The 224,158-nt window shown below is 61.8% G+C and carries 211 protein-coding genes, 4 tRNA genes, 2 rRNA genes, 1 other RNA gene and 6 pseudogenes (2 of these 224 only partly in view); 115 read left to right on the plus strand and 109 right to left on the minus strand.

All coding sequences use genetic code 11. The features are described from left to right. The 3 genes from N2597_RS20525 to N2597_RS20535 all read left to right on the plus strand — a co-directional run. A 23S ribosomal RNA gene (locus N2597_RS20525) occupies positions 1-1,684 on the plus strand (it extends 1,257 nt beyond the left edge of the window). Between the two features lie 212 nt (positions 1,685-1,896). Then, a 5S ribosomal RNA gene (rrf, locus tag N2597_RS20530) occupies positions 1,897-2,011 on the plus strand. A gap of 95 nt (positions 2,012-2,106) precedes the next feature. Beyond that, positions 2,107-2,183, plus strand: a tRNA-Met gene (locus N2597_RS20535). A 64-nt stretch (positions 2,184-2,247) separates the two neighbouring features. Here N2597_RS20535 and N2597_RS20540 read toward each other — a convergent pair. Beyond that, positions 2,248-5,652 (minus strand): DEAD/DEAH box helicase, encoded by a 3,405-nt coding sequence (locus tag N2597_RS20540; RefSeq protein WP_183598623.1) that lies wholly within the window; start codon positions 5,650-5,652, stop codon positions 2,248-2,250. 475 nt (positions 5,653-6,127) lie between these two features. On the opposite strand from N2597_RS20540, the gene N2597_RS20545 reads away from it, so the two are divergent. After that, positions 6,128-6,910, plus strand: coding sequence for a helix-turn-helix transcriptional regulator (locus N2597_RS20545; RefSeq protein WP_038685949.1), 783 nt, complete (start codon positions 6,128-6,130; stop codon positions 6,908-6,910). Between the two features lie 101 nt (positions 6,911-7,011). Here the strand turns inward: N2597_RS20545 and N2597_RS20550 are convergent, their stop codons facing one another. Next, positions 7,012-7,335 (minus strand): hypothetical protein, encoded by a 324-nt coding sequence (locus tag N2597_RS20550; protein ID WP_077990187.1) that lies wholly within the window; start codon positions 7,333-7,335, stop codon positions 7,012-7,014. A gap of 384 nt (positions 7,336-7,719) precedes the next feature. Between N2597_RS20550 and N2597_RS20555 the strand changes: the two genes are divergently transcribed. From N2597_RS20555 to N2597_RS20575, 5 genes are read left to right on the plus strand one after another with little or no spacing between them, the layout of a single operon-like run. Next, a complete protein-coding gene (locus N2597_RS20555; RefSeq protein ID WP_077990188.1) occupies positions 7,720-8,742 on the plus strand; it encodes a UDP-glucuronic acid decarboxylase family protein in 1,023 nt (340 codons plus the stop codon). Position 8,743: 1 nt separating this feature from the next. After that, positions 8,744-9,727 carry a UDP-glucose 4-epimerase GalE gene (gene galE / locus N2597_RS20560; protein WP_077990189.1) on the plus strand — a complete coding sequence of 328 codons (984 nt, stop codon included), beginning with the start codon at positions 8,744-8,746 and terminating at the stop codon, positions 9,725-9,727. After that, positions 9,724-11,589, plus strand: coding sequence for a glycosyltransferase family 2 protein (locus N2597_RS20565; protein ID WP_183598625.1), 1,866 nt, complete (start codon positions 9,724-9,726; stop codon positions 11,587-11,589). Before galE ends, N2597_RS20565 begins: the two co-directional genes overlap by 4 nt. A gap of 34 nt (positions 11,590-11,623) precedes the next feature. After that, complete coding sequence (locus N2597_RS20570; RefSeq protein ID WP_038685959.1) at positions 11,624-12,145, plus strand: DUF995 domain-containing protein; 522 nt, start codon at positions 11,624-11,626, stop codon at positions 12,143-12,145. A 3-nt stretch (positions 12,146-12,148) separates the two neighbouring features. Then, entirely contained in the window at positions 12,149-13,120 is a 972-nt protein-coding gene (locus N2597_RS20575) for a glycoside hydrolase family 26 protein (protein WP_106796013.1), read from the plus strand. Positions 13,121-13,225: 105 nt separating this feature from the next. Here the strand turns inward: N2597_RS20575 and N2597_RS20580 are convergent, their stop codons facing one another. Continuing rightward, positions 13,226-14,512: an ABC transporter substrate-binding protein gene (locus tag N2597_RS20580; protein ID WP_183598628.1), complete on the minus strand. Its 1,287-nt coding sequence runs from the start codon at positions 14,510-14,512 to the stop codon at positions 13,226-13,228. Positions 14,513-14,655: 143 nt separating this feature from the next. Between N2597_RS20580 and N2597_RS20585 the strand changes: the two genes are divergently transcribed. Genes N2597_RS20585 through N2597_RS20595 form a run of 3 tightly spaced genes read left to right on the plus strand, consistent with a single transcriptional unit; the run spans position 14,656 to position 18,555 of the window. Next, positions 14,656-15,687 (plus strand): LacI family DNA-binding transcriptional regulator, encoded by a 1,032-nt coding sequence (locus N2597_RS20585; protein ID WP_096763494.1) that lies wholly within the window; start codon positions 14,656-14,658, stop codon positions 15,685-15,687. Between the two features lie 4 nt (positions 15,688-15,691). Beyond that, positions 15,692-17,548: a DUF2264 domain-containing protein gene (locus N2597_RS20590; RefSeq protein ID WP_183598629.1), complete on the plus strand. Its 1,857-nt coding sequence runs from the start codon at positions 15,692-15,694 to the stop codon at positions 17,546-17,548. After that, a complete protein-coding gene (locus tag N2597_RS20595; protein ID WP_183598631.1) occupies positions 17,545-18,555 on the plus strand; it encodes a hydroxyacid dehydrogenase in 1,011 nt (336 codons plus the stop codon). Before N2597_RS20590 ends, N2597_RS20595 begins: the two co-directional genes overlap by 4 nt. A 10-nt stretch (positions 18,556-18,565) precedes the next feature. On the opposite strand, the gene N2597_RS20600 is transcribed toward N2597_RS20595, so the two are convergent. From N2597_RS20600 to N2597_RS20620, 5 genes are all read right to left on the minus strand, one after another. Beyond that, complete coding sequence (locus tag N2597_RS20600; protein ID WP_077990196.1) at positions 18,566-19,843, minus strand: Gfo/Idh/MocA family protein; 1,278 nt, start codon at positions 19,841-19,843, stop codon at positions 18,566-18,568. Between the two features lie 40 nt (positions 19,844-19,883). Next, on the minus strand, positions 19,884-20,714 hold the full coding sequence (locus N2597_RS20605; RefSeq protein WP_183598633.1) for a sugar phosphate isomerase/epimerase family protein: 831 nt from the start codon (positions 20,712-20,714) through the stop codon (positions 19,884-19,886). Positions 20,715-20,741: 27 nt separating this feature from the next. After that, complete coding sequence (locus N2597_RS20610) at positions 20,742-21,905, minus strand: dihydrodipicolinate synthase family protein (RefSeq protein WP_077990198.1); 1,164 nt, start codon at positions 21,903-21,905, stop codon at positions 20,742-20,744. A 3-nt stretch (positions 21,906-21,908) separates the two neighbouring features. After that, positions 21,909-23,057 (minus strand): Gfo/Idh/MocA family protein, encoded by a 1,149-nt coding sequence (locus N2597_RS20615; protein WP_077990199.1) that lies wholly within the window; start codon positions 23,055-23,057, stop codon positions 21,909-21,911. A 131-nt stretch (positions 23,058-23,188) separates the two neighbouring features. After that, positions 23,189-23,866 carry a TetR/AcrR family transcriptional regulator gene (locus tag N2597_RS20620; RefSeq protein WP_038685980.1) on the minus strand — a complete coding sequence of 226 codons (678 nt, stop codon included), beginning with the start codon at positions 23,864-23,866 and terminating at the stop codon, positions 23,189-23,191. 263 nt (positions 23,867-24,129) lie between these two features. Between N2597_RS20620 and N2597_RS20625 the strand changes: the two genes are divergently transcribed. The 15 genes and pseudogenes from N2597_RS20625 to N2597_RS20695 all read left to right on the plus strand — a co-directional run bounded on the left by N2597_RS20625 (position 24,130) and on the right by N2597_RS20695 (position 41,743). Then, on the plus strand, positions 24,130-25,416 hold the full coding sequence (locus N2597_RS20625; RefSeq protein WP_183598635.1) for an ABC transporter substrate-binding protein: 1,287 nt from the start codon (positions 24,130-24,132) through the stop codon (positions 25,414-25,416). A 6-nt stretch (positions 25,417-25,422) separates the two neighbouring features. Beyond that, on the plus strand, positions 25,423-26,382 hold the full coding sequence (locus N2597_RS20630) for a carbohydrate ABC transporter permease (protein ID WP_183598637.1): 960 nt from the start codon (positions 25,423-25,425) through the stop codon (positions 26,380-26,382). Further along, positions 26,375-27,262 carry a carbohydrate ABC transporter permease gene (locus tag N2597_RS20635; RefSeq protein ID WP_406549678.1) on the plus strand — a complete coding sequence of 296 codons (888 nt, stop codon included), beginning with the start codon at positions 26,375-26,377 and terminating at the stop codon, positions 27,260-27,262. The genes N2597_RS20630 and N2597_RS20635 overlap by 8 nt, the downstream gene beginning before the upstream one ends. Positions 27,263-27,285: 23 nt before the next feature. Further along, complete coding sequence (locus N2597_RS20640) at positions 27,286-28,365, plus strand: Gfo/Idh/MocA family protein (protein ID WP_183598641.1); 1,080 nt, start codon at positions 27,286-27,288, stop codon at positions 28,363-28,365. A 22-nt stretch (positions 28,366-28,387) separates the two neighbouring features. Next, positions 28,388-29,464 (plus strand): ABC transporter ATP-binding protein, encoded by a 1,077-nt coding sequence (locus N2597_RS20645; RefSeq protein WP_086155837.1) that lies wholly within the window; start codon positions 28,388-28,390, stop codon positions 29,462-29,464. A 100-nt stretch (positions 29,465-29,564) separates the two neighbouring features. Continuing rightward, positions 29,565-30,439: pseudogene (locus N2597_RS20650) on the plus strand (phosphotransferase). Beyond that, positions 30,440-32,890, plus strand: coding sequence for a GcvT family protein (locus tag N2597_RS20655; RefSeq protein ID WP_183598643.1), 2,451 nt, complete (start codon positions 30,440-30,442; stop codon positions 32,888-32,890). 95 nt (positions 32,891-32,985) lie between these two features. Beyond that, a complete protein-coding gene (locus tag N2597_RS20660; RefSeq protein ID WP_086155839.1) occupies positions 32,986-33,915 on the plus strand; it encodes a LysR family transcriptional regulator in 930 nt (309 codons plus the stop codon). 277 nt (positions 33,916-34,192) lie between these two features. Then, complete coding sequence (locus tag N2597_RS20665; protein WP_341356209.1) at positions 34,193-34,975, plus strand: shikimate dehydrogenase family protein; 783 nt, start codon at positions 34,193-34,195, stop codon at positions 34,973-34,975. A gap of 84 nt (positions 34,976-35,059) precedes the next feature. Further along, complete coding sequence (locus N2597_RS20670; protein WP_183598645.1) at positions 35,060-36,196, plus strand: ABC transporter substrate-binding protein; 1,137 nt, start codon at positions 35,060-35,062, stop codon at positions 36,194-36,196. Positions 36,197-36,254: 58 nt separating this feature from the next. After that, a complete protein-coding gene (locus N2597_RS20675; protein WP_039617155.1) occupies positions 36,255-37,133 on the plus strand; it encodes a branched-chain amino acid ABC transporter permease in 879 nt (292 codons plus the stop codon). Next, positions 37,133-38,119 carry a branched-chain amino acid ABC transporter permease gene (locus N2597_RS20680; RefSeq protein WP_086155842.1) on the plus strand — a complete coding sequence of 329 codons (987 nt, stop codon included), beginning with the start codon at positions 37,133-37,135 and terminating at the stop codon, positions 38,117-38,119. The genes N2597_RS20675 and N2597_RS20680 overlap by 1 nt, the downstream gene beginning before the upstream one ends. Continuing rightward, entirely contained in the window at positions 38,116-38,862 is a 747-nt protein-coding gene (locus tag N2597_RS20685) for an ABC transporter ATP-binding protein (RefSeq protein ID WP_086155843.1), read from the plus strand. Before N2597_RS20680 ends, N2597_RS20685 begins: the two co-directional genes overlap by 4 nt. A gap of 2 nt (positions 38,863-38,864) precedes the next feature. Then, positions 38,865-39,593 carry an ABC transporter ATP-binding protein gene (locus tag N2597_RS20690; protein WP_038686009.1) on the plus strand — a complete coding sequence of 243 codons (729 nt, stop codon included), beginning with the start codon at positions 38,865-38,867 and terminating at the stop codon, positions 39,591-39,593. A 260-nt stretch (positions 39,594-39,853) separates the two neighbouring features. Beyond that, the gene (locus tag N2597_RS20695) at positions 39,854-41,743 is read left to right on the plus strand and encodes a bifunctional sugar phosphate isomerase/epimerase/4-hydroxyphenylpyruvate dioxygenase family protein (RefSeq protein ID WP_183598647.1); all 1,890 of its coding nucleotides are present in this window, start codon (positions 39,854-39,856) and stop codon (positions 41,741-41,743) included. Between the two features lie 67 nt (positions 41,744-41,810). Here the strand turns inward: N2597_RS20695 and N2597_RS20700 are convergent, their stop codons facing one another. Both N2597_RS20700 and uxaC read right to left on the minus strand, forming a co-directional pair. Beyond that, positions 41,811-43,268 (minus strand): mannitol dehydrogenase family protein, encoded by a 1,458-nt coding sequence (locus tag N2597_RS20700; protein ID WP_086155845.1) that lies wholly within the window; start codon positions 43,266-43,268, stop codon positions 41,811-41,813. Beyond that, positions 43,265-44,680, minus strand: a complete 1,416-nt coding sequence (uxaC, locus tag N2597_RS20705) for a glucuronate isomerase (protein ID WP_038686015.1) — start codon at positions 44,678-44,680, stop codon at positions 43,265-43,267. Before uxaC ends, N2597_RS20700 begins: the two co-directional genes overlap by 4 nt. A 180-nt stretch (positions 44,681-44,860) precedes the next feature. On the opposite strand from uxaC, the gene N2597_RS20710 reads away from it, so the two are divergent. Beyond that, positions 44,861-45,070, plus strand: a complete 210-nt coding sequence (locus tag N2597_RS20710; protein ID WP_086156407.1) for a SlyX family protein — start codon at positions 44,861-44,863, stop codon at positions 45,068-45,070. A gap of 46 nt (positions 45,071-45,116) precedes the next feature. On the opposite strand, the gene N2597_RS20715 is transcribed toward N2597_RS20710, so the two are convergent. After that, positions 45,117-46,598 (minus strand): NAD-dependent succinate-semialdehyde dehydrogenase, encoded by a 1,482-nt coding sequence (locus N2597_RS20715; protein WP_086155846.1) that lies wholly within the window; start codon positions 46,596-46,598, stop codon positions 45,117-45,119. Between the two features lie 62 nt (positions 46,599-46,660). Beyond that, on the minus strand, positions 46,661-47,941 hold the full coding sequence (locus tag N2597_RS20720; protein WP_183598649.1) for a 4-aminobutyrate--2-oxoglutarate transaminase: 1,281 nt from the start codon (positions 47,939-47,941) through the stop codon (positions 46,661-46,663). A 166-nt stretch (positions 47,942-48,107) separates the two neighbouring features. Here N2597_RS20720 and N2597_RS20725 point away from each other — a divergent pair, with 166 nt between their 5' ends. The 3 genes from N2597_RS20725 (at position 48,108) to N2597_RS20735 (ending at position 51,540) form a co-directional block, all read left to right on the plus strand. Then, positions 48,108-48,914 (plus strand): MerR family transcriptional regulator, encoded by an 807-nt coding sequence (locus tag N2597_RS20725; protein WP_086155848.1) that lies wholly within the window; start codon positions 48,108-48,110, stop codon positions 48,912-48,914. Between the two features lie 179 nt (positions 48,915-49,093). Next, positions 49,094-49,720: a ribonuclease D gene (locus N2597_RS20730; protein WP_086155849.1), complete on the plus strand. Its 627-nt coding sequence runs from the start codon at positions 49,094-49,096 to the stop codon at positions 49,718-49,720. A gap of 266 nt (positions 49,721-49,986) precedes the next feature. Continuing rightward, positions 49,987-51,540 carry a hypothetical protein gene (locus tag N2597_RS20735; protein WP_086155850.1) on the plus strand — a complete coding sequence of 518 codons (1,554 nt, stop codon included), beginning with the start codon at positions 49,987-49,989 and terminating at the stop codon, positions 51,538-51,540. A gap of 69 nt (positions 51,541-51,609) precedes the next feature. Here N2597_RS20735 and rpsA read toward each other — a convergent pair whose 3' ends face one another. Then, positions 51,610-53,313 carry a 30S ribosomal protein S1 gene (gene rpsA, locus N2597_RS20740; RefSeq protein WP_003571265.1) on the minus strand — a complete coding sequence of 568 codons (1,704 nt, stop codon included), beginning with the start codon at positions 53,311-53,313 and terminating at the stop codon, positions 51,610-51,612. 173 nt (positions 53,314-53,486) lie between these two features. Next, the gene (cmk, locus tag N2597_RS20745) at positions 53,487-54,134 is read right to left on the minus strand and encodes a (d)CMP kinase (protein ID WP_086155851.1); all 648 of its coding nucleotides are present in this window, start codon (positions 54,132-54,134) and stop codon (positions 53,487-53,489) included. 329 nt (positions 54,135-54,463) lie between these two features. Here cmk and N2597_RS20750 point away from each other — a divergent pair, with 329 nt between their 5' ends. From N2597_RS20750 to N2597_RS20760, 3 genes are all read left to right on the plus strand, one after another. Continuing rightward, positions 54,464-54,847, plus strand: coding sequence for a TIGR02300 family protein (locus tag N2597_RS20750; RefSeq protein ID WP_038686030.1), 384 nt, complete (start codon positions 54,464-54,466; stop codon positions 54,845-54,847). A gap of 148 nt (positions 54,848-54,995) precedes the next feature. Continuing rightward, a tRNA-Ala gene (locus N2597_RS20755) sits at positions 54,996-55,071 on the plus strand. Between the two features lie 103 nt (positions 55,072-55,174). After that, a complete protein-coding gene (locus N2597_RS20760) occupies positions 55,175-55,417 on the plus strand; it encodes a GIY-YIG nuclease family protein (protein WP_086155852.1) in 243 nt (80 codons plus the stop codon). Positions 55,418-55,560: 143 nt separating this feature from the next. Here the strand turns inward: N2597_RS20760 and N2597_RS20765 are convergent, their stop codons facing one another. Next, positions 55,561-55,785 carry a DUF2798 domain-containing protein gene (locus N2597_RS20765; RefSeq protein WP_077995088.1) on the minus strand — a complete coding sequence of 75 codons (225 nt, stop codon included), beginning with the start codon at positions 55,783-55,785 and terminating at the stop codon, positions 55,561-55,563. A 222-nt stretch (positions 55,786-56,007) separates the two neighbouring features. Between N2597_RS20765 and N2597_RS20770 the strand changes: the two genes are divergently transcribed. Then, positions 56,008-56,730: a YoaK family protein gene (locus N2597_RS20770; protein ID WP_077995087.1), complete on the plus strand. Its 723-nt coding sequence runs from the start codon at positions 56,008-56,010 to the stop codon at positions 56,728-56,730. A 68-nt stretch (positions 56,731-56,798) separates the two neighbouring features. Next, positions 56,799-57,587 (plus strand): YdcF family protein, encoded by a 789-nt coding sequence (locus N2597_RS20775; RefSeq protein WP_077995086.1) that lies wholly within the window; start codon positions 56,799-56,801, stop codon positions 57,585-57,587. Between the two features lies 1 nt (position 57,588). Here N2597_RS20775 and N2597_RS20780 read toward each other — a convergent pair whose 3' ends face one another. After that, the gene (locus N2597_RS20780; RefSeq protein WP_038686037.1) at positions 57,589-58,062 is read right to left on the minus strand and encodes a hypothetical protein; all 474 of its coding nucleotides are present in this window, start codon (positions 58,060-58,062) and stop codon (positions 57,589-57,591) included. Positions 58,063-58,176: 114 nt separating this feature from the next. Between N2597_RS20780 and N2597_RS20785 the strand changes: the two genes are divergently transcribed. Further along, positions 58,177-58,812, plus strand: a complete 636-nt coding sequence (locus N2597_RS20785; protein WP_038686039.1) for a trimeric intracellular cation channel family protein — start codon at positions 58,177-58,179, stop codon at positions 58,810-58,812. Between the two features lie 122 nt (positions 58,813-58,934). Here N2597_RS20785 and irrA read toward each other — a convergent pair whose 3' ends face one another. Continuing rightward, positions 58,935-59,354, minus strand: coding sequence for an iron response transcriptional regulator IrrA (irrA, locus tag N2597_RS20790; RefSeq protein WP_009988790.1), 420 nt, complete (start codon positions 59,352-59,354; stop codon positions 58,935-58,937). A gap of 300 nt (positions 59,355-59,654) precedes the next feature. On the opposite strand from irrA, the gene fabA reads away from it, so the two are divergent. The 3 genes from fabA to fabI are packed head-to-tail and all read left to right on the plus strand — an operon-like array spanning position 59,655 to position 62,258. Then, the gene (fabA, locus tag N2597_RS20795) at positions 59,655-60,170 is read left to right on the plus strand and encodes a 3-hydroxyacyl-[acyl-carrier-protein] dehydratase FabA (protein WP_038686040.1); all 516 of its coding nucleotides are present in this window, start codon (positions 59,655-59,657) and stop codon (positions 60,168-60,170) included. 44 nt (positions 60,171-60,214) lie between these two features. Then, positions 60,215-61,447, plus strand: a complete 1,233-nt coding sequence (gene fabB, locus N2597_RS20800; RefSeq protein WP_077995085.1) for a beta-ketoacyl-ACP synthase I — start codon at positions 60,215-60,217, stop codon at positions 61,445-61,447. Between the two features lie 4 nt (positions 61,448-61,451). Beyond that, positions 61,452-62,258: an enoyl-ACP reductase FabI gene (gene fabI / locus N2597_RS20805; RefSeq protein ID WP_039617187.1), complete on the plus strand. Its 807-nt coding sequence runs from the start codon at positions 61,452-61,454 to the stop codon at positions 62,256-62,258. Between the two features lie 94 nt (positions 62,259-62,352). Here the strand turns inward: fabI and N2597_RS20810 are convergent, their stop codons facing one another. The 10 genes from N2597_RS20810 to rimP form a co-directional block, all read right to left on the minus strand. Then, complete coding sequence (locus N2597_RS20810; RefSeq protein WP_009993662.1) at positions 62,353-63,369, minus strand: class I SAM-dependent methyltransferase; 1,017 nt, start codon at positions 63,367-63,369, stop codon at positions 62,353-62,355. Between the two features lie 130 nt (positions 63,370-63,499). Continuing rightward, positions 63,500-65,638, minus strand: a complete 2,139-nt coding sequence (pnp, locus tag N2597_RS20815) for a polyribonucleotide nucleotidyltransferase (RefSeq protein ID WP_038686047.1) — start codon at positions 65,636-65,638, stop codon at positions 63,500-63,502. A gap of 348 nt (positions 65,639-65,986) precedes the next feature. Further along, entirely contained in the window at positions 65,987-66,256 is a 270-nt protein-coding gene (gene rpsO / locus N2597_RS20820) for a 30S ribosomal protein S15 (protein WP_029531690.1), read from the minus strand. Positions 66,257-66,406: 150 nt separating this feature from the next. Continuing rightward, a complete protein-coding gene (locus N2597_RS20825; protein WP_077995084.1) occupies positions 66,407-67,258 on the minus strand; it encodes an alpha/beta fold hydrolase in 852 nt (283 codons plus the stop codon). 76 nt (positions 67,259-67,334) lie between these two features. Continuing rightward, positions 67,335-68,267 (minus strand): tRNA pseudouridine(55) synthase TruB, encoded by a 933-nt coding sequence (gene truB / locus N2597_RS20830; protein WP_038686051.1) that lies wholly within the window; start codon positions 68,265-68,267, stop codon positions 67,335-67,337. Between the two features lie 12 nt (positions 68,268-68,279). Then, positions 68,280-68,684 (minus strand): 30S ribosome-binding factor RbfA, encoded by a 405-nt coding sequence (gene rbfA / locus N2597_RS20835; RefSeq protein ID WP_009993666.1) that lies wholly within the window; start codon positions 68,682-68,684, stop codon positions 68,280-68,282. Between the two features lie 160 nt (positions 68,685-68,844). Continuing rightward, positions 68,845-71,586, minus strand: coding sequence for a translation initiation factor IF-2 (gene infB, locus N2597_RS20840; RefSeq protein WP_038686055.1), 2,742 nt, complete (start codon positions 71,584-71,586; stop codon positions 68,845-68,847). 102 nt (positions 71,587-71,688) lie between these two features. Further along, the gene (locus N2597_RS20845; RefSeq protein ID WP_086155853.1) at positions 71,689-72,381 is read right to left on the minus strand and encodes an RNA-binding protein; all 693 of its coding nucleotides are present in this window, start codon (positions 72,379-72,381) and stop codon (positions 71,689-71,691) included. Beyond that, on the minus strand, positions 72,378-73,979 hold the full coding sequence (nusA, locus tag N2597_RS20850; RefSeq protein ID WP_038686059.1) for a transcription termination factor NusA: 1,602 nt from the start codon (positions 73,977-73,979) through the stop codon (positions 72,378-72,380). Before nusA ends, N2597_RS20845 begins: the two co-directional genes overlap by 4 nt. A 60-nt stretch (positions 73,980-74,039) precedes the next feature. Beyond that, positions 74,040-74,645: a ribosome maturation factor RimP gene (rimP, locus tag N2597_RS20855; RefSeq protein ID WP_096763472.1), complete on the minus strand. Its 606-nt coding sequence runs from the start codon at positions 74,643-74,645 to the stop codon at positions 74,040-74,042. 233 nt (positions 74,646-74,878) lie between these two features. Between rimP and N2597_RS20860 the strand changes: the two genes are divergently transcribed. Next, positions 74,879-76,510 carry an MFS transporter gene (locus N2597_RS20860; protein ID WP_096763471.1) on the plus strand — a complete coding sequence of 544 codons (1,632 nt, stop codon included), beginning with the start codon at positions 74,879-74,881 and terminating at the stop codon, positions 76,508-76,510. 8 nt (positions 76,511-76,518) lie between these two features. After that, entirely contained in the window at positions 76,519-76,974 is a 456-nt protein-coding gene (locus tag N2597_RS20865; RefSeq protein ID WP_096763470.1) for a GNAT family N-acetyltransferase, read from the plus strand. A gap of 6 nt (positions 76,975-76,980) precedes the next feature. On the opposite strand, the gene N2597_RS20870 is transcribed toward N2597_RS20865, so the two are convergent. Both N2597_RS20870 and recR read right to left on the minus strand, forming a co-directional pair. Then, positions 76,981-78,252 carry a lytic murein transglycosylase gene (locus tag N2597_RS20870; RefSeq protein WP_096763469.1) on the minus strand — a complete coding sequence of 424 codons (1,272 nt, stop codon included), beginning with the start codon at positions 78,250-78,252 and terminating at the stop codon, positions 76,981-76,983. Positions 78,253-78,437: 185 nt separating this feature from the next. Beyond that, entirely contained in the window at positions 78,438-79,043 is a 606-nt protein-coding gene (gene recR, locus N2597_RS20875; protein ID WP_038686067.1) for a recombination mediator RecR, read from the minus strand. Positions 79,044-79,100: 57 nt separating this feature from the next. Between recR and N2597_RS20880 the strand changes: the two genes are divergently transcribed. After that, positions 79,101-79,718 (plus strand): MOSC domain-containing protein, encoded by a 618-nt coding sequence (locus N2597_RS20880; RefSeq protein WP_179363855.1) that lies wholly within the window; start codon positions 79,101-79,103, stop codon positions 79,716-79,718. 75 nt (positions 79,719-79,793) lie between these two features. On the opposite strand, the gene N2597_RS20885 is transcribed toward N2597_RS20880, so the two are convergent. The 3 genes from N2597_RS20885 to ffs all read right to left on the minus strand — a co-directional run bounded on the left by N2597_RS20885 (position 79,794) and on the right by ffs (position 82,162). After that, entirely contained in the window at positions 79,794-80,117 is a 324-nt protein-coding gene (locus N2597_RS20885; protein ID WP_039617209.1) for a YbaB/EbfC family nucleoid-associated protein, read from the minus strand. A 22-nt stretch (positions 80,118-80,139) separates the two neighbouring features. Further along, positions 80,140-82,020 carry a DNA polymerase III subunit gamma/tau gene (locus tag N2597_RS20890; RefSeq protein ID WP_183598651.1) on the minus strand — a complete coding sequence of 627 codons (1,881 nt, stop codon included), beginning with the start codon at positions 82,018-82,020 and terminating at the stop codon, positions 80,140-80,142. A gap of 45 nt (positions 82,021-82,065) precedes the next feature. After that, an RNA gene (gene ffs, locus N2597_RS20895) (signal recognition particle sRNA small type) lies at positions 82,066-82,162 on the minus strand. An 89-nt stretch (positions 82,163-82,251) separates the two neighbouring features. Here ffs and N2597_RS20900 point away from each other — a divergent pair. The 5 genes from N2597_RS20900 to N2597_RS20920 all read left to right on the plus strand — a co-directional run bounded on the left by N2597_RS20900 (position 82,252) and on the right by N2597_RS20920 (position 85,154). Beyond that, positions 82,252-82,662: an HIT domain-containing protein gene (locus N2597_RS20900; protein ID WP_077995078.1), complete on the plus strand. Its 411-nt coding sequence runs from the start codon at positions 82,252-82,254 to the stop codon at positions 82,660-82,662. After that, positions 82,659-83,618, plus strand: a complete 960-nt coding sequence (gene nudC, locus N2597_RS20905; protein ID WP_077995077.1) for an NAD(+) diphosphatase — start codon at positions 82,659-82,661, stop codon at positions 83,616-83,618. The genes N2597_RS20900 and nudC overlap by 4 nt, the downstream gene beginning before the upstream one ends. 4 nt (positions 83,619-83,622) lie before the next feature. Beyond that, entirely contained in the window at positions 83,623-84,318 is a 696-nt protein-coding gene (locus N2597_RS20910) for a helix-turn-helix transcriptional regulator (protein WP_010054335.1), read from the plus strand. A 72-nt stretch (positions 84,319-84,390) separates the two neighbouring features. After that, positions 84,391-84,651: a hypothetical protein gene (locus N2597_RS20915; protein ID WP_077995076.1), complete on the plus strand. Its 261-nt coding sequence runs from the start codon at positions 84,391-84,393 to the stop codon at positions 84,649-84,651. Between the two features lie 134 nt (positions 84,652-84,785). Then, complete coding sequence (locus N2597_RS20920; RefSeq protein WP_009996075.1) at positions 84,786-85,154, plus strand: VOC family protein; 369 nt, start codon at positions 84,786-84,788, stop codon at positions 85,152-85,154. A gap of 23 nt (positions 85,155-85,177) precedes the next feature. Here the strand turns inward: N2597_RS20920 and N2597_RS20925 are convergent, their stop codons facing one another. After that, entirely contained in the window at positions 85,178-86,032 is an 855-nt protein-coding gene (locus N2597_RS20925; RefSeq protein ID WP_096763467.1) for a prephenate dehydratase, read from the minus strand. A 123-nt stretch (positions 86,033-86,155) separates the two neighbouring features. Further along, entirely contained in the window at positions 86,156-86,902 is a 747-nt protein-coding gene (locus N2597_RS20930; protein WP_038686082.1) for a 3-deoxy-manno-octulosonate cytidylyltransferase, read from the minus strand. Between the two features lie 152 nt (positions 86,903-87,054). On the opposite strand from N2597_RS20930, the gene N2597_RS20935 reads away from it, so the two are divergent. After that, positions 87,055-87,618 carry a c-type cytochrome gene (locus N2597_RS20935; RefSeq protein WP_038686084.1) on the plus strand — a complete coding sequence of 188 codons (564 nt, stop codon included), beginning with the start codon at positions 87,055-87,057 and terminating at the stop codon, positions 87,616-87,618. A 66-nt stretch (positions 87,619-87,684) separates the two neighbouring features. On the opposite strand, the gene N2597_RS20940 is transcribed toward N2597_RS20935, so the two are convergent. Continuing rightward, the gene (locus N2597_RS20940) at positions 87,685-88,632 is read right to left on the minus strand and encodes an AEC family transporter (protein ID WP_183598653.1); all 948 of its coding nucleotides are present in this window, start codon (positions 88,630-88,632) and stop codon (positions 87,685-87,687) included. A 418-nt stretch (positions 88,633-89,050) separates the two neighbouring features. Between N2597_RS20940 and N2597_RS20945 the strand changes: the two genes are divergently transcribed. Beyond that, complete coding sequence (locus N2597_RS20945; RefSeq protein ID WP_039617227.1) at positions 89,051-90,043, plus strand: adenosine kinase; 993 nt, start codon at positions 89,051-89,053, stop codon at positions 90,041-90,043. Here N2597_RS20945 and N2597_RS20950 read toward each other — a convergent pair. Beyond that, positions 90,036-90,575: an SH3 domain-containing protein gene (locus tag N2597_RS20950; protein WP_096763465.1), complete on the minus strand. Its 540-nt coding sequence runs from the start codon at positions 90,573-90,575 to the stop codon at positions 90,036-90,038. The genes N2597_RS20945 and N2597_RS20950 overlap by 8 nt on opposite strands. A 184-nt stretch (positions 90,576-90,759) precedes the next feature. Here N2597_RS20950 and N2597_RS20955 point away from each other — a divergent pair, with 184 nt between their 5' ends. Continuing rightward, positions 90,760-91,761: a 2-hydroxyacid dehydrogenase gene (locus N2597_RS20955; RefSeq protein ID WP_038686090.1), complete on the plus strand. Its 1,002-nt coding sequence runs from the start codon at positions 90,760-90,762 to the stop codon at positions 91,759-91,761. 7 nt (positions 91,762-91,768) lie between these two features. Here N2597_RS20955 and N2597_RS20960 read toward each other — a convergent pair whose 3' ends face one another. From N2597_RS20960 to recF, 3 genes are read right to left on the minus strand one after another with little or no spacing between them, the layout of a single operon-like run. Then, positions 91,769-92,257 carry a GNAT family N-acetyltransferase gene (locus N2597_RS20960; RefSeq protein ID WP_038686093.1) on the minus strand — a complete coding sequence of 163 codons (489 nt, stop codon included), beginning with the start codon at positions 92,255-92,257 and terminating at the stop codon, positions 91,769-91,771. Between the two features lie 11 nt (positions 92,258-92,268). Continuing rightward, positions 92,269-93,078 (minus strand): molybdopterin-synthase adenylyltransferase MoeB, encoded by an 810-nt coding sequence (locus tag N2597_RS20965; RefSeq protein ID WP_183598654.1) that lies wholly within the window; start codon positions 93,076-93,078, stop codon positions 92,269-92,271. Then, positions 93,075-94,199, minus strand: a complete 1,125-nt coding sequence (gene recF, locus N2597_RS20970; protein ID WP_096763463.1) for a DNA replication/repair protein RecF — start codon at positions 94,197-94,199, stop codon at positions 93,075-93,077. The genes N2597_RS20965 and recF overlap by 4 nt, the downstream gene beginning before the upstream one ends. 387 nt (positions 94,200-94,586) lie before the next feature. Between recF and N2597_RS20975 the strand changes: the two genes are divergently transcribed. Next, entirely contained in the window at positions 94,587-94,955 is a 369-nt protein-coding gene (locus N2597_RS20975; protein ID WP_010043800.1) for a helix-turn-helix domain-containing protein, read from the plus strand. 110 nt (positions 94,956-95,065) lie between these two features. Here the strand turns inward: N2597_RS20975 and N2597_RS20980 are convergent, their stop codons facing one another. The 7 genes from N2597_RS20980 to N2597_RS21010 form a co-directional block, all read right to left on the minus strand. Next, positions 95,066-95,266 (minus strand): hypothetical protein, encoded by a 201-nt coding sequence (locus N2597_RS20980; protein WP_004672628.1) that lies wholly within the window; start codon positions 95,264-95,266, stop codon positions 95,066-95,068. A 332-nt stretch (positions 95,267-95,598) separates the two neighbouring features. Continuing rightward, the gene (gene dnaJ / locus N2597_RS20985) at positions 95,599-96,726 is read right to left on the minus strand and encodes a molecular chaperone DnaJ (RefSeq protein WP_038686104.1); all 1,128 of its coding nucleotides are present in this window, start codon (positions 96,724-96,726) and stop codon (positions 95,599-95,601) included. Positions 96,727-96,811: 85 nt separating this feature from the next. Next, entirely contained in the window at positions 96,812-98,728 is a 1,917-nt protein-coding gene (gene dnaK / locus N2597_RS20990) for a molecular chaperone DnaK (protein WP_038686106.1), read from the minus strand. A gap of 338 nt (positions 98,729-99,066) precedes the next feature. Next, on the minus strand, positions 99,067-101,388 hold the full coding sequence (locus tag N2597_RS20995) for a transglycosylase domain-containing protein (protein ID WP_096763462.1): 2,322 nt from the start codon (positions 101,386-101,388) through the stop codon (positions 99,067-99,069). Positions 101,389-101,650: 262 nt separating this feature from the next. Then, a complete protein-coding gene (locus N2597_RS21000) occupies positions 101,651-101,872 on the minus strand; it encodes a hypothetical protein (RefSeq protein ID WP_077995101.1) in 222 nt (73 codons plus the stop codon). Positions 101,873-102,359: 487 nt separating this feature from the next. After that, positions 102,360-103,049 (minus strand): SH3 domain-containing protein, encoded by a 690-nt coding sequence (locus N2597_RS21005; RefSeq protein WP_039617237.1) that lies wholly within the window; start codon positions 103,047-103,049, stop codon positions 102,360-102,362. A 384-nt stretch (positions 103,050-103,433) separates the two neighbouring features. Beyond that, the gene (locus N2597_RS21010; RefSeq protein ID WP_183598656.1) at positions 103,434-104,822 is read right to left on the minus strand and encodes a dipeptidase; all 1,389 of its coding nucleotides are present in this window, start codon (positions 104,820-104,822) and stop codon (positions 103,434-103,436) included. Between the two features lie 212 nt (positions 104,823-105,034). Here N2597_RS21010 and N2597_RS21015 point away from each other — a divergent pair, with 212 nt between their 5' ends. Next, complete coding sequence (locus N2597_RS21015; RefSeq protein ID WP_096763460.1) at positions 105,035-107,368, plus strand: bifunctional diguanylate cyclase/phosphodiesterase; 2,334 nt, start codon at positions 105,035-105,037, stop codon at positions 107,366-107,368. Between the two features lie 111 nt (positions 107,369-107,479). Here the strand turns inward: N2597_RS21015 and N2597_RS21020 are convergent, their stop codons facing one another. Continuing rightward, a complete protein-coding gene (locus N2597_RS21020) occupies positions 107,480-107,896 on the minus strand; it encodes a MarR family winged helix-turn-helix transcriptional regulator (RefSeq protein ID WP_038686115.1) in 417 nt (138 codons plus the stop codon). Between the two features lie 438 nt (positions 107,897-108,334). Here N2597_RS21020 and polA point away from each other — a divergent pair, with 438 nt between their 5' ends. Together polA and N2597_RS21030 are read left to right on the plus strand one after the other, a co-directional pair. After that, positions 108,335-111,328 (plus strand): DNA polymerase I, encoded by a 2,994-nt coding sequence (polA, locus tag N2597_RS21025; protein ID WP_183598658.1) that lies wholly within the window; start codon positions 108,335-108,337, stop codon positions 111,326-111,328. Positions 111,329-111,497: 169 nt separating this feature from the next. After that, a complete protein-coding gene (locus tag N2597_RS21030) occupies positions 111,498-113,876 on the plus strand; it encodes a DNA translocase FtsK (RefSeq protein ID WP_183598660.1) in 2,379 nt (792 codons plus the stop codon). A gap of 371 nt (positions 113,877-114,247) precedes the next feature. On the opposite strand, the gene phnN is transcribed toward N2597_RS21030, so the two are convergent. The 14 genes from phnN to phnG form a co-directional block, all read right to left on the minus strand. Next, positions 114,248-114,844, minus strand: coding sequence for a phosphonate metabolism protein/1,5-bisphosphokinase (PRPP-forming) PhnN (gene phnN, locus N2597_RS21035; protein ID WP_183598662.1), 597 nt, complete (start codon positions 114,842-114,844; stop codon positions 114,248-114,250). After that, on the minus strand, positions 114,841-115,980 hold the full coding sequence (locus N2597_RS21040) for an alpha-D-ribose 1-methylphosphonate 5-triphosphate diphosphatase (RefSeq protein ID WP_183598664.1): 1,140 nt from the start codon (positions 115,978-115,980) through the stop codon (positions 114,841-114,843). Before N2597_RS21040 ends, phnN begins: the two co-directional genes overlap by 4 nt. Positions 115,981-115,993: 13 nt before the next feature. After that, positions 115,994-116,689, minus strand: coding sequence for a DUF1045 domain-containing protein (locus N2597_RS21045; protein ID WP_077995064.1), 696 nt, complete (start codon positions 116,687-116,689; stop codon positions 115,994-115,996). A gap of 119 nt (positions 116,690-116,808) precedes the next feature. Continuing rightward, positions 116,809-118,161, minus strand: coding sequence for a phosphonate ABC transporter, permease protein PhnE (phnE, locus tag N2597_RS21050; RefSeq protein WP_183598666.1), 1,353 nt, complete (start codon positions 118,159-118,161; stop codon positions 116,809-116,811). After that, positions 118,161-119,141, minus strand: a complete 981-nt coding sequence (phnE, locus tag N2597_RS21055) for a phosphonate ABC transporter, permease protein PhnE (protein WP_086155859.1) — start codon at positions 119,139-119,141, stop codon at positions 118,161-118,163. The genes phnE (N2597_RS21050) and phnE (N2597_RS21055) overlap by 1 nt, the downstream gene beginning before the upstream one ends. A 67-nt stretch (positions 119,142-119,208) precedes the next feature. Further along, the gene (phnD, locus tag N2597_RS21060; protein ID WP_077995061.1) at positions 119,209-120,120 is read right to left on the minus strand and encodes a phosphonate ABC transporter substrate-binding protein; all 912 of its coding nucleotides are present in this window, start codon (positions 120,118-120,120) and stop codon (positions 119,209-119,211) included. Positions 120,121-120,190: 70 nt separating this feature from the next. Next, positions 120,191-121,033, minus strand: coding sequence for a phosphonate ABC transporter ATP-binding protein (gene phnC / locus N2597_RS21065; protein WP_038686131.1), 843 nt, complete (start codon positions 121,031-121,033; stop codon positions 120,191-120,193). 119 nt (positions 121,034-121,152) lie between these two features. Then, positions 121,153-121,770 carry a DapH/DapD/GlmU-related protein gene (locus tag N2597_RS21070; RefSeq protein ID WP_077995060.1) on the minus strand — a complete coding sequence of 206 codons (618 nt, stop codon included), beginning with the start codon at positions 121,768-121,770 and terminating at the stop codon, positions 121,153-121,155. Continuing rightward, positions 121,767-122,474, minus strand: coding sequence for a phosphonate C-P lyase system protein PhnL (phnL, locus tag N2597_RS21075; RefSeq protein WP_183598668.1), 708 nt, complete (start codon positions 122,472-122,474; stop codon positions 121,767-121,769). Before phnL ends, N2597_RS21070 begins: the two co-directional genes overlap by 4 nt. A gap of 34 nt (positions 122,475-122,508) precedes the next feature. Then, positions 122,509-123,285: a phosphonate C-P lyase system protein PhnK gene (gene phnK / locus N2597_RS21080; protein WP_038686136.1), complete on the minus strand. Its 777-nt coding sequence runs from the start codon at positions 123,283-123,285 to the stop codon at positions 122,509-122,511. After that, positions 123,282-124,157, minus strand: a complete 876-nt coding sequence (locus tag N2597_RS21085; RefSeq protein WP_077995058.1) for an alpha-D-ribose 1-methylphosphonate 5-phosphate C-P-lyase PhnJ — start codon at positions 124,155-124,157, stop codon at positions 123,282-123,284. Before N2597_RS21085 ends, phnK begins: the two co-directional genes overlap by 4 nt. After that, on the minus strand, positions 124,154-125,260 hold the full coding sequence (locus tag N2597_RS21090; protein ID WP_183598670.1) for a carbon-phosphorus lyase complex subunit: 1,107 nt from the start codon (positions 125,258-125,260) through the stop codon (positions 124,154-124,156). The genes N2597_RS21085 and N2597_RS21090 overlap by 4 nt, the downstream gene beginning before the upstream one ends. Before the next feature lie 4 nt (positions 125,261-125,264). After that, positions 125,265-125,873 (minus strand): phosphonate C-P lyase system protein PhnH, encoded by a 609-nt coding sequence (gene phnH, locus N2597_RS21095; protein WP_183598672.1) that lies wholly within the window; start codon positions 125,871-125,873, stop codon positions 125,265-125,267. Continuing rightward, positions 125,873-126,349 (minus strand): phosphonate C-P lyase system protein PhnG, encoded by a 477-nt coding sequence (phnG, locus tag N2597_RS21100; RefSeq protein WP_183598674.1) that lies wholly within the window; start codon positions 126,347-126,349, stop codon positions 125,873-125,875. Before phnG ends, phnH begins: the two co-directional genes overlap by 1 nt. A gap of 118 nt (positions 126,350-126,467) precedes the next feature. Here phnG and phnF point away from each other — a divergent pair, with 118 nt between their 5' ends. After that, entirely contained in the window at positions 126,468-127,205 is a 738-nt protein-coding gene (gene phnF / locus N2597_RS21105; protein ID WP_183598702.1) for a phosphonate metabolism transcriptional regulator PhnF, read from the plus strand. 46 nt (positions 127,206-127,251) lie between these two features. Here the strand turns inward: phnF and N2597_RS21110 are convergent, their stop codons facing one another. The 6 genes from N2597_RS21110 to mepA all read right to left on the minus strand — a co-directional run bounded on the left by N2597_RS21110 (position 127,252) and on the right by mepA (position 133,279). After that, the gene (locus tag N2597_RS21110; RefSeq protein ID WP_183598676.1) at positions 127,252-127,887 is read right to left on the minus strand and encodes a 2,3-bisphosphoglycerate-dependent phosphoglycerate mutase; all 636 of its coding nucleotides are present in this window, start codon (positions 127,885-127,887) and stop codon (positions 127,252-127,254) included. Positions 127,888-127,908: 21 nt separating this feature from the next. After that, positions 127,909-128,733, minus strand: a complete 825-nt coding sequence (gene dapB, locus N2597_RS21115) for a 4-hydroxy-tetrahydrodipicolinate reductase (RefSeq protein ID WP_096763451.1) — start codon at positions 128,731-128,733, stop codon at positions 127,909-127,911. A 16-nt stretch (positions 128,734-128,749) separates the two neighbouring features. Then, positions 128,750-130,537 (minus strand): ABC transporter ATP-binding protein, encoded by a 1,788-nt coding sequence (locus N2597_RS21120; protein WP_096763450.1) that lies wholly within the window; start codon positions 130,535-130,537, stop codon positions 128,750-128,752. Between the two features lie 121 nt (positions 130,538-130,658). Then, positions 130,659-131,681: a glucokinase gene (locus tag N2597_RS21125; protein WP_183598678.1), complete on the minus strand. Its 1,023-nt coding sequence runs from the start codon at positions 131,679-131,681 to the stop codon at positions 130,659-130,661. Positions 131,682-131,698: 17 nt separating this feature from the next. Then, positions 131,699-132,079 carry a methylglyoxal synthase gene (locus N2597_RS21130; protein ID WP_010061364.1) on the minus strand — a complete coding sequence of 127 codons (381 nt, stop codon included), beginning with the start codon at positions 132,077-132,079 and terminating at the stop codon, positions 131,699-131,701. Positions 132,080-132,163: 84 nt separating this feature from the next. Next, positions 132,164-133,279, minus strand: a complete 1,116-nt coding sequence (mepA, locus tag N2597_RS21135) for a penicillin-insensitive murein endopeptidase (protein ID WP_096763448.1) — start codon at positions 133,277-133,279, stop codon at positions 132,164-132,166. Between the two features lie 247 nt (positions 133,280-133,526). On the opposite strand from mepA, the gene N2597_RS21140 reads away from it, so the two are divergent. From N2597_RS21140 to pncB, 9 genes are all read left to right on the plus strand, one after another. Beyond that, a complete protein-coding gene (locus N2597_RS21140; protein WP_096763447.1) occupies positions 133,527-135,359 on the plus strand; it encodes an extracellular solute-binding protein in 1,833 nt (610 codons plus the stop codon). Between the two features lie 150 nt (positions 135,360-135,509). Next, positions 135,510-136,598 carry a microcin C ABC transporter permease YejB gene (locus N2597_RS21145; RefSeq protein WP_183598680.1) on the plus strand — a complete coding sequence of 363 codons (1,089 nt, stop codon included), beginning with the start codon at positions 135,510-135,512 and terminating at the stop codon, positions 136,596-136,598. After that, positions 136,598-137,746 carry an ABC transporter permease gene (locus tag N2597_RS21150; protein ID WP_096763446.1) on the plus strand — a complete coding sequence of 383 codons (1,149 nt, stop codon included), beginning with the start codon at positions 136,598-136,600 and terminating at the stop codon, positions 137,744-137,746. The genes N2597_RS21145 and N2597_RS21150 overlap by 1 nt, the downstream gene beginning before the upstream one ends. 71 nt (positions 137,747-137,817) lie before the next feature. Next, positions 137,818-138,108, plus strand: coding sequence for a hypothetical protein (locus N2597_RS21155; protein ID WP_010055679.1), 291 nt, complete (start codon positions 137,818-137,820; stop codon positions 138,106-138,108). Beyond that, the gene (locus N2597_RS21160) at positions 138,108-138,608 is read left to right on the plus strand and encodes a type II toxin-antitoxin system VapC family toxin (RefSeq protein WP_096763445.1); all 501 of its coding nucleotides are present in this window, start codon (positions 138,108-138,110) and stop codon (positions 138,606-138,608) included. The genes N2597_RS21155 and N2597_RS21160 overlap by 1 nt, the downstream gene beginning before the upstream one ends. Next, complete coding sequence (locus N2597_RS21165) at positions 138,605-140,233, plus strand: ABC transporter ATP-binding protein (protein ID WP_038686162.1); 1,629 nt, start codon at positions 138,605-138,607, stop codon at positions 140,231-140,233. Before N2597_RS21160 ends, N2597_RS21165 begins: the two co-directional genes overlap by 4 nt. An 8-nt stretch (positions 140,234-140,241) precedes the next feature. Next, positions 140,242-141,201: a 2-hydroxyacid dehydrogenase gene (locus N2597_RS21170; protein ID WP_077995051.1), complete on the plus strand. Its 960-nt coding sequence runs from the start codon at positions 140,242-140,244 to the stop codon at positions 141,199-141,201. 200 nt (positions 141,202-141,401) lie between these two features. After that, positions 141,402-141,782 (plus strand): hypothetical protein, encoded by a 381-nt coding sequence (locus N2597_RS21175; RefSeq protein ID WP_009982537.1) that lies wholly within the window; start codon positions 141,402-141,404, stop codon positions 141,780-141,782. A gap of 162 nt (positions 141,783-141,944) precedes the next feature. Next, positions 141,945-143,249, plus strand: coding sequence for a nicotinate phosphoribosyltransferase (gene pncB / locus N2597_RS21180; RefSeq protein ID WP_004673542.1), 1,305 nt, complete (start codon positions 141,945-141,947; stop codon positions 143,247-143,249). Here pncB and N2597_RS21185 read toward each other — a convergent pair. Both N2597_RS21185 and N2597_RS21190 read right to left on the minus strand, forming a co-directional pair. Continuing rightward, positions 143,246-143,470, minus strand: coding sequence for a CrpP-related protein (locus tag N2597_RS21185; RefSeq protein ID WP_010057833.1), 225 nt, complete (start codon positions 143,468-143,470; stop codon positions 143,246-143,248). The genes pncB and N2597_RS21185 overlap by 4 nt on opposite strands. A gap of 326 nt (positions 143,471-143,796) precedes the next feature. Beyond that, positions 143,797-144,006 carry a KTSC domain-containing protein gene (locus tag N2597_RS21190; RefSeq protein WP_009994618.1) on the minus strand — a complete coding sequence of 70 codons (210 nt, stop codon included), beginning with the start codon at positions 144,004-144,006 and terminating at the stop codon, positions 143,797-143,799. A 212-nt stretch (positions 144,007-144,218) separates the two neighbouring features. On the opposite strand from N2597_RS21190, the gene N2597_RS21195 reads away from it, so the two are divergent. Both N2597_RS21195 and N2597_RS21200 read left to right on the plus strand, forming a co-directional pair. Further along, the gene (locus tag N2597_RS21195) at positions 144,219-144,470 is read left to right on the plus strand and encodes a type II toxin-antitoxin system ParD family antitoxin (protein ID WP_009994620.1); all 252 of its coding nucleotides are present in this window, start codon (positions 144,219-144,221) and stop codon (positions 144,468-144,470) included. Between the two features lie 2 nt (positions 144,471-144,472). Further along, positions 144,473-144,763 (plus strand): type II toxin-antitoxin system RelE/ParE family toxin, encoded by a 291-nt coding sequence (locus tag N2597_RS21200; protein ID WP_077995049.1) that lies wholly within the window; start codon positions 144,473-144,475, stop codon positions 144,761-144,763. Positions 144,764-144,795: 32 nt separating this feature from the next. Here the strand turns inward: N2597_RS21200 and N2597_RS21205 are convergent. Continuing rightward, positions 144,796-144,885: transfer RNA gene (locus N2597_RS21205), tRNA-Ser, on the minus strand. Between the two features lie 227 nt (positions 144,886-145,112). Here N2597_RS21205 and N2597_RS21210 point away from each other — a divergent pair. Then, the gene (locus N2597_RS21210) at positions 145,113-145,430 is read left to right on the plus strand and encodes a hypothetical protein (protein ID WP_038686170.1); all 318 of its coding nucleotides are present in this window, start codon (positions 145,113-145,115) and stop codon (positions 145,428-145,430) included. On the opposite strand, the gene N2597_RS21215 is transcribed toward N2597_RS21210, so the two are convergent. Then, positions 145,391-145,582 carry a hypothetical protein gene (locus N2597_RS21215; protein WP_125864864.1) on the minus strand — a complete coding sequence of 64 codons (192 nt, stop codon included), beginning with the start codon at positions 145,580-145,582 and terminating at the stop codon, positions 145,391-145,393. The two genes, N2597_RS21210 and N2597_RS21215, sit on opposite strands and share 40 nt — an antisense overlap. 156 nt (positions 145,583-145,738) lie before the next feature. Here N2597_RS21215 and N2597_RS21220 point away from each other — a divergent pair, with 156 nt between their 5' ends. The 8 genes from N2597_RS21220 to deoA all read left to right on the plus strand — a co-directional run bounded on the left by N2597_RS21220 (position 145,739) and on the right by deoA (position 153,812). After that, positions 145,739-146,731 (plus strand): BMP family lipoprotein, encoded by a 993-nt coding sequence (locus N2597_RS21220; protein ID WP_077995048.1) that lies wholly within the window; start codon positions 145,739-145,741, stop codon positions 146,729-146,731. Between the two features lie 88 nt (positions 146,732-146,819). Beyond that, positions 146,820-148,331, plus strand: coding sequence for an ABC transporter ATP-binding protein (locus N2597_RS21225; protein WP_039617281.1), 1,512 nt, complete (start codon positions 146,820-146,822; stop codon positions 148,329-148,331). Between the two features lie 7 nt (positions 148,332-148,338). After that, the gene (locus N2597_RS21230; protein ID WP_038686176.1) at positions 148,339-149,442 is read left to right on the plus strand and encodes an ABC transporter permease; all 1,104 of its coding nucleotides are present in this window, start codon (positions 148,339-148,341) and stop codon (positions 149,440-149,442) included. A 10-nt stretch (positions 149,443-149,452) separates the two neighbouring features. Further along, the gene (locus N2597_RS21235) at positions 149,453-150,424 is read left to right on the plus strand and encodes an ABC transporter permease (RefSeq protein WP_077995046.1); all 972 of its coding nucleotides are present in this window, start codon (positions 149,453-149,455) and stop codon (positions 150,422-150,424) included. 2 nt (positions 150,425-150,426) lie between these two features. Next, positions 150,427-150,816 carry a cytidine deaminase gene (locus N2597_RS21240; protein ID WP_003589240.1) on the plus strand — a complete coding sequence of 130 codons (390 nt, stop codon included), beginning with the start codon at positions 150,427-150,429 and terminating at the stop codon, positions 150,814-150,816. After that, on the plus strand, positions 150,813-151,613 hold the full coding sequence (locus N2597_RS21245; protein WP_183598682.1) for a purine-nucleoside phosphorylase: 801 nt from the start codon (positions 150,813-150,815) through the stop codon (positions 151,611-151,613). The genes N2597_RS21240 and N2597_RS21245 overlap by 4 nt, the downstream gene beginning before the upstream one ends. Positions 151,614-151,726: 113 nt before the next feature. Next, positions 151,727-152,503, plus strand: a complete 777-nt coding sequence (gene deoC, locus N2597_RS21250; protein ID WP_038686183.1) for a deoxyribose-phosphate aldolase — start codon at positions 151,727-151,729, stop codon at positions 152,501-152,503. A gap of 1 nt (position 152,504) precedes the next feature. Next, complete coding sequence (deoA, locus tag N2597_RS21255; RefSeq protein WP_183598684.1) at positions 152,505-153,812, plus strand: thymidine phosphorylase; 1,308 nt, start codon at positions 152,505-152,507, stop codon at positions 153,810-153,812. Between the two features lie 6 nt (positions 153,813-153,818). Here deoA and N2597_RS21260 read toward each other — a convergent pair whose 3' ends face one another. The 7 genes from N2597_RS21260 to N2597_RS21290 all read right to left on the minus strand — a co-directional run bounded on the left by N2597_RS21260 (position 153,819) and on the right by N2597_RS21290 (position 159,300). Next, positions 153,819-154,388, minus strand: a complete 570-nt coding sequence (locus tag N2597_RS21260) for a retropepsin-like aspartic protease family protein (protein ID WP_096770079.1) — start codon at positions 154,386-154,388, stop codon at positions 153,819-153,821. 127 nt (positions 154,389-154,515) lie between these two features. Beyond that, complete coding sequence (upp, locus tag N2597_RS21265; protein ID WP_096763439.1) at positions 154,516-155,145, minus strand: uracil phosphoribosyltransferase; 630 nt, start codon at positions 155,143-155,145, stop codon at positions 154,516-154,518. A gap of 129 nt (positions 155,146-155,274) precedes the next feature. Next, a complete protein-coding gene (locus N2597_RS21270) occupies positions 155,275-156,243 on the minus strand; it encodes an adenosine deaminase (protein ID WP_183598686.1) in 969 nt (322 codons plus the stop codon). Continuing rightward, positions 156,240-157,460, minus strand: a complete 1,221-nt coding sequence (locus N2597_RS21275; protein WP_183598688.1) for a phosphopentomutase — start codon at positions 157,458-157,460, stop codon at positions 156,240-156,242. The genes N2597_RS21270 and N2597_RS21275 overlap by 4 nt, the downstream gene beginning before the upstream one ends. A gap of 103 nt (positions 157,461-157,563) precedes the next feature. Continuing rightward, positions 157,564-158,145, minus strand: a complete 582-nt coding sequence (locus tag N2597_RS21280) for a TadE/TadG family type IV pilus assembly protein (protein WP_183598690.1) — start codon at positions 158,143-158,145, stop codon at positions 157,564-157,566. After that, a complete protein-coding gene (locus N2597_RS21285) occupies positions 158,145-158,780 on the minus strand; it encodes a TadE/TadG family type IV pilus assembly protein (RefSeq protein ID WP_077995099.1) in 636 nt (211 codons plus the stop codon). The genes N2597_RS21280 and N2597_RS21285 overlap by 1 nt, the downstream gene beginning before the upstream one ends. 109 nt (positions 158,781-158,889) lie before the next feature. Then, positions 158,890-159,300 (minus strand): pilus assembly protein N-terminal domain-containing protein, encoded by a 411-nt coding sequence (locus tag N2597_RS21290; RefSeq protein WP_096770075.1) that lies wholly within the window; start codon positions 159,298-159,300, stop codon positions 158,890-158,892. Positions 159,301-159,678: 378 nt separating this feature from the next. On the opposite strand from N2597_RS21290, the gene N2597_RS21295 reads away from it, so the two are divergent. The 10 genes from N2597_RS21295 (at position 159,679) to N2597_RS21340 (ending at position 169,276) form a co-directional block, all read left to right on the plus strand. Beyond that, positions 159,679-159,867 carry a Flp family type IVb pilin gene (locus N2597_RS21295; protein WP_038686199.1) on the plus strand — a complete coding sequence of 63 codons (189 nt, stop codon included), beginning with the start codon at positions 159,679-159,681 and terminating at the stop codon, positions 159,865-159,867. 123 nt (positions 159,868-159,990) lie between these two features. Continuing rightward, positions 159,991-160,515 carry an A24 family peptidase gene (locus N2597_RS21300; RefSeq protein ID WP_183598692.1) on the plus strand — a complete coding sequence of 175 codons (525 nt, stop codon included), beginning with the start codon at positions 159,991-159,993 and terminating at the stop codon, positions 160,513-160,515. Between the two features lie 99 nt (positions 160,516-160,614). Beyond that, a complete protein-coding gene (cpaB, locus tag N2597_RS21305; RefSeq protein ID WP_183598694.1) occupies positions 160,615-161,430 on the plus strand; it encodes a Flp pilus assembly protein CpaB in 816 nt (271 codons plus the stop codon). A 12-nt stretch (positions 161,431-161,442) separates the two neighbouring features. After that, complete coding sequence (locus N2597_RS21310) at positions 161,443-162,942, plus strand: type II and III secretion system protein family protein (protein WP_077995036.1); 1,500 nt, start codon at positions 161,443-161,445, stop codon at positions 162,940-162,942. Then, the gene (locus N2597_RS21315) at positions 162,939-163,697 is read left to right on the plus strand and encodes a CpaD family pilus assembly protein (RefSeq protein WP_038686206.1); all 759 of its coding nucleotides are present in this window, start codon (positions 162,939-162,941) and stop codon (positions 163,695-163,697) included. The genes N2597_RS21310 and N2597_RS21315 overlap by 4 nt, the downstream gene beginning before the upstream one ends. A 14-nt stretch (positions 163,698-163,711) precedes the next feature. Next, the gene (locus N2597_RS21320) at positions 163,712-164,989 is read left to right on the plus strand and encodes a CpaE/TadZ family protein (protein WP_077995035.1); all 1,278 of its coding nucleotides are present in this window, start codon (positions 163,712-163,714) and stop codon (positions 164,987-164,989) included. Positions 164,990-165,021: 32 nt separating this feature from the next. Next, positions 165,022-166,500, plus strand: coding sequence for a TadA family conjugal transfer-associated ATPase (locus N2597_RS21325; protein WP_077995034.1), 1,479 nt, complete (start codon positions 165,022-165,024; stop codon positions 166,498-166,500). 4 nt (positions 166,501-166,504) lie between these two features. Further along, entirely contained in the window at positions 166,505-167,512 is a 1,008-nt protein-coding gene (locus tag N2597_RS21330; RefSeq protein ID WP_009991761.1) for a type II secretion system F family protein, read from the plus strand. Positions 167,513-167,526: 14 nt separating this feature from the next. Next, a complete protein-coding gene (locus N2597_RS21335; RefSeq protein WP_077995033.1) occupies positions 167,527-168,513 on the plus strand; it encodes a type II secretion system F family protein in 987 nt (328 codons plus the stop codon). 130 nt (positions 168,514-168,643) lie between these two features. After that, on the plus strand, positions 168,644-169,276 hold the full coding sequence (locus N2597_RS21340; protein ID WP_077995032.1) for a LysE family translocator: 633 nt from the start codon (positions 168,644-168,646) through the stop codon (positions 169,274-169,276). Between the two features lie 7 nt (positions 169,277-169,283). On the opposite strand, the gene N2597_RS21345 is transcribed toward N2597_RS21340, so the two are convergent. Further along, positions 169,284-170,123, minus strand: coding sequence for a tetratricopeptide repeat protein (locus N2597_RS21345; RefSeq protein WP_077995031.1), 840 nt, complete (start codon positions 170,121-170,123; stop codon positions 169,284-169,286). Between the two features lie 142 nt (positions 170,124-170,265). Here N2597_RS21345 and N2597_RS21350 point away from each other — a divergent pair, with 142 nt between their 5' ends. From N2597_RS21350 to N2597_RS21360, 3 genes are all read left to right on the plus strand, one after another. After that, entirely contained in the window at positions 170,266-171,657 is a 1,392-nt protein-coding gene (locus N2597_RS21350; RefSeq protein ID WP_077995030.1) for a leucyl aminopeptidase family protein, read from the plus strand. A gap of 143 nt (positions 171,658-171,800) precedes the next feature. After that, on the plus strand, positions 171,801-172,151 hold the full coding sequence (locus tag N2597_RS21355; RefSeq protein WP_010032039.1) for a MarR family transcriptional regulator: 351 nt from the start codon (positions 171,801-171,803) through the stop codon (positions 172,149-172,151). Between the two features lie 24 nt (positions 172,152-172,175). After that, a complete protein-coding gene (locus tag N2597_RS21360; RefSeq protein ID WP_077995029.1) occupies positions 172,176-173,033 on the plus strand; it encodes a C40 family peptidase in 858 nt (285 codons plus the stop codon). Here the strand turns inward: N2597_RS21360 and N2597_RS21365 are convergent. The 11 genes from N2597_RS21365 to N2597_RS21415 form a co-directional block, all read right to left on the minus strand. Next, positions 173,026-174,450 carry an amidase gene (locus tag N2597_RS21365; RefSeq protein WP_077995028.1) on the minus strand — a complete coding sequence of 475 codons (1,425 nt, stop codon included), beginning with the start codon at positions 174,448-174,450 and terminating at the stop codon, positions 173,026-173,028. The two genes, N2597_RS21360 and N2597_RS21365, sit on opposite strands and share 8 nt — an antisense overlap. Then, complete coding sequence (locus tag N2597_RS21370; RefSeq protein WP_077995027.1) at positions 174,450-175,313, minus strand: ABC transporter permease; 864 nt, start codon at positions 175,311-175,313, stop codon at positions 174,450-174,452. The genes N2597_RS21365 and N2597_RS21370 overlap by 1 nt, the downstream gene beginning before the upstream one ends. Positions 175,314-175,315: 2 nt before the next feature. Then, positions 175,316-176,263: an ABC transporter permease gene (locus N2597_RS21375; RefSeq protein ID WP_183598696.1), complete on the minus strand. Its 948-nt coding sequence runs from the start codon at positions 176,261-176,263 to the stop codon at positions 175,316-175,318. Between the two features lie 309 nt (positions 176,264-176,572). Further along, the gene (locus N2597_RS21380) at positions 176,573-178,102 is read right to left on the minus strand and encodes an ABC transporter substrate-binding protein (protein ID WP_183598698.1); all 1,530 of its coding nucleotides are present in this window, start codon (positions 178,100-178,102) and stop codon (positions 176,573-176,575) included. 132 nt (positions 178,103-178,234) lie between these two features. Continuing rightward, positions 178,235-179,230, minus strand: coding sequence for a P1 family peptidase (locus tag N2597_RS21385; RefSeq protein ID WP_077995097.1), 996 nt, complete (start codon positions 179,228-179,230; stop codon positions 178,235-178,237). 121 nt (positions 179,231-179,351) lie between these two features. After that, complete coding sequence (locus N2597_RS21390; RefSeq protein ID WP_009995469.1) at positions 179,352-179,546, minus strand: hypothetical protein; 195 nt, start codon at positions 179,544-179,546, stop codon at positions 179,352-179,354. A gap of 522 nt (positions 179,547-180,068) precedes the next feature. Further along, the gene (locus N2597_RS21395) at positions 180,069-182,996 is read right to left on the minus strand and encodes an aminotransferase (RefSeq protein WP_183598700.1); all 2,928 of its coding nucleotides are present in this window, start codon (positions 182,994-182,996) and stop codon (positions 180,069-180,071) included. A gap of 119 nt (positions 182,997-183,115) precedes the next feature. Beyond that, a complete protein-coding gene (gene purU / locus N2597_RS21400) occupies positions 183,116-184,000 on the minus strand; it encodes a formyltetrahydrofolate deformylase (RefSeq protein WP_341356210.1) in 885 nt (294 codons plus the stop codon). Between the two features lie 217 nt (positions 184,001-184,217). After that, the gene (locus tag N2597_RS21405) at positions 184,218-185,234 is read right to left on the minus strand and encodes an acyltransferase family protein (RefSeq protein ID WP_096763096.1); all 1,017 of its coding nucleotides are present in this window, start codon (positions 185,232-185,234) and stop codon (positions 184,218-184,220) included. 56 nt (positions 185,235-185,290) lie between these two features. Continuing rightward, positions 185,291-186,571, minus strand: coding sequence for a hypothetical protein (locus N2597_RS21410; RefSeq protein ID WP_183599457.1), 1,281 nt, complete (start codon positions 186,569-186,571; stop codon positions 185,291-185,293). Between the two features lie 2 nt (positions 186,572-186,573). Further along, positions 186,574-187,623 (minus strand): glycoside hydrolase family 5 protein, encoded by a 1,050-nt coding sequence (locus N2597_RS21415; RefSeq protein WP_096763094.1) that lies wholly within the window; start codon positions 187,621-187,623, stop codon positions 186,574-186,576. A 134-nt stretch (positions 187,624-187,757) separates the two neighbouring features. Between N2597_RS21415 and N2597_RS21420 the strand changes: the two genes are divergently transcribed. Beyond that, on the plus strand, positions 187,758-189,368 hold the full coding sequence (locus N2597_RS21420; protein WP_106796063.1) for a GumC family protein: 1,611 nt from the start codon (positions 187,758-187,760) through the stop codon (positions 189,366-189,368). A 60-nt stretch (positions 189,369-189,428) separates the two neighbouring features. After that, positions 189,429-189,761 carry a hypothetical protein gene (locus tag N2597_RS21425; RefSeq protein WP_096763092.1) on the plus strand — a complete coding sequence of 111 codons (333 nt, stop codon included), beginning with the start codon at positions 189,429-189,431 and terminating at the stop codon, positions 189,759-189,761. Between the two features lie 5 nt (positions 189,762-189,766). Here the strand turns inward: N2597_RS21425 and N2597_RS21430 are convergent. Further along, a pseudogene (locus N2597_RS21430) lies at positions 189,767-189,987 on the minus strand (DegT/DnrJ/EryC1/StrS family aminotransferase); the annotation flags it as partial. 199 nt (positions 189,988-190,186) lie between these two features. Between N2597_RS21430 and N2597_RS21435 the strand changes: the two are divergent. Continuing rightward, a complete protein-coding gene (locus N2597_RS21435) occupies positions 190,187-190,483 on the plus strand; it encodes a DUF982 domain-containing protein (RefSeq protein WP_009984121.1) in 297 nt (98 codons plus the stop codon). 167 nt (positions 190,484-190,650) lie between these two features. Here the strand turns inward: N2597_RS21435 and N2597_RS21440 are convergent. Next, positions 190,651-190,735 (minus strand) — tRNA-Leu (locus N2597_RS21440). A 167-nt stretch (positions 190,736-190,902) separates the two neighbouring features. On the opposite strand from N2597_RS21440, the gene N2597_RS21445 reads away from it, so the two are divergent. Next, entirely contained in the window at positions 190,903-191,322 is a 420-nt protein-coding gene (locus tag N2597_RS21445) for a BA14K family protein (protein ID WP_096763091.1), read from the plus strand. 2 nt (positions 191,323-191,324) lie between these two features. Here the strand turns inward: N2597_RS21445 and N2597_RS21450 are convergent, their stop codons facing one another. Beyond that, positions 191,325-191,618, minus strand: a complete 294-nt coding sequence (locus tag N2597_RS21450; protein ID WP_009990553.1) for an Rdx family protein — start codon at positions 191,616-191,618, stop codon at positions 191,325-191,327. 126 nt (positions 191,619-191,744) lie between these two features. Between N2597_RS21450 and N2597_RS21455 the strand changes: the two genes are divergently transcribed. From N2597_RS21455 to N2597_RS21465, 4 genes and pseudogenes are all read left to right on the plus strand, one after another. After that, positions 191,745-192,482, plus strand: coding sequence for a type 1 glutamine amidotransferase (locus N2597_RS21455; protein ID WP_183599459.1), 738 nt, complete (start codon positions 191,745-191,747; stop codon positions 192,480-192,482). A 35-nt stretch (positions 192,483-192,517) separates the two neighbouring features. Continuing rightward, a pseudogene (locus N2597_RS33740) lies at positions 192,518-192,598 on the plus strand (maltose acetyltransferase domain-containing protein); the annotation flags it as partial. Positions 192,599-192,892: 294 nt separating this feature from the next. Then, positions 192,893-193,033, plus strand: a pseudogene (locus tag N2597_RS33745) (DapH/DapD/GlmU-related protein); the annotation flags it as partial. Between the two features lie 93 nt (positions 193,034-193,126). After that, positions 193,127-193,579, plus strand: a complete 453-nt coding sequence (locus N2597_RS21465; RefSeq protein WP_183599463.1) for a GFA family protein — start codon at positions 193,127-193,129, stop codon at positions 193,577-193,579. Position 193,580: 1 nt separating this feature from the next. Here the strand turns inward: N2597_RS21465 and N2597_RS21470 are convergent, their stop codons facing one another. The 3 genes from N2597_RS21470 to tenA all read right to left on the minus strand — a co-directional run bounded on the left by N2597_RS21470 (position 193,581) and on the right by tenA (position 196,845). After that, entirely contained in the window at positions 193,581-193,805 is a 225-nt protein-coding gene (locus tag N2597_RS21470; protein ID WP_183599465.1) for a type II toxin-antitoxin system CcdA family antitoxin, read from the minus strand. A 431-nt stretch (positions 193,806-194,236) separates the two neighbouring features. Next, positions 194,237-196,069 carry a translation elongation factor 4 gene (gene lepA, locus N2597_RS21475; protein WP_039617341.1) on the minus strand — a complete coding sequence of 611 codons (1,833 nt, stop codon included), beginning with the start codon at positions 196,067-196,069 and terminating at the stop codon, positions 194,237-194,239. Positions 196,070-196,146: 77 nt separating this feature from the next. Further along, on the minus strand, positions 196,147-196,845 hold the full coding sequence (tenA, locus tag N2597_RS21480; RefSeq protein WP_010059890.1) for a thiaminase II: 699 nt from the start codon (positions 196,843-196,845) through the stop codon (positions 196,147-196,149). Positions 196,846-196,977: 132 nt separating this feature from the next. On the opposite strand from tenA, the gene N2597_RS21485 reads away from it, so the two are divergent. Then, positions 196,978-197,547, plus strand: coding sequence for a type II toxin-antitoxin system RelB family anti-toxin (locus N2597_RS21485; RefSeq protein WP_009995108.1), 570 nt, complete (start codon positions 196,978-196,980; stop codon positions 197,545-197,547). Positions 197,548-197,570: 23 nt separating this feature from the next. Beyond that, complete coding sequence (locus tag N2597_RS21490; protein WP_009995107.1) at positions 197,571-198,089, plus strand: GNAT family N-acetyltransferase; 519 nt, start codon at positions 197,571-197,573, stop codon at positions 198,087-198,089. Between the two features lie 15 nt (positions 198,090-198,104). Here the strand turns inward: N2597_RS21490 and N2597_RS21495 are convergent, their stop codons facing one another. Beyond that, a complete protein-coding gene (locus tag N2597_RS21495) occupies positions 198,105-198,716 on the minus strand; it encodes an HAD-IA family hydrolase (RefSeq protein ID WP_183599467.1) in 612 nt (203 codons plus the stop codon). Positions 198,717-198,849: 133 nt separating this feature from the next. Here N2597_RS21495 and N2597_RS21500 point away from each other — a divergent pair, with 133 nt between their 5' ends. From N2597_RS21500 to N2597_RS21510, 3 genes are all read left to right on the plus strand, one after another. Next, positions 198,850-199,875 (plus strand): histone deacetylase family protein, encoded by a 1,026-nt coding sequence (locus tag N2597_RS21500; protein WP_038686270.1) that lies wholly within the window; start codon positions 198,850-198,852, stop codon positions 199,873-199,875. 9 nt (positions 199,876-199,884) lie between these two features. Then, on the plus strand, positions 199,885-200,436 hold the full coding sequence (gene recX / locus N2597_RS21505) for a recombination regulator RecX (RefSeq protein ID WP_038686272.1): 552 nt from the start codon (positions 199,885-199,887) through the stop codon (positions 200,434-200,436). 92 nt (positions 200,437-200,528) lie between these two features. Then, complete coding sequence (locus N2597_RS21510; RefSeq protein ID WP_077991304.1) at positions 200,529-201,422, plus strand: EamA family transporter; 894 nt, start codon at positions 200,529-200,531, stop codon at positions 201,420-201,422. A 13-nt stretch (positions 201,423-201,435) separates the two neighbouring features. Here N2597_RS21510 and N2597_RS21515 read toward each other — a convergent pair. Beyond that, positions 201,436-201,894 (minus strand): annotated as a pseudogene (locus N2597_RS21515) (group III truncated hemoglobin); the annotation flags it as partial. Positions 201,895-202,065: 171 nt separating this feature from the next. Between N2597_RS21515 and mbfA the strand changes: the two are divergent. Further along, on the plus strand, positions 202,066-203,049 hold the full coding sequence (gene mbfA, locus N2597_RS21520) for an iron exporter MbfA (RefSeq protein WP_038686276.1): 984 nt from the start codon (positions 202,066-202,068) through the stop codon (positions 203,047-203,049). Between the two features lie 296 nt (positions 203,050-203,345). Here mbfA and N2597_RS21525 read toward each other — a convergent pair whose 3' ends face one another. Further along, positions 203,346-203,945, minus strand: a complete 600-nt coding sequence (locus N2597_RS21525) for a transglutaminase-like cysteine peptidase (RefSeq protein WP_077991299.1) — start codon at positions 203,943-203,945, stop codon at positions 203,346-203,348. A gap of 145 nt (positions 203,946-204,090) precedes the next feature. Continuing rightward, positions 204,091-204,921, minus strand: coding sequence for an alpha/beta hydrolase (locus N2597_RS21530; protein WP_183599469.1), 831 nt, complete (start codon positions 204,919-204,921; stop codon positions 204,091-204,093). A gap of 177 nt (positions 204,922-205,098) precedes the next feature. Here N2597_RS21530 and infC point away from each other — a divergent pair, with 177 nt between their 5' ends. From infC to pheT, 5 genes are all read left to right on the plus strand, one after another. Then, complete coding sequence (gene infC / locus N2597_RS21535; RefSeq protein WP_077991295.1) at positions 205,099-205,635, plus strand: translation initiation factor IF-3; 537 nt, start codon at positions 205,099-205,101, stop codon at positions 205,633-205,635. Between the two features lie 310 nt (positions 205,636-205,945). Then, the gene (rpmI, locus tag N2597_RS21540) at positions 205,946-206,149 is read left to right on the plus strand and encodes a 50S ribosomal protein L35 (protein WP_003570998.1); all 204 of its coding nucleotides are present in this window, start codon (positions 205,946-205,948) and stop codon (positions 206,147-206,149) included. 38 nt (positions 206,150-206,187) lie between these two features. Further along, on the plus strand, positions 206,188-206,592 hold the full coding sequence (gene rplT, locus N2597_RS21545; RefSeq protein ID WP_004673860.1) for a 50S ribosomal protein L20: 405 nt from the start codon (positions 206,188-206,190) through the stop codon (positions 206,590-206,592). A gap of 150 nt (positions 206,593-206,742) precedes the next feature. Then, positions 206,743-207,825, plus strand: coding sequence for a phenylalanine--tRNA ligase subunit alpha (pheS, locus tag N2597_RS21550; protein ID WP_077991293.1), 1,083 nt, complete (start codon positions 206,743-206,745; stop codon positions 207,823-207,825). A 16-nt stretch (positions 207,826-207,841) separates the two neighbouring features. Then, positions 207,842-210,265: a phenylalanine--tRNA ligase subunit beta gene (gene pheT / locus N2597_RS21555; RefSeq protein WP_077991290.1), complete on the plus strand. Its 2,424-nt coding sequence runs from the start codon at positions 207,842-207,844 to the stop codon at positions 210,263-210,265. Positions 210,266-210,316: 51 nt separating this feature from the next. On the opposite strand, the gene N2597_RS21560 is transcribed toward pheT, so the two are convergent. Together N2597_RS21560 and N2597_RS21565 are read right to left on the minus strand one after the other, a co-directional pair. Beyond that, a complete protein-coding gene (locus N2597_RS21560; RefSeq protein ID WP_010043541.1) occupies positions 210,317-210,676 on the minus strand; it encodes a nuclear transport factor 2 family protein in 360 nt (119 codons plus the stop codon). Between the two features lie 90 nt (positions 210,677-210,766). After that, positions 210,767-211,760 (minus strand): annotated as a pseudogene (locus tag N2597_RS21565) (aldo/keto reductase). 181 nt (positions 211,761-211,941) lie between these two features. Here N2597_RS21565 and N2597_RS21570 point away from each other — a divergent pair. Continuing rightward, on the plus strand, positions 211,942-212,850 hold the full coding sequence (locus N2597_RS21570) for a LysR family transcriptional regulator (RefSeq protein WP_077991319.1): 909 nt from the start codon (positions 211,942-211,944) through the stop codon (positions 212,848-212,850). Positions 212,851-212,872: 22 nt separating this feature from the next. On the opposite strand, the gene N2597_RS21575 is transcribed toward N2597_RS21570, so the two are convergent. Beyond that, positions 212,873-213,370: a YciE/YciF ferroxidase family protein gene (locus N2597_RS21575; protein WP_009995079.1), complete on the minus strand. Its 498-nt coding sequence runs from the start codon at positions 213,368-213,370 to the stop codon at positions 212,873-212,875. Between the two features lie 145 nt (positions 213,371-213,515). Between N2597_RS21575 and N2597_RS21580 the strand changes: the two genes are divergently transcribed. Then, complete coding sequence (locus N2597_RS21580; protein WP_038686288.1) at positions 213,516-214,133, plus strand: hypothetical protein; 618 nt, start codon at positions 213,516-213,518, stop codon at positions 214,131-214,133. Here N2597_RS21580 and N2597_RS21585 read toward each other — a convergent pair. Together N2597_RS21585 and N2597_RS21590 are read right to left on the minus strand one after the other, a co-directional pair. After that, positions 214,123-214,566, minus strand: a complete 444-nt coding sequence (locus tag N2597_RS21585; RefSeq protein ID WP_009995078.1) for a GNAT family N-acetyltransferase — start codon at positions 214,564-214,566, stop codon at positions 214,123-214,125. The genes N2597_RS21580 and N2597_RS21585 overlap by 11 nt on opposite strands. Further along, positions 214,563-215,525 carry an aldo/keto reductase gene (locus tag N2597_RS21590; protein WP_077991288.1) on the minus strand — a complete coding sequence of 321 codons (963 nt, stop codon included), beginning with the start codon at positions 215,523-215,525 and terminating at the stop codon, positions 214,563-214,565. The genes N2597_RS21585 and N2597_RS21590 overlap by 4 nt, the downstream gene beginning before the upstream one ends. A 236-nt stretch (positions 215,526-215,761) precedes the next feature. Between N2597_RS21590 and N2597_RS21595 the strand changes: the two genes are divergently transcribed. Next, entirely contained in the window at positions 215,762-216,748 is a 987-nt protein-coding gene (locus tag N2597_RS21595; protein ID WP_183599471.1) for a Gfo/Idh/MocA family protein, read from the plus strand. Positions 216,749-216,751: 3 nt separating this feature from the next. On the opposite strand, the gene N2597_RS21600 is transcribed toward N2597_RS21595, so the two are convergent. Then, positions 216,752-217,126 (minus strand): GtrA family protein, encoded by a 375-nt coding sequence (locus N2597_RS21600; protein WP_038686295.1) that lies wholly within the window; start codon positions 217,124-217,126, stop codon positions 216,752-216,754. Next, the gene (locus tag N2597_RS21605; protein ID WP_077991285.1) at positions 217,123-218,130 is read right to left on the minus strand and encodes a glycosyltransferase; all 1,008 of its coding nucleotides are present in this window, start codon (positions 218,128-218,130) and stop codon (positions 217,123-217,125) included. The genes N2597_RS21600 and N2597_RS21605 overlap by 4 nt, the downstream gene beginning before the upstream one ends. A gap of 158 nt (positions 218,131-218,288) precedes the next feature. Between N2597_RS21605 and N2597_RS21610 the strand changes: the two genes are divergently transcribed. Then, complete coding sequence (locus tag N2597_RS21610) at positions 218,289-220,136, plus strand: hypothetical protein (protein WP_077991284.1); 1,848 nt, start codon at positions 218,289-218,291, stop codon at positions 220,134-220,136. A gap of 299 nt (positions 220,137-220,435) precedes the next feature. On the opposite strand, the gene N2597_RS21615 is transcribed toward N2597_RS21610, so the two are convergent. After that, the gene (locus N2597_RS21615) at positions 220,436-220,678 is read right to left on the minus strand and encodes a hypothetical protein (RefSeq protein ID WP_038686303.1); all 243 of its coding nucleotides are present in this window, start codon (positions 220,676-220,678) and stop codon (positions 220,436-220,438) included. A gap of 329 nt (positions 220,679-221,007) precedes the next feature. On the opposite strand from N2597_RS21615, the gene xseA reads away from it, so the two are divergent. Together xseA and N2597_RS21625 are read left to right on the plus strand one after the other, a co-directional pair. Next, a complete protein-coding gene (xseA, locus tag N2597_RS21620) occupies positions 221,008-222,588 on the plus strand; it encodes an exodeoxyribonuclease VII large subunit (protein ID WP_077991283.1) in 1,581 nt (526 codons plus the stop codon). Positions 222,589-222,590: 2 nt separating this feature from the next. Beyond that, positions 222,591-223,181, plus strand: coding sequence for an NAD(P)H-dependent oxidoreductase (locus N2597_RS21625; protein WP_009986998.1), 591 nt, complete (start codon positions 222,591-222,593; stop codon positions 223,179-223,181). On the opposite strand, the gene N2597_RS21630 is transcribed toward N2597_RS21625, so the two are convergent. Further along, positions 223,182-223,679: a MarR family winged helix-turn-helix transcriptional regulator gene (locus N2597_RS21630; protein ID WP_009987000.1), complete on the minus strand. Its 498-nt coding sequence runs from the start codon at positions 223,677-223,679 to the stop codon at positions 223,182-223,184. Positions 223,680-223,761: 82 nt separating this feature from the next. Here N2597_RS21630 and N2597_RS21635 point away from each other — a divergent pair, with 82 nt between their 5' ends. After that, positions 223,762-224,158 carry the beginning of an EamA family transporter gene (locus tag N2597_RS21635; protein ID WP_077991318.1) on the plus strand. 527 nt of this gene lie beyond the right edge of the window, so 397 of the gene's 924 nt are visible here — the first part of the coding sequence; its start codon is at positions 223,762-223,764; its stop codon lies off the right edge, out of view.

Consider the following 224,158-nt stretch of genomic DNA (forward strand, 5'->3'; position numbering starts at 1 on the left):
CATTTAAAGAAAGCGTAACAGCTCACTGGTCTAAATAAGGGTCTTTGCGCCGAAAATGTAACGGGGCTGAAGCCATGCACCGAAGCTGAGGATGTGTAGCAATACACGTGGTAGCGGAGCGTTCCGTAAGCTGATGAAGGGAGACCCGTGAGGGCTCCTGGAGGTATCGGAAGTGCGAATGTTGACATGAGTAACGATAAAGAGGGTGAGAGACCCTCTCGCCGAAAGACCAAGGGTTCCTGCTTAAAGTTAATCTGAGCAGGGTTAGCCGGCCCCTAAGACGAGGCGGACACGCGTAGTCGATGGGAACCACGTTAATATTCGTGGGCCTGGTGGTAGTGACGGATTGCACAAGTTGTTCTGGTTTATTGGATTATCAGGGCAGCGGAGCGGTTCCAGGAAATAGCTCCACCGTATAGACCGTACCCGAAACCGACACAGGTGGTCAGGTAGAGTATACCAAGGCGCTTGAGAGAACTATGTTGAAGGAACTCGGCAAATTGCACGCGTAACTTCGGAAGAAGCGTGACCCCATTTTACGCAAGTATGATGGGGTGGCACAGACCAGGGGGTAGCGACTGTTTATCAAAAACACAGGGCTCTGCGAAGTCGCAAGACGACGTATAGGGTCTGACGCCTGCCCGGTGCTGGAAGGTTAAGAGGAGAGGTGCAAGCTTTGAATCGAAGCCCCAGTAAACGGCGGCCGTAACTATAACGGTCCTAAGGTAGCGAAATTCCTTGTCGGGTAAGTTCCGACCTGCACGAATGGCGTAACGACTTCCCCGCTGTCTCCAACATAGACTCAGTGAAATTGAATTCCCCGTGAAGATGCGGGGTTCCTGCGGTCAGACGGAAAGACCCCGTGCACCTTTACTATAGCTTTACACTGGCATTCGTGTCGGCATGTGTAGGATAGGTGGTAGGCTTTGAAGCGGGGACGCCAGTTTCCGTGGAGCCATCCTTGAAATACCACCCTTATCGTCATGGATGTCTAACCGCGGCCCGTCATCCGGGTCCGGGACAGTGTATGGTGGGTAGTTTGACTGGGGCGGTCGCCTCCGAAAGAGTAACGGAGGCGCGCGATGGTGGGCTCAGACCGGTCGGAAATCGGTCGTCGAGTGCAATGGCATAAGCCCGCCTGACTGCGAGACTGACAAGTCGAGCAGAGACGAAAGTCGGTCATAGTGATCCGGTGGTCCCGCGTGGAAGGGCCATCGCTCAACGGATAAAAGGTACGCCGGGGATAACAGGCTGATGACCCCCAAGAGTCCATATCGACGGGGTTGTTTGGCACCTCGATGTCGGCTCATCGCATCCTGGGGCTGGAGCAGGTCCCAAGGGTTTGGCTGTTCGCCAATTAAAGCGGTACGTGAGCTGGGTTCAGAACGTCGTGAGACAGTTCGGTCCCTATCTGCCGTGGGTGTAGGAATATTGACAGGATCTGTCCCTAGTACGAGAGGACCGGGATGGACATATCTCTGGTGGACCTGTTGTCCTGCCAAGGGCATAGCAGGGTAGCTATATATGGACGGGATAACCGCTGAAGGCATCTAAGCGGGAAACCCACCTGAAAACGAGTGTTCCCTATCAGAGCCGTGGAAGACGACCACGTTGATAGGCCGGGTGTGGAAGTGCGGCAACGCATGAAGCTTACCGGTACTAATAGCTCGATCGGCTTGATCGTTCTCATTGACTGTGCTCATCTCCCGGCGAACACGAAGTGTTCGTCCGGTGAGCGAAAAGCGAATAGGGGGTAGCGAATAGTTGCTCCCAAATCGCTCCAAAGACGTGTTCAAAACCAGCGAAAGAGAAACAAATAGTCCTATTCGCTATTCGCTACTCCCTATTCGCTCAAAACCAAATCCAGCTTCTCAAAACAAAGTTGCGCTTTGCCGACCTGGTGGTTATGGCGGGGTGGCTGCACCCGTTCCCTTTCCGAACACGGCCGTGAAACGCCCCTGCGCCCATGGTACTTCGTCTTAAGACGCGGGAGAGTAGGTCGCTGCCAGGTCTGCAAAACGCAACTATAATCTTCTCATCACATCCAACGGCCCAAAGCCGATCAAAAGGCCGCCCATCAAGCGGCCTTTCGTGTTAATATAACACCGCGGGGTGGAGCAGCCCGGTAGCTCGTCAGGCTCATAACCTGAAGGCCGCAGGTTCAAATCCTGCCCCCGCAACCAAATAAACAAAAGCCCGCCTCGTGCGGGCTTTTTGATTCCAAAACAGATCTGAGCTAGCACTCAGTCAAAGGACCGGGTTCGGATCCCTGGTGTGCAGCGCATTCCGTGCCAGGAATTCCGCCGCCTGGACCGTTTCCAGAGCGTTCGCCGCCTCCCTGAAATATGGCAGGGATTGCCACAGCGTGCGATCGCCGACGATGTAGAAGCGGCGCTTGGCCCGCGTCAGCGCCACGTTCAAGAGGTTTGGCTTGGAGGCGGCCCAGCCGGCCGCTCCGCGGTGAGCGGCATCGGCGCCAAGCACCATGAAAACGCTATCCTCTTCCTTGCCCTGGAACGTGTGCACGGTGCCTATCCTTTCCTGAAGCCACTTCTGCAGTTTCGGGGGAGAGGCGTCCGTATATCCCTCCTGGTCGATCCACCGCGCCTGGGCCAAAGCTCGTCGCAGATTGTTCTTCACTTCCTTGAAGGGCGAGATGACGTAGAGGTCCGGCAATGCACCGGAACGGCGGTAGCTCGCGGTGAGGAGATCGACGATGAAGTCCGTCTGCTCCGCAACCGCCTGTTTGCCCGACACCTTGCCCTTGACGTCGATCCAGGCGCTGTCGCCATAGAAGGGCGGTGCGTCGCCGGCCGGCCGGCGCTCTGCCAGCCCGAAGATCATCTTGTTCTGGTAAGCGATCTGGTTGGCAAGGCTGAACATCGGATCGATGCAGCGTCGATGCACTCTGAGAGGGCTGCCGATCCAGAGTCCGTCTGCTTCCTCGTCTTGAAGCGTTGTTCCGTAGCGATTGGCGGCATCGGCCAGCATCTGCACCGACACCCTGTTCGGCGAATATTGGCCTGCCGCCGTGTGGAGCGAAAGCGCCGAAGCGGCGCCAATCAGTGCGCTCGGAAGGGTAAAGACCGGCTCGATCTGCTGGGGATCGCCGATCACCATGGCGCGGCGCGCCCGCAACAAAGCTCCGACGGCCGCCTGCGGCACGGCCTGGCCGGCTTCATCGATGAAGACCCAGCCGATCGAGCCGGCTTCGAAACCGCGGAACTGCCGGGCAAAGGAGGCGAATGTCGTCGAGACGACGGGAACGATCATGAAGAGGCTTTGCCAGATCGATGCAACGTGTTTGTCATCGACGGGATTGTTGTTGGAAAGCAGTTTGCTGATGGCAACGATATTGCCGCCGAAACCTCCGCCCTTCCGACCGACCTCAGCCAGCCACGCTTCGTGCAGCGTCAATGCTGCTTCGAACAATGCCGAACGCAGAGCCGCCAGTTCGTCCTGATGCCAGAACCCGTCAATCTGCACCTGCGCGCTGTCGAGGTCGGCGAGGCGCTCCGGTGCGGCGGGGTGACCGAGAATTGCTCCCAGCCGCTCGAGCTCTTCGGTCTTCGCAATCCAGATTTTCCGTCGTGACCGCAGTGCGCGTGCGGCTTGGTCATGCGCTCGCAAAGCACGTTCCAGCGCGGGTTTCTCGGCCTTCGCAAGCCGATCTTCGCATTCCGCCAGCGCCTTGCGCAGTTCCAGCTGCTGGCGCGCATTGGCGGCGACATCTTGGCGATGCCGCCGGGCGGGGTTGGTCGCAAGCACTCTCTTCCATCGCGCAGGAGCGCTGCGGTCGAGCAGCTGTTGCTCCTCCATCAAAGAGGACAAACTCTGCTTGATACGGCCCATTTCGGCCGCGACCTCGTCGCACCGGTTCTGCGCATGGCGAAGCTCGTCAGCGGCGGCGGCCAGCTTTTCGAGCGTTTCGCGGCAGAATGCATCCTGCGTAACCAGAGCAATTTCATCACGGAGGTCGGCATAGCGGGCATATTGGCCGATCTTGCCGCGAACCACGTCATCGGCGGCATGGAAGGCGGCCGACGCTTCGGCGAAGGTCGCTCCCTCGTAGCTCTTCAACCATTCCCAGATGGTCTGCGGCTTCTCGGCGCCCGACCAGCCGGGCTTCGACCTGTCGGTGATTTCCATGAAGGCGAACCGCTCCTTGAACGCTCGGCGGTTCCTGGAATTGCCGAGCGCGCAGGCAATCAATCCCCAAGGGCGATCGCTGTCGGAGAGCCTGATGACCCATCCATTGTCCTTCTGGCAGGCGATCTTATGGGCGACCGTCTGGAGATATCGGAAGGAAGATGACTTCGCAATCGCGCTCTGCTTGGGAAGATCGCGCGAAATATTCTCGACCGCGGCGTTGTTGGAGGACGCGACGACCATTTCGAATCCGGTGAGCGCCGGGATCAGCGCCGATATCGAGGCCGAGCTGCGGTCGGCAAAGGTGACGCGCCGCGGCAAGCCGTCAAAGGCATCGCGTGCCGTCTCCAGGGAGGCCAGGACCCGGGCGCGCCGAACGATATTATCCGCGAACATGTCGCGCAGCAGAGTGGTCTTTCCGGTGCCCGGTGGGCCGTTGACCGAAAATAAACGCGTTTCCAATCGGTCGCCAATGGCCGAGTTGATCGCGAACTGTTGCATGAGGCTCATTGCGAGGTGAGGTTCGCTCAGCCAGCGTCCACGGTTGGGATTGCCAGGATGCAGCGCCCGAACGATCGCGGCGCGCCCGTCCTGCGAATAGAGGTCGATCCGCTTTTCATCGGCCAGCGGGGTGAGATATCGCCTGAGCGGCTCTGGGACATTGCCTTGCTTGATGCAGATCATTGCCCGTTCGATGTCCTCGATGAAGAAGCTGTTCAGGATACCAATGTCTTCTTCAACGCTTGCACTTTCGTCCTCCTGGTCGTCGGCATGGGCTGCCTGATCCTCCTGTTGCGGCTGTAACGAGATGAGATCAGGTCTTTCCACCCTGTCACGGTAACGTATTTCTACGGCGGCGACGGGCTTTTCCTCGCGCGAGACAAAGCCTGCCCAATCGCAGAGCAATTCATTGAGCGTCAGGATCTCCGCGGCATCGATCGGCTGATCGGCACCGGCCTCGAAGGACGAAGATGTCAGCTGCCGCTGCGCCTGAAAGTTTTGCAGCAGTTCCGACAGTTGCCGCTTGCTGGCGGCAAAAGCCCCGTGGCTGAGCGAGGCAAGCCCGGATTTCCGCACGCGGCCCAGAGCCCACGGAAGCGTGGAAACCGAAAAGGTTTCGAACATCGGCTCGCCCAAGGGCGTGAGCTGCAGGCTGGCAAAGCAGCTGTCACCATCGAGATCGCCGCGTTCGGCATCCTCGTATTCGGCCATATCGCCCGCAACACCCTCGAAGTGCCTGCGAATATCGGCGATTTCGGATTTGCTGAAAACGCCGAGGAACAAGGTAAAGCCGGTAATCTGCTTCTCCTCGGGTATAACAGGACGGCTGAGTGCAGCCCCATCCTGGAGGAGCGTCTTTGCATGCAGCCAGAAGACCGTCCGTCGATCACCTGAGACGAGGCGGCTGGAGAGATCGTACGGTATAAAAAACTCGATTTTGTGCCAGAAATCGAGAATGGCCAGAAGCCGTTCCCGTTCCGCCCTGTCTGCATCGACCTGCATGACTTCTCACTGAGGAGTTACGAAGAGGCTCGCGCCTCTTTTAGCAACGATTGCAGCTTAAAATCAAAGAGCATGGATGGTGATTACGCGTCCGGCCGAAGCTTCCGCCAGTGGGCGCTGGGTTGAGCCAACAACCTGCGACGGTTTACCCGCCTTCATACTCGTTGAGCAAAGATGATATAAATATTACAATTTGTACTGAAACATTACATTCCTCTGATTATCTATAGTGAGAGCAAATATAAGCCTATAGTATATGGGCCAACAAAAATACAACCGATGTGCAGTAATGTATCGTTTTTTGCTCGCGAAAACTAATCACTTTGGGCCATTTCCTTCCTTCTCAATCCGTATTAACATAATTAAGAAATGTCTAAAGAAGAGGGCGGTGACATCAAGGGGGCGGCATTTCATACTATCTTATACCCGCCATCGCTTCACGTTTGAGTAAAGTGTAACGCTAGGGGAGGCGTATATGTTCATGACAGGCTCAGGAATGGAGAATACCGACCAGGCAAGAAAGTCCAGCGCTTCCGGAGATACTATCGTTGTAGTTGCCAAGGCGGATCTTTTTTCAGAATGCATGGTGGAAGCACTGGCAAAGAAATTCCCGAACTGCGACGTGCCAAGCATATCAAAAACGAATCCGATGCTGGAAAAGGATACCAGCGATCTGAAGCTCGTATTATTCTATCATATACCCCAGCCTGAGCTTCAGGAAGCGTTGAAGGCGGTGCGGGAAAATCACCCGGAAGCCTCTATCGGACTTGTCGTCGAGGCCATCGACATGCTGGAACCCTATGTCAGCCGTTTAGTGGAGGCAAGGATCATCGACGGTGTCCTGCCGCTCAATCTTCGGCTTGATGTGTTCATGGCCGCGGTGGATCTGCTGATGAAGGGCGGGGAGCATTTTCCTTCAGCGCTTCTTAATCGTCTCGGCAACAAGAGCGCCCAACTGGAGCCTTCACTCTATCAGACGAGATCGGTCGATGCTGCGCGCACCAATGCGCTCAAGCTGAGACGCGACAGCATCTCCGCCTTGACGACCCGTGAGGTTCAGATCCTCGATCTCATCTGCAAGGGGACGCAGAACAAGATTATCGCCGACAAGCTGCATCTTTCCGAAAATACCGTGAAGGTTCACGTCCGCAACATCTATAAGAAGATGAACGTCCGAAACCGCACGGAAGCTGCGTCCCGCTTCTTCAATGAACATCCCGCCGGCGATGACGAGATGTCCAGTCGTTGGCGCAACTGATCTATAGCGCAGCGCCTCTGTTCAGAGGCGCAAGGAAAGCCGCAGCACGGTGTACTACGGGATAATCTATCCTTGCCTCGGTGCGATTCCAAGGATTTGCTTCAGATCGATGGACGCGCAAAGCAGCGCGACTTCTGTCCGAAGCCGCTCGGAGAGCAGATATACGGGGCTGATCCGTGATAGGCGACGACGCGCGCAGGTGTTGCGGCCGGCCGTACGGCCCGCTTTTCCGGGTAGGCGTATGCCGTCGAGACGCGTGGCGCCTGAAAGGCGACGACATTCTTCTTAGCGACGGCGGCTAGGTCGTCGCCAACGACCGCACAAGCTGTCGATCCGACCGCAAGAAGCGTCGTGACACAGGCAATCATCGCAAAATGAAATAGACGCCAGCCTTTCGGCTGCGCTGTAGCTTGTTTTTTCGACATGGCCAAACCCCTCGCACATGGCGTTTCCGGATGCAAGTCCGACCGTGCAGTTCCGCGCGGCCGGCGCTTCATTTCTTTGTATCCTTTCTTTATTGAGCAAAGCTTGAGTGAGGTATGGATTCCCGTTCTACGTGAAAAAAGATATAAAATGATTAATTATTTGTTACATTAAAGAACAATTCGATACTTATTTTGGGTTCTATATGCTTTTAATGTTGACCTCTCTAACAGTCTCATTATCATTAAAATAGTAATTCAATTATCCGAAGAATAACTGTTAGCTATCTGAGCAGATATACTAACAACGTGAAATTAACGGCCGGAGAATTGAGATACGCAATGCCTGAATAAATCAAAAGACTGAGATAAGGGAAGGAGTTTGTAATGCGTAGTTTCGTTCCCGGCGAAGGATATTCTGAAGTACAAGGCGTACCGGTGCTCAAGAATCCGGGCACCGCTCTTGTCAATGGCGGAGCGGGTTTTCTTGGTTCGCATCTCTGCGAAAGACTCCTGCTACGCGGCCACAGCGTCATATGCCTCGATAATTTTTCGACCGGCCGCCGTGTGAATGTCGATTATCTCCAGTCGAACCCCCGCTTCCGCATCATCGAGCACGATGTTCGTCAGCCCTTCGATATCGAGGCGTCGCTCATCTTCAATTTTGCCTCCCCCGCCTCTCCGCCCGATTATCAGCGGGATCCGGTGGGCACATTGCTCACCAATGTGCTGGGCGCCGTCAACACCCTGGACTGTGCGCGAAAAACCGGTGCGATCGTCGTTCAATCGTCGACATCGGAGGTGTATGGCGATCCGAACCAGAGCCCGCAGCGCGAAACCTATTGCGGCAATGTCAATCCGATCGGGCCGCGTGCCTGCTACGACGAAGGCAAGCGCAGCGCCGAAACCCTGTTCTTCGACTACCACAGGACCTACGGCGTCGACATCAAGGTCGGCCGCATCTTCAACACCTATGGACCGCGCATGCGCCTGGATGACGGCCGCGTCGTCTCCAATTTCATCGTTCAGGCTCTGCGCAACGCCGACCTGACGATTTACGGCGACGGCCAGCAAACCCGCTCCTTCTGCTATGTCGACGATCTCGTTGAAGGTTTCCTGCGTTTCTCGGCAGCCGGCAGCGCATGCCACGGCCCGATTAATCTCGGCAATCCGGGCGAATTCACCGTCCGGCGCCTGGCCGAAATCATCCGGGATCTGACAAATTCGCGCTCCCGCATCATTCACCTGCCTGCTGTCGTCGACGATCCCCGCCAGCGGCGGCCGGATATTTCCCGTGCCAGAACCGAGCTGGGATGGCAGCCCCAAATCGAGCTCGAAGCCGGCCTGGCGCGCACGGTCGAATATTTCGATGGCCTGCTTGCCCGGACAGAGAAGGCGGAGGCCGTATGACATGCCCCGCTACATTCTCGTCACCGGCGGTGCCGGTTTCATAGGCAGTCACATCTGCAAAGCGTTGTCGCGCGCCGGAATCATCCCGGTTACCTACGACAACCTGTCGACCGGACATGCCGACAGCGTCCGCTGGGGGCCGCTCATCCGCGGTGAACTCGGCGATGCGGTCGCGTTGCGCCGGACGTTGGCTGAATTTTCGCCCGATTGCGTTATCCATTGCGGCGCCAACGCCTATGTCAGCGAATCCGTCGACATGCCGAGAAAATATTACCGCAACAACGTCATCGGCAGCCTGACGCTGCTCGAAGCCTGCCTCGATCAGGATATCGACCGGATCGTCTTTTCGAGCAGCTGCGCCACCTATGGCGTTCCCGCCTCGTTGCCGATACGGGAGGAAACACCGCAGCAGCCGGTCAATCCCTATGGCCGCACCAAGCTGATCTTCGAGATGGCGCTCGAGGATTTTGCCGCCGCCTATGGCATCCGCTTTGCCGCGTTGCGTTATTTCAATGCGGCCGGCGCCGATCCCGATGGTGAGCTTGCCGAGCGCCACGAGCCCGAGACCCACCTCATCCCGCGTGCCCTTCTCGCTGCCGCCGGCAAGCTGGAGCGGCTCGATATCTTCGGCACCGATTATTCGACAGCCGACGGAACCTGCGTTCGCGACTATATCCATGTCAGCGATCTCGCACAGGCGCATTTGGCAGCCGTCAATCACCTGATGGCGGGCGGCGACTCCCTCAGCGTCAATCTCGGCTCCGGCCGGGGCACCTCGGTGCGCGAGATTCTCGATGTCATCTATCGCATGACCGGCCGTGAAGTGCCTGTCCGCTATCGCTCCCGCCGTGCCGGCGATCCGCCGATCCTTTTTGCCAATACGGCGAGGGCGAAGGCGGAGCTCGGCTTCGCGCCGACACTCTCGGATATTGATACGATCATCCGCACTGCCGGCCCCACCTTCGGGCTGGAGGTGACGGCATGAGCCTCATTTCGGAATTAGGTTACCCGATCAAGACGGCGAAAGCTGCCGCCGGCCCGTTCAAGCCTGTTTTCACCCGGTGGAATCGTGTCGCATATGGTTTTGGCATCCTCTGCTGGCTGGCGGCACTCGGCTATTTCTGGATCTGGTGGTGTCAGGCCGCCCATATCATTTCCTGGGCTGCCTTCGTGCTTGTCACAGTCGTACTTGCCTGGATCACGCTCGTCCCAGCCTATTTCATTCTGATCTTCCTCAATGCAAGAACAATCAGCTCACGCACACCGCTGCCGGAAGGACGCATGGCGATGGTCGTCACCAAGGCGCCGTCCGAGCCCTTTGCCGTCGTCCGCGCCACATTGCAGGCGATGCTCGATCAGATCGGCGTCAAGTTCGACGTTTGGCTGGCCGACGAGGATCCTTCCGAGGAAACCAGACGCTGGTGCGCCGAGCACGGCGTGCTGATCTCCACCCGCAAAGGCGTGGCCGAGTATCACCGCACGACCTGGCCGCGCCGGACGCGATGCAAGGAAGGCAACCTTGCCTATTTCTACGACCATTTCGGCTATGCACGTTACGATTTCGTCGCCCAGTTCGATGCCGATCATGTGCCGACACCGACCTATCTCCGTGAAGTCCTGCGCCCCTTCGCCGATCCTGGCGTCGGCTATGTCACCGCTCCCAGCATCTGTGATGCGAATGCGGCGGCAAGCTGGGCGGCGCGGGGAAGGCTTTATGCGGAGGCAAGTCTGCATGGTTCGCTGCAGACCGGCTACAACAATGGCTGGGCACCGCTCTGCATCGGCTCCCACTATGCGGTTCGCACATCGGCCCTGCGTGAGATCGGCGGCCTTGGCCCCGAACTTGCCGAAGATCATTCGACCACGTTGATGATGAATGCCGGCGGCTGGCGCGGTGTCCATGCCGTCGACGCGATCGCTCACGGCGACGGCCCGGCGAACTTCGTCGATCTCGCCGTCCAGGAATTTCAGTGGTCACGCAGCCTCGTCACCATCCTGCTGCGCTACTCCCGCCGCTATGTCGCCCACCTGCCCTGGCGGTTGAAATTCCAGTTCGTGTTTTCGCAACTTTGGTACCCGCTGTTCTCCGCCGTCATGGCGGTGATGTTCCTGCTGCCGGTTGCCGCTCTGCTGACGGGCCATATTTTCGTCGCTGTCACCTATCCGGATTTCCTGCTGCATTTCGCGCCGATATCGATCGTGCTGATGCTGTTTGCATTCTTCTGGCGGGCGACGGGAACTTTCAGGCCGCATAATGCGAAACTGTTCGGCTGGGAGGGGCTTGCCTTCATCTTCCTGCGCTGGCCGTGGTCGCTTGCCGGCAGCCTGGCGGCTGTTCGCGACCACCTCTCCGGCTCTTTCGTCGACTTTCGCATCACCCCGAAAGGCAGGCAGGAGCAGCATTCCTTGCCGCTGCGCGTTTTGGCACCCTACATCTGCCTCGCCGGCCTTTGCGCCGTCGCCATGGTCTTCGCCGCCGACGCCGCGGCCGCCCAGGGTTTTTATATTTTCGCTGCGATCAATCTGGCAATCTATCTGTCGCTGACGGTGCTGATCGCCCTTCGTCATGCAATCGAGAACGGTCTGCCGCTGCTGCCGCAGTCACGCGGCCTGTGGCTGGCAACGGCGACGGGCTTTGCAATCTGCATCACCGGCAGCATGCAGGTCGGCGGCCATGGGCTGCGCAGTCTCGAGGCTCTTTCTCACGGTCAGTCGTTCATCAGCTTCAGCCAATCGCAATTTGCCGTGGCCGGTGCCGGCCTCGGTGGCAGCAAAACCCGAACCGTGAAGTTCCGCCTCAGATGGAATGGCTTCGGGAGCGTGGGACGGAGCGAACAAGGTGTGTGAGCCGGCGGATCCGGCCAGTGTCGAGGAGGATGTCATGCGTATCGGATCGAGACTCTATGGGGCGGCCCTTGCTTTCAGCCTGTGCCTGCCACTGGCGGCGCAGGGTGCCGAGACCGCAAAGAAGAAAGAGCCGACGCCGCTCAGCGCCTATGAGCTCTATCGGATCTACGGCGACAGGACCTGGACCTGGGACACCGGTGGCGGCCGCTTCATCGAGGATGGCCGGCGGTTTGTCGCCTGGGTGAACGACAAGGGCAAGCAGTCGTTTGCCGAGGGCAAATGGGTCGTGGATGACCTCGGCCAGCTCTGCATGCGCGCCACCTGGACGAATGCCGAGGGTGCGGCGCGCGCCAGCACCTGTTTCGGTCACCGCAAGATCGGCAACACGATCTATCAGCGGCGCCAGCCGAACGGCAACTGGTACGTCTTCCGCCATTCCTCGGTGCGCGAGGATGATGAATTCCGCAAGCTTGTTGCCGCGGATACTGTCAGCGCCAAGGCACGCGATCTGAAGCAGGTCCTGTCGGACCAGGAACTTGCCCGAAAAGGAGGGTAAGCCATGAAGAAGCTGATGAAAAACCACCTCTCGACCGCTGCGCTCGCACTTCTGCTATTGTGCGTCGCGGATCTGCCGGGCCGAAGCGAGGTGCAATATGCCGGCATTGCCCCGAACCAGGCATCCAGCATGCGAACGATCATCGACAAGCGCCCGGTGGTTCATGCCGACGGCATCAAGTTCGGCGCCTATGACCCGCATGGGGATTTCGGCGCTCAGACGAATGTCTCGACCGAAGCCCTGTTCCTGCCCTGGGAAGACGTTGATCTGGAGACGCTGCGTGTCGCCGATGCCTATGCCCAGGCCAGAGGCCGCAACCTGCTGATCACGGTCGAGCCGTGGTCCTGGGACGTCGACTGGCGGCTGACCTCAGAAGAGCTTCGCCGCAAGGTGCTGCGGGGCGATTACGACGTCAACATGCGGGCGATCGCGCAGATGATCTCTCAGCTGAGGAGCCCTGTGATCGTCCGGTGGGGCCAGGAAATGGAGGACAAGTCGGGCCGGTTTTCATGGTCCGGCTGGAATCCGGCGGATTACATCACCGCCTATAAGCGGATGATGGATATCGTTCGCGACGAGGCGCCCGGCACCGAGCTCATGTGGTCGCCGAAGGGGGAGCCCGGCCTTGATGCCTATTATCCCGGCGACGACTACGTCGATCTTGTCGGCCTCTCGGTTTTCGGGCTCCAGCGCTATGACGAGCTTGCCTACAACAAGCACCGGACCTTTTCGGAAGCGTTGAAGCAGGGCTATGATCTCGTCGCCGGCTATGGAAAGCCCATCTGGGTCGCAGAGCTCGGCTACGAAGGCGGCGACGCCTATATGAGACCCTGGATCGAAACCGCGACGCTGAAGCAGAGCGCCTTCCCGAACCTTCAGGAAGTGGTCTATTTCAATGACCGCGACGTGCACGCCTGGCCCTTCAACCTCGGCCGGCCGGACTGGCGCGTGGTCGAAAGCCTGGCAGCCAACTGAAAGGCATCTGAAGCGCAAATCCATAAGATCGCAACGCGCTTCATCAGTAAACCAGAAAGGCCCGCCGGGGTTTTGCGGGCCTCTCCTCTCATATCCGGCAGCCGATCATCCCTTGAGCGTTGCCTTACCCTCTTCGACGAGCCGGGTCGCCGCATCGGCGGGCGAGGTCCGTTCGAAGGCGAGTTCGTCGCAGATCGGGCGCAGCACGCGTTGGTCGAATTGGGTTGCACCCATCGGCACCGGCGGCGGATATTCGCCGACCTGATCCTTGAGCATGTTGACGTATTTGACCGTTTCCTGCTCCGTCGGGTTCAGTTGCGGCAGAATGGCTTCACGCACTACCGGCGACATCGGCACGCCGCGCTCGACGCCGAGAATCTTGCCGGCCTCGATGTCGTTGACGAAGAAGTCGATGAATTTCGCCGCCGCTTCGCCGTTCTTCGTGGTGGCGCCGACACTCCAAATCAGCGCAGGGCGGTAGTAATGGCCCGATGGCCCTCCCTTCTTTTCCCGCGGCAGCATGGTGATGCCGAGCTTGTTCTTGATGATCAGCTGGTAGCCGATCATCTGGTTAGAATAGGCCATGCCGATGACCGACTTGCCAAGACCAAGCGCATTGGTGTCGATGGTGTTCTGGTCGAGCGTCTGGACGTCGGCAGCCACCGTGCCCCCGGCCTTGCGCAGCTTCTCCCAGTAATCGAACCATTCCGTGGCATCGTCGGCCGTGAAGCCGAGCCCGACGCTTTCCCTAGCAAATAGGCTCTTGCCGCGTTGGCGCAGCCAGGCGTCGAACACATAGGCGTAGCGGGCGGCATAGGGGCCTCCGCCCTTGCCGGAGGACTTGGCGAGTTCCACGGCGAGCTTGGCATATTCATCCCAGGTGAGATCGGGTGTCGGCACTGGGATGCCGGCCTTTTCGAATTCGACCGTGTCGAAGAACATCGAAAAGGAGTTGAGGCCGAGGCCGACACCATAGAGTTTGCCGTCGATGGTGGTCAGTTTCAGCATGTCGGGGCCGAAGGACTGGACCTTCAATGCCGAAGGGACGAACTCGTCGAGCGGCATGCAGGCGCCGCGCTTGGAATAGTCGGAGATCGTTCCCGGCTCGAGCTGGAAGATGTCGGCGATCGAACGGCCGGCCATCTGGGTTGCGAGCTTCGTCCAGTAGCCGTCGCCGGAAAGCGATTCTCCGACGATCGTGACGCCTGACGTCTTTGACTGGTAGAGTTTGGCGACGTCCAGCGTGCGTTTGGCGCGGTCGTTCGACCCCCACCACATGGCGCGCAGCGACGTGTCTTCGGCAAAGGCCGGAATGGCGCTTCCCGCGCCGAACGCCAGGCCGGCGGCTGCACCGGCTGAACCCATCAGGAATGAACGGCGGTTGACCTGCATACTATCCTCCTTTTCCCCATCTGCCCGCTGCCATCCTCCAACGGCGCTGCGGGCATTCCGGCAACCAGCCTACGCAAAAAACTAATTATTGCAAGAAATAACGTTAGTCTTGCAAATTTGCGTAGTTTGCATAAGCTTTGCCCATGAACGATCAGAAAATCAGACGGCCGCGACAGGCCGATATAGCCACATTGGCCGGCGTCTCGGTCTCAACGGTCTCGCGCGTGCTGGCGAACGAGCCGGGCATCAGCGAAACCGTCCGGCGTCAGATTTTGAAGGTCGCGGCCGAGCACGGTTACCCGGTCAAGCCGGCTGTTGAGGCCGTCGCCGGCGGGCTGGCGCTGATCGCCAGCGACGGCGTTACAGGTGGCCTCAGCGTCTTCTACGAGGCGATCGTCGAGGGCCTGCGCGCCGGAGCGGCCGAAGCAGGCATGCCGTTCGAAGTCCGGATGGTCCGGGAGGAGCGCATCACGCCGGACGCCGCGCGCGATTATATGCGGGCCGCGGCCGCCGAAGGTCTCTTTCTCGTCGGCATCGATCCAAATGAGATGCTGCGCGACTGGCTGCAGGACGCCATGGTGCCGACCGTTCTCGTCAATGGCACCGATCCCGGAATGCGTTTCGATGGGGTTTCGCCGGCTAATTTCTTCGGCGCCTATCAGGCGACTGGCCGGCTGACGAAGGCTGGCCATCGCCGCATCCTGCATCTGAGCGGCTCTCATCGCCAGACGATCCGTGAGCGGATCCGCGGTTTCGAGGCGGCGATTGCCGCTGTCCCCGGCGCCGAAGGCCGTTTCGTAGCCATGACCTTGCAGGGCAGCGCCAGCCGCGAGGCCCATGAACGCACGGCGGCGATCCTCGCCGAGAATGCCGGTTTCACCGCCGCCTTCTGCATGAATGATTTCATCGCCGTCGGCGTCCTCGAGGCTGTCATCGAAGCGGGCCTGCGTGTGCCGGAGGATTTCGCCATCGTCGGTTTCGATGACCTGCCCTGTGCGCTGATGACCAATCCGCAGCTTTCCACCATGCGCGTCGACCGCGCCGCTCTCGGTCGCGAAGCCATTTCGCTGATGCTGTCCCGTTTCCGCAACAGGACGGCGCCGGCACGCCACATCTGCCAGGCTGTCGTTCCCGTTGCGGGAGGGACCGTTGTGATTGTCGAACCCCGTGAGTAATCCGATGACCTATGATCCCGCCAGCGCCAATCCGCTCGCCGGCAATCCGCTCGAAACGCGCGCTGATATGAGCCGCGCCCTGCTTGATCTCTTCGATCCGCTGCTTGCCTATTTTTCGAAAGGCAATGCCCGCGTCAGGCTGAGCGGCGGCGCCGCCCATTTCGACCGGGCGGCGGCTGATCTCGAAGGTTTCGCCCGCCCGCTCTGGGGCTTGGCCCCGCTCGGCGCCGGCGGCGGCGACTTCGCCCACTGGCATCGCTTTGCCGAGGGCCTTGCAAACGGCACCGATCCCGCTCATCCCGAATATTGGGGAACCGTCAATGGCCGCGACCAACGCATGGTCGAGCTTGCCGCGCTCGGTTTTGCCCTGGCGCTGGTGCCGGAAAAAATCTGGAAGCCGCTCGATGCGCGCGCCCGCAGCAATGTCATCGCCTACCTCAAGCACGCCAGGCAGTTCGACTATGCGGACAACAACTGGAAATTTTTCCGTATTTTCGTCGACATCGCCCTCGATCGTCTCGGCGCCGATTTCGACCGCAGTCTGACACGGCAATATCTGGAAGAGCTCGAGGGCTTCTATATCGGCGACGGCTGGTATCGCGACGGAAACGTGCGCCGCATCGATCACTACATTCCCTTCGCCATGCATTTTTACGGGCTGATCTATTCGAAGCTCGTCGACGACGATTACGCCAAGCGCTACCGCGAACGCGCCATCCTCTTCGCCCGGGATTTTCGCCACTGGTTTGCCGCCGACGGTGCCACGATCCCCTTCGGCCGCAGCCTGACCTATCGTTTCGCCTGCGCCGGCTTCTGGTCGGCGCTGGCCTTCGCCGATGTCGAGGCACTGCCCTGGGGCGAGGTCAAGCACCTCTGCCTGCAGCATCTGCGCTGGTGGAGGGACAAGCCGATCGCCGATCGCGACGGCGTTCTGTCGATCGGTTTCGGCTATCCGAACCTGTTGATGTCGGAGAGCTACAATTCCGCCGGCTCGCCCTACTGGGCGTTGAAGGCCTTTCTGCCGCTTGCGATCGCCGAGAATCATCCGTTCTGGACCGCCGAAGAAAAGGCGCCGGAGCAGGCGCCCGAGGTCGTTCCCCAGCGCCATCCCGGCATGGTGATGATGCGGACGGGCGGCGACGTCGTGGCGCTATCGGCCGGCCAGGAAAATCTGCAGATGCGCTTCGGAACGGAAAAATACGCGAAATTCGCCTATTCCTCCCGTTACGGCTTCAGCGTCGAATCTGACGAACGCGGCTTTGCGCTCGCCGCTTTCGATTCGATGCTGGCCTTCAGTGACGACGGGCTGCATTACCGCGTGCGCGAGACGAATGAGGAAGCCAGGATCGCTGGCAATGTGCTTTACGCGAAATGGTCACCTTTCCCCGATGTCAGCGTCGAAAGCTGGCTGGCGCCCGCGGTCCCCTGGCATATCCGCCTCCACCGGATCAGGGCGGCCCGGCCGCTGAGGGTCGCCGAAGGCGGCTTTGCCATCGCTCGCCGGGATTTCGAGCTGGACACGCTGTCGGCTTCGGATGGGACTGCCTATGCGATCGGCGAAGCCGATTTCAGCGGTATTCTCGACTTGGGATCATCGGTCGAACGCGCCGGGCTCGCGCAGAAGGCACAGCCCAACACCAATATGATCGTCGCCAAGACCATCGTGCCGCAACTGCGCGGCCAGATTCCGGCCGGCGAAACCATCCTGGTGACGGCGGTGCTGGCCCTTGGCGATCCCGCTGCCGTCGCCTCCGCCTGGACGCGGCCGCCAGAAGCGCCTGATATTGCGGCGCTGGAGGCGCTGGTGCGGGAAAAGGGTGTGACCGTCAGCGCCATCGAAGCCCCGGGCCAGATGCCATGAGCCGCCCGGCAATCGTCCTTGCCATGGAGCCGTCGCGCACGGAGCATGTCCTGCCCGCCGAGATCCTGCGCCGGCTCGATACGATCGGCCGCCTGCTGGACCCCGAGCCGCTGCAGCGCCTCGACGACGCGCGGGCAAGGCGACTGCTTTCCGAAGCCGAAATCCTGGTTACCGGCTGGGGCGCACCCTATGTCGGGCCCGAGATTTCCGCCGCCGCGCCGCGGCTTCGCCTGATCGTCCATGCTGCGGGTACGGTGAAGGGCATCATCGACGAGGCCATCTTCGAAGCCGGCATCGCGGTCAGCCACGCGGCCGAGGCCAATGCGGTGCCGGTCGCCGAATTCACGCTGGCCGCGATCCTCTTCGCCGGCAAGCGCGCCTTCCGGTTCCGCGATCTCTATGTCGCCGACCGCCACCGCGATCGCACCTATCCGATGCAGCACGAAGCGATCGGGAATTATGGCCGCACCCTCGGGATAATCGGCGCCTCGCGCATCGGCAGGCGGGTGATCGAGCTGTTGAAACCGTTCGACTACAGGCTGCTGCTGTTCGATCCCATGGTCGATGCCGCCGAGGCGGCAGGCCTTGGAGTGGAGAAGGTCGAGCTCGACGCATTGATGCGACGCGCTGATATTATTTCCCTGCACGCGCCGTCACTGCCGTCGACGCAGCATATGATCGATGCGCGAAGACTGTCGTTGATGAAGGACGGCGCGACGCTCATCAACACGGCGCGCGGCATCCTCATCGATGAGGCCGCTCTGCTTTCGGAGCTGAAGACCGGCCGCATCGACGCGGTTATCGATGTGACCGATCCGGAAATTCCGGAGGCCGGTTCGGCCTTCTACGATCTGCCGAACGTTTTCCTGACCCCGCACATTGCCGGTGCCATCGGCTTGGAGCGGGCGCGTCTCGGCGAGATGGCGGCGGATGAGGTCGAGCGTTTCACGACTGGCCGGCCGCTGCTCTACCAGATCCGCCGGCAGGATCTCGAAAACATCGCCTGACGCTTTAGCGTCAGCGCGGTGTCCTCAGCGAATTGGGTGAACCGTCATTGGCAAGTTCGGGCATCAGCTCGGCGATTTCGACCACCTTGCCGGTGCGCGAACTCGTCAGCGCGGCAATGCCGCAGAGCACGGACATGGCGCCCGCCCGCGTGCCGGCGCGCTGGCCGAGCCGGTCTTCCATGTGGGGTTTGAAGATCATGTTGCGCATCCGGTCGTCGCCGCCGTAATGGCCGCCGGTGAAATGCGGGACGACGATCCGTTCGACCGCTTCCTTGCCATTCGGGAAATTGCGGATGAGAAGAATAGTGTCCTCCTTCGGCTGTTCCCAGGGCTGCGCCTCATACTGGCGGATTTCGATACGGCCCTTGGTGCCGTTGAAGGCGAGGTGATGGCCCTCTATCGGCTGGAACGTATTCAGTGAATAGGAGACATGGACGTTGTTGCGGTAGCGGAGCGACACCACCATCGTGTCGGGAATATCGATATCTTCGCGGAAGACGCAGCCATCGCGGAAATAGCCGTCGATCTTCGAAGGATCCTCGTAAAGCTGATCGAGGAAGGGATCCTTTTCGAGATCGAGATAGTAGTCGCATTCATGCGCGTGCGGACAGAGCTTGCAGCGGGGTCCGCGGAACGGGCCCTTGCGGCCATAGTTCTGCAGATCGGCGAAGGACGTGACGGCCTCGGGGTCGCTGTCGAGATACCAGTTCAGGAGATCGAAATGGTGGGTGGCCTTGTGAACGAACAGGCTGCCGGAATTTTCCGTATAGGCATGCCAGCGGCGGAAGTAGTCGGCGCCGTGCTTGGTGTTCAAGTACCAGTGGAAGTCGACGGAGGTCACCCGGCCGATCTCGCCGGCATTGAGCAGTTCCTTGATCCGGGCCGCCGTCGGCGCATAGCGATAGTTGAAGGAGACATCGACCCGGCGACCGGTGCGCTTCTCGGCGTCGAGAATCCGGCGAATTTTCGCGATCGAGGTGGTCATCGGCTTTTCGGTGATGACGTCGATGCCGGACTCCAGCGCCCGCACGATGATATCGTCATGCGTCTGGTCGGGCGTGCAGACGATGGCCAGATCCGGCTTCTGCTCGGCGAGCATGGAATCGATGTTTTCGTAAAGCGGCGCATTGCTGCCGATCATGTTGCGGGCGCGCTCGCCGCGCAGCGAGTTCTTCTCGACGATGGCTGTGAGGTCGACATGTTCGCGCCAGCCGGCAAGCAGGTCCTTGCCCCACATGGTGGTGCCGCGGTTTCCGGTGCCGATCAGGGCAAAACGGCGTTTCTCCATCGAATGATTCTCCTGCATGCTGATGAAACGAATTTTGAAATCAGATCTGGCAGCAGCTCCGGAAACGCTCGACGCAGGTGGCGATCACCTCGTCGGCCGGGCGCTTCCACCAGGTCTCTGCCGAAAAGATCTCCACCTCCTGCGCCCCGAAGAAGCCGGCGTCCTCGATCATCCGTCTTATGCCCTTGAGGTCGATGACGCCATCGCCCATCATGCCGCGGTCGAGCAGCATGTCCTCGGTTGGCACCAGCCAGTCGCAGATGTGGTGGGCAAAGATCCGTTTCATCCGTCCGGCGCGGGCGATCTGGTTGGCAAGATCGGGGTCCCACCAGACGTGGTAGACGTCGATCGCGACACCGACATCCTCGCCGAGGGCTTCGCACATGTCGAGCGCTTGGCCGAGCGTGTTCACGCAAGAGCGGTCGGCGGCATACATCGGATGTAGCGGCTCGATGGCGAGCTTCACGCCTGATGCCTGTGCATGCGGTAGCACCGCGGCAATGCCGTCGAACACCATCTGGCGGGCCGCGACGATATCCCTGGAAGTGCCCGGCAACCCGCCGACGACGAGCACCAGGCAATCGGCTGAGAATGCCGCCGCCTCGTCGATCGCCCGCCTGTTGTCGTCGAGGTTCTTCTGCCAGTCGGCCTCGTTCGCCGCCGGAAAAAAGCCGCCGCGGCAAAGACCGGTGAGTTTGATGCCGTTCGATTTGACGATGCGCACCGCCTCATCGAGGCCGGCCTTGGCGACCTGGTCGCGCCAGGGCGCAATCGAGGTGATGCCATGCTTCAGGCAGATATCGACGGCTTCGGCAAAGCCACATTGCTCGCGGATTGTCGCCAGATTGATCGAAAGTCCTTCGACCTGCATCTCATTCCTCCCTTGCCGTGCCTGAGATCAGTGAACGCCGTGGACGGCCAGCACCTGGCGCATCCGCGCCGCTGCGAGTTCCGGATCGGCCAGCACCCGCGCCTTGTCGGCCAGGCGAAAGAGTTCGGCCAGATGCGTGAGCGAACGCGTGCTCTGCTGGCCGCCAACCATGGTAAAATGGTCCTGCAGGCCGTTGAGGTAGGCGAGGAAGACGACGCCGGTCTTGTAGAAGCGGGTCGGCGCCTTGAAGATGTGGCGCGACAACGGCACCGTCGGCTCGAGCAGATCGAAGAATTCGTGATTGCTCTTGCGGCCGAGCGCGTCGAGGGCAGCGGAGGCTGCCGGCGCGATCGCATCGAAAATGCCGAGCAGCGCGTCCGAATGGCCCTCTTCGTCGCCGGCAATCAGCTCGGCATAGTTGAAATCGTCGCCGGTATACATGCGCACGCCTTTCGGCAGCCGGCGGCGCATCGCCACTTCCTTCTCCTTCGAGAGCAGGGAGATCTTGATGCCGTCGACCTTTCCGGCATTGGCTTCGATTACCTCAAGGCAGGTTTCCATCGCTTTCAGATGGTCGTCATTGCCCCAGTAACCCTGAAGCGCCGGATCGAACATTTCGCCGAGCCAGTGGATGATAACGGGTTCCTTGACCTGGCGAAGGATGCGGTCATAGACCCTGATATAATCGTCCGGGCTCCTGGCAGTGACGGCAAGCGCACGGCTTGCCATCAGGATGATGCGGCCGCCTGCCGCCTCGACCGTTTCGATCTGCTCTTCATAGGCCTTGAGGATCGTGTCGATTGTTACCTCGGGGCCGGGTATCAGATGGTCGGTGCCGGCGCCGCAGGCAATCAATGCATCCTTGCGGCCGGCGGCTTCGCTAAGCGCCCGACGGATGAGGTCACGCGCTTCCGGCCAGCCGAGGCCCATGCCGCGCTGCGCCGTATCCATGGCTTCGGCGACCCCGAGGCCGAGATCCCAGAGCCGGTGGCGGAAGGCGAGCGTCCGCTCCCAGTCGATCGCCGGCGTCAGCCATGGATCGTTGTCGGCGAGCGGGTCGGCGACGACATGGGCGGCGGCAAAGGCGATGCGCGGAAAGGCCTTGGCGTCGCGCTTCTTCAGTTCGATTGGGGTGCCGGTCAGCGTATAGGGGATGATCTTGCCGTCGAGGGGGAGATTGATCGTCGTCACGGCTCAGAACTCCAGTGCGGGAACATCGAGCCAACGACGCTCAGCCCAGGATTTCAGGCCGAGCTCGGCCAGTTGCACGCCCTTGGCGCCGGCTTCCAGCCCATAGGGCCACGGCGCATCTTCGACGACATGGCGGATGAACATTTCCCACTGCGCCTTGAAGCCGTTGTCGAAAGCCTGCGTGTCCGGAACCTCGTCCCAGGTCTTGTAGAAATCGATCGTCTGCGGCTGGTCGGGGTTCCAGACCGGCTTCGGCGTGTTGACGCGGTGCTGGCTCCAGCATTTCGTCAGCCCGGCGACGGCCGAACCATGGGTGCCGTCGACCTGGAAGGTGACGAGATCGTCGCGGCGCACGCGCACCGCCCAGGAGGAGTTGACCTGCGCGATCACGCCGCCTTCGAGCTCGAAGGTCGCATAGGCCGCATCGTCGGTGTCGCAATTATAGGGCTTGCCCTGCTCGTCGATGCGGCGCGGAATATGCGTGGCGCCGAGGCAGGAGACGGCCTTGACCTCGCCGAACAGATTATCGAGCACGTAACGCCAGTGGCAGAGCATGTCGAGGATGATGCCGCCGCCGTCGCCCTTGCGGTAGTTCCAGGAGGGGCGCTGCGCCGGCACGCCCCAATCGCCTTCGAAGACCCAGTAGCCGAATTCGCCGCGCACCGAGAGGATCTTGCCGAAAAAGCCGGAATCCCTGAGCAGCGCCAGTTTGCGCAGGCCGGGCAGGAAAAGCTTGTCCTGGACGACGCCGTGCTTGAGGCCGGAGCCGCGCGCCTTGCGGGCAAGGTCGATCGCCACCTGCAGATCGTCGGAAATCGGCTTTTCGCAATAGACGTGCTTGCCGGCGTCGAGCGCCTTGGACAGAAGCTCGGCGCGCATCAGCGTCGTGCCGGCGTCAAAGAAAATCGTGTCGTCGGGATTGGCGAGCGCGGCATCGAGATCGGTCGACCAGCGCTTGATGTTATGCTTCTTCGCCAGCTCTTCCATCTTGGCGCCGTTGCGGCCGACGATGATCGGGTCGATCTCGAGTTTCTCGCCGGATTTCAGCGTGATGCCGCCCTGGTCGCGGAAGGCCAGAATCGACCGCACCAGGTGCTGGTTGTAACCCATGCGGCCGGTGACGCCGTGCAAGATGATCCCCAAGCGTGCCATTTTTTCCTCCCTGCAATTTTTTGCGGCGGGAGCGGGCGTCCTGGCCCGGCCCTCCCAAGCCGGTAACTAAACGGTTACTTGATGGCAGAAGAGCGGCGAGCCTGTCAAGAGTCAAATCCTGCTTTCGAGACTCAGCGCTTGATTGAGGCCAGCGTGACGTGGACGATATGCTTTTCCCAGGCGTCGAGATGGCTCGGCTCGAGAAGGTCGCGGCCGAAGATCGTCGAGAGCGTGTACTGGTTGGAAAGGTAGAAATAGCCGAGCGAGGCGATCGTCAGGTAGACGTGCAGGGGATCGGCGGTTTCGATGAAGACGCCCTGCTTCTTTCCCTGCTCGAGCACTTGGGAAAGCTCACCGATCAGATGCGAATGCAGCTCCTTGAGCCGGACGGACTGACGCAGCCAGCGGGCGCGATGTAGGTTCTCCGTGCCGAGCAGGCTGAGGAATTCCGGATGCTGGAGGAAATAGCGCCAGGTGAAGAGCGCCAGTTCGCCGATGCCTTCCTCCGGGCTGCGATCGCCGATATGCAGGGCGCGCTCGGCGGTGCGGATGCCGACATAGGCCTCCTCGAGCACTTTCAGGTAGAGCTGCTCCTTGTCGCCGAAATAGTGGTAGAGCATGCGTTTGTTGGTGCCGGCCCGCTCGGCGATGGCGTCGACGCGGGCGCCGCCCATGCCGTTTTCGGCGAATTCCCGGGTTGCCGCTTCGAGGATCGCCGCGCGCGTCCGCTCCGGATCACGTTGGGCCGTCCGCTCCGGCGACGGTCGCCGGGCCTGCTTCCTTTCCCTGTTTCCCCCGTTGTCGTTCATCAGCTCCACCCCTGTCGTCACGTGTTGCGCTCATAAGCCTTCGATGCGAAATTGTAAAAACCGAATTTCGAATGGCAGCCCGCGCAACAGAAGGTCGGAGCATGACGTCGCCTGCAACCGCGACGCTTTTCGCCATCATGCTCTGACCGACACCGCTTGACAGGGTTGCCGCTTTGCTCGTAGCTTGTAACCAATTAGTTATTTGCGCAAGCAAAACTGGTTTGGAAGCGTGTGGAGGCGCTTCCCTTTGGAGGAGGAAAAAAATGACTCTGCGTGTAAATAGACGTAATTTCGTGGCCGGAGGCGCAGCCCTTCTGTCGCTTTCAGCGCTCGGCACCAGCGCCTTGGCACAGGAAAAGCGCCTGCGTCTCCTGTGGTGGGGCTCGCAGCCGCGTGCCGACCGCACCAACAAGGTGTCGCAGCTCTATCAGACGAAGAATCCCGGCACGTCGATCACCGGCGAATTCCTCGGCTGGGGCGATTACTGGCCGCGCCTTGCGACCCAGGTCGCCGGCCGCAATGCGCCCGACGTCATCCAGATGGATTATCGCTACATCGTCCAATATGCGCGGCGCGGCGCGCTTGCTCCGCTCGAATCCTATATGCCGGCCAAGCTTAATCTCGATGATTTCGACAAGGCCCAGATCGAGGGCGGTAGCGTCGACGGCCATCTCTATGGCGTCAGCCTTGGCGCGAATTCGGCAGCCACGGTGCTGAACACGACCGCTTTCAAGGAGGCGGGCGTCGATCTGCCGACGCAGGCGACCACTTGGGATGAGTTCGCCCGCATGGGGGCGGAAATCACCAAAGCGGGCAAGCGCAAGGGCATGTTCGGTATCGCCGACGGCAGCGGCGCGGAACCGCTGTTCGAGAACTGGCTGCGTCAGCGCGGCAAGGCGCTCTACACTGCCGACGGCAAGATCGCCTTCGGCGTGGAAGACGCATCGGAATGGTACGACATGTGGGCGAAGTTCCGTGAGGCCGGAGTCTGCGTTCCCGCCGACGTGCAAGCCCTTGACAAGAACGATATCGAAACCAACACGGTATCGCTCGGCAAATCGGCCGCCGGTTTTGCCCACTCCAACCAGTTCGTCGCTTATCAGGCAATGAACAAGGACAAGCTGGCGCTCACGAACTACATGCGCGTTAAGCCGGATTCGAAGGGCGGCCACTATCGCAAGCCTTCGATGTTCTTCTCGGTCTCGGCCCAGTCGAAATCGATCGACCTGGCGGTGGACTACGTCAATTTCTTCGTCAAGAATCCTGAGGCAGTGCTGCTCCTGGATGTCGAACGCGGCATTCCGGAATCGGCTGCCATGCGCGAGGTTGTTGCGGCGAAGCTCGATGAAAACGGCAAGGTCGCATTGGACTATGTCAGCGGTCTCGGCGCTCTCGCGGGCAAATTGCCCCCGCCGCCCCCGGCCGGCGCCGGTGAAGGCGAGCTGACATTGCGCAACATCGCCGAGCAGGTCGCCTTCGGGCAGCTGTCTCCTTCCGACGGAGGCAAACAGCTTGTCGACGAAATTACGCAAATTCTCGCACGAGGCTGATCCCGTATGAGCAATGCGATGCGCACGCCCGCAGGGGCCATATCAGTGGAAAGATATCAGGGGGCCGCCGCCGAGGGACGCTTGCGGCGTCTCTGGAATGCCAATGCGCCTGGTTATCTCTTCCTTCTGCCATGGCTCGTCGGCTTTTTCGGGCTGACGCTCGGGCCGGCCCTGATTTCGCTCTACCTCTCCTTCACCGACTTCGACATGCTTCAGTCGCCGCGGTGGGTGGGAATGGCGAATTACGTGCGCATCGCCACGGCGGATCCGAAATTCTCGGCCGCCATGAACGTCACCCTGACCTATGTCGTCTTCTCGGTGCCGTTCAAGCTGACCTTCGCCCTGCTGGTCGCCATGGCGTTGAACCGCGGCCTGCGCGGGCTGACCTTCTATCGCGCCATTTTCTACCTCCCTTCGTTACTCGGCGGCAGCGTGGCGATCGCCGTGCTCTGGCGCCAGCTTTTCGCCAGCGATGGTCTTGTTAATGCCGCCCTCTCGCAGTTCGGCATCGAAGGTCCGAGCTGGATCTCGCATCCGAACTATTCGATCTACACGCTGGTGGCGCTGTCGGTCTGGCAGTTCGGCTCGCCGATGATTATTTTCCTCGCCGGCCTGCGCCAGATTCCCCAGGATATGTATGAGGCGGCAAGCCTCGATGGCGCTTCGAAATTCCGCCAATTTTACAAGATCACCCTGCCGCTGCTGACGCCGGTGATCTTCTTCAACGCCGTCGTCCAGACGATCGAAGCCTTCAAGGCTTTCACGCCGGCCTTCATCATCTCGGGCGGCACCGGCGGCCCGATCAATTCGACGCTGTTCTACACGCTCTACCTCTATCAGGAAGCCTTCGGCAATTTCCGCATGGGCTACGCCTCGGCGCTCGCCTGGATTCTGGTGGTGATCATCGCGATCTTCACCGCCTTCTCCTTCCTGACCTCGCGTTATTGGGTGCACTACGATGACTGAGATGACCACTTCCGTCACAGCCGCCCGGCCGCCATCGGACATCACCAAACGCAGCTTGCCGGCCTCGCTCGTCATCCATGCGCTGCTGATCGCCGCCTCGCTTCTGATGCTCTATCCGCTGTTGTGGATGGTTTCGGCATCGGTCAGGCCGGAAAACGAGATTTTCTCGTCGACCTCGCTCATCCCGTCGTCGATCGATCTCTCCTCTTATGTGCGCGGCTGGACCGGGCTCGATGTCAGCTTCGGCCGGTTCTTCTGGAATTCGCTCGTCATTTCGGTGCTTGTCGTGACGGGCAATGTCATCGCCTGTTCGCTGACGGCCTACGCCTTTGCTCGGCTGCGTTTTGCCGGCCGGAATTTCTGGTTTTCGATCATGCTCGGCACGCTGATGATCCCCTATCACGTGACGCTGATCCCGCAATATGTGCTCTTCCTCGACCTTGGCTGGGTCAACACGATCCTGCCGCTTGTCGTGCCCAAGTTCCTGGCAAGCGATGCCTTCTTCATCTTCCTGATGGTGCAGTTCTTCCGCGGCATCCCGCGCGAACTCGACGAGGCGGCGATGATGGACGGCTGCAGCGCCTGGCGCATCTATTGGAAGATCATGCTGCCGCTGTCGCTGCCGGTGCTGGCAACCGCCGCCATCTTCTCCTTCATCTGGACCTGGGACGATTTCTTCGGACCGCTGATCTACCTGAACGACATGAACACCTATACGATCCAGCTCGGCCTGCGCACCTTCGTGGATTCAACCAGCGCATCGGATTGGGGCGGCCTGTTTGCCATGTCGACCTTGACGCTGGTGCCGGTGTTCTTCTTCTTCCTGTTCTTCCAGCGCCTGCTGATCGAGGGCATCGCCACGACGGGCATGAAGCGTTGATGGCGACAACGGAAAAGAGTGACATGAACATCAAGACGGTGGCGATCGTCGGCTGCGGTATCGGCCGCTCGCATATCGTCGAGGGCTATCTGCCGCATTCCGACAAGTTCAGGGTGGCAGCGATCTGCGACCTGAACGCAGAACGTCTGGCGGCAGTTGGCGACGAGTTCGGCATCGAGCGCCGCACCACCTCTTTTGAGGAGTTGCTTACCGACGACACGATCGACATCATCGATATCTGCACACCGCCCGGCATCCATCTGGAACAGGTGGTCGCGGCACTCGCCGCCGGCAAACATGTCGTTTGCGAAAAACCGCTGACCGGCTCGCTCGCCGGCGTCGATCGGATTATGGAGGCGGAAAAGAGCGCCAAAGGCGTGCTGATGCCGATCTTCCAGTACCGTTATGGCGACGGCATCCAGAAGGCCAAGCGGATCATCGACGCCGGCATTGCCGGTAAAGCCTATACGGCCTCGGTCGAAACCTTCTGGCTGCGCAAACCGGAATATTACGCCGTGCCCTGGCGCGGCAAATGGGCCACCGAACTCGGCGGCGTGCTCGTCACCCATGCGCTGCATCTGCACGACATGATGATGCATCTGATGGGCCCGGCGGCCAGGGTCTTCGGCCGTGTCGCCACCCGCGTCAACGATATCGAGGTCGAGGATTGCGCCTCCGCCAGCCTGCTGATGGAAAACGGCGCCTTCGTCTCGCTGTCCTGCACGCTGGGTTCGCAGGAACAGTTGAGCCGGCTGAGGCTGCACTTCGAGAATGTCACCTTCGAAAGCAGTCATGAGCCCTACACACCCGGCAAGGATCCCTGGAAGATTATCGCTGCCAATGACGACGTGCGGGAAAAGATCGACCGGGTGATTGCCGACTGGAAGCCGGTCGCGCCGCGATTCACCACCCAGATGGGTCAGTTCCACGCCTTCCTCAGCGGCCAGGGGCCGCTGCCGGTGACGACAGTGGATGCCCGCCGCGCGCTGGAGTTGGTGACCGCCATCTACCAGTCATCCGACAGCGGCGCCGAAGTGCCGCTGCCGGTCGGTCCCGACAGCCCGAAATACGCCGATTGGCGCGCAAGAACGAAGCAACGATAAATTACGAGAGGGGTTTGAGACGATGGCAACCAGTGTCGTTCTTCAGAAGGTCGAGAAGCGCTACGGCGCAATGGATGTCATCCATGGCATCGACCTTACGATCGATCCCGGCGAATTCGTCGTTTTCGTCGGGCCCTCCGGCTGCGGAAAATCGACCCTTCTGCGCATGATCGCCGGCCTCGAGGAAATATCAGGCGGCGCGCTGCTGCTCGACCACGAGCGCATGAACGAGGTGGCGCCGGCCAAGCGCGGCATTGCCATGGTCTTCCAGTCCTATGCGCTCTATCCGCATATGTCGGTCTACAAGAACCTCGCCTTCGGCCTGGAGACGGCGGGTTACAAGAAGGCTGACATCCAGCCGAAGGTCAAACGCGCCGCCGAAATCCTGCAGATCGAGAAGCTCCTGGAGCGTAAGCCGAAGGCGCTCTCGGGCGGCCAGCGCCAGCGCGTGGCCATCGGCCGGGCTATCGTGCGCGAGCCGCGTATCTTCCTGTTCGACGAGCCGCTGTCGAATCTCGATGCCGAACTGCGCGTGCAGATGCGCGTCGAAATTTCCAGGCTGCACCGGCAGCTCGGCAACACCATGATCTATGTCACCCATGACCAGGTCGAGGCGATGACGATGGCCGACAAGATCGTCGTCCTGAATTCCGGCCGCATCGAGCAGGTCGGCGCGCCGCTCGATCTCTACAACAACCCGGCCAACCGCTTCGTCGCCGGCTTTATCGGCAGCCCGAAGATGAACTTTCTGCAGGCGCGCATCGAAGAGGTCGGTGAAGCCGAAACCAGCATTCATGTCTGCGGCAATTCCGTCCGCCTGCCGCGCCGCCTGAAAGGCGAGGCCGGCGAGGCCGTCACCTTCGGCATCCGCCCCGAGCATCTCTCCCTCACGCAGGGCACCATCACGCTTTCGACCGTGAATGTCGATCTCGTCGAAAATCTCGGCGGCGCCACCATGCTCTACACCACGACGCCGGATGGCCAGCTGCTGACTGTGGCGCTCGACGGCCAGCAGAAGGTCGAGCCCGGCGCCAATGTAAAGACCTTCTTCGATCCGGCCCGCTGCCACGTCTTCGACGCCACCGGCAAGACCATCTGACCCGATAGCGCCCTTTGCGCGTCCGGAAGGGCGCGCGCGGCTGCTTGACAGCCTATCCTGCTCTGCCCCATCATTTTGCCAGCGCCGCAAGGGGGATAGCATGACGCCTGAGGATAGGATTCATGCGCTTGGCATCTGGCAGGGTCCGATTGAAATTTCGCCGATATCTGGCGGCATAACCAACAGGAACTATCTGGTCAGCGATGCCGTCGCGCGCTGCGTGGTGAGACTCGGCACCGACATTCCGATCCACCACATCGTCAGGCAGAACGAGCTTGCCGCAAGCCGTGCGGCGCACGCCGCCGGCCTGTCGCCCGCCGTCATCCACCATTCGCCCGGCGTGCTGGTGCTCGACTATATCGAGGCGCGGGCGCTGTCGCCCGAGGATATCAGGACGCCGGAAATGCTGGCCCGGATCGTGCCGTTGGTGCGCGCCTGCCACCATGATATCGCACGGCATTTCCGCGGCCCGGCGATGATCTTCTGGGTCTTCCATGTCATCCGCGACTACGCCGCCAGCCTGAAGGAGTCGGGCAGCCTCCACCTCCCACTGCTGCCGGCGTTGATCGCCAAGGCCGAGACGCTGGAAGAGGCGGCAGCGCCGTTCGAGATCGCCTTCGGCCATAACGACCTGCTGGCCGCCAATTTTCTCGATGACGGCAAGCGGCTCTGGCTGATCGATTGGGATTATGCCGGCTTCAACACGCCGCTGTTCGACCTCGGCGGATTGGCCTCAAACAATGAGTTCTCGCAAGCTGCCGAGCAAACGATGCTCGAGACCTATTCGATCGGCAGCTGACCGATGAGCTCAGCCGGCGCTACAGCGCGATGAAATGCGCCTCGCTGCTGCGCGAGACGCTGTGGAGCATGATTTCGGAAATCCATTCCACCATCCAATTCGACTACGCCGCCTATACGGCCGAAAATCTCGGGCGTTTCGAACGCGCCTACCAAGCCTTTAAACAGGAACGATAAATGACGAAACAACTCCCGAAGACGGCAAAAGTGGTGGTCATCGGCGGCGGCATTATCGGCTGCTCGACGGCCTATCATCTCGGCAAGCTCGGCTGGACCGATACGGTTTTGCTCGAGCGCAAGAAGCTGACATCGGGCACCACTTTCCATGCCGCCGGTCTTGTCGGCCAGCTGCGCAGCAGCGCCAATATCACCCAGCTGCTCGGTTATTCCGTCGATCTCTACAAGCGGCTGGAAGAGGAAACCGGTCTCGGCACCGGCTGGAAGATGAATGGCGGCCTGCGCCTTGCCTGCAACGAGGAGCGCTGGACGGAGGTCAAGCGCCAGGCGACCACGGCGCAGTCCTTCGGCCTTGAAATGCAGTTGCTGACGCCGCAGGAGGCCTTCGATCTTTGGCCGCTGATGACAATAGACGATCTGGTCGGCGCCGCCTTTCTTCCGACAGACGGCCAGGCCAATCCCTCCGACATCACTCAGGCCCTGGCGAAGGGCGCCCGCATGGCGGGCGTTTCGATCTTCGAGGATACCGAAGTCCTCGACCTCGACATCGACAAGGGCAGGATCCGTGCCGTCGTCACCGCTGAGGGCCGTATCGAATGCGAGCGCGTCGTCGTCTGCGCCGGCCAATGGACGCGCGCCTTCGCTGCCCGCTTCGGCGTCAATGTGCCGCTGGTCTCGGTCGAGCACCAATATATTATTACCGAATCCTTCGGCGTGCCCTCCAACCTGCCGACGCTGCGCGATCCCGATCGCCTGACCTACTACAAGGAGGAGGTCGGCGGCATGGTCATGGGCGGCTATGAGCCCAATCCCATTCCCTGGGCAAAGCAAGGTATCCCCGAGGATTTCCATTACACGCTGCTGGACAGCAATTTCGACCATTTCGAGCAGATCATGGAACAGGCGCTCGGTCGCGTTCCGGCGCTGGAGAAAGTGGGCGTCAAACAGCTGCTGAACGGCCCGGAAAGTTTCACGCCGGATGGCAATTTCATTCTCGGCGAAGCGCCGGAGCTCAAGAATTTCTTCGTCGGCGCCGGTTTCAACGCCTTCGGCATCGCCTCGGCCGGCGGCGCCGGCATGGCGCTCGCCGAGTGGGTGACCAAGGGCGAGCCGCCCTACGATCTCTGGCCGGTCGATATCCGCCGTTTCGGCCGGCCGCATTTCGATACCGACTGGGTGCGCACCCGCACGCTCGAAGCCTATGGCAAACATTACACCATGGCCTGGCCGTTCGAGGAGCATTCGAGCGGCCGCCCCTGCCGCAAGTCGCCGCTCTATGACCGGCTGAAGGCGCAGGGCGCCTGTTTCGGCGAAAAGCTCGGCTGGGAGCGGCCGAACTGGTTTGCCGATCTCTTCGCCAATGAGGAGCCGAAGGATATCTACAGCTACGGCAGGCAGAACTGGTTCGACGCCGTCGGCCGCGAGCATAAGGCGGTGCGCGAGGCGGCCGTCATCTTCGACCAGACCTCCTTCGCCAAATTCGTGCTGAAGGGAAGGGATGCCGAGGCGGCGCTCTCCTGGATCGCCGCCAACGATGTCGCCAAGCCGGTCGGTTCACTCATTTACACGCAGATGCTGAACGACAAGGGCGGCATAGAATGCGACCTGACCGTCGCCCGCATTGCCGATAACGATTATTACATCGTCACCGGCACCGGTTTCGCCACCCACGACTTCAATTGGATCGCCCGCAATATTCCGGCGGAGATGCATGCCGAACTGGTCGACGTCACCTCGGCCTACTGCGTGCTGTCGCTGATGGGCCCGAATTCACGCGCCGTGCTGGAAAGGGTGACGGGCAGCGACGTCTCGAACGCCGCCTTCCCCTTCGGCCAGGTCAGGACCATCGGCATATCGGGCTGCCCGGTGCGGGCGCTGCGTATTACTTATGTCGGCGAACTCGGCTACGAACTGCACATCCCCATTGAATATGCGACCACGGTCTATGACGCGCTGATGGCAGCAGGCGGCGAGCTCGGTCTTGCCAATGCCGGCTACCGCGCCATCGAGAGCTGCCGGCTGGAAAAGGGCTATCGCGCCTGGGGTTCCGATATCGGCCCCGACCATACGCCCATCGAGGCCGGCCTCGGCTGGGCGGTGAAGATCAAAAAGAACATTCGCTTCCGTGGCCGCGAGGCGATCGAGCGGCAGCTTGCCGACGGCGTCAAGAAGCGCCTCGCCTGCTTCGTGCCCGACGATCCCGATACCGTACTGCTCGGCCGCGAAACCATCTATCGCGACGGCAAGCGTGTCGGCTGGCTGTCAAGCGGCGGCTTCGGTTACACGCTCGGCAAGCCGATCGGCTACGGCTACGTCCGCAATGCCGAGGGCGTCTCGGAGGAATTTGTTCTCTCCGGCAGCTATGAACTGGATGTCGCCAGGGAACGCATTCCCTGTAAGGTGTCGCTGGCGCCGCTCTACGATCCCGACATGGCGCGCATCAAGGCGTAGTGACGCCGGCCGATTGCCCAAACTTGCATTGCGCGCGGCTTCCCTGTTAAAGCATTGTCGACACATGCGTCTGAGCGCGTGTCGTTTGGCTGGTGATGCTTACGCTAAGACAGATTGAGGTCATACGCGCCATCATGGTGACCGGCAGCATCGCAGGCGCTGCGCGGTTGCTGAACGTTTCGGCGCCCGGCCTCAGCCGCCTCATGAAATATACGGAAGATTCCCTCGGTATCCGGCTCTTCGACCGGCGCGCCGGCCGCTTTGTGCCCACATCCCAGGCGCGCAATATTTTCGACCTGCTCGATACCGTGCATCGTAAGATCGACGATCTCCAATCGGCCGTAGCCGGGCTTGGGCGGGGACAGAGCCAGGAGCTTCGCATCGCGTCCGTGCCGAGCATCGCCAACGTGATGGTACCCCGGGCCATCGCCAAGCTGCGGCAGCGCTTTCCGGATCTCGGGCTCGATGTCAACATTCTCAAGATCGAGGAGGCGATCGATTACCTGCTCCTCGGACGCGGCGAACTGGTCGCGATCTCGTCCCGTTTCGATCATCCCCTTATTGAATTCGAGCCTCTGGCGAGCGGCAGGCTGTTGTGCATCGTCCCGGAGACGAGCCCGCTGGCGGCCCGGGACAAGATCACGCCCCAGGAAATGTCCGGCTATCCGTTGATCGGGATCGACCCCAAGGACCCGTACGGCGCGATCATGGCGGCCATGTTCACCAATAGCGGCATCGCCTATCAGATGAACATCAAGGCTCGTTTCGGCACGACGGTTTGCAGCCTGGTGGCGGCGGGTCTGGGGATCGCGATCATCGACGAGTTCACCGTGGCGCATGGCGTCGTTCGCGGATTAAAAGGTATCGAAATCGACGCCGACAGCGTTTTCCATACCTACATCGCCTATCGCCGGGATTTGCCTCTCTCCGCCTATGCCGAGCACTTTCGGCAGCTTCTTCGCCATGAAATGCAGAGCGCGAGTTCGCTGAGGCCCGCCGATAGAGCGTCAACGCGGAAGAAATAGCATTTTCGGTCGCCGGCAGAGCTTGCGGCCCGATCCCACGATCTCGGGCTCACTCGGCACACGATTTGATCATTAACATGATGTTACGGAAGCCTGCGAAAATGATACTCGATATAGCGGTCTTTCATCGCTACGCTTCTGTGGAGATTTGACACAGGTCGAGCGCTATATCGGCCGCACAAACCAAGTGCGGCAGGATGTTCCGGCTCCCTGGCTAGGAAACGGACGGCAGATGGCGGGAATTATTCCTTCTGGAAATACGAGGCTCTTCATAGTCGTGGGCGACCCCATCGCGCAGGTGCGCTCGCCGGATGTCATCACGCGGCTTTTGACCGATCGGAAGGAAGACGCCGTCGTCGTGCCGATGCATGTGGCTTCTGCTGATCTGCCCACCGTTTTTGACGCGCTGCGGGCGGTTTCCAATATCGGCGGAATCCTCGTCACCGTTCCGCACAAGCAAGCGGCATTCGGCCTCTGCGCGACGACCTCGGATCGCGCCAGCTTCGTCGAGGCGGTCAATGTCGTGCGCCGGACGGGCGACGGCTGGCATGGCGACAATACCGACGGGCTCGGATATCTGGACGGAATGGAGAAGGAAGGTTTTTCCGTCGACGGCCGCAGATGCCTGCTGGTGGGGTGTGGAGGCGCGGGTTCGGCGATCGCCCTCGAAATCATGAGGCGCGGAGCGGGAATGCTTGCGATCCACGATATCGACACCGAGCGGCGCGATGCTATTATTGAAAAGCTCGAAAGGCTTTATCCAAGGCGCGTCGTCTCCGGAGATGCGAATCCGGCAGGCTATGATCTCGTTGCCAACGCCACCCCGCTCGGAATGCGGCCGGATGATCCTTTGCCGATCGACGCATCCAAACTGGAAGCCCGGCAATTCGTTGCTTGCGTCATCACCAAGCCGGAAGTTCCGCCGCTCATCCAGGAGGCACGCCGGCGTGGGTGCCGGACGATGACGGGCGTTGGGATGTTTGACGCGCAAGCTCTTGTCCTTGTGGACTTTCTGTTGATGCGACCGCCTGAACCGGAAGTGTGCTTGAAAAGCGGCTAGCTTTCGTCTCCTGCTGATGGGAGGCCGGGGCGCTTTAGGAGACGGCGCCGCAAAAGCCGGTCTTATTTTTACTGGGAGGACAGTATGTACCTGAAAAATCTGCTTACAATATCAACTGCCGTCTTTGTCGGATTGGGTGTCGCTCATGCCGAAGACACAGTCAAGCTCGGCATGGTGGCCGAGCTTTCCGGCGCCGGCGCCCCCGCAGGAACCAATTGGCGCGACGGAATCAAGATCGCGGTCGAGGAAATCAACGCCGAAGGCGGGATTCTCGGCAAGAAAATCGAACTTGGCGAATATGACACGCAGACCGATCCGCAGGTTTCGCGCGCCCTTGTCCAGAAGGCGATCGATGAAGGCGCCTATGCGATCCTCGGCACGATTTATTCCGGCTCGACGATGGTCAATATGCTGGTCGCGCAACAGAACGGCACGCCGCAATTCGTCGGTTCGGAATCTCCGAGCATCGTTCAGAAGGGAAACCCTTTCGTTTTCCGGACGTCGTCCGGTTCCCAAAAAGGCATTCCCGCGCTGACCAGCTACTTCACCGGGACGATCAAGGCCAAGAAGGTCGCCGTCGCCTGGGTAAATAACGAGTTCGGCAAGGGAGGCCATGACGTCTTCACCCAGGAAATGAAGAAGGCCGGAATCGAGATTGTCGCCGACGTGCCGTCCGAGCAAGGCCAAGCCGACTATGCCGCCGATATCGCCAAGCTGAAGCAGGCCGGCCCCGATGCCGTTTTCGTCTATATGAATCAGGAGGAGTCCGCTCGCTTCCTCATTGAGGCTAAGAAGCAATCTCTGCCCATGCCGCTGGTCGGCGAAGTCACCCTGACCGAAGCCAAGGTGGTTGAACTGGCAGGCAGCGCCGCGGATGGCGCCATCGCCCATGTCGGCCTGACCGCGAGTGCGACGGACGTACCGGGCATCGGCGCCTTCGACAAGAAGTTCGAGGAGACCTTCAAGCGCAAGCCCACGCATGACGCCATCAAGGGTTATATCGGCGCCTGGACGACGAAATACGTCACGGAGATGGTCGGCGAGCTCGATGGAGAGGCCTTCGCCGAAAAGATGCACGGACTGTGCCTGAAGGCCGCGGACTACCCGAAGATCCTTCTCGACACATGCTGGGACGAACACGGCGAAATGTCGCGTCCGAGCTTCATGGTCCAGGTGAAGAATGGCTCGCCGGTCGTGATCGGAACTGTTCCGGCCAACTGATCATCCCCTGCTCTGCCGCGGCCGCTTCGGCTGCCGCGGCCATCGAGAGAGTGGCACAATGTCTCAATTCCTACAGGTCCTACTGTCCGGTCTGGCGACCGGTTCCATCTACGCGCTCGTCGCCATCGGTTTCACCCTCGTCTGGCAGGCGGCGCAGACGGTGAATTTTGCCCAGGGCGAGTTCGTCATGCTGCCGGCATTTTTCGTGCTTGCCTGCATGAGCATTCTCGGCATGCCCTTCTGGGCTGCGCTGCTGGCCGGGCTCATACTGTCGGTCGTCATTCTTGGCGTTCTCTTCAAGAAGCTCATGGTCGAGCCGATCCTTCCCCATGGCGGGATCACTTTGATCATCGCGACCATGGCGCTCGGAATTCTCCTGAAGGAGAGCGTCAAGGAATTCTATTCGGCCGAAGCTCAGCCTTTTCCCGCGATGTTTCCGAATGATCCGATCGACGTCTTTGGCGCTGTCCTTTCGATGCAGGACATCCTCAATCTCGTGCTTTGCCTCGGCATCGTCGTGCTGCTGACCTTGTTCCTGAACCGCACCCGCACCGGGCGCTGCATGCAGGCCACCGCGCAAAATCCGGCAGTCGCGGAAATCCTCGGCGTCAACGTCAAGCGGATGATCCTCTACACGTTCCTGATCAACGCAGCGCTTGCCGCCCTTGCATCCTATCTGATCACGCCCGTTTATCTCGCCAAGTTCTCCAACGGCGAAACACTCGGACTGATCGCTTTCATCGCGGCAATCGTCGGCGGTTTCAACCAGATCCGCGGCGCGTTGGTCGGCGGCCTGCTGATCGGCGTTCTCGACAACCTGACCGCTGCCTACGTCACGGCCCAGTATCGCGCGGCGCTTCCCCTGGTGCTCCTGATCGTCATCATCCTCGTCAGGCCGCAGGGCATCATGGGAACGTCCGAAGGGAGGACCGTCTGATGGCGAAGAGTTCCACTATACGTATTCTGGTCATTCTTGGGCTGCTCGCACTCGCTGTCGCCGCCCCCATCGGTCAAAAGAACTACATCATTTACATCTTGACCTCCTGGCTGATCTTTACGATCGCGGCCATGGGACTGAACCTGACGCTGGGCTATGCCGGCCAGATATCGCTGGCGCAGGCCTCGTTCATGGCGATCGGCGCCTATATTACCGCGCTGCTGACGCTCGCAGGCTGGCATTGGATTGTGGCCATGCCCCTGGCGCTGCTTGCATGCTTCGTCGTCGGCCTGCTCCTCGGCTATCCGGCGCTGCGTGTCAAAGGTCACTTCCTCGCCTTTGTGACCTTGGCCTTCAACACGCTCGTCTTTCTCGTGCTGAGAAACGAAGATTGGCTGACGGGCGGAAGCATCGGCCTCGTCGGCATGCCGCGTCCCGACTTCGGCCTGTTCTCGACGATGAAGCAATTGCCTTTTTATTATTTCACACTTGCCGTCACGGCATTTGCGGCGCTTGCGATGTGGGGGATCGTCCGGTCGCCTTGGGGCCGCGCCTTCAAGGCTCTGCGCGAAAACCCGATCCGCGCCGAAAGTCTCGGCGTCGATACGCGGCGCATCACCCTTCTCGCCTTTGCCATCGGCTCGACATATGGCGGACTTGCCGGCACCTTGATCACGCCTCTCGTCCAATTCATCGAGCCCGGATCCTTCGCGCTCGCCCATTCCCTTCGCATCCTGCTGATGGTGATCGTCGGTGGCGCCGGGTACTTCTTCGGACCGTGGGTCGGCGCCGGCGTCGTCATTCTGCTGCCAGAGATCCTGCGCTTCACCGAAGGATATTATCTCATCATCTATTCGGCGCTGGTCATCGTCATGCTGATCTTCGTGCCGTCGGGGCTGATTGGTGTCGGCGCCAGGATCCGTGACAAAATCTGGCCGAAGCAACAGGTCCGCGCAGACATGGCGGAAGGAGCCAGCCTGAAATGAACACGCCCATCCTCTCCGTTCGCAATATTGGCAAGAGCTTCGGCGGAATCCGCGCCGTCGACGGCGTTTCCTTCGAGGTCAACAAAGGCGAGATCCTCGGCCTGATCGGCCCCAACGGATCGGGTAAGTCGACGCTCTTCAACTGCATCCTCGGCCAGTTGACCCCGGATGCGGGCGAGGTGACGGTCAACGGCAAAAATGTCTCCGGCATGCGCGCCTCCGATTTGAACAAGCTCGGCGTCGGGCGAACCTTTCAGCAGCTTTCGGTTTTTCCGAAAATGTCGGTGCTCGACAACATCATTCTTGCCGGGCAGGAGCATCACGGCACGATGCTGGCACGTCTCTTCGGCCCCGGCGACGCCGGCTTGACGGCCGAAGCGGAGCGCATGATCGCCTTCTTTCGCCTCAGCCATCTGCGCGACACACTGGCGGGTTCGCTCTCCTACGGCCAGCAAAAGCTGGTCGATGCGGCGATGGCCTTCATGGCCGGCCCGAGTCTCGTTTTGCTCGACGAGCCGGCGGGCGGCGTCAACCTGACGATGCTCGCCAACCTCAAGGACCGGCTTGTCGCCTACAATGCCGAGCACGGCACGACGTTCGTCGTTATCGAACACAACATGGAGTTCGTGATGAGCCTGTGCTCCCGCATCATTGTTCTGGCGGAAGGCAACATCATCGCGGAAGGCACACCGGACCAAATCCGGTCGAACCAGACCGTCATCGACGCCTATCTTGGAGGTTGACAATGCTCGAGCTCAAAAAAATCCAAGGCGGTTACGGCAAGATCACCATCTTGAACGGCGTGTCCTTTTCGATCCCGAAAGCTTCGATCACCACCGTCATCGGGCCGAATGGCGCCGGCAAGTCGACCGTCTTCAAGGCCATCTTCGGCCTGCTGAACATCCATTCCGGTCAAATCTTGCTCGATGGCCAGGATGTGACCCGGCAAACACCGCGGCAGATGATCGGGCATGGCGTCACCTATGTTCCGCAAGGCCGCAACGTCGTTCCGCAACTCTCCGTCTATCACAATCTGGAACTCGGCGGCATCACCGCAGGCGACCAGGCGAATGTGCGCAAGCGAATCGACATGGTGATGGACCAGTTCCCGATGCTGCGCAAATTCTCCGACCGCAAGGCGATCGAACTGTCGGGCGGGCAACAGAAGCAGCTGGAGGTGGCGCGCGCCCTGCTGCTTGACCCGAAGCTGATCCTGATCGACGAGCCTTCGATCGGCCTGTCACCCAATCTCGTGCAGGAGGTTTTTCAGACCCTGATCAGACTGCGCGACCAAGGTGTCACCATCCTGATGGTGGAGCAGAATGCCAAGGCGGCGCTCGCCATGTCCGATTACGGCCTCGTTCTCGAGCTCGGTCAGACGCGCATGCACGACAAGGCTTCGGCTTTGCTTTCCGATCCTCGCGTCGGGCAGCTCTTCCTCGGCGGCCATATCGAGGCCGAGCATGCGCATTGACGCGCTCGACTGCGCCCCTGCCAAGACTGTCCGGCAGGGGCGGCGCATCAAGTGGCAGCACGGCGCTACGGTTCGCTGGCATTGCGTTAGGCAGGCAAGTTTTAAATTGGTGCGCCCTTCGGGAGAGCGACAGCGAGCCATCTTTCGCCGGTAGAGAGGCGAGCTGAGCCATTCGCCGGCCGGATGCTGGCGCTCGAACCCGGCCTTCGAGGCAGACCGGAATTTCTCACCGCCTTATAGGCAAGGCAAGGAGCAGACCGATGAAAACTTCGATTGCGACGGTGTCGATCAGCGGAGAGCTCCCCGAGAAGCTGGATGCGATCGCTAAAGCCGGCTTCGATGGCGTGGAAATCTTCGAGAATGATTTTCTGGCTTTCGACGGCAGGCCGACGGATGTCGGCAGGATGGTGCGCGACCGCGGGCTTGAAATCACGCTGTTCCAACCATTCCGCGATTTCGAGGGCATGCCCGAGCCGTTGCGCAGTCGCGCCTTCGATCGCGCCGAACGAAAGTTCGATGTGATGCAGGAACTGGGCACAGAGCTCATCCTGGTTTGCTCGAACGCCTCGTCCGCCTCGCGCGGCGGCATTGATCGGGCGGCGGCGGATTTTCACGCGCTCGGTGAACGGGCTGCCAAGCGCGGCTTGAAGATCGGTTATGAGGCGCTCGCCTGGGGGCGGCATATCAATGACCATCGCGATGCATGGGAAATCGTGCGCAGGGCCGATCATCCGAATGTCGGTCTGATCCTCGACAGTTTCCATACCCTGTCACGAAAGATCGACATCAACTCGATCCGTTCGATCCCGAAAGACAAGATCTTTATCGTCCAGCTTGCCGATGCTCCGCTGATCGACATGGACCTTCTCTACTGGAGCCGGCATTTCCGCAACATGCCGGGTGAAGGCGACCTTCCGGTAGCGGAGTTTGCCGCTGCCGTCGCCGAGACCGGCTATGACGGTTATTTTTCGCTCGAAATATTCAACGATCAGTTCCGCGGAGGGTCATCCCGCCTGATTGCCGCCGATGGCCACCGCTCGCTGATTTATCTGGGCGATCAGGTGCGGCGTATGCCGAATACTCGGAGCTTTTCGGCCAAGGCGATGCCCGATCGAGCGATCGTCAAAGGAATAGGCTTCGTGGAGTTCTCCGCCGATGAAGAGGAAGCGACCGAACTCGTCGGCATCCTGCGGACCCTGGGCTTCCGGAAGGAGGCCGTTCATCGAACCAAAAATGTCACTCTCTATCGCCAGGGAGACATCCGTCTTATCGTCAATGCCGACGGCGGTGGCTTTGCCGGTGCGTCCTTCGTCGTGCACGGGACCACGGCCTATGCCATCGCGCTGATGGTCGACGATGCCGGCAAAGCCTTCGAGAGAGCCATGGCGCTGGACGCCGAGCCTTTCAAGCAAGCCGTCGGCGCCGGCGAGGTCGAAATTCCGGCAATCCGGGGTGTGGGCGGTGGGCTAATATACCTGATAGACGACAAGGGTGATCTCGGCCGTTTTTCGGAGATCGACTTCCTGCCGGTCGAAGACGATGCGCAGATTGCTCCCGCTCATCTCTTGCATGTCGACCATATAGCCCAGACGGTCGCCTACGACGAAATGCCCACTTGGCTGCTGTTCTACGCCTCGATCTTCGAAGCGCGGAAGACGCCCGTGTTCGACATCATCGATCCCGCCGGCGTGGTGCGCAGCCAGGTGTTGGAAAATGCGTCCGGTTCGCTACGGATCACGCTGAACGGCGCGGAGAACCGGCGCACGCTCGCGGGGCACTTCATTGCCGAAACATTCGGCTCGGGCGTGCAGCATCTGGCTTTCCACACCGACGATATTTTCGCGACAGCGGCCAGCTTGCGGCAGAACGGCTTCAAGCCGCTGAGCATTTCCCCGAATTATTACGATGACGCGGAGGCCAGGTTCGGTTTGGAGGCGGCGCTGAGCGACCGGTTGAGGGCGGAAAACATCCTGTACGACCGGGACGAGTTCGGCGAATATTTCCAGCTCTACAGCCCCACATTCGGCGAAGGCTTCTTCTTCGAGATCGTCGAACGCCGAGGGTATAAGGGTTATGGCGCCGCCAACGCGATCTTCCGGATAGCCGCCTTGAAAAAGCATCTGCGGCCGGAGGGCATGCCCAAGAGTTGAAGCAGCGTCGCATCTTCTCCTCAGGATCCGCGACCGGTCGTCCGATGTCCAACCGATTGTGCGCAGCTCAAAACAACGGCAGCCGGTCGTCCTGGATAAGAATCTCCAGCTTGTCCGAGACATCCTGCGTCCAAGCCCGGTTTCCGGTCAGAGCGGTCGGGAACAGTCCAGGCAGGGTGAAGAGAGCCGCCGAAAGCGCAAGGCCCGTGCGCGGGACACCGGCGATGAGAGCGGCGATTTCCGCGGCCCGGGGATCGCGCAGCTCGTAGCGCTCGCCATTGCCGTGTTCGCCGATCGCATAGCGCATCCAGGCTGCCACGGCGATGGCATAGGTCTCCGCCCTGTCGCCATTGGCCAGCGCCTCGCATGCCGGTTCCAGCAGCCGCTGCGGCAGTTTCTGGGTGCCGTCCATGGCGATCTGGTAGGTGCGATGCGCGATCGCCTTGTTTGCAAAGCGCGCTATCAATTCATTGGCGTAGTTATCGAGATCGATGCCGGGCACCGGATCGAGCGTCCGCGCCGCCGCATGCATATGGCGGTAGGCCAGGGCTGCCAGGGCGGTATCGTCCATCACATCACGGATTAATTCATAGCCGCCGATATAACCGAGATAGGCGAGCAGCGAATGCGCGCCGTTCAGCATCCGGAGCTTCATCTTCTCATAGGCCGAGACGTCTTCGACCATCAGCGCGCCGCGCACTTTTTCCCAGGCTGGGCGGCCATTGGCGAAATGGTCCTCGATCACCCATTGCGTAAAGGGCTCGGTCTCGATCGCCGCCATATCGGTGCGGCCGGTCAGCCGTTCGGCATCGGCATAGGTCGCCTCGGTGCTGGCCGGCGTGATGCGGTCGACCATCGTCGACGGGAAGGGCACGTTCGCCTCTATCCAGCGATGCAGATCGGCATCGATGCGGGAGGTGAATTCGAGCACCAGGCGCTTCAGCACGGCGCCGTTGCTCGGCAGGTTGTCGCAGCTGAGCGGCGTAAACGGGGCGATCCCCTTCTGCCGGCGGCGCGCAAGACCTTCGACGAGATAGCCGATGACGCCGCGCGGTGCATGCCGGTTGGCGAGGTCGGCGACGATATCGGGATGTTTGAGGTCGAGGCCGCCCGTTGCCGGATCGAAGCCATAGGCCTTTTCCGTCACCGTCATGCTGACGATGCGGATAGCAGGATCTTCGAGCCGCGCCAGCAGGCCGGCCGGATCGCGCGGCGCCACATGCGCCTTCAAGATCGAGCCGATCACTTCAGCCGTCGTGCCCGAGGTGTCGCGGATCAATGTCGTGTAGAGCCCGTTCTGGGCGCTCAGATTATCGGCGACATCGGGCGTGCGCAGGCTTGCCACCTCAATGCCCCAGTCGCCGCCTGCAGCGGCGAGCGCGCCATCGGTAAACGGCGCGAAATGCGCGCGGAAGAAGGCGCCGGGGCCTAGATGCAGAATACCGCTTTTCAGCCGGCTGCGGTCATAGGCGGGAAGCTTCGCCGTCGGGGCGAGGCCGGAAAGGGTCTGCAGTCGTTCGGTCACAGCTTGTAGGCCTTCTTCGCGTTGCCATAGGAGAGTTCGCCCGCCACGATTTCGGCTTCCCGCTTGGAAAGCCGGTGTTCGGCGACGAGCCCAGCGAGGAAACGGCAGACTTCGCGGCGCCAGACATCGTGCCGCGCCGGGATCGAAAGCAGCGCTCGCGTATCGTCATTGAAGCCAGCCATATTGGCAAAACCCGCCGTTTCCACCACCTGGTCGAGATAGCGGCGGATGCCGAGCGGGCTGTCGTGGAACCACCACGGCGGGCCGATCATCAGGCAGGGCCAATGGCCGGCCATCGGCGCGAGTTCCCGGGCATAGGTCGTTTCGTCGAGGGTGAAGAGCAGTACGCGCAGCCCCGGCGCATGGCCGTATTTCGACAGCAGCGCATTGAGGCCGCCGACCCAGTCGGTGCGGGTCGGAATATCGGCGCCCATATTCGGGCCACGGGTCGCAAACAGCCCGCTGTCGGTGTTGCGTCGCGAGCCGGCGTGGATCTGCATGACCATGCCGTCCTCGGCCGAAAGCCCCGCCATCTCGGTCATCATCTGGCCGCGGAAGAGCTCCGCATCCTGAGGCGAAAGCGGACCCTTCAGCGCCTTGTCGAGCAGCGCCTGCTTTTCGGCAAGCGGCAGGTCGGCGGTGAAGGCTGTGGGTACGCCGTGATCGGTCGCGGTGGCGCCGAACTGGCGGAAATAGGCGCGGCGGCGCCGATGCGCCTCGATCAGGCCGTCCCAGCGCGTCGCGTCAGCGCCGGTGATCTCTCCGAACTTGACGAGATTGTCGCGGAAACCGACGGCATCGGGATCGGTGACGCTGTCCGGCCGGTAGGTGGTGCGCACTCTGCCGATCCAGCCGTCCGCGGCCATCTTCTGGTGATGTGCCAGCGGGTCGAGCGCGCCCTCGGTCGTCGCGATCGTTTCGATGCCGAATCGCTGATGCAGCGCCCGCGGCCGGAATTCCGGCAGGGCGAGCTGGGCATTGATGTGGTCGTAGAGCGCATCGGCATTGTCAGGTGTCAGCGGCTCGGTGCAGCCGAGCACGGCCGACATGGCGTGGTCGACCCAGAGGCTCGACGGCGTTCCGCGGAAGAGATGGTAATGTCTGGCAAAGGTCTGCCAGATCGCGCGGCCTGCAGCCACCGGCTCGCCGTCGAGCCGCGGCACGCCGAGCGCGTCCAAGGGAACGCCGACGCTGTGCAGCATGCGGAAGAGATAGTGATCGGGAATGACGAGCAGCGAGGCCGCATCTTCGAAAGGCTTGTCGTCGGCGAACCAGGCGGGTTCGGTATGCCCGTGCGGGCTGACGATCGGAAGATTGCGCACCGTCTCGTAGAGGTCTCGCGCAATGGTCCGTGTTGCCGGATCGGCCGGAAAGAGCCGGTCCGGATGAAGAAAGCCGTTTCCTGCATCCATCAGTATTCCTCCCTGATGGATAAGGGCCTACCCCACAACATCAGGCGCGGCAAGGTCTTTTAGTAACCAAACGGTTCAGTTTTGCGCGCGGCTGCGCCGGCCATCGAAAACATTGACGAGATGGCCTATTTCCGCTTTGGGAGAAGCATCTATTCTGCCGGTGTCGGCAAAGGAGGATCGATGTCCGACGAGACGAACCGCATCACCCGGCTAGAGGAAATGCTGGCCTATCAGGCAAAGACGATCGAGGAGCTTTCCGATCAGCTTGCCGGACAATGGAAGATCGTCGAGCAGATGCGCACCAAGCTCGACCGGCTGACCGAACGCTTCCTGTCGCTGGAGGAGCAGTCGCTGGAAGCGCCTGCCGTCACCCGTCCGCCGCATTATTAACGGCACGCGGCGAGAGGCCGCGTGCCCGGTTTTCCCGGCCGGCGGATTAGACGCCGCCGATGCAGAGATATTTCATTTCCAGATAGTCGTCGGCGCCGTGGCGCGAGCCCTCGCGGCCGAGGCCGGATTGCTTGATGCCGCCGAAGGGCGCGGTCTCGGAAGACATGATGCCGGTATTGATGCCGATCATGCCGTATTCCAGCGCTTCCGCCACTCGCCAGACCTTCTTCAGGTCGCCGGCATAGAAATAGGCGGCAAGACCGAATTCCGTATCATTGGCCTCGGCGATCACATCCTCGGCCGTCTCGAAACGGAAGAGCGGCGCCACCGGCCCGAAAGTTTCCTCGCGCGCCACCTTCATGCCGCGCGCAACGCCGGTCAGCACCGTTGGGGCAAAGAAGGTGCCGGCGCCGTCGATGCGCTTGCCGCCGGTCAGCAGCTTGGCGCCCTTGGCAAGCGCGTCGCCGACATGGTCTTCCACCTTGGCAAGACCGTGCTCGTCGATCAGCGGCCCGATCTCGACACCCGCCTGGAAGCCGTCGCCGACCGACATTGCGGCGACCCTGGCGGCAAGCTTGGCCGCAAAGGCGTCATAGACGCCCGACTGAATGTAGAGGCGGTTGGCGCAAACGCAGGTCTGGCCGGCATTGCGGTATTTGGAGGCGATCGCGCCTTCGACGGCGGCGTCGAGATCGGCATCGTCGAAGACGATGAAGGGCGCGTTGCCGCCTAGTTCCAGGCTCACCTTCTTGATCTGGTCGGCGCATTGCCGCATCAGGATGCGGCCGACCTCGGTGGAGCCGGTGAAGCTGATCTTGCGCACCTTGTCATTGCCGCAGAGCTCGCGGCCGATCGCCGGGCCGTCGATGCCGACGATGAGATTGAAGACGCCGGCGGGGATGCCGGCCTGTTCGGCGAGCACGGCAAGGGCGATTGCCGTCAAAGGCGTCTGTTCGGCGGGCTTCGAGACGACCGTGCAGCCGACGGCCAGTGCCGGCGCAATCTTGCGGGCAATCATCGCCGCCGGGAAATTCCACGGCGTGATCGTGCCGACGACGCCGACCGGCTGCTTGATGACGATCATGCGCTTGTCATTCGAAGGCGCGGGGATCGTCTCGCCGTAGATGCGCTTGGCTTCTTCCGCATACCACTCGACATAGGACGCGGCATAAAGGATCTCGCCGCGCGCTTCCGCGAAAGGCTTGCCCATTTCGGCGGTCAGGATCGCGGCGAGTTCGTCGGCATTGGCGACCATCAGGTCGAACCATTTGCGCAGGATGACGCTGCGTTCCTTCGCCGGGCGGGCCGCCCAGGCCGGCTGGGCGGCATAGGCCGCATCGATCGCCGCCCGCGTCTCGGCGGCTCCCATATCGGGCAGCGACGCAAGCAGCTCGCCGGTTGCAGGATTGAGCACGTCGAAGGTCTTGGCGGCATCGCCCGATGTCCAGACGCCGTTGATGTAACCGGCATCGCGCAGGAACGGCGAAGAAAAGGGGACGTGCCTGGTCAGGGCGGTGGTGAAAGCCATGTCAAATCTCCTTGGAAGCGGCTGCCGGTCGCCGGCAGCCGTTGAAACCTGGTACTGTCCCGTCACTTGGGGGAAGTGGCTTCCAGCATCGAAGCCTCGAGAATGTCCAGCGCCTCGGCGAGAACCTCCTCCTGGATAGTGATCGGCGCGAGGAAGCGGATGACGTTGCCGTGGACGCCGCAGGTGAGCAGGATCAGGCCCTTGTCGAGGGCGATCAGCCGCACCCGGTTGGCGAATTCGGCACTCGGCAATCCGGTGGTCAGGTCGTTGAATTCGACGGCATTCATGAAGCCGGGCCCGCGGATATCGGCAATTTCGGGCACGCTCTCGCGCAGCGATTCCAGCCGCTGCTTCAACCGGCCGCCGAGCAGGTTGGCACGGTTGCAGAGATCCTCTTCGGTGATGACGTCGAGCACGGCATGCGCGGCGGCAATGCCGAGCGGGTTGCCGCCATAAGTGCCGCCGAGCCCGCCCGGTCCCGGTGCGTCCATGATTTCGGCGCGGCCGGTAACGGCGGCGAGCGGAAAGCCGCCGGCAAGGCTCTTTGCCATCGTCGTCAGGTCGGCCGCCACCTCGTGATGGTGCATCGCGAACATCCGGCCGGTGCGGGCAAAACCGGTCTGCACCTCGTCGGCGATCAGCAGAATGCCGTGCTGGTCGCAGAGTTCGCGCAGCGCCTTCATGAAGGCGGCGGGTGCGGAATAGAAGCCGCCTTCGCCCTGCACCGGCTCGATGATGATGGCGGCGACGCGCTGCGGATCGACATCGGCGGCAAAGAGCTTCTTCAGCGCCGCCAGCGACTGGTCGGCAGTGACGCCGTGCAGCTCGACCGGGAAGGGAACATGGAAGACGTCGCCCGGCATTGCGCCGAAGCCGACTTTGTAGGGCACCACCTTGCCGGTCAACGCCATGCCCATGAAGGTGCGGCCGTGGAAACCGCCGCCGAAGGCGATGACGGCCGAGCGGCCGGTTGCCGCACGGGCAATCTTGACGGCATTTTCGACCGCCTCGGCACCCGTCGTGACGAAGATCGTCTTTTTCTCGAAGTCACCCGGCAGCAACGCGTTCAACCGTTCGGCAAGGCTGACATAGCTTTCGTAGGGAACAACCTGGTGGCAGGTATGGGTAAAATGGTCGAGCTGATCCTTGACGGCTGCGATGACCTTGGGATGGCGGTGGCCGGTGTTGAGTACGGCGATGCCGGCGGCGAAATCGATATAGCGGCGGCCTTCCTTATCCCAGATTTCAGCATTCTCGGCGCGGTCCGCATAGATCTGGGTGGTCATGCCGACGCCGCGCGAAATCGCGGCGTTCTTCCGGTCCGTAAGGCTTGTCGCGGTCATCGATCCTGCTCCTGTAGCGAAGGGTGAGAAAATTATCTTGCATAAGTTCTGCAAGGCATATCGAAATTCCTACATTTTTCCTGCAAGAAAACAAGGGGCATTTTTTGCTTCAAACATCAGGCGTTTTGATCAATGCTCGCGCGACGAGAATCGGGGAAACTGGCGGATGAACGATAACGGGGCTGTGCGCTACAAGGTGGCGGAGGCCGCGCGGCTGGCGGGCGTTTCCGCCTCGACGCTGCGCCTCTGGGAAAGCCAGGGTCTGGTGGTTCCCGGCCGCTCCGACACCGGTCATCGGCAATATAGCGCCGACGACGTGGCGCGCCTGAAGCGCATCTCCTGGTATCGGGTCGAGCGCGGCCTCAATCCCGCGGCCATCCGCGAGGCGCTGGAAGGTGAAGACCCCTCGGCCGAGGGGGAGGCAAGCCAGGATTCCGGCCTCGGCCGTAGGCTGCGCAGCCTGCGCCATGCCGCCGGCAAGACGCTGGAACAGGTGGCCAGCGATAACGGCATCACCGCTTCGACGCTCTCGACGCTGGAGCGCACCTCGCAGGGCGTCGGCTTCAAGACGCTGCACGATCTCGCCGAATATTACGGCACCACCGTCTCCCGCCTCTCCGGTGAGGAAAGCGGCGAGGTGCCGGTCCTGGTGCGCGCCGGCGAATGGCGCAGCTGGCCGGAAACGACGCCTGGCGTCACCGTGCAGCTGCTGGCGGAAGGCCCCAGGATGATGGATTGCCATCGTTTCGTGCTGGCGCCCGGCGCGGCCAGCGAGGGCGCCTATCGCCACGAGGGCGAGGAATTCATGCATGTCCTGTCCGGCCGGCTCGAGCTGGTGCTCGACGGTGATCAGTTCTTCGAACTCGGTCCGGGCGATTCGCTGTATTTCGAAAGCCGCCGCTACCATTCCTGGCGCAACCGCCACGACGGCGAAACCGTGCTTCTCTGGATCAACACGCCGCCGACATTTTGACCCGCCCGTCGCAGGAAGCGGTTTCGCACCGTGCGCCTTTGCGCTATAGCGACTGCATTATTCCTTAAATCGGAAGCGATTTCAGGTAAAATTATACAGCAATACATAGTGCTGCAGCTTTGCCCGTCTGAAAGGACGCGCGGCGCCGCAGGAGACGCATTCGAACGAAAGATTGTCTCATGGCCGCCACCATACGTTATCACGAAGGCGATATATCGGCGGCCGATGCCGCCCGCTACACCGGCGCGGTAGCTATCGACACCGAAACGCTCGGCCTGGTGCCGCGCCGCGATCGGCTCTGCGTCGTCCAGCTTTCGCCGGGTAACGGCACCGCCGACGTCATCCGTATCGCCGCCGGCCAGAAAGAGGCGCCCAACCTGGTCGCCCTGCTCGAAGATCCGACCCATCAGAAAATCTTTCACTATGGCCGCTTCGATATTGCCGTGCTCTTCCACACTTTCGGCGTCACGACGACCCCGGTCTTCTGCACCAAGATCGCCTCGCGCCTGATCCGGACCTACACCGATCGCCATGGTTTGAAGGACAATCTCAAGGAGATGCTCGACATCGACATCTCCAAGACGCAGCAATCTTCCGACTGGGCGGCCGAAACACTGTCTCCGGCCCAGCTCGAATATGCCGCTTCCGACGTGCTTTACCTGCATGCTTTGCGCGACAAGCTGACCGCGCGCCTGATCCGCGACGGCCGCTTCGACCATGCCACCGCCTGCTTCGAATTCCTGCCGACCCGCGCCAAGCTCGACCTGCTCGGCTGGGAAGAGGCCGATATCTTCGCCCATAGCTGAGCGAACCGCCCGACGGCATTGCCGACCAGCACGCGAAGGCCGGCACCAGCCCGTGCGTGGCCTCGCGACCGCTGCACACTTCCGGACGAGCTGCATTAGCGTTTCGTTAAGGTCTCTTTACTAAAATTCTCGTTAATATTTATGCATTCGATGACGCGGAATTGCGTCATGCGGATAGGAGGATCTGCTGGGATGCAGAGGGATCGGATGAGCACGGTCCTTTAATAGAGCCTGCTTTCATCGTCACTTTGCGAAAGGAGCATGCCATGTTGACTCCCGTTCGTGCAGCGTCCAATGCAAGCTTTTCATCTCAAGGCCAGACTGCGGCGGTCGTCGCCGGCGGCCTAGGCCGTTCTGTAATTGCGCCCGCGCCCGTCAACCCTGTTGAAGCCGCCGACCTGAATTCCGCCATTGCCGGCAAGCTCAATATCCTGCTTCTTGCCGCGCGCGAGCGCATGGTTGAAGCCCTTCTCGATATTATCAATGCGGCAGGCCGCTCGATCTCCCTGGACCGCGACGACGACGAGACCAATCTTGCTTTCGCCTCGCGGCTCGCTGACACCATCCGGCAGCTGCCGGCTGCCAAAATCAATGAGATCGAACGCCAGCTCGCGGGAGAAGGCCATAACCTCCCGCTCAGGATGGTCGCCGAGGCCTTGAAAAATCCGACAGGTCCGGAAGCAGCCCGGATCGTCGCTTATCTCGAAATCGTCCGGTACAAGGACCGCGATCTCGCCGCCCGCGCCGTGGTGCGTTCCTATGGCCAGAACGACGCTTCGCCGATGCGCACCGACGTCCGCCCTGAAATCCAGCTGCATGAGGGCGGCCTGGCAACCGCCATGCGCCAGCCGGCAGAAAAGGCACCCGCGCCGGCTGATGCCCATGTCGGGGCCGAAGCACTCATGACGGACGAGAAGACGATCGCCGCCGAAGCCTTGGACGCTGCCGATCCGGAAACGCCGCGGCCTGATCACCGGACTCAGTCCGCGGCGGCGGCTGCAAGGGCGGTCGCGCCCGAAAAATCTGCGCCGCAGGAAATCGAAGCCGAGCAAGCCTTGCCGGCCGAAGCCACAGCGGCGGACGACGTGCCGGAAACGCCGGAGGCGCCTGCCATCCAGCCTAGCGCCATGCTGGAAAAAGCCGATCCCGTTATTCCCAGGAACTGGACGGGAATTGTCGCTTCGATGACCGAAGAGGTCTCCGAGATGATCGTCACCATCATCCGCGAGCAGGACGTCGAAGCCGTTCTGGAGGATGGACCGGTCGAAGCGGCCGTGGAGATCGATACGATCCTCGATGAGGCCGTCATCAGCGATGCCACCGAAACCTTGACCAGGCAGCCGGCGGAACTCGCAGCACCCGATGCGCGCCCGTCCGCAGCGCCGCGCTCTTCGCCGGTGGAAACGGAGATCCTGGCTGCCCGCCAGCCGAAAGAGACTGCCGCGCCACCGCCAATGATGCCGATAGCCGAGACGGCCGAGGCTGCCTATGTACCACTCGCGGCAAGGATGCCGGAGGGATTTGCCTATACGCAGCTGCCCTATCAGTTTGCCAAGGATGTCCCGTCGAACGAGAAGGCCGGTGAAACCAGCCACCAAAATCCGCATCATCACGATGAGGCGCCGCCGGATCAGCAGCAAGAGGATGAGCAACAGGCGCAGTCCGGCGGCGGGGATGCCGCGGCCGATGCCGAAGCGGCCGATGCGGCGCCCGAGCGCAGGGCGCCGAGGATGATCGATGCCGAGCCGACGCCGTATCAGTCAGGCGCGGCCGCCGACCCTGTTTATGCGCTCTATCAGCGTATGGTCGGCTGGGAATAAATGACCTGAAAATAAAGAACCCGCCGGATCGCTCCGGCGGGTTCTTCAATTCAAATGCGGATGCGAGGCTTATTCGCCGCCGCGGTTCTTGAGCGCTGCGCCCAGGATGTCGCCGAGCGAAGCGCCGCTGTCGGACGAACCGAACTGAGCAACGGCTTCCTTCTCTTCCGCAATCTCCAGAGCCTTGATGGACAGCATGATCTTGCGGTCCTTCTTGGAGAAGTTGGTGACGCGGGCATCGAAGACCTGGCCGACCGAGAAGCGCTCGGGGCGCTGTTCGTCGCGGTCGCGGGCGAGGTCGGCGCGGCGGATGAAGGAAGTGATGTCCTCGTGGTTGACGAGCTTCACTTCGACACCGCCGTCGTTGACCGCGATGACTTCGCAGGAAACGACTGCATTCTTGCGCAGGTCGCCCGATGCAGCGGCGTCGCCGACCGCATCCTTGCCGAGCTGCTTGATGCCGAGCGAGATGCGTTCCTTCTCGACATCGACGTCGAGAACGACGGCCTTGACGACGTCACCCTTGTTGAATTCCTCGATGACCTGTTCGCCCGGACGGTTCCAGTCGAGGTCGGAGAGGTGCACCATGCCGTCGACATCGCCGTCGAGACCGATGAACAGGCCGAATTCGGTCTTGTTCTTGACTTCGCCTTCGACTTCAGTGCCGGCCGGATGGCTGCGGGCGAATGCTGCCCACGGGTTTTCCAGCGTCTGCTTGAGGCCGAGCGAGATACGGCGCTTGGACGGATCGACTTCGAGAACGACGACTTCGACTTCCTGGCTGGTCGACAGGATCTTGCCGGGGTGAACGTTCTTCTTGGTCCAGGACATTTCCGAAATGTGGATCAGGCCTTCGATGCCCGGCTCCAGCTCGACGAACGCACCGTAGTCGGTGATGTTGGTGACGGTACCGGAAATCTTCTTGCCTTCCGGATACTTCGCCTGGATGCCATCCCACGGATCGCTCTCGAGCTGCTTCATGCCGAGCGAGATGCGGTGGGTTTCCTGGTTGATGCGGATGATCTGAACCTTGACCTGCTGGCCGATGTTCAGGATTTCCGACGGATGGTTCACACGGCGCCATGCCATGTCGGTGACGTGCAGCAGGCCGTCGATGCCGCCGAGGTCAACGAACGCACCGTAATCGGTGATGTTCTTGACGACGCCGTCAACGACCTGGCCCTCTTCGAGGTTCTGAACGATTTCAGAACGCTGCTCGGCACGGGATTCTTCCAGAACCGTACGGCGCGAAACCACGATGTTGCCGCGACGCTTGTCCATCTTGAGGATTTCGAAGGGCTGCGGGTTGTGCATCAGCGGCGTGACGTCGCGGATCGGACGAATGTCGACCTGCGAACGCGGCAGGAAGGCGATCGCACCGTCGAGGTCGACCGTGAAGCCGCCCTTGACCTGGTTGAAGATCACGCCTTCGACGCGCTCGCCGGCTTCGAACTTGGCTTCGAGCTTGACCCAGCTCTCTTCGCGGCGAGCCTTCTCGCGCGACAGAACGGCTTCGCCGAGCGCGTTTTCGATACGCTCGACATAGACTTCGACTTCATCGCCAACCTTGAGCTGGCCATCCTTGGCGCGTGCGCCGAATTCCTTGAGCGCGATGCGGCCTTCAACCTTGAGGCCGACGTCGACAACGGCGACGTCCTTCTCGATGCCCGTCACGATGCCCTTGGTGACATAGCCTTCGGCCAGGTCGTTCTTGGCAAAGGACTCTTCGAGAAGAGCCGCGAAATCCTCGCGGGAGGGAGTAGCTACTGACATAAAATCTCCTGCGTGTCCCGAACATGGAATCGGACACGTGCGCGCCGGTTGGTTTGCGTTGAACGGGCCTGAACCCAGTCCGCCCTCTCTCACGAAGGCAATCCGGCGCTTGGACGGAATTTCAGGCTGCATAAAAGCGATCCATGCGTCTCAGCATGCAAAATCGCTTGAATTTAGGCATTTCGGTTCAAGACTGCATCGATGATCGATTGCGCAGCTTGAAACGCGGCCTCTATACTCATTTCCGACGTATCAAGCAAGTGCGCATCATCAGCTGGTTTCAAGGGGCTGTCGGCCCGTCCCATGTCGCGTTCGTCGCGCCGCTTGACGTCCTCGAAAATCGCATCGAAATCCGCCGTCGCACCCTTGCCGACAATCTCGTCATAACGGCGTCTCGCGCGCACCTGCGGCGACGCCGTCACATATAATTTTACCGGCGCATCCGGGCAGACGACCGTGCCGATATCGCGCCCGTCGAGCACCGTGCCGGGCGCCTTTTCCGAGAACCGCCGCTGCGCCTCGACGAGCGCCCGGCGCACCGCCGGCATGACGGCGATCTTCGAGGCGGCTTCGCCGATCTCGTGTTGCGAAAGTATATCGCGATCGAGCCCGCCAAGTTCAACCTCCAGCGCCATCTTCTCCGCCACCGCCTCGTCGTCGAGCGGCAGACCGGCGTCGAGCAGCGCCTTGGCGGTGGCGCGGTAGGTCAGGCCGGTGTCGAGATGGTGGAAGCCGTATTGCTCGGCGATGCGGCGCGAAAGCGTGCCCTTGCCGGCCGCCGCCGGGCCGTCGATGGCGATGGTAAAAGTCTTGGTCGTCATGGGATCAATCCTGGAGCAGGCGCTTACGGGCCTCGATGCGGCGCCACACGTGGCATAATGCTTTGTATAAGGCGCAGCATTTCCTTCGCAAGCCCGCCCTTTCCGGCGACCGTCTCCGCCTGCTTCCGCAGCCTCCGCGCCTCGTTGCGAGAGGGACGCCGGCCGGGTATCCGCCGGCGCCGGAAATACCCGGCACTGCGATCATAAAGTTTGGCTTTGACATGGGAAGCCGCAGCGATTAAGGGGACCGGCTTATAAATTCCGATGGAACGCCGGCTTGAACGGCATTTTGCCGAATCGCGGATTCGGCCATTCTCACGAGGCTTATAGTGGCGAAAGCGGAACTTGGAACCAAGCGCACCGATCCGGAAACCGGCAAGAAGTTCTACGACCTGAACCGGGATCCGATCGTTTCTCCTTATACCGGCAAGTCCTACCCCCTGTCCTTCTTCGAGGAAACCTCGGCGATCGCCGACGTCGCCGAGGAAGACGAGGTTGCGGAAGTCGATACCGAAAACACCGAAGTCGAACTGGTTTCGCTTGAGGATGCCGATGACGCCGCCGGCGGCGACGACATCCCGGATATGGGCGACGACGATGTCGAAATCGAAGGCGATGACGACGACGATACCTTCCTCACACCCGACGAAGACGATGACGATGACGACATGAGCGACATCATCGGCGTGACCGGCGACGAAGACGAAGTCTGATCAGACAAATGCCGGCCCGGATTACAAAAAAATTCCGGGTCGGATTTTTTAGGCTTGCCATCTGCGAAAACCGCAAGTAAGAAGCCGCCACCCCAGAGGGAACGCCTCTGGAGTATCCCAGGACCGGCCACGCCGGACCACCTTTGATGGGGCTATAGCTCAGCTGGGAGAGCGCTTGCATGGCATGCAAGAGGTCAGCGGTTCGATCCCGCTTAGCTCCACCACGCTTCGCCCTTACGGGCTTCGCGTGGCGCAGCCGCGAGAAACCGTTAGCCCGAAGCAGTGCCCGGCATAGCCCGAAGGGCGACGACGGGCTGAAACGCTGATGTGGTATGTCTATATTATACCGGCTCTACCGCAGATTTGAAGCAGCGCCTTGCGGCACACAATGCCGGCAAATCCACCCACACCGCCAAATTCGCGCCTTGGAATTTGCTCTGGTATTGCGCCTTTCCAGACAAGTACAAAGCGCTTGAATTCGAATCCTATCTGAAATCGCATTCCGGTAGAGCTTTTGCCAGCAAGAGATTGGTCCAGCCGAATCTGGATCCAAGTCGCCTCGATACCTGAAGGCCGATTACGAATAAGTGTCGGTGCGTGCGCGAAAACTATTCAGCTGGATCACGTGATATGCGCGAGGCATTTACAAAGCAACGACTCTAGCCGCGCCCTCAACACCGCCAGGCCGCCCCCACAGCCCACCGGCGCCTCGCTTAAGTCTCGAGGATAACCGCCGTCAGCCGCTTCACCACCAGCAGCACGGGAAAGGTGATCGCCCAGGACAGCGCCCATGCGGACGGCCACATGGCAAACGCAGTTGCAGTCGGGCCTTGTGATTTGAGGAAACTGATCGCCGACACGACTGACGTCATCAGCAGCGAGAGGGTGAGCGGCATGACGACGGCATTGTAGCGTTTGGGGAGTTTGCCTTTGGGCATTTTTGTCTCCGTAACATACCGATCAGAACAACGCGCAGCGCCGATCGGCGGGTTGCGCGTTGATTGGCGTAAACGCTTACGGAGCTTCGGTCTGAAGCGACGCCGTTTTATGGCGTATCGCGCTGCTCAAGCCGTTCCAACCACTTTTTGCCAATTCCTCAATAAAGAGGATCTATCCTCGTTGCCGGAAATTCAGCGATTCGGCTCCAGGACCCTCGCCCAATGACCAGAGCAAGACGCCGCCGTATCATTCGTACACGACGCACCCTGACCGGACTTGCGCTCGTCGGCTCGATATCGTTTCTGGCCGGCATGACGGATGCGACCGGTCTGCTGCTGACCGGCGATTTCGTCTCCTTTATGACCGGCAATACGACACGGGCGGCGCTGGCTTTGAGCGAGGGCAATCTTTATCACGCGGCGGTGCTGATCTCCGCCATCGGCGTTTTCGTGCTCGGCAACGCGGCCGGCATCGTCATCGCCCATGTCTCGCACCGCCGGATTTTCGTGGTGCTCGGCTGCGTCGGCCTTGTCCTGGCGCTCGCTTCGATGACGACGGGGCAGAGTTTGATGCTGGCGCGCTTCTTCATGATCGTCTGTTCCATGGGCATGGTGAATGCCGCCGTCGAACATATCGAGGGCCTGCCGATCGGGCTGACTTATGTCACCGGCGCGCTGTCGCGTTTCGGCCGCGGCATCGGCCGCTGGATCATCGGCGATCGTCGGATTGAATGGACGATCCAGATCGTGCCCTGGGGCGGCATGGTGCTCGGCGCGATCGCCGGCGCCGTCCTGACGCGGCTGACCGGTGCGCATGCCTTGTGGCTGGTCTCGATCTTTGCCATGGCGCTGGCGCTTGCCGCCATGTTCATTCCCCGGCCGCTTCAGCGGCGCTTCAACCAGAAGATCGCGCCGCACAACCGGGCCGCTGTGCGCGGCAAATAGAAGCGTCGCATTCCTGTTACCATCGAATCGGATAGGAAGGAGCGCCGTCCGTCCTCGAGGAGTAGATCTTGTTTCTGATTTCGAAGCTTGTCTGGATTTTGGGCCAGCCGCTGTCGCTGGCATTCCTTCTTGTCTTCTTCGCGCTCCTCGCCGGGCTTCGGCGCTGGCGCGCCTTAAGTCTTTTCGCGACAGCCGGTGGCGCCCTCATCCTCTTCGTCACGCTCTATACCACGGCCGGCAACCTGCTGATGCAGGGACTCGAGCAGCGGTTTCCAAAGCCTGCCGGCGATCCGGAGAACCTGCAATGCATGATCGTGCTCGGCGGCGCCTTCGAAAATGAGGTGAACACGGCGCGCCACGGCATCGAATTCAACGCAGCGGCCGACCGCTTCGTCGAAGCCCTGCGGCTTGCGCAGAAATTTCCGCAGTCGCGCATTCTGATCTCGGGCGGCGACGGCTCGCTCTCGGGCATCTACGAAGGCGATGCGGCGGCATCCGAGCGGTTCTTCCCGCTGTTCGGCATCGGCAAAGATCGGCTGATTGAGGAGCGGCAATCGCGCACCACCTTTGAAAACGCCGTCAACACCAAGGAATTCCTGGCAAGCCAGGGGCTTTCCCATTGTCTGCTGATCACCTCGGGCTTCCATATGCCGCGTTCCGTCGGCATCTTCCGCAAGCTCGGCATCGATATCGTGCCCTGGCCGACCGATTATCGCACCGACGGGCAGGTGAGGCCGGGCCTGGATTTCACCCAGCCGAACCTCAATGCCCAGAACATGGCGACGGCGATCCGGGAATGGTACGGCCTGGTCGGCTATTACCTCGCCGGCCGGACGTCGGAGCTCTATCCCCGCTGAGTCACTTCTTCGAGATGGTGACGAATTTCGTGCCGCGCACGCGCGCCGTGACGATGCAGGGATCACCTTCGGTGCGGTCGCAGAACCGCGGATGCATCTTCATCGCCAGCACCATGTTGCCGAAGCGCTGGACGAAGTCGTAGCCGTAGATCTGTGCCGTCGCGATCATGAAATAACCGCCTTCGGCGACCTGCAGGTAGAAATTATAGGTGCAGCCGTCGTCATTGCATTGCGGCCCCTTTTGCCCGTCGCAGGTGAGCAGGCCTTCGTTGACCACCGCGTCGATCAGCCCGTCATTGTTGATGTCCTGCCGGGTGATGAAGCCGTCGGCGAATTCGGCCGCCTTGCACTGCTCCTGGAAATGCTTCTTCTCGTAGATCTCCGGGTCGGAGATCAGCGATTGCTGGCCGAAGGCCGCAGCCGGCAAGATGAGCAGCAGGAGGACATTCAGAACGGCGAGCACCAGCGTTTTCACGGGCTTTCCTCTTTTGGATAAAGCTCTATCGGCTCGCTTTATGGCCGCCCCGCCTTGCGCCGCCCTTGCCGCCGTGGTTCTTTCCAGAAACTGTTCGCCGGCTCCGGGGTCCTGATGTCCTTGCTCGTCTATCTCGATTATGCCGGCATTGCGCTGTTTGCCGCCACAGGCGCGCTCGCCGCCTCGCGCAAGCAGCTCGATCTGATCGGCTTTCTGTTTTTCGCCATGGTGACGGGAACCGGCGGCGGCACGGTGCGCGATATCGTGCTCGGCCGCGTACCGGTCTTCTGGGTGCTGAACCCCGGCTATATTCTCGTCTGCTGCATCATGGGCGTCATCGTTTTCTTCACCGCTCACCTCCTGGAATCGCGCTATCGCCTGCTGATCTGGCTGGATGCGATCGGTCTGGCCGCCTATTGCGTGCTCGGCGCCGCCAAGGGACTTGCCGCCACCGGCTCGCCGACCATCGCCATCGTCACCGGCACGTTGACGGCAACCTTCGGCGGCATCCTGCGCGACTTGATGGCAAACGAGCCTTCGGTGCTGCTCAGGCCGGAAATCTATGTGACTGCGGCTCTTATCGGGGCCGGCGTGTTCACGCTCGCCAATGGGCTGGGGATGCCGCTTTATCTCGCCTCGGGCTGCGGCGTCGCGGCGGCCTTTGGCGTTCGCGGCGGAGCGCTGTGGTTCGGCTGGACCTTCCCGATTTACAAGCACAAGCCCGGCCGGCATCCCGACGATGTCATGTAGAGACCGAGCATGATGCCGAAAAGTGTAAGCGGTTTTCGGACGACATCATGCTCTAGCTATTTAAACCAGAACAGGATGATTTTAGGTCGAATGACCTAAAATCATCCTGTTCTAAGGCGCCGTCAGCCCCGCTTGGCCCGCAGGCGGATCACCACGTCGACATGGGCGATCTCCATGCCCTCGGGCGGCTCCGGCAGATTGTCTATCGTCAGGTTGCTGACGGGAATGTCGAGCACCTCGTTTTCGCCTTCGACGAAGAAATGATGGTGGTCGGAAACATTGGTGTCGAAATAGGTCTTGGCGCTCTCCACGGCGAGAACGCGGATCAGGCCGGCCTCGGTGAACTGGTGCAGCGTGTTGTAGACGGTCGCCAGCGAAACCGGCACGCCGGCGGCAACCGCTTCCTCATGCAGCTCCTCGACGGTCAAATGCCGGTCGCCCTTGGCAAACAGGAGGTCGCCGAGCGCGACACGCTGGCGGGTAGGGCGCAGGCCTGCGCCACGCAGCCTAACCTCTATTGCGATCGGGAGTGCACCCGTCATCAAGACCAACTCCGGTTATTCCTGCATAAAGCAATCATGTTTCTACAAGCGGTATAACTTTTGCATTGCAGCCTTTCAATAGTTCAATGGGGACAAGAGCCTGAGAAAGGCGGCAAAAACGGGCTTTTGACGCAAATAGGTCTGGTCGCGGCTCTGGCCTTCCTGTATGCGACCACCAAATAATGGGGTAGGCCTGGTCCGGGACGATGAGTGAAGCTGCCTTGCTTGTGCTTCATTTTCTGAAGAACTTGGACTACACGTTCACATCCATCGGCTTCACGCGGGGGGAAAAAGAAATTTATGACAACCAGACAGTCCAGCTTCTCGTATGAAGAACTCATCGCTTGCGCTCATGGCAAGCTGTTCGGCCCCGGCAATGCGCAGCTGCCGCTGCCGCCCATGCTGATGGTTCACCGCATCACGGAAATTTCCGAAACGGGCGGCGCCTTCGACAAGGGCTATCTCAGGGCCGAATACGACGTACGCCCCGACGACTGGTATTTTCCCTGCCATTTCGAAGGCAATCCGATCATGCCCGGCTGCCTCGGTCTCGACGGCATGTGGCAGCTGACCGGCTTCTTCCTCGGCTGGCTCGGCGAGGAAGGCCGCGGCATGGCGCTTTCGACAGGCGAAGTGAAATTCAAGGGCATGGTGCGGCCGCAGACGAAGCTGATCGAATACGGGATCGACTTCAAGCGCGTCATGCGCGGCCGCCTCGTGCTCGGCACGGCGGACGGCTGGCTGAAGGCGGACGGCGAGACCATATACCAGGCGGCCGATCTTCGCGTCGGTCTGTCGAAAGACAAGACCGCCTGAAACCGCATTTCGAGCGGCTGACGAAAACAACAAAGGTTGATCAGATGAGACGGGTAGTTGTCACGGGTCTGGGTATCGTTTCCTCGATCGGAAGCGACGCGGCCGAAGTCACCGAATCCTTGCGCCAGGCAAAGTCGGGTATTTCCTTTTCCAACGATTTCGCCGAACACGGCTTCAAGTGCCAGGTCTGGGGCAGCCCGAAGCTCGGCCCGGCGGAACTTGCCGAGCTGGTCGATCGCCGCGCCATGCGCTTCCTGTCACAGGGCGGCGCCTGGAACCATGTCGCCATGAAGCAGGCGATCGCCGATTCCGGTCTGGAAGAGAAGGACTACGCGCAGAACGAACGCGCCGGCATCATCATGGGCTCCGGCGGCCCGTCCACGCGCACCCTGATCGAAGCGGCCGACATCACCGTCAAGAACAACAGCCCGAAGCGCATCGGCCCCTTCGCCGTACCGAAGGCAATGTCTTCGACCGCGTCGGCCACGCTCGCCACCTGGTTCAAGATTCACGGCGTCAATTATTCGATTTCGTCGGCCTGCTCGACCTCGGCGCACTGCATCGGCAATGCCGCCGAGATGATCCAGTGGGGCAAGCAGGACGTGATGTTTGCCGGCGGCCACGAGGATCTCGATTGGACGATGTCCAATCTCTTCGACGCTATGGGCGCCATGTCCTCCAAGTACAACGACACGCCCGACAACGCCTCGCGCGCCTATGACGTCAACCGCGACGGCTTCGTCATCGCCGGCGGCGCCGGCGTGCTGGTGCTCGAAGAACTCGAGCGCGCCAAGGCCCGCGGCGCCAAGATCTACGCCGAAATCGTCGGCTACGGCGCCACCTCTGATGGTTACGACATGGTCGCTCCTTCGGGCGAGGGCGCAATCCGCTGCATGCGCCAGGCGCTTGCCACGGTGAAGGGCGACGTCGACTATATCAACACCCACGGCACGTCGACGCCGGTCGGTGACAGCAAGGAAATCGGCGCCATCCGCGAGGTGTTCGGCGCCAGGATCCCGCATATCCAGTCGACCAAGTCGCTGACGGGCCATTCGCTGGGTGCGGCCGGCGTGCAGGAATCGATCTACTCCCTGCTGATGATGCAGCAAGGCTTCATCGGCGAGAGCGCCCATATCAGCGAGCTCGATCCCGAATTCGAAGGCGTGCCGATCGTGCGCAAGCGTATCGACGATGCGAAGATCGATATCGCCCTCTCCAACTCCTTCGGCTTCGGCGGGACGAACGCCACGCTCGTCTTCCAGCGCCATAACGGATAATAATATGACTGGAATCATGCAGGGTAAGCGCGGCCTCGTCATGGGCGTCGCCAACAACCACTCGATCGCCTGGGGAATTTCGAAGGCTCTCGCCGCTGAGGGTGCGGACCTCGCCTTCACCTATCAGGGCGAAGCGCTCGGCAAGCGCGTCAAGCCGCTTGCCGCCGAAGTCGGCTCGGATTTCGTGCTGCCCTGCGACGTCGAGGACATCGCCTCGGTCGATAGCCTGGTCGATGCGATCGAACAGCGCTGGGGCAAGCTCGATTTCATCGTTCATGCCATCGGCTTTTCCGACAAGAACGAGCTGAAGGGTCTCTACGCCGATACGACGCGCGAGAATTTCAGCCGCACCATGGTCATTTCCTGCTTCTCCTTCACCGAGATCGCCAAGCGCTGCGCGCCGTTGATGGAAGACGGCGGCGCGATGCTGACCTTGACCTACAATGGCTCGACGCGCGTCATCCCGAACTACAACGTCATGGGCGTCGCCAAGGCAGCGCTCGAGGCTTCGGTGCGCTATCTCGCCGCCGATTACGGCCCGCGTGGCATCCGCGTCAACGCCATCTCCGCCGGCCCGATCCGCACGCTTGCAGGCGCCGGCATCTCCGATGCGCGCGCGATCCTCTCCTGGAACCAGCGCAATGCGCCGCTGCGCAAGACCGTGACGATCGATCAGGTCGGCAGCTCGGCGCTCTACCTGCTCTCGGACCTTTCCGCCGGCGTCACCGGCGAAATTCACTTCGTCGACGCCGGCTTCAACATCACCTCGATGCCGACGCTGGATACGCTGCGCAGGGCAGACGTCGAGTAATCGGCACCCGATAGGAAGCTCAAAGGCCGTGCGCAGATGATGCGCACGGCCTATTTTCTTGCGATCGATGAAAGAACGGTTCGAGGCCTGAGCCTTATTTCTTCGCCCACAACACCTTGAAGCGGGCATTGCGGCAGGTTTCACCGCTTTCCCTGAATTCCGCCGCCAGAACCGGCTCGTAGGGCAGGCCGCGATTGGCGACCAGCAGCAGTCGGCCGCCGCCGCGAAGGGCGGTTGCGGCGGTCTTGATCATCGCCTGGCCGAGCGACGGCTCGGCGGCATGGCCCTCATGGAAGGGCGGGTTCATGATGACGAGGTCGTATTTGTCCTTGACCGGCTCGCCCGCCAGATCGTGCCAGAAGAAGCGCGCAGGCGCGTTCGGGCAGTTCTCCGCCATATTGTCCCGCGCAGCCTCCAGGGCCGCGTGATTGGCTTCATAAAGGTCAAGGCGCCCCAGTCCGCGCGATCTCTGCGCCATCTCGACAGAGAGATAACCCCATCCCGCGCCAAAGTCGGCAACGTCGCCGGTAAAATCCTGCGGCAGGCGCGAGGCGAGCAGCTCAGATCCGGCATCGACACGGTCATGCGAGAACATGCCTGCCGTCGCATGGAAGCGGTCGTCGACGCGCACCGGCGCTTTCGCCAGCTTGGAAACGATGTCGCCGGCATCGGCCGGCCGGCCGAACCAGAAGGCGACGCCGTGATATTTCGGCATATGGTCGATGGCGAGGCCGAACCCTTCCAGGCGCTTGCGCAGCGGCTGGATGCCGTCTTCCTTGGCCCCGGCAACGACGATCAGGCCGCCCGTCCGCGTGCGGGCGATCGCAGCGGCGAGATTGGCCTCGTTCTCGCCCTTGTGCTTGGTGCAGAGCACGAGTGCGGCGTCATAATCCTCGCCGTCGATCTCCGGCTTGGCGTCGATCCGCTGCGCCAGAAGCTGCCGGTAGAGCGGCCGGAAGCCCTGGACGGCGCTGAGCGAGGCGGCAAAGCCTTCGGGCAGCTGAAAGCCTGCCTCGGCGCCGAGAAAGAGCACGCGCTCGCCCTCGCCGGGCGCCTCGACTGTGCCGCTGGCAAAGGGATGGAACAGGGTCTTCAGCGTCTCGCGGCTCATGGGTCTCGTCTCGTTAAAGCGTGTCGGGCAAAATTGTGCAGCGGTTTTGCGACTACGACATGCGCAAAACCAGGATACAAAAAGGGCGCGGAAGATTCCCGCGCCCGGAATTCAATCTGGGAGACGCGGCTTATTCGGCCGCTTCTTCCTTCTTCTTCTCGTTCGCGATCTCCTGGCCGGTGGCCTGGTCGACGACCTTCATCGACAGGCGAACCTTGCCGCGTTCGTCGAAGCCGAGCAGCTTGACCCAGACCTTGTCGCCTTCCTTGACGACGTCCTGCGTCTTGGCAACGCGCTCGGAAGCGAGCTGCGAGATATGGACGAGGCCGTCGCGGGCGCCGAAGAAGTTGACGAAGGCGCCGAAGTCGGCGGTCTTGACAACCGTGCCTTCGTAGATCTGGCCGATTTCAGGCTCGGCAACGATCGAGTGGATCCACTTGCGGGCCGCTTCGATTTCCTTGCCGGAAGAGGAGGCGATCTTGACGGTGCCGTCGTCCTCGATGTTGATCTTCGCACCGGTCTTTTCGACGATTTCGCGGATGACCTTGCCGCCAGAGCCGATGACCTCGCGGATCTTGTCGACCGGAATGTTCATGACTTCGATGCGCGGCGCGAATTCGCCAAGCTGGCCGCGGCTTTCGGTAATGGCCTTGGCCATTTCGCCGAGGATGTGTTTGCGGCCGCCCTGGGCCTGGCCGAGCGCGACCTTCATGATCTCTTCGGTGATGCCGGCGATCTTGATGTCCATCTGCAGCGAGGTAATGCCGTCGGCCGTACCAGCAACCTTGAAGTCCATGTCGCCGAGGTGGTCTTCGTCACCGAGAATGTCGGAGAGAACGGCGAAGCGGTCGCCTTCGAGGATCAGGCCCATGGCGATGCCGGCAACCGGCTTGGCAAGCGGAACGCCGGCATCCATCAGGGCGAGCGAGGTGCCGCAGACGGTTGCCATCGAGGACGAGCCGTTCGACTCGGTGATCTCGGAGACGACGCGCAGCGTGTATGGGAACTGCTCGGCCGACGGCAGCATCGGACGGATGGCGCGCCATGCAAGCTTGCCGTGGCCGATTTCGCGGCGGCCCGGGGAGCCCATGCGGCCGGTTTCGCCGACGGAGTAAGGCGGGAAGTTGTAATGGAGCAGGAAGCGCTCCTTGTACATGCCCGTCAGGCTGTCGACATACTGTTCGTCTTCGCCGGTGCCGAGCGTGGCAACGACGATCGCCTGGGTTTCGCCGCGGGTGAACAGCGCCGAACCGTGGGTGCGCGGCAGAAGACCGACTTCCGAAACGATCGGACGAACGGTTTCGAGGTCGCGGCCGTCGATACGGCTCTTGGTATCGAGGATGTTCCAGCGGACGATCTTGGCCTGCAGGTGCTTGAAGATCGCGCCGACTTCCTCGGCCGTGTACTTGGCTTCGCCTTCCTCGGGGAGGAAATGCGCCTTCACCTTTGCCTTGACGGCGTCGACGGCGGCGTAGCGGTCGGCCTTCTGGGTGATCTTGTAGGCTTCACGCAATTCGGCTTCCGCCAGGCCGAGCATTTCGCTTTCGAGCGCGGAATAGTCCTCCGGCTGGAAGTCGCGCGGCTCCTTGGCGGCAACTTCGGCGAGCTTGATGATCGCATCGAGAACCGGTTGGAAACCCCTGTGGCCGAACATGACGGCGCCGAGCATGACGTCCTCGGGCAGTTCCTTGGCTTCGGATTCGACCATCAGCACGGCGTCGTAGGTGCCGGCGACGACGAGGTCGAGGCTCGACTCGTCCATCTCGTCGAGATGCGGGTTAAGAACATATTCGCCATTGATGTAGCCGACGCGCGCACCGCCGACCGGGCCCATGAAGGGAACGCCGGAGAGCGTCAGCGCTGCCGAGGTCGCGACCATCGACAGGATGTCGGGGTTGTTTTCAAGGTCGTGCTGGATGACGGTGACGACGACCTGGGTGTCGTTCTTGTAGCCTTCCGGGAAGAGCGGGCGGATCGGGCGGTCGATCAGGCGGGAAACGAGGGTCTCGTTTTCGCTCGGGCGTCCTTCGCGCTTGAAATAGCCGCCAGGGATCTTGCCGGCTGCGTAGGTCTTTTCCTGGTAGTTGACGGTCAGCGGAAAGAAGTCCTGGCCGGGCTTCGGCGCCTTGGCCGAAACGACGGTGGCGAGAACGACGGTCTCGCCGTAGGTGGCGAGAACCGCGCCATCGGCCTGGCGGGCGATCTTGCCGGTTTCAAGCTTCAGCGGGCGGCCGGCCCACTCGATTTCCACGGTGTGTGTATCAAACATATCTTGTCCTTCAATGCGGGAGCACGCGCCATCGCCGATATCAGGGCGCAGCGCACAGTCGACCGCAATCAATGCGACGTATCACGGGCAAGACAACGAGAGGCTTTTCGTCTCAGCTTCCTCAGGAACCCTTGTTCCCGGGAAAACCGGGCCAAAGCTTCGAGAAGCTCTGGCCGAAAGCATCCGGCAATCCTGCCCCATGACAGGTCAGCGGTTGGTTTGGCAGAACCGGCCCATCCGGGTCTGCCGGTCGTTCCTCCGCTTGAGATAGGGCGCGGCCGGAACATTTCATCGGAACATCGTCCGAAACAGATCCGGCGGACGCTCGAAAGCGCCCGCCGGACAATTTTAGCGGCGGATACCCAGGCTGGAGATCAGCTTGGAATAGCGGCCTTCATCCTTCTTCTTGAGATAATCAAGAAGCGAGCGGCGGCTCGAAACCATCGTCAGCAGGCCACGGCGGGAATGGTTATCCTTCTTGTGGTCCTTGAAGTGTTCGGTCAGGTTGTTGATGCGCTCGGTCAGGATCGCGACCTGGACTTCCGGAGAACCGGTATCGCCTTCGGCGGTTGCGTATTCCTTGATCAGCGCAGCCTTGCGCTCAGCAGTGATCGACATCGGATGGTCCTTTCTATGAGAGGAGAAGAAGTCGCCAAAAGCCGGGATGCCGTCCAGCTTTGGCCGCGAATGCAATCGGGCGTACCCGATGCTGGCGCTGCCTATAAACCAAATAAGCAGCGATGGAAAGAGGGAGCCCCGCAGCAGCTTTCAGCGGCCCGTCATCGCGTCACGGATCATCGCATTATAGCCTGCAGGATCCTGCAGCATGGCGAAATGGCTGGCGTCTTTCAGGATGACGAGCTTTGCGCCCGGAATTTCTTTCGCCATCATCTCGGTATGATCGAGCTTTACGGCCTCATCATGATCACCGATGGCAAGCGTGACCGGCAGCGTGATCTTGCCAAGCTCCGTCGCCGTCCAGTTCGGCTGCGTCGCCCACATTTGCGAAATCTGCGTAACGAAGGCGTCGTATTCGTTCGGTGTCGGCGACAGCTTCCGGTATTGCTCGCCGGCGACTTTGATGTATTCGTTGAAGGTCTTGTTGCTCAGGACGTCCGGCTTGACGCCGTCCGTGGTGACATTGGCAGCCTGGGCAATGACCCGCGTCAGCCTTTCCGGATATCTCATCGCCATGTCGATGCCGATGATGCCGCCGTCCGACCACCCGACGAGCGTCACCTTGTCGATCTTCAGATAATCGAGCAGGGCGACATAATCCGATGTCATCAGATCGTAGCCGAAAGGCTGCTGGCTGCGCGTCGAGCGGCCGTGACCGCGGCTGTCGGCAACGATGACCAGATGATCCCTGGCGAATTCGGCGATCTGGCGACCCCAGACGCCGGTATTGCCAAGGCCGCCATGGATGAAAAGGATCGGATCGCCTTCACCATATTCGGCATAATACATCTTGATGTCGTTCACATCGGCCATGCCGCTCACCTTCGGCGCCGGCATGGCAGGAAAGGCCGGAAGCTCGGCCCAGCGCTCGGCGGATTGCGCGCCGGCGACGGTCAGGACCATCGAAAAGAACGTCAGTATTGCAATTGCGATTGCGCGCATAATTCTCCCCTCGGGCCGTTATGGCCGGAAAGGAAGATATCGCATCGCCACCGCATGGCAACCGTCAGCTGTAAACTCAGGCAAAAACCCGCTTTGGGCGAAACTCGCCCTGGCCGATCTCGCCGATCGCGATCAGCCTGCCGCGAGCCGTAGCATAAGCTTCGCTTTCGGCAATCGGCGCATCGCGGCCGCGCACCAGGATCGGATTGCCCATCTTCAGCCGGTGCGCCTGGTCGTCGTTGATGACGAGGTGAGGCAGGGCGGAAAGCGCCTCGCATGTGTCGATCAGCAATGCGTCGAGGGCGGCGAGCCGCTCATCCATGTCCTCGATCGCTTCGAGCGCCACGAGATTGGCAAGCGGCACCATGGCTTCTTCCTGGAAAGGCGCGACGAAAGTGCGCCGCAGGCCCGATATATGGCCGTAGCAGCCGAGCTCGCGGCCGAAATCGCGTGCAAGCGCCCGGACATAAGTGCCCTTGCCGCATTCTACTTCGAAATGCGCGGTATTCGCATCCGGGCAGGCAAGCAGGGTCAGCCGGAATATCTCAACTTCGCGTGAGGGAATCTCGACGGCTTCCCCGTCGCGGGCCAGATCATAGGCGCGTTCACCTGCGATCTTGATGGCGGAAAACTGCGGCGGCACCTGGCTGATCGTGCCGATATAGCGGGGCAGGATATCGCGGATCTGCTGCTCGGTCGGGCGTCTTTCCGAGCTCTGGGTCACATCGCCTTCGAGATCGTCGGTAGCGCGCTCCTCGCCCCAGCTGACGGTGAACTCATAGATTTTCCGGCCGTCCATCACATAGGGAACGGTCTTGGTCGCGTCGCCGAGCGCGATCGGCAGCATGCCGGAGGCAAGCGGGTCGAGGGTGCCGGCATGGCCGGCCTTCTGCGCCTTGTAGAGCCATTTGAGCTTGGAAACGGCTTCCGTCGAGCCGAAATCCACCGGCTTGTCGAGGATCAGCCAGCCGGAAATCGGCCGGCCCTTGGGTTTGCGTGGTTTGGACATGCGTCTCTTCTGTTATTGTTCGTCGTTGTCGCCGTCGAGATCGCGGCTCACCTCGGGCGAACGCAAGAGCTCGTCGATCTTCTTGTAATTGTCGAAGCTGGTATCGTCGCGGAAACGCACCTCCGGCATGTATTTCATCTGCCGGAGCTGCGGTCCGAGCCGGCCGCGGATGAACTTCGCATGGCGGTTCAACGCCTCGATGACGATGCTGTGGTCGGAAACGCCGAGCGGCGTCACATAAGCGGTGGCGATCTTGAGGTCGGGCGACATACGCACTTCCGAGATTGAGATCACGGTTGCCTCGATGATGTCGTCGCGCACTTCGCCGCGCTGCAATACCTGGGTGATCGCGGCGCGGACCTGTTCGCCAACGCGCAGCATGCGCTGCGAAGGCGCGGAGGATGTTGGTCTGGTCATTGTTATCTCTGTTTGCCGATGCGGCTGGGAATCGAACCCGTCAAAGGAGAGCGTCCATGACTCTTTTGGCTGCAAAGGTCAAGGCCGCCAGATACCAGAAGCCATCCGCCGGCTGGCGGATGGCTTCTGGAAAGCTGTTGTTGCGCGAGGCGCCTGGCGGTTAGAGCGTGCGCGTGATGTGTTCGACGCGGAAGCACTCGATGACGTCGCCGACGCGCATGTCCTCGTAATTTTCGAAGGCCATGCCGCACTCCTGGCCCATGGGCACTTCGGAGACTTCGTCCTTGAAGCGCTTGAGGGTCTTGAGCTTGCCTTCGTGGACGACGACGTCGTTGCGGATGAGGCGGACGCCTGCCCCGCGCTCGACCTTGCCTTCGACGACACGGCAGCCTGCGACCTTGCCGACCTTGGTGATGTTGAACACCTCCAGGATCTCGGCATTGCCGATGAAGGTTTCGCGCCGTTCCGGCGACAGCAGGCCCGACATCGCCGCCTTCACGTCATCCACGAGATCGTAGATAATGTTGTAGTAGCGGATTTCGAGGCCCTGGCGTTCGGCGAACTGGCGTGCCTGCGCATTGGCGCGAACGTTGAAGCCGATGATGGCGGCGTTCGAAGCTTCGGCGAGCGAGATGTCCGACTCGGTGATGCCGCCTGCGCCTGAATGGACGATGCGGGCGCGGACTTCATCGGTGCCGAGCTTCTCCAGCGCGCCGGCAATCGCTTCGATCGAGCCCTGCACGTCGCCCTTGATGACAAGCGGGAACTCCTTGATACCGGCGCTCTGGCGCTGGATCATCATCTGTTCCAGCGAGCCGCGCTGGCTAGACTGGCGGGCAGCCGCCTTGTCGCGGGCAAGACGCTGACGGTATTCCGAGATTTCGCGGGCGCGGCTCTCGCTTTCGACGACAGCGAATTTGTCGCCTGCCTGCGGCGTGCCGGAAAGACCGAGGACCTCGACCGGAGTCGCGGGACCTGCTTCCTTCACATGGTCGCCCTTGTCCGTCACCAGCGCACGCACACGGCCCCAGACATCGCCGGCGACGATGATCTGACCCGGACGCAGCGTGCCCTTCTGGACGAGCACAGTCGCGACTGAACCACGGCCGCGGTCGAGCTGGGCTTCGATAACGGTGCCTTCCGCCGTCCGGTCGGGATTGGCCTTGAGGTCGAGAATTTCGGCCTGCAGCAGGATCGCCTCGAGCAGCTTGTCGAGGTTCTTGCCTGTTTTGGCCGAAACCTCGACGTCGAGCACTTCACCGCCCATGGTTTCAACGAAGACTTCGTGCTGCAGCAGCTGGTTGCGGACCTTCTGCGGATCGGCCTCGTGCTTGTCGATCTTGTTGATCGCAACGATGATCGGAACGCCAGCCGCCTTGGCGTGATTGATCGATTCGATCGTCTGCGGCATCACGCTGTCGTCGGCTGCAACGACCAGGATTGCGATGTCGGTAGCCTGCGCGCCGCGGGCACGCATCGCCGTGAACGCGGCGTGGCCTGGCGTGTCGATGAAGGTGATCTTCTGGCCGTTCTGCTCCACCTGATAGGCGCCGATATGCTGGGTGATGCCACCGGCTTCGCCGGAAACCACATTGGCATGGCGGATGGCGTCAAGCAGCGAGGTCTTGCCGTGGTCGACATGGCCCATGATGGTGACGACGGGCGGGCGTGAAACCAGTTCGCCGGCCTCGTCGGAGACGTTGAAGATGCCGAGTTCGACGTCGGACTCCGACACGCGTCTGACAGTATGGCCGAATTCGCCGGCGATGAGTTCCGCAAGGTCGGCGTCGATGACGTCGCCCGGCTTCATCATCTGGCCTTCCTTCATCAGGTACTTGATGACGTCGACGGCGCGTTCGGACATGCGCTGCGACAGTTCCTGAATGGTGATGGTTTCGGGCAGGACGACTTCGCGGGAGATCTTCTCGCGCGTTTCCTGCATCTGGCTGCGGCGGAATTTCTCCTGCCGGCGGCGCATTGCCGAAAGCGAACGGCCGCGGGCGTTGTCGTCGCCGTCCGCGTCGGCGGTGGTAATGGTCAGCTTGCCGCGGCGGCGCTCTTCATCCGTCTTCGGACGCGTCGTCACCGGTTTTGCGGGTTCGGGGCGAACGACGCGGCCACGGGCGGGACCGCCGCGTGCTGCGCCACGATCTTCGTCTTCCGTTTCAGGGCGACGGCCACGGGCACCGGCCGGCGCGGCGGCGCCTGGCGCCGGACGGGCGGCAGCGGGGGCTGCAGCATCAGGCCGGCGTGCAGCAGCAGGCCGCGGAGCGTCCGAACGAGCTTCGGCGGCGACGGGAGCCGGTGCTGCCTCAGCGGCTGCCGGTTCAGCGACAGCGGGTGCCTCGGCCTGCCGGGCAGCCTCTTCGGCTGCCTTGCGGGCGGCTTCTTCTGCTTCGGCTGCCTTGCGGACAATCTCCTCGGCGGCGCGGCGCTTGTCTTCCTCGGCGCGGCGGATCGCATCCTGTGCGTCACGCGCCTGGGATTCGGCAAGCGCACGGCGGCGGGCGTCCATCTCTTCCGGCGACAGATGGTTCAGCACGACAGGGCGCGGACGATCGTTCGAGCGCTGCGGCTGATAGGACTGCTGCGGACGCTGATTGGTCTGGCTGTTGCCCGGCTGATGAACCCGCGGTGCAGGCGTCGGCTGCGGCGGACGCGCCTGAACGGGCGCCGGCGCCGGTTCGGCTGCGCGGACCGGGGCCGCGGGGGCAGCGGGCGTGATCGGCTTTTCGTCTTCCGGGCGCATCGGGCGCCGCTTGCGGGTCTCGACCACGACCGCTTTGGTGCGACCCCGACCCATATCCTGGCGAACGGTGCCCTGGCTCATCCCCGATGGTTTCAGGGTAAGCGTCTTCTTGCCCGTTACGCTGAGTGTCTTGTCGTCGTTACTATCGGTCATTCGTTCCCGTTCCTTCGGACAGGGAGCGATGACGAGATCAGACCCTGTCGTTCAAATACTGTCGATCAATGAGAATGAGACCGGCCGATGCCGGTGACCGTCTCATTGTTTTTGCCGGCCAGCGCCGCCCGCTGCCCGGGACTGACCGCCAATACGGTACTGTTCGAGCATCTTTGCGCGCTTCACTACACCTTCACCCGCCTGCCCTGCAAGCACTGCGGCATGGATAAAAGCATTCTGGCCCATCAGGCCTTCCATTTCGCTCTCCGAGAAGAAGCGGTAGGAAGGTATCTCCTCCTCGGTCTCCATTCCGAGGTGCCAGGCCTTGCGGGCCTGGTCGATTTTCCGGACTCCGTCGTCCGCTGCTTCAGTCGCGTGGAACACCGCAAGGGCTGCTCCGCTTCTCACTGCGGCATCCACTTTCGCGGAGCCGCTGATGAACTGGCCGGCTTTGCGCGCCATGTTCATCATCTGCATTAATTGCGCCGCCAGCAGCCGGTCGACATTCGCGCCGAGATCGTCTGCAGCCTTCACATCGCTTTTCAGCGCGCGGGCGAAGAGCTTCTTCGCCACCGCCTTGTCGACCAGCGACCGGTCGGCTTTCACCCAGCATCCGCGTCCCGGAAGCTCGCGCTTCAGGTCGGCGACGACGGTTCCGTCGGGAGCCGCGACGAAGCGGATCAGCTCATCCGGCGATCCGCTTTCACGCGTCACGATGCACATGCGTCCGTTCACGTCATAACCTGCAAGATCGTCGTCCTCAGGAAGAGCGTCCGGCTCATGCGTGGTCATCATGCTTCCTGTTCGGCTTCGGTGACCTCTTCTTCGGTCCCCTTCGCCAGGTCCTCTTCGGTGATCCAGCCGGCCGCAAGCCGAGCCTGGACGATCATCTGTTCGGCCTCGACGCGCGAGACGTCGAATTTCGAGAACAGGCCTTCGAACTTCTTCGTTTCGCCGTTCTTGCGTTCCGTCCAGCCGACGAGATCGTCAGCGGCGCAGCCGGCGAAATCCTCGATCGACTTGATGCCGTCTTCGCCGAGCGCCACCATCATCTGGGCGGTCATGCCGTCGATTTCGCGCAGCTCGTCCTGAACGCCGAGCGCCTTGCGCTTCTCGTCCATCTCGGCTTCGAGACGCTCGAGGAATTCGCGAGCGCGGGTCTGGATTTCCTGCGCCGTATCTTCGTCGAATCCGTCGATCGAAGAAATTTCGTCGAGATCGACATAAGCGAGTTCCTCGACGGCGGCGAAGCCTTCCGAGGCCAGAACCTGGCCGACCATCTCGTCGACGTCGAGCGAATCCATGAACAGGTTGGTGCGCTCGTTGAATTCCTTCTGGCGGCGTTCCGATTCCTCGGCCTCAGTCATGATGTCGATGTCCCAGCCGGTCAGCTGCGACGCCAGGCGAACGTTCTGGCCACGACGGCCGATCGCAAGCGACAGCTGCTCGTCGGGAACGACGACTTCGATGCGCTCGGCATCCTCGTCGAGAACGACCTTGGCGACTTCGGCCGGCTGCAGGGCGTTGACGACGAAGGTCGCCGGATCTTGGCTCCACGGAATGATGTCGATCTTCTCACCCTGAAGCTCGCCGACGACGGCCTGAACGCGCGAACCGCGCATACCGACGCAGGCGCCGACCGGATCGATCGAACTGTCGTTCGAGATCACGGCGATCTTGGCGCGCGAGCCCGGATCGCGGGCGACCGACTTCACCTGGATGATGCCGTCGTAGATTTCAGGCACTTCCATGGTGAAGAGCTTCACCATAAATTGCGGATGCGTGCGCGACAGAAAGATCTGCGGGCCGCGCTGCTCACGGCGGACGTCATAGACATAGGCGCGGACGCGATCGCCATAGCGCACGTTTTCGCGCGGGATCATTTCGTCGCGGCGGATGATGCCTTCGCCACGGCCGAGATCGACGATGACATTGCCGTATTCGACGCGCTTGACGGTGCCGTTGACGATTTCGCCGACGCGATCCTTGAATTCGTCGAACTGGCGATCGCGTTCGGCTTCACGCACCTTCTGCACGATCACCTGCTTGGCGGACTGTGCGGCGATACGGCCGAAATCCATCGGCGGCAGCGGATCGGCGATGAAATCGCCGAGTGCGGCGTCCGGGTTGCGGTCGCGGGCGAGCTCGAGCGGGATCTGCGTCGAATAATCTTCGGCCTTGTCGACGACTTCGAGCAGGCGCTGCAGCCGGATTTCTCCGGTCTTCGGATTGATGTCGGCGCGGATGTTGGACTCGGTGCCGTAACGCGAGCGTGCCGCCTTCTGAATGGCATCGGCCATTGCGGCAAGCACGATCTCGCGGTCGATGACCTTTTCGCGCGCCACTGCATCTGCGATCTGCAGAAGTTCGAGCCGGTTCGCACTGACTGCCATTGTCTTGTTTCTCCGTCTTTACTCCGGGGTTCCCGTCCCTGGGAGCGGTCTGTTAATCGGTTATTCCTGCTCGTCCGCTTCGTTCTGGTTGGCGGCCTGCGCTTTAGCCAGCTTGTCGGCGCGCAATGCATCGCGGATCAGATCGTCAGTCAGAATGAGCTTCGCATCGCTAAGCGCCGTGAAGGGAATGGAGACTTTCGGCTCTTCCCCATAAGCGATCTGGTCGCGCTCAAGCGTAAAACAATCCGCGTCCGCTTCGACGATTTTGCCACGGAAACGCTTGCGATTGCCGATCATGATCGACGTCTCGCATTTCACCAGGTGGCCTTGCCAGCGGACGAAGTCGGATTTCCGCACCATCGGACGGTCGATGCCGGGCGAAGACACCTCGAGATGATACTCTTTATCGATCGGATCTTCCACATCGAGGACGGGAGAAATCGCCATCGAGACTTCTTCGCAGTCCTGAACCGTCATCGTCCCGTCGTTGCGCTCAGCCATCACCTGCATCGTCATGCCGTTCTGGTTCAACATGCGCACGCGGATCAGCCGGAAGCCCATGCCGACGAGCACGGGTTCGATGATATCGGCAAGACGCTGGTCGAGCCCAGTTTCGGTAATCAGTCGCGGCTCAACTTCGTTGTCTGCGTTTGTCATGTCCGACAAGCGGTGCGCTCCTCGCAATTTCTGCTGTTCGGGCGATCGCGCTAATAAAAAAGAGCGGGTCCTTGCGGCCCACTCTTCATCAAGCGATCAAGAATTTGAGACGCATATAGTCCGGTTTTTACGAAATTGCAAGGTCTCAGCCAATTCGCTTGTCAGGGCGTGGATGCGTCTATGGCCAGCCTCGGTCTTGCGCATATATTGCCTTGGGGCCGGACGGCAAAACGGGAGGAATCGTGGCGTATACTTCGTCGACATTGGCGCCTTTGCGGCACGAGACCTATCGCGCCATATGGGTTGCGAGCCTTTCCTCGAATTTCGGCGGCCTGATCCAGGCGGTGGGCGCTGCCTGGATGATGACGACGATCACCGCTTCGGAAGATATGGTGGCGCTGGTTCAGACCTCGACGGCGCTGCCGATCATGCTGTTTTCGCTGATATCCGGGGCGCTCGCCGACAATTACGACCGTCGCCGCGTCATGCTGACGGCGCAGTGCATGATGCTGACGGTCTCGGCCCTGCTGACGGCTTGCGCGCTTCTCGGCTGGATCACGCCCTGGCTGCTGCTCTTCTTCACCTTCCTGATCGGCTGCGGCACTGCGCTCAACAATCCTTCCTGGCAGGCCTCCGTCGGCGACATGGTGCCGCGCGCGGATCTGCCGGGCGCGGTCACGCTGAACAGCATGGGTTTCAACATCACCCGCAGCGTCGGCCCGGCGATCGGTGGCGCGATCGTGGCGGCCGCAGGCGCTGCCGCGGCCTTCGCGGTGAATACTTTGAGTTACCTGCCGTTGATCTACGCTTTGTCGCGTTGGCGGCCAAACACGCCCGTTGCGACCCTGCCGCGCGAGGCGCTCGCCAGCGCCATCTTCGCCGGCCTGCGTTATGTCTCGATGTCGCCCAATCTCGAAAAGGTCCTGGTCAGGGGGCTCATCTTCGGCATCGGCGCCAGTTCGATTCTGGCGCTGCTGCCGATCGTCGCCCTCGATCTGGTTGCCGGCGGACCGCTGACCTATGGCTTCATGCTCGGCGCTTTCGGCATCGGCGCAATCGGCGGCGCCGTGCTGAGTGCGAAAATTCGCCAGGCCTTTTCCAGCGAGATGATCATCCGCCTGGCCTTTGCTGGCTTTGCGCTGAGCGCCGTCATCGCCGCGGTTAGTCCAAGTGCCGTCCTCACCTCAGCGGGGCTGCTCGTCGCCGGCGCCTGCTGGGTCTCGGCACTGTCGCTCTTCAACACCATCGTCCAACTCTCGACGCCGCGCTGGGTGGTCGGCCGCGCGCTGTCGCTCTACCAGACCGTCACTTTCGGCGGCATTGCCGGTGGCAGCTGGCTCTGGGGTGTGGCCGCCGACCGCTACGGCGTCGCCGATGCGCTGCTGATGTCATCCGTCGTCATGCTGCTCGGCATTGCGATCGGTTTGCGGTTTTCGATGCCGGCCTTCGCCTCGCTCAATCTCGATCCGCTGAACCGCTTCACCGCGCCTGCGCTCAGCCTCGACATCACGCCGCGCAGCGGCCCGATCGTCATCCAGGTCGACTACGAGATCGCCGATGCCGACCTTGCCGAATTCATGGCGCTGATGGGCGAGCGGCGCCGCATCCGTATCCGCGACGGCGCAAGGCACTGGGCCTTGATGCGTGATCTCGAAAATCCCGGGCTGTGGACGGAAAGCTACCATACGCCGACCTGGGTCGAATACATCAGACATAACCAGCGGCGCACCCAGGCCGATGCGGAAAACATCGACAGGCTGCGCGCGCTTCACCGCGGCGAAGGCCCGCCCCATGTTCATCGTATGATCGAGCGTCAGGCCATCCCGCCGGGCGATGACGTCTTCCATAAAGCGCCGATCGATCTGCATCATTGAGGAGAGGCATGTACAGTTTCAGGCTCGCCCGCCAATCCGATCTTGCCGAGATCGTCCGGCTCTTGGCCGATGACGATCTCGGCAGCGCCAGGGAGGTCGTCTCGGATCCCATCGATGCGCGTTATCTCTCCGCTTTCGCCGCAATCGAGGCGGATGCCAACCAGATGCTCGCCGTGGCAAGCGATGCGGACGATCAAGTTGTCGGCTGCCTACAGCTGAGCTTCATTCCCGGCCTGTCGAGGGCGGGCATGTGGCGCGGGCAGATCGAAAGCGTGCGAATCGCGCGGGATTTCCGCGGCTCCGGCCTCGGCTCCGAGTTCATCGAATGGGCGATCGCCCAATGTGTCGAGCGCGGCTGCGGTATCGTGCAGCTAACATCGGAAAAGGCGCGCACGGATTCGATCCGCTTCTACGAGAAGCTCGGCTTCCTCGCGAGCCATGAAGGGCTGAAGCGCAGTCTCTGAAAACGGCTACTTCAGCTTGCCTTTCATCGTGGCCTCCGGAAAGCAGGTCGGCTTCATGCCGTTCTTCGCTTGCCACTGACCGATAGAACGCCGCGTCTTGTAACCCGGCAGGCCGTCGGAACCGCCGACATCATAGCCCTGCCGCTCCAGCGCCTTCTGCATGGCGGCGACATCCGAACGCAGCATCTTGCCGACATCGCCCCACCGGCCCTGGAAGGCGCCGCCGTTGGAGCCGATTCGGTCGGCGAGATTGCCGATAAAGAGCGCGTAGAGATCGGAGTTGTTGTACTCCTTGATGATGTAGAAATTCGGCGTGACGATGAATTCCGGCCCGTCGCGGCCTGCCGGCACCAGCATCATGCCCTCAGCCTTCATCTCGCTTGCGGGAAAGTCCTTGCCGGAGATGCGCGCGATGCCGAGCGAAGCCCAATGCGAAAGCGGCTTCGCGAGGTCTGGACCCTCCTGCGCGCAGGAGACTGCCTCCGGGATCGAGACCTCGAAGCCCCAGTCACGATCGCGCTGCCAGCCCTTCTTGACCAGGTAATTGGCAATCGAGGCGAGTGTGTCCGGCACCGAGGTCCAGATATTGCGGTGGCCGTCGCCGTCGAAATCCACCGCATATTTCAGGTAGCTTGTCGGCATGAATTGCGGCTGGCCGAGCGCGCCGGCCCACGAGCTCTTGAAATCAGCGGGCGTCACGTCACCGCCGTCGAGAATATGCAGGGCCGCCACCAGCTCGGTGCGGAACATTTCTTTGCGGGTCGACATGAAGGCTTTGGTCGCAAGCACCTCGATCGCCGAATTCGGGATCTTCGCCGCGCCGAAGCCGGTCTCCCGGCCCCAGATGGCCAGCACGATCGACCCCGGCACCCCATAGGTCTTCTCGATCCGTTTCAGCGTCGAGCCATATTGCCCGGCAAAGCCTTGCCCGGTTGCGGCAAGCCTCTTCAGATGGTCCTCGTTGAAATAAGGGCCTGGCGAGGAGAATTCGGCTTGCGTCTGCTTCTGCTCCTTCGGCGGCGGGAAGCCGGGCGGGGCGAGATCGGGCAGGTTCCAGTTCAGCGTGATGCCGGAGAACGCGGCCTTAAAAGTCTTCTCGGAAATGCCGCCTGCCTTGGCCTGCGGCCAGAGGTCCTTCTGCACCCAGTTTTCGAACTGCGCTTCGACATCGGCTTTCGAAGGGGCTGCATAGGAGGGGAGAGGAAGTAGGGCCGTCATTATCGCCAATGCGAGTATTCGCAGGCCTCTTGGAACACCCCCCTCTGTCCTGCCGGACATCTCCCCCACAAGGGGGGAGATCGGCTGGGGGCACGCTGTTGCCCCAATCAAACGCGGCAGGGGAGCGGAGCCGCTTGGCTCACGATTAGGATTTCGCGGGGCCGGTGCATCTTGCCGATCTCCCCCCTTGTGGGGGAGATGCCCGGCAGGGCAGAGGGGGGTGCCATGCAACATACGTAAGCCTCTCATATCACCGTCCGCGCCCGTAGCGCCGCCGCCAGCGTGCCCTCGTCGAGATAATCGAGTTCACCGCCGACCGGCACGCCATGGGCCAGCCGCGTGATCTTGACGTCGAGCCCCTGCAGCTGGTCGGTGATGTAGTGTGCCGTCGTCTGCCCCTCGACGGTGGCGTTGACGGCGATGATCAGCTCGCGGATGCCGCCTTCGCCGATCCGGTCGATCAGCCCGCGGATATTGAGATCATCGGGCCCGATCCCGTCGAGCGGCGACAACGTGCCGCCGAGAACGTGATAGGCGGCGTTCATCGCGCCGGCCCGCTCCAGCGCCCAGAGGTCGGAGACATCTTCGACGACGATGATGATGGATTGATCGCGCTGCGTATCGGTGCAGACGGTACAAGGATCGACAGTATCGACATTGCCGCAGCGCGAGCAAATCTTCACCTTGTCATAGGCTTCGCCCAGCGCATTCGACAGCGGCCCCAGCAGCTGGTCCTTCTTCTTGATCAGATGCAGTGCCGCCCGGCGGGCCGAGCGCGGCCCGAGGCCCGGCACCTTTGCCAGAAGCTGGATGAGTTTTTCGATCTCGGGGCCGGTGACTCGTTTTGCCATGCGCCGTTCTTAACTGATATGCAACGAAAACGGAATCGTCGGAGGATCGGCTGCCCCATGAAAATCCTGGCGCTTTGCACCGGCAATCCGGAAAGGCTCGCCGGCAAGAGCTACAAGACCGGCATTTTCAAACATGCCGTCAACGGCGCCGTGATGATCGATGCTCAAGGTCTCGTCGGCGACGCCATCTGCAACCGCAAACATCATGGCGGCGTCGATCAGGCAGTTTATGTCGAGGGATCGCTGACGATCGACTGGTGGGCGCAGCAACTCGGCCGCCCCTACGAGCCCGGCACCTTCGGTGAAAACATGGTGATCGCGGATCTCGACAACCGCGACGCCGCTGTCGGCGACCGCTTCTCATCAGGCGATCTCGTCCTCGAAGTCACGTCATGCCGCATTCCCTGCGCCACCTTCGCCGCCAGGATGGCCGATCCGAAATTCGTCAAGCGCTATACCGATGCCGCCCGCCCTGGAATCTATTGCCGCGTCATCCGCGGCGGCATCGCCGAAGCCCGAATGCCGGTTGAGCACCAACCCTTTCCCGGAGAAAGGGTCATGATGCCGGAGGTGATGGAAACCTTCGGCCGACGGCTTTCGGAGGCGGACCGGGCGCGATATCTCGCCGCTCCCATTCACTACAAGCTGCGGGCGAAGCTGGAAATGCAGCGCTGAGAACGGTTTTCTTCCGCGCAACGCGAGCGCAATAGCCGCACCGAGCGACGTAACCGGAATTCGAATTGCCTGCTATCAGAACGGCAGCTTGAAGCCCGGCGGGATCGGCAGGCCGGCGGTCAGCGCCTTGGTCTTTTCAGCGGCGAGAGCCTCGGCCTTGTCCTTGGCGTCCTTATGGGCGGCGACGATCAGGTCCTCGAGGATTTCGACATCGTCCTCCTTGAAGAGCGACGGGTCGACCTTCAGGCTCTTGAGCTCACCCTTGCCCGAGATGACGACGGTGACGAGGCCGCCACCGGCCTTGCCTTCGGCGGTGAGCTCGGCGATCTCCGCCTGCATCTGCTCCATCTTGGCCTGCATTTCCTTGACTTTGCCCATCATGCCCATGATGTCGCGCATCGTCTCGCTCCTTCTTGAAACCTTAGAATTCTATGTCGTCGCCGGGCAGGATATCACCTTCTTCGGATTCGGCGACAGCGGGCGGTGTGATCTCTTCCGCCTCCTCCTCCGGCGTCGGCGCCCTGACGCGCACGTCGATGATCTTGGCGCCCGGAAACTGCGCAAGAATGGCCGCGACATCGGGGTCCTGGCGCGCATCGCTGACCCGTTGTTGCTGCGCCTTGGCCTCCGCCTCCACCATCGTCGGCCCGCCTTCTTCGCGGCTGGTGCTGACGATCCAGTGGATGCCTGTCCATTCCTTGAGTTTGACGGCAAGCTCGTTCAGCAGCGTGCCAGGCGCGCCCTCGGTGAGATTCACGTCCAACCGGCCAGGCTCGATGCGCACGGGCCGCACGAAGTTGCGTACCAGCGCCTTCAGCTTGACGTCACGCTTTTCGGCGGCAAGGTCGACAATATCGCTGATCGAATTGACCCGGACGAGCGGCTTCGGTGCCTCAGCCGGTTTCGTCTCAATTCTCCCGACAGGCATCGTCTCCGGCTGGCTGCTCGGCACGGCGCGTAGCATCGCCACCGGTGCGGACGGCTGCGGCGGGCTCGGTGAGATTTCAGGAGCGCGGGCCGTGACACTGCTTTGATAGGGAACGCGGGTTCCGCTGCCGCCGCCATTGCCGGAAGGCGGGGAGGCGGGGCGCGGACCGGCATTGTCGCCGGAAAATTCGGCAAGCCGCCGCGCCGCATCCTCGGGAGCCGGCAGATGCGCCGCATGCGCCAGCCGGATCAGCACCATTTCGGCGGCCCCTGCCGTGCGTGACGAGCCTTCCGTTTCGGGAATACCCTTCAGTAGCATCTGCCAGATGCGCGACAGCGTCGTCACCGCAACGCCCCTGGCGAATTCAGCCGCTTTCGTGCGCTCGATCTCGCTGAGCGAAGGATCGTTTGCCGCATCCGGCACATATTTCTGCCGCGTCACCAGATGGGTGAAATCGGCAAGATCGGTCAGCACCACGACCGGATTGGCGCCGGCCTCGTACTGGCTCTGGAATTCGCCGAGGGCGCCGGCGACATCGCCCTTGACGATATGCTGGAAGAGATCGACGATCCGGGCGCGGTCGGCAAGGCCGAGCATGCCGCGCACGGCTTCCGCCTGCACGGCGCCGGCGCCATGGGCGATCGCCTGATCGAGCAGCGACAGGCCGTCGCGGGCCGAGCCCTCGGCGGCGCGCGCGATCATCGCCAGCGCGTCCGCTTCCGCCTCGATGCCTTCCTTGGCCGCGATCGTCGAAAACAGTCCGACGAGGTCCGACGCGCTGATGCGGCGCAGGTCGAAGCGCTGGCAGCGCGACAGCACGGTGATCGGCACCTTGCGGATTTCGGTGGTGGCGAAGATGAACTTCACATGTTCCGGCGGCTCTTCGAGCGTCTTCAACAACCCGTTGAAGGCCTGCGTCGACAGCATGTGCACTTCGTCGATGATATAGACCTTGTAGCGCGCCGAAACCGGCCGGTAACGCACCTGCTCGATGATCTCTCTTATATCGTCGATGCCGGTATGGGATGCGGCGTCCATCTCGATCACGTCGACATGCCGGCCTTCCATGATCGCCTGGCAGTGTTCGCCGGGCACACGAAGGTCGATCGTCGGCTTGTCGATCTCTGATGTCTTGTAGTTCAGCGCCCGCGCCAGGATGCGTGCCGTCGTCGTCTTGCCGACGCCGCGCACGCCGGTCAGCATGTAGGCCTGCGCGATGCGGCCAGTTTCGAAGGCGTTGGTGAGGGTGCGGACCATCGGCTCCTGGCCGACCATCAGGTCCGTGAAATCCTTGGGGCGGTATTTGCGAGCCAGCACCCGGTATCCGGTGCCCGTCGAGGCGGCATCTTTTGATTGTCGCTCGGTGTCGCTCATCGCCCTGCTTGTCGCCCGGATCGTCGGGCACTTCGTAAAGAGAAGGTGGGAGGCTGGCACGATGACCCGTGCCGGGCTCGTTAGGGCTGCTTCCTTCCGGACCTGACCCGGTTGGCGAGTGGCTCGTCCACCACCAACCTCCCGGATGCACATATCGGCAATATCGTCATCAAAAGCAAGCCAACATGATAAAAAACTGCTAGTCGTTGGAAAAGACAGGAGGAATGTCCCTTGAACGGCTTTTCGCTTGACCCCCGGCTGGAAAACGACAGCATCAGCGTCATGGTCACAGGCCTCTGTGATCTGAGATTGTCGAGGGATGCCCGCTGGCCCTGGCTCATTCTCGTGCCGCGCCGGGCCGATATCACCGAAATCTTCGAGCTGACGCCGCTCGACCAGGTGCTGCTCGCCTTCGAGACGGAGCTCGTCGCCAAAGCGCTCAAGCAGATTACCGGGGCGACAAAAATCAATGTCGGGGCTCTTGGCAACATCGTCCGCCAGCTTCATGTTCATGTCATTGCCCGCTTCGAAGGCGATGCCAACTGGCCGGGTCCTGTCTGGGGCTTCGGGCGAGCTGAGCCCTACGAGGACGGGAAGAGAGACGAATTCATAGCGAAGCTGCGGGAAGCCCTTTCATCATGAGTCATTCGCTTTTCGATTCGGACGTGCCGCATCCGGAACCCAGCAATCTCACCGCCTTTGCCGCCAACGACCTCAATCGCGATTCCGAACATCGCGACGAACAGTCGGTCGAAAAGGCGCTAGCCAGGGAAGGCACGCATATCTTCGCCTTCGCCAGGGACAAGCTGGTGCTGAAGCATGACGGCCAGGTGCTCGATCCGCTCTTTGCCCGCTACGAGCTGCAGGAACTGCAGCCGGATTGGGATGAGACGGTGCTTCTCGGCTACCGCAAATCAGGCGAGCCGCGACTTGCCGTGCCCGTCGGCATCGACGTCGAGGATCTCGCCAGCCAATACAAGCCCGCCGACGGCCGCACGCTGTTTCGCGAAATGCTGATCGATGAGGTGCTGCTTGGCGAATTCGCCCAGGCTGCAAGCCTCATCCGCTGGAACGGCGACAACCGCTTCTGCGGCCGCTGCGGCTCGGCGATGGAGATTCATATCGGCGGTTACAAGCGTGTCTGTGCCGCCTGCGAGCACATGATCTTTCCCCGCACCGATCCCGTCGTCATCATGCTGACGATCGATGAGAGCCGCGACCTCTGCCTGCTCGGCCGCAGCCCGCATTTTTCGCCCGGCATGTATTCTTGTCTTGCCGGCTTCGTCGAGCCGGGTGAGACCATCGAGAATGCGGTGCGCCGCGAAACGCTGGAAGAATCGGGCATCCGCACCGGTCGCATCCGCTATCACGCCTCGCAGCCCTGGCCGATGCCGCATTCGCTGATGATCGGCTGTTACGCCGAGGCGAAATCCACCGAGATCAAACGGGATGAGACGGAGCTCGAGGATTGCCGCTGGTTCACTCGCGAAGAGACGCTCGAAATGCTGGAGCGCCCCGGCGCCAATGGCAAGGCATCGCCGCCGAAAGGAGCGATCGCCCATCGCCTGATGCGCGACTGGGTGGAGTGGAAGCGCTAGTGCCATGCCCGTCGCCCGTTCGGAACGGCTCCTGACGCTGCTCCAGACGCTTCGGCGTTATCGGCGGCCGGTGACCGGCACCGTGCTCGCTCAGGAGACCGGCGTCAGCCTGCGGACACTCTATCGCGATATCGCCAGCCTGCAGGCCCAGGGCGCGATGATCGAAGGCGAAGCCGGCATCGGTTATGTGCTGAAGCCCGGCTTCATGCTGCCGCCGATGATGTTTTCCGAGGAGGAGCTCGAGGCACTGGTGCTCGGCTCGCGCTGGGTCGCCCGCGCCGCTGAACCGCGTCTTGCCGGTGCCGGCGCCGACGCTCTGGCCAAGATCGCCGCCGTTCTGCCGGACGACATGCGCGACATGATCGATTCGGCCGCTCTCTTCGTCGGCCCCAAACGCCGGGATGAGGACAGCGCGGATGTCTCGGCCATCCGCAGGGCGATCCGCCTGGAGCGTATTCTCGAACTGCATTACGGCGACGAGCAGGGCCGGATCTCGCGCCGCCGGGTCTGGCCTTTCGCGCTCGGCTATTTCGAGCACGTGCGCGTCCTCATGGCCTGGTGCGAGCTGCGCCAGGATTTTCGCCATTTCCGCACCGATCGCATCATCGACATGGCACTGCATGAGGTGCGTTATCCGCGCCGCCGCACAGTGCTTCTCAAGGAGTGGCGCGAGACGCAGGACGTGCCGATCGAGAGGTGATCGCTGCTGCCATAAACTGTCAGCAGTTGGCGTTATGATCAGTCTCAATCCACTAAGAAAGGAGTACCGATCATGGCAACGTCTTCATTCATCCGCCAGACCAGCGACCGTTTTGCAGTTGACGCCTTTGCCGATGTCATTTCGGCCGAAACCTTCGCCGATGTCGGGCAGCCCGCGCACTCCGGCCTTCTGCGCCTGGTCATGAACATCTTTCGGATTCGCAGTGCAAACCACACCAGCCTCGATCTCGAGGCTGCACCGGATTGCCGCAAGCGCGACCTCGGCTTCATGGATGGACGCGGCCCGCGCCGCGAGAGCCGTTTTTCGCTTTAGACTATCCGATCATTATCCACACCGCCGGTCGAGGACGGGGCGTGCTTTCGCAGCGCGCTCAGCTTCCTGCTGCCATGAATTGGCAGCAGGCGATCTCTCGCGGTGCCCCAATTGGCAGCAACAGGAGAACCGAAATGAGCAGCCCCAATCTGATTATCCTCTACGTCAAGGATCCCGGCGAAAGCGCCAGCTTCTACCGGAATCTCTTGAACCGCGAACCGGCCGTGGAAGCCCCGAATTTCGTCGCCTTCCCGCTCGACGGCGGCTTCACGCTCGGCCTCTGGCGGCGCAGCAAGGTCGAGCCGCAGCCCTCCGCCATCGGCAACCGCGGCGAAGTGGCCTTCATGGTGGCGGGGGAAAATGCCGTCGCCAGGCAGTATGAAGACTGGCGCCAACGGGGTTTGCCGATTGCCCAGGAACTGACGGAGCTGGATTTTGGCCCGACCTTCGTGGTGCTCGATCCGGACGGGCATCGGCTGCGCGTCTGCGAGCCGGATAAATAATAGCCTGAATGGACGGGGCCTGCTTAGAGCAGGCCTCGCATCGCATGCCCCTTGTAGACGCCGAGGATGCGCACCTTCTCGGAGAAGAAACGCAGTTCCTCCAAGGCCCGGCGAACGTTCGGATCGTTCGGATGGCCCTCGATATCGGCGTAGAACTGCGTCGCCACGAATTTTCCGCCGAGCTGGTAGCTTTCCAGCTTCGTCATGTTGATGTTGTTGGTGGCAAAGCCGCCGAGCGCCTTGTAGAGCGCGGCCGGAATGTTGCGGACGTTGAAGACGAAGGTGGTGACGACCTTCTCCTCAGCCGAATTGCGCTGCGCCCATTCCTCGTCACGCGACAGCACGACGAAGCGGGTGACGTTGTTTTCCGTATCCTCGACATTTTCGGCGACGATCTCCAGCCCGTAGAGATCGGCGGCAAGACGCGGCGCGAGCGCGGCCATCGAGCGATCGCCTGTTTCCTTCACGAGTTTTGCAGCGCCTGCGGTATCGCCGGCGATGACAGGCTTCCAACCATGGGCGCGCACGATCTTGCGGCACTGGCCGAGCGCGTGGATATGGCTGTGCACCGTGCGGATCTCGTCCTTGGTCACCCCGGGCAGCACCATCAGCTGGAAGCGGATCGGCATGAAATATTCGCCGATGATGTGCAGCCGCGATTCCGGCAGCAGATGATGGATGTCGGCGACGCGCCCGGCGATCGTATTTTCGATCGGGATCATGGCGAGATCGGCGTCGCCGTTGTCGACCGCGGTGAACGCATCCTCGAACGTCTGGCAGGGCAGCGGCTCCATGGTCGGAAACATGTCGCGGCTGGCCATGTCGGAATTGGCGCCGAACTCGCCTTGAAAGGCGATCCTGTTGGTCTTGATGTTCATGATGGTTCCGTCAGTTCGACTTAGAGCATGATGCCGAAAAGTGTGAGCGGTTTTCGGACGACATCATGCTCTAACTCTTTAATTGAGAACAGGATTCAGATTTTAGGCCAACCGAGCCTAAAATCATCCTGTTCTGGCGGAGAGGATGCGCCGCGCTTTTTCAAGGTCGGCGGGAGTATCGACACCGAGCGGAACCGTGTCAACGATCTCCACGTCGATGCGCATGCCGGCCTCCAGCGCCCGCAACTGCTCGAGCGATTCCCGCTTTTCGAGCGTCGACGGGCCGAGCGAGACGAATCGCTCCAGCGCCGCACGCCGATAGGCATAAAGGCCGATATGGTGATAGAGCGGCCCCTTGCCGTGAGGTGCAGTCGCGCGCGTGAAGTAGAGGGCGTGCAGGCGGGTATCTGAGACCGGCGAACCGACGATCTTGACGATGTGCGGCGCGGTCTTGTCCTCCTCATTGTCGATTTCGGTCGTCAGCGTGCCGATATCGACCGCCTCGTTGTCGAGCGGGCGCAGGGCCGCGCGCACGGTTTCCGGATCGATCGTCGGCAGGTCGCCCTGAACATTGACGATGATTTTCGCCTTGCCGGCGGGATCGACTTTCGTCAGCGCTTCGAAGATTCGGTCGGAACCCGATTGATGATCCCTGCTGGTCATGACGACGTCGAAGCCGGCGGCGGAAACGGCATCGAACACCTGTTGGTCGTCGACGGCGACGACCACGCGGCCGATGGCTGCCTCTTTGGCGCGCATCGCCACCTGCACGATCATCGGCCGGCCACAAATATCGGCGAGCGGCTTGCCCGGAAGCCGGGTGGAGGCCATGCGCGCCGGGATCAATACGAGCACCTCGTCTAAACTCATCGTTCGGGCCTTCTATTCCGGGCTAAAAAGTGTCAAAAAGTCTCACGCATAAGACCATTTAGACAGTTGCAACGATCAGTCAAAAGACATAGGTTCCGCGCGATTTCAAGATGGTCCGGTTTGGTCTGCCGGCTGCAAGGGGAGCATTGCAGATGAATTCATACGTCAATACGGCCGTGGGGGCGCTGCTCGGAACGATTTTCGTTCTGATGTCGGTCTCCATCGCGTCCGAGGGGATCTTCCATTCCGAAGCGCCGGAAAAGGAAGGTTTCGCGATCGTCGCCGAAGAGGCCCCTGCCGCCGGTGGCGAAGCTGCGCCGGCCGCTGCCGTTCCGATTGCGCAATTGCTCGCTTCTGCAGATGCCAAGGCCGGTGAAGCGGTCTTCAAGAAGTGTCAGGCCTGTCATGACGCCACCAAAGGGGGGCCGAACAAGGTCGGTCCTAACCTCTTTGCTGTCGTAGATCGCCCGATCGCCGGGCATGAAGGCTTCGCCTATTCCTCCGCCATGAAGGATTTCTCCAAGGGCGGCAGCGAGAAGTGGACCTTCGAAAATCTGAACAAGTTCCTTCTGGCGCCGAAGAAGGACATTCCCGGCACCGCCATGGGCTTTGCCGGCCTGACGAAGGATCAGGATCGCGCCAACGTCATCCTCTACCTGCACACGCTCGCCGATTCGCCGGTTCCGTTGCCGGATCCGAATGCCGCGACGCAGTAAGGCGGCAACATACGCGCACGACATGGAAGCCCGGCCGCAAGCCGGGCTTTTGTTGTCGAGAGCTACTCAGGCGCCGAGGAAATAGGCCCAGAGCGACACGGTGATAGCCCCGAGCGCCGTTGTCACCGAGATTGTCGAGGCGGCGAGGCTGTGGCCGACCCCGAAGCGATTGGCGATCAGCCAGGCATTGACGCCTGTCGGCACGGAGGAGGTCAGCACGATCGCCGCCGTCCATTCGGGGCTGAGACCGAGGAGACGGCTCACCGCCCAGACGCAGCCCGGCAGCAGCAGCAGCTTTAAGCTCGAAGTGACGCTGGCGATGCCGAGATTGCCGGAGACGCCGTATTTTTCCAATGCCATGCCGAGCGAGATCAGCGCTGCAGGGCCGGCAATGCCGGCGATCTGATTGACGACCGTCGCCAGCGTCGCGGTCATGGTAAGGCCGGAAAGATGCACGGCCATGCCGGCCGCAAGCCCGATCACCAGCGGATTGCGGATGAGATTGACGGCAATCTGGCGAAGCACGTAAATCATGCTCCGGTCGCTCTTGCCGGCGATCTTTCGTTCCGCATGCTCCATCAACACCGTGCCGGCGACCATCATCACGGGCAGATGCACGGCAAGCAGGATCGACAACGCCACCAGCCCTTCGTCGCCGACGGTTCGCTGGACGAGCGGCAGCCCGATGAAAACATTGTTTGCGAAAGCCGAGGAAACGCCGGCCAGCACGCCGATCCGTTCGTCACGGTTAAACAGGCGCGTGGCGGCGATATGGCCGGCCGTCCAGGTGATGGCGACGCCGGAGAAGTACACGATCCAGAGCCGGAAGGGCGAGGCGCCATGGAAATCCGCCTCGGCGATGGTGCGGAAGAGCAGCAGCGGCACGGCGATCTTGAAGACGAATTCGCTGAGCGCATCGCCGACATTTGATGCCATCAAGCCGCTGCGAACGATTACCCAGCCGATGAGGATCAGGATGAAGATGGGAAGGACGTCGAGAATGATGGCTGACATAAGGAAGGATGCTCTGCGGGGAGGGAGTATCCGAGGTCTAGCAGCAAAAGCCTGGCGTTGAAAACGCAATCGGCCCGCAGTCGCCGATGGAGTGCATCCGCACGCAAAAAAAGCGGGCATGGCCCGCTTTTCCGCTCCGGCCTTGCCGGATATCCGGATCGCGAGGCTGCCAGTTCATCCGTGGTCAGCACCGCGCCGGTAAGATCGAAGGGATCATCCCTCGTCGTCCGGCTGCAACTAAAAGCTGCTCATGCCGGTCTTCCTGCGAGCATTTGTAGGTTTCGAAAATGACAGGGACATGACGAATAAGCGGCACTTTTGCGAAGATAGAGACGTCGATTACCATTTATCCTTCCAAACGGCGGAAATTTCGCTAAGACCGAACCCCGGATATCACAAATTCGGGACTCCCCATTCCATGACAAGATTCGATGTTCTGACAGTCGGCAACGCCATCGTGGATATCATTGCCCGGTGCGACGACCAGTTCCTCATTGATAACAAGATCACCAAGGCGGCGATGAACCTCATCGATGCCGAGCGCGCCGAACTCTTGTATTCGCGCATGGGACCGGCGCTCGAAGCTTCCGGCGGCAGCGCCGGCAACACGGCGGCGGGCGTGGCGAACCTCGGCGGCAAGGCTGCCTATTTCGGCAATGTCGCAGAAGATCAGCTCGGCGAAATCTTCACCCACGACATCCGCGCCCAGGGCGTTCACTACCAGACCCGTCCCAAGGGCACCTTCCCGCCGACGGCGCGATCGATGATCTTCGTGACCGAGGATGGCGAACGGTCGATGAATACCTATCTCGGCGCCTGCGTCGAGCTCGGCCCGGAGGACGTCGAGGCCGATGTCGTTGCCGACGCCAAGGTCACCTATTTCGAAGGTTATCTCTGGGATCCGCCCCGCGCCAAGGAGGCTATTCGCGACTGCGCCCGTATCGCCCATGAAAACGGCCGCGAAATGTCGATGACGCTCTCCGACAGTTTCTGCGTCGACCGTTATCGCGGCGAATTCCTCGATCTGATGCGCTCCGGCACGGTCGATATCGTCTTTGCCAATCGCCAGGAAGCGCTGTCGCTTTACCAGACCGAAGACTTCGAAGAGGCGCTGAACAGGATCGCTGCGGACTGCAAGATCGCCGCCGTGACGATGAGTGAGAATGGCGCCGTCATCCTGAAGGGCCGGGAGCGTTATTACGTCGATGCGATCAGGATCAGGGAAGTTGTGGACACGACGGGCGCCGGCGACCTTTTCGCCTCCGGCTTCCTCTACGGCTATACCCAGGGACGCTCGCTGGAAGATTGCGGCAAGCTCGGCTGCCTCGCTGCCGGCATCGTCATCCAGCAGATCGGCCCGCGCCCGATGACCTCGCTCAACGAGGCCGCCAAGCAGGCAGGGCTTATTTGAAGGCTTCGCCGGGATACGCGCCCCAGATTTCCGACTGCGCCACCCAGCCGGTGGCGCCGTCGGTTTCGGCGCGGCACCAGTCGCCATTGCATTCGCCGATCGTCAGCATCACGCCGGGTTCCAGCTTGGCGATGATCGACGCGGAGGGCTGCGCCTCGCGGCGCAGATTGACGAAGATGCCCTTGCCCTTCGTCTTCATCCAGGGTGCGGCGATCGCCGCGCGCTGGCCTGACAGTAGCGACTGGTTGACCCAGCCTTCGGTGCCGTCGGCATCGCGGATACGGCGCCAGTTGTCGTATTCCTGGATGATCTCGACCGGCAGGCCGGATTTCAAATACATCCATGAAACCGCGTAATCCGTTCCCGGGCCGATGCGCAGGTTGACGCGCTTCGATTTCAGCGTGACGAAGCGCGGCAGCGGCAGGCCGCTCGGTCCCTTGGCCGCCTGCGCATGGGCAAATTCGACGGGGCCGAGCGATGCGACCAGGGCGATCGCGAGGGCGAGGCAGGACTTCAGGACTTTGCTGCGCATGGAGGCATCCGTTTGCTCGAATTCACGGGCAGGCCCGCCTGCACGCTGTCCGGGTTGTGATATTCGCCGGCTGCACCACGAGTTTTGTTTGTCTTCGCGTGCGGGTCTGGTAGAAATTGCCCGGAATGAGAAAATTATCACCCCTCTTGGTTAAAGACCTCTGAACAAGGCACCGCAGGCAGCCATGACAGCGAAGAAAAAACCGAAGGTCTACATCACCCGTAAGCTGCCGGATGCCGTCGAAACCCGCATGCGCGAGCTCTTCGATGCCGAGCTGAACATCGACGACGCGCCGCGCTCCGTGCCCGAGCTCATGACGGCTGTCCGGACCGCCGACGTGCTGGTGCCGACCGTCACCGATCGCATCGATGCGGCGTTGATCGATGCGGCCGGCCCGCAGATGAAGCTGATTGCGAGCTTCTCCAACGGCACCGACCATATCGACGTCGAGGCGGCGGCGCGCAGGGGCATCACCGTCACCAACACGCCGAACGTCCTGACCGAGGACACCGCCGACATGACGATGGCGCTGATTCTCGCTGTTCCGAGACGGCTCGGCGAGGGGGCACGGGTATTGACCGACAAGCCGGGCGAGTGGGCTGGCTGGTCTCCCACCTGGATGCTCGGCCGGCGCATTCACGGCAAGCGCATCGGCATCGTCGGCATGGGTCGCATCGGCACGGCGGTCGCGCGCCGCGCCAAGGCTTTCGGCCTTTCGATCCACTACCACAATCGCAAGCGCGTCAATCCGGCCGTCGAGGACGAGTTGGAGGCGACCTATTGGGAAAGCCTCGACCAGATGCTCGCCCGCGTCGACATCGTCTCGGTCAATTGTCCGTCGACGCCTGCAACCTTTCATCTGATTTCAGCCCGCCGCCTGGCGCTGCTGCAGCCGACCGCTTATCTCGTCAACACCGCGCGCGGCGACGTGGTCGACGAAAGCGCGCTGATCAAAAGCCTGAGGGAGGGCAAGATCGCCGGCGCCGGGCTCGACGTTTTCGAAAACGAACCGGCCGTCAACCCGAAGCTCGTCAAGCTCGCCAATGAGGGCAAGGTCGTGCTGCTGCCGCATATGAGCTCGGCGACGATCGAAGGCCGCATCGATATGGGCGACAAGGTCATCATCAATATCCGCACCTTCATCGACGGCCATAGGCCGCCGAACCGGGTGCTCCCCGGGCGTTGATCCCGCTTCAGACGATCCCGGCCTGAGGCGCAAGCATCTTCCGCATCTCGATGAAGGTCGTTCTGGCAAAGCCCGGATGCGCCTTCTCGGCGGTTCTCGAGAAACCCCAGGCGCCAAAGACTGCATGATTTTCGGTGAGTTCGATGCGCGTCTCAAGCCGCAAAGCGGCAAGGCCAAGCGCTGCCGCCGTCGCCTCGGCGGTTGCCAGCAGCCGCTTGCCGAGCCCCCTGCCTTGCGCCTCCGGGAGAACGGCGAGCTTGCCGACATAGAGACAGTCGGCCTCCGGCCTCAGAAACAGGCAGCCGATCAGCTTTTCGTCTTCGATGACGACATGACCGATCTCGGCCTCGGCCTTTTCGGCCAGGGACTTCGTCGTCAGCTTGAGTGCGGACGATGGCGGGTCGATCCTGCCGTTCATCGAGGCGAAGGCAGCGAGGATGAGTGTCAGCAGTTCGTCCCAGCGCGTGAAGCTCTGATCCAGGCGGATGATCGTCATAGGGTCTGTCCTTACCTTTCCAGGCGGCGTTTGTAGCGTATCGTGTCGAACCGGGCCGAGAGCGCGTCGTAGAGCAGCAGCCGTCCGATCAGCGGTTCGCCAGCACCGGTGATCAGCTTGATCGCCTCCATCGCCATCATCGTGCCGATGACGCCGGTCAGCGCGCCGATGATGCCGGCTTCGGCGCAAGTGGGGACCAGACCCGCCGGCGGCGCTTCCGGAAACAGGTCGCGATATCTGGGATTGGCTGTTCCGTCCTCGCCGGTCTCATAGGGCTTGAGCACCGTCAGCGAACCGTCGAAACGCCCGACCGCTCCGGTGACAAGCGCAAGCTGCGCCGCCTCGGCGGCGTCGGCGGCGGCATAACGCGTGTCGAAATTGTCGGACCCATCGATCAGCAGGTCGAAGCCGGCGAGTTGCCGCTGGGCGGTCTCCCCGCAAAACCGTTCCTCGAAGCGGATCAGCCGCACATGCGGATTGAGCCTGGCAATGGCGAGCGCAGCACTTTCGGTTTTCAATTCGCCGATGGTGCCGGAATCGTGGATCACCTGGCGCTGCAGGTTGGAGAGCGACACCCGGTCATCATCGACGATGCCGAGCGTGCCGACACCGGCGGCGGCCAGATATTGCAGGATCGGCGCTCCGAGGCCGCCAGCGCCGATCACCAGCACGCGGGCGGCCTTCAGCCTTTGCTGGCCGGCGCCGCCGATCTCGGGAAGCAGGATGTGACGGTGATATCGGGCGATTTCGTCGGGGCTGAGCGGTTCCATGGCGGCGATGCTATCATGACGCCCGACGCCAGGAAAAGCCGCCGCCGTCATCCTAACACCTTTCCGTCGGCAACGGTGAAGAACTGCGCCCGGTCCGCGAGCGCCGAAAACATCGTCTGATCCGTGCCCGTCATGAAAGCCTGGCCGCCGAGCCCGTCGACGAGGTCGAACAGCGCGGCGCGGCGGCCTTCGTCGAGATGGGCGGCGATCTCGTCGAGCAGCAGGATCGGCGCATGGCCCGTGAGATTGCCGACGAGCCGCGCATGCGCAAGCACCAGGCCAACGAGCAGCGCCTTCTGCTCACCGGTCGAGCAACGCTCCGCCTCCATCGCCTTTTCGCGGTGGTGGACGATGAGATCGGCCCGGTGCGGCCCATCCAGCGTGCGCCCCGCACCGGCGTCCCGATACCGGCTCTCCGCCAGCATCGCCGCATATTCGTCCTCGAGATCGACCGAGGGGCGGGAGAACTGGCCGTCCATGAAGCCCGAAAGCTGCAACGATGCCGAAGGGAAGGGCGAGTTCTCCGGCCTTTCCTCGATCAGCCGGGTAAGCAGGCCGAGCATTTCCTGCCGGGCGAGCGCCATCGCAATGCCGAGGCTTGCCATCTGCTCCTCGATGCCGGCAAGCCAGGAAGGGTCGAATCGGCCTTCATCAAGCAATTTGTTGCGGCTGCGCATGGCGCGCTCGAAATCGCTGGCGCGGCGGCCATGGGCCGGATCGAGCGACAGCACCAGCCGGTCGATAAAGCGCCGGCGGTCGGACGAGGCGCCGGTAAAGAGCCCGTCCATTGCCGGCGTCAGCCAGAGAAGACGCAGGTGATCCGTCAGTTCGTCGGCGGTTTTTGCCGCAGTGCCGTTGATCCGCAGCCGGCGGGTGGTGGTCTCCTCACCGGTTTCGACGCCGGTGCCGATCTCGACTTCGCCCTCCATGCCGTCAAGCGCGGCAAATATCGAGAAACCGCCGGCCGCGCCGACGCGGGTAATATCGCCATAGGCGGCGCGGCGAAGCCCTCGGCCCGGCGAAAGCAGCGAGACCGCCTCCATGAGATTGGTCTTGCCGGCGCCGTTGTTTCCCGTCAGCACGGCATGCCGGCCGTCGAGCGCAAGGCTCACTGCCGCATAGTTGCGGAAGTCCGTCAGCTTCAGGCGAGAAAGGCAAACCTTGTGCGGCATCGCGTGTCCGGGTTGGTGAAGCCTGACAGCTATGCCGAAGCGGCGTCGATAGCAAGGCTTGCGGCTCCACGGCTACGGATCACGCGTAAATACCCCTGCGGTTTTTCCGCAGGCTCCGGCAAATGAGCCCGGATTCAAGAACTGTACGGTACGCTTTTTTAGCGCGTCCCAAAAAAATACAACCGCATCGAAACGACCGACATCGCGTCCTAAGCCGCGTCATCGCTCTCAAACCGCCTGAATACCAGGGGCTGCGTTCATTTTTTCGGGGCCGCTGGCGTTACGCAAAACCCAGAAAAAGTCGGTTGAATTTTGCAACTAAAGGGTTGAGTTATGCGGGAGAAACGTTATGGTAAACGAAACGTTTGCGTATGAGAGAATGAAGAAGTGCCAGATCCGGTTGATATTATCGTTGGTCGCAACATAAGACAGCTTCGCGCCCTTCGCCGGGTTTCCCAGCTCGAGCTTGGTGAAGCACTCGGACTGACCTTCCAGCAGATTCAGAAATACGAAAAGGGGACGAACCGCGTTTCTGCCAGCAAACTGCACCAGATCGCGGTTTTTCTCGATGTCGAAATCTCGGTTCTTTTCGAGGGGGCCGACATGCCGCAATTCGGCAGCCGCATCGAGCTCAGCCCTGACGCCTATGCGCTTGCCCTGAGTTACGACAAGCTGAACTCACCAGCCGGCAAGGAGGCGGTCAAGACCATCCTTACCCTTATAAGCGGTGGGCAGGCGGCCGAAAAGGCGGCTTGATTCAGACCGTACTCGCAGACAATACAATCTGTTTAAGCTCGGGGTTCCGGGCAGGCCTATGAACAGCGCGAGCTGCAACGCGCCGCAACATCCGCGTTTGATAAGAAGCGTCAGTGAAATTCGCGCTCGTGCAACGCCGTCAGCAGGTCGTCCTGCGTCTGGTGGCCGGCATGATAGAGGTCGATTGCGATACTGGCGATCGAAAGGCCCTGTTGGCTGCGAAGCTTGATGTTGCGCTCGGCGCACCATGTGTAAATGGCGCCGGCGAGAACGTCGACATCGTCGTGCTGAGAGGAGAAGGCTGGCGCCATGGCAGTTACTCTTGCTTTTGATGATTCCCGAACAGAGCGTAGCGTCCGAAAGGACGGCCGAGGCGCTCCATCATTCCAAACTGCGCCTGATCCTTCGAAAGCCGGTCCGATCTCCGGGTTGTGCGCCGACGACAGAGAGTGATGTCATTTGGAAAACTTGCAAGCGCCATTATCCGGCTGCGTTAACGCAAGTCGACTTTCATCCCGCCGCTGTCTCAATGCGGTGCAAATTGCCCGGCGCGCCAGGCGAATGTGCCAAAACAGATCGTCATGACGAAAAAGCCGGGCACGTTTCCGTACCCGGCTTTCGGAACGGCTCTTCAGGTCTCAGCTCAGCCTTCGAAGAATTCCTTCATCCGGGCAAAGAAGCCCGTCGATTCCGGATTGTTCTCCTTGGAGGAAATCTGCTCGAATTCCTGCAGCAGCTCGCGCTGGCGTTTGGTGAGCTTTTGCGGCGTCTCGATCTGGATCTGGATATAGAGGTCGCCCGTCTGTGCCGAACGCAGTACCGGCATGCCCTTGCTCTTGAGGCGGAACTGTTTGCCGGCCTGCGTGCCTTCGGGCACGGTCACCCGCGATTTGGTGCCGTCGAGCGTCGCCACGTCGAAGGTCCCGCCGAGAGCCGCCGTCGTCATCGAGATCGGAACGGCGCAGTAGAGATCGGCTCCGTCGCGCTGGTAGAATTCGTGCGGCTTCACTGACAGGAAGATATAGAGGTCGCCCGCCGGTCCGCCGCGAGCCCCGGCTTCGCCCTCGCCCTGCAGGCGGATGCGCGTGCCGTCCTCGATACCGGCAGGGATATTGACCGAGAGCGAACGTTCTTCGGTTACCCGGCCCTGGCCGTGGCACTTCTGGCAGGGATCGGGAATGATCTGACCGCGGCCGTGGCAGGTCGGGCAGGTCCGCTCGATCGAGAAGAAGCCCTGTGCGGCGCGCACGCGACCCGACCCCTGGCAGGTGCCGCAATTCTTCGGCTGCGTGCCGGGCTTTGCGCCCGATCCCGAACAGACATCGCAGGTGATCGAGGTGGGAACGCGGATCTGCGCCGTCTTGCCGGAGAAAGCCTCCTCCAGCGTTATTTCCATGTTGTAGCGAAGATCGGCGCCGCGCTCGCGCCCGCCCGATGAGCGTTGGCGCGCCCGTCCGCCACCCATCATCTCGCCGAAAATATCCTCGAAAATGTCTGAGAAGCCGCCGCCGGCAAAACCGCCGCCACCGCCGCCCATGCCGCCATGCTCGAAGGCCGCATGGCCGTAGCGATCATAGGCCGCCCGCTTCTGCGGGTCCTTCAGCATCTCGTAGGCTTCGTTGATTTCCTTGAACTTCCGCTCGGCGTCCTTGTCATCCGGGTTCTTGTCCGGATGGTATTTCATCGCCAGCTTTCGGAAGGCGCTCTTCAGCTCTTTCTCGTCCGCCGACTTGGCTACACCCAGAGTTTCGTAAAAGTCCGCTTTTGCCATTAAGGATTAAACCCCGGAAATGGATTTCCGGCTGCCATGGTGAGCAGCCGGATCAGGTGTTGAAGCATTACCACGCCGCCGCGAATTACGCGGACTTCTTGCGGTCGTCGTCCTTGATTTCCTCGTAGTCGGCGTCGACGACATTGTCGCCGCCTTCCGCGGAGGCATCGGCAGCAGCGCCGCCTTCGGCCTGCTGTGCTTCATAAATCGCCTGGCCGAGCTTCATCGACACTTCCATCAGCGTCTGGGTCTTGGCCTTGATGTCGTCAGCATCCGGTTCGGAGGCTTCCGATGCCGTCTTCAGCGCGGCGATCGCATCCGAGATCGCCGTGCGGTCGGCTTCGGAGACCTTGTCGCCGTAATCCTTCAGCGACTTTTCCGTCGAGTGGATCAGGCTTTCGGCCTGGTTCTTGGCTTCCACGGCCTCGCGGCGCTTCTTGTCTTCAGCTGCATGCGACTCGGCATCCTTGACCATCTTCTCGATGTCGGCGTCGGAGAGACCGCCCGAAGCCTGGATGCGGATCTGCTGTTCCTTGCCGGTGCCCTTGTCCTTGGCCGAAACCTGGACGATGCCGTTGGCGTCGATGTCGAAGGTCACTTCGATCTGCGGTACGCCGCGCGGCGACGGCGGCAGGCCGACGAGGTCGAACTGGCCGAGCAGCTTGTTGTCGGCAGCCATTTCACGCTCGCCCTGCGAAACGCGGATGGTGACGGCCTGCTGGTTGTCCTCGGCGGTCGAGAAGGTCTGGCTCTTCTTCGTCGGAATCGTCGTGTTGCGTTCGATCAGACGGGTGAAGACGCCGCCGAGCGTCTCGATGCCGAGCGACAGCGGGGTGACGTCGAGGAGCAGAACGTCCTTGACGTCGCCCTGGAGAACACCGGCCTGGATGGCGGCGCCGAGGGCGACGACTTCATCCGGGTTGACGCCCTTATGCGGCTCCTTGCCGAACAGCTGCTTGACGACTTCCTGCACCTTCGGCATGCGGCTCATGCCGCCGACGAGAACGACTTCGTCGATCTCGGCGGCGGTGACGCCGGCATCCTTGAGGGCTGCCTTGCAGGGCGCGATCGTGCGCTGGACGAGATCGTCGACCAGGCTTTCGAGCTTGGCGCGGGTCAGCTTCAGCGTCAGGTGCTTCGGGCCGGAAGCGTCAGCGGTGATGAACGGCAGGTTGATTTCGGTCTGCTGCGAGGACGACAGCTCGATCTTGGCCTTTTCGGCAGCTTCCTTGAGGCGCTGCAGGGCAAGCTTGTCGTTCTTCAGGTCGATGCCGTTGTCGCGCTTGAATTCGCCAACGAGATATTCGACGAGACGCATGTCGAAGTCTTCACCGCCGAGGAAGGTATCGCCGTTGGTGGACTTCACTTCGAAGACGCCGTCGCCGATCTCGAGGATCGAAATATCGAAGGTGCCGCCGCCAAGGTCGTAGACGGCGATCGTCTTGCCTTCTTTTTTGTCGAGACCGTAGGCGAGCGCGGCAGCGGTCGGCTCGTTGATGATGCGCAGCACTTCAAGACCGGCGATCTTGCCGGCATCCTTGGTTGCCTGGCGCTGCGCGTCGTTGAAATAGGCCGGGACGGTGATGACGGCCTTCTCGATCTTTTCGCCGAGATAGGATTCGGCGGTTTCCTTCATCTTCTGAAGGATCATCGCGGAAATCTGTGCGGGCGAGTAGCCCTTGCCGTTGGCTTCGACCCAGGCGTCGCCATTGTCGCCCTTGACGATGCTGAAGGGGACGAGATGCTTGTCCTTCTCGACGGTCGGATCTTCGTAGCGGCGGCCGATCAGGCGCTTGACCGCAAAGAGCGTGTTCGTCGGGTTGGTGACCGCCTGGCGCTTGGCCGGCTGGCCGACGAGGCGTTCGCCATCATCGGAAAAGGCCACCATGGAAGGGGTCGTGCGCGCACCTTCCGCATTCTCGATGACCTTCGCGTCCTTGCCGTCCATGACTGCGACGCAGGAATTCGTCGTTCCAAGGTCGATACCAATTACTTTTGCCATGTCATTCTCTCCTTGAAGCAAGCTGTCGGAACCCCCAGAAGGCATTTCCCTGACAGCCCCTTACGGGATGGGCCTACTTAAGATTACGCAATCGTGATTGCGGTGATGCGGCGTATATAAGGAGCGGTTTTCTGGACTGCAAGGCGGGAAATAGCCCGGAATCCAGCAAAACGAATGTGTTGCCTTCAATTTTGCCGGTCGCCGGGAAAGAGGTCCGTCCATATCGGGAAAGCGGCTGATTTCTGAGTACGTCCCGCAGAATGGACAGCGGTTTTGCGACTGAAAGAACGCGCTGCACATTAAGGGATCGGGCTTGCACCGGGCATGCCGCAAGGTTCTCACTGGCCCATGATGAGATCGAGCAGGGTGGTGCGTCGCGGCTGCACGGAGGAGGTCGTTTGCGGCGCCCCGACATCGCCGGGCGGCACCACGTTTCCGTACCCGCCGCCATTACCTTCGGCAACGTCGGCAGGCGGAATCGGACCATTTCCGGCTGTTGCCGTCGGCTGCCGTACAGGCGCCTGCGGGTAGCGGTTGGCATTCTCGTTGCCGCCGAAGACGCCGGAAATGATGCCGCCGATCGTCATGGGCGGCACCTCGGCGGTGACCGGCTGCCCGCCGTCGGGCGCCGTCTGCGCCATCGGCTGGCCGTTGGGATCGCCGATCAGCTGGCCGTTGCCGAACAGTGGCGCCGGCGAAAGACCCTTGTGGGCGGCGATCATGAATTCCTTCCAGGCCTTGGCCGGCAGGCCGCCGCCGGTCACCTTCTTCATCGGCTTGCCGTCGTCATTGCCGAACCAGACGCCTGTCGTGAGGTTGCTGGTGAAGCCGACGAAGAGAGCGTCGCGTGAATTCTGCGTCGTGCCGGTCTTTCCCGCCGCCTGCCAGCCGGGGATCTTGGCGCTCTTGCCGGTGCCGTTGTCGATAACGCCCATCATCATCGCATTCATCTGCGCGGCGATCTGCTCGGACAGCACACGCGGCGGGCTGTCATAGGTATTTTCGTAAAGAACCTTGCCGTCTGCGGTCGTCACCCGGCGGATGACGTGCGGCGTCGCCTTGTAGCCGCCGTTCATGAAGGCGGCATAGGAGGCGGTGAGTTCCATCAGCGACACTTCGGATGTCCCGAGCGCAATCGAGGCGTTCGGCTGCAGCTCGCTTTCGATGCCGAGCCGGTGGGCGAGCTTGATCACCTGGTCCGGCCCATCATACATCACCAGCTGGGCGGCAACCGTGTTCAGCGACCTCGAAAGCGCAGTGGCGAGCGTCACTTCGCCATTGTATTTCTTCTCGTAATTCTCCGGAGTCCAGTCGCCGATGCGGATCGGCGCGTCGTTGAATACCGAAAAGGGCGTCAGTCCCTTTTCCAGCGCTGCGGCATAGACGAAAGGCTTGAACGAGGATCCCGGCTGGCGCTTGGCCTTGACGGCGCGGTTGAACTGGCTCGTTGCATAATCCCTGCCGCCGACCAGCGCCCGGATCGCGCCGGTGCCGTCGATCGAGACGAGGGCTGCCTGCGAGGCGTCGAGCTTGCCGCCTTCCTTGTCGAGCACGTCGACCAGCGATTGCTCGGCCTTTTTTTCCAGCGACTTGTCGATTGTCGTATCGACGATGACGTCTTCCTTGACGTCGCCGATCAGGCCCGGCAGCTGATCCATCACCATGTCAGCGACGTAGTGTCCGGCGCCCGACCAGTAGCTCTTGGCCGAAGCCGGGGTCTGCGACATCGCGGTCTTGACCTCGGAATCGGTGATGAAGCCCTGCTCTCGCATCGCCGCGAGCACGAGTTGGGCGCGTGCATTCGCGGCGTCCGCGTCGCGGGCCGGCGAAAGCCGCGACGGCGCCTTGAGCAGGCCGGCCAGCACGGCGGCCTCGCCGAGGTTCACATCACGCGCCGACTTGTTGAAATAGCGCCTCGACGCCGCCTCGACGCCATAGGCGTTCGATCCGAAGAACACCCTGTTAAGATACATCGCAAGGATCTGGTCCTTGGTATATTTCTGCTCCAGCCACAGGGCGAGCAGCACTTCCTGCACCTTGCGCTCCAGCGTTCTTTCCGGGGAGAGGAAGAGGTTCTTGGCGAGCTGCTGCGTCAGTGTCGAGCCGCCCTGCACCATATGGCCGGCCGTGAAATTGGTGACGATCGCCCGGCCGAGACCGAGCGGATCGACGCCGAAATGCGAATAAAAACGCCGATCTTCGATGGCGATGACGGCTTCGGGAATATAGGGCGACATGTTTTCGAGCGACAACGCCTCGCCGCCGGTGGCGCCGCGATTGGCAATGACGCTGCCGTCGACGGCGGTGATCTTGACGTTCGGCGGCCGCTCGGGAATCGCCCATGTGCTGGCGCTCGGCATGCGCGAACCATAATAGACAACAAGCCCGGCAACGCCGATCCCGGCCCAGATGAACAGCACGACGCACCAGTAGACCACACGGCGCAGAAAGCTGAAAAAGCCGCCGCCTTCAAGCTCGCGCGGCTCGCGCCGCCGCTGGCGGGCGGGACGCTGCGGTGGCGGCCTGGAACCGCCGCGCCGCGCCGATCTGCTGCCGATGACGCGGTCATCGGCATCCAGCGAAAATTCGTCATCGTCGCGGGCCGGGCGGCCGCTGAAGGACGGTTCTATTCTGTCGCTTGATCTGCCTCTGCCTGCCATCGCCGACCGGTCGCATCCCCTGTTCGATCGCGAAGCCCACTTCGCATAACGGCGCCCCTGCAGCGCCGCGTGTCTTTCCGGACGCGCAAGAACGCTGTAGCACTTTGAAGGGCTGCGTGATTTTGCCTTCAACCGATTCCAGTTCAAGGAACGACGCAGCGGGCGACGCGATCATCCGGTTGAACTTTAATTGCGGCGATTTAACGGGGTGTTAAAGGGCGGCAAACGAGGGCGTCGCGCCGCCTCCCGTTAAATCGTCTCTTCAATATTGGCGGGCCTCGTAATCGTCGGGCGTTTCCGGATCCTGCTTATATTCCCACTCGCCGAGATGAAAGCGGCGCCAGATCTGGCCGGAAGGGTTGAGGCTGGCCCCATCAGTCAGGCGTACGGGAAGGATGGGGTTGTATCTATGCCAAACGGCAACGTCCGTGGCGGCCGCCCGAGGGCCGAACAGCCCGAAGAAAGCCAGGTAGTCTTGCGTCATCAGGGTTCCAGCCTCGAACGGATCAGAATCGATCCGCAATTCCGCAAAATTGTTATAAGCAACCCGGCAAAACAAGAGCGGCAGGCTATACTCACAGCAAATTGCCTATAACCTCGCGCGGACCAACGTAGCCGCTGCCGCGCTGCCTTCGTCACTCGCGCTGAGGCCGGCAGATCGCGCCCGTTTCGGATCGCCCTTGCGGCCACACCCGGCATGCACAAAGACCAACGACGCGTTGCATCGATCAAATGCGATTTCTGATTTAAGGAATTATGCGCAGGGTGGAACCAATAGGCTCGACGATTGTTTATTGAGCAGCGGGACACCCCCTCACGTCCCGCCTAGATCGGCCGTCTCCCCTCAACGCGGCCGATCGACATCAGGCCCGGTGCATCCCCCCAAGGAGCGCCGGGCTTTTTTTCTGGCACTGCTGTCGCATTGGACCCGTCTATGCAGAGAGGGCGGCATTGCTGCCGCCCTCGATATTTCAGTTGTCGCAGGACGGATCGCCCGGACGGCAGACAAAGGGCGAAGCCCTGGGATCCGGGCGGTTGTAGGTATCGGCCTTCCCGCCCCTGAACTGCGGCAGATCACGGAAATTCGAACTCCTGTTGTCATCATCCCTGCGGACCTCTCTGCGGCGTTCCTCCCTGCGGGCGTCGTCGCGCCGGTCGCGGTCACGATCCCGGTACTCGCGGGCCTGGTAATCCCGATCCCGATACTCCCGCGGCCGGTAATCCCGGTCCCGGTAGTCGCGGTCGCGGTAATAGTAGTCCGGGCCGCGGCTCCAGCGGTCACGCTCGCGATAGAAATCGCGGCCGCGGTAGTAGCGGTCCCAATAATTGCCGACGCTGAACGTAACCATCGGAATGCCCAGCGGACGGTAATATTGCGGACCGACATAGACACGGCGTTGCTGGTAGACGGCCTGCACATACTGCCCGGAAACCCAGCCGCGGCCGCCGTAGAATTCGACGTCGCACCAGTTGACGTTGGAAAGACATCCACGGATTTCGACCGAAGAGCCGGCGGGGATGACTGCGACGGCGGGATAGCGCGTGCTTGGTCCCGCACGCATGTTGACATTCGCCGTCGAGTAGCCCTCGGCGGCCTGTACTATTGCCGGAGCCAGCACAAGCAGCGCGGCCGCGGCGATCTTGACGATGAGGTTTTTCACGCTTCTCACTCCTGGTTGGCGTGTTTTCGGCAGCGCTTGGCTGCGCTTGTTTGCGGCATATGCCATATGCGCAAAGATAGAGCGATCGCCGGCATTTGTTAGGGCGTCACCATTTTCCTTGTCTTTCAAAAGGTTATACTGACTTCCCGATGAACGCAGCTTGAACGAGGGGGATTTTGTGATGCGATATGGCGTTCTCGATGCGGAAATGCTTGTGCAGGTGTCGTTAACCGCTCGTTAACCTTTCGAAGGCAGTCTCATGGCAATACCGCTTGCTCCTTGACCACGGATGAACTGGCACTGAGACGAGCGGATAACGAAAGGCCGGTTTGAACCGGCCTTTTTGTTGTCGCGATTATTCGTGCTGCGACGCGTCAGTCTCTCTCAGGCGGCAAGGGCCTGAAGAATCCGCACCCAGGAGCGGATGCCCTTGTGATAGGAGACAAGCTCGTATTTTTCGTTCGGCGAATGGATGCGGTCGTCGCTGAGGCCGAAGCCGACGAGCAGCGATTCCATGCCGAGCATCTTCTGGAAATCGCCGACGATCGGGATCGAGCCGCCCATGCCGATGACGATGGCGGGTTTCGGCCATTCGTCGGAAAGTGCGGTCTTTGCCTTGGTCAGCAGCGGCGAGTCATAGGAGAGATGAATCGCTGGCGAGCCGCCATGCGGATGAAACTCGACCGAGCAATCGGCCGGAATTTTCGACCTGACATAGTTGCGGAAGGCCTCGCGGATGGCGGTCGGATCCTGGGTACCGACGAGCCGGAACGAAACCTTTGCCGAAGCCTTGGCGGCGATCACCGTCTTGAAGCCTTCGCCGGTATATCCGCCCCAGATACCGTTGATTTCGGCGGTCGGCCGCGCCCAGGTCAGCTCCAGCACCGACCGGCCCTTCTCGCCGGAGGGAATGGAAAGGCCGACTTCGCCGAGGAATTTTTCCGCGCTCTTGCCGAGCGTTTCCCATGACGCCTTGATGTTGTCGGGTGTCTCCTCGACGCCGTCATAGAAACCGTCAAGCGTGATGCGGCCGGACTCGTCGCGCAGGCCGGCAAGCGCCTCGACGAGAATATGAATCGGATTTGCTGCAGCCCCTCCGAACAGACCGGAATGCAGGTCGCGGTCGGCGGCCGTCACGACCACTTCCTCGCCGACGAGGCCGCGCAGCGCCGCGGCGATGGCCGGCGTGTCGTGGTCCCACATGCCGGTATCGCAGACAAGCGCATAATCGGCCTTCAGCTCGGCGGCGTTGGCTTCGAGGAAAGGTTTCAGCGACGGCGAGCCCGATTCTTCCTCGCCTTCGAAGAGAATGGTGATGCGGCAGGGAAGCGAGCCGTTGATCTCCTTATAGGCGCGGCAGGCTTCGACGAAGGTCATCAGCTGGCCCTTGTCGTCGGATGTGCCGCGGCCGGTCAGGATCTTGCGGCCCTCGCCAATATCCTTGATCGACGGCTCGAAGGGATCGTTTTCCCAGAGCTCGATCGGATCGACGGGCTGCACGTCGTAATGGCCGTAGAACAGAACATGGGGCGCGTCGGCGGATGCCCCGGCATGGTGGGCGACCACCATCGGATGGCCGGGCGTGTCACGCACCGAAGCGGAAAAGCCGATTCCCTGGAGATAGGCGACCAGCCATTCGGCCGCTTTGCGGCATTCCGCCTTGAAGGCGGGATCGGTGGAAATCGACTGGATGCGCAGAAGCTCGAACAGCTTTTCGAGACTCGAGGAAAGGTTCTGATCCGCGCGTGCAAGCACCTGTTGTACATCCGTCATTTTCGACTCCTTTTTGAAATTTGGCCGGACGATAGACCAAACCAGCAGGGCAAGCGAGGCGGAAAAAGCAAAACTGGGCGCGGCGGAGGTGAGCAGGTCTGGATCAGCGTCGGGAAGATTTGCTAGATGTATAGAAGAACATCCTAATTCAATTTACAGTTATTTAGCACAACCAAACTAACGTGACCGAATTCAGCTGTACGAGGGGCGAGATGTTTTCGGTCATTACTTGTATTCGCGACTATCACGATTGGCGGCTGGTGCTCGCGGCGGCCGCGGTCTGCCTGATCGGCGCGATGGCAGCGATGCTGCCGCTTTCCCGCGCCGGGGAATGCGATGCCGGGCGTCGCAAGCTTTGGATCGGCGCGTCGGCTTTCGCCTTCGGCACCGGCGTATGGGCAACTCATTTCATCGCGATGCTGGCCTATGACGGCGGCATGCCGATCAGCTACCAGCTCGGCCTGACGGCGCTTTCCTTCCTCTTGTCGGTTGTCGGTTCGTGGGCGGCAATCCTCGTCGCTTCGCGAAGCCGAGGCAATTTTTCGCGCTTCCAAGGCGGAGTCTTGATGGCGCTCGGCATCGCCTCGATGCACCTCACCGGCATGCAGGCGATCGAGACACAGGCTGACATCCTCTACGATCCGTACATGACGTTGAGTGCGGTACTCGCGGGGGCGCTGCTGTCGAGCATTGCCTTCCACGCCTTCTTCCAGTTGAAGGGACTGAGACGGCTCTTCGTCTCGTCGGTCACCTTCGTCCTTGCGATCTGCGCCCTCCACTTTATTTCGATGGCCAGCATCACACTCGTGCCGGATCCCGGCAAAGAGGTTCCGGCAACGGTGCTGGATACCAGCCTGCTGGCCGCAATCGTCGTGGTGGCGGCCACGGCTCTCATTCTGATCGCTATTTCATTGGTCTTTGTCGAAAGCCACCTGACGGATCTGAGGGGGCTGGCAAATGCGTCGCAGGAAGGATTGCTGATCCTGCGGGAAGGCAGGATTATCGATACCAACGAACGCTTTCAGGGACTTTCCGGCTGGAAGCTTGCGGATCTCTCGGGCAAGGCGCCGTCCATTGTCTTAACCGCCCTCCAGGGACAGAACGGGCCCGGCGAGACGCTGCTCAACACCAGAAACGGCAGGGAGATCGCCGTCGAAGTGAACACGAGCAGGATCGTCTATCGCGGCCACAACTGCGACGTGCTGGCGGTGCGCGATCTTACGGAGCGAAGACAGGCCGAGGAGATTATCGAGCACCTCGCCCACCACGATGTTCTCACCGACCTTCCAAACCGGTCGTTGTTCGATAAGCGCATCCGCCAGGCACTGCAGATGGCCAAGGGGAAAAACAGCGAGGTTGCTCTCTTCTATATCGATCTCGATCGCTTCAAGACCGTCAACGATATCTTCGGCCACGCCGAGGGTGACCGCATTCTTTGCAAAGTCGCCTCGATCCTGCGTCGCGTGGCCGACGAACGCGATACGATCGCCCGTCTCGGCGGCGATGAATTTGCCATCATTCAGTCCGCCGGACAGCAACCGGCGGCCGCGCAGAAGCTCGCAGCCGCGATCCTCGACGAATTCGCCGCCGAGATGGACATGGCGCGCGACCCGACCGCCGTCGGCGTCAGCCTCGGTATTGCCCTTTACCCGGCCGACGGAAGCGATCCGGACGAGATCTGCAATAACGCCGATATCGCACTCTATCGGGTCAAGCACGGTGGTCGCGGCAAGGCCTGTTTCTTCAATGCGGAAATGGACGAGGCGACGCGAGCCCGCCGCCAGATCGAAAGCGAACTGCGCCACGCCATCACCCGCAATCAGATCCATGTCAGCTATCAGCCGGTTCTCAATGCACAGAGCGGCGAGATCAGCGGTTACGAGGCCTTGATGCGCTGGAACCGTCCGGGCCACGGCCTGAGCGAGCCGGATATCTTTATTCCGATCGCCGAGGAAAGCGGCTCGATCGTCCAGCTCGGCGAATGGGTGTTGCAGCAGGCCTGCAAGGAGGCCGCGCGCTGGCCGAATCCGTTGACGATCGCCGTCAACGTTTCGCCGGTGCAGTTCATGCTGCCAAACCTTTGCGAGCGGATCGAGGCCATCCTCAAGGAAACCGGGCTTGCGCCCGGCCGGCTGGAAATCGAGATCACCGAGGCCGCTCTCATCCGGGATCGCGACCGGGTGATGGCCACGCTGCAGCGTCTGCGCAGTCTGGGTGTTCATATCGTCATGGACGACTTCGGCACCGGTTTTTCCTCGCTTTCGAACCTGCGAACCTTCCCTTTCGACAAGATCAAGGTCGACCGCAGCTTCACCGGCATGCTGGAGCATGACGCGGCGGCGCGTTCGATCGTGCGCGCGATCATCGGCCTCGGTCACAGTCTCGGCATGCCAGTGGTGACCGAGGGCGTCGAGACCGAGACGCAGCGCCAGATCGTCGTCGAAGAAGGCTGTGCACAGGTACAGGGGTTTTTGCTCGGCAGACCGGATGTCGAGCCGAGCACCAAGCTCGCTGCCCGCGAAAGCCTCCTGTCCTCGACAGCCTAATGCATGTCGCAGCGGTTCCGGGACAACGACATGCATAAAAACAAAAGGCTAAGGGACGATCCGTCGCTACCGTGGCGGCAACCCACCCGTCTTGCCGGCGAGTAATGCCGCTCAGAGCGCCTTGGCGTTTTCCAGCAGACGGCGGATATATTCGAGCGTCAGCTCGCGCTCGAAAGTCCGGAAGCCCTTGAACAGCGCGAGGTCGGCCTCGCGCGCGCTTTCGATCGCCTCGGCTTCCATGGCACGTGCTTTCGGCGTCAGGAAGATCAGCTGCGCCCGCTTGTCGGATGGATGCGGCCGGCGTTCGATCAGCCCGTCGCGGACCATCCGCGACAGCGTATTGGCCATGGTCGCCTGCTCGATATCGACCCGCTCGAGAAGCTGTTTCTGGGTCAGGCCGTCTTCGCCCCAGAGTTCCAGCAGAATGGGAAACTGACCGGGGGAAAAACCGAGCACAACCGCGCGCCGGTGCAGCGAGCGGGCAAAACCCTTCGCCAGCTGGCTGGCGAGGTAAGCTCCCGAATCCATACGGTTAAATCCCATGACTGCAAGTTAGGCGCAAAACCATGCCGGAGACAATGCAGCAAATCGTATAGGACGCTCCAAAAAATGCAGGCTCGCCCAGCGTTTCGAGCGGCTGGAAAAACAAAAGTCGCCATGGCCTGGAGGTTGGCCATGGCGACTTTAAAATGGGGACAAAGGCCCGGAGAGGGGGATAAGGCCTTTGTCCAAGCCTGATGCGGCGGGGGACAAGCCGGTAATCAGACCCGCGGCGCGATCAAGCGCCGGTGACATTGATTTGTAACTGCGAATGTGGTTTTTCAAGGGTCACGCAACGTTACAAATCGGTAACAGTTTGGTGAGCAGGAATCCCTTCTGCAAAATTCCTTGAAGCTGACGCCATAATCTCTTGGCGCGCCGAACTTTATATGGACCTCGTTCCGTGCCCGCGCTATCCATGCACGCATGAAAAATGGCGATCACCTCTTCCTAGTCGACGGTTCCGGATTCATATTTCGGGCGTTTCATGCATTGCCGCCGCTGACGCGCAAGTCCGATGGCCTGCCGGTCGGCGCCGTCTCCGGTTTCTGCAACATGTTGTGGAAGCTCTTGAGGGATGCACGCAATACCGATGTCGGAGTGACGCCGACCCACCTTGCCGTCATCTTCGATTATTCCGCCAAGACCTTCCGCAAGGATCTCTACGACGCCTACAAGGCGAACCGATCGGCTCCGCCCGAAGAGCTCATTCCGCAATTCGGGCTTATTAGAGAGGCGACCCGTGCCTTCAACCTGCCCTGCATCGAAACTGAAGGCTTTGAGGCCGACGACATCATCGCCACTTATGCCCGCCAGGCCGAGGCAACAGGCGCCGATGTCACCATCGTCTCCTCCGACAAGGATCTGATGCAGCTCGTCACAGCAAATGTCCACATGTATGACAGCATGAAGGACAAGCAGATAGGCATTCCCGACGTCGTCGAGAAATGGGGCGTGTCGCCGGAAAAGATGATCGACCTGCAGGCGATGACCGGCGATTCCGTCGACAATGTGCCCGGCATTCCCGGCATCGGCCCGAAAACCGCCGCCCAGCTGCTTGAGGAATACGGCGATCTCGACACGCTGCTCGAACGCGCCACCGAGATCAAGCAGGTCAAGCGCCGCGAGACGATCCTGGCCAATATCGAGATGGCCAGGCTCTCGCGCGAACTCGTGCGGCTGCGCACCGACGTGCCGCTCGATCTCGATCTCGACGCGCTGGTGCTGGAGCCGCAGAACGGTCCGAAGCTGATCGGCTTTCTCAAGACGATGGAATTCACTTCGTTGACGCGCCGCGTCGCCGAAGTCTGTGATTGCGATGCGAGCGCCATCGAACCGGCGGTCGTTCCTATCGAATGGGGCGCGGCTGCCCGTGGTCCCGATCTCGATGCGGCCGAGCCGGAGCCGGTTGCCGGCGGCATTCCCGACGTCTCAGGGCAATCCGTGTCCGTGCCGGCGCGTGCGAAGGCTGGCGTCGAAGGTACCTTTTCGCCTGCCGATCTTGCCAAGGCGCGGGCTGAAGCGTTTGCCACGCTGCCCTTTGACCATTCGACCTATGAAACGATCCGCGATCTGGCGGCACTCGACCGATGGATCGCCGATGCGCGCGACACCGGCCTCGTCGCTTTCGATACCGAGACCACGTCACTGGATGCGATGCAGGCGGAGCTTGTCGGATTTGCGATGGCGATCGCCGACAATGTCGCCGATCCCACCGGCACGAAGATCCGCGCCGCCTATGTGCCGCTTGCCCACAAAAATGGTGTCGGTGATCTGCTCGGCGGCGGCCTTGCCGAAAACCAGATCCCGATGCGCGATGCTCTGCCGCGCCTGAAGGCATTACTTGAAGACGAATCGGTTCTGAAGGTCGCCCAGAACCTGAAATACGACTATCTGCTGTTGAAGCGCTACGGCATCGAGACGAAGAGTTTCGACGACACGATGCTGATTTCCTACGTGCTCGACGCCGGCACCGGCGCTCATGGCATGGATCCGCTTTCGGAAAAATTCCTCGGTCACACGCCGATCCCCTACAAGGACGTGGCGGGCAGCGGCAAGGCGAACGTCACCTTCGATCTGGTCGATATCGACCGCGCCACCCATTACGCCGCCGAAGACGCCGATGTGACGCTGCGCCTCTGGCTGGTGCTGAAGCCGCGGCTGGCGGCGGCAGGGCTGACCAGCGTCTATGAACGGCTGGAGCGGCCGCTGTTGCCCGTGCTCGCCCGCATGGAAGCGCGCGGCGTCACCGTCGACCGGCAGATCCTGTCGCGCCTGTCCGGCGAACTGGCCCAGGGTGCGGCGCGGCTGGAGGACGAAATCTATACGCTGGCCGGCGAGCGTTTCAATATCGGTTCGCCGAAGCAGCTGGGCGATATTCTGTTCGGCAAGATGGGTCTTGCCGGCGGCAGCAAGACGAAGACCGGGCAATGGTCGACCTCCGCCTCGGTGCTCGAGGATCTCGCCGCCGCCGGGTTCGAACTGCCGCGCAAGATCGTCGACTGGCGTCAGCTCACCAAGCTGAAATCGACCTATACCGACGCGCTTCCAGGCTATGTGCATCCGGAGACCAAGCGGGTCCACACCTCCTACTCGCTGGCATCGACGACGACAGGGCGGCTGTCTTCCTCCGAGCCGAACCTGCAGAATATTCCGGTGCGCACCGCTGAAGGCCGCAAGATCCGCACCGCCTTCATCTCGACACCGGGCCACAAGCTGATTTCCGCCGATTACAGCCAGATCGAACTGCGTGTGCTTGCCCATGTGGCCGAGATCCCGCAGCTGACCAAGGCCTTCGAGGATGGCGTCGACATCCATGCCATGACCGCGTCGGAAATGTTCGGGGTGCCGGTCGAAGGCATGCCGGGCGAAGTTCGCCGCCGCGCCAAGGCGATCAATTTCGGCATCATCTACGGCATCTCGGCCTTCGGGCTCGCCAATCAGCTTTCGATCGAGCGGTCGGAAGCCGGCGACTATATCAAGAAATATTTCGAGCGTTTCCCCGGCATCCGCGATTATATGGAAAGCCGCAAGGCCATGGCGCGCGACAAGGGTTACGTCGAGACGATTTTCGGCCGGCGAATCAACTATCCCGAAATCCGTTCTTCCAATCCGTCGGTGCGCGCCTTCAACGAGCGGGCCGCGATCAACGCGCCGATCCAGGGCTCGGCCGCCGACGTCATCCGCCGGGCGATGATCAAGATGGAGCCGGCGCTTGTTGAAGCCGGTCTTGCCGAGCGTGTCCGCATGCTCCTGCAGGTGCACGACGAACTCATCTTCGAAGTCGAAGATGAGGATGTCGACAAGGCCATGCCGATCATCGTCTCGGTCATGGAAAACGCCACCATGCCGGCGCTCGAAATGCGCGTGCCGCTGCGCGTCGATGCGCGCGCCGCCACCAATTGGGATGAGGCGCATTAACCGCCTCCCCAAAACCAAAAAGATTTTCCGGTTCACGCAACTCATTGAAATGGCAACGGTTTGTCTCTGCAGGGCGTACCGGAACGATGCGGCTGGAAGGAACTTATTAACCTTCCTTTTCTATCCCGGTAGGGTCGTAATTTGTCAGGCATGAGTGAGTAGCGGACGCATGCGTTTTCCCAGAACCAATTTGACGGATGCCGCAGATTTTTCCAGCGGGCTTGAAACCGAGCTTGCGGAGGAAAATCCCGGCGAAAAGCCGGCGGCGCCGATCTGGCAGAGCAACTTCTCGCTCGCGCCAAATGTTCGCTTCACCCGCACCCCGGAAACGCTGATCAGCCGGCGCCGTCCGTCGAACGAGCCCGTTCGCGACGAATCGCAGCTCGAGCAGCAAGCGATACGGATAGAACCGGTCGCCGTCGATGTGCCTTTCGACATCTATCTGCCGGAGCCGAGCGAGCTTACCGCAGCGCCGGCTCTGATGATCGAGACGCCACAGCCGCCGGCCCCTGGCCGGGCGGAGACGCCCGCCTTGCGTGCGGCTTCCGAATTGTCTTCGATTTCCGATTTCGCCTTCTGGGAGGTCATGGCCTTCGAAGAGGGCGAGCCGGTCCGCACGCCCTCGATTGTTGTTCCGAAGATCGAGACCACGCCCGAATCGATCACCGCCCTGTTCCGCGTCATGGAATGGCGCCCGGGCGCGCCGAAATCGGCTCCCGCCGCATCGCGCCCGATCCAGCCGCCGGCCGCAAGACCCGCAGCGCCAGCCCTGCGGCCGCCGGCCGCGATATCCCTGGAAAAGCCGGCTCGTGCTCCGGAGCCGATCGTGCTGGCGCCTCAAGGCGCGCCCCAGGTACCCCAGACTGCGCCAATGCCGCAGGCTGCACCGGTGCTCCAGGCGGCGCCGCTGCCCCAGGCTACACCGTTGCCCCAGGCGGCGCCGGCGCCCCGGCCGACGCCTCCGGTGGCCGCCGTCCTGCCGTCGCCGCGCCTGATGGCAAGGCCGGAAAAAGTCGATGCGTCAGGCTATGAATTCCCGCCGCGCGCCCTGTTGCAGGAGCCGCCGGAACGGCTTGGCGAGATCATGTCGCAGGAGACGCTGGAGCAGAATGCCGGTCTCCTGGAAAGCGTGCTGGAAGATTTCGGCATCAAGGGCGAGATCATTCATGTTCGCCCCGGCCCCGTCGTCACCCTCTATGAATTCGAGCCGGCGCCCGGCGTGAAGTCATCGCGCGTCATCGGCCTTGCCGACGATATCGCCCGCTCGATGTCGGCGCTTTCGGCCCGCGTCGCCGTCGTTCCCGGCCGCAACGTCATCGGCATCGAACTGCCGAATGTCACCCGTGAAACAGTCTATTTCCGCGAGATGATCGAGAGCCAGGATTTCGACAAGAGCGGCTATAAGCTGGCGCTCGGCCTCGGCAAGACCATCGGTGGCGAGCCCGTGATCGCCGAGCTTGCCAAGATGCCGCATCTGCTTGTCGCCGGCACCACCGGCTCGGGCAAATCAGTCGCCATCAACACGATGATCCTGTCGCTGCTCTATCGCATGACGCCGGAACAGTGCCGGCTGATCATGGTCGATCCGAAGATGCTCGAACTCTCCGTCTATGACGGCATTCCGCATCTGCTGACGCCCGTCGTCACCGACCCGAAGAAGGCGGTCATGGCGCTGAAATGGGCGGTGCGCGAGATGGAGGAGCGTTATCGCAAGATGTCGCGCCTCGGCGTCCGCAACATCGACGGCTATAATGGCCGCGTCTCCCAGGCGCGCGAAAAGGGCGAGACCATCCATATCATGGTCCAGACCGGTTTCGACAGGGGAACCGGCGCGCCGGTCGAGGAGCAGCAGGAGCTGGATCTCGCGCCGATGCCCTATATCGTGGTCATCGTCGACGAAATGGCCGACCTGATGATGGTCGCCGGCAAGGAGATCGAAGGCGCGATTCAGCGTCTGGCGCAGATGGCGCGTGCGGCCGGTATTCACCTGATCATGGCGACGCAGCGCCCGTCGGTCGACGTCATCACCGGCACGATCAAGGCGAACTTCCCGACCCGCATCTCCTTCCAGGTCACCTCGAAGATCGACAGCCGCACCATTCTCGGCGAACAGGGCGCCGAGCAGCTGCTCGGCCAGGGCGATATGCTGCACATGCAGGGCGGCGGCAGGATTGCCCGCGTGCACGGTCCGTTTGTTTCGGATGCCGAGGTCGAAAAGGTCGTTGCCCATCTGAAAACGCAAGGGCGTCCCGAATATCTCGACACCGTCACCGCCGACGAAGAGGAAGAGCCGGAAGAGGAAGAGGCCGGCGCCGTGTTCGACAAGAGCGCCATGGCCTCCGAGGACGGCAACGAGCTCTACGAGCAGGCCGTCAAGGTCGTCATGCGCGACAAGAAGTGCTCGACCTCCTACATCCAGCGCCGCCTCGGCATCGGCTATAACCGCGCTGCCTCATTGGTCGAACGGATGGAAAATGAAGGCCTGGTCGGCCCGGCCAATCATGTCGGCAAGCGCGAGATCGTTTCGGGACGAGGCGACGGGGAATAGTCGCCAAGTCGCCTGTTCCGATTGTTCAATTGAAAGATAGGCAACTTCTTCAGATGAGTCATTCACGGCGCGGACGCGCCGTGGCTGGATCTCTGTGACAAGCACAGAGATGAGGGTGGGTGGGTAAGCGCTTCCGCCAAGATTTCTAATGGCAAAAGCTGTTCCGTCCCGCGACAGTGGATGGGAAGCTCTACCTCTCCTCCCTCATCTCTGTGCTTGTCACAGAGATCCAGCGCGCCGAGGACCTCTCTTCGCGGTACATCACGTCGCTTGCCGGACGTGCAATTCCTGCCGCTGGCCTGATCAGTTGCCTATTTATCCGGTTCGGACAGCGAGGGCCTGCGGCATCGCAAATTTCTGCTGTCGTTCGTCTACTGAACGTCCGCCAGCAGTCCGTCGAGGATCGCGATCATCTTCTGCTCGGCCTCTTCGATGGAACCGCTATTGTCGAGCTCCGTCACATCGTAGTCGCCGCGCACCGTCAGCGGCCCGCGGGCGAGTCTCGCCATGATATCCTCATGCGTCTCGCGCCCACGCGCCTCCAGCCGGCCGGCGAGCACCTCGGCGCGGGCGGTGACGTTCATCACCTTCAGCCGCGGGAAGGCGGCCTGGAAGCGATGCAGTGCCGAGCGCGAGCCGTTGGCGACAACGATATGGCCCCTCGACAGCGCCACCGAGACTTCGGCCGGAATGCCGTATTTCAGACCATGGGCTTCCCACCAGACGGCAAAGGAGCCCGACTGCTCCATGGCGGCAAACCCTTCGAGGGAGACGGAAAGATGATCCTCGCCGCCGGCGCCGCGGTGGCGGGTAATGACGCGGCGGGTGAAGTGAATGTCAGCGCGGCCGGCGAAATGCCGGGCGGCAAGGTTCATCAGCGTGTCCTTGCCGGCGCCGCTCGGCCCGACGACGACGACCATGATGCCGCGTTCGGCGCCGGCACCGGGATGGGGTTCGTGCGGGCTCATGCGACACGGCGTCCCTGGCGCCAGACGGAGCGTGTCACCGGCACGCCATGCGAACGGTGGACGCGGACGAGATCGGCGCGCAGCCCGGTCGCGATCCGTCCGCGATCGTCGAGGCTGACGGTGCGGGCGGGCGTCGACGTCACCATGGCGATCGCCTTCGGCAGCGTGATGCTCTCGACCTCGTCGGCGAGGATGAAGGGCGCGTGCAGCAGGCTGAGCGGCACGTAGTCGGAGGACAGCACATCGAGCACGCCCATTTCGGCGAGGTCGCGGGCGGCGATGTTGCCGGAATGGGATTTGCCGCGAACGATGTTGGGCGCCCCCATCAGCACGCTCATGCCGCGCTCGTGCGAGGCGCGGGCGGCATCGAAGCTGGTCGGGAATTCGGCGAGCCGCACGCCGTTGTCGATCGCCTCGTCGACATGGGCGAGTGTGGCGTCGTCATGGCTTGCCACCGTGATGCCGCGTTCGGCGCAGACCTTGGCGATGGCGTTGCGGTGCGGGGTCGAGTTGCGCGCCGATTCCGCCTGCCGCTTGGCGACGAAACGGGCGAAGACCTCGTCGCTCAAGCCCCGCTTCTTTTGGTAGTAGAAGATATATTGATCCATCGTCTGGAACTGCCGCTGGCCGGGCGCATGATCCATCAGCGAGACGAGCCGCACATGCGGATCCTCCTCGAAATCCGCGAAATGTTCGAGCACATTGTCGGCCGAGACCTCGCAGCGCAGGTGCAGAAGGTGCTCGGCGCGCAGCCGGCCCTCCCTCTCCGCCGACTGAATGGCGTCGGCCATGTCGCGCATCTCGCCAAGTTCGAAGCCGCCGTCCTCGTCCGCACCCATGCGCAGGCAATCGAACACCGTGGTGATGCCGGATGTAACGATCTGGGCGTCATGCGCCTGGACCGCGGCGGTCTTGTTCCAGCGAATGCCGGGACGCGGCTGATAATGCCCTTCGAGATGGTCGGTGTGTAGCTCGACGAGCCCCGGAATGATGAAGTCCCCTTCGAAATCTTCGCCGGCTACCGAGTTTCCTTCGGAAATATCGGCGATCTTTCCGTCGCGGATGAGGATCGATCCGGCGAGGACGTCATCCTCGAGAACGATGCGGGCATTGGAAAACACGGTCTCTTTGCTCATCTCGTCAGGTCTTTCAGCTTTTGGCGCCGGAAAGCGGCAACCAGGAATGAACTTTGAACGGGGCGCCGCGCGTCTCCTCGACGAAGACGGCAAGGCCGGAAATCGACAGCGGCCGGCCGGTAAAACCGGAAAAACGCTCGGCCAGAATCGTTTTCATTACCGCGGCGCGGGTCTCGGGCACTTGCCCGCTCAGCGTCATGTGGAAGCCGAAATCCTCCATGACGTAGGGATAACCCCAGCGCTGCAGATTGACGCGCTGGCTGTCGCTGAGCTTCTCCGGGTTGCGCCTGATGATATCGGCTTCCGAAAGTGCCGCGCGAAACGGTTCGAAAGACCTTACCACCTTCGCGGCGAAATCCTGAAGAGGTTGATGAAGAGAACCGGGGACGAGGGCAAAAAAACGGCCGAGCTGGCCGAGCACGAGTTCGGGAATCTCGAAGGCCGGCGTGCGCGCGGCAAAATCCTCGGCAAAGGCCATGAGGTCCTTTTCGGTGACGGAGGCGGCAAGCGCAAACGGCGCCTTGATCGTCGCATGGAAGCCATAGCGGCGTGGATCGGCGGTCAGTTCGAACTGCTCTGCCTGGCCGAGCTGCTCATAGGCCGGGGCAGGATAGGTTTCGCCGGTAAAGGCGTCGCGGCCGAGCCAGAGCGAGGCCGCGCCGGTCAGGGGATCATCCTTCGGCGGCGAGAAATAGAGAGCGTAGCGCAAGGCTTTGTCCTGGGGATCGTCGAAACGGGGAGCGCAATGTGCAGTGATTTGGCGGCGAACCGCAAGCAGGCTCCCCGGCTAAAAGAATTCCGTGACAGAATGATGATGGCGGCAGCTTGTCAGTGGTTCTTTTTCCCCATCACGCGCGAGCGCAGCGCATTCGACAGATTGTCGAAGGCGAAGACTACCAGGAGTATCAGAAGCACCATATAGGCGACTTTGTCCCAGTCCGAATTGGTCTTCATGGACTCCAGCAACTTCAGGCCAATGCCGCCCGCACCGACGGCCCCGATCACGGTTGCCGAACGGGTATTCGACTCCCAGAAATAAAGAGATTGCGAGATGAAGACCGGCAGGACTTGTGGGACGACGCCGAAACGTTGAACGGCAACTGGCGCCGCACCGACCGATTTCACGCCCTCACGCTGCTTGTCGTCGATGTTCTCGAGGGCTTCGGCATAGACTTTTCCGAGCGCGCCGGTATCGGTGAAGAAAATCGCCGCGATCCCGGGAAGCGGCCCCGGACCGAAGGCACGGGTGAAGAACAACGCCCAGATCAGCATATCGATCGAGCGCAGGAAATCGAAGAGGCGCTTCGTGGCCCAGTTCACGGCGCGGTTGCGCATGATGTTGCGTGCGGCGATGAAGGCGAGCGGGAAAGCAACCAGCGTGCCGAATAATGTGCCGACAAAGGCCATGACGAGTGTCTGCATCAGTTTCGACAGGATGTCGCCGTGCTGCCAGCTCGCGTTGTTGAGGAAGTTGTCTAAGGCCAGCGAGGCGTTGGATTGATTTGCATCCAGTCGTGCGCCGGAGAACATCAGGCCGACAACCTCGGGCAGGCTGCGGCCCCAGAAGGGCGATTGCGTATCGAAGAAAAAGTTCGCCCAGCCGAGAAAACGGCGCTGCACGTAGACCTGGCTGGTGCGGATTTCTGCCTGTCCGGAAAAACCGTAATAGACATTCACCTTGTTGTCGTCCTGCTGCATCTGGACTGGCGCGTCGGCAGGCAGGGAAGCACGGTCGCGGGTGATGGTGACGGGATAGAGCTTGCCGTCGATATAGACGTCCACGCGGGTCGGGCTCACCTCCAGGCGGTCGCCGTCGCTGCCGAAGGTGACGGTGTATCTGCTTCCATCGGCACTAGGCTTCAGCCAGTAGATGTCGGCGCCTTCCGGATACTGGCGGCGGCTTGTCCATTGCGGGACGACCTGATCGTTCTGGAAACGGAGGCGCGGCTGGGCACGCCAGGAATACCAGTCCTGAACATAGATCGCCGCGCGATCCCAGTTGCCGTTGACGAACGTGGGAATGACGTTGAAGAAGGCGAAGCAGAAGGCAAGGTAAACGAGGACTGCCGCCGAAACGACAAGGAGGCCCCAGCGCTGCATGAAACTGCGATGGAAGACGTCCGGATAGGCGGCCAACAGGCGGTTGCGTTCGACAGCGTTCATGGTCAGGCCCGAGGTCATCACGCCGCTCCCCGGCCAAATTCGAAGGACTGCTGGCCGATCAGCCGTCGGCGCAGCCAAGCAGAAAACTGGTCGACGCAAATGACCGTGATCAGCAGCAGGATGATGATTGCGTAAGTCTTGGCGGCATGGTCGCGGCCAATCGAAAGGCTGAAGACTTCACCTATGCCGCCGCCGCCAACCGCGCCGATAATGGTCGAGGCACGCACATTTATCTCGGTGCGCAGCAACGTGTAGGAGACGAAGTTCGGCAGGACCTGCGGCAGGATGGCAAAACGTACACGCTCCAGCCAGCCGGCGCCGACGGCGCGCAGGCCTTCATCCGGCTTCATGTCAGCATTCTCGACGACTTCGAAGAACAGCTTTCCGAGCGCGCCGATAGTGTGGAACCACACCGCGATGATCGCCGAGATCGGACCGATCGACAGGATCGCCGCGAGAAGACCGGCGATGACGATTTCCGGGAAGGCGCGCATGATCTCCATGATGCGCCGGACAATCCAGCGCGTCACACCCGCACCGACCAGATTGGTGGACGCGAAAAAGCAGAGCAGGAACGCACCGCTGGCGCCCAATATGGTGGAGACGATGGCGATGTTGAGCGTGATCGCGAGCTGGTAGAAGAAATTCGGGATGTAGAAATTGTCGGTGATCCAGACGCGGTCGCTTGTGTAGTCGTATTTTATCGAACCGTCGGAGTAGGGCGACGGCAAGTCGAACATGGCGCGGAAGATCTCCAGCGGGCTGTCCGGTACAAAGCTCTTCATGAAATCGAAGAAATAGGGCAGGCGCTCGAAGAACTTGCCCGAATTGACACTGTTGGCGAAGTCGAGCGAGGCGCCGAGGATGATTAGGAACACCACGATCGAAACGACGGTATAGATGCGTCGCGTTCGGACTTGGCTCTGATAATGATCGAGGATGGTGCGGGAGCTCTCCTGCAATCCGCTGAGAGAATCCGCGCCGGCCGAGTGCGCCATCTATGGCTTCCTTCTTGAAAACGGCGGCACCATCATGATGCCGCCGCAAGACTGTTCAGGCTGAGGATCAGCCGCCGATGACCGCCTTACGGGCGTCGATGATCGTCTGGTAGAAGCTCTGGTCGACCGGCGCCCAGTCAACGTAGCCGCCGCCGGTGAACGATTCGAAGCAGCTCTTGTCCTTCTTCGGCAGTTCGGCGAAGTAGGCGGTAACCTTCTTCTGCAGGTCGGCCGGCAGCTTCTGGGAAACCATCAGCGGACCGTTCGGGATAAGGGGCGACTTCCAGACTTCGACGATATCGTCCATGTCGAGCAGGCCCTTGGTGACCATCTGGTGCAGGTTGCCGGATGTGTAACCCTGCGCCCAATCGCCCTGACCGGAACCGAAGGTGGTACCGACGTCGAACTTCTTGTCGAGAACGCCGAGAACGAGGTTCTCGTGGCCGCCGCCGAAGCCTGTTTCAGAGAAGTACTGCTTGACTGGAGCGCCGGTGTCCTTCGGAAGGGCAACGTTAGGAACAAGGTAGCCGGAGGTAGAGTCCGGATCGGCGAAGCCGAGCTTCTTGCCCTTCGCGTCCGCCAGCGTCTTGATGCCGGAATCCTTGCGGGCAACCATGATCGAGTAGTAGCCGGTCGAACCGTCCGCCTGCTTGGTGGTGAGAACCGGGGTGACGGCGTTCGGATCCTTGATATAGACCGCGGCGTAAGAGGCGGCGCCCATGACGGCGAGATCGATCGTGCCGCCGAGCAGGCCCTGGATGACGCCGTTGTAGTTCGGCGACGGGAAGAGCTGCACTTCGGAAACGCCGGTGGCGGCGATCAGGCCCGGCTTGACGCACTCGGTGCGACGAACCTGGTCGGCTTCGTTTTCACCGCCATCGAGACCGATGCGGAGGACTTTGACCTCCTGAGCGGCGGCATTGCCGGCGAGGGCGGCTACGGCGATGGTTGCCATCAAAATCTTGCGGAATGCAGACATAGAAGTCTCCCTGTTGTGACGTGGCTCGTCAGTTGGTTCTCCGGCCGTTGTCCCGTCGGCCGGACACGGATCAATGCATGGCGGCTGTTTTGGCCATCATGCCGGAGGATGGGGTCTCGGCGCGGCGCGTGGATTCAAGGCTGGTCGACGTCATGGTTTCGTCGATGCCGGCGCCGTCCTTGTCAGTCCCGTATATTTCCTTAACGGCCTCCCCGGTCAGCTCTGACGGCTTACCGTCGAAGACGACGCGGCCGCCGGCCATGCCGACGATGCGCTCACAATAGTTGCGGGCGGTATCGAGTGTGTGCAGGTTGGTGATGACGGTGATGCCCTCGCGCTCATTGATGTCGCGCAGCGCATCCATGACGATCTTGGCGTTCAGCGGATCGAGCGAGGCGATCGGCTCGTCGGCAAGTACCATCTTCGGGTTCTGCATCAGCGCGCGGGCGATCGCCACACGCTGCTGCTGGCCGCCGGAGAGTGTACCGGCCGCCTGCAGCGCCGTCTGCTCGATGCCGAGGCGCTCGAGCGCCGCGATCGCATGCACGCGCTCCTCGCGCGTGAAGACGTTGAGCAGGCTGAGAAGCGTCGAGCGGTGATTGAGCCGGCCGAGCATGACATTGGTCAGCACATCGAGGCGGGGCACCAGGTTGAACTGCTGGAAGATCATCGCACAGTCGCGCTGCCAGTTGCGCAAGCCTTGGCCACGAAGCCCAGAGACTTCGACTCCGGCGAAACGAATGGAACCGGAGCTTGGTTCCTGCAGGCGGTTGATCATGCGGAGCAGCGTAGACTTGCCGGCACCGGAGCGCCCGATGATGCCGACCATCTGGCCCTGGGGAATGGTTAGTGTCACGGCATCAACGGCGAGCTTGTTTCCGAAACGACGGGTGACATCCTTCAGCTCGAACATCATGCTCTTCCCCTTGTATTCCAGGCGTTGATGAGCATCGCATTAGTCCCGCTTCATGAACGTCGCGTGTCATATTTGTGTAAGTGGCGTCACAATTCTCGGCGTTGCGAAGACCGCTTCTAGCCCCCGTAGCGCGCTAGGAAATCTTCCGCGCTTAGGTTGCGAAAATCCTGCAAGGCCAGGCGCAAACGGTCGTGCTCCCAGTCCCACCATGCAAGCCTGTCCATGCGCTCGCCGACCTCTTTCGGAAAGCGCTCGCGGATTATATTAGCCGGCACGCCGCCAACGATCGAGTAAGCCGCGACGTTCTTCGAGACGACGGCGCCGGCGCCGATCACCGCGCCGTTGCCGACGCTGACGCCAGGCAGGATCGTCGCCCCATGGCCGATCCAGACGTCGTTGCCGATCGTCACCCGGTTTGCGCGCCGCCAGGCGAAGAAGTCCTCCTCCATGTCACCGTCCGGCCAGTAATCGGCGGCGCGATAGGTGAAATGATGCAGCGTCGCGCGCCAGGTCGGATGGTTGGTGGCGTTGATGCGCACGGCGGCGGCGATATTGACGAACTTGCCGATCGTCGCGCACCAGACGGAGCCGTCCTGCATGATGTAGGAATAGTCGCCGAAGGTCGCCTCGCTGATGCGGCAGCGCTCCGAAACCTCCGTATAGCGCCCGAAGCTGGAATCGCTGACGGACGCGGTCTCGTGGACATAGGGTTCAATGCCAAGCCTGCGGCTCATGCGGCAATCTTTCTGGGAGAAAACTGCTGGACGTCGAGGATGCGGTCGGCGACGGCCTCGCGCACTTCCTCATCGTGAAAGATGCCGAGAAGGGCGACGCCCGCCTGCTTCTTTTCCGAAATCATGCCGACGACGACGGCTCGGTTGCGGGCATCGAGCGAGGCGGTGGGTTCATCGAGCAGCAGGATTGTATGGTCGGTGATGAAGCCGCGGGCAATGTTGACGCGCTGCTGTTCGCCGCCGGAGAAGGTAGCGGGCGGAAGCTGCCAGAGCGCTTCCGCCAGGTTGAGCTTGGCGAGCAGGGCGCCCGCCTTCTCTCGTGCTGCACGGGCTTCCTCGCCACGCGCCACTAGCGGTTCCGCCACCACGTCGATTGCCGCGACGCGCGGCACGGTGCGCAGGAACTGGCTGACATAGCCAAGCGTATTGCGCCGCACATTGAGCACGGTGCGCGGATCGGCGGCGGCGAGATCGACGACGCGGCCGTCGTGGCGGATGAGAATCTGACCGGTGTCGACCGCATAATTGCCGTAGATCATCTTCAGCAGCGAGCTCTTTCCGATGCCCGACGGGCCGCCGAGCACGACGCATTCTCCTGAAGCGACCGAGAAGGCGACATCGGAGACGACGGGCAGCCGGATGCCGTCGCGCAGATGCATGGTGAAGCTCTTCGAGACTTCGGAAACGACGAGGGGCGTTGGCATGATGTCTTCCCTGGTTTTGGACCTGCAGCGGCGCTCAGACCTGCAGGATCGAGGAAACGAGCAGTTGCGTGTAGGGTTCGCGCGGATCGTCGAGCACCCGGTCGGTGAGCCCGTGTTCGATGACGTAGCCGTCCTTCATCACCATCATGCGGTGCGACAGAAGCCGGGCGACGGCGAGATCGTGGGTGACGATGATGGCCGAGAGGCCGAGATCGTTGACGAGGCCGCGAACGAGATCGAGCAAACGCGCCTGCACCGAGACGTCGAGGCCGCCTGTGGGCTCGTCCATGAAGACGAGGCGTGGGCCGGTGACGAGATTGCGGGCGATCTGCAATCGCTGCCGCATTCCGCCGGAAAAGGCGCGCGGCTGGTCGTCGATGCGGTCGGCGTCGATCTCGACGCGTTCCAGCCAGTCGATAGCGGTGGAGCGGATCTTGCCGTAATGCCGGTCGCCGATCGCCATGAGGCGTTCGCCGACATTGGCGCCGGCGGAAACCGTCATGCGCAGGCCATCGGCCGGGTTCTGGTGCACGAAACCCCAGTCGGTGCGCATCAGGAAACGGCGCTCGGCCTCGTTCATATGGTAGAGGTCGCGATAGGTGCCGTCGCGCATGTGGTATTCGACACTGCCGCTGGTCGGCATCAGCCGGGTAGAGATGCAGTTCAGCAGCGTCGTCTTGCCCGAGCCGGATTCGCCGACAATGGCGAGCACTTCGCCGGGCCAGAGCTCGAAGGACACATTGCGGCAGCCGATGCGGTTGCCATAGAACTTCGACAGGTCGTTGACTTTGAGAAGCGGCGTATCGGTCATTCTGCAGCCTCCCGGGCCAGCATTTCGCCGGCATGTCCGTGTGCCCGGCGATCTTCGCAATGATCGGTATCGGAGCAGACGAACATGCGCCCGCCTTTGTCGTCGAGGATCACCTCGTCCAGATAGACATCCTCGGCGCCACAAAGCGCGCAGGGCTTGCCGAAGCGCTGGATTTCGAAGGGATGGTCCTCGAAATCAAGGCTGACGACGTCGGTATAGGGCGGCACGGCATAGATGCGCTTTTCGCGGCCGGCGCCGAAAAGCTGCAGCGCTTCCGACTTATGCATCTTGGGATTATCGAATTTGGGCGTCGGTGAGGGATCCATGACGTAGCGGCCGTAAACCTTGACCGGATAGGCATAGGTCGTGGCGATGCGGCCGTTGCGGGCGATATCCTCGTAGAGCTTCACGTGCATGAGACCGTATTCTTCCAGCGCATGCATCTTGCGCGTCTCGGTTTCACGCGGCTCGAGGAAGCGCAGCGGTTCGGGGATCGGCACCTGGTAGACGAGTACTTGGCCGGCCTTGAGCTTTTCCTCGGGAATGCGGTGGCGCGTCTGGATGATCGTCGCCTCGCCTGTATGCGTCGTCACCGCCACATTGGCGACCTTCTGGAAGAAGGCGCGGATGGAGACGGCGTTGGTGGTGTCGTCGGCGCCTTGGTCGATGACCTTCAGCACGTCGTCGGGGCCGATGATCGAGGCCGTCACCTGCACGCCGCCGGTGCCCCAGCCGTAGGGCATCGGCATTTCGCGCGAGGCAAACGGCACCTGGTAGCCGGGAATGGCGATGGCCTTCAGGATGGCGCGGCGGATCATCCGCTTCGTCTGTTCATCCAGATAGGCGAAGTTGTAGCTGGCAAGATCGCTCATTCGGCGGCTTCCTTCAAATCTTCGCCCCTGTTGCGGGCGGCTTCGAATTCGCTTCGCATGCGGCGAACGAGATCGAGTTCGGCCTGGAAGTCCACATAGTGCGGAAGCTTCAGGTGCTCGACGAAGCCGGTCGCCTGGACGTTGTCGGAGTGCGAGATGACGAATTCCTCGTCCTGGGCCGGCGCGGTGATATCCTCGCCGAGCTCTTCAGCCCGCAGCGCGCGATCGACCAGCGACATCGCCATCGCTTTGCGCTCGCTCTGGCCGAAGACCAGGCCGTAACCGCGGGTGAATTGCGGCGGCGCCTTGGCGGAACCCTTGAACTGGTTGACCATCTGGCATTCGGTGATCTGGATGACGCCGAGCGAGACGGCGAAACCGAGTTCCGGCACCTCGAATTCGACCTCGACCTCGCCGATGCGGATCTCGCCGGTGAAGGGATGGTTGCGGCCGTAACCGCGCTGGGTGGAATAACCGAGCGCCAGCAAAAAGCCTTCGTCGCCGCGGGCGAGCGCCTGCAGGCGCAGGTCGCGGCTCATCGGGAATTCCATCGGCTCGCGCGTCAGGTCGCCGACCTCGTGATCCTCCGGCATATCGCCATCGGCCTCGATCAACCCTTCCTCGTCGAGGATTTCGGAGACGCGCATGACGCGGCCGGTTTCGGCTGTACGCAGGGCGGGCCCCTCGACCGTCTCGTCGGTAAGCAGCGAGGGATCGAGCAGGCGATGGGTATAATCGAAGGTCGGTCCGAGAAGCTGGCCGCCCGGCAGATCCTTGTAGGTCGCCGAGATACGGCGTTCGATCGTCATATTAGCCGTGTCGAGCGGCTTGGAATAACCGAAGCGCGGCAGCGTCGTGCGATAGGCGCGCAGCAGGAAGATCGCCTCGATCATGTCGCCGCGCGACTGGCGGATGGCGAGGCCTGCGAGCGTGCGGTCGAAAAGCGAGGCCTCGGCCATGACACGGTCGACGGCGAGTGCCAGCTGCGCGACGATCTGGTCGATGCCGATCGCCGGCAGCGAACGGTCGCCGCGGCGGCGGTCGGCAAGCAGGCGGTGGGCATGGGCGATGGCGGCCTCGCCACCCTTGACGGCAACATACATGAGCTCAGATTTCCGTTGCTGTGATCTTGGTGGTGCGCGGCAGGCAGAGGAAGCGCTCGCCCGAGGTCAGCACGATGTCGATGCCCCGCGGGAAGAGCGCGCGGTTCTCGGCCCAGAGCCGCAGAAAGGTCTCCGGCAGGCCGACAGGAGCGATCTCGGTCACGCTCTGGATGCCGGGTCCGATCAGTGCCAGCCGGCGCCCACCCTCGAGGTCGGAAAGTTCGATGATGAGCGTCGTCGAGCGGTCGGGATATTCCTGCGTGCCTGAGGCGAAGAGGCCGAAGGGGCAGAGCGCGGCATCGGCTTCTGTGAAGGCGAAGCGTGCCTCGGCCTTCTCCGTGGTCAGCGGCGCGCCGGCGTGGAAGCCGAGCCAATCCGGCACGGCGGATTTCGCCAGCCCCTGGGAAAGCCAGACCGGCGTATCGTGATCGCAAAGCGTCAGCGCGATCGCGCCGGCGGCAACGCCGAGCGGCACAGGCGGCGCGACGTCGGGCTGAACGGTCTCAATCGTACCGGGACGGGCCATGCCGTCCATCAGCAGCTTGAAGACGCCCTGGGCATGGAAGACCGGCTCGGCAAAGCCGCCGGTCAAGGCTTCCGTCTTGAAACCCATCAGTTGTCTCCCCGCACCATGGTGAAGAAGTCGACGCGGGTCGCCGCCGTCTCGTCGGCCTTGCGGCGTTCGGCAGCAGCGATTCGCTCAGTGATCGGCAAAAGCAGCGCCCGTTCGACGAAATCCTTCGTCGCTTCCTCCTGCCAGAGCGCATCGAAGATCGCCGCAAGCCGCGCCTTCTCGTGGTCGGTGCCGAGCGCCTGCGCATGGCCGACCGAACCGGAGTCGAGCCGGACCGTCGCGCGCGTTACCGTCACCTCGCCAAGATTGAAGGGAGCGCCGCCGCCGCCGATACGTCCGCGCACCATCACCAGCCCGGTCTCCGGTCCGCGCACCGGATGCGCCGCAGGCTTTTGCGGCAACGCAATCCAGGCCGCCGAGAGTTCGCTGCGTTCCGCCCGCGCCAGCAGATCGGCGGCGCGCTTGCGCCCGGATGCCGTCTGTGACGCAGCGTTTTTCCTATCCGCTGATATCATCGCCGCTTCCCTTAAAATGTCTATTGATATAGACAACCATACAAGCTATGCCTAATCCTAAATCGATGTCGTGACAAGCGTGTGACGTCGTCAGGATGAAATGGCAGGGCTGGGCGGAATGGCGGGATTGAAGCAGGTGCAAAGGCAGACCGGTGTGGCGCTCTGGCGCCAGATCGCCGATCGGATCCGCGAAGCGATCAGCGGCGGCGCCTATGACGAAACCGGAATGGTGCCGCCGGAAACTGTCCTGGCGCTGCAATTCGGCGTCAACCGGCATACGGTCCGCAGCGCTTTGGCGGCTTTGGCGCAGGAAGGCATCGTGCGCGCGGTACAAGGCCGCGGCACGCTGATCGAGCGCAAGGAGCGGCTGAATTTCCCGATCACCCGACGCACCCGCTTCACGTCAGGCATCGGCGACCAGGCGCGCGAGATGCGTGGCCTTCTGCTCGATGAGGCCGAGGAGGAAGCGAGTGCCGAAGTCGCCCGCTGGCTGGGGCTGAAGCAGGGGGAACGGGTGATCCGGCTGGAAACATTACGCCATGCCGACAAGCGGCCGGTTTCGAAGGCGACCAGCTGGTTTCCCGCCAAGCGTTTCGCCGGGATCGGGCAAGCCTATCGTAAACACGAATCGATCACCAAGGGCTTCGCCGAACTCGGCGTGTCGGACTATGTCCGCGCGACGACCGAGGTGACGGCCGCCCATGCGAGTGCAGCCGATATGGCCGATCTCGAACTCACACCCGGCGCGATCCTTTTGATCGCCAAGGCGATGAACACTGATCTCGACGGCGTGCCGGTGCAATATTCGATCAGCCGTTTCGCGGCCGACCGGGTGCAGTTCACGATCGAAAATTGAGATGCGACGTGCCGGCCGCTTACGGCCGGCACGTCACGACCGGGCTTTAATGCGCGCCGGACATGTCGCCGAGCACTTCCTTCGACGCCACGGTCGAATCCGCCTTCAGCTTGTAGACCATGGGAACGCCGGTCGCGAGGTTGAGGGCAAGCACGCCTTCCTTGGTCAGCTTGTCCAGCACCATGACGAGCGAACGCAGCGAATTGCCGTGCGCGGCGACCAGCACTTTCTCGCCGCGCAGCACCCGGGGCAGGATGTCGGTGAGATAATAGGGCCAGACGCGGGCGCCGGTATCGCGCAGGCTTTCGCCGCCGGGAGGCGGAACGTCATAGGAGCGGCGCCAGATATGCACCTGCTCCTCGCCCCATTTGGCGCGGGCATCGTCCTTGTTGAGCCCGGAAAGGTCGCCGTAGTCGCGCTCGTTCAGCGCCTGGTCGCGGATCGTCTGCAGGTCTGGCTGGCCGACCTTGTCGAGGATGAGCTTCAGCGTGTGTTGGGCGCGCACCAGCGCCGAGGTATAGGCGACGTCGAATTTGATCCCGTATTCGGCGAGTGCGGCGCCGCCGGCATTGGCTTCCTGGATGCCGAGCTCGGTCAAATCGGGATCCTTCCAGCCGGTGAAGAGATTCTTCAGATTCCAGTCGCTCTGGCCGTGGCGAACGAGGACGAGGGTTCCGCTCATGAATATGTCTCCGAAATGTCGTTATTGGGAAGAAAGCCCGAGCACGTCGAGCATGGAATAGAGACCCGGTTTCTTGTCGCGCGCCCAGAGAGCCGCCTTGATAGCGCCGCGCGCGAAGATCGAGCGGTCTGCCGCACTGTGCGACAGGGTGACGATTTCGCCTTCTCCGGCGAAAAGCACGGAATGCTCGCCGATGACGGAACCGCCGCGCAGCGTCGCAAAGCCGATCGTGCCGGCCTCACGGGCGCCGGTATGGCCGTCTCGCACCCTGACCGATTTCGAGGCAAGATCGATATTGCGGCCCTTGGCCGCGGCTTCGCCGAGGAGAAGGGCGGTGCCGGAAGGCGCATCCACCTTGTGCTTGTGGTGCATTTCCAGGATTTCAATGTCCCAGTCATCATCGTCGAGCGCGCGGGCTGCCTGCTGCGCCATCACGCTGAGCAGGTTGACGCCAAGGCTCATATTGCCCGATTTGACGATGCGGGCGTGGCGGGCGGCGGCGGCGATCCTGGCATTGTCTGCTTCCGAACAGCCGGTCGTGCCGACGACATGGACGATGCGGGCTTGGGCGGCGAGGCCGGAGAATTCCACTGTTGCAGCAGGCGAAGTGAAGTCGAGCACGCCTTCGGCGTGCAGGAAGGCCTGCAGCGGATCGTCGCCGATGATGACGCCGGTCGGGCCGAGGCCGGCAATTTCGCCGGCATCCTTGCCGATAAAGGGCGAACCGGGGCGTTCGACGGCGGCATGCAAAGTCGCGCCCTCGATGGAATGGATGAGCCGGATCAGCGTCTGTCCCATGCGCCCTGCCGCGCCGACCACCACCAGTTTCATCGCAGCATCGCTCATTTCGGTCTCTCGTAGCTCAGTATGTATCGGAGGCCGAAGGCCTCTGCAGATTGTTGAGGCGAGCGTAAAGACCGTCGCTGACCTTCGCAAGCGTCTCGTGATTGCCTTCCTCGACGACCCGGCCCTGCTGCATGACGACGATCTTGTCGGCGCGCACCACGGTCGAGAGCCGGTGGGCGATGACGACGACGGTGCGGCCGGTCATCGCCTCGTCGAGCGCCTTCTGCACGGCGGCTTCGGATTCGGTGTCGAGCGCCGACGTCGCTTCGTCGAGAAGCAGGATGGGCGCATTGCGCACCAGAGCCCGCGCGATCGAAAGCCGCTGGCGCTGGCCGCCCGAAAGCGTCACGCCGTTTTCGCCGACCGGCGTATCGTAACCCTGCGGCTGGGCTGAGATGAAGTCATGCGCATAGGCAAGCCTGGCAGCCTCCTCCACCTCAGCGTCGGTCGCTTCCGGCCGGCCATAGCGGATGTTGTCGCGGATCGTGCCCTCGAACAGATAAGGCTGCTGCGAGACGTAGGCGAGCTGCTGGCGCAGCGACTTCTTGGTGATGTGGGCGATGTCCTGCCCGTCGATCAGGATCTCGCCTTCGCGTGGGTCGTAAAAGCGCGGAATGAGGTTGATGACCGTGGATTTGCCGGCCCCCGAGGGCCCAACCAGCGCTGTGGTCGCGCCGCCCTCGGCGATGAAGCTGACGCCGCTCAGCACGCTGTCATTGCCGTAGCCGAAGGAAACGTTGCGGAATTCGATCCTGGCTTGCGTCACCGTCAGCGGCTGAGCATCCGGCAGGTCGCGCTGGCGCGGCTCCATGTCGAGCAGTTCGTAGATCATCCGCGCATTTACGACGGCGCGCTCCATCTGCACCTGCAGGCGGGCAAGCCGGCGGGCCGGGTCATAGGCCAGCAGCAAGGCGGTGACGAAGGAGAAGAAGGCGCCCGGCGGCACATTGTAATAGATCGAGCGGTAGGCTGCATAGGCAAGCACGCTGGCAACGGCAAAGCCCGCAAAGCTCTCGGTCAGAGGCGAAGTGCGTTCGGAAAGCCGGGCAATCCGGTTTGCCCGGTTTTCAGCGCCTTTGATAAGCTTGTTGACCTTGCGTTCCAGCTCCTCTTCCATCGTGAAGGCTTTCACGATGGCAATGCCCTGGATCGTCTCCTGCATGGCGCCCAGCACGTGGCTGTTTAGATGCACGGCCTCGCGGGTTGCCGAGCGCAGCCGTTTGGAAACATAACGCAACGCATAGAGCAGCGGCGGCGCCATGATGAACACGGCAAGACTGAGCAGCGGGTCCTGGAGGACCATCACGCCGATCAGCGAAACGAAGGTCAGGAGGTCGCGGACCGTCGAGGTGATCGTCAGGTTGAGCACGTCGCGGATGCCGCTGACGTTCTGGCTCACCTGCGCGGCGATATGGGCCGAGCGCGCTTCGCTGAAGAAGCCGACGGAAAGTGTCATCAGATGAGCATAAAGGCGGCGCTGATATCGCGCGACGATATCGTTGCCGACCTTGGAAAGCGCCACCGCCTGGCCGTAGCTCGCGAAACCGCGCAGCACGAAGGCGACGAAGATCGAAAGACAGATGATCCAGACGACGTCGGCGCGGCGATTGGCGAAAGCCTCATCGATGATCGCCCGCATGATCCAGGCAGTGAACGCCGTCGAAAGCGCCACGATGATCAGGCAGGCAATCGCGAAGACATAACCCCAGAGATGGTCGCGGCCGTTTTCAGCGATAATGCGCTTGAGGATGCCGGTGACGGTATCGCTGCTGACGCTCTGCTTTCTGCTTTCCGCCGCTTCCAATAATGAGCTTTCCTGTCTCGACCAAACGCGGCGCAGGGGCGACGCGTGCTTTTGGCGGCTCTATAAAGAGTTGGGATCGGTTTGGCTAGAGCGCCGCGCGTCCGGGTGGGACGCGCCGGGATCAGCGCCGCCAGCGGCGGCCTTCCGTCGAGACGCCGAAATTGGCCGGCATGCGCGCATAGGAGGAAAGCCCGGCAAGGGCTGCCAGCGGGTGCGTCACGACATAGGTCGGGATGGTGCGAAGCAGCGCGGTGTGCGGCGCCTTGTCCTCGAAGGCCCTGCGGAATTCCGGCTTCTTCAGCGCCGGGAGGATCTTCTGCGAGATGCCGCCGGAGAGATAGACGCCGCCGCGCGCCATGAACACCATCGCCATGTCGCCCGCCACGCGGCCGAGATAGGTGGCAAATAGCGAGACGGTCTCGACGGCGGCCTTGTCGCTGCCGGCAAGCGCGTGCGAGGTGATGTCGGCCGGATCCTTCATCGTCGGCTGAATGCCGTCGACGATACAGATGGCGTTATAGAGGTTGACGAGGCCGCGCCCGCAGAGGATCTGCTCGGCCGAAACGCGGCCTTCGATCGTCTCGATATGCGGAAAGATGTCATAATCGCGTTTGCTGCGCGGCCCAAGATCGATATGGCCGCCTTCGCCGGGGACCGGGATCCAGCTGTGCTGGGCATGCACGAGGCCGCCGACGCCGAGGCCGGTGCCGGGTCCGAGCACGACGCGCGAGGCGATCATGTCGCCGGTGGCGCTGCCGATGCGCTCGCGGTTTTCATCCGACAGGGCAGCGATCGCCAGCGCCTGCGCCTCGAAATCATTGACGACGAGCACGTCCTCGATGCCGAGGCCCTCGATCATCGTCCTCGGCCGCACCACCCAGTCGCAATTGGTCAGCGGGATCTCGTCGTCGTTGATCGGACCGGCGACGGCGAGGATTGCCGAGCGCGGCTGCACCGCGGTCTTGTCGAGCACGCCTTGCTGGATCGCTTCGTCGATTGTCGCGAAATCCGCCGTGCGCACATTCGGAAACTGCTTCGGCTCGGCATAGGCATCGGACAGGATGGAGAAGCGGGCATTGGTGCCGCCGATATCGCCGATCAGGATCGGGAAAGGCAGCGGAGTGCTGTGGTTCGGTTTTGGCATGGCCGGTTCCGTGCTGATCAGGCTTCGAGGGTGGGAAGGAGCTTTATAGCGGTCGCGTGGTTGAGCGCCATCGGAATGTCGTAGACGATTGCCAGCCGCATCAGCGCCTTCACGTCGACATCATGCGGCATCGGCGTCAGCGGGTCGACGAAGAAGATCAAGGCATCGACCTCCCCGGTCGAAATCAGCGCGCCGATCTGCTGGTCGCCGCCGAGCGGGCCGCTTTTCAGCCTGACGACGTTGAGGTCGGGCGCGGCATCGAGCACCCGCCCGCCGGTCGTACCTGTCGCGACGATTTTCCAGCGCGAGAGAAGATCCTTGTTGGCGCGGGCGAACGCCGCCATGTCGTCCTTCTTCTGATCATGCGCAATCAATGCGAGGCATTTGCCGCCAGCCATCAACCCCTCCGCCCGGACAATTCAATCGATTTGACCGCTTCTATACCAAGAATTTGCGATTTGAAAGACAGCGCCGGGCGCTCCTCATTGCATCGCCGGCTTGTCGTTCGGAACCGGGCCGACATCGGGCAGTTCTCCGTCGTCATCGTCGGTGGCCGGTGCCGCCGTCGGCGCGGCGACAAGCGCGCTTGCGGCAGACGGTCCGCTGGCGGCAGAAAGTTCGCCCGCGGCAGAAGATCCGCCATAGGTGGCGGCCTGCATCGAGGTGACGGAAGCGGCGTCGAGCACGGCAGCGCAGGCCTTTGGCAGGTCGGAGACCATCATCTCGCGCGGCGGTTTCGGCGGCTTGGCGCCGGGTTTCGGCGGCTTTGGTGGCGCCCATGGCGCCGGCGTGAACCAATAGGCGAGTGACTTGTCGCAGCCGTCTCCCGCGGGGACGGGAGCTTGCGGGGTGCATCCGGCTGCACCGGGCGGGCACTTTATACGGATGTGAAAATGCGAGTCATGACCGTATATCGGCCGGAGCTTGCCGAGGTTGGTGCGGTCGCCCGTCCAGGTGTCGCACATCTTTTTCTTGATGGCGGGATTGACGAAAATGCGCTCCACCTGGGGATAGCTTGCCGCCAGCATCAAAAGTCGAGCCCGCGATTCCGTCCATACCTTGGGATCGACGGTCAGGAATTTGTTCTTTTGCAGCATGGTGGTGAAAGGCAGGTACTGACGCTCCTCGGCCGTCAGGCGGCGCGCGGGCATCGGAGTGAACCATATATCGGCATCGAGGCCGATCTGGTGCGAGGAATGGCCGTTAAGCATCGGCCCGCCGCGCGGCTGGGCGATGTCCCCGACGAGAATGCCCGGCCAGCCGGCATATTTGACCGCATCCTGCGAAAACCGCTCCAAGAGCGCGATCATCGCGGGGTTGCCCCAGCGGCGGTTGCGCGAAAGCCGCATCGCCTGCCAGGTCGGCCCGTCGGTCGGCAGCGCCACAGCGCCGGTCATGCAGCCCTTGGCATAAAAGCCGATCGGCTGCGCCGGTCCCTGCGTCGGCAGGCTGGCGCCGCCGAACAGAGCCTTGGCGCTGCCCGGGCTCGGCGTCTTCTGCTCGGCGCCGACGTCGCCGGCGGCAAGGCCTGCGCCGATTGCGCCGGCGAGCGCCAGTCTGCCGAATGTCCTGAAAGCTTGAGTGAAGCCGAATGCCATGCTGTTCCCTTGAGAAGTGATTTGTCTGCGAATCTAACGTGAAAAGAGATTTTGGTGAATCGATGATTTGCCGGGCGGGCGCCGGAGGCGGCGGTGACGGATCGCCGCAGCGGCTTAAGCCTCGAGGATCTCAGACACGGCCGGGTAGCTTGAATATTTCGTGAGCCTAGCAAAAATCAAACTCTTACCTGTTTTTCGCCCCTATTTCTCGTATTGTCGAACCATCAATAGTCAGGGGAAAGTGGGAATGGCATTTCTGTCGTTGAAGATCGGTTTGTTTCTCTCGCTTGCGGCTGTTTTGGCGCCGGTGGGGGCTGTTGGTCAGGACCAGCCGTTTCTGATCGGAAGCTCGGTCATCAGTGAGATGAAGTACAAGCCGGGCTTTGCCCATTTCGACTACGTCAATCCCGATGCCCCGAAAGGTGGAGACCTGCGTCTTTCGGCCAGTGGCGCCTTCGACACCTTCAATCCTCTGCTCGCCAAAGGTCAGGCAGCTGTAGGTCTGTCGCTTGTTTACGACACGTTGATGAAGCCGGCCGAAGACGAACTCCTTGTCTCCTATGGTCTGCTCGCAGAGGGCCTGTCCTTTCCGGCTGACGTCTCCAGCGCGACCTTTCGCCTGCGCGAGGAAGCGAAATGGGCGGATGGTCAGCCGGTCACGCCTGAGGACGTCATCTTCAGTCTTGATAAGACGAAGGAGCTCAATCCTCTCACGGCCAATTATTATCGTCACGTGCTGAAGGCGGAAAAGACCGGCGAGCGTGACGTCACCTTCACTTTCGACGAGAAGAACAATCGCGAACTGCCCAATATTCTCGGGCAGTTGGTGGTCGTGCCCAAACATTGGTGGGAGGGACAGGGGCCGGACGGCAAACCGCGCGATATCTCAAAGACGACGCTCGAGCCCGTAATGGGGTCCGGGCCTTACAAGATCGCATCCTTCTCCCCGGGCGCGACCATCCGCTATGAACTGCGTGACGACTATTGGGGCAAGGACCTCAACGTGAATGTCGGCCAGAACAATTTCCGCAACGTCACCTACACCTATTTCGGCGATCGCGATGTTGAGTTCGAAGCGTTTCGCGCCGGCAACAGTGACTATTGGCAGGAAACTACGGCTGCCCGCTGGGCAACGGGATATGATTTTCCCGCGGTAAAGGAAGGGCGCATCAAGAAGGAAGAAGTTGCAAACCCGCTGCGCTCGACCGGCATCATGCAGGCTCTCGTGCCCAATATGCGACGCGACCTCTTCAAGGATATCAGGGTCCGCCAGGCCTTGAACTACGGCCTGGATTTTGAGGAGCTGAACCGCACCGTTGCCTTCAACAGTTACAAACGCATCGACAGCTATTTTTGGAACACTGACCTCGCCTCCACCGGCCTTCCGCAGGGTAGAGAGCTGGAAATCCTTCAGGGTATGAAGGACAAGGTTCCGCCGGAGGTCTTCACGACGCCTTATACCAATCCGGTCGGCGGCGATCCGCAGAAAAGCCGCGACAACCTCCGCAAGGCGATTGGGCTGCTGAAAGAAGCCGGCTGGGAGATCAAGAACAACCGGATGGTTAATACCAAGACCGGCCAGCCGATGAGTTTCGAGATCCTGTTGTCAAGCCCGATGTTGGAGCGCTGGGCGGTTCCTTACGCCAACAACCTCAAGAAAATTGGAATAGATGCCCGCGTCCGTACGGTCGACGCCTCGCAAGCTGTAAATCGCGAACGCAGCTTTGACTACGACATGATTTGGAACGTCTGGGCGCAGACCTTGAACCCAGGTAATGAGCAGGCCGACTATTGGGGCTCCGGCTCGGTCAACCAGCAAGGCTCTCGCAATTATGCCGGCATCGCCAACCCGGCCGTCGATGAACTCGTTCGCATGATCATCTTCGCGCCCAACCGCGAAGAACAGGTTGCAGCGATCAAGGCCATGGATCGGGTATTGCTGGCAAATCACTACGTAATTCCGCTATTCTACCGCGATACCTATAACATCGCCTATTGGAACACGGTCACGCATCCTGCCGAGTTTCCGGCTTATGGCCTTGGCTTCCCCGATGCCTGGTGGTCCACCTCGGCAAAATGAGCGGGCTTGCAAAGCAGGGGCTCTGGGCTCCAAATGGCCCGAGCGAATCACGACAAGCCGGCGGGGCCGGCAAGGGAAGGCTGGCGGATTGAGCGGCATTGGACTGAACGGCGTGCAGACAAGAAAAACATTCCCGGAGGCTGAAGGCTGATGGGCGCTTATGTCATTCGCCGCCTGCTTTTGATGATTCCGACCATCGTCGGCATCATGGCGATTTCCTTCATTGTCGTTCAATTCGCACCCGGCGGTCCGGTTGAGCAGGTTATTGCCCAATTGACCGGCCAAGCCGACAGCGCCGATCAGCGCCTGTCCGGCGGCGGTGATCTTCTCGGCGGAGGAGGAGGCGAAGAAAGTTCGAAATATCGCGGCGCCCAGGGACTCGATCCGGAGCTGATCGCCAAACTTGAAAAGCAATTCGGCTTCGACAAGCCGCCGCTGACGCGTTTCGGCGAGATGATGTGGAACTACATCCGCCTCGATTTCGGCGAAAGCTTCTTCCGCAACACTTCCGTGCTCGACCTGATCAAGGAAAAGCTGCCGGTGTCGATCTCGCTCGGCATCTGGATCCTGATCTTCTCCTACGCGATCTCCATCCCGCTCGGCATTCGCAAGGCGGTCAAGGACGGATCGACCTTCGATGTCTGGACGTCGGGCGTCATCGTCGTCGGCTATGCCGTGCCGAGCTTTCTCTTCGGCATCCTGCTGATCGTGCTGTTCGCCGGCGGCTCCTTCTACGATTGGTTCCCACTGCGGGGGCTCGTCTCCGACAATTTCGACCAGCTCCCTTGGTGGCAGAAGCCGCTCGATTATTTCTGGCACCTCACTCTGCCGCTGATCTCGCTTTCGCTCGCCGCTTTCGCCACCACAACGCTGCTCACCAAGAATTCCTTCATCGAGGAGATCAAGAAGCAATATGTCGTCACCGCCCGCGCCAAGGGGCTGAACGAGCGGCAGGTGCTTTATGGCCATGTTTTCCGCAATGCCATGTTGATCATCATCGCCGGTTTTCCCGGCGCTTTCATCTCCGCCTTCTTCACCGGCTCGCTGCTGATCGAGAACATCTTCTCGCTCGATGGTCTCGGTCGCCTCGGCTATCTCTCGGTGGTCAACCGCGATTATCCGATCGTCTTCGCCACGCTCTACATCTTCTCGCTGCTCGGCCTTTTCGTCAGCCTGATCTCCGACCTGATCTACACATGGATCGATCCGCGCATCGATTTCGAGCGGAGGGATGTCTGATGGACGCTGCCGCAAATCCTGCCGTCGCAACCCCGGTCAAGCCGCCGCGCAAGGGACTGCTGTCGCCGACCAATATTCGCCGCTGGAAGAATTTCCGGGCGAATGGCCGCGGCTACTGGTCCCTGTGGCTGTTCCTGCTGCTGTTCGGGCTCAGCCTGTTTGCAGAATTCCTCGCCAACGACCGGCCGATCATCGCCTCCTACAAGGGCGAAATCCTGTTTCCGGTGCTGATCGACTATCCCGAGGAGAAGTTCGGCGGCTTCCTCGCCGAAACCGATTACCGTTCCTCGGTGATATCAGACGAGATCAACGCCAATGGCTGGATGATCTGGCCGCCAATCCGCTATTCCTACCGCTCGGTCAACTCCAACATTCCGCATTCGGCGCCAACGCCGCCCTTCTGGCTGATGACCGAGGAGGAGCGCTGCTCCGGCTATCCGCAAGGGGTCAACGATCCCGCCTGCACGCTCGGCAACCTCAATTGGCTCGGCACCGACGATCAGGCCCGCGACGTGCTCGCCCGCGTCATCTACGGCTTCCGCATCTCGGTGCTCTTCGGGCTGGCGCTCACCATCTGCTCGGCGATCATCGGCGTGACGGCCGGCGCGGTGCAGGGTTATTTCGGCGGCTGGACCGATCTTTTGCTGCAGCGCTTCATCGAGATCTGGTCGTCGATGCCGGTGCTCTACATCCTGCTCATCATCGCCGCCATCCTGCCGCCCGGCTTCTTCGTGCTGCTCGGCATCATGCTGCTCTTTTCCTGGGTCGGCTTCGTCGGCGTCGTGCGCGCTGAATTCCTGCGCGCCCGCAATTTCGAATATGTCCGCGCCGCCCGCGCCCTCGGCGTCAACAACCGCACCATCATGTGGCGCCATCTGCTGCCGAACGCCATGGTCGCGACGCTGACCTTCCTGCCTTTCATCCTCTCCGGCTCGATCACGACGCTGACCTCGCTCGATTTCCTGGGCTTCGGCATGCCGCCTGGCTCCCCCTCGCTCGGCGAGATGATCGCCCAGGGCAAGACCAACCTGCAGGCGCCATGGCTCGGGCTGACGGCCTTCTTCGCCATGTCGATCATGCTGTCTCTGCTGATCTTCATCGGCGAAGCCGTGCGCGACGCCTTCGATCCGAGGAAGACGTTCCAATGATTGGAGAAGTCTCGTCATTTGCAGGCGTTCGGACTAAAGTTGCTTTCGATGCAACTTTCGAGGCATAGGCGATGAACAAGATCGTGTTTGAGCATTATCCTGCATCGAAGCTGCCGGAAGAGCTTCGAAAGGGCCTGGAAAAAGACGCCATGGTGCGTGTGGTGATCGAGGAGGAAGCGCAGGACAAAGAGAGAGAACCGTTTCCGGGCTTCGGAGATCTGCCGAAAATCGAGCGGAAACCGATGACCATAGGCGAAACCCTCACCGCCATTCGGCGGCTAAAAGCGGAAGACAGGCCATCGGTGACCGTCGAGGAAGCGGTCGCCAGGATTCGCCGGCTGCGAGATGAATGGGACGATTGATGCAAGGTGTCAGTAGGGTCTATCTCGACACGAATATTTTCATCATCGCATTCGAGAGGCGGGACGAAACCAGCGATCTTCTCTCGCAGTTGTTTGTCGCAAGCGATGGTTATGCCGAGCCGAGATTCGTGACGAGTGAGCTGACGCTGTCCGAACTACTGGTGACGCCCTATCGAGATAACGATGATAGCCTGATTGATACCTATGAGGGCCTGATCCTGACGAGCAGCTGGCTCGAGGTGCTTCCGATCGTTCCTCCCGCGCTTCGTTACGCTGCCGTATTGCGGTCCCAATATGGTGGGCTGAAGTTACCAGACGCCATTCACCTATCGACAGCCATCGGTGCAAACTGTTCGCACATCCTGACCGCCGATTTGGGAATAAAGGACGAATACCAGCTTACCCATCGCAAATATGGGATAACGAAAGCCCGACCCTTGGCCGTTCTCCGTCCGGACGAACTCACTCTTGCCTCCCTCCTGAGAAGCCCAGCCGAATGACAGAACCGCTCCTTTCCGTCCGCGATCTCTCGGTTGCCTTTCATCAGGGCGGCGAGACGTCGCTTGCCGTCGATCACATCTCCTTCGATATCGCCAAGGGCGAGGTCGTGGCGCTGGTCGGCGAATCCGGTTCCGGCAAGTCGGTCTCGGCCAATTCGATCCTGAAGCTTTTGCCCTATCCCTCCGCAAGCCATCCCTCCGGCGAAATCCTGTTCAAGGGCAAGGACCTCTTGAAGGCGTCGGAGCGGGCGTTGCGTGAGGTTCGCGGCAACGACATCACCATGATCTTCCAGGAGCCAATGACCTCGCTCAATCCGCTTCATACGATCGAGAAGCAGATCGCCGAAATCCTCGCCCTGCATCAGGGCATCACCGGCCAGCCGGCGCGCCAGCGTGTGCTGGAATTGTTGAACCAGGTCGGCATCCGCGAGCCGGAAAAGCGGCTGAAGGCCTATCCGCACGAACTGTCCGGCGGGCAGCGCCAGCGTGTCATGATCGCCATGGCGCTCGCCAACCGGCCGGAATTGCTGATCGCCGACGAGCCGACCACCGCGCTCGACGTCACCGTGCAGGCGCAGATCCTCGAACTGCTGCGGCAATTGAAGGCGGCGCACGGCATGTCGCTGCTGTTCATCACCCATGATCTCGGCATCGTGCGCAAATTCGCCGATCGCGTCTGCGTGATGACCAAGGGCAGGATCGTCGAGACAGGGACCGTCGCGGAGGTCTTCGCCAATCCGAAGCACGATTATACCCGCCACCTCCTTGCCTCCGAGCCCCGCGGCGAGCCGCCGCTTGCCGATCCGTCGAAGCCGGTGGTGATGGAAGGGTCCGATATCCGCGTCTGGTTCCCGATCAAGGCAGGGCTGATGCGCCGTGTCGTCGACCATGTGAAGGCGGTCGACGGCATCGATCTTTCGCTGCGCGCCGGCCAGACGCTCGGCGTCGTCGGCGAGTCCGGTTCCGGCAAGACGACGCTCGGTCTGGCGCTCACGCGGCTGATCTCCTCGCAGGGGCGGATCGCTTTCGTCGGCAAGGATATAGCCGGCTATTCGTTCAGCGAGATGCGGCCGCTGCGCAACCAGCTGCAGATCGTCTTCCAGGATCCTTACGGCTCGCTCAGCCCGCGCATGTCGGTCGGCGATATCATTGCCGAAGGGCTGAAGGTGCATGAGCGCGCTTTAAGCGCCGAAGAGCGTGACCAGCGCGTATGCTGGGCGCTGGAGGAGGTTGGTCTCGACCCCCTGACCCGCTGGCGTTACCCACATGAATTTTCCGGCGGCCAGCGCCAGCGCATCGCCATTGCCCGCGCCATGGTGCTCAAACCGCGCTTCGTCATGCTCGACGAGCCGACCTCTGCGCTCGATATGAGCGTCCAGGCCCAGGTGGTCGATCTCCTGCGCGACCTGCAGAAGAAGCACGACCTCGCCTATCTCTTCATCAGCCATGATCTGAAGGTGGTGAAGGCGCTCGCCAACGACGTCATCGTCATGCGTTTCGGCAAGGTGGTGGAGCAGGGGCCGTCCTCGGAAATCTTCCGCGCTCCGAAGGACGATTACACCAAGGCGCTGATGGCCGCCGCCTTCAACATCGAGGCGGTGCCGACGCCCGCCGTGCAACAGTAAAGAACACCATGTCCGCACATCCTCCTGTTCTCGTCGACATCAAGTTCAATCCCGAAGGTGTCGCCCGCGTGCTGAAAACGGCATTTGCCGACCGTGGCAGCATCAATCTCGCCTATCCGGCCGATCGGACCCGGGATCTCAGCGTGGCCGAATACGCGCTTCTCTGGAAGCCGGATGCCGATCTTTTCAAAAGGGCGCCGAACCTTAAGGTGATCTTCTCGGGCGGCGCCGGCGTCGACCATATCGTCGGCATGGACGGCTTGCCTGAGATACCGATCGTTCGGTTCGTCGATCGCAGCCTGACCACCCGCATGAGCGAGTGGGTGGTGATGCAATGCCTGATGCATCTGCGCGGGCAATACGCCCATGATATCAGCCAACGACGGCGGGAATGGGCCAAGCTGATCGCGCCCGAAGCGGCGGAAGTGACGGTCGGCGTCATGGGCCTCGGCGTGCTCGGGCAGGACGCGGTCGCCAAGCTGAAAGTGATGGGGTTCAACGTCGTCGGCTGGTCGCGGACCCGCAAACAGATTGATGGCGTAGAGACCTTCGATGCGCGCGAACTGGACGGGTTCCTCGCCAGGACCGACATTCTCGTCGGCCTCTTGCCGCTGACACCTGACACCACGGGGTTTTATGATGGCGGGCTGTTTAAGAAGCTCCGCCGCGACGGTGCGCTGGGGCGGCCGATCTTCATCAATGCAGGCCGTGGCCGGAGCCAGGTCGAGTCCGACATCGTCTCGGCCATCCGCAGCGGCATCCTCGGCGGCGCTTCGCTTGACGTTTTCGAGGTGGAGCCCTTGGCGTCGGATAGCCCGCTGTGGGAGTTGGAAAACGTCTTCATCACCCCGCATGACGCGGCGGTCTCCGAAGAGACCGCGCTGTTCCGCCATGTCGAGACGCAGATCGCCCGTTTCGAGCGCGGTGAATCGCTGCAATTCGTGATCGACCGCGCCGCCGGTTATTGAGCCTCCGGAACCTTCGAGACGACTGACCGTTTTCTCTGCGAACGTTTCTTGCGGCCGCATCGGCCGCTAGAACAGGATGCTTTTAGGCCCGGTCGGCTTGAAATCTGAATCCTGTTCTAAATTAAAGAGTTAGAGCATAATGTCGTCCGAAAACCGCTCACACTTTTCGGCATCATGCTCTAAGTCAGCGGAAGGAGACGATGATGGCGCATCAGACGGAAACACGCTGGGAAAAATCCGACGGCAAGCTTCACAAGGAAGAGCAGATCCCGCCGGTCAAGGCAAAACAGGGGCGCACGGGATACCGCATCCTGACGGTGCTGCTCGTCGCCCTGATCCTCGCTTTCGTGGTCTGGATCCCGGTCGAGATCTGGGGTAATCGCGAGGCGGACGAGGTTGCGCCGCAACAGCCCGGCCAGCAACTCCAGCAGCAGCAATCGGACGCAGCACCTGCCCCGACGCAGCAGAACAGCAATGCGGTGCCGACCGAGACGCCGGCGACAGCACCGGCCCCGGATGCGGCGCCTGCGGCACCCGCCCAGCCCGCGGCACCGACCCAGCCGGCGGCGCCGGCCCAATAGAGCAAATCAAGGTATCTTCCATCCCGCCGCCAGGACGCGGCGGGATGTTTATGTTTTATCTGGACTTTGCCCGCTGATTTTTCGATAAGAAGACGCACGAGCCGGTTTCGTGCGCCGGCCCGCTTGGCAGCACCTGACCGGATGGGACAGGGGCAGGAATTCATGGCCAAGACCGATATTGCAAGACGCGTCTACAATCACGCGTGGAAGCTCGACCCGATCATCCGCAGCCTGATCGATACCGACTTCTACAAGCTGCTGATGCTGCAGATGATCTGGAAGCTCTATCCAGACGTCAATGCCTCCTTCACGTTGATCAATCGGACGAAACGCGTCCACCTCGCCGAGGAGATCGACGAAGGCGAATTGCGTGAACAGCTGGATCACGCCCGTACGCTGAGGCTTTCCAAGAAGGAGATGATCTGGCTGGCTGGTAACAGCTTCTACGGCCGCGCGCAGATTTTCGAGCCGGAATTCCTCGCCTGGCTTTCCAACTTCCAGCTCCCGGAATACGAGCTGTCGAAGAAGGACGGCCAGTATGTGCTGGATTTTCACGGGGCCTGGAAGGAAACCACGATGTGGGAGATCCCGGCGCTCGCGATCGTCAACGAGCTGCGCTCGCGCTCGGCGATGAAAGCGCTCGGCCCTTTCACCCTTGACGTGCTCTATGCCCGCGCCAAGGCGAAGATGTGGTCGAAGGTCGAGCGGCTGAGGGAACTGCCGGGTTTACGCATTTCCGATTTCGGCACCCGCCGCCGCCACAGTTTTCTCTGGCAGCGCTGGTGCGTCGAGGCGCTGAAGGAAGGCATCGGCCCGGCTTTTACCGGCACCAGCAATGTATTGCTGGCAATGGATTCCGATCTCGAAGCGGTCGGTACCAATGCCCATGAGCTGCCGATGGTGGCCGCTGCCCTGGCGCAAACCGACGAGCAGCTGCGCAACGCCCCTTATAAGATCCTGCGCGACTGGAACAAGCTCTATGGCGGCAACCTTCTGATCGTCCTGCCGGATGCCTTTGGCACCGCGGCTTTCCTGCGCGACGCGCCGGAATGGGTGGCCGACTGGACCGGCTTTCGCCCGGACAGCGCGCCGCCGATCGAGGGCGGTGAGAAGATCATCGACTGGTGGAAAAAGATGGGCCGCGATCCGCGCCAGAAGCTGCTGATCTTCTCCGACGGCCTCGATGTGGACGCCATCATCGACACTTACCGGCATTTCGAAGGCCGCGTGCGGATGAGCTTCGGCTGGGGCACGAATCTGACGAATGATTTTGCCGGCTGTGCCCCGACCGAAATATCGGGCCTCAACCCGATCTCGGTCGTCTGCAAAGTCAGCGACGCCAATGGCCGTCCGGCGGTGAAGCTCTCAGACAATCCGCAGAAGGCGACGGGCGAACCGGCAGAGGTCGAACGTTACCTGAAATTCTTCGGCACCGAGGACAGGGTCGATCAGACCGTCCTGGTTTAGGCTCGCCGCGCCGTACGGCCGTCCCGGGGCATATCGATGTGCCCGGCCATCGCGTCCTCGATCGACCAGCCGAAGCGCCAGGCGTCGAACATCGAATACCATTCCTGCAGATCGGTGATCGGCAGGACATCCGGCTTCGACATCGGATTGTCGGCCAGGCTGCGGCCGAGCGCACGGTCGCGTGCGCCGCGTTCCTGCATCTCAAGCAGATCCTCGAACATCGTCACCCCCTCTTTTGATTGGGTTTATGCAATCATGCTAATGAAGCATTGTCGAGTCCGGATGCGGGGATTCCGGTTTTTCACAGGATTAGCCCTAATTTGCTATCTCGATGCTGAGTTGACGGGGAGGCCCGGCTTCCTGGCTGGGGTCCGCCGCCGAGCCTCCCGGCTGGCCGATCTTCAAGTCGGCAGCGCCGACAACTTGTCGCCTTCCGGCCGGGGCGATCCAACCAAGATCAGATCAATGGTGAACGGTCGGCTAATATCCACCGGATCTGTGCCGATCCCACACGATCCGGCAGGTCGGCTGCGGCATTCTCGACTGTTCAGGCCGCCAGCCTGCGAAACCGGGTTCTGATCCGGTCGAGGTAATAATGGCCGGGAGACGGTGCCGCCGTCATCGCATGGGCTTCCGAAGAGGGAACGCCCTCGAACAGCCGCTCCTCGCCATTCCTAAAGCAAATCCTGAGCCGCCCGTCTTCCTGGCTGAAATAGACGGATTTGATGATCTTCGACTTCACCGAAAGTTCTTCCACCTGTTTTACCTCTGTTTTTAGTTTTGCAGACGGTAAACCCAAACGTGCAAAGACGCGGTGAAGCAGCGTGGTAAAAATTCAGGAATCTTTCTGATCAACCCTGGCGTTTCCTTCGATGGGGATCGGGCCGTCGTTTCCGCACGTTATGGGAGATCAGCCGATGTTGACAAACTTTGCCAAACAACTCAATTTTGATGAAACGGAGAGCTTCGATGGCGACCATGAACGTATCGCTGCCCGATCCCATGAAAGATTGGGTGGAAGCGCAAACCAAAACAGGCCGTTATGCCAATGCGAGCGATTATGTCCGCGACCTCATCAGGAAAGATCAGGAGCGAAACGACAAGGTCGCAGCTATGCAGCGCTTTGTCGATGAAGGCTTGAAGAGCGGCGTCGGGTCGCGGTCGAAGGACGAGCTGTTTGAGGCGGCTCGGGCGCGCGAGGAAAGCTCTCGCGGCAATTGATGATGGGCTTTCGCCTTGCGGAAGAAGCGGAAGAGGACATTGTCGGCATAGCCGAAACGGGCATTCGCCTGTTTGGCTCAGCGCACGCTCGGCGCTACCATGATGAACTCTACGCCATTTTTGATCTGATTGCTGCCAATCCCCGTATGGCGCGCGAACGGCATGAAATTTCTCCTCCGATGTGCATTCATCCGTTCAAGGCCCATCTCGTCGTTTATACGATTGCGGAGGGCGATAATGTTCTCATTGTCCGTATTCGCCACGGACACGAAGATTGGTCCAGTCAGGTTTAAAATTTCACTCTGTTGGATGAAAATGCGAAGAATGGCGGACAGGGAGGGATTCGAACCCTCGGTACGCTTTCACGTACACACGCGTTCCAGGCGTGCGCCTTAAACCACTCGGCCACCTGTCCTTTGGCGTTCGCACCAGGAGAGGAGCAAATCGTCGGAACGGCGCGATATATACCGATGAATTTTTGCCGATCAACCCAAATCTAACAGTTTTTTGACTTCTTCGGATAAAACTCGCCTGCGCCCGTCCATTGTGCTTCACCCCATCGATGACTATGTAATTCTCAAGGCGGAGAATGGCGCGGGGTCCGCCGGAATTGTCCGGCATATCGAAGCGTCGGAGGAGTTGATGCGTTTCCTGTTGCGTCTGGCCAGTCTTGTCGCGCTTGCGGCGGCCGTTATTGCCGGGACCATCGATTCGATCCAGTCGGTTGCGGCATCCGCCGTTGTCATGACGCCGATGTCGGAGGCCTGGCAGGATGTGAGTCCGGACACGCTGACCTCGCTGCAATCTGCGCTTTCCTACTATATCCATCCCCGTTTCTACGCCTTTATCTTCCAGTGGCTGATGCTCCAGCCGGCCTTTGCCGTCTTTCTGGTGATCGCGCTGCTTCTCTGGATGATCGGCTATAAGAAGCCGCCGATCGCCGGTCGCTTCACTGCATAGGTGCTTGAGCCGTCGATCCGGCAAAAGACCGGGTGCATTTGCCCGTCCCCGGTTTCAGCAACGGCCAGCGGATCGGCTAAAAAATCCGCATCCCGGTCGGCGAGATGTCCAAAAATCCGCCCGGCAGAACTGATTTTCAGCAATTGCTGCAAATCTTTACCGCCTGAAAAATTTCTGGTGAATTTTTCCGTGAGCCATGCAAGGATGCGCGCAGCCAGGCCTCCGGGGGGAGGTCGGTGGTTCCGCAGACATGTCCGCAAAGGACTTGCGGGAGGACCCCTAACGAATAGCAACAACAGGGCTGCACAATGAAAAAATCCCTTCTCACTCTTATTGCCGTGGCTGCCATGTCGACGACGGCGCTGGCCGCCGATGTCAAGCCGGCGCTGGTTTACGGCACCGGCGGGAAGTTCGATAAGTCCTTCAACGAGGCAGCCTACAATGGCGCCGAGAAGTTCAAGGCCGAGACCGGCATTGCCTATCGCGACTTCGAGCCGACGGGCGACACCCAGGGCGAACAGGCCATCCGCAACTTCGCAAGCCGCGGCTTCAACCCCGTGGTCGCCGTTTCCTTCGCCTGGACTTCGGCCATTGAGAAGGTCGCAGCCGAATTCCCCGACACCAAGTTCATCATCGTCGACTCCGTCGTCGACAAGCCGAACGTCCGTTCGGTCGTCTACAAGGAAGAAGAAGGCTCCTATCTCGTCGGTATTCTCGCCGGCATGGCCTCCAAGACCGGTAAGGTCGGTTTCGTCGGCGGCATGGACATTCCGCTGATCCGCAAATTCGAATGCGGCTATGAGCAGGGCGCTCGCGCCGCCAAGGCCGACATCCAGGTTTTCCAGAACATGACCGGCACAACAGGTGCGGCCTGGAATGACCCGGTTCGCGGCGGCGAGCTCACCAAGAACCAGATCGACCAGGGCGCCGACGTCATTTACGCGGCAGCCGGCGCCACCGGCCTCGGCGTTCTGCAGACCGCCGCCGACAACAAGAAGCTGTCGATTGGCGTCGACTCCAACCAGAACCATCTGCATCCGGGCTCGGTGCTGACTTCGATGGTCAAGCGCGTCGACCTTGCCGTCTACAACGCCTTCACCGACACGAAGAACGACAAGTTCACCGGCGGCGTCCAGGCGCTCGGCGTCAAGGAAGATGGTGTCGGCGCCGCGATCGACGACAACAACAAGTCGCTGATCACGCCGGAAATGCAGGCTGCCGTTGACAAGGCCAAGGCCGATATCATCGCCGGAACTGTCAAGGTTCACGATTACACCTCGGACAATTCTTGCCCGAAGTGATCCGCGCCCTGATGTAATTGACGATTGAGATCGGGCGTATGGCGGAGGGGATTTTCGCCATACGCCCTTTTCTTATTTGGAGCCTGCTGTGACAGATAAGCCCGCTATCGAGCTTGTCGGCATCGATAAGAAATTCGGTGCCGTCCACGCCAACAAGGACATCAATCTCACCGTTGCCAAGGGCACGATCCACGGCATCATCGGCGAGAACGGCGCCGGCAAATCGACGCTGATGTCGATCATTTACGGTTTTTACCACGCGGACAGCGGCGAGATCCGCGTCAACGGCAAACCGGTCACCATCCGTGACAGCCAGGCGGCGATCGCAGCCGGCATCGGCATGGTGCACCAGCATTTCATGCTGGTCGATAATTTCACCGTGCTCGAGAATATCATGCTCGGCGCCGAAGGCGGCTCGCTGTTGGCCAGAGGCGTCGCATCGGCCCGTGCCGAGCTCAAGCGGCTGGAAACGGAATATGGGCTGGAAGTCGATCCCGATGCACTCATCGAAGAGCTGCCGGTCGGCCTGCAGCAGCGCGTCGAAATCCTGAAAGCCATGTATCGCGGCGCAGAGATCCTGATCCTCGACGAGCCGACGGGCGTGCTGACGCCGGCGGAGGCCGACCATCTTTTCCGCATCCTCAAGGTGCTGCGCGACCAGGGCAAGACGATCATCCTCATCACCCACAAGCTGCGCGAGATCATGGCGATCACCGATACCGTTTCGGTCATGCGCCGCGGCGAGATGGTCGCGACCCGCAAGACGGCGGAAACGACGGTTGAGGAGCTTGCCGAGCTGATGGTCGGCCGTCGCGTGCTGCTGCGCGTCCAGAAGGGTGAGGCGAACCCCGGCGCTCCGGTGCTCACGGTTCGCAACCTGACGGTCAAAGACAATCGCGGCGTCACCATGGTCGACAACGTCTCCTTCGATGTCCGCGCCGGCGAGATCGTCGGCATAGCCGGGGTTGCCGGCAACGGCCAGTCCGAATTGCTGGAGGCGATTGCCGGTATCCGCAAGCCCGCCTCCGGCGAAATCCTCCTCGACGGCCAGACGATCGACAAGGCCGATCCAGCCCGCCTGCGCGATCTCGGCCTCGCCCATATTCCCGAGGACCGCCACCATATGGGCCTGGTCCTGAAATTCGAGGAATATGAAAATTCCGTGCTCGGCTATCACCGCCGTCCGGGCTACAGCAAAGGTCCGCTGCTCGATCTCGAAGCGATCCGCAGGGATGCGATGGAGAAGATCGAAAAATACGACATCCGCCCGCCGAACCCGCGCCTGAAGACGGCGAATTTTTCCGGCGGCAATCAGCAGAAGATCGTCGTCGCCCGCGAAATCGAACGCGACCCGAAGATGCTGATCATCGGCCAGCCGACGCGCGGCGTCGATATCGGCGCCATCGAATTCATCCACCGCCGGATTATCGAAATGCGCGATGCTGGCAAGGCGATCCTGCTCGTCTCCGTCGAACTCGACGAAATCCGCGCCCTTTCGGACCGTATCCTTGTCATGTTTGCCGGCAACATCGTCGGCGAGAAGACGCCCGATGCCGGTGAACAGACCCTCGGCCTGATGATGGCCGGCATTGCCGCGTGAGGCCCTTATGAGCACTGCTTCCGTTCCGCTACCAAACTGGATCAACTACGGCCTGATCCCGCTTCTGAACCTCATCGTCGCCTTCCTGATCTCCGGCTTCGTCGTCTGGCTGATCGGCGAGAGCCCGCTTGCCGCCCTTTCCCTGCTTATCGAGGGTGCTTTTGGCAGCGGTGAAGGCATAGGCTTCACACTCTATTATGCGACCAGCTTCATCTTCACCGGCCTTTCCGTCGCGGTGGCGATCCATGCCGGTCTCTTCAACATCGGCTCCGAAGGCCAGGCCTATATCGGCGGCCTCGGCTGCGCACTGGTGGCGCTGGCGCTCGACAATTACGTACCCTGGTACGTGACGATGCCGGTCGCCATCGTCGGCGCCGGCATTTTCGGCGCAGCCTGGGCCTTCATTCCCGCTTTCCTCCAGGCCAAGCGCGGCAGCCACATCGTCATCACGACGATCATGTTCAACTATATCGCCGCCGCCCTCATGGTCTATCTGCTGGTGCACGTGCTGATCGTGCCGGGCAAGATGGCGCCGGAAACCCGCACCTTTCTCGAAGGCGGTCAGCTTCCCAAGCTCGGTTGGCTGATGACGATGTTCGGAGCCAAGCTCGGTGCCGCCCCGTTTAACGTCTCCTTCATCGTCGCCCTCTTTGCCGCCTGGTTTGTCTGGATCCTCATCTGGCGCACCAAGCTCGGCTTCGAGATGCGCACGCTGGGTGTAAGCTCGACAGCCGCCGACTATGCCGGCATTCCGTATGCGCGCATCGTCATCATCGCCATGCTGCTTTCCGGCGCGCTGGCCGGCATGATGGCGCTCAATCCGGTCATGGGCTCTTCCGCCCGTCTGCAGGTGGAGTTCGTCGGCGGCGCCGGCTTCGTCGGCATCGCGGTCTCGCTGATGGGCCGCAACCATCCGCTCGGCATCATCCTGGCGGCGATCCTCTTCGGCACGCTCTATCAGGGCGGTGACTGGATCTCTTTCGAAATGCCGAATATCACCCGTGAGATGATCCTCGTCATCCAGGGTCTGGTGATCCTCTTTGCCGGTGCGCTGGAATACATGTTCCGGCCAGCAATGGTGCACATCTACCAGCAGTTCAAGCCAGCCTGAGGAGCGGACGATGGATTACTACGAGATTTTCATCAACGTCCTGAGTTCGACGGTCCGGCTCTCCATCCCGCTGATCTTCACGGCACTCGCCGGCCTGTTTTCCGAGCGCGCGGGCGTTTTCGATATCGGCCTCGAAGGCAAGATGCTGGGCTCGGCCTTCGCCGCTGCCTGTGTGGCCTATCTCACCGGCTCGGCCTGGCTGGGGCTCGGCGCCGGCATCGTCTGCTCGGTGGCGCTGAGCCTGGTGCACGGCTTCGCCTCGATCACCAACCGCGGCAATCAGATCGTTTCGGGCGTGGCGATCAATTTCTTCATCGCCGGCATCACCATCGTCCTCGGCCAGGCCTGGTTCGGCCAGGGCGGCCGCACGCCGCAGCTGCCGCCGGATGCGCGCTTCGCGCCGATCATTCTGCCGGGCGCCGATGCCATGCGTGACGTGCCGATCATCGGCCCGCTCTACGCCAATGTCATATCGGGCAACAATATCCTCACCTATCTCGCCTTCCTCGCCGTGCCCTTCTCCTGGTGGGTGCTTTACCGCACCCGCTTCGGCCTGCGCCTTCGCGCCGTCGGCGAAAATCCGGGTGCGGTCGACACTGCGGGCATCTCGGTCGCCTGGCTACGCTACCGCGCCGTCATGTGCGCCGGCATCCTCTGCGGCTTTGCCGGCACCTATCTGGCGATCGCCCAGTCCGCCGCCTTCATCAAGGACATGTCGGCCGGCAAGGGCTATATCGCGCTCGCTGCTCTGGTTTTCGCCAAGTGGAAGCCGGTGCCTGTCATGTTCGCCTGTCTGCTCTTCGGCTTCCTCGATGCGCTGGCGAATTTCATGCAGGGCAAGCAGGTGCCGCTGATCGGCGCAGTGCCGGTCCAGGTCTTTCAGGCGCTGCCCTATGTCCTCACCTGCATCCTGCTTGCCGGCTTCATCGGCGTCGCAATCCCGCCGAAGGCCGGCGGCGTGCCCTATACGAAGGAACGTTGATCATGTCCCACGACCTGTTCGAAGCCGCGCGCGGCGCCATGGCCTTTGCCCATGCGCCCTATTCGAAATTTCCCGTCGGCGCGGCGATCCGGGCTGAGGACGGCAAGGTCTACACCGGCGCCAACATCGAAAACCTCTCCTTTCCGCAAGGCTGGTGCGCCGAGCCGACGGCAATCAGCGCCATGATCATGGGCGGGGCGAAGAAGATCGTCGAAATGGCTGTCATCGCCGAGAAGCTGCCGCTCTGCCCGCCCTGCGGCGGCTGCCGCCAGAAGATCTCCGAATTCGCTTCCAAGGACACGAAGATCTACCTTTGCGACGAGGCCGGCGTGCAGAAGACCATGACGATGGAAGAGCTTCTTCCCTTCAGCTTCGAGACGGAACTCGGATGAAGGCGACGGTCGAACTGCTCGCCGCATTGCTCGGCACTATCAAACCGCGCCATGGCATCGTGCTCGGCTCCGGTCTCGGCTCCCTGGTTGGCCAGTTGGACGGCGCCGTGCGTATTCCCTATCGCGACCTGCCGGGCTTTCCCGTCAGTGCCGTCTCCGGCCATGCGGGCGAAGTCGTTGCCGGCCGGCTCGGCGGCGCTCCTGTCATCATGCTTTCCGGCCGCGTGCATTATTATGAGAAGGGCGATGCCAATGCCATGCGCCTGCCGATCGAGGTGTTGCAGGCGCTCGGCGTCGAGGCGCTGATCCTGACCAATTCGGCAGGATCGCTGCGCGAGGACATGCCGCCGGGTTCGGTGATGCAGATCACCGATCATATCAACTATTCCGGCATGAACCCGCTGATCGGCGAGGAAAGCGATCACCGTTTCGTCGGCATGACCAACGCCTATGATGCCGGCCTTGCTAGCGCGATGCGGAAGGCTGCGGCAAAGCTCAAGATCGAGCTGGCGCAGGGTGTCTATATGTGGTTCTCCGGTCCAAGCTTCGAAACGCCGGCCGAAATCCGCATGGCGCGCATCCTTGGCGCCGATGCCGTCGGCATGTCGACGGTGCCGGAGGTCATCATCGCAAGAATGCTGGGCCTGAGGGTTGCCGCAGCCTCGGTTATCACCAACTATGGGGCGGGCATGACCGGCAATGAGCTCAGCCACGAAGAAACCAAGGACATGGCGCCTGTCGGTGGCGCCCGTCTCGCCGCCATACTGAAAGAGATGATTGCGGCCAGAACAGGATGATTTTAGGCCGGGTCGGCCTAAAATCTGAATCCTGTTCTACACTAATAGCGAGAGCATGATGTTGTCCGAAAACCGCTCATACTTTTCGGCATCATGCTCTAGAGGAAGTGAAGATGAATAGCCATTCCATCCGGGAAACGGCGGCGGTCGCCCTTTCCCTTCTCGATCTCACCAATCTGAAGGACGATTGCACCGAGGCGCAGATCGAAGCGCTCTGCGCCCGCGCGCAGACGCCCTATGGCAATAGCGCTGCGATCTGCATCTGGCCGCGCTTCGTCGCCCAGGCCCGCAATATCCTCGGCACCGGCCATGCCGTACGGATCGCCACCGTCGTCAATTTCCCGGCGGGCGAGATGGAGGTGGCCGATGTCGCCGCCGAAACCCGCGAGGCGATTGCCGACGGCGCCGACGAGATCGATCTGGTCATCCCCTACCGCACGTTCATATCAGGCAACGAGAAGGCGGTGACCGATATGGTCAAGGCGGTGCGCGCCGAATGCGTCGGCCCCGTTCTGCTGAAGGTCATCATCGAGACCGGCGAATTGAAAGAGGCGGCATTGATCCGCCGCGCCTCCGAACTTGCCATCGAAGCCGGCGCGGATTTCATCAAGACCTCCACCGGCAAGGTCGCCGTCAATGCGACGCTCGAAGCCGCCGACATCATGATCCGGGCCATTCGCGAAAGCGGACGCAAGGTCGGCTTCAAGCCGGCCGGCGGCATCGGCTCGGTGGCCGATGCGGGCCTCTATCTCAGCCTTGCCGAAACCATCATGGCGCCGGATTGGGCGATGCCCTCGACCTTCCGCTTCGGTGCTTCCGGCCTGCTCGACGACATATTGGCGGTTCTAGGCGGAGCGCAGCCGGCATCGGCGGCGGCGTCGGGCTATTGAGATGATCCCGCAGGAGCTCATCCGGCGCAAGCGCGACGGCGGCGAACTTGACGCTGCCGATATCCGGTCCTTCATCGATGCGCTTGCCGCCGGTCGATTGTCCGAAGGCCAGATCGGCGCCTTCGCCATGGCTGTCTGGTTCAAGGGCATGTCGCGCGAGGAGATCGTGGCCTTGACCCTGGCGATGGCCGATTCCGGCGATCGGCTGCAATGGGCCGGTATCGACCGCCCCATCGCCGACAAACATTCGACCGGAGGCGTTGGCGACAACGTCTCGCTGATGCTGGCGCCGATTGCCGCCGCCTGCGGCCTTGCCGTTCCGATGATATCGGGCCGCGGCCTCGGCCATACCGGCGGCACGCTCGATAAGCTCGAATCCATTCCCGGCTATATGATTACCCCGGATGCGGATCTGTTTCACCAAGTGGTCAAACAGGCAGGATGCGCCATCATCGGTCAGACCGGCGCCTTGGCGCCTGCCGACGGCAGGCTCTATGCCGTGCGCGATGTGACCGCCACCGTGGATTCCATTCCCTTGATCACGGCCTCCATCCTCTCTAAAAAACTTGCCGCCGGTCTTCAGACGCTGGTGCTCGATGTCAAGGTCGGCAACGGCGCCTTCATGGCTGAGCGCGATCAGGCGGAAATTCTGGCACGGTCGCTGGTCGAGGTGGCGAATGGCGCGGGCGTGAAGACTTCGGCACTGATCACCGACATGAACGAGCCGCTCGCCGATAGCGCCGGCAACGCCGTCGAGATGCGCAGCTGCCTGGATTTCCTGGCCGGCAGGAAGGGGAATACGCGGCTCGATACTGTCATTCTTGCCTTCGCCGCCGAGATGCTGGAGAAATCGGGCATTGCCGCTTCGCCTGATGAAGGCGAGGCAATGGCGCGCCGGGCTCTGTCGTCGGGAAAAGCGGCCGAGGTTTTTGCGCGCATGGTATCCATGCTCGGCGGCCCGGCCGATCTCATCGAAAACCCGGACAAATACCTGGCCCGAGCGCCGGTCGAAAGGCCTGTCGCAGCTAGCCGGTCCGGCTGGCTTGCCGCCTGCGACGCCCGCGGCATCGGTGTCAGCGTCATCGATCTCGGCGGCGGACGGCGTCACCCCGCGGATCGGATCGATCACCGCGTCGGTTTCTCCGAACTGCTGCCGCTCGGCACCCGCGTGAATGCCGGCGAGCCGATCGCCATCGTTCACGCCGCCGACGAAGCCGCGGCGGAGAGGGCAGTCGCAGCACTTGCCGCGCACTACAGCATCAGCGAGGACGAGCCGGCGCTGAACCCCGTCATTGCGGGTCGTATCTGACGCTATCTATTGCTTGAGGCTGAGCGAGCCGTCGGCGACGGAATAGGAGGCGAGCTTCTTCAGGAAGCTCATGCCGACCAGCGTCGTCGTCAGCGCTTCATCCCTAAGGACGAAGGCTTCGACATCCCGGACGCGGATGCCGCCGATTTCGATCCGGTCGAGTGTCACATGCGCGGCTTTGGTCTGGCCGTTTGCGGTGTTTACGCCATAGCGGAAATCGAGCTGGTGGGCTGTGAAGCCCATCCGGCGCGCCAGCGTCTCGTTGAGCGCGACATAGGTGGCGCCGGTATCGATCAGGCCTTGCACCGGCTTGCCGTTGATCTTGAAACTGCCGGTATAGTGGCCCTGCGCATCTGCCTGCAGGCGGATCACATTGCTGCCGGAGACGGGTGCGGCGGCTGCGGGCATGCCGCTTTCGCTCGAGATGTAATTGGCGGAAAGAGTGTCGGCGGGCTGTTGGCCGGTGCCGGCGAAGAAGGACGGCACCTGTGTGGCGAGCACCGCGGCGATGCTGGCGAATATGACGGTACGCACGAGCATGAAACAGAAATCCTTCCTGTATAAACCCCGCTTCATGCGGGGCCTCATGCTTCCAGATTGCTAAGCCGCAAGTGCTGATAAGTTGCTAATATCGGCAGGAAAACGGCCCGGGGCGAACCGCCGGGCCGTTAAACTCTTTCGATTTGGTAAAGGAAGGCTGAAATTACTTGGTGCCGTACATGCGGTCGCCGGCGTCGCCGAGGCCGGGCACGATATAGCCCTTCTCGTTGAGGTGGCTGTCGATCGCTGCAGTGAAGACGGGAACGTCGGGATGCGCCGCTCGGAAATTTTTGATGCCTTCCGGGGCGGCAAGCAGGCAGAGGAAGCGGATATTGTGGGCGCCGCGCTCCTTGAGCTTGTCGATCGCCGCGATCGAGGAGTTGCCGGTCGCCAGCATCGGATCGACGACGATGATCAGGCGCTCGGCCACATCTTCCGGCGCTTTGAAATAATATTCGACCGGCTGCAGCGTTTCGTGGTCGCGATAGACGCCGATATGAGAGACGCGGGCGGAAGGCACGAGATCGAGCATGCCTTCAAGCAGGCCATTGCCGGCACGCAGGATCGAGGCGAAGACCAGCTTCTTGCCTTCGAGGATCGGCGATTCGATGGTCTGCAGCGGCGTCTCGATCGTTTCCATCGTCAGCTCGAGGTCGCGGGTGACCTCGTAACAGAGCAGGGTGGAGATTTCGCGCAGCAGGCGCCGGAAACTTCCCGTCGATGTCTCCTTGCGCCGCATGATGGTGAGCTTGTGTTGCACAAGCGGATGATCGATGACCGTGACGCCGTCCATGGGGAAGCCTTTCATTCTTTCTATCGCATGTTTCTTTCACGGAAATTGGCCCGACCGCAAGAGTGCAGCCGAATTTGCGCCGGTCTTCCCCAACCTCCGGAGCCTTTCCCGTTTAGGAAGGTTCTGGCCTCAAAGGCGGGCGAGCAGCGCCTTCCGCGTCTCTCCGTCGACGAAGGCCGCTTCGATTGCGGTGCGCGTCATGGCGTCGATCTCCGCATCGCCGAAGCCGAAAACCTCAGCGGCAAGCGCATACTCGCGCTCGAGCGACGTATGGAAGAAAGGCGGATCATCAGAGCTGATCGTCACCTGCACCCCCGCTCCCTTCAACCGGCGCAGCGGGTGCGAAGCGAAATCGGGAAAGACCCGCAGTGCGATATTGGAGCCAGGGCAGACCTCAAGCACGGTGCCGAGATCGGCAAGCCGCTTTACCAGGTCGAGATCCTCGATGGCGCGCACGCCATGGCCGATGCGCGCGGGGCGCACCGCGTCGAGCGCATCGGCGACGCTGAAGGCGCCGCAAACCTCGCCGGCATGGATGGTGAGCCCCAGGCCGGCATCGCGGGCGATATCGAAGGCTCTGATATAATCAGCGACGCGGCCCATGCGCTCTTCGCCGGCCAAGTTGAAGCCTGTTATCAATGGATTGCCGGCCTTGGCCGCATATTCCGCCGCACCGATCACGCTCTCCGGGCCGAAATGCCGCTCGCCAGTGACGATCAGCCGGGCCTCGATGCCGCTCTTCTCCTTGGCGCGCCGGATGCCCTCGCAGACACCCGCTATATAGGCATCGGCGCCGAGCCCGATGCGCTTGCCGTGATCGGGCGACACGATGAGTTCGCTGTAGATCGTGTTGATGGCGGCCAGTTCATCGAGATAGGTTTCGGTCAGAAGCGCATAGTCTTCCTCAGTCTTGTAGACCTCAGAAACCGTGTCGTAGCATTCCAGGAAACTTGCGAAGTCATGCCAGACATAGGCGCCGTCGCGAAGCGCCCCGCTGATGTCGATGTCGTATTTCCGCGCCTGCGCCTCGGTCAAAGCTGGCGGCGCCGCGCCCTCCAGATGGCAGTGCAGCTCGACCTTCTTCAAATGTGATGTCACAGAAAACTCCTTCCGTGCGGCCCGGCCGGAATGCCGAGATGGCGCGCAATGCTTTCGCCGATATCGGCATAGGTGCGGCGTATGCCGATCGAACGCGAGCGGATGCCGGGGCCGTAGGCTATAACAGGCACGCGTTCGCGCGTATGGTCCGTGCCGCGCCAGGTCGGATCACAGCCATGATCGGCGGTGAGCACGACGAGGTCGCCGGGCTTCAGCTTCTTGTGCACTTCCGGCAGGCGCGCATCGAAGGCTTCGAGGGCTGCGGCATAGCCCGGCACATCACGGCGATGGCCGTAATTCATGTCGAAATCGACGAAATTGGTGAAGACGAGATCGCCGTCGTTCGCCGCGTCGATCGCCGACAGCGACGCATCCATGAGCGCCTCGTTGCCTGTCGCCTTGATGACGCGCGAAATTCCCTGATGGGCGAAGATATCGCCGATCTTCCCGACGGCATGCACGTGCCGGCTGTTCTGGAGCAGCCTGTCCAGCAATGTCGGTTCCTGCGGCAGCACCGAGAAGTCGCGCCGGTTTCCGGTGCGCTGGAAGGTGGACGCCGACTGGCCGATGAAGGGCCGGGCGATGACGCGGCCAATATTGTAGGGATCGACGATGCCACGGGCGATACGGCAGAAGGTGAGCAGGCGTTCGAGACCGAAGTGTGCTTCGTGGGCGGCGACTTGGAAGACTGAATCCGAAGAGGTATAGCAGATCGGCTTGCCGGTGCGGATATGCTCTTCGCCGAGGCGGGCGATGATTTCGGTTCCGGAAGCATGGCAGTTGCCGAGAATGCCGGGGACATCGCCGTCTCTGCACAGGGCCTCTATCAGTTCCGGCGGGAAGGCGTCGCCTTCCGTTGGGAAATATCCCCAATCGAAATTGACCGGGGTTCCCGCGATCTCCCAATGGCCCGAGGGCGTGTCCTTGCCGCGGGAGATTTCGTTGGCGGCGCCATAAACGCCGTAGACCTTTTCCGGAAGAGACATGCCGGCCGGAAACTGACCGGAGGCCGCGCGCGCAATATGCATCAGCCCAAGCTCGGACATATTCGGCAGGCGAAGCGGTCCGCTGCGCAGCCCAGCGCGATCGCCGGCTCCGGCGGCGCAGAATTCGGCGATATGGCCGAGCGTATCGGCGCCTTCGTCGCCATAGGCGGCCGCATCCGGCGCGCCGCCGACGCCGAAGGAATCCAGAACGAAAAGAAAGGCACGCGCCATTTTACCCCCGAAAGGACCGATCGCCGACCTCCGGATGTCGGAAGCGGTTGCGGCCCAGGCATATAATGCCGCGCCCGGCTTGGCAAATTCGAGATGGGGGAGGTCAGCAGTCGCCGCAAGGGATCGAATCGCCCTGTCGCTGGCGGTAGAAATAGCTGCGGCTGATGTTGATCGTGCGCACTCCATCCGGCATGAAATTCGGCGCGAACAGGAACATCGTATAGGGAATGCTGAGTTCGCTACGGACGAGGAAGCTGTTGGCTGTCTTCATGTCCGAGGGTATGTCGCTGACCGCGGCATTCTTGGCATACGGCACGCTCCCGTCCTGCGCCCAGGACCAGAGCACCGTGGCATTGGCGCTGGCGTCGACAGTAATCCCGGTGATCTTCAGCGACAGCGAGGACGAGTTGTAGGGCACGAAGATCGCGGTTGCGACCGACCGCATCTCTGCAAGCGTGCTCTTCGTGACGGATTGCTGCTGGGTGACAAGATCGGCGATCGAACCGGCGGCACGGGTCGCGCGCTTGGAGACGCTGAGGCCGATCGTGATCTCGAAAGCGCCGATATAGAGCATGACCAGCACGGGAAAGAGGATCGCAAACTCGATCGCGCCGGCGCCCTGGCGCTCTCGGATCAGCCGCCGCGCCGTCAGTGCCAGTCTGGTGAACGGGTTGCGCAATGCCATTATGGATACTGCTCGTTCTGGAAGGCCGCGGTCGCGATGATCAGATATTGTGTCGGCATCGAACCGTCGGAGGGGCGGATCGTCGTGATGTAAGGCCGGACCAGATCCGTGATGATTTCCCAGCGATAGTAGGCGCGCAGCATGTTGATCGTGCCGGCGCCGCCGGGCGAATATTTGATCGCCGCCGTGTTGATGTCGGAATATCTGTCGGTGGAGAGCTTGGGAATCGTCGTCGGAATGGCCGAGAAGGCGGCGAAGGTCTGCACATCCAGGTAGAGCTTGCTCGGCGTCGCCGCCTCGGTCGCCGAGCAGCTGATCAGGATTGAGATCTCGCCGCAGAAGGCCTGCCGGAATTGCGTCTGGGTCATATCGGTCGTACGACCGAGATTGTAGGTGATCTGTCCGGTCCGCATCCGCCGGCTCATCGTATCGACGGCATTGGAGACGAGTTCTTCGGCGGCGAAGGCGATGAAGGTTTCGAGGATCGCGAAGATCACGACGAAATAAGGGATGGCAAGCAGGGCGAATTCGATCGCCGCCGCGCCGTCGCGCGAGCGGGCGGCAGCGCGAAACTGGGAGAAACGGAACGGCGCGAAGGCGCGCTGCTCATCCGTCTTCTGATCAACTACCGTCATTGCCTGGACCCGAGCGACATCTGCCTGCCACACTAGGGTCCGTTCGTTGATTTTCCGTTTCAGTCCGATACGACGATTTTAACGAATACGAAGATCCGAGCCGGGCCGATCAGGGGGACGTGGTGCCGCCGGCCGCTTGCTGCGCGTGCTGCTCGCAGTTCGGCGTGCACGACAGCACGGAGCGCTCCGTCTGGCGGTAGACGCGCACCGTGTTGCCCTCGTCGATCGAGACCAGGATGCGCTCGTCGAGGATGGCGTTGCCGTCGGCGTCCAGCAGAACGAGATTGGTGGTGCCGAAGCTGCGTCCTGTCAGCACGATCGTCTTGGCATCGGCGACGGTCGCGTCGGCGACCTTGGCATTGCCGACGATCACCTTGCTGACGGGGCGGTCGAGTTTCAACACCCGCGCGTGATCCATATAGACACGCAGCATGTCATCGTCTGCGGCCGCGGAAATTCCCGAAACACCGAAAACGGCGATCATGCCGGCAAAGAAAACGGTTTTGCCGTTCGATGACATTTGGTCCTCTTTCATGATCACAGCGCAATAGGCGCATAGAATGGAAAAAAATGGTGAATGAAGCTTTAAGCTCACCATGGTGTTTCGAGGTGAGGCAGGATGACCCGATTTGGCACGCGCTCCGGGCGGAACACGTTCCAATTGGATGCGGCGCCTAGGCTATTACAGATGAAACCCGTCGTTAATCCAGGAGTATCGTTAAATATTGAGCGAAATTAATCACGTAATACTTACCCTACAGCAGCTTCTTATTGCCTTCACACCTGGTTAACTCTTTTTCTTAAGCCGATGGAAACGCCCATTCACTAGATTGCGGTCATCCGATCAACGGCAACAGTTGGCGGACGTGCTGAACATCAACTGGAGTTAGGAGTAACCATGACCAAGCTTTTTAGCCGTTTTCTGAAGGACGAATCCGGCGCGACCGCAATCGAATACGGCCTGATCGCCGCTCTCATTTCCGTGGCGCTCATCACCGGCGCAACGAGCCTGGGCACCAATATTGGCAACACGTTCACCTCCTTGAGCACCAAGATGGGCAACGCGGCCACTACGGCGGCCAAGTAAGCGAGGTGCCGCGAGGCGGCATCTCCCTGATTCTGGCCGGATCTGCTCTGGCTGGTCTATTGAGCGGGCTCACGCGCTGCACGCCGTGAGCCTTTTCGTATTGCACGATGATCGGGTATACGCATGATCGCAGCTGCAGTCTTTGTCATTCTGCCACTCTGCCTCGCCATGGCGGCCTTCTCGGATCTGTTCACCATGACCATTCCGAACCGCGTTTCCCTGATCCTTATCGTCTCCTTCCTCGTGCTGGCGCCCTTCTCGGGCTTTGGCCTGCAGGCAATCGGCATGCATCTTGCCGCTGCCGCTATCGTGCTTGCCGCCTGTTTTACGCTTTTTGCATTCAATGTGATGGGCGGTGGAGACGCCAAGCTGTTGAGCGCCACCGCGCTCTGGTTCGGCCTGAACCAGTCGCTTGCCCTGCTGATGGTCGATGTCGCCATGATCGGCGGTCTCATCACCTTGCTCATCCTGCTGGTGAGAACCCAGTCGAACACCATTCTCGCCATCGGCCTGCCGGTTCCGAACTCGCTGCTGCTCGCCAAGAAGATCCCTTACGGCATTGCAATCGCGATCGGCGGCTTTATGGCCTTCCCATCCTCGCCGATCTTCATCGCCACGTTGGAAAGCCTGAAAATAACGGGATTTTAAATGCCCGTTAACTTAAAATGTAAGCGTTCCATTAACCATAATTATACCAATTGCTGAGCATTCTGCAGGGCGAACATATCGTGCCTTGAGGAATGATCGATGAAACCGGCCCGCCTTATAATTCTCGCTGTCGCCGTGGTGGCAGCCGGCCTCGCCGGCCTCCTGGCAATGCGGATGGCCGGCAGCGGTGGTGTCGTCACCCAGGTGCAGTCGGTCATCGAGAAGGAACCCACCGTCAACGTCCTCGTCTCCAGCGGCAACCTGGCGGTCGGCCAAAGGCTGGAAGAGGGCTCGGTGCACTGGATGGCCTGGCCGCAGGGCGGCGTCGTCCCGGGCCTCATCACCGAAGCCGAAAAGCCCGATGCGATCAAGGACCTGCAGGGCGCCGTCGTGCGCCTGCCGATCTTCGAAGGTGAGCCGATCCGGCCGGAAAAAGTCGCCGATTCCAGCAGCCGCATCCTGTCATCGCTGTTGCCGGCCGGCAAACGCGCCGTTGCGACCGAGATATCCGTGGCAACCGGCGCAGGCGGCTTCATCCTGCCGAACGACCGCGTCGACGTCATCATGGTCCGCAAGGGCACCGAGGCTAACAAGCTCATCACCGAGACGGTGCTCAGCAATGTCCGTGTTCTCGCCATCGACCAGCAGATCCACGAAAAGGACGATGGCTCGAAGGCGGTCGTGGGAACGACCGCGACGCTCGAGCTCACGCCCGATCAGACGAAGGTTCTGGCCGTCGCACAACAGATGGCCGACCGGCTATCGCTCGCGCTGCGCTCGGTCGCCGATGCGCAGGAGCAGGACACCAGCGCCGCCGACTATCTGCTGAGCGGCGACAACGGCAGTGCGATCATTCAGGTCATCAAGTCGGGCTCCATCGTAACGGATGCCGGCGCAGCGCCGAAGCCGGAGTAAAGGGACGTGCAAATGGGCAATTCAACGCGGCGCGCCAAGCTTCTCCTGACAGGCAGCCTTTCGCTTGCGATCAGCGTCACCGGCATGGCGCCGGCCTCTTTCGGGCCGCTTCTCACCGTCGATGAGGCGCGTGCCGATTCTGGAAACCTTATCCGCATCGCGCAGACCGGCCCCGACGCTCACCGTCGCCTGAAGCTCGGACTGAACAAGGCTGTCGTCGTCGATCTGCCGGAGGATGCCCATGATATTCTCGTATCGGATCCGAGCATGGCCGATGCCGTAACCCGGACGTCGCGACGCATCTATCTATTCGGCAAGAAGGTCGGCCAGACGAATATTTTTGTCTTCGGCGCCGGCGGGCAGGAGATCATCAACCTCGATATTGAGATCGAACGCGACGTCTCCGGTCTCGAAGCCAATCTCCGCCGCTTCATTCCCGATTCCGCCATCAACGTCGAAATCGTCTCCGACAACATCGTCCTGACCGGCACCGTGCGCACCCCGCAGGACGCCACGCAGGCCGCCGATCTGGCCCAGGTCTTCCTGAAGGGCGGCGAGGCGACGACGAGAACGGAGACGGCGTCCGGCACCGGCGGCGACAGCGCGGTGGCGCTCTTTGCCGAAGGCCGGCAGACCTCCCAGGTCGTTAATCTGCTGAAGATCGAGGGTGAGGACCAGGTCACCCTCAAGGTGACGATCGCTGAGGTCCGTCGTGAGGTGCTGAAGCAGCTCGGCTTCGACAACCTGGTTTCCAACTCCTCCGGCATGACGGTTGCCCAGCTCGGCACTCCTAGCGCCGACAGCGCGACGGCAACGGTTGGCGGCGGCCTGGCGGCTCTCTTCAAGAGCTCGATCGGCAAATACGATATCTCCACCTACCTGAACGCGCTGGAACAGGCCAAGGTGGTCAGGACGCTCGCCGAGCCGACATTGACGGCAATCTCGGGTCAGGCGGCGACATTCAATTCCGGTGGTCAGCAGCTCTATTCGACGACCGACAATGACGGCAACGTTACTGTCGTTCCCTTTAATTACGGTATCAACCTCGCCTTCAAGCCGGTCGTGCTGTCGTCGGGCCGCATCAGCCTGGAGATCAAGACGAACGTCTCCGAGCCGGTCGCCGGCAGCGGCAACGCCACCTATCAGCGCCGTTCGGCCGAGACCTCGGTGGAGCTGCCCTCGGGCGGCTCTATCGCGCTCGCCGGCCTCATCCGCGACAATGTCTCCCAGACGATGGGCGGCACACCCGGCGTCTCCAAGATCCCGCTGCTCGGAACGCTGTTCCGTCAGAAGGGCTTCGAGCGTCAGGAAACCGAACTTGTCATCATCGCAACGCCCTATCTGGTGCGTCCGGTGGCGCGCAATCAGCTGAACCGGCCGGATGACAATTTCAGTCCCGAGAACGACGGTGCAACCTTCTTCCTCAACCGTGTCAACAAGGTCTATGGCCGCCGCGAGGCGCCCGTCGCCGATGCGCAGTTCCACGGCTCGATCGGGTTTATCTACAAATGAGTGGAGAGGCATCGGCAGCAATGGCACAGAACAGAGATCAGGCGATGGCCTTCATGAATTCGACGACACCCCGGCTCGCAATCTCCAAGGCGCTTTACCTCACGGCCGCCGTTTCGATGGCGATCCTTTCCGGATGCGCCGGTCCGCACGACCAGCTGACGACCGGCGGCATTCCGGATGATTACCGTGCCCGGCATCCGATTATCGTCACCGAGGCCGAGCAGACGGTGGATATTCCTGTTGCTTCCACCGATCGGCGCCTGACCATCGCCCAGCGCGATCTCATCCGCGGCTTTGCCGCAAACTATATCTCCCGTGCCTCCGGTCCGGTATACGTATTGTCGCCGGAAGGCTCGCCGAATTCGGCGGCCGCCTATCAGTTGCGCAAGCAGGTCCGCGCGGAGTTGGCGTCGAGAGGGATCGCGAGCTCGAAAATCATCAATACTTCCTATGCCGCTGCCGGCGCCGGCGATGCGGCGCCGATCCGCCTGAGCTTCACCGGCACGACCGCGATCACCACGCAGTGCGGTCAGTGGCCGAAGGACATCTCGAACGATTTCGCCAATCAGAATTACTATAATTTCGGCTGCGCCTCGCAAAACAACCTCGCCGCCCAGGTCGCCAATCCGGAGGATCTGGTGGCACCTCGCGGCATGACGCCGATCGACGCGCAGCGGCGCAACAACGCGATCCAGGAATACCGAACGACGACATCGACGATCGAGGATGTCGGCGGCAGCGACAGCAGCTTCTGAGGCGAGACGGGACGATGAGCGCCATCGAGTACGAAATCAAGAACCCCAGCGAGCTTCGTCATGCCGAAGAGGCTGTGCGCATGGCTGATCTGGAGGCCATGCGGCCGCTGCCGCGTATTTCCGTCCACGCCTTCTGCGAGAGCGAGACCCTGCAGCAGGTCATGGAACGCTGCGCCAATGACCGGCGCATGGCGAAGGTGAGCCTGCGCATCACCAGCGGCGGCATTGCCGCTGCCGCCAATATGTTTTCCGGCGCGCCGACTCCGAACCTCATTATCCTCGAGACCAAGGCGAATGTCGGAAGCCTCCTTGCCGAACTCGCTCCGCTCGCCGCGGTCTGCGATCCGACCACCAAGGTCGTCATCGTCGGCTATTACAACGATATCGGACTGTATCGCGAACTGATCCGCAACGGCATTTCGGAATATATGGTCCAGCCCGTCGCCATGCCCGATATCCTTGCCGCGATGGCCTCGATCTTCGTCGATCCGGAAGCCGAGCCGCTCGGCCGCAGCATCGCCTTCATCGGCTCGAAGGGCGGCACCGGAGCCTCGACCATCGCCCATAATTGCGCTTTCGGCATTTCCAATCTTTTCTCCACCGAGACGATCCTCGCCGACCTCGACCTCCCCTATGGCACGGCGAATATCGACTTCGACCAGGATCCGGCCCAGGGCATCGCCGAAGCGGTCTTCGCGCCCGACCGTCTCGACGAGGTCTTCCTCGACCGCCTGCTGACGAAATGCTCCGAGCATCTGTCGCTGCTCGCCGCACCCTCGCTGCTCGACCGGGCGTATGACTTCGACGGCCAGGCTTTCCAGCCGGTGCTCGACGTCTTGCAGCGCAGCGCCCCCGTTACCGTGCTCGACGTTCCGCATGCATGGTCGGAATGGACCCGCTCGGTGCTGGCGAGCGTTGACGAGGTGGTCATCACGGCGGTTCCCGATCTTGCCAATCTGCGCAACACCAAAAACATGCTGGATGCGCTGCGCAAGATGCGGCCGAATGACAAGCCGCCGCATCTTATCCTCAATCAGGTCGGCATGCCGAAACGTCCCGAGATCTCGCCATCGGATTTCTGTGAGCCGTTGGAGATCGATCCGATCGCGATCATCTCCTTCGACATCAATCTCTTCGGCAACGCCGCCAACAGCGGCCGGATGATTTCGGAAGTCGATCCCAGGTCGCCGACGGCGGAAACCTTTTCGCAGATATCGCACATCGTCACCGGCCGAGCCGCGATCAGGAAGGCGAAGAAGGGAGGCCTGCTAGGCCTTCTGAAGCGCAAATAGACGATTAGAACGAGCAGATTGGATTAAGCGGCATGTTTGGAAAACGCGGAAACGAAGGTTTCGGAAAGGCTGGAGGCGCGATCGCTCCTCCGCCGCCGGCTCCGGCCGCGCCCGCACCCGTGGCTTCCTCTCCCTCCATTCTGGTCGAACCCGCGCGCGAGAACCAGCGCCAGCAGGTGACACCGCCGCCGATGCAGGCGCCGCAGCGCAAGCGGCCGGTGCGCACCGACGAATATTACGACACCAAACAGCAGGTATTTTCTGCACTGATCGACACGATCGATCTCTCGCAGCTTTCCAAGCTCGACGGCGAAAGCGCGCGTGAGGAAATCCGCGACATCGTCAACGACATCATCACCATCAAGAATTTCGCGATGTCGATCTCCGAGCAGGAAGAGCTGCTTGAGGATATCTGCAACGACGTCCTCGGTTACGGCCCGCTGGAGCCGCTGCTGGCGCGCGACGACATCGCCGACATCATGGTCAACGGCGCCGGCCAGACTTTTATCGAAGTCGGCGGCAAGACGATCGAATCGGAAATCCGTTTTCGCGACAACGCGCAGCTTCTCTCCATCTGCCAGCGCATTGTCAGCCAGGTCGGCCGCCGCGTCGATGAATCGAGCCCGATCTGCGACGCGCGCCTGCCCGATGGTTCGCGCGTCAACGTCATCGCACCGCCGCTGTCGATCGACGGGCCGGCGCTCACCATCCGCAAGTTCAAGAAGGACAAGCTGACGCTCGATCAGCTCGTCCGTTTCGGCGCGATCACGCCGGAAGGCGCAACCGTGCTGCAGATCATCGGGCGGGTGCGCTGCAACGTCATCATCTCAGGCGGCACGGGTTCGGGTAAAACGACCCTCCTGAACTGCCTGACCAATTACATCGATCGCGACGAACGCGTCATCACCTGCGAGGACACGGCCGAACTGCAGCTGCAGCAGCCGCATGTCGTGCGTCTTGAAACGCGTCCGCCGAATATCGAAGGCGAGGGCGAGATCACCATGCGCGATCTCGTCAAGAACTGCCTGCGCATGCGTCCCGAGCGCATCATCGTCGGCGAAGTGCGCGGACCTGAAGTTTTCGACCTGCTGCAGGCGATGAACACCGGTCACGACGGCTCGATGGGCACGATCCACGCCAACACCCCGCGCGAATGCCTGAGCCGTATCGAATCGATGATCGCCATGGGCGGCTTCACCCTGCCGGCAAAAACGGTGCGTGAGATCATCTCCACCTCTGTCGACGTCATCATCCAGGCGGCGCGCCTGCGCGACGGTTCGCGCCGCATCACCCAGATCACCGAGGTGATCGGCATGGAAGGCGACGTCATCATCACCCAGGATCTGATGCGCTACGAGATCGAAGGCGAAGACGCGGGCGGCCGATTGATCGGCCGGCACATGTCGACCGGCGTCGGCAAACCGCATTTCTGGGATCGGGCTCGTTACTTCAACGAGGAAAAGCGCCTGGCCGCCGCCCTCGACGCGATGGAAGCGAAATCCAAGGATTAGGCTGATGTTCGGGTTCGATCCGGTAGTCCTGGCAATCGTCGTCCTCGCGGCAGTCTCCGCGGCGGCGGTCGCCTATGCGCTCATGTTTACGCGGATCGAGGCCGACAAGAAATCGGCAAGCCGCATCAATCGTGTGAAGTCGGCAGAGGTCGACCGGGTCAAGGTCAAGGCTGCCCGCGACCGCGTGCAGGAACTGTCGAAGCGGCGCAAATCGGTGCAGGACAATCTGAAGGATCTGGAAAAACGCCAGCACGAAAAAACCCGCAAGACCCTGTCGATGAAATCCCGCCTGTTGCAGGCCGGCCTGCCGATCAGCGTGGGGAAATTTTATCTCATCAGTGCCATCTTCGCCTCGGTGCTGCTGATCGTGGCTTTCATCGTCGGCGCATCGTGGATGGTCATGATCGGCATTGCCGTCGTCGCCGGTCTAGGCCTGCCGCGCTGGGTTCTCGGCTTCTTGATCAAGCGCCGCCAGAACAAATTCCTCAACGAGCTCCCCAATGCGCTCGACGTCATCACCCGCTCGATCAAGTCAGGCCTGCCGCTCAACGATGCGATTCGCCTGATCGGAACCGAAGGCACCGAGCCGGTCAAGAGCGAGTTCCGGCGGATAATCGAGGCGCAGCAGGTGGGCCTCAGCATTCCCGACGCCTGCGCCCGCATGACGCTTCACATGCCGCTCCAGGAAGTCAACTTCTTCGCGATCGTCATCGCCATCCAGTCGCAGGCGGGCGGCAATCTGTCGGAAGCGATCGGCAATCTCTCCAAGGTGCTGCGCGAGCGCCGGAAGATGAAGGCCAAGGTCTCGGCGCTGTCAATGGAAGCCAAGGCGTCGGCAGTCATCATCGGCGCGCTGCCCTTCATCGTCGCGACCCTCGTCTACCTCACCTCGCCGAACTACATGATGATCCTTTTTACCGATCCGCGCGGCCATTTCATCATGGGTGTCTCGGCGATCTGGATGTCGATCGGCATCTTCGTCATGCGCAACATGGTCAATTTTGACATCTAGCGGAAGGAAGCACCATGTCGCAGGACCTCGCCGCAACGCTGACCAATCCGGGCATGCTGATCGCCGTCTTCGTCGCGATCGCCGTCTTCGCCACTTTCTACACGATCGCCATCCCCTTTTTCGAGCGCGGCGATCTGACCAAGCGCATGAAGGCCGTTTCGACAGAGCGCGAGCAGATCCGCGCCCGCGAACGCGCCCGCATGAATGCCGACCCGGCTGCCGGCAAGGCGTCGCTCAGGAGCCAGAACAACCGCTCGGTTCGCCAGATCGTCGAGCGGTTCAACCTGCGCAAGGCGCTGGTCGACGAAAATACGGTCAACAAGCTGCGTGCCGCCGGTTTCCGCTCGGAGAATGCGCTGAATACCTTCCTCGTCGCGCGCTTCCTGCTGCCCTTCCTCTTCCTGGCGCTTGCCGCCTTCTGGGTCTTCGGCCTCGGCAACCTCGCCGAAAGGGGCATGCCTATCCGCCTCTTCGCCGTCATCGGCATCGGCTATCTCGGTTTCTACGCGCCGAACATCTACATCTCCAATCGCATGGGCAAACGCCAGCACTCGATCAAGCGCGCCTGGCCGGATGCGCTGGACCTGATGCTGATCTGCGTCGAATCCGGTATCTCGATCGAGGCCGCGATGCGTCGTGTGTCGGAAGAACTCGGCGAGCAGTCGCCGGCGCTCGCCGAGGAGATGGTGCTGACCACGGCCGAGCTCTCCTTCCTGCCGGATCGCCGGGTGGCGCTCGAAAATCTTGCCACGCGCACGCAGATCGAACTGGTGCGCTCGGTCACTCAGGCGCTGATCCAGGCCGATCGCTACGGCACGCCGGTCGCCCAAGCGCTGCGCGTTCTCGCTCAGGAAGGGCGCGACGAGCGCATGAACGAAGCGGAAAAGAAGGCGGCCGCCCTGCCGCCGAAACTGACGGTGCCGATGATCCTGTTTTTCCTGCCGGTGCTGATTGCCGTTATCCTCGGCCCGGCCGGCATCCAGGTGGCGGACAAGTTCTGACGGTTGCGCAGACGATATGTCGTCCGTGCCCGTGACGGGCGCCGGCATAACTGCTACACGAGATGGACGATGATCGAGTGGCGCGGAGGCCGTGCCTCTCTGCGCGTTCCATCCCGAAGGCGAGGTTCACATGTCTTCTCAGGGCATTTTCATCAGCATCATGGCAGCCCTGATGGTCGGCGCGATGAGCCCCGGCCCGAGCTTCGTCGTCGTCTCCAGGATCGCCATTTCACAGTCACGGCTGGACGGTCTTGCGGCCGCGCTGGGCATGGGTGCAGGCGGTGTCGTTTTCGCCGTGCTGGCGCTTGCCGGACTGACGGCGCTGCTGTCTCAGTTCGAATGGCTGTATATCTTGCTGAAGGTCGCAGGCGGTGTCTATCTCGTCTATATCGCTGTCAATATCTGGAAAGGCGCCGGTCGGCCGCTCGAGGTTTCCGACGCCGTCCATGGACGCCGCGCGCCGATGCGCAGCTTCACGACCGCGCTGCTGACCCAGCTCAGCAACCCGAAGACCATCATCGTCTATGCCAGCCTGTTTGCCGCGCTATTGCCGAGGACGGTGCCGCTCGATCTCATCTTCGCGCTGCCGCTCGGTGTCTTTGCGGTGGAGGCGGGCTGGTATTCGATCGTAGCGATCGCTTTTTCGGCCCGCCATCCGCGGCGGCTCTATCTCCATGCCAAGGGCTGGATCGACCGAGCCGCCGGTGCCGTCATGGGCGGCCTCGGTCTCCGTCTCATCCTTTCGGGCCTCAGCGTCCGCTGAACACGGTTTAGTTGGTATTGCTGCCGTCCGCCGCGCCCGGCGTCTTGTCCTTGGCGGCGAGCTTCTGCCAGGAATTCTGCTGCGACAGCATGCTCCTGAGATAGGCGACATTGGCATCAGCCTGCTGCGGCGAGAGCTCTCGCCGCGCGATCTGCTCGGCTTCCGCAAAACGTCCCTGCAGGCCGACGACGAGCGCCAGGTTCTGCCTGACGCGGCTGTCGGCGTTTGGTTGGCCGGCGGCCGAGCGCAGATAGGTTTCGGCCGTGCGCAGATCGCCGGTCAGGACGTAGGACATTCCAAGATTGGAAAGAATGGACGGTTCGTTCGGCTGAATGTCGAGCGCGTCGCGGTAGCGCTGCCTGGCCTCGCTTGCCCGGCCCATCTGATCAAGGATCGCCCCTTGGGCCGAGATCAGCCTCCAGTCCGGACGATCCGGTGTCTGGGCCCGGCCGATAGTGTCGAGCGCCTGCTGGAACTGTCCGGCTGCCGCTTGCGCCTTGCCATAGGCGGCCAGCACGTTTCGGTCGCCGGGATTGGCGATCGCCACCTGCTGCATGACGGCGAGCGCCTGCGCGTCACGGCCGTTCATGCGCAGCAGATTGGCATAGCTGACGCCGGTGACGGGATCGCGCGGGTTCTTGTCATAGGCCTGGCCGAGCCGATCCGTTGCCGAGCGCAGCTCGGTCGCGTCCATCTCTTCGACCGGCTTGGTGAGTTTCGGCACCGAGCCTGTCGTCATCCGGTCCTTCGTCGTCGTCGAGCAGCCCGCCAGCGCAACGACGATCAGCGACGCCGCGACGCCCTGCAGGAAGCGGTTGGTGGATATGGTGGTGAGCGAGGCAGGCATGACGCGTTCCTGATTCCGAAATCGGCGCCTCACCTCGAACGCGGAACAGGGAAAGGTTTGACGCAATCTTCGCTCCAGCAATAGTCTGTTAACCCTAACAGACCGTTAAGGAACGATTCCTGACGACCGCCGAAGGACAATCATGGCCCCCTATCAGTTCATCGAAAGACCGACCCCCTTCAACACGAAGGGCGGTTCGACGCTGCCGATCTTTGCCGTCACGCCCGCCCATATCGAGACCGGCACGATCGATCCGATCGCCCTCGACTGGGCAAAAAAGGCAGGGTTCAAGGCCGAGAGCGGATCGCTGCTGCTGATCCCGACCGCCGAAGGCCATCTCGGCGGCGCGCTTTTCGGCCTCGGCACCAATCCGTCCGAACAGCCCTATATCGCCGGCAGACTCGCGCGTGCGCTGCCGGCCGGCGACTGGCACATCGAGACCGCGCCGCTGACGGCAAATCGCCTGGCCCTCGGCTTCGGCCTCGGCAGCTACCGTTTCGACCGCTACAAATCGGAAAAATCTTCCGTCGCGACAATGCTCATTCCGAGCGATGCCGACGGCGCCGACATCAAGCGCCAGCTCGCCGGTGTCTTTCTCGCCCGCGATCTCATCAATACGCCGACGAACGACATGGGTCCGGACCAACTCGAGGCGGCTTTCCGCGGCCTGGCTCAGCGTTACAAGGCTGATGTATCGGTTATAACAGGTGACGCGCTGCTTGAGCAAAACTTCCCGCTCGTCCATACCGTCGGCCGCGCCAGCGCCGATGCGCCGCGCCTTCTCGAGCTGCGCTGGGGCAAGAAGGGCCATCGCAAGGTGACGCTCGTCGGCAAGGGCGTCTGCTTCGATACCGGCGGTCTCGACATCAAGCCGGCCGCCTCGATGCTGCTGATGAAGAAGGACATGGGCGGCGCCGCCAACGTCATGGGGCTCGCCCTGATGATCATGGACGCCAAGCTGAAGGTCGATCTGCGTGTCATCGTCCCGGTCGTCGAAAACGCGATCTCCTCCAACGCCTTCCGCCCAGGCGACATTTATCGCAGCCGCAAGGGCCTCACCGTCCAGATCGACAATACCGACGCCGAAGGCCGCCTGATCCTGGCCGATGCGCTCGCCTATGCCGACGAGGAGGAGCCCGATCTCTTGATCGACATGGCGACGCTGACCGGTGCCGCGCGCGTTGCGCTGGGTCCAGATCTTCCGCCCTTCTTCACCGACGACGCCAATCTGGCGCATGACCTCACCGAAGCGAGCCTGGAAACGGACGATCCGATCTGGCGCCTGCCGCTCTATCCCGGCTACGAAAAGGATATCCGCGCCAAATTCGCCGATCTCACCAACGCGCCGGCCGGCGGCATGGCGGGATCGATCACCGCCGCGCTCTTCCTAAAGCGTTTCGTCAGCAAGACGAAGAGCTGGGCGCATTTCGACATTTACGGCTGGGCCCAGTCTGAGCGGCCGCATTCGCCGGGCGGCGGCGAAGCGCAGGCGATCCGCGCGCTCTTTCATCATATCCGCACGGGCCTTTTCTAGAGCATGATGCCGGAAGTCGCCCCGGCAGAGGAGATCATTAAAATTTTATTCACCCTGCCGGATGGCAATTGCCGGCCGCCCTTGCATGTCCATGGCAACTGCCGGAAAATGAAACGCTAGCGTAACGATTTTCCGGAGGGGCCGTGCCGATCGAACTGACCGCCTCGCAGGCGCTGGGGCTCTGGCATGGCGTGGCGCTCGATCAGGTGCGCCTTGACGATCGCGATTTGACGTTGCGCCAGATGGCGATCCTGCTGCATATTTATCTGGTGCCGCCGCCCCACACCGTGCGCGGGCTTGCCGCCACGCTCGGTGTCACCAAGCCGGTCATCACTCGCGCGCTGGACACGATGGGCGAGATGGGCCTGGTCGACCGCGTGCGTGACGATGCCGACCGGCGCAACGTGATCATCAAGCGCACCGTCGGCGGCGCGCTTTACCTGGAAAAGCTGGGCGATCTCGTCCGTGAGCAGGGCCGGCGTCTGCCGATCTGAACGGGCGATCTGAAAGGAATGGGAATGACGATGTTCGACCGCCGCCTGCATGCCTATAGGCCCGATCTCGCGGAAGCAGAACTCGAAGGCAAGGTGGAGGCGTCGCGCTTCGTGGAAGGCGCCCCGGCACGCGTCGCCGTTCCCGTCATTGCCTTGCGCCCGGAGCCGGCGCTTGCGCGCGGCATCGATACGGAGCTGCTCCTTGGCGAGCAGGTGACGGTTTTCGATCGCGCCGACGGCTGGTGCTGGGTGAAGGCCGCGTCGGACGGTTATGTCGGTTATGTCACCGCAGACGCGCTCTCGCAAATTGACCCGGTACCGACCCATATCGTCACCGTGGCGCGCACCTTCCTCTACCCGGAGCCCGAACTGCGCAAGCCGCACCTGACGACGCTTTCGATGGGAAGCCGCATTCACGTCGCCGGCGAGGCGGAAGTGCGGGGCAATCATTATGTCGTGCTCGAGGATGGAACCGCGATCTTCGCCAGGCACGTCCAGCCGATCGGCGCTTGCGACGGTGCCGATTATGTCGAGATCGCCGCCCGGTTCCTGGAGACGCCCTATCTCTGGGGCGGGCGCTCCGGTCTCGGCATCGATTGCTCCGGCCTGGTCCAGCTTGCGATGCTGATGACCGGCCGACAGGCGCCGCGTGATACCGACATGCAGGCAGCCGGCCTCGGCGAAGCGATCGATCGTACTGAAATCCGTCGCGGTGACCTGGTGTTCTGGAAGGGCCATGTGGCGATTTTCGAGGATCCGCAGAGCATCCTTCATGCCAATGGTCACAGCATGACGGTGGCGCGCGAGAATTTCGATGCCGCCGTCGAGCGCATCGGCTCGCTCTACCAACAGCCGACCGGTTATCGCCGCCCATTCAAGTGACTGGTGGCTGCGGCCAGGCGCTCACGCCGCCCGTCCAGTCTTCGAAGGCTCTCGACAGCCTGAGGACCCGCATGTCGTCGAAGCGTGGTCCGACGATCTGCAGCCCGATCGGCATGCCCGACCGGGAGAAGCCGCAATTGATCGAGGCGGCCGGCTGTTCCGACATGTTCCATGGCACGGTGAAGGCGATATGTTCGAACGGCCTTGCCGGATCGTTGGTCGGCGATGCCCATTCGGCCGGATAGGAAATGATCGGGTTTGTCGGCGAGAGCAGCGCGTCGATCATTGTGAACAGCTGTCCGCAGCTCCTGCGCATTTCGATCGTCTGGTTAAAGCCTCTGACCGCATCGACGCCGCTGACATCGGCGCCGGCCTTCGCCCAATCGCCTATATAGGGCAGGATACTGTCGCGCCGCTTTTCCTCCAGGCCTGCTATATCGCTCCAGAGGCGGGCGCGCCAAAAGCTGTCGAGCCCATCAAGCATGGCGCGCGTCAGCACCGGTTGGGCGGATATGATGGTGGCGCCGGCCTTCTCGAAACCTTTTGCCGCCGCTTCGACCGCGCCCCCGATTTCGTCATCCACCGCAAGCCCGCAACCGGCATCGAGCATCAGGCCGATCTTCATCCCTGACATGTCGATTTCGAGATCCATCCAGTTGAAATCGTTCGGCGGCAGGCTGGTGCCGTCGCGCCAGTCCGGCCGTGACAGCGTCGCCATGGAATAGGCCGCATCTTCGACCCTGCGCGTCATCGGGCCGAGGCAGCGCCCGACATAATAGGGATCGGCCGGGATGCGCCCGTGGCTCGGCTTGAAGCCGAAGATCCCGGTCCAGCCGGCGGGCAGGCGCACCGAGCCGCCGATATCTGTGCCGATATGCAGCGGCCCGTAGCCGGCCGCCGCCGCGCCGGCAGCCCCGGCGCTCGATCCGCCGGGGTTCTGTGTGATGTTCCAGGGATTGCGGCTAAGGGGATGAAAGCTCGAAAGGCCGGAGGATAGCATGCCGTAATCGGGGCAGGTGGTTTTGGCGAAGATCACAGCGCCATCCTCGCGAAGCCGGGCGGCGGCCGGCGCATCGGCTTCCGCCGGTTTCAGCTCCACCGCCTTGGTGCCGAACGGCACCGGCTGGCCCTTCGTAGCGATCAGTTCCTTCAGCGTCACCGGAATGCCGTCGAGCGGACCGAGCGGCAGTCCCTTCGCCCACCGCGCCGTCGATGCTTTCGCCTGCACACGCGCTGCTTCCGGATCGTAGAGGTAGAGTGCTGAAATCGACGGTTCCCAGGCGGCGATATGGTCTTCGAGGGCGAGCCAGTACTCGAGTGGCGAAAGGCTTTTATCGGCGAAGCGCCGTCGGAGCGCGCGGATGGTCAGATTGGTATCGCTCGCCGCAGTCTTGGGCCTTTCTTTTCTCGAGGACATCAGCGGCTTGCCTCGCGTGGATCGAGAAGATCGCGCAAGCCGTCGCCGAGCATGTTGAAGCCGATGACAGCAAGCGCGATGGCAAGGCCCGGCAGGATCGCCAGCCAAGGGGCCAACGCCAAGTAGGTTTGCGCATCGGCGAGCATCCGGCCCCATGTCGGCGCCGGCGGCGCCAGGCCGAGGCCGAGGAAGCTGAGACCGGCTTCGGTCAGGATCGCCAGCCCGAGCTGGATCGCCCCATGCACGATGATCTGGCTGATAATATTCGGCAGCACATGGCGCAGCGAAATAGTCAGGCGCGTGTTGCCGATCGCGCATGCTGCCGTCACATAATCCCGGCTCCAGGCCTGCAGCGAGGTTGCAAGCGTCACCCTGGCAAAGACCGGGATCATGAACACGGCGATCGCCGCGATCGCGGTGGACCGTCCCGGCCCGAGAAAGGCGCCGAGCACCATCGCCGACAGGATCGGCGGCAAGGCAAAGATGACGTCGCAGATGCGCATCAGCAGCGCTTCTAACGGGCCGCGGATCGCCGCCGCCGAAATGCCTGCGACCGAACCGAGCGTCCCGCCGATCGCCACCGCGGTGATGGCGATCGACACCGAATTCCAGCATCCCGCCATCAGCATAGACAGCACGTCACGGCCGAACTGGTCGGTGCCGAGCAAGCCGAAGGCAAGCGGCGGCTGCAGTTTGTGGACGATCTGCATCTTTTCAGGCGGCAGCGGCGTCCAGACGAGCGACAACAGCGCAACCGCGATCAGCACGCCAACGATGACAGCACCGGAGATGAGGTTTGTTCGCCGGCTAAGTCTGGAGCCCGGACGGCGGCTGGCGATGGCCGTGGAGGTAATCGGCACCATGGTCAAGCCGCCCTTCTCATCCTGGGATCGATCGCGAGGTAAGAGAGATCGACGATGAAATTCACCACGATGACGAGGGCAGCGAAGAACAGCACCACGTCCTGCATCACGATGATGTCGCGCTGGGAAAGGGCCTGCAGGGCAAGCCGACCGAGGCCGGGCAGGTTGAAGACGTTTTCCACCAGCACTGCGCCGGCGACGAGAAAGGTGAACTGCAGGCCGATCATGGTCAGGATCGGGATCAGCGCGTTCGGCACGACGTGGCGCCACAACACAGCGCTGCGCGAAAGTCCTTTGGCGACGGCGGTGCGAGCAAAGTCCTCATGCATCGTCTCGAGCACGGCCGAACGCGCCACCCGCGTCAACACGCCAGCCTGCGGCATCGCCAGTGCGACTGCCGGTAGAACAAGCGCCTGCAACGCCGGCAGCAAACCGGCGCCCCAGCCCGGGAAACCGCCAGCCGGCATCAGTCTGAGCATCGTCGAAAACAGAATGATCAACAGCAAGGCCACCCAGAAAGCCGGCATTGCGATACTGATCTGTGAAAACAGCGCTGCGGCGATATCAAAGGCACGGCCGCGGCGCGAGGCGGCGAGCACCCCCAGCGGCAGGGAGATCGCCACCGAAAGCGCGATCGCCATCAACGCCAGCGGCAGCGTCACCGCCAGCCGCTCGACGATCAATTCCGCGACCGGAACACCATAGGTGTAGGATTCGCCGAGATCGCCTGACAGCACGCCGGCCAGCCATTGTCCGTAACGCAGAATCAGCGGCTGGTCGAGCCCGAGATCATGGCGCAGCGCCGCTAAGGTCTCCGGGCTTGCCGAGGTGCCGAGCATGATCGCGGCGGAATCTCCGGGCAGGAGATCCATGACGGTGAAGATCAGCAGTGAGACGATCAGGAGGGTAACGATGAGACCGGCGAAGCGGCGGGCGAGGAGGGCGATCATGGGTGCCACGCTTTGGGTGTGGCTATTGAGGGATGGCCTCCTCGCCGGATTTTCGAGGTGATGTGACGACCGCCCCACCCACCCTCATTCCTGTGCTTGTCACAGGAATCCAGCCACGGCGCGTCTGCGCCGTGAGTGATCGTGACCCAGTCAAGAGCGTCTCCCGCGCCCAAGGATTTGGGCGCGCTGGATTCCTGTGACAAGCACAGGAATGAGGGGTGGAGAGGGCGGTGACCGGCATTGGACGGCTCGCCGTCAGGCTTCGTTTCGTTCACCTCCACGCCTCACGCCTCCCGCATCAATGCCGCCTCACTCCTCCCAGGAAACTCCGGACAGCACGTTGGAAGGGATCGGCTCGTTCTCCCACAGCCCCTTCAGCTTCCTGTCCCAGACGCCGAGTTTCGGCATGACGAAGAGGTAGAGCGCCGGCACGTCCTCGGCGAGGATCTTCTGCGCTTGCGCATAGATCGCATTCTGCGCGGCGGGATCGGCCGTCTCCTGGACCTTCTTCATCAACGCGTTGAAATCAGGGTTCTTGTAGTTGAAATAATAGGGATCGCGGGCATAGATGTCGATGTCGAGCGGCTCGGCATGGGCGACGATCGTCATGTCGAAGTTGCGGTCCTTCATGATGTCCTGGATCCATTTCGCCGGAAACTCGGTCGGCTCGATATTCATCGTCACGCCGATCTCGGCAAACATCGCCTGCATCACCTGAGCGCTGCGCGGCGCATAAGCCATCTGCGGCGATTTGATCGTGAAGGTCAAGCCGTTGGGGTAGCCTGCTTCGGCCAGCAGCGCCTTGGCCTTCTCGACGTCATAGGGCAGCACGCCGGTCATATCCTGATAACCCGGATCGTTCGGCGTGTAATGGCTGCCGATCGGCGTTCCGAGGCCCGACCATGCGCCGTCGATCACCGTCTTGCGGTCGATTGCCATCATCAGCGCCTGGCGCACGCGCTTGTCGTCGAAAGGCTTCTTGGCATTGTTCATGCCGGCGACGACCTTGAGCTCGGTATTGCCGATCCTGGTGACGAGCCTGGCATCCCCGTCGAATGAGCTCATCAGCTCGGGTGCGGCAAATTCCGGAAAGGCGTCGAGATCGCCGGATTTCAGCGCGGCTGCCTGCGCCTGCGGGTCGGCGATGAAGCGGAAGGTCACCTTGTCGAGCTTGGCGGCCGCATCCTTGTTCCAGTAGTCGGCATTCCTGATAAGTTCGACCCTGTCGCCCTTTGCCCAGCTGACGAATTTGAAGGGGCCGGTGCCGATCGGCGTCACCTTGTCATCGGCCGCCGTCTTCGGCGCGACCATCACCGAAGCCGGCCAGCCGAGCCAGTAGAGCAGACTGCCGGTCGGCGCTGAGAGATGCAGCACCAGCGTTTTCGCATCGGGCGTTTCGATCGAGGCGATCGAGGCGAAGAAGCGCTTCTGCGGATTGACCGAATCGGCGCCGCGGGCGCGGTCGAGCGAAAACTTGGCGCTGGCGGAATCGAAAGTCTCGCCATCATGGAATTTGACGCCGGTCTGCAGCTTGAATGTATAGGTCAGGCCATCGGGCGAGACCTCCCAGCTCTTTGCCAGCTGCGGCTGGACCTTGCCGCTCTGGTCGATCCTCACCAGTCCCTCGAACACGTTCTGCCAGGTGACCTGGCCGATGGCGACGGGGGCTGCGATCGTCGGGTCGAGCCCGGTCGGCTCGACGCTCATGCCAAGGTTGAGGGTGGTTTTCGCCGCTTCCGCCGGCGTCATCGCCGTCATCATCAGACCGGCCGAAAGCGCAGTGCCAAGGGAAAGCCGCCGGACGAAACGTCCCGAAGGCGCAAACGAAAGCTTATTCATCATGCCCATTCTACCAGGTTGCGACCATAAGGCGTGTCGCGATCTTTCAGATCTGCCTGCCGCTTCCGGTCTTTGTTGTCCGCATGTCTTTGACGCAAACGCTGCACAGTTTTGCGAGACATGTCTATTCAATCAATGACCGTCTGGATAGCGGTCGCGCCACGCCTTCTGCGCGCCTTCGGCCGGAAGGGCGCTCGCCTCGTAGACGCCGCGGGCGATCGCCCGCGCCATCACGATGGTGGCGAGGTGGCAAAGCTCCATCAGGCTTGCCATGTCGTCTCGTCGATGCCTGCCTGTTGAAGCGGCAAAGACGGTGTCGCCGTCGAGCGGCAGGTGCGCCGGCAAAAGCGCCCGGGCAAAGCCGTCATGGCCGGCCAGCGAAAGCCGGTGCGCCTCCGCCTTCGTCAGCTGCGCGTCGGTCACCACCGCGCCGATTGTCGTTGCCGGCGTGTTCGTCCCCTTGAGCCGCATCCGGTGGTCGGTCACGGCAGGCATGCCGAGCCCGCCGAATTCGCCGTCCTTCTCGAAGGGCGCCGCCCAGAAATGCGGCCCGTCGCCGATCGTTGCCGAGCCGAGTGCGTTGACAGCGACAACAGCCGCGACGCAGTGCCCGGCGCTGCTGACGGCACTGGCCGAGCCGAGCCCGCCCTTGAAGGTGGCCGTCGTCGCCCCCGTCCCGGCGCCTGTCGTGCCGAGCGCGAAGGCGCCCTTGGCTGCTGCCTTCAAGGCCGCATAACCCATGTCGCGATAGGGCGAGTGCAGGCCCCAGTCCTTGTCGCCGCCGTTCAGCAGGTCCATCAGGATCGCCTGCGGCACGATCGGGATGCGCATCGAACCGACCGCAAAACCGCGGCCGATCTCGCGCAATCCCGCCTGCACGCCGCCGGCGGCGTCGAGCCCGAAAGCCGAGCCGCCGGAGAGCACGAAGGCGTCGACGGCGTTGACGGTCATCGACGGGTCGAGCAGGCCGGTATCGCGCCCGCCCGGCGCGCCGCCGAGCACCGTGCCCGATGCGACGGCCGGCTCGTCGAAGACGATGACCGTAACGCCGGAACCGAGGGTGAGATCGGTGGCATGGCCGACGGCGACGCCGTCAATATCGGTGATCAGATTGAGAAGGTCAGGCAAGGGCGGATCCTTGTGCACGAAGGGCCGCCGATAGGACTGCAATTGTCCTCAAAAAACAAGACCGGCCCCTAAGGACCGGTCACAACAGAAAGCCGCCAAACGCGGCAGCGGCTGCATGCCCTCAGGCATGAAGGGGCTTCGGATGACGGCGGGTCATCAGGTCGTGAATGGCCAGCCGCACCTCATCCGGCGAAGCGAAACGCTGCTCGTCGAGGTCGTGGACGTGGTATTTCACGGCGATGAACTTCAGCCGGTCTTCGTCTGGAATGACGATCCCGACGGGAACGCCTGCATATTCGATAACTTGCTTCTTCATAGATAGAACTCCTGCCGCGCGATAGGCGCAGCCATGGCGAATTGACTTGTCTGGTACCGTTGAAAAGGAGGACGAACGTCACATTCGACAGTTCGGGCGGGAGAGGGCGCCCGGACGGTCATTGCCAAGCACAGATCGCCAAAGGAAAGTGGCGAGAATATCGATGTCTATCATGTCTCGTTCCTTGCGTTGGCGTTGCGCTTGAGTGGTCTCGGAAGAGCCCGGGACCGGTGATGGCTGACTTGGTAATCTACTAACTTGGTAGACATTACCCGATAGCCTGTCAGAAACATATTCCGAAACGTGTCAAAAAATCGACGATCCGGAAAATTCTATTCCATCCCAGCTAAACTTACGGAAAGACACATATCAGCTTTTCGTAAAATTCGCATGACAGAATCGAAACTCTTTCGATCGCCGCAGCAGACATAGGAAGCCCGGCTGAATCAGGCAATGGGCCGTTTCATTAAAAATCGAAATGCCTCGAAATGACCGATTTGGTTAATGTCGGAAAGGCCGCGCTCACCAGCCTTCGTCGAGCACCTTTTCCAGCATGTCCGCGAAGAAATCCGCGCTTTCGATGCTGAGGCAGAGCGGCGGTTTGATCTTCAGCACGTTTTGGTGATCGCCGGTCGGCTGCATGATGACGCCGAGTGTTAGAAGCCGGTCGCAGATGGCCGCCGTCTCTGCCGTCGCCGGCTCCAGCGTCGTTCTGTCGCGGACGAATTCCAGGCCGAGATAGAGGCCCATGCCATGCACGGCGCCGGCGATCGGGTAACGGTCGATCAGCGCCGCAAGCCGCCCCTTCAGGTGATCGCCGACCGTGCGGGCATTTTCCTGCAGCTTTTCCTCGGCCATGATATCGAGCACCGCCGTGCCGGCGATGCAGCTGACCGGGCTGCCACCGGTCGAGGAAAAGAAGGGGCCTTCCTTCTCCAGTGACTGCGCGATCGCGCGTGTGGTGATGACGGCGCCAAGCGGATGGCCGTTGCCCATGCCCTTGGCGACGGTGATGATATCGGGCACCACTCCTTGTTGTTCGAAACCCCAGAAATAATGACCGAGCCTGCCATAACCGACCTGCACCTCGTCGGCGATGCAGAGGCCGCCGCGGGCGCGCACCTGGGCGTAGATCTCCCGGAGATAACCGTCCGGCAAGGGAATGCCGCCGGCATTGCCGTAGACTGATTCGCAGATGAAGCCGGCCAGGCCTTGGCCGCCGGCGTCGATCGTCTCCAGCATCGGCATGACGGCGCTGAGATAGCTCGCGGCCGTGTCGGGCCCGCGAAACGCGCCGCGATAGGTATTCGGCGAGACGACCGCATGCACCCAATCCGGCCTGGTGCTCAGCGCCTCAGGATTGTCGGCGATCGAGGTGGAGACGGCGTCACTCGCCGCCGACCAGCCGTGATAGGCTTCGAGCAGGCACAGCATATCACGCGCGCCGCTATGGGCTTGCGCCAGCCGGATCGCCAGATCGTTCGCCTCGGAGCCGCTATTGACCAGAAAGACCGTATCGAGCCCCTCAGGCGCAAGCGCGGCGAGCCGTTCGGAAAATTCCGCGATCGCGGCATAGTGGAAGCGAGAATTCGTATTGAGCCGCAGCCATTGTGCGCCGATTGCCGCCGCGAACCTGGGGTGGCCATGGCCGAGGATGGTGACGTTGTTGACCATATCGAGATAGGCGCGGCCCTCGACATCGAACAGATGTTCTTTCCAGCCGCGCTCGATCTGCGGCGGCGCGGCATAATAGTGCTTCTGCGCGTTTGCGACATGCGCCTGCCGAGTGACGAGCAGACCAGCGGTTTCCGGTTGCGGAGCATCCGCTTGCCGGTCGAGAAGGGGCGAGGGTGAAGGGCAGAGCACCGACCAGGCCGCTGCCTCGCGCGGCGTGGCAAAGAGCGGCGGTTCGAGGCCCGCGACGCTGCAGAGCTGGAGACGCAGCCCGCCGAGCGACGACGCCTCTCCGGCGACCGTGCCCAGCAACTCGCCGCTGGCAACCTCGGCTTCATTCTCGACCGAGAGGTCGAGCCCGTCGAGGTGCAGGGTCACCGTCTGGGAGGTCAGGATCAGATGCTGGTCCTTCCAGCCGGTGCGGCCGGCAAAGGGTGCTGCGACCGCGCTTCCCGCCGCAAGGCATATATCGACATGCAGAGCGCAGGTCGCCTGTTCCTTGGTGTTTGCGAGGGCCGCGCGGGAGAGCCGATATTCACCGTAGCGCGTTGCCGCCGTGCCGCTTTCGGTCGCAGCCCGGGCAAGCAGCCGCCAGTCCATATCGGCATTCAGCCAGTTGCCGGCGGAAAAATGCGGGCTCTGCACCCCGAGATCGATATAGGCGATCGCGGCAGGATCGATGTCGGGCAGCAGCGGCAGCCATTCCGATGCGTCCGGGGCGGCGACGCCCACGCCGGCCGCCTTGAGGATGGCGGCCTCCATCAGTTCGAACGGAACCGACATCGCCGTATCGAAGATCGCCCGCTCGCGGTCGAGATTGCCGCGGACATAGTCGTTGTCGGGATCGACTGAAATCTGCTGCTCGCTGCTGGCGACGAGGATGACCGCGCGCGCGACGATCAGCGGCCACAGCGCCTTCAGTTCGTCGTCGCTCAGCGGATAGATCGCCTGATAGGCGGTGACGGCGGGTAGGATATGAAAGGGGTCGCCATTCGCCTGATGCAGCAGCGAGGCGCAGGTGACGGCGAGGTCGCCGACCAGCCAGCCGCGGATGATGTCGCCGAAATCGATCACCCCGTCGGGGATGGTGTGGCCACGGGCATCGCGATGGCCGACAACATTGTCGCCTGTGACGTCGTGATGGACGGCCTGCAGCCGGAGCGACGGCGCCAGCGGCTGGATGCGACGTACGGCCATGACCATGGTCTTGGCGATCCGATCGCGCGCGGCGCTATCGGTGATGGCGGAAAGCAACTGCACGGCAACCGGCCCGGCCCGCCTCAGGTCCCATTGCAGGCTGCGGTCGAGGCCCGGATGGTCGAAATCGGCAAGCGCCAGCGCCAGTCTCGCGCAGAGAGCGCCAAGCGCCGCGACGGAAGCCGGCGCCAGATATGTCAGTTCCGTCAGCCCTCGACCTTCCAGATATTCCAGCAGCCTGACCTGATAGCCCTGCCCGCGCACGGTAAGGACAAGGATCTCCCGCCCGTCATTCGTGGCGATCACAGTGGGAACGCGTGGCGCGTCCGCCTTGCTTTTCAGGTGATGGATCGCCGCGTTCTGCGCTTCGAGTTCGCGGGTCTCGTAAGCCGCATGGCAAATCTTCAGCACATAACGGCCGCGATCGCTGTCGACGCGATAGTTGCGATCCTGCTGGCTGCCGAGTTCGGCAAGCGTGCCGGACAGGCCGTAATGGGCAAGCAGGATCTCTTCCGCGTCTGCGATGGTGACGTCGGGACGCGGCAGCGCCATGCGATCAACAAGCGCCTCGTCGTTCATGACACCCCCTCCCGCAGCATGATTCGATTACCCGTTGAGCGAGATAATCAAATACTTGCTGTCGGCAGGCAACGGGTGATTGTCGTTTGCCAGCAAAAGAGATGCCGGCCTTGGCGGCTTCACCCCATGCGTTCGGAGGCGTAGCTTCCGGGGCTGGCCGGGAAGACGACGGTGCGGTTGCCGTTGATGAAGGTGCGGTGGTGGATATGGGCGTGGATGGCGCGGGCCAGCACCTGGCTTTCAACGTCGCGGCCGATCGAGACATAGTCGTCGGCGCTCTGGGCATGGGTGATGCGCGCCGTGTCCTGCTCGATGATCGGGCCTTCGTCGAGATCGGCGGTGACGTAGTGGGCGGTTGCGCCGATCAGCTTGACGCCGCGCTCATAAGCCTGCTTGTAGGGGTTGGCGCCCTTGAAGGACGGCAGGAAGGAATGGTGGATGTTGATGATCCTGCCCGACATCTGCTTGCAGAGCTGGTCTGAGAGGACCTGCATGTAGCGGGCGAGCACGATCAGTTCGGTGCCGGTCTGGTTGACGAGCTCGACGAGCTGGGCTTCGGCCTGCGGCTTGTTTTCCTTGGTCACCTTGATGTGGTGGAAGGGGATGTCGTGATTGACGACGACCTTCTGGTAATCGAAATGATTGGAGACGACGCCGACGATGTCGATCGGCAGCGCCCCGATCTTCCAGCGGTAGAGCAGGTCGTTGAGACAATGGCCGAAGCGCGACACCATCAGCAGCACCTTCATGCGGCTTTCGCTGTCGTGGAACTCGTAGTCCATTTCGAAAGGTGCGGCGACGGCGGCAAAATCGGTGCTGATCGCCGAGCCGGACAGCCCCTCTTCCGAAATGAAGCTGACGCGCATGAAGAACTTGCCGGTATCGAGATCGTCGAACTGTGAGCTGTCGATGATGTTGCAGCCCTTCTCCGCCAGATAGCTGGAAATCGCCGCAACGATGACACGCGTCGATTTGCAGGATACCGTCAATACATAGCTTCTCATATCTGTCCCTCTTCCCTCTTCAAGAGCGCCGCCGTGCTTAGATCAAAGCCCGGGCCGCGAATAGGCCGGTGCGCTTTCATTCATGCGACAAATTGCAAGATGAACCATCACGTTTGTGCAAGTTCTCTCGCTTCCAGGCCTTAGCTTAGGAGAAGTTGCGCAAAAAACTGTGCCGCCAGCGCCGTGGGGATGCGTATTCTCGCCTTCGGCACGAAAGTCAGGCCGGCGGACGGCTTGCTGCGGCCACCTTGCGGCGCGGCGTGGTGATTTCGTGGACGATGGCACCGCCGACCGACGAGAGCACCAGCGACAGGATCACGAAGAGCACCGGCTGCTGCAGGATGCCGATCGGCAGGCGGTCGGCGGCGACCCTGAGGAAAGCAAGCGTGAAAGCGTGGGTGATGTAGATGGCGTAGGAGCAGTCGCCGAGATAGTTGAGCCATCTCAGAACCGGCAGCCGGGAAAAATCGGTGGAGACCGCGCCGTAGAGGATGAAGACTGCCGGGACCCCCCAGGCGTAGAACCGGCTCTCCGGCGGCATCAGCGCCTCGTTGACGAGGAGGAACGCAAAGCCAATGGCGAGCGCCGCCCATGCCCAGCGGTTCGGCAGGAGCGCCTTCTGCCCATATAGCCAGCCAAGCACCACGCCGGCGAGAAACTCCAGCATGATCGGTTCGCCGTAGAACCGGGTGGCCGTTGTTTCCGGCAGCAGCCGGCAGGCTATCAGGATCACGGCAAAGACGGCAAACATGGCCGGAATCCGGCGGGCTTCCGAGAGCGGCAGCAAGAGGGCAAACACGAAATAGAAGAACATCTCGTAGTTCAGCGTCCAGCCCGGCACGACGACGGGGGTGATCGTGCCGGGATCGGCGGCATTGGCCCATGGCAGAAAGAACAGCGAGGCGATTAGATGCGGAAGGTCGAACACCGTCGATTTCAGCAATGATGGGGCCGCCAGCGCCACGACAGCAGAAAACAGCGTTGCCAGCCAATAGAGCGGGACAATCCTTCTGATGCGGCGGCGGGCGAAATCGAAGGGGCTCATCGCGCGCCCGCTCGTCGTCAGCCACATCACGAATCCGCTGAGGACGAAGAAGATGTCGACCCCGGTTTCACCATAGAGAAAAGCCGTCGCGTCAACGGCGGGATTGACTTTGGCAAGCTGCAATATCGCATGGAAATAAACGACCATCAGCGCCGCGACAGCGCGCAGATATTGAAGCTGGACAAGCATCGAGCGTCTTGCTCCTCGGGCTCGCGCCGGCGCCGGTCCCTTCCGCGCGGCTGCGGTCAACTCGTTACATCTGCCGCACGACCCTGCCGGATGCGCGGGTTGTCGTGGAAGCGCATATATCCGACGACGAACCACAGGAGGCCGGCAATCTTCATCGAGAAAACCGCCGTCCCTCCGATCATCATATTCAGAAAAATGAAAAGAGAAAGTGAATGAGCGCAGCGCCGCTGCGCCGCCGTGCGGCCTGCTGGGAAGAGGCAGACGAACAGCCAGAAGGCGATGACGCCGAAAATGGTCGCCGCGTAGATCAGGTAGACATAGCCGCTGTCGGCGAATTCGGCGACCCTGTCGACCGAAAGGCCGAGAACGGCAAGAGGATCGAGCTCCATGATCTTCTTCATCGTCAGATTGATGCGGCCGGTGAAATTGTCACCTGTCGCATTGGGCTTCATGGTGTAGACGAGGAAACCTGCGGCGATGATCAGCGGCATCAGCGCCAAGTTGAAATTCTTCGGGATCTTCGGAAAGACGAAATAGCCGACGATGCAGGCAAAACAGAAGATCAGCATCGTGCGCGTATCGTTCGTCACCAGGATCAGCACTGCCGTGGCGATGAACAGCAGCCGGTCCCACCGGCTAATTCTGTCCCACATCGACACCAAATAGATCGCAATCACGCCGCAGAAATTGGCGAGCGACACCTGTTCGAGGAAGATCGATGACGAGCGATGGTCGATGATGCCGAAGGAGAAGCGCTCGGGAAAACCGAGTGCGTTCTGGAACAGGCCTGTCTTATTGTAGCTCAGCGGCAGCAGTCCGCGCGTATTGGCGAAATAATCGGACGGATGCACGATGCTGACATAGAACGGCACGCTGACGATCTCAAAGATCAGGAAGATCAGCACCTCAAGGCTGGCCCAGCGAAAGGCCAGCTTCATGGTTTTCTCGTTGCTCCAGCCGCCGAGGCCGGAAAAGCAGAAAATGATCAGCACATTGCGGAAATGATCGACGAACGGCAGGCGGTTGAGCACGCTGACATAGATGGTAACGACAAGCGTGAACAGCAGAAACAGGAAGGCCGGCAGGTCGGTTTCGTAAATCCCCTTATGGAGGAGGTAGATGATGGCGCTTGCCAGAATCAGGCCCTCGCTGGCGGCGACATGCGTCAACGAAAGCGGCACGATGTTGTGGTTGATGAAGGCCAGGATGCCGTTATAGAGCACCGACAGCAGCCCGAGCCAGAGCACCGGATGGTCGACGCGCGATCCACTCGCGGCCGCATCGACCCGGTTGCTCGCCACGGTGAACGTCACTGCTTTCTGATCGAGCGCTGCCACGGTCAGTTCTCCGCGGGCTTGACGGCGGTGCAGGCGCCGGCATCGGCTTTGGCCGACTCGGCGAGAAGCCGCATCTGCGGCCGCTCAGGGCCCTGACGCGGCTGAACGTTGAAAGGTTCGTTCGCCGGCCACCATTCGCCGGCCGCCCAATAAGACCAGCCGAGCCAGACGTCGCTATTTCCAGACATGGTGGCGTAGATTTCTCTCAGCCCGCCCATGCAGTCCTTGTCGGCGGAGGCGCCGAATTCGCCGAGAAAGCCGCGCTTGTGGTTTTGCTTCAGCCAGGCGGTGACCCCGGCGATCGCTTCGACCGCGGCATCCGCACCTTCGCAGGTTGGATGGGTTCCCGACGAATCGACGTCGAGATATTGGTGGACCTCGTACGCGTAGAAATCGAGAGGATCGCGCACGCCGAGCATCACCGTGCCGTTGGCGCCGCCGATCACATCCTTTTCCCAGCTGTGAGCGCCGCTCCAGGCCGTGCCCGGCACGAGGATGAGATTGCGTGCGCCGACGGCCCGGATACCGCGGATCGCGGCGTTGGCGGCATCGAGCCAGTCCGTTGCCTTAATGTCATGCGGTTCGTTCATCAGGCCGAAGAGCACGCCGTTCTCATTGGCGAATTCGACCGCGAGCCTCGCCCAGAAGTCGGCGAACGCGGCGTCCGTCGCCGGCGCAGTGCCGATCTGTACTTTGTCGTAATAGCCGAAATTATGCGGGTCGAGCAGGACCGCCATGCCGTGCTTGCGGATTAAAGCAGCGGTATCTTTGATCCGCTTGATTTCGTCATCGTCGAGCCGGCCGCCGAGCGCCGGCTGCAGCCGCTCCCAGCGGAAGGGCAGCCGGATGATCGTCATGCCCTTTTTGGCGAAATAGCCGATCGTCTCTTCGCTTGGATAGATATAGTTCGTGCCGTAGGTGCCGCCGCGCTCGCCATATTCGCCGCCCGAGAGATTGACGCCGCGATAGCAGGGCGCACCGGCCGCAAAGACCGACGACGGGGTGAGAGCGGCCGCAAGCAGCAGCGCCACCAGATGTCGTGTCGTCCTCATCCTACCCTCGAATCACGGCAAATCGCGACATCGACGTCGCTCGGGCCCATCTTAACGGTCCGTTAGCTAAGAATTTCTAAAGTCTCGGCACCTCGGCTTCAGTCTTTCACGCTGGGCGGGACACGAGTGCGCGTATGAGCCAGTATGACAGGAATAGAGTAAGCCGGCTGCCCGGCTGGCGCAGTTATGAGCCGCCTCAGCCTGCGCCGGAAGGCGTGCGGCTGCGCAGTCCTATCGTCCGCCCGGATGATTTCGCCCGCCCGGCGCCCGAACCCGCTCCTCCGCCTTTCGTGCCGCCGCCGGCAAGCGTTGCGCAAACGCGCCGTTACGAACAGCCGTCGCCTCCGCCTGCCGAGCGGCCCGCGTTTGATGTGCCGCCGCAGAGCGTGTCGGCACCCGCCGCTCCGCTTCTCGACCTCCGCTCCAGCATCGCGGCGATCTGGAGCCACCGCCTGGTGGTGCTTGCCCTCGCCCTTCTCGGCGCCGTCGCCGGCGGCGCGCTGGCGCCGTTCATCGGCCAGAAATACACGGCCGTCAGCAGCCTCTATTTCGATCCGCGCCAGATCGGCCTTGCCGAGGCCGGTGCGCAATCTTCCGGTCCGTCGCCTGAAATGATCTCGGCGCTGATCGACAGCCAGGTGCAGATTCTGACTTCGGGCAATGTGCTGCGCCGCGTCGTCGAGGCGATGAAGCTCGATCAGGATCCGGAATTCACCGGCGGCCGCACCGATGGCGCTGCCGTCATCGGCACCCTGCAGAAGGCGCTTGTCATCACCCGCCAGGCCACCACCTATGTCGTTTCGCTTGCCGCGACGACCAATGATCCGGAAAAATCGGCAAAGCTTGCCAACCAGGTCGTCACTGCCTTCACCGAAGAGGAAAACAGCGCCTCGAACGGCCTCTACGAAAACACCTCCTCGACACTCGGTGGACGCCTCGACGACCTGCGCCAGAAGGTGCTGGAGGCCGAGCAGGCGGTCGAGACCTTCCGCGCCGACAACGACATGGCCGCGACCGAGGGCAACCTGATTTCCGATCAGCGGCTCGGCTCGCTGAACACGCTGCTGGTGACGGCGCAGGAAAAGACCATCCAGGCCAAGGCCCGCGCCGACGCCGTCGCCAATCTGCGCGTCGAGGACATCGTCGCCGGCAATCAGACCGAGGGCGGCGCCACCTCGCCGCTGGTCAGCCTGCGTCAGCAATATGCAGCCCAAGCCGCCGCCGTCGGCAGCCTCGAAAGCCAGATGGGCACGCGTCATCCGCGCCTGCAGGCGGCCCGCTCCTCGCTGCAGAGCATATCCGGCGAAATCAAGGGTGAATTGCAGCGCCTCGCCACCTCGGCACGCGGCGAATACGAGCAGGCGAAGGCCGCCGAAGACAGCATCGCCAAGGAGCTTGCCGTCCAGAAGGCGCTGCAGGCGACGACCTCGGACAAGCAGGTGGAATTGAACGAATTGCAGCGCAAGGCGACGGCGGCGCGCGATATCTACGAGACGGTACTGAAGCGCTCGAGCCAGACGAGCGAGGAGCAGAACCTCAGCCAGAGCAACATTCGCGTCATCTCGCCGGCCGAACCGCCGGTCAAGGCCGATGGCCCGGGAAAAAAGATCCTGCTGGTCGCCGGCATCATCGGCGGTCTGCTTGCCGGTTTCGTCGTCGGCGCCGGCTTTGCGATCCTCGCCGGCCTCTTCAGCCATCCCATCGTCAGAAGCTATTTCAGGAAAACGCCCGCTGCGGCTGCTTGATCACGATCCTCGGTTTTCCTACATCCTATGGGCGGCCGGCGATGCCGACAGGAGAGTTCCATGCGGCTTGTGATGATGTTTCCGATATTGCTCGTTGCCACATCAGGCCTTGCGCCAGCCTCCGCCTTTGCCGTCGATTGGTCAAAACCGGTGAATTCGGACGTTCAAGCCCTCTATCCCTACAAGGGTCTGCCCGGCGTCAAGGCGCAGCCGGACAAGAAGGAAGAGGAATCCTATAATTGCCGCACTGAAACCGTCCAGATCCGCCGCCGCTACGACGAGATCTTCCGCTCCGGCGGCATGCCGACGCTAATGTATGTCTGCGAGCGCGACGGCTTCGTCACCATGGGCGGCAAGGTGCCGCTGCGCGGCCACTATCAGCCGGTGCGATAAGCGCCTCAGCCGGTCAACAAAGCCGTTGGGTGCGCCTGTCGGAACCGTCGGGCCGCCACATCGAGCAGCGTTGCCGCCACCCGACCGATATCGGCTTCGCTCATATCGTAATAGCTGGGCAGATTGATTGCGCGGCCCGTAATGCTCCAAGCGTTCACGTTCCCGGGCAGGTCTTCGAACATGGAGAGGCTGGAGAGGGATAGAAGAAGACTCGCGCGTCGATATTTTCTGCCGGAGCTCGCTGAGGCCCCGACAGGCGGGATGACTCAACGGAACAACTGAGCTTGATCACGGTACTCATGCGCTTCGGTGCCGGGTGGTCAAAAAGGACAAAACCGTTCTGTCCGGCAACAACGCCGCTTTCGCCTTGCGCGGCATGCTAATTGCATTATTACTAATATTCTAATCCGTGGGGAGAAAGTGCCATGCAATGGAACACATCGGTGGATTTTGCGCCTCTCGTTCTCTTTATTGGGGGCCGGGGAAAGTACAAGATCGTCCGGACGCTCCGAGACGTAGCCGAGGTTCTGATGATCGAATGGCCGCTTGACGACGGAGAGGAATATGTCGCGGCCGTGAAGGCTTGCGCCGATGCAATCACCGGGCAGGCCGGAATGGACGAACTCAGGGACTTGCTTCTGAGCGCCGCCACAGAAGCCGGCATCGTGGTTTTGTCGGTGATTGCAGACGGCGGGAAGACGGCGCCGCACATGGCGGCGTGAAGGCCGGGAATCGCGCCATCATAGGCTGCGCTGGTTAGGCTTCCAGAATCAGCATCATGGTACCAGCCATATCGATAAGCGCATCGTCAACGACCTTCGTTGGAAGGTACCAATGCGCCATTTTGGAAGGCTTGATTATCTGATCTTGGTAGAGATCAATATTGGAATGGTGCCCAGAAGAGGACTCGAACCTCCACGCCTCGCGGCACAGGTACCTGAAACCTGCGCGTCTACCAATTCCGCCATCTGGGCGACGGAGAGCGATGTAAGGGGGTGGCCGGCGACTGTCAACTGGGTTTTTGAAGTTTTCCTGACAGTTGGCAAAAAACTGCTGATCACATCAGGAGGCGTGCTGCCGGACAGGCATAGCGCCTGTCATTGGGCGTCCTATATAAGGGAGGATCAACAGGAAATGGACGATGCCTGCTTCCCGCATGTTTCTGCTCGCCGGCCTCTTGGCCGTTCTGTCGCCTGCAATTGCAGCCGCCGATTCGCCGAAGGTGGGTAAGCCTGGGCTCGGGCCGCTCAATAGGGGCTCGACGCTTTGCGATTTTCGCGGCTGCTTCGGCTTCGGGCCGCAGCAATGGCATCGCCCCGCCTATGTTCAGCCGAACTACCGCCCGCGCGGCGCCGGCCCGACCTATTATCTGCCGGGTGCGGCCGGGCGGCCGCAGCTGACCTATGATCCGCCGCCGGTGCGGAGGGTTCAGCCGGCTGCTCGCGATATGAACAAGCATATCGCCTGGTGCACCAACGAGTACCGCTCCTACAATCCGCGGAGCGATCACTTCCTCACCTATGAGGGCGTCTACCGGGTCTGCCGATCGCCCTATCGCTGAGGTCAGCTTTCGAGCGAGGCGCGGTCGACATGACCGAGATCGCGGCCGGGCTCGACGATGTCGCGAACCCGCTGCTTCAGCTCCTTCGGCCCTGGGAAACCGCCGTCGCGCTTGCGCTCCCAGATGAGATCGCCATTGACGCGGATCTCGAAATTGCCGCCGGTGCCGGGGATCAACGCCACTTCGCCGAGGCTGTCGGAAAAGGTATGCAGCAGCTCCTGCGCCATCCAGGCGGAGCGCAGCAGCCAGTTGCACTGGGTGCAGTAGAGGATCGAGACGCGGGCTTTTTCGGTCATGGCGATTTCCTTTCGTTCCGCTTGGTTTAAGCGCGTTGACGTGGCCGCGCAATTGCTCTGATAGAAGCGTCTTGCCTATGGTCTTGCGGCATGGTCTCCTCCACGTCGATCATATCGGGAACGCCTATGCGAGTCGCTGTCGTCGAAAACATGAAGAATACCGGTCTTGGGGCGCTTGCCAGAGCGCTCGACGAGGCGGGCGCTGAGATCGAGTGGTTTCGCGTCTGGCAGGACGGCATCCTGCCGCTCGATATAGCGAGCCATGACGCGCTGGTTGTTCTCGGCGGGGAGCAGAGCGCGCTGGATGACGAGGCCCATCCCTACCTGCCGGAGCTCGCCCGGCTTGCCCGCCGCTTCGGCGATGCCGGCAAGGCCGTGCTCGGCATCTGCCTCGGCAGCCAAATCCTCGCTCGCGCCTATGGCGCCGACAATCATCTCGGCACCGCCCGCGAATTCGGCTGGCACAGGATCGGCGTCACCGCCGAGGGCCGGGCCGATCCGCTGCTATCGGCGCTTGGCGGCGAGTTCACGATCTTCGAATGGCATGCCGACACCTTTGCCCTGCCCGAGGGCGCGGTGCGCCTGGCGACGAGCTCCGTCGCCGATAACCAGGCCTTCCGCATCGGCCGCGCCGTCTACGGCACCCAGTTCCATTTCGAGGCCGACCAAGCGGTCGTCGAGCAGTGGAAGGCGGAATTTCCCGAAACGATCGCCCGCATCGCCCCCGGGTGGCTGGAAAACCATGCCGAACTGGCGGCGCACCATGGCGTTGCCGCCGGTGCCGCCGGCCTGGCCATCGCGCGTGCCTGGGTCAGCCTGATCACCCCGGCAGAGATCGGAATATTGTCGGAGGCCTCGGCTTGAGAGGCGAAGCGATGCCGGTAGGCGAATTTGAAAGGATGGCGGCGGGTGAGTGGTATTGCTGCCTCGACGATGAGCTCGATCGCCTGCGCCAGCAGGCGCGCCTCGCCGTTCACGCCCATAACACGCTGTCCCCGGATGAGCGCGGGGCCGTCGCCCCGGCGCTCAGGGCGCTCTTTGCGATCGCGGCGCCCGACATCTTCATCGAAGCGCCGTTTCACTGCTCCTACGGCATCAATATCACCCTCGGCGAGCGTGTCTATTTCAATGCCGGCTGCACCATCCTCGATTCCGGCCGGGTGACGATCGGTGACCGCACCATGCTCGGGCCGGGCGTGCAGATCTATTGTGCCGAACATCACAAGGATCCCGCACTGCGCAGCCAGGGTATCGAGATCGCCCGGCCGGTTGCGATCGGCAGCGACGTCTGGATCGGCGGGGCCGCCGTCATCCTCAGTGGCGTGACCATCGGCGATGGCGCGATCGTCGGCGCCGGCGCCGTCGTAACGAAGGATGTGCCGCCGGGTGCAACCGTGGTCGGCAATCCGGCGCGCGCCCGATGAACCGCCTCTGAGATTTACGCCGGCGGGCTCCCTCGACAACGGCGCCAGCTCCGCTAGATCACGTGGCGGAAGGGGAGAGATATCATGACGGCACACAATTTACCCATGGAAGGCGGCTGCCGTTGCGGCCGGGTGCGGTTGAAGATCAGCGCGCCGCCGCTGCTGACCATGGCCTGCCACTGCACGGGCTGCCAGAGGATGACTGCGAGCGCCTATTCGCTGAGTGCCGCCATCCCCAGCGAAGGCTTCGAGGTGACGAAAGGCGAGCCGGTCATCGGCGGCCTGCACGGCACGACGAAACACTACTTCTGCCCGCATTGCATGAGCTGGATGTTCACCCGCCCGGAAGGCATGGACTGGTTCGTCAATCTGCGCGTCACGATGCTCGATGACCCCAGCTGGTTCACGCCGTACATCGAGACATGGACGAGCGAGAAGCTGCCCTTTGCCGAGACCGGCGCGGTGCACAGCTACGCGGCGCTGCCCGAGATGGCGGCCTATGAAGGACTGGTGAAGGAATATATGGGCAGCGCGTGACTCAAAACTGCCTGTATTTGGCGAACGGCAGGCCATGCTTTGCGACATCCTCATTTTGCTCCGCGATCGCCTCGGCATTTTCAATTCGCCAAAGTCTTTCGCGTTCTGCACGAGGCAGCGCTTCATCGTCGCTTGTTTTTTGACGGGCTTTGCCGCGCTTGCTAATCGTTGGATCGGTATTTGCGCCAGCCGATGCAGGCTTTCCCGTCGCTCGGCTTTCATTCATGGCAGCTTCTCCCTAGCAAATGCCAACGCATTAGCGCTGGCATCATACCTTGTTCTTCTCCGGGCGCTACACCTCGTCAATACGACTTCCCAGCGACCGACGTGCTTTCCTTTTTTCAGAACTTCATTCGCGCGGGCCGGATGCCGTCGAAGCTTCTCGCAGTTCGATTCTGAAACTCGCTACGCCAGTGACGAAGCCAAATCTGGAAGGCGGGATGAGGACCTATATCTCGCTGAACGACTGATGGAGCGTGACCACGTCTCCTCCGTCATACTCGGGCCTGTCCCTGGGCCTGTCCCGAGCATCTGCAGCCGGTTGATATGTTGGCAGATCCTCGGCACAAGGCCGAGGACGACGGAGAAATAGAGCGATGCTTGTCAACAAACCAAGGAGACTCAGGACTCTTCGTCGAAGAGAGGCCCTGCGAAAGCCTATTCGTCGCCCATCTTCAACGCTGCGATGAAGGCTTCCTGCGGAATCTCCACCTTGCCGAACTGGCGCATGCGCTTCTTGCCGGCCTTCTGCTTGTCGAGCAGCTTGCGCTTGCGGGTGGCGTCGCCGCCGTAGCATTTCGCGGTCACGTCCTTGCGCAGCGCCGAGATCGTCTCGCGGGCGATGACGTTGCCGCCGATCGCCGCCTGGATCGGGATCTTGAACATGTGCTTCGGGATCAGTTCCTTGAGCTTCTCGCACATGTCGCGGCCGCGCTTTTCGGCGGCGGTGCGGTGCACCATCATCGATAGCGCGTCGACCGGTTCGCCGTTGACGAGGATCGACATCTTCACGAGGTTGCCCTCGCGGTGATCGGTGAGCGTATAGTCGAAGGAGGCATAGCCTTTCGAGATCGACTTCAGCCGGTCGTAGAAATCGAAGACGACTTCGTTGAGCGGCAGGTCGTAGGTCAGCATCGCGCGCGTGCCGACATAGGTCAGTTCGATCTGGATGCCGCGGCGATCCTGGCAGAGCTTCAGGATGCCGCCGAGATAATCGTCGGGTGTTAGGATCGTCGCGCGGATCCACGGCTCGTGGATCTCCGAGATCTTGACGACGTCGGGCATGTCGGCCGGGTTGTGCAACTCGCGTTCCGTGCCGTCGGTCATGAACATCTTGTAGACGACGGAGGGGGCGGTGGCGATGAGGTCGAGGTCGAACTCGCGCTCCAGCCGCTCTTGGATGATTTCGAGATGCAGCAAGCCGAGGAAGCCGCAGCGGAAGCCGAAGCCGAGGGCGGCAGACGATTCCATTTCGAAGGAGAAGGAGGCGTCGTTGAGGCGAAGCTTGCCCATGGCGGCGCGCAGATCCTCGAAATCGGCGGCATCAACAGGGAAGAGCCCGCAGAACACCACCGGCTGCGCCGGCTTGAAGCCCGGCAGTGCCTGTGCGGTCGGCCGCTTGTCCTCGGTGATCGTATCGCCGACGCGGGTATCGGCCACTTCCTTGATCGAGGCGGTGATGAAGCCGATCTCGCCGGGGCCGAGGCTGTCGACATTGACCATCTTCGGCGTCAGCACCCCAACGCGCTCCACCTGGTATTTCGCATCCGTGCCCATCATGCGAATGGTCTGGCCCTTGGTCAGGACGCCGTCGATGATGCGCACGAGAACCATGACGCCGAGATAGGTGTCGTACCAGCTGTCGACAAGCAGCGCCTTCAGCGGCGCCTTTTCGCCGCCAGGGCTCTTCGGCGCCGGCAGCTTGTGGACGATCGCTTCGAGCACATCGGGAATGCCGAGGCCTGTTTTGGCCGAGATCAGCACGGCCTCCGAAGCGTCGATGCCGATCACCTCCTCGATCTGTTCCTTGATGCGGTCGGGTTCGGCGGCCGGCAGGTCGATCTTGTTGAGCACGGTGACGAGCTCGTGATTGTTGTCGATCGCCTGGTAGACGTTGGCGAGCGTCTGCGCTTCCACACCCTGGCTGGCGTCGACGACGAGCAACGAGCCCTCGCAGGCCGACAGCGACCGCGAGACTTCATAGGCGAAGTCGACGTGACCGGGCGTGTCGATCAGGTTGAGGATGTATTTCTCGCCATTGTCGGCCTGGTAGTGCAGGCGCACGGTCTGAGCCTTGATGGTGATGCCGCGCTCGCGCTCGATATCCATATTGTCGAGCACCTGCTCGGACATTTCACGCTCGGCAAGGCCGCCCGTCGTCTGAATCAGGCGGTCGGCCAGCGTCGATTTGCCGTGGTCGATATGGGCCACGATCGAGAAGTTGCGGATATGGGACAGCGGAGTGGTCGAATTGGTGCTCATGCGCGCCATATAGCAGCGCCGCCCCCGGCCGCAAAGCGGTAATTATCCCGCCGTTTACGCTATTTTACGAGGCGGTCGAGCGCGTCTCAGACCGGCCAGGTCTCCAGCCGCCAGGCGGAATCCCAGAACATCCATTCATATTGCGAGGCGCGCACGAAAACATCGGTCATCTCTATGCGTTCCGCCGGCGAGGCGGCGCGGGCGGCTATGTCGGTCAGCGCGATCACCTCGCGGGCGCCGGCGGCAAATTGCGGATCGCCATAGGTGTTGATCCAGGCCTGAAAGGCATTGCCCTCGATAACCGGCCGGTTCTTGATCGCCTCGCCGACATGCCAGTAGATCCAGAAGCAGGGGAGAATGGCGGAAAGCGCCACCGCGTAGGAGCGGTGATAGGCTGTGGCCAGCAGAAAATTGGTATAGGCAAAGCAGGTGGGCGACGGCTCGGCCGCGGTCACATCCGCAGCCGTGATGCCGAATTGGGTGAGAAAGCCGGCATGCAGGCCCTGCTCGACGGTGATCGCCTTCTGGGCCGAGCCGAGGAAACGCAGCACCTGCGCATTGTCGGGCGCCTTGGCGGCGACGATGGCAAGGCAGCGTGCATAGTGCTTGAGATAAAGCGCGTCCTGCAGGATGTAGTGGCGAAAGATTTCCGGCGGCAGCGTGCCGTCGGAGAGCCGCGTCAGAAGCGGCAGTGCCTCGATCTCGGCCATGATGGGCGCAATCCTGTCCCAGGCGGCGGTCGTGAAGCTTGCCGTCAGTTCCGTGTTCTGCGTGCTGGCGTCCATTCGTCTCTCCATCGACCGCGCTGACATATACCGGCCAGGCTGCGGTGAAAGCAAGGTGCGTGCGCACCGCCTATGGGCTTGATTCCATCATCGGATCATGCATTTCTCTTATAGTAGATAACGGATCGGAAGATGGAACAGCAACTCGAACAGGCGATCGGCATTCGCATCCGCACGCTGCGGCTGGAAAAGGGCTTGACGCTGGACGATCTTGCCACCGCCTCCGGCGTCAGCCGCGCCATGATTTCACGCATCGAACGGGCCGAGGCGAGCCCGACGGCCTCGCTGCTGGCAAGGATCTGCGCCGCCCTCGGCCTGTCCCTCTCGGCCTTTTTCGCAGAGGAGGGGCAGCAGGCCTCGCCGCTCGCCCGCCGGCAGGAGCAGCAGGTCTGGCGCGATCCGGAAACCGGTTACATCAGGCGGTCGGTCTCGGCGCCCGGCACGGCCTCCGATGTCGATATTGTCGAGGTCGAATTTCCCGCCGGCGCCCGCGTCAGCTTTCCCCCGCACGCGGCCTCGCGCGGCATGACGCAGCATGTCTGGCTGTTCGATGGCGAGCTGGAGATGACGGCCGGTGAGACGCTCTACCGCCTGCGTCCCGGCGACTGCCTCTTCATGCCGGTCGGCGAGGGTCATGTGTTCCACAATCCCGGCAACGCACCGGCGCGCTATTGCGTCGTTCTCGATCGCGGCGGCCGATAACAGCTTCATTTCAGGAGAACAGCATGCCTGACATTCGCACCCTTTCCGCCGAGGAGGCGCGCGCCGCCATTCCCGCCCTGTCGGAAGTGCTTGCCGATTGCGTCGCCGGCGGCGCTTCGGTCGGCTTCATGCAGCCCTATGCGCCTGAAGATGCCGAGTCCTATTGGCATGACGTCGCCGATGCCGTTGCCGCGGGCGGCAATCTGCTGCTGGTCGCCGAACTCGGCGGCAGCATCGTCGGTACCGTGCAGGTGGGCGCTGCCCAGATGCCGAACCAGCCGCATCGCGGTGATCTGAAGAAACTGCTGGTGCATCGCTCCGCTCGCGGCAGGGGTCTCGCCCGGCTGCTGATGGATGCCGCCGAGCGGGAGGCGAGAAAGCGCGGCAAAACCCTGCTCGTGCTCGACACGGCAACCGGCAGCGATGCCGAGGCGATTTATCCGCGCCTCGGCTGGGAGCGCGTCGGCGTCATCCCCGATTACGCGCTGTGGCCGCAAGGCGGCTTCTGCGATACCACCCTGTTCTACAAGCGGCTCGCCTGATTGCGCCGGCTCCACTCACGCCGTATGGCTGAAGGCGGAAAGCGTCTCGTGCAGCTTGGCGCCCGCCGTCCATTGCGCCGCGCTCCAGCCGAACTGCCGCGCCACCTCGATGTTTTCCGCCATATCGTCGATGAAGGCGATTTCGCCGGGCAGGGCGCCGGCGCGTTCGGTCGCCAGCCGGAAAAACTCCGGCGAAGGTTTGCGGTGCCCGAGCGCGGCGGAATAGATGATGCCGTCGACATGCGCGCCGAGGCCGGCCTCTTCCATCAGATAGCGCGCCCGCCTGTGCTCCTGATTGGTCGCCAGAAAGAGGGCAACACCGCTTTGCCGGAGGGCGGCAAGCTCTTCCAAGAGATTGAGATCGAGGCGGGAATCGTTTTCGAACCAATAATCGATCAGGGTTGCGGCGCTGAGATGGGGCGCGATCTCTGCAAGCACGGCCGAGAGTCGCGGTTCCAACGCCTCGCGGCCGATGACGATATCGTTCCAGTGGGTCTGGAAGAATGCCTGCTGCAGCAGGTCCAGGCGCAGCCCAAGGTCGCGTTCCAGATAGGTGAAGAGAGGCAGGCCATCGGCCGGCCGGCCATGAATGAGCACGCCGTCGACATCGACCATCAGCACTTTCATGCGGAAAATTTCCTCGTTCTGAAAATATCGGCGAAGGTGGCGTTATTTAGCTCGGCGATCAAGCCGACACGCCGCTTTTTCGTTGGAGCGAAGCCGTGTAAACCTCGATGTTCAATCAGGGGCAGGATCTGCAATGCGCGTCATCTATTCCGAGGATCACAAGCTGCGTGACGCCAGGACCGAGCTCTACGCCGGCCAGCTGGTGACGCCCTTCGAGGCGCCTTTCCGCGCCGAATGGATCCTGGCGGCGGTGAAGGAGGCGGGCTTTGCCGATGTCGTCGCGCCCGATGCACACGGGCTGGAAACGGCCAACAAAGTGCATGATCCCGCCTATCTCGATTTTCTCGCCACCGTCTGGGACCGATGGGTGGCGGCCGGCTTCAAAGGCGAGGCGATCGCCAATTCCTTCCCGGTGCGCCGCACCAGCCAGCGCGTGCCCGACAATATCGTTGGCGCGATCGGCCATTATGCCAATGCCGCCGATACCTCGATCACCAACGGCTCCTACGAGGCGGCGATCGCCTCGATGCGTTGCGCCATAACGGGCGCCGACTGGCTGGCGGAGGACCATCGTTTCGCCTTCGCGCTCTGCCGCCCGCCCGGCCATCACGCCGGCATCGATCTCTTCGGCGGCTATTGCTTCATCAACAATGCCGGTGTCGCCGCCCAGCGGCTGCTCGATCATGGGGCGGCCAAGGTTGCCGTGCTCGATGTCGATTTCCACCATGGCAACGGCACCCAGGATCTCTTTTATCACAGAGGCGATGTTTTCACCGCCTCACTGCATGGCGATCCGATGCACGCCTTTCCCTATTTCCTCGGCCATGCCGAAGAGGAGGGCGAGGGGGCGGGCACGGGGACCAACCGCAATTATCCGATGCCTCCGGGCACGCCTTTCGAGGTCTGGTCCTCTGCCCTTGCCGATGCGCTTGCTCGCATCAAGGCCTTCGGCGCCGAGGCAATCGTCGTCGCACTCGGTGTCGACACCTTCGAGCGCGATCCGATCTCCTTCTTCCGCCTTACCTCCGACGATTTCATCCGTATGGGCGCGATGATATCCGCTGCCGGCCTGCCGGTGCTTGCCTGCATGGAAGGCGGCTACGGCGTTCCCGAGATCGGGCGCAATGTCGCCAATGTTCTCAAGGGTCTGGAAGCCTGATCGCTTGATATGACCGACGAGACCGATCCATCCGATATCCCGACCTCACGCATGCTGAGCTGGGCGCGCAACTCCGCCATCTATCGCCTGGAGCGGCGGATGATGACGGAAAAGCAGCTCTTCGACGCCATCACCCGCAAGGCCAGGGAGAAGTTCGAAGACATCAGCGCGGGCCAGCTCAAGGCCGTTGCCGATTTCGCTGTCAAATTTGCCTATGACAACAAGCTGCTCGACGATGGCGCCTATGCCGAGATCAGCACGCGCTCTGCCGTACGCGGCGGCAAGTCGAAGCGTGCGATCGCCCAGAAGCTTGCTGCCAAAGGTGTCGCGAGCGACAAGGTCGAGGCCGCACTCGGAGAGGCTGACGATCTCTATGCCGCGACCATATTCGCCCGCAAACGCGCCTTCGGCCCTTTTCGTCGTGTCGAACTCGACGACAAGCGCAAGGCAAAGGAAATGTCGGCCTTCGCCCGCAACGGTTTCAGCTTCGAGATCGGCAGGAAGGTCTTCGATATGAGTGTCGAAGACGCCGAAGAGGTGATCTTCTCCGGCCGTCTCTGAGATGCATCAGGTCTTTTGCTGCCTCGATCAGAAGATTGAATTTGTCGGTTGCAAGCGGCCTCCGTATGAAGAGCGCTCGATCGGAGATGCGGATGAAAGACGGAACGAACGACGGCGCCGGCGTGCTGGCATTGGAAACGCCTGCAACGTCCTCTGGCCTGGCGGCCGGCGGGCTGATGTGCCTCCTGTCCATGTCTTCGATCCAGTTCGGCGCAGCTCTGTCTTCCCACGCGATCACCACCTATGGACCGGCCGGCGCGAGCTGGCTGCGCCTCGTCTTTGCCGCCATCATCCTGGTCGTCGCCGTCCGTCCGCGCATCTTCAGCTACTCGAGAGAGCAATGGACAAGCGCGCTCGTTCTCGGCACGACGACAGCATTGATGACCATGAGTTTTTTCGCAGCGATCGAGCGCATTCCGCTTGGCCTTGCCGTGGCGATCGATTTTCTCGGCCCGCTTTCGGTCGCGACCATCGGTTACGGTCTCAGCCGGCGTCTCGTCTGGCCGCTCATTGCCGCGCTTGGCGTGCTGGCGCTTGCCCATGACGGCGAAGGCTGGATCGGCGATATGTGGGGCATTCTCTTTGCCGGCGGCGCGGGGACGGGCTGGGCGATCTATATCGTGCTGACCAAGAAAATCGGCGCCAGCTTCAATGGCCTGGAAGGGCTTTCCATGTCGCTGATGGTTGCTGCTGCGGTTGCGACGCCCTTCGGCTTTTCGGGCGCAGCGCCGGCGCTTGATACTTATGGCCTGATCGAAATGGCGGGCCTCGCTGTTCTCGTGCCGCTGCTGCCCTATACGCTGGAGCTGATTGCCCTGCGGCGCATGCCGACGACGTCATTCGGCATTCTCATGAGTCTGGAACCGGCCATTGCGGCTCTGGCAGGCTTCCTCATTCTGATGCAGCCGATGACGTTTCTGCAGATGGCAGGGACGGCTCTGGTCGTTGCCGCAAGCGCCGGCGCAACCTTCTCAGCCAGGCAATGATGCGTCCGCCCGCCTTCTTCGTGGGGTCGTCGAGCGCCGGATTGTAGAACAGCGACAGCGTCAGGCTCTTGGCGATCCGCTCCGCCGTCCCCATGAACCAGGCCTTGGCCTCCGGCGACGGGGCGACATCGTCGAGCGTTGCGGCAAATAGCGCCAGCCACTTCGGAAAGAGATCCGGCGTCAGATCCGCGACGCCGGTATGCGCCTGCACCGGCTTGCCGCCATAGGCGCCGCTGCGGAAGGCGACGGCCGACCAGAAGCTCTTCATCTTCTCCATATGCTCCGGCCAGCGGCCGGAGAGCCTGGCGTCGAACACCGGACCGAGATCGGGATGCGTCAGGACGCGCCCGTAAAAAGTCTCGACCAGCCTGCCGATGAAGACCTCGTCGACGCCCATCGCCCGCATCTCGACCTCCGCCCTTTCGCGGATCGCCGCGACATGGGCAGGACGGCCCTGAATGTCATTATCCATCATGAACCCCGGCGCCGCATGATGCGGCGCCCTCTCATATAGGTGTTTGCGCAGGCGCGCCAAAGGCATGCTTGCGGCTTGCGGCAATCTGTCAGCCGGCCTGTCTGCACCCTTGACCGCCATTGGCTCCTTCTTTAGATTTAGAATAATTCTAAATTATGGAGATTAGTTATGTTGGCGCGATTTTTCAGATCACCGAAACGGTCTTTCGAGTCGCTGTCCGAGCAGGAGATTCTCGCCCTCGCAATCGCCTCCGAGGAAGACGATGCCCGCATCTATCTTGCCTATGCCGACAGGCTGCGGAACGAATTCCCGGCCTCGGCAAAGGTTTTCGAAGATATGGCCGAGGTCGAGGATACCCATCGCAAATCCCTGATCGAGATCCATCGCCAGCGTTTCGGCGAGCGCATCCCGCTGATCCGGCGCGAACATGTGCAGGGCTTCTACGAACGCAAGCCCGACTGGCTCAGGGCAAGCCTTTCGCTCGATGCGATACGGCAGGAGACCGAGGCAATGGAGGAGCAGGCCTACCGCTTCTATGTCGAGGCGGCAAAGCGGACCTCGGACGCCTCGACGCGCGAGCTTCTCGGTGATCTGGCGCTGGCCGAGCAGGGACATGAAGATATTGCCCGCATGCTGGGCGACAAACATACGCCCGAAGACGTCAAGCGCGATGAGGACGAGGCGGCCCACCGGCAATTCGTGCTGACCTATGTGCAGCCGGGCCTTGCCGGGCTGATGGACGGCTCGGTCTCGACGCTGGCGCCGATCTTTGCCGCCGCCTTTGCCACCCAGGACACCTGGCAGACCTTCCTCGTCGGCCTTTCCGCATCCGTCGGTGCCGGCATCTCGATGGGCTTCACCGAGGCCGCCCATGACGACGGCAAGATCTCCGGCAGGGGGTCGCCGGTCAAGCGCGGCCTTGCCTGCGGCATCATGACGACGCTCGGCGGCCTCGGCCACGCGCTGCCCTATCTGATCCCGCATTTCTGGACGGCGACGATCACCGCCGGCGTCATCGTTTTCTTCGAACTCTGGGCAATCGCCTTCATCCAGAACCGCTACATGGAAACGCCGTTCCTGCGCGCCGCCTTCCAGGTGGTGCTCGGCGGCAGCTTGGTGCTCGGTGCGGGGATTTTGATCGGGAATGGGTGAGCTGCGGTCGGGCAGAGCCCGAGCAATCGATCGAGTGAATCGATTGCAGCAGCGAACGCCCGGAGCCATGCGGAGGGCCGGCTTGACCTTCGTGAGGACCATTTCGTTGTGCTGCGACCCCAATTGATTGAGGAAACCGGTGCGTCCAGCCGATCTCCCCACCTGTGGGGGAGATGCCCGGCAGGGCAGAGGGGGCTCTTTCTGCGCATAAACTGACTTGGGAGGAGAGGCGAAGCTAGCCCCAAAAGCAAAAGGCCGGCTTTCGCCGGCCTTTTCCCCGCATCCCCCTAAGAATGTCAGCGCAGTGCGCCGACCAGAACGTCGCGGCCGTTCTCGATGGTGACCCAGCGGCCGGCATTGTAGCTCGACTGCCGCTTGACGAAGGAATAAGGCGTTCCGAACCACGGCTTGACGTCGACGGCGAGGTTGTCGAGCACAAAGTCGCCCTCGGCGCTGCGCAGCGTCAGGACGGCATGGCCCTCACCGTCAGGCTTGCGCACGACGGTCATCAGCAGATCGGCGGCCGGAATGCCGCGCTGGATCAGGATGCGGCGCTTCAGGAGCGCGAAATCCTCGCAGTCGCCGGCAGTCGTTGGGTAGGCCCAGACTTCATCCTTGCCGTAGATTTCCTTGTCGGTCATCGGTGTGATCGTGCGGTTGACCGTGGCGTTGATCGAACGGACGAGCGACCACTTGGCCGGGGTCATCTCGACAGGGCCCGCATTGCGGTTTGCGCCGCATTCACTGCTGTGGGTCTGACAGAAATCGTAATGGCCGATCGGCTGCGAAGTGGCGTTGCCTGTTACCATGGAAGCATTTCTGCTTGGAGCTGGGATGGCGGCTGTCGCCATCGCAAACACGGCCATCATGGCCACAAAGATACCTTTGATCCGCACGCCCGCTCTTTCCTCGATCGCCCCTTAATTATTAACAAACTGTTAATGGAGAGGGCCGAGAAGAGTCAATCGTTACTTCTCGGGAGGACCTTGCGACCCGTCGACATGGTTAAAATGCAACATGACGCGGGCTTGGCTCAGCAGCTCATTGCCCGGCCATGGCGGTGCGGATGACGCCTTTGACGGCGCTCAGAATAAGGGCGATATCGCCTGGGCGGGACAGGCGATGGTCGCCATCACGGATGAAGGTCAGCACCACGTCGTCGGCAGGAAGGTGCTCGACAAGCCTCATCGCATGCGCATGCGGCACGTCGGGATCCTTCATGCCCTGGAGGATATGCACCGGGCAGCCCGTCTCGATCATGCCGTCGAGCACGCGGTTCTTACGGCCGTCCTCGATCAGTGCCAGCGTATAGATGTTCGGTTCCGGACTGTATTGCGAGCGCTCCTCGAAATAGCCGCGCTCGGCCAGCGACTTGCGCTCCTTGGCCTTCAGGTTCGGCTCGATCAGTTCGGAAGTGAAATCGGGCGCCGGCGCGATCAGCACCATTCCTTCGAGTTTTGGGCCTTCGAGCTTCGGACCGTCCAGTCGCGCCAGCTCCTGCGCCAGCCTGAGCGCAATCCAGCCTCCCATCGAGGAGCCGACGAGAATGACCCGCTCGGGCGCGACGTGGCGGATGACGGTCAGCGCCTCCTCCAGCCAGCGTGAGATCGTGCCGTCGCGGAAGCTGCCGCCGGAAAGCCCGTGGCCGGAATAGTCGAGGCGGATACAGGCGGTACCGAGTTCGCCCGCCAGTCCGTCGAGCTCCAACGCTTTGGTGCCGCTCATGTCGGAACGGTAGCCGGACAACCAAACGAGCGTCGGAGCATTATTTGCGGCATGCGCCGGGCGCACCAGCATGGCGATCTCACGCGCCGCTTCGCCTTCGCCGACCGTCAGGAACTGCGGCTGGAGATTGGGCATCTGATCGGACATCGGCAAAACTCCTATTGTTTTGGCCTATAAAACAGATTCTTGGCAGGCTGACAGCACGTGATTTTTCCGCTAAAGGATGATATTGACTCCGTTGCAGCGATAACGAGATACGTTTGTGCACCCTGATCGGGAGCGCGCGGCTGCAACGTTCCGAAACAACGCGAGGAGAATACGACCATTCGCAGACCTTTTAAGACCGATGCGCCCGTGAAGGACGGCCCGCGCTCGAACCGTGAAATCCGCATTCCCAAAGTTCAGCTGATCGCGGCTGACGGACAGAATATGGGCATCGTGCCCACCGACCAGGCCTTGAGAATGGCAGAAGAAGCCGGCCTCGATCTCGTCGAAATTTCTCCCAATGCCGAACCGCCGGTGTGCAAGATCCTCGATCTGGGCAAGCTGAAATATGCCAACCAGAAGAAGGCTGCCGAGGCGCGCAAGAAGCAGAAGATCGTCGAAGTCAAAGAAATCAAGATGCGCCCGAATATCGACACCCATGATTATGAGGTGAAGATGAAGGCGATGGGCCGCTTCTTCGACGAGGGCGACAAGGTCAAGGTGACGCTGAAGTTCCGCGGCCGTGAAATGGCCCACCAGGAACTCGGCATGAAGCTTCTGCAGCAGGTCAAGGCCGATACGACCGAGATCGCCAAGGTCGAAGCCGAGCCCAAGCTCGAAGGCCGCCAGATGATGATGGTGCTGGCGCCGAAGTAAGCGCCAGATACTTTTTCGCCCAAGGCCGTCCGCAAGGGCGGCTTTTGTGCTTTCGGCCATCCCGCCTCCGGGTTGGCGAAGATTCCTCCGCGGCCCCGTTGCACTTTCACCACGCTGCGGTTATAAGCGCGCGTCCGAACTGACCGGCAGGGCATGCCGTGGCAGTTTCGAATGCTTGCGGAACGGTTCGTCGCCGAAGCCGCAGATCAACAACAAACGCTCCCGCACCTTGTTGCGACGGCCGGAGAACCGGACTTCGCGAGAGGGCTTTTTTGATGAAGCGCGCAGGGAGGACAGAAGGAGTAGCAAAATGCCCAAGATGAAGACGAAGTCCTCTGCCAAGAAGCGGTTCAAGATCACCGCCACGGGCAAGGTCAAGGCTGCCGCTGCCGGCAAGCGCCATGGCATGATCAAGCGTACCAACAAGTTCATTCGCGATGCACGCGGCACCATGGTTCTCGCAGAACCGGATGGCCGCAAGGTTATCAAGAATTACCTGCCGAACGGTCTCTGAGACTCGTCCGCGAACGCTAGATTTAAGGAGATCATGATATGGCACGCGTAAAAAGAGGCGTCACCGCCCACGCCAAGCACAAGAAGGTTCTGAAGGCCGCCAAGGGCTTTTATGGCCGCCGTAAGAACACCATCCGCGCCGCCAAGGCCGCTGTCGACCGGTCGAAGCAGTACGCCTACCGCGACCGCAAGGTCAACAAGCGCAACTTCCGTGCGCTCTGGATCCAGCGCATCAACGCTGCCGTCCGCGAATTCGGCCTGACCTACGGCCGCTTCATCGACGGTCTGAACAAGGCCGGCATCGAAGTCGACCGCAAGGTTCTCTCCGACATGGCGATCCACGAGCCGGAAGCATTCGGCGCGCTCGTCAATGCTGCCAAGAAGGCCCTTGAGTACCTCAAGGAAACCGGTACGGCCAACGAGTTTGAAGGCGCGGTTCGTTAACCAGCGCTTCCCAGGCTCTATGCTTATCGAATTTTGGGAAACCCGCGCTGGTTTGGGCTAGCGCGGGTTTTTCTTTCTTTATATCCCTTGCGCCGGTCGGCGCCGCCTGCCTCCCGATCCCCGCCTGATACTGGACGGAAAGAAGTGACAATGTCAGATATCGACCAGCTCAACTCATCGCTGCTCGCGGAAATCGCCGCCGCCAATGACGAGGCCGCCCTGGAAGCCGTGCGCGTGTCTGCGCTGGGCAAGAAGGGCTCGGTCTCGGAACTCCTGAAGACGCTCGGCGCGATGACGCCGGAGGAGCGCCAGACCAAGGGCGCTGCGATCAACGCCCTGAAGAATGCCGTGACGGACGCCATCGCCGAACGCAAGTCGGTGCTGAAAATGGCGGCGGTCAATGCGCGGCTGAAGGCCGAGACGGTCGATGTCAGCCTGCCGGTGCGCTCCTCGCCGGCTGAGCGCGGCCGCATCCACCCGATCAGCCAGATCGTCGACGAGATCACCGCAATCTTCGCAGATATGGGCTTCTCGATTGCCGAAGGCCCCGATATCGAGACCGATTACTACAATTTCACCGCTCTCAATTTCCCCGAAGGCCATCCGGCCCGCGAGATGCACGACACCTTCTTCTTCAATCCGGACAAGAATGGCGAGCGCAAGGTGCTGCGCACCCATACCTCGCCGGTGCAGGTGCGCACCATGGAGGCGCAAAAGCCGCCGATCCGCATCATCATCCCCGGCAAGACTTATCGGCAGGACTCGGACGCCACCCATTCGCCTATGTTCCATCAGGTCGAGGGCCTGGTGATCGACAAGAAGGCCAATGTCGCCAATATCCGCTGGGTGCTCGAGGAGTTCTGCAAGACCTTCTTCGAGGTCGACAGCGTGACGATGCGCTTCCGCCCGTCCTTCTTTCCCTTCACCGAGCCCTCTTTCGAGGTCGATATCCAGTGCGACCGCTCCGGCCCGATCGTCAAGTTCGGCGAAGGCACCGACTGGATGGAGATTCTCGGCTGCGGCATGGTCCATCCGAACGTGCTGCGCTACGGCGGGCTCGATCCGGACGAATATCAGGGTTTTGCCTGGGGCATGGGCCTCGACCGCATCGCCATGCTGAAATACGGCATGCCCGACCTGCGCGACTTCTTCAATGCCGACGTCCGCTGGATGACGCATTACGGCTTCCGCCCGCTCGACATGCCGACGCTGTTCGGCGGCCTCAGCGCTTGAACGGAGATTTGGAACGATGAAATTCACGCTCTCCTGGCTGAAAGAGCATCTGGAAACGGATGCCACGCTCGATGAAATCTGCACCCGCCTGACCGAGATCGGGCTGGAGGTGGAGGATGTCGACGACAAGGCGGCGTTCAAGCCCTTCGTCATCGCCAGAGTTGTTTCGGCGGAAAAACATCCGCAAGCCGATCGCCTGAAGGTGCTGATGGTCGACACCGGCTCCGGTTCACCGGTCCAGGTCGTCTGCGGCGCCCCGAATGCGCGCGCCGGCCTTATCGGCGCCTTCGCAGCACCCGGGACTTATGTTCCCGGTATCGACGTGACGCTTGCCGTCGGCAATATCCGCGGCGTCGAAAGCCGCGGCATGATGTGCTCCGAAAAAGAACTGCAGATCTCCGACAATCACGACGGCATCATCGATCTGCCCGACGATGCGCCGGTGGGTCAAAGCTACGCAGCATATGCGCATCTCGACGACCCGGTCATCGAGATCAACCTGACGCCGAACAGGCCGGACTGCACCTCGATCCACGGCATCGCCCGCGATCTCGCCGCCTCCGGGCTCGGCACGTTGAAGACCCGGACCGCGCCGTCATTTTCCGTGGAAGGCGAGACGCCGATCAAGCTGACGCTCGATCTCGACGATGCCAAGCTCTGCCCCGGCTTTTCGCTCCGCCTCGTGCGCGGCGTCAGGAACGGCCCGAGCCCGCGCTGGATGCAGCAGCGGCTGACCGCCATCGGGCTGCGCCCCATCAATGCGCTGGTCGATATCACCAATTACATGACCTTCGATCAGGGCCGGCCGATGCACGTCTTCGACGCCGCCAAGGTCAAGGGCAACCTCACCGTCCGTCGCGCCAGGGAAGGCGAGACCGTGCTGGCGCTCGACCAGCGCGAATACAAGCTCGGTCCGAACAACGTCGTCATATCAGATGAAGACGGGATCGAATCGATCGGCGGCATCATGGGCGGCGAACACTCCGGCTGCGACGAGAACACCGTCGACGTGCTGATCGAATCGGCCCTCTGGGACCCGATGAACATCGCCAAATCGGGCCGCAGCCTGGGTATTATCACCGATGCGCGCTACCGTTTCGAGCGCGGCGTCGATCCGGAATATATGGTTCCCGGTCTCGAACGCACGACGGAACTGGTGCTCGAACTCTGCGGCGGCACGGCCGCGAGGGCCGAGGTCGTCGGATACAAGCCTCACGAGCCGAAGGTCGTCGATTTCCCCTATTCGGAGGTCAAGCGCCTAACCGGCCTGGAAGTCTCGACGGAGGAAAGCAACTCGATCCTCGCTCGCCTCGGCTTCACGGTTTCCGGCTCCGGCGAACGCGTTTCCGTCTCCGTTCCGTCGTGGCGCCCCGATGTCGACGGCAAGGCCGATCTCGTCGAGGAGGTCATGCGCATCCACGGCGTCGACAAGATCAAGCCGGCGCCGCTCGAAAGCCATGCCGCCGTCAACGGCAGGATCCTGACCACGCTGCAGATCCGCACCCGGGCGGCCAAGCGTGCGCTTGCCTCGCGCGGCATGCTGGAGGCCGTCACCTGGTCCTTCATTCCGGAAGATCAGGCGAAGCTCTTCGGCGGCGGCTCGCCGGCCCTCAAGCTTGCCAATCCGATCGCTGCCGAAATGTCGGATATGCGCCCCTCGCTGCTGCCGGGCCTGCTGACGGCGGCCCAGCGCAATGCCGACAAGGGTTATGGCGACGTGGCGATTTTCGAGGTCTCGGGCACCTATGAGAACGACAGACCGGACGGTCAGCGTCGCGTTGCCGGCGGCATCCGCCGCGGCACCGCCTCGCTCGCCGGAGGGGGCCGCATGTGGTCGAATGCTGTGAAGGGCGGCGGCAAACCGGTCGACGTCTTCGACGCCAAGGCCGATGCGCTCGCCGTCATCGAAGCTTGCGGCTTGCCGATGGGCAATATCCAGATCGAGCAGGGCGGCCCGGAATGGTATCATCCCGGCCGCTCCGGCACGATCAAGATGGGGCCGAAGGTGGTGCTCGGTTACTTCGGTGAATTCCACCCGTTGACGCTGGAAGCGCTCGATGTCTCCGGCGCCCTCTGTGGCTTCGAGGTCTATCTCGACGCGATGGCCGAGCCGAAGAAGAAGGCGACCCGCACCAAGCCGGCGCTGGAACTGTCACCCTTCCAGGCGGTCAAGCGCGACTTCGCCTTCGTCGTCGACAAGACGGTGGAATCGGGCGCCATCATCAAGGCTGCGACCGGGGCAGACCGCAGACTGGTCACCGGCGTCAACGTCTTCGACATCTTCGAAGGTGCGTCTGTCGGCGAAGGCAAGAAATCGGTGGCGATCGAGGTTCAGATCCAGCCGGTCGAGCGCACGTTGACGGATGAAGATTTCGAAGCGCTGACGCAGAAGATCGTGGCGAGCGTCGCGAAATTCACCGGCGGCGTCCTCAGAAGCTGATCCCGCGGTCTCCCGAAAACAAAGAACCGGTCGTTGCGGCGGCCGGTTCTTTCACGTGTGAAGATGGTAGAGCTTGCTGACGATCACCCATCGGCCGTCGATCTTCAGCAATGAGAGATAGTCGGTAAAGCGCATTCCGGCGAAATCGTCGGTGACCTTGACGCTCGCCGCCTCACCCTCGACATCGACGCTTTGTATATCCATGAAGGGCTGCGTGCCGGGCGGCGCCGGTTCCTCCGCCAGGATCGCGGTGATGAATTCGTCCCGGGTCAGCCATTCGACGGCATTCTGGTAATAGCCGATGATCGAGCTTTGCGGGTGAAAGGCCTTCTTCAAGGCTGCCGCATTGCCGAAGGCCATGCCTTCGACATAGAGATGAACCGTCTGTTCGACTGCTTGCCTGTCCGACATGTTTCCATCCCGTTCTCCGAGATGGGGTTAGATAGTTTCGTCGGCGGCGAAGGCAAGCCCGGCCGATTGTATCAGGCCGGGCTTCTTCGATTACAGATTCGTCATCGCAAGCGAGGCGTCCGAAGCGTTTTCCCGCCACCTGTGCGGCGGGGATCGCTTCGCCGAGCTGCTGGAGCTCTGCTGCGCTCAGCGTGATATCGGCGGCGGCGGCGTTCTGTTCGAGATGGTGAAGCTTGCGGGCGCCGGGGATCGGCACGATGTCGTCGCCCTGGCTGAGCACCCAGGCCAGCGCCAGCTGCGCCGCCGTCACCCCCTTCTCGGCGGCAAGCCGCTCGAGCGCTGCGACGAGGGCGGCGTTGGCCTCAAAATTTTCCGCCTGGAAGCGCGGCACCTGCCGGCGGAAATCGTCGGCGGCGAGATCGTCGGCCTTGCGGATCGCCCCCGTCAGGAAGCCGCGGCCGAGCGGGCTGTAGGGCACGAAACCGATGCCGAGTTCGCGGCAGGTGGCAAGCACGTCCTCTTCGGGATCGCGGGTCCAGAGCGAATATTCACTCTGCAGCGCTGCGATCGGATGGACCGCTTGCGCCCGGCGGATGGTGGCGCTGCCGGCTTCCGAGAGGCCGAGCGCGCGAACTTTGCCTTCCCTCACCAGCTCGGCCATGACGCCGACAGTCTCCTCGATCGGCACGTTGGGGTCGACCCGGTGCTGGTAGAGCAGGTCGATGGTCTCGATGCCGAGACGTTTCAGCGAAGCCTCGGCAACCTCTCTGATATGTTCGGGGCGGCTGTCGACGCCGGTGATGGCGGCAGCGCCCGCCTTACTGGTATCGATCTTGAAGCCGAATTTGGTGGCGATCACCACACGATCGCGGAAAGGCTTCAGCGCCTTTCCGAGAAGAACCTCGTTGGTAAACGGGCCGTAGACCTCGGCAGTGTCGAAGAAGGTGACGCCGAGATCGACGGCGCGATGGAGCGTCCGGATCGATTCCGCTTCGTCACTGGCGCCATAGGCAAAGCTCATGCCCATGCAGCCGAGGCCGACGGCGGAGACGGTCAAATCATTTCCGAGTTTACGGGTCTTCATGATGGGGTTCCTTTGCTGAGCTGATTTTGGACCGCTGGAAGCATGATGCCGACACGTGTGAGCGATTTCGGATCACGCTTCCGGAGAAATCGTTGATTGGCGGTACGGACAGACCATAACGGCCACCGATCGATCGGAAAATACATGCAGTTTCAAACAAGCTGTTCTATTGTTTCGATCAATGAACAGGACACAGCTCTCCCAACTCGCCGTTCTTGCCGCCGTTTCGGAGCATCACAGCTTCCGGGCCGCGGCCAGGGAACTCCTCGTCGCGCCGTCAGCGATCAGCCATGCGATCTCAAGTCTCGAGGAAAGCCTGGGCGTCAGGCTTCTGGCGCGCACCACCCGCAGCGTCGCGCCGACCGAAGAAGGGCGCCTGCTTCTCGAGACGCTGCGACCGGCGCTGGAGGAGATCGATATTGCGTTGGAGGCCGTCCGCGACACGCGCGCCAAGCCCGCGGGAAACCTGCGCATTACCGCCCCGCGCTTCGCCTCGGATATCCTGCTTGCTCCGCGCCTCGGCGATTTTCTCAATCTCTATCCCGATATCACCTTGGAGATCGCCAATGAGGACGGCTTCACCGATATCGTCAAGGAAGGTTTCGATGCCGGCCTGAGGCTGGAAGAGAGTTTGGAGGCCGATATGATCGCGGTCAGGTTCTCGCCCAATCTGACGACTGTCATCGCCGCCTCGCGGGACTATTTCGAGCGCCATCCGAAGCCGGAGCATCCGCGTGATCTCGTCAATCATCGATGCATCAAACGACGCTTCACCAACGGCTCCATCTATCGTTGGGAATTCGAAAAGGACGGTGAGGAACTCGTCGTTGCCGTCGACGGGCCGCTGGTTGTCAGCGAGGACCGGCTGGCCCTGCTCGCGGCACTGAACGGCGCCGGCCTTGCCTATCTCTTCGATATGCGGGTGCATGCGGAACTGGCGAGCGGCAGGCTTGTGCGCGTGCTGGAGGATTGGTGCGCGCCCTATCCCGGGCCGTTTCTCTATTATCCGAGCCGGCGGCAGATGCGTCCGGCGCTGCGCGCCTTCATCGATTTTTTCAGATATGTCGAGAAGGATAGGGGCGGCCGCTAGGAGCCGCCCGTTCCTGGATCCGTCAGGCAGCCTTCGCCTTCTGGTTTGCCGCGGTCGTGGCGAGCCGGGAGAGCGTCTTGTCGGTGGCCGTCTCCTCCTGCAGCGTCTGGTCGAGAAGGCTGACGACATCCTTGAGGCCGAGCGTCGCAGCCCAGGTTTTCAGCGTTCCGTAACGGGCGATTTCATAGTGCTCGACGGCCTGGGCTGCCGAGATCAGGCCGGCATCCAGCGCCGGTGTGCCCTTGAACTCCTCCATGATTTCCTCGCCTTCGGCGATAATGCCCTGGATCGCCTCGCAGGTCTTGCCCTGGGCGCGCTTGCCAATCTTCTCGAAGACCTGCTGCAGGCGCTCGACCTGGGCTTCGGTTTCCTCGAGGTGCTTCTGGAAGCCTGCCTTCAGTTCGGAGGACTGAGCGGCGCGCGCCATCTTCGGCAGGGCGCGCAATATCTGCCGCTCGGCGAAATAAATGTCCTTGAGCGTGTCATAGAAGAGATCTTCCAACGTCTTTTCCTTGGCCATTTTCTCGATCCTTGTTTTGGGAAAGGCCGCGAACGCGGCGACACATTAAGAAGCAAGGATCGCGGAAATTGTTCCCGAGCGAATTCGGGTGGACTGGAAATCGGCTCCGGGCAATCATCCCGCCTTTGACGCCGGGAGAAAAATGATGCGGAAGCCGGGTTCGATGAAAGGTCTGGAGGATCTTGGCCGGGTGCGGCTATCGCGGAATTTCTTCTTCCGCGATTTCCTGCATTCCGAAATCGCCGATTTCTATCGCATCCCCAACATTCCCGAGGATCCCGATCTGGCAATCGAGGCGGGGAGGCGGCTTTGCGAGGATCTGCTGGAGCCGCTGGAGGCAACGTTCGGGCGCCTGCACATCCGCTCCGGCTATCGCTCGCCTGATGTCAACAGGTTCGGCAACGAGAACAAGCTGAACTGCTCGACCAATGCCGCCACTGCAGCCCATCACATCTGGGATATCAGGGATTTCGACGGCTGCATGGGCGCCGCCGTCTGCATCGCCGTGCCGTGGATGATCGACCGCTATCGCGATGAAAGCGATTGGCAGCGGCTCGCCTGGTGGATCCACGACCACCTGCCTTATGCATCGCTCTGTTTCTTCCCCAAGCTCTGGGCCTTCAATATCCAGTGGCACGAACAGCCGAAGCGGATCATCCAGAGTTATGTCAGCCCGCGCGGCATCCTCACCAAGCCAGGCATGGCGAACTGGGAGGGCGATCACGGCGCTTTCTACGAGGGATTTCCCGCGCTCAGAAGCTGATGCGATAGCGGATGTGGCCGTCGCTCTCGACATAGCTGTCATAGAGGGCCCGGGCCGTCTTGTTGTTTTCGTTCGTATGCCAATAAAGCCGCGACCAGCCATTCGCCTTCCCGAGCGCCACGAGATCGTTCATCAGCGCCCGGCCGACGCCCTTGCCGCGCGCATCGGGATCGACGAACAGGTCTTCGAGATAGCAGTCCCTGCCGCGGATCCAAGTGCCCTCATGGGTGAGATAGAGCGCAAAACCGATGATCCTGCCGTCGATGTCGGCGACCCGCATCGCGATCGCCGAGGCGGGATCGAAGACCCGCCGCCATGTCTGGTCGGTGATATCGGCCTCGACAGTCACGTCATAAAAGTCGAGATAGGCCGCCCAGAGTTCGCGCCAGCGGGTTTCGTCCTCAGGGCGGGCATCGCGTATCGTCACCGTCATGGCTCGGTTCCTTCAGTGCCGGCTTCGTCGAGCAGCGCCATCGCCTCATCGGAGAGGGACAGTGTCGCCGCTCTCGCCAGGCTTTCGAGTTGCGACAGGCTGGTAGCGCTGGCGATCGGCGCCGTCACGCCTTTCTTGCGCAAGAGCCAGGCAAGCGAGATTTCCGCAGGCTTGGCGCCCGTCTCGGCAGACACCTTGTCGAGTGCCGCAAGGATGCGCAGACCCCTTTCGTCTAAATATTTGGAGACGCGGCCCTCGCGTGCCCGGCCCTGCGTATCGGTCTTGCTGCGATATTTACCGGTGAGAAAGCCGGCGGCCAAGCTGAAGTAGGTGATGACGCCGATATCCTTGTTGACGCAAAGTTCAGCGAGCGATCCCTCGAAGCTTGCGCGCTCATAGAGATTATATTCTGGCTGCAGCACGTCGTAGCGTGGCAACCCAGCCTTTTCGGCCGCATCGAGGGAGGCCTTCAAAAGGCCCGCATCATAGTTCGAGCAGCCGATGGCGCGAATTTTTCCTTGCTGTTTCAGCTTGGCAAAAGCGCCGAGCGTTTCCTCGTGCGGCGTATCGGCATCCGGCCAGTGCGAGAGATAGAGATCGATGTAGTCTGTCTGCAGCCGGCTGAGCGACGCTTCGACCGCTTTCAGAATATAGCTCTCCTTCAGCGTCTTTCCGTGACCCATGTCCGAACCGACCTTGGTGATGATGACGGCTTTGTCGCGCGAAACCCCTGATTGCTTCAGCCAGCGCCCGATGATCTCCTCGGAATCGCCGCCCTTGTTGGCCGGAACCCAGGAGGAATAGACATCCGCCGTATCGATCGCGTTCAGGCCCGCATCGAAAAAGGCGTCGAGAATGGCAAAGGATGTTTTTTCATCGGCCGTCCAGCCGAAGACATTGCCGCCGATGACGATCGGCGCGACCGAAAGCCCTGTTTTTCCAAGCCGGCGCATTTCCATGACGCTCTCCAAAATCGTTAACTGAGTGAAATCGCGGATGCGGCAGAACGCCGCCCCGGAGCATGATGCCGAAAAGTGTATGCGGTTTTCGGACGACATCATGCTCTAACGATCTGAGCTAAACTAGCGCGATGCCGGCATCCGGGAAACCAAACTTCCGTGATTTCATGTCGCACCATTGCGCCGCAGCTGAGCCCTGAATATGGTTCGCGGACATCAGTCTGGGAGGCTTGGACATGCTGCGTTTCGGTATCATTTCGACGGCGAAGATCGGGCGCGACAACGTCGTGCCTGCCATTCAGGACGCGGAAAATTGTGTCGTCACGGCGATTGCGAGCCGCGATCTCGGGCGTGCAAGGGAGATGGCTGACCGCTTTTCCGTGCCGCACGCCTTCGGCTCCTATGAGGAGATGCTGGCTTCTGACGTCATCGACGCCGTCTATATCCCGCTGCCGACCTCGCAGCATATCGAATGGTCGATCAAGGCAGCCGATGCCGGCAAGCATGTGCTCTGCGAAAAGCCCTTGGCGCTGAAGGCCGACGATATCGACGCGGTGATCGCCGCTCGCGACCGCAATAAGGTGGTGGTCACGGAAGCCTATATGGTCACCTATTCGCCGGTCTGGCAGAAGGTGCGTTCACTGATCGATGACGGCGCGATCGGTTCGCTCCGGCATGTGCAGGGCGCCTTCACCTATTTCAACCGCGATCCCGCCAACATGCGCAACGTTCCCGAGCTCGGCGGCGGCGGGCTTCCCGATATCGGCGTCTATCCCGTCATGAGCACGCGATTTTCGACCGGCAAGGAACCGCTCCGGATCCAGGCGATCACCGAGCGCGATCCGGATTTCGGCACCGATATCGATTCGAGCGTCAAGGCCGACTTCGACGATTTCGAGTTGAGCTTCTATGTCTCGACGCAGATGGCCAACCGCCAGATCATGGTCTTTCACGGCACCGACGGTTACATCGAGGTCAAGTCGCCCTTCAACGCCAATCGCTGGGGGCCGGAGGAGATCGAACTGGCCGATCGCAGCCACAATGAATCGCGCATCTTCCGCTTCCAGGACAATCGACAGTACAGGCGCGAGGTCGAGGCTTTCTCTCGGGCGGTAAAAAGCGGCAAGGAAGAGATCGTCACGCTCGAAAATTCGAAGCTGAACCAGAAAGTGATCGATGCGATCTATCGCGCCAGCGAGAAGGACGGCTGGGAGGCGGTCTGATGATCACGCGCGGAAGACGAAGCGCGAATAGCCGAAGAAGCTGAAGACCATCGCGGCGACACTGGCAACCACCATCGCCGCAAGCGGCTGAAGCCCGGGCAGCGAAAGCAGCAGCGCGGAATAAAGCCCGTAATTGACGAGCGCCGCCGTGACGCCGACCGAGCCGTAGCGGAAGCCTTCGTCGGCGAGCGAACGGCCGGAGCGATCGAAGGTGAAGTTCCGGTTGAAGGCCCAGGTCGCCGCCATTGCCAGGGCGATCGCGATGAGCCGCGCCCCGAAGGGGCCGAGCGGCGTCAGATCGAGCAGCGCCGACAGCACACCTGCATCGACGAGAAAGCCGATGCCGCCTGCAATCGCGAAACGGATGAGCTTCTTCACGCTGCATCCGCCTTGCCGCGGCCGGCGCGCGGCGCCGGCGCTGGCTGGCGATCAGGCAGCTTGGCTGCGCTTGCCGTTACCAGGCTCATATAGTGGATACGCAGCTGTTCGGCGCGGGCCCGCGCAACCGAATCCAGGATGACGCCGGCGGTAAAGAGCATGAAGGAAATCATCATCAGCGCCATCGACAGCACCCAGGTCGGCATGCGGCTGACGAGGCCCGTCTCGAAATATTCCGCCAGCACCGGCGTCATGAAGCCGAGGCTCGCCAGCATGAAGGCGGCGCTGATTGCACTGAAGAAGGCGAAAGGCCGCGTCTCCTTCATTAGCATCGCGAACATCCAGAGGATCTTGCCGCCATCGCGGAACGTCGAAAGCTTGGAATGCGAGCCTTCCGGCCGGCGGCCATAATCCAGTTCCAGCTCGCTGACCGGCAGTTTCAGCCGGGAGGCGTGGACGGACATTTCGGTTTCGATCTCGAAGCCGCCCGAGACCGCCGGGAAGCTCTTGACGAAGCGGCGCGAGAAGGCGCGGTAGCCGGAAAAGATATCGGTGAAATCAGGGCCGAAGATCGTCCGGTAGAGCAGGTTGAAAAGCCGGTTGCCGAGCGCATGGCCCTGGCGGCCGGCATCGGCATGCACGTCGCGCCGGGTTCCCACAACCATGTCGGCGCGCTCGGTCAGCAGCGTGCGCACCAGTTCCTCGGCGTCACTTGGGGCATAGGTGCCGTCGCCGTCCGCGATGATGTAGATGTCGGCTTCGATGTCGGCGAACATCCGGCGCACGACGTGGCCCTTGCCCTGTCGCCGCTCGCGAACGACATGCGCGCCGGCCAGCATCGCCTGCAGCGCGGTCCCATCGGTGGAATTGTTATCGTAGACGTGGATCGCGGCTTCCGGCAGCGTCGCCCGGAACCCTCGCACGACAGAACCGATCGTCGCCGCCTCGTTGTAGCAGGGAAGCAGGACGGCTATCTCAGGATTACCGCGGCGTAATGGGGCCATGACTCTACTCGTTACACAAAAGCCGTGCCGAGCCTAATCGCCCGGCGTTAATAAGACCCTATGACGCAGGCAAAATCGGTCGCGCCGGCAGCCGGCTTTACACTTTCTTGATCGGCGACGGCTAGGGTCGGCCATCCGGAAACGAACCGCTAACCACGATGAACGCCGTACAGCCGATCACCAACGCATCATCCGCGACCGATATCCCGAGCGGCGGCATCCGCGGCCTGCTGATGCGTCTGTGGCCGACCGTCATCGCCTATAGCGTCATTCTCGCCGCCGTCATCGTCGTCACCAAGCTCTATGGCGCTACCGATTACGTCGGCCCCGACAATGACGATGGCATGCGCCTCGTCGAGGTGCGCGATTTTCTCGCCGGCCAGGGCTGGTTCGACCTGATGCAATATCGTCTCGGCCTCAATGGCGGCACGCTGATGCACTGGTCGCGGTTGATCGACCTGCCGATCGCCTCGCTGATCTGGTTCTTCGGCCTGTTTGTGCCGCGTGAGACGGCCGAGGCGCTGGCGCTCGGCGTCTGGCCCGTATCGCTCATCCTGCCCGCCATGCTCGCCATGGGGGTTGCGGGCCGGCGCATCGGCGGCGTTGCCGGCATGCATATCAGCCTCGGACTGACCGCGCTTGCGATCTACACGGGCAACCGGTTCGCGCCGGGCGCCATCGATCATCACAACGCGCAGCTGGCGCTGGTCGCGACGATGACGGCGATGCTGCTGGATCCGAAGCGCGGCGGCTGGAGCTATGCGGTTGCCGGCATTGCGGCCGCCATCGCCATCGCCATCGGCGCCGAGACGACGCCCTTCGTTGCCGCCGTCTGCCTGACGGTCGCCGTTCTATGGGCATGGGAGGGCAAGGATTTCGCCGTCGCCGCCCAGTCCTTCGGGCTTGCGCTGGCGATTGCAATCAGCATCCTCTTTTTCGCAACGGTCCCGCCGCGGCTCTATTCGATGGTTACCTGCGACAATCTCTCGCTCGGTTTCTACAGCCTTGCGGCGATCGGCGGCGGGCTTCTGCTGTTTTGCGCGGTGTTTGCGAGCGGACTGACCAGGCCGCTGCGCTTTGCGGCGCTGGTCGTCGTCGGCGCCGGCGTCCTCGGTTCGGCTGTCGTGATTGCGCCGCAGTGCCTGAGCGATCCGCTGGCCGGTCTCGATCCCATGCTGGTCGAACTCTGGCTGCGCAATGTCTCCGAGGCGAAGTCGATCTTCGCTTTGGCGCGCAACGAACCTTTCGATATCGGCGCTTTCTATGCGGCCGGTCTTTTCGGCATCGCCGTCTGCACCTTCCGCATCGTTCAGCGCGACCGCGTGCAGATTCACCTTGTTCTGCTGTTTCTGCTTGCAATCAGCTGGGCGATCGCGCTCGTCCAGGTGCGCGGCTCGACCTTCTCGAACCTCATCTCCATCCTGCCGATTGCCCTGCTGATTATCGATATCAGGCGCATCTCCAACAGTGACAGCGAAAATGTCGCCGTCGCCTTCGTCTATGTGATGACGGTGCTGGCAGGCGTCCCCGCCACCTGGGCCGTCGGCGGTGGGCTGATCTCGCTGCAGATGAAGAATGAGGCGCAGGAGGAGGCGTCGGAACCGGCAAAGGAAAAGACCTGTGCATCGAGAGAGGCGCTGGCGCCGCTTGCCGGGCTTCCTGTCGGCCTCGTCTCCGCGCCATCGGAAATGGGTGTCGCAATCCTCCGCTTTACGCAAAACCGGGTTCTCTCGGCCCCCTATCACCGCAATCAGGGCGGCATGCTGACGGAGTTGCATATCGGCATGGCTGAGCCGCGGGAGGCGGAAGCTTTTCTGAAGGGGGCGGGCGTCACGACGCTTGCCTTCTGCCCTGGTGATCCGCAGACGCGTCAGCTCGCCAAACTGAAGCCGGACGGCCTCTATGCGCAGCTCGGCAAGGGAAATATTCCGCCCTATCTGGAGCCGCTCCCAAAAGCGGCGGACGCGGCCGTGCAGTTCTTTCGTTATCGGGCGGCGACGAATTGACGCCGGCGATCATCATGACGGCAAATCGTTAGAGCCTTTCCTGGTTAGATTGAAGCATTCTGCCGGAGCAGGTTTTCGTCGGGGCAGAGGCGATTGGCGACGGGCATACCCCAAGGTATGTCCGAGCCGATCGCCTCTGATCCTGGCGGAAAGATGCCCGGCCCTTCGGGTTGGCTGAAACGGGCCGGCTGATCGACCGGCCGGCTTGGCCGTAGAGCTGGGCTACGACGCGCGCCGGCCGGTCGACCATCCGACTCCGTTTGAGCCAACAGAATGCTTCAATCTAACCAGGAAAGGCTCTAATGGGAAACACGCGGCGCGCGAAAGCGTGCATGGGCGTAGAGCCCGAGCACGTAAAGGATCAGGCCGCCATTGTAGCCGAGAATGGCATAGAGTAGCGCCAAAAGCGACACCGGCCCGGGCGAGGTTATCGCCGCCAGCGCAAATGTGATGCCGATCAGCGCGGCGATCAATGCGATCGCTGCGGCCGAGCGCATTTGCGCGGCGCTGATGCCCAATGCTGCTGCTGTGAGAATTATCATTTCAGCACCTTCCCGAAGAGAACGAGGGGAAGCATAGGAAGCGCCAGCTAACAAAGATTTACCGGTCATACCGGCCGAAAAGCCTTTGCTTTGCGGTGGTTAGCAATCCCTTTCGACTGAAACGCATAGTCTAACTATACGTTCCCGTGCGAAACAGATTTACTCGATTTTGTTGCGTTTTTTTCGCGCTCAACGCACGCCTGTAGGAGAGACGGAGATAAGCGCCCGCCCTACGGAGCCTCTTGACCGTCCGCTCGCCTGCCGGGGAAACCGGCCCCAGCCACGATCGCGACCTTCCTGTTTGCCGCCGATCGACATAGAAAGAAGGGATGAGCAACCTCTTCGACAGCGATTCGCCGACCAACCTTGCCGAATATTCGGTTTCGGAGCTTTCCGGCTCGATCAAGCGCACCGTCGAGACGGCCTTCGACCAGGTTCGCGTGCGTGGCGAAATCTCAGGCTATCGTGGGCCGCACTCCTCGGGCCATGCCTATTTCGCGCTGAAGGACGATCGCGCCCGCATCGATGCCGTCATCTGGAAGACCACCTTTTCGCGGCTGAAATTCCGTCCGGAAGAGGGCATGGAAGTGATCGCCACCGGTAAGGTCACCACCTTTCCGGGCTCCTCCAAATATCAGATCGTCATCGAGACGCTGGAGCCGGCCGGCGCCGGCGCGCTGATGGCGCTGATCGAAGAGCGCAAACGCAAGCTCGGCGCCGAGGGCCTGTTCGATGCCGCCCGCAAGAAGCGGCTGCCCTTCATGCCCAAGGTGATCGGTGTCGTCACCTCGCCGACCGGCGCCGTGATCCGCGATATTCTGCACCGCATCTCCGATCGTTTTCCCGTGCATGTCCTCGTCTGGCCGGTCAAAGTCCAGGGGGAGGGGGCCGGCGAAGAGGTGGCGAACGCCATTCGTGGCTTCAATGCGCTGGAGCCGGGAGATGCGATTGCCCGTCCCGACGTGCTGATCGTCGCGCGTGGCGGCGGCAGCCTGGAAGATCTCTGGAGCTTCAACGATGAGATCGTCGTGCGCGCCGCGGCCGAAAGCCGGATTCCGCTGATCTCGGCGGTCGGTCACGAGACCGACTGGACGCTGATCGACTATGCCGCCGATATCCGCGCCCCGACGCCGACCGGGGCTGCGGAAATGGCGGTGCCTGTCAGGGCGGAGCTCGAGGCGCAGCTTGCGGCTCTTGCCGCCCGCCTGCAGGGCTGCATGAACCGGCAGATGGATCAGCGCCGCCAGTCCGTCCGTGCCCTGATGCGGGCATTGCCGTCGCTCGATCAGCTTCTCGCTTTGCCGCGCCGTCGCTTCGACGAGGCAGCCGCCGGGCTTGGCCGCGGACTGGCGCTCAACACCATCAACAAGCGGCGCGGTTTCGAGCGTGTCGCCTCGCATCTGCGCCCCGACGTGCTTTCCAACCGCATCGCCGAACGCCGCCAGACGCTGAACGAGCGCATGGCGCGGGCCGAACGCACCGTGGAGCGGCTGCTCGACCGCTCCAAATCGCGCATCGATCGCGCCGAAGCCATCCTCGCCTCACTGCCGGCGCGGTTGAAGACACAGACCGCTCGCGGCCGTGAGCGCCTGGGCAATTTGACCCGCCATGCCGATACGGCAATCCGCCATCAGCTGACGCGCGCCCGCGCCGAGCTTTCCGCGCAGGATCGGGTGCTGCAGTCGCTCTCCTATAAGAATGTGCTGAAGCGCGGCTATGCCGTCATCCGCGATGAGGATGACAGGCCGGTCTCGCAGGCCGCGACTCTCTCCGCCGGCACAGGCATCGCCATCGAATTCGCCGATGGCCGCGTCGGCGCGATGACCACGGAAGGCGGCGCTCCGCCTGCCGGCGCCAAGAAGCGCAGCGCCAAACTCGCAGAGCCGCCGAAGCAGGGAAGCCTGTTCTGACGATGCGAATCCTCCTGGTGCTTGCCCATCCGCTGCCGGAAAGTTTTGCCGCCTCGGTGGCGCGCACGGCTCGCGACGCCTTGGAAGCCTCCGGCCATGTCGTCGACCTGCTCGATCTCAACGCCGAGGACTTCGATCCGCGCCTGTCCGAGGCGGAACGCCGCGCTTATTTCGATGTGCCTTACGATACCACGGCGGTCGCCGATATCGTCGCCCGGCTGCGGTCGGCCGATGGTCTCGTCCTTGTCTTTCCGCAATGGTGGTTCAATTTCCCGGCCATCCTGAAGGGTTTCTTCGATCGCATCTTTGCGCCGGGTGTGGCCTTCACGCACGATGCCGCCGGCGGCCGCATCGTGCCTCAGCTCACTAATATCAGGCTGCTTTATGCGCTGACGACGACGGGCTCGTCCTGGTGGCTGGTGCATCTCTACATGGGCAATCCCGTTCGCCGCCTGCTGAAGCGCGGTATCGCCAAATTCTGCTCCAGGAAAGTCGTCTTTCGCATGCTGAGTCTGCACGACATGGATCGCGCGACCGAGGCCAGGCGCAAGGCGCATCTGGAGCGCGTCCGCAAGGCACTTTCCGCCGTTTGATTATTCGAAATCCGACAGGAATTTCTTGAGCAGCCGGTCGAACTCGGCCTTGTCCTCGGCTGTCAGATTGCGGGTCAAGCGCTGCTGGTTGGCGACATGGGCGCCGACCGCCTCTTCGACGGTCGCAAGCCCCTTTTCGGTCAGCGCGATCAGCACGCTGCGCCTGTCGTCCGGATTGAGGATGCGCTCGACGAAGCCGGCTTTCTCCAGCTGGTCGATTCGATTGGTCATAGTGCCGGAACTGACCATCGTCATCTTCAGAAGCTCGCCGGGCGAGAGCCGGTGAGGAGCGCCGGAGCGGCGAAGCGTGGCCAGCACATCGAAGGCTGAGGTCGAAAGCCCGTGCTGCATGAGCACGGTTTCCACTTCACGGCTGAGATGGGTGCCGAGACGCTTCAGGCGCCCGAGAATGCCCATCGGTTCGACATCGAGGTCCGGCCGCTCGCGTCGCCATTGCGCCAGGATCCTGTCGACATGATCTTGCTTCTCTTCACTCATGCCACATCGATATCAGCAAGTATCTTGACGTCAAGATAAATTGCGCTATCTTGAATTTTATCTTGGCGTAGAGATTCTTGATATGAAGACAAATTCGCGATATCTCGCCGATGTGCTGATCACCGCCATCGCTCCGGCCATCTGGGGCAGCACCTATTTCGTCACCACATTCTTCCTGCCGCATGGCTATCCGCTGACTGTTGCCATGCTGCGCGCCCTCCCCGCAGGCCTGCTTCTGCTTCTCATCGTCCGCAAGCTGCCGACGGGGGTGTGGTGGGGCCGCGCCTTCATTCTTGGCGCCCTCAACTTCTCGTTCTTCTGGGCGATGCTCTTCGTCTCGGCCTACCGTTTGCCGGGTGGCGTGGCCGCCACGGTCGGCGCCGTGCAGCCGCTGATCGTCATCGCCTTGTCGCGCCTTTTTCTCGGCAAGCCGATCCGCTTCCTCGCAGTCATCGCCGGCCTGATCGGCATGTCAGGCG

It is taken from the genome of Rhizobium sophoriradicis (genome assembly GCF_025200795.1).
Taxonomy (GTDB): Bacteria; Pseudomonadota; Alphaproteobacteria; order Rhizobiales; family Rhizobiaceae; genus Rhizobium; species Rhizobium sophoriradicis.

What these genes read in the sequence shown, in the direction of transcription:
- N2597_RS21300 (WP_183598692.1), top strand. Translation starts at nt 159,991, where the DNA reads ATGATCGCAGCTGCAGTCTTTGTCATTCTGCCACTCTGCCTCGCCATG.
- N2597_RS21330 (WP_009991761.1), top strand. Translation starts at nt 166,505, where the DNA reads ATGTTCGGGTTCGATCCGGTAGTCCTGGCAATCGTCGTCCTCGCGGCA.
- N2597_RS21470 (WP_183599465.1), bottom strand. Translation starts at nt 193,805, where the DNA reads ATGAATGAAAGCCGAGCGACGGGAAAGCCTGCATCGGCTGGCGCAAAT.
- N2597_RS21155 (WP_010055679.1), top strand. Translation starts at nt 137,818, where the DNA reads ATGAACAAGATCGTGTTTGAGCATTATCCTGCATCGAAGCTGCCGGAA.
- N2597_RS21415 (WP_096763094.1), bottom strand. Translation starts at nt 187,623, where the DNA reads ATGAGGACGACACGACATCTGGTGGCGCTGCTGCTTGCGGCCGCTCTC.
- N2597_RS21495 (WP_183599467.1), bottom strand. Translation starts at nt 198,716, where the DNA reads ATGAAAGTGCTGATGGTCGATGTCGACGGCGTGCTCATTCATGGCCGG.
- N2597_RS20620 (WP_038685980.1), bottom strand. Translation starts at nt 23,866, where the DNA reads ATGAACGACAACGGGGGAAACAGGGAAAGGAAGCAGGCCCGGCGACCG.
- N2597_RS21000 (WP_077995101.1), bottom strand. Translation starts at nt 101,872, where the DNA reads ATGACGCAAGACTACCTGGCTTTCTTCGGGCTGTTCGGCCCTCGGGCG.
- truB (WP_038686051.1), bottom strand. Translation starts at nt 68,267, where the DNA reads ATGTCCAAACCACGCAAACCCAAGGGCCGGCCGATTTCCGGCTGGCTG.
- N2597_RS20980 (WP_004672628.1), bottom strand. Translation starts at nt 95,266, where the DNA reads ATGGCGCCAGCCTTCTCCTCTCAGCACGACGATGTCGACGTTCTCGCC.
- N2597_RS21420 (WP_106796063.1), top strand. Translation starts at nt 187,758, where the DNA reads ATGAGCCAGTATGACAGGAATAGAGTAAGCCGGCTGCCCGGCTGGCGC.
- N2597_RS21335 (WP_077995033.1), top strand. Translation starts at nt 167,527, where the DNA reads ATGTCGCAGGACCTCGCCGCAACGCTGACCAATCCGGGCATGCTGATC.
- N2597_RS21140 (WP_096763447.1), top strand. Translation starts at nt 133,527, where the DNA reads ATGGCATTTCTGTCGTTGAAGATCGGTTTGTTTCTCTCGCTTGCGGCT.
- N2597_RS21070 (WP_077995060.1), bottom strand. Translation starts at nt 121,770, where the DNA reads ATGAGCCGCAGGCTTGGCATTGAACCCTATGTCCACGAGACCGCGTCC.
- N2597_RS20695 (WP_183598647.1), top strand. Translation starts at nt 39,854, where the DNA reads ATGAAAACTTCGATTGCGACGGTGTCGATCAGCGGAGAGCTCCCCGAG.
- N2597_RS20550 (WP_077990187.1), bottom strand. Translation starts at nt 7,335, where the DNA reads ATGTCGAAAAAACAAGCTACAGCGCAGCCGAAAGGCTGGCGTCTATTT.
- galE (WP_077990189.1), top strand. Translation starts at nt 8,744, where the DNA reads ATGCCCCGCTACATTCTCGTCACCGGCGGTGCCGGTTTCATAGGCAGT.
- N2597_RS20940 (WP_183598653.1), bottom strand. Translation starts at nt 88,632, where the DNA reads ATGTCAGCCATCATTCTCGACGTCCTTCCCATCTTCATCCTGATCCTC.
- N2597_RS21125 (WP_183598678.1), bottom strand. Translation starts at nt 131,681, where the DNA reads ATGCCAAAACCGAACCACAGCACTCCGCTGCCTTTCCCGATCCTGATC.
- N2597_RS20950 (WP_096763465.1), bottom strand. Translation starts at nt 90,575, where the DNA reads ATGCGCAGCAAAGTCCTGAAGTCCTGCCTCGCCCTCGCGATCGCCCTG.
- N2597_RS20625 (WP_183598635.1), top strand. Translation starts at nt 24,130, where the DNA reads ATGACTCTGCGTGTAAATAGACGTAATTTCGTGGCCGGAGGCGCAGCC.
- N2597_RS20635 (WP_406549678.1), top strand. Translation starts at nt 26,375, where the DNA reads ATGACTGAGATGACCACTTCCGTCACAGCCGCCCGGCCGCCATCGGAC.
- N2597_RS21310 (WP_077995036.1), top strand. Translation starts at nt 161,443, where the DNA reads ATGGGCAATTCAACGCGGCGCGCCAAGCTTCTCCTGACAGGCAGCCTT.
- N2597_RS21010 (WP_183598656.1), bottom strand. Translation starts at nt 104,822, where the DNA reads ATGACGGATGTACAACAGGTGCTTGCACGCGCGGATCAGAACCTTTCC.
- N2597_RS20710 (WP_086156407.1), top strand. Translation starts at nt 44,861, where the DNA reads ATGTCCGACGAGACGAACCGCATCACCCGGCTAGAGGAAATGCTGGCC.
- N2597_RS21345 (WP_077995031.1), bottom strand. Translation starts at nt 170,123, where the DNA reads ATGCCTGCCTCGCTCACCACCATATCCACCAACCGCTTCCTGCAGGGC.
- N2597_RS20770 (WP_077995087.1), top strand. Translation starts at nt 56,008, where the DNA reads ATGACCAGAGCAAGACGCCGCCGTATCATTCGTACACGACGCACCCTG.
- N2597_RS21630 (WP_009987000.1), bottom strand. Translation starts at nt 223,679, where the DNA reads ATGAGTGAAGAGAAGCAAGATCATGTCGACAGGATCCTGGCGCAATGG.
- N2597_RS21295 (WP_038686199.1), top strand. Translation starts at nt 159,679, where the DNA reads ATGACCAAGCTTTTTAGCCGTTTTCTGAAGGACGAATCCGGCGCGACC.
- N2597_RS21610 (WP_077991284.1), top strand. Translation starts at nt 218,289, where the DNA reads ATGAACGCCGTACAGCCGATCACCAACGCATCATCCGCGACCGATATC.
- N2597_RS20730 (WP_086155849.1), top strand. Translation starts at nt 49,094, where the DNA reads ATGGCCGCCACCATACGTTATCACGAAGGCGATATATCGGCGGCCGAT.
- N2597_RS21195 (WP_009994620.1), top strand. Translation starts at nt 144,219, where the DNA reads ATGGCGACCATGAACGTATCGCTGCCCGATCCCATGAAAGATTGGGTG.
- N2597_RS21285 (WP_077995099.1), bottom strand. Translation starts at nt 158,780, where the DNA reads ATGACGGTAGTTGATCAGAAGACGGATGAGCAGCGCGCCTTCGCGCCG.
- N2597_RS21365 (WP_077995028.1), bottom strand. Translation starts at nt 174,450, where the DNA reads ATGTCCTCGAGAAAAGAAAGGCCCAAGACTGCGGCGAGCGATACCAAT.
- N2597_RS21240 (WP_003589240.1), top strand. Translation starts at nt 150,427, where the DNA reads ATGTCCCACGACCTGTTCGAAGCCGCGCGCGGCGCCATGGCCTTTGCC.
- N2597_RS20595 (WP_183598631.1), top strand. Translation starts at nt 17,545, where the DNA reads ATGAGCCGCCCGGCAATCGTCCTTGCCATGGAGCCGTCGCGCACGGAG.
- nusA (WP_038686059.1), bottom strand. Translation starts at nt 73,979, where the DNA reads ATGGCAGTCAGTGCGAACCGGCTCGAACTTCTGCAGATCGCAGATGCA.
- N2597_RS20685 (WP_086155843.1), top strand. Translation starts at nt 38,116, where the DNA reads ATGAACACGCCCATCCTCTCCGTTCGCAATATTGGCAAGAGCTTCGGC.
- N2597_RS21570 (WP_077991319.1), top strand. Translation starts at nt 211,942, where the DNA reads ATGAACAGGACACAGCTCTCCCAACTCGCCGTTCTTGCCGCCGTTTCG.
- N2597_RS20945 (WP_039617227.1), top strand. Translation starts at nt 89,051, where the DNA reads ATGACAAGATTCGATGTTCTGACAGTCGGCAACGCCATCGTGGATATC.
- N2597_RS21435 (WP_009984121.1), top strand. Translation starts at nt 190,187, where the DNA reads ATGCAATGGAACACATCGGTGGATTTTGCGCCTCTCGTTCTCTTTATT.
- purU (WP_341356210.1), bottom strand. Translation starts at nt 184,000, where the DNA reads ATGAGAAGCTATGTATTGACGGTATCCTGCAAATCGACGCGTGTCATC.
- pheS (WP_077991293.1), top strand. Translation starts at nt 206,743, where the DNA reads ATGTCAGATATCGACCAGCTCAACTCATCGCTGCTCGCGGAAATCGCC.
- N2597_RS21230 (WP_038686176.1), top strand. Translation starts at nt 148,339, where the DNA reads ATGAGCACTGCTTCCGTTCCGCTACCAAACTGGATCAACTACGGCCTG.
- cpaB (WP_183598694.1), top strand. Translation starts at nt 160,615, where the DNA reads ATGAAACCGGCCCGCCTTATAATTCTCGCTGTCGCCGTGGTGGCAGCC.
- N2597_RS21580 (WP_038686288.1), top strand. Translation starts at nt 213,516, where the DNA reads ATGCGGAAGCCGGGTTCGATGAAAGGTCTGGAGGATCTTGGCCGGGTG.
- N2597_RS21130 (WP_010061364.1), bottom strand. Translation starts at nt 132,079, where the DNA reads ATGGCTGGCGGCAAATGCCTCGCATTGATTGCGCATGATCAGAAGAAG.
- N2597_RS20585 (WP_096763494.1), top strand. Translation starts at nt 14,656, where the DNA reads ATGAACGATCAGAAAATCAGACGGCCGCGACAGGCCGATATAGCCACA.
- polA (WP_183598658.1), top strand. Translation starts at nt 108,335, where the DNA reads ATGAAAAATGGCGATCACCTCTTCCTAGTCGACGGTTCCGGATTCATA.
- N2597_RS20735 (WP_086155850.1), top strand. Translation starts at nt 49,987, where the DNA reads ATGTTGACTCCCGTTCGTGCAGCGTCCAATGCAAGCTTTTCATCTCAA.
- N2597_RS21165 (WP_038686162.1), top strand. Translation starts at nt 138,605, where the DNA reads ATGACAGAACCGCTCCTTTCCGTCCGCGATCTCTCGGTTGCCTTTCAT.
- pncB (WP_004673542.1), top strand. Translation starts at nt 141,945, where the DNA reads ATGGCCAAGACCGATATTGCAAGACGCGTCTACAATCACGCGTGGAAG.
- N2597_RS21170 (WP_077995051.1), top strand. Translation starts at nt 140,242, where the DNA reads ATGTCCGCACATCCTCCTGTTCTCGTCGACATCAAGTTCAATCCCGAA.
- N2597_RS20680 (WP_086155842.1), top strand. Translation starts at nt 37,133, where the DNA reads ATGGCGAAGAGTTCCACTATACGTATTCTGGTCATTCTTGGGCTGCTC.
- N2597_RS21490 (WP_009995107.1), top strand. Translation starts at nt 197,571, where the DNA reads ATGCCTGACATTCGCACCCTTTCCGCCGAGGAGGCGCGCGCCGCCATT.
- N2597_RS20690 (WP_038686009.1), top strand. Translation starts at nt 38,865, where the DNA reads ATGCTCGAGCTCAAAAAAATCCAAGGCGGTTACGGCAAGATCACCATC.
- dnaK (WP_038686106.1), bottom strand. Translation starts at nt 98,728, where the DNA reads ATGGCAAAAGTAATTGGTATCGACCTTGGAACGACGAATTCCTGCGTC.
- N2597_RS21320 (WP_077995035.1), top strand. Translation starts at nt 163,712, where the DNA reads ATGAGCGCCATCGAGTACGAAATCAAGAACCCCAGCGAGCTTCGTCAT.
- N2597_RS21510 (WP_077991304.1), top strand. Translation starts at nt 200,529, where the DNA reads ATGAAAGACGGAACGAACGACGGCGCCGGCGTGCTGGCATTGGAAACG.
- upp (WP_096763439.1), bottom strand. Translation starts at nt 155,145, where the DNA reads ATGGACGGCGTCACGGTCATCGATCATCCGCTTGTGCAACACAAGCTC.
- N2597_RS20725 (WP_086155848.1), top strand. Translation starts at nt 48,108, where the DNA reads ATGAACGATAACGGGGCTGTGCGCTACAAGGTGGCGGAGGCCGCGCGG.
- N2597_RS20930 (WP_038686082.1), bottom strand. Translation starts at nt 86,902, where the DNA reads ATGAGTTTAGACGAGGTGCTCGTATTGATCCCGGCGCGCATGGCCTCC.
- N2597_RS20670 (WP_183598645.1), top strand. Translation starts at nt 35,060, where the DNA reads ATGTACCTGAAAAATCTGCTTACAATATCAACTGCCGTCTTTGTCGGA.
- N2597_RS21340 (WP_077995032.1), top strand. Translation starts at nt 168,644, where the DNA reads ATGTCTTCTCAGGGCATTTTCATCAGCATCATGGCAGCCCTGATGGTC.
- lepA (WP_039617341.1), bottom strand. Translation starts at nt 196,069, where the DNA reads ATGGCGCGCATGAGCACCAATTCGACCACTCCGCTGTCCCATATCCGC.
- N2597_RS21370 (WP_077995027.1), bottom strand. Translation starts at nt 175,313, where the DNA reads ATGGTGCCGATTACCTCCACGGCCATCGCCAGCCGCCGTCCGGGCTCC.
- rpmI (WP_003570998.1), top strand. Translation starts at nt 205,946, where the DNA reads ATGCCCAAGATGAAGACGAAGTCCTCTGCCAAGAAGCGGTTCAAGATC.
- pheT (WP_077991290.1), top strand. Translation starts at nt 207,842, where the DNA reads ATGAAATTCACGCTCTCCTGGCTGAAAGAGCATCTGGAAACGGATGCC.
- mepA (WP_096763448.1), bottom strand. Translation starts at nt 133,279, where the DNA reads ATGGCATTCGGCTTCACTCAAGCTTTCAGGACATTCGGCAGACTGGCG.
- phnK (WP_038686136.1), bottom strand. Translation starts at nt 123,285, where the DNA reads ATGACCGATACGCCGCTTCTCAAAGTCAACGACCTGTCGAAGTTCTAT.
- N2597_RS21015 (WP_096763460.1), top strand. Translation starts at nt 105,035, where the DNA reads ATGTTTTCGGTCATTACTTGTATTCGCGACTATCACGATTGGCGGCTG.
- N2597_RS21030 (WP_183598660.1), top strand. Translation starts at nt 111,498, where the DNA reads ATGCGTTTTCCCAGAACCAATTTGACGGATGCCGCAGATTTTTCCAGC.
- phnH (WP_183598672.1), bottom strand. Translation starts at nt 125,873, where the DNA reads ATGGGTTTCAAGACGGAAGCCTTGACCGGCGGCTTTGCCGAGCCGGTC.
- cmk (WP_086155851.1), bottom strand. Translation starts at nt 54,134, where the DNA reads ATGACGACCAAGACTTTTACCATCGCCATCGACGGCCCGGCGGCGGCC.
- N2597_RS20865 (WP_096763470.1), top strand. Translation starts at nt 76,519, where the DNA reads ATGTACAGTTTCAGGCTCGCCCGCCAATCCGATCTTGCCGAGATCGTC.
- N2597_RS20580 (WP_183598628.1), bottom strand. Translation starts at nt 14,512, where the DNA reads ATGCAGGTCAACCGCCGTTCATTCCTGATGGGTTCAGCCGGTGCAGCC.
- N2597_RS21020 (WP_038686115.1), bottom strand. Translation starts at nt 107,896, where the DNA reads ATGGATTCGGGAGCTTACCTCGCCAGCCAGCTGGCGAAGGGTTTTGCC.
- N2597_RS20765 (WP_077995088.1), bottom strand. Translation starts at nt 55,785, where the DNA reads ATGCCCAAAGGCAAACTCCCCAAACGCTACAATGCCGTCGTCATGCCG.
- N2597_RS21090 (WP_183598670.1), bottom strand. Translation starts at nt 125,260, where the DNA reads ATGTATGTTGCCGTCAAGGGTGGCGAGGCCGCCATCGCCCATGCCCAC.
- N2597_RS21405 (WP_096763096.1), bottom strand. Translation starts at nt 185,234, where the DNA reads ATGCTTGTCCAGCTTCAATATCTGCGCGCTGTCGCGGCGCTGATGGTC.
- N2597_RS20720 (WP_183598649.1), bottom strand. Translation starts at nt 47,941, where the DNA reads ATGACCGCGACAAGCCTTACGGACCGGAAGAACGCCGCGATTTCGCGC.
- fabB (WP_077995085.1), top strand. Translation starts at nt 60,215, where the DNA reads ATGAGACGGGTAGTTGTCACGGGTCTGGGTATCGTTTCCTCGATCGGA.
- rplT (WP_004673860.1), top strand. Translation starts at nt 206,188, where the DNA reads ATGGCACGCGTAAAAAGAGGCGTCACCGCCCACGCCAAGCACAAGAAG.
- N2597_RS21280 (WP_183598690.1), bottom strand. Translation starts at nt 158,145, where the DNA reads ATGGCATTGCGCAACCCGTTCACCAGACTGGCACTGACGGCGCGGCGG.
- N2597_RS21605 (WP_077991285.1), bottom strand. Translation starts at nt 218,130, where the DNA reads ATGGCCCCATTACGCCGCGGTAATCCTGAGATAGCCGTCCTGCTTCCC.
- N2597_RS21325 (WP_077995034.1), top strand. Translation starts at nt 165,022, where the DNA reads ATGTTTGGAAAACGCGGAAACGAAGGTTTCGGAAAGGCTGGAGGCGCG.
- N2597_RS21200 (WP_077995049.1), top strand. Translation starts at nt 144,473, where the DNA reads ATGGGCTTTCGCCTTGCGGAAGAAGCGGAAGAGGACATTGTCGGCATA.
- N2597_RS20570 (WP_038685959.1), top strand. Translation starts at nt 11,624, where the DNA reads ATGCGTATCGGATCGAGACTCTATGGGGCGGCCCTTGCTTTCAGCCTG.
- recF (WP_096763463.1), bottom strand. Translation starts at nt 94,199, where the DNA reads ATGCCGCACAAGGTTTGCCTTTCTCGCCTGAAGCTGACGGACTTCCGC.
- rpsA (WP_003571265.1), bottom strand. Translation starts at nt 53,313, where the DNA reads ATGTCAGTAGCTACTCCCTCCCGCGAGGATTTCGCGGCTCTTCTCGAA.
- N2597_RS20630 (WP_183598637.1), top strand. Translation starts at nt 25,423, where the DNA reads ATGAGCAATGCGATGCGCACGCCCGCAGGGGCCATATCAGTGGAAAGA.
- N2597_RS21625 (WP_009986998.1), top strand. Translation starts at nt 222,591, where the DNA reads ATGCGAATCCTCCTGGTGCTTGCCCATCCGCTGCCGGAAAGTTTTGCC.
- recR (WP_038686067.1), bottom strand. Translation starts at nt 79,043, where the DNA reads ATGGCAAAACGAGTCACCGGCCCCGAGATCGAAAAACTCATCCAGCTT.
- N2597_RS21360 (WP_077995029.1), top strand. Translation starts at nt 172,176, where the DNA reads ATGACGATGTTCGACCGCCGCCTGCATGCCTATAGGCCCGATCTCGCG.
- N2597_RS20640 (WP_183598641.1), top strand. Translation starts at nt 27,286, where the DNA reads ATGAACATCAAGACGGTGGCGATCGTCGGCTGCGGTATCGGCCGCTCG.
- N2597_RS20890 (WP_183598651.1), bottom strand. Translation starts at nt 82,020, where the DNA reads ATGAGCGACACCGAGCGACAATCAAAAGATGCCGCCTCGACGGGCACC.
- N2597_RS21185 (WP_010057833.1), bottom strand. Translation starts at nt 143,470, where the DNA reads ATGTTCGAGGATCTGCTTGAGATGCAGGAACGCGGCGCACGCGACCGT.
- N2597_RS21040 (WP_183598664.1), bottom strand. Translation starts at nt 115,980, where the DNA reads ATGAGCAAAGAGACCGTGTTTTCCAATGCCCGCATCGTTCTCGAGGAT.
- N2597_RS21175 (WP_009982537.1), top strand. Translation starts at nt 141,402, where the DNA reads ATGATGGCGCATCAGACGGAAACACGCTGGGAAAAATCCGACGGCAAG.
- N2597_RS21235 (WP_077995046.1), top strand. Translation starts at nt 149,453, where the DNA reads ATGGATTACTACGAGATTTTCATCAACGTCCTGAGTTCGACGGTCCGG.
- phnC (WP_038686131.1), bottom strand. Translation starts at nt 121,033, where the DNA reads ATGTTCGAGCTGAAGGATGTCACCCGTCGTTTCGGAAACAAGCTCGCC.
- N2597_RS21575 (WP_009995079.1), bottom strand. Translation starts at nt 213,370, where the DNA reads ATGGCCAAGGAAAAGACGTTGGAAGATCTCTTCTATGACACGCTCAAG.
- phnD (WP_077995061.1), bottom strand. Translation starts at nt 120,120, where the DNA reads ATGTCTGCATTCCGCAAGATTTTGATGGCAACCATCGCCGTAGCCGCC.
- N2597_RS21500 (WP_038686270.1), top strand. Translation starts at nt 198,850, where the DNA reads ATGCGCGTCATCTATTCCGAGGATCACAAGCTGCGTGACGCCAGGACC.
- N2597_RS20715 (WP_086155846.1), bottom strand. Translation starts at nt 46,598, where the DNA reads ATGGCTTTCACCACCGCCCTGACCAGGCACGTCCCCTTTTCTTCGCCG.
- N2597_RS20655 (WP_183598643.1), top strand. Translation starts at nt 30,440, where the DNA reads ATGACGAAACAACTCCCGAAGACGGCAAAAGTGGTGGTCATCGGCGGC.
- N2597_RS21245 (WP_183598682.1), top strand. Translation starts at nt 150,813, where the DNA reads ATGAAGGCGACGGTCGAACTGCTCGCCGCATTGCTCGGCACTATCAAA.
- N2597_RS20955 (WP_038686090.1), top strand. Translation starts at nt 90,760, where the DNA reads ATGACAGCGAAGAAAAAACCGAAGGTCTACATCACCCGTAAGCTGCCG.
- N2597_RS20885 (WP_039617209.1), bottom strand. Translation starts at nt 80,117, where the DNA reads ATGCGCGACATCATGGGCATGATGGGCAAAGTCAAGGAAATGCAGGCC.
- N2597_RS20870 (WP_096763469.1), bottom strand. Translation starts at nt 78,252, where the DNA reads ATGTCCGGCAGGACAGAGGGGGGTGTTCCAAGAGGCCTGCGAATACTC.
- deoC (WP_038686183.1), top strand. Translation starts at nt 151,727, where the DNA reads ATGAATAGCCATTCCATCCGGGAAACGGCGGCGGTCGCCCTTTCCCTT.
- N2597_RS21350 (WP_077995030.1), top strand. Translation starts at nt 170,266, where the DNA reads ATGGCCCCCTATCAGTTCATCGAAAGACCGACCCCCTTCAACACGAAG.
- phnN (WP_183598662.1), bottom strand. Translation starts at nt 114,844, where the DNA reads ATGAGCCCGCACGAACCCCATCCCGGTGCCGGCGCCGAACGCGGCATC.
- N2597_RS21260 (WP_096770079.1), bottom strand. Translation starts at nt 154,388, where the DNA reads ATGAAGCGGGGTTTATACAGGAAGGATTTCTGTTTCATGCTCGTGCGT.
- N2597_RS20910 (WP_010054335.1), top strand. Translation starts at nt 83,623, where the DNA reads ATGCCCGTCGCCCGTTCGGAACGGCTCCTGACGCTGCTCCAGACGCTT.
- N2597_RS20540 (WP_183598623.1), bottom strand. Translation starts at nt 5,652, where the DNA reads ATGCAGGTCGATGCAGACAGGGCGGAACGGGAACGGCTTCTGGCCATT.
- dapB (WP_096763451.1), bottom strand. Translation starts at nt 128,733, where the DNA reads ATGAGCGATGCTGCGATGAAACTGGTGGTGGTCGGCGCGGCAGGGCGC.
- N2597_RS20545 (WP_038685949.1), top strand. Translation starts at nt 6,128, where the DNA reads ATGTTCATGACAGGCTCAGGAATGGAGAATACCGACCAGGCAAGAAAG.
- N2597_RS20645 (WP_086155837.1), top strand. Translation starts at nt 28,388, where the DNA reads ATGGCAACCAGTGTCGTTCTTCAGAAGGTCGAGAAGCGCTACGGCGCA.
- N2597_RS21485 (WP_009995108.1), top strand. Translation starts at nt 196,978, where the DNA reads ATGGAACAGCAACTCGAACAGGCGATCGGCATTCGCATCCGCACGCTG.
- N2597_RS21560 (WP_010043541.1), bottom strand. Translation starts at nt 210,676, where the DNA reads ATGTCGGACAGGCAAGCAGTCGAACAGACGGTTCATCTCTATGTCGAA.
- N2597_RS21390 (WP_009995469.1), bottom strand. Translation starts at nt 179,546, where the DNA reads ATGAAGAAGCAAGTTATCGAATATGCAGGCGTTCCCGTCGGGATCGTC.
- N2597_RS21160 (WP_096763445.1), top strand. Translation starts at nt 138,108, where the DNA reads ATGCAAGGTGTCAGTAGGGTCTATCTCGACACGAATATTTTCATCATC.
- fabI (WP_039617187.1), top strand. Translation starts at nt 61,452, where the DNA reads ATGACTGGAATCATGCAGGGTAAGCGCGGCCTCGTCATGGGCGTCGCC.
- N2597_RS20880 (WP_179363855.1), top strand. Translation starts at nt 79,101, where the DNA reads ATGAAAATCCTGGCGCTTTGCACCGGCAATCCGGAAAGGCTCGCCGGC.
- N2597_RS20960 (WP_038686093.1), bottom strand. Translation starts at nt 92,257, where the DNA reads ATGACGATCATCCGCCTGGATCAGAGCTTCACGCGCTGGGACGAACTG.
- N2597_RS20935 (WP_038686084.1), top strand. Translation starts at nt 87,055, where the DNA reads ATGAATTCATACGTCAATACGGCCGTGGGGGCGCTGCTCGGAACGATT.
- N2597_RS21595 (WP_183599471.1), top strand. Translation starts at nt 215,762, where the DNA reads ATGCTGCGTTTCGGTATCATTTCGACGGCGAAGATCGGGCGCGACAAC.
- N2597_RS20555 (WP_077990188.1), top strand. Translation starts at nt 7,720, where the DNA reads ATGCGTAGTTTCGTTCCCGGCGAAGGATATTCTGAAGTACAAGGCGTA.
- nudC (WP_077995077.1), top strand. Translation starts at nt 82,659, where the DNA reads ATGAGTCATTCGCTTTTCGATTCGGACGTGCCGCATCCGGAACCCAGC.
- recX (WP_038686272.1), top strand. Translation starts at nt 199,885, where the DNA reads ATGACCGACGAGACCGATCCATCCGATATCCCGACCTCACGCATGCTG.
- N2597_RS20965 (WP_183598654.1), bottom strand. Translation starts at nt 93,078, where the DNA reads ATGACGGCGGCGGCTTTTCCTGGCGTCGGGCGTCATGATAGCATCGCC.
- rbfA (WP_009993666.1), bottom strand. Translation starts at nt 68,684, where the DNA reads ATGACCAGACCAACATCCTCCGCGCCTTCGCAGCGCATGCTGCGCGTT.
- N2597_RS21375 (WP_183598696.1), bottom strand. Translation starts at nt 176,263, where the DNA reads ATGATCGCCCTCCTCGCCCGCCGCTTCGCCGGTCTCATCGTTACCCTC.
- N2597_RS21110 (WP_183598676.1), bottom strand. Translation starts at nt 127,887, where the DNA reads ATGAGCGGAACCCTCGTCCTCGTTCGCCACGGCCAGAGCGACTGGAAT.
- fabA (WP_038686040.1), top strand. Translation starts at nt 59,655, where the DNA reads ATGACAACCAGACAGTCCAGCTTCTCGTATGAAGAACTCATCGCTTGC.
- N2597_RS21290 (WP_096770075.1), bottom strand. Translation starts at nt 159,300, where the DNA reads ATGTCATCGAACGGCAAAACCGTTTTCTTTGCCGGCATGATCGCCGTT.
- N2597_RS21530 (WP_183599469.1), bottom strand. Translation starts at nt 204,921, where the DNA reads ATGTCCGATCAGATGCCCAATCTCCAGCCGCAGTTCCTGACGGTCGGC.
- N2597_RS20785 (WP_038686039.1), top strand. Translation starts at nt 58,177, where the DNA reads ATGTCCTTGCTCGTCTATCTCGATTATGCCGGCATTGCGCTGTTTGCC.
- N2597_RS21615 (WP_038686303.1), bottom strand. Translation starts at nt 220,678, where the DNA reads ATGATAATTCTCACAGCAGCAGCATTGGGCATCAGCGCCGCGCAAATG.
- N2597_RS20995 (WP_096763462.1), bottom strand. Translation starts at nt 101,388, where the DNA reads ATGGCAGGCAGAGGCAGATCAAGCGACAGAATAGAACCGTCCTTCAGC.
- N2597_RS21450 (WP_009990553.1), bottom strand. Translation starts at nt 191,618, where the DNA reads ATGACCGAAAAAGCCCGCGTCTCGATCCTCTACTGCACCCAGTGCAAC.
- N2597_RS21590 (WP_077991288.1), bottom strand. Translation starts at nt 215,525, where the DNA reads ATGGAAATGCGCCGGCTTGGAAAAACAGGGCTTTCGGTCGCGCCGATC.
- phnL (WP_183598668.1), bottom strand. Translation starts at nt 122,474, where the DNA reads ATGCCAACGCCCCTCGTCGTTTCCGAAGTCTCGAAGAGCTTCACCATG.
- N2597_RS20920 (WP_009996075.1), top strand. Translation starts at nt 84,786, where the DNA reads ATGAGCAGCCCCAATCTGATTATCCTCTACGTCAAGGATCCCGGCGAA.
- mbfA (WP_038686276.1), top strand. Translation starts at nt 202,066, where the DNA reads ATGTTGGCGCGATTTTTCAGATCACCGAAACGGTCTTTCGAGTCGCTG.
- deoA (WP_183598684.1), top strand. Translation starts at nt 152,505, where the DNA reads ATGATCCCGCAGGAGCTCATCCGGCGCAAGCGCGACGGCGGCGAACTT.
- N2597_RS21585 (WP_009995078.1), bottom strand. Translation starts at nt 214,566, where the DNA reads ATGACGGTGACGATACGCGATGCCCGCCCTGAGGACGAAACCCGCTGG.
- uxaC (WP_038686015.1), bottom strand. Translation starts at nt 44,680, where the DNA reads ATGGATGCAGGAAACGGCTTTCTTCATCCGGACCGGCTCTTTCCGGCC.
- N2597_RS20825 (WP_077995084.1), bottom strand. Translation starts at nt 67,258, where the DNA reads ATGCGCGCAATCGCAATTGCAATACTGACGTTCTTTTCGATGGTCCTG.
- N2597_RS20600 (WP_077990196.1), bottom strand. Translation starts at nt 19,843, where the DNA reads ATGGAGAAACGCCGTTTTGCCCTGATCGGCACCGGAAACCGCGGCACC.
- N2597_RS20810 (WP_009993662.1), bottom strand. Translation starts at nt 63,369, where the DNA reads ATGAGCCGCGAGACGCTGAAGACCCTGTTCCATCCCTTTGCCAGCGGC.
- phnG (WP_183598674.1), bottom strand. Translation starts at nt 126,349, where the DNA reads ATGATATCAGCGGATAGGAAAAACGCTGCGTCACAGACGGCATCCGGG.
- N2597_RS21425 (WP_096763092.1), top strand. Translation starts at nt 189,429, where the DNA reads ATGCGGCTTGTGATGATGTTTCCGATATTGCTCGTTGCCACATCAGGC.
- phnE (WP_086155859.1), bottom strand. Translation starts at nt 119,141, where the DNA reads ATGGCGCACTCGGCCGGCGCGGATTCTCTCAGCGGATTGCAGGAGAGC.
- N2597_RS20615 (WP_077990199.1), bottom strand. Translation starts at nt 23,057, where the DNA reads ATGGCACGCTTGGGGATCATCTTGCACGGCGTCACCGGCCGCATGGGT.
- N2597_RS21395 (WP_183598700.1), bottom strand. Translation starts at nt 182,996, where the DNA reads ATGAACGACGAGGCGCTTGTTGATCGCATGGCGCTGCCGCGTCCCGAC.
- phnE (WP_183598666.1), bottom strand. Translation starts at nt 118,161, where the DNA reads ATGACCTCGGGCCTGACCATGAACGCTGTCGAACGCAACCGCCTGTTG.
- N2597_RS20925 (WP_096763467.1), bottom strand. Translation starts at nt 86,032, where the DNA reads ATGAACATCAAGACCAACAGGATCGCCTTTCAAGGCGAGTTCGGCGCC.
- irrA (WP_009988790.1), bottom strand. Translation starts at nt 59,354, where the DNA reads ATGACGGGTGCACTCCCGATCGCAATAGAGGTTAGGCTGCGTGGCGCA.
- pnp (WP_038686047.1), bottom strand. Translation starts at nt 65,638, where the DNA reads ATGTTTGATACACACACCGTGGAAATCGAGTGGGCCGGCCGCCCGCTG.
- N2597_RS21275 (WP_183598688.1), bottom strand. Translation starts at nt 157,460, where the DNA reads ATGGCGCGTGCCTTTCTTTTCGTTCTGGATTCCTTCGGCGTCGGCGGC.
- N2597_RS20565 (WP_183598625.1), top strand. Translation starts at nt 9,724, where the DNA reads ATGAGCCTCATTTCGGAATTAGGTTACCCGATCAAGACGGCGAAAGCT.
- N2597_RS21445 (WP_096763091.1), top strand. Translation starts at nt 190,903, where the DNA reads ATGCCTGCTTCCCGCATGTTTCTGCTCGCCGGCCTCTTGGCCGTTCTG.
- N2597_RS21145 (WP_183598680.1), top strand. Translation starts at nt 135,510, where the DNA reads ATGGGCGCTTATGTCATTCGCCGCCTGCTTTTGATGATTCCGACCATC.
- N2597_RS20605 (WP_183598633.1), bottom strand. Translation starts at nt 20,714, where the DNA reads ATGCAGGTCGAAGGACTTTCGATCAATCTGGCGACAATCCGCGAGCAA.
- N2597_RS21465 (WP_183599463.1), top strand. Translation starts at nt 193,127, where the DNA reads ATGACGGCACACAATTTACCCATGGAAGGCGGCTGCCGTTGCGGCCGG.
- N2597_RS21220 (WP_077995048.1), top strand. Translation starts at nt 145,739, where the DNA reads ATGAAAAAATCCCTTCTCACTCTTATTGCCGTGGCTGCCATGTCGACG.
- N2597_RS20660 (WP_086155839.1), top strand. Translation starts at nt 32,986, where the DNA reads ATGCTTACGCTAAGACAGATTGAGGTCATACGCGCCATCATGGTGACC.
- N2597_RS21455 (WP_183599459.1), top strand. Translation starts at nt 191,745, where the DNA reads ATGCGAGTCGCTGTCGTCGAAAACATGAAGAATACCGGTCTTGGGGCG.
- N2597_RS21315 (WP_038686206.1), top strand. Translation starts at nt 162,939, where the DNA reads ATGAGTGGAGAGGCATCGGCAGCAATGGCACAGAACAGAGATCAGGCG.
- N2597_RS20590 (WP_183598629.1), top strand. Translation starts at nt 15,692, where the DNA reads ATGACCTATGATCCCGCCAGCGCCAATCCGCTCGCCGGCAATCCGCTC.
- dnaJ (WP_038686104.1), bottom strand. Translation starts at nt 96,726, where the DNA reads ATGGCAAAAGCGGACTTTTACGAAACTCTGGGTGTAGCCAAGTCGGCG.
- N2597_RS21380 (WP_183598698.1), bottom strand. Translation starts at nt 178,102, where the DNA reads ATGAATAAGCTTTCGTTTGCGCCTTCGGGACGTTTCGTCCGGCGGCTT.
- xseA (WP_077991283.1), top strand. Translation starts at nt 221,008, where the DNA reads ATGAGCAACCTCTTCGACAGCGATTCGCCGACCAACCTTGCCGAATAT.
- N2597_RS21210 (WP_038686170.1), top strand. Translation starts at nt 145,113, where the DNA reads ATGCGTTTCCTGTTGCGTCTGGCCAGTCTTGTCGCGCTTGCGGCGGCC.
- N2597_RS20915 (WP_077995076.1), top strand. Translation starts at nt 84,391, where the DNA reads ATGGCAACGTCTTCATTCATCCGCCAGACCAGCGACCGTTTTGCAGTT.
- N2597_RS20575 (WP_106796013.1), top strand. Translation starts at nt 12,149, where the DNA reads ATGAAGAAGCTGATGAAAAACCACCTCTCGACCGCTGCGCTCGCACTT.
- rpsO (WP_029531690.1), bottom strand. Translation starts at nt 66,256, where the DNA reads ATGTCGATCACTGCTGAGCGCAAGGCTGCGCTGATCAAGGAATACGCA.
- N2597_RS20845 (WP_086155853.1), bottom strand. Translation starts at nt 72,381, where the DNA reads ATGATGACCACGCATGAGCCGGACGCTCTTCCTGAGGACGACGATCTT.
- N2597_RS21150 (WP_096763446.1), top strand. Translation starts at nt 136,598, where the DNA reads ATGGACGCTGCCGCAAATCCTGCCGTCGCAACCCCGGTCAAGCCGCCG.
- N2597_RS21085 (WP_077995058.1), bottom strand. Translation starts at nt 124,157, where the DNA reads ATGAGCGATCTTGCCAGCTACAACTTCGCCTATCTGGATGAACAGACG.
- tenA (WP_010059890.1), bottom strand. Translation starts at nt 196,845, where the DNA reads ATGGACGCCAGCACGCAGAACACGGAACTGACGGCAAGCTTCACGACC.
- infB (WP_038686055.1), bottom strand. Translation starts at nt 71,586, where the DNA reads ATGACCGATAGTAACGACGACAAGACACTCAGCGTAACGGGCAAGAAG.
- phnF (WP_183598702.1), top strand. Translation starts at nt 126,468, where the DNA reads ATGGCGGGATTGAAGCAGGTGCAAAGGCAGACCGGTGTGGCGCTCTGG.
- N2597_RS20675 (WP_039617155.1), top strand. Translation starts at nt 36,255, where the DNA reads ATGTCTCAATTCCTACAGGTCCTACTGTCCGGTCTGGCGACCGGTTCC.